This is a genomic window from candidate division KSB1 bacterium, from assembly GCA_034505495.1.
GTDB lineage: Bacteria > Zhuqueibacterota > Zhuqueibacteria > Residuimicrobiales > Krinioviventaceae > Fontimicrobium_A.
In genome coordinates, this window is sequence record JAPDQV010000001.1 from 1 (window position 1) to 230,686 (window position 230,686).

Here is a 230,686-nt window from a genome sequence, read left to right on the forward strand (position 1 = left end):
TGCGAAGCAAGCCCATCCCACAGCGGCGGCACTTCCGCCTTGGCGGCAAAGCCGTTCATCGCTTCGGCAAATCCGCGCAAAATGTCCTCGGGATTCATTCCCACCAATCGGTTCGTCCCCATGGTCACGGTTATCGGGCGTTCGGTATTCTCGCGCATCGTCAGACAGGGGATCTTTAGAAAAGTTGTTTCTTCTTGAATACCGCCCGAATCGGTGAGCACCACCTTGGCACAGCTCATCAGACGGAGGAAGGGAAGGTAGGCTAACGGTTCAACGATGCGAAGGTTCGTCAGCTCATTAACCCATTTCTCCATTCCGAAAGCGGCGATCATCTTTCGCGTGCGCGGATGAATAGGGAATACGATCGGCAGCTGCTGCTGAATCTCCGCCAGCGCACTGAAAATCTGCCGCAGCACTTCCTGATTGTCGACATTCGAAGGCCGGTGAAGGGTTATCAGAGCATAGTTGCCGGCCTCCACTTTCATTTCATTCAGCACGTCGAGTTCCGCAGCTTTGTGCAAATGTTCGATCAGCGAATCGATCATGACGTTGCCGACAAAATAGATTTTGTCGTCAGCCACGCCTTCCCGTTTGAGATTTTCAACGCCGCTGGGTTCGCTGACGAACAGCAGATCGGAAATTGCGTCCGTTACAATGCGGTTGATCTCTTCCGGCATGGTGCGGTCAAAACTGCGCAGACCGGCCTCTACATGAGCGACCGGCACCCCCATCTTGACGGCAGCCAAAGCCGCGGCAGGCGTCGAATTGACGTCGCCGACCACGATCATCAGATCGGGCTTTTTTTCCTCAACAAACTGCTCGATGCGGATCATGACCTCGGCCGTCTGACGGGCATGTGAACCCGATCCGACGCCTAAATAAATGTCCGGTTCAGGCAGCTGTAGGTCCTCAAAAAAAGCCTTTGACATTTTTTCGTCATAATGCTGGCCGGTATGAATCAGAAGGGGCTTCAGCTTTTTGGAGCCGAGCATACGACGATGGATAGGGGCGATCTTCATAAAATTTGGTCTCGCCCCCACAACGTTGGCAACGATCATAAATGATGTGTCCTAAAAACGCACTCCGGAACCGAGCTTGGTGATCTTTTCGTTGTTTTTGATATTTTTGGTCAAGTTGCGGGTATCGACGATGGCGCGCGCGTGCTTGACGATAAACTCCGGATCATAGACCGAATGATCCGTAGTGATGACCACCACATCCGGAGCCTGCAGAGTTTCCGGTGTCAGTTCAATGGAGTAAAAATCGCGGCCGTCGACTTTAACATGCGGGACGTAGGGATCATTAAATGAAATATCCGAAACGCCGCGCTGCATAAGGAACTCCATAATCTTCAAAGCCGGCGATTCGCGCGTATCGTCCACATTCTTTTTAAAGGCAACGCCCAGAATCAATACTTTGGCTTTTGTGAACGGCACGCCGACATGGCTCAAAGCACGGCGAATAAGGCCGAGCACGTAAAACGGCATGTTTTCGTTGGTTTCCGCCGCCAATTCGATGAATTGAGTATGAAAGTCATATTCACGCGCTTTCCACGAAAGATAATAAGGATCGATCAGAATGCAGTGGCCGCCGATGCCCGGCCCTGGGTAGAACGGCATGAACCCGTAGGGCTTGGTTGCCGCCGCCTCGACCACCTCCCAAATGTCGATGCCGCCCATGCGGTCGCAAAGCCGCGCCATCTCATTCACCAATGCGATATTGACGCTGCGAAAGATGTTTTCCAACAGCTTTTCCATCTCGGCGACTTTGGGTGAAGAAACCGGTACCACCTTGTTGATGATCTGCTGATTGGCAAGGCAGGCCATCTCGGTGCACAACGGCGTCACACCTCCCACAACGACCGGTGTGTTGGCGGTCGTAAACTGCTTGTTGCCGGGATCGATGCGCTCGGGAGAAAAGGCAAGAAAAAAGTCCTTGCCCACTTTTAATCCCGTCCGTTCCAAAATCGGCTGAACGATCCCCTCCGTGGTGTCGGGAAACGTCGTGCTTTTAAGAATAATCAACTGGCCGGATCGAAGTCCTTTGGCGATGGCCTCAGCCGAGTCGACGATATAGCTGATATCGGGTTCTTTATTCTTGGTGAAAGGGGTCGGCACGCAAATATAGATCACGTCCAGCTCGGAAACGCGATCGTATGAGGTTTCGGCTTCCAGTTTTCCTTCGCGCACCGCCTTCTCGAGCTTGGCATCGTCCACATCGGCAATATAATTAACGCCTTTTTTAAGGTTGTCGATTTTCCTTTCATCTACATCGATGCCCAGCACCCAAAAACCTTTGTGAGCAAACTCTACCGCCAGAGGCAAGCCGACATAACCCAAGCCCACGACGCCGATCTTTGCCGTCTTGTTCTGCAGCTTTTCTTTCAGCTCCATACCGCCTCCGTCTCATAATTCACGTTTATAGTGCTTTTTATAGAATTCAAGAAACTCGCCGCTCTTGAGCCTTTCCCACCACCACCGGTTTTCTACATACCATTGAATGGTGAATTTCATGGCTTCCTCGAAAGAGTGTTTCGGCTGCCAGCCCAGAGAGCGGATTTTGGCAGTATCCACGGAATAACGGCGATCATGGCCGGGCCGATCCTCTACAAAAGTCTTCAAGCTTTCGGGCTTGCCGAGCACTTTGAGGATAAAGTCGGTAATTTCGATGTTCATCCGCTCGTTACCGCCGCCGATGTTGTAGACTTGACCATTCTGCCCGTGTTGAATCAAAAAATCAACGGCATCACAATGGTCAAGTACGTAGATCCAATCGCGTACATTTTTGCCATCGCCGTAGATCGGCAGCGGTTTGTCCTCAATGGCATTGGTAACAAATAGAGGGATGAGCTTTTCAGGATATTGGTAGGGGCCAAAATTATTGGAGCAGCGAGTGATGATCACCGGCAGGTTATATGTTACAAAATATGAATACGCCAAGCGATCTGCTCCCGCCTTTGAAGCGGAGTACGGACTGGACGGCTCCAGCACATCAGTTTCTTTGAAAGAACCGGAGGTGATGCTTCCATAGACTTCATCCGTGCTGATTTGCACAAATTTGCGGACGCCGTGCCGTCGAGCAGCCTCAAGCAGCACAAAAGCCCCGTAGATGTCGGTCTTGATGAAATCATCAGGGCTACCAATCGAGCGATCGACATGACTTTCCGCAGCAAAATTTACTACAATGTCGACGTTCGGCATCAGCGAGTTAACCAGTTCGGCATTGCATATATCGCCGTGAACAAAATGATAAGTCGGATTTTTCTCGATGTCGCGCAAGTTGTCCAGATTGCCCGCATAGGTCAATTTGTCGAGATTTATGACCGAAATATCGCCGTATTTTTGGTAGAGGTAACGAATGAAATTGCTGCCGATAAAGCCCGCTCCGCCGGTGACAAGGAAAGTGGTCATCTCCTATTTCCCAAACTTGATTTTATTTTCTGCCTATCGCAATAACATCAGGCAGGATAACTTGTAAACCCTGAAAATGTACAAAGGCGGCGCTATAAAGTCAACTTGAATATTGCTTCTTTTACTGCAACCTTTTTGCCATTTTTCTATTAATGGTTTCTTATTGTCATATTCCTGAAAATCATTAAATTCTTCCATAAATAGTAACTGGTGAGTGCTTATGCAGAAAAATCTACGCATAGCCGCAGCGCAGATCAATGCGGCCGTCGGCGATCTTGAAGGAAACCGTCGCAAAATTCTCGAAATCCTCGAAACAGCAAAGAAAAACAACTGCCTGTTGGTTGCTTTTCCGGAACTCGCATTGACGGGCTACCCTCCTGAAGATCTGGTATTGCGAAAACATTTTGTTGCCGACCAATTGCGCATTCTGCAGGAAATTGCCGCCGCCACTGAGGAGATGGTCGTTGTTGCGGGATTTGTCGATCAGGATGATCAGTTTCTTTACAACAGCGCTGCAGTTCTACAGAAAGGCCGCGTGCAGGCTGTCTACCGTAAAATCCATTTGCCGAATTACAGCGTTTTCGACGAAGAGCGCTATTTCGAACCCGGACGCGAGCCGATGGTGCTGCAGGTCGACACGGTTAAAATAGGGCTGAGCATCTGCGAAGACATCTGGATCCCTGCAGGCGTCGTCGAAAGCGAGGCGTTCCAAGGCGGAGCGCCCATACTGCTGAACATTTCTGCTTCTCCTTACTCTTTGGGGAAAATTGAAACGCGCCGCCGGTTGCTGCAGTCCAAAGCGCAGCTCTGTCAGGCTTATATCGTCTATGTTAATCTCGTCGGCGGCCAGGACGAGCTGGTGTTCGACGGGTCCAGCCTGTTCGTCTCGCCGGACGGCGAAATTTTGCAGGAAGCGGCCTCCTTCGCAGAGGATCTGATGTTTTGCGACATCGCCTTGGAGGCGGTCGAAGAAAAAAGAAAAGGAAACTATTTCGTTAACATGGCCGCTTCCTTTAAATCGCCGTTCGCAGCCTGGAAAACGATCACCCTGTCGTCAAAGATTGACCGGCCTGTACCCTTGCCGAAGGCAACAATGAAATCCATTGCCGACGATGAAGAGGAGATTTACCAAGCGCTCGTACTCGGACTTCAAGATTACGTGCGTAAAAACGGTTTTCGGAAGGTGGTTTTGGGATTGAGCGGGGGCATCGACTCGGCGCTGGTTGCGGCACTGGCCGCCGATGCTTTAGGTGCGGAAAACGTCATCGGCATTACCATGCCCTCGCAATTCAGTTCAATCGGCAGCGTCCAAGATTCAAAAAAGCTTGCTGAAAATCTCGGCATTCAATTGCTCGAGCTTCCCATCACAAAGATATTTTCGAGCTATTTGGAGCTTTTAAGCGAAACCTTTAAAGGCCTGGAACCGGACATTACCGAAGAAAACCTGCAGGCAAGAATTCGCGGTAATCTGGTGATGGCGATCTCGAACAAGTTTGGTTGCCTGGCCCTCACTACCGGCAATAAGAGCGAGGTCAGCGTCGGTTATTGCACTATTTACGGCGATATGGCCGGCGGCTTTTCGCCGCTGAAGGACGTTTTCAAAACGATGGTGTATCGGCTGGCGGAATACCGAAATCGTCGCGCTGGGTTCGATCTTATCCCGCGGGCAATAATCGAAAAGGCTCCTTCCGCCGAGTTACGGCCGAATCAGACGGATCAGGATTCCTTACCTCCTTATCCGTTGCTCGACCAAATTTTACAAAAATACATCGAGCAGTCGAAAAGCGTTCAGGAAATTGTTGCAGAGGGGTTCGATGAGGAAACGGTGCGTCGTGTAGCCAAAATGGTGGATATGAGCGAATTCAAACGCCGCCAGGCTGCTCCGGGCATCAAGATCACGCCGTTGGCTTTCGGCAAGGACCGACGTATGCCGATCACTAATCTTTATCGTGTTTAGCAGCGCTTTTAGAGATTTTGTTTCAAGACGTCCGCTCTCCCCCTGACAAATCCGTAAGCATAATAGCACAGAATCGGGAAGGTGAGCGGGCTCACCAACACAAATTTGAGAAAATCAAACGGGCTGTAGCGCAGCAGCCGAAATCCGATGGCGGCCATGCGTGCAAAAGGCAAAAGGACAATCAAGACCGGATAGTCAATAAAAACTTTGCCTTTCAATTGGTATTTCCTGCGATTAAATGCCGCACCGTATCCGAGTTCAAACTGATTCTTAAAGATCTTTGACGGTCGCGTTCGATTGCGGTGCCAGATAACCGCTTTGGGTTGATGAAACAATGTTTCGCCGTTCTTTTTGAGCATTCGACAATAGATACTGTCGCTGCCTTTGATTTGATCAATAAAAAGACCGTATTTTTGAACGATTTCCCGCTTCAGACTCAGATTGCCGGTACCAAAATGGGAATTGCGGGTTGTTTCAAAAGGTTTTAAAAGATCACTGCACTCCAACAAATAATCGATCGTTCCCCACAGACTCCACGAAGTCCCATTTTTTACCCGGCCGCCGACGACTGCATAACCGCGCCGGTGCGATTCAACCAAATATTTCAACCAATGCCTATGGACAATGCAATCTGCATCCGTGAAAGAGAAAAATTGCCCTTTGGCTTCACGAATCCCGTAATTTCTTGCCGTACCCGGGAAAGCACGTTGCTGCAGCTCAATGACGCGAATCTGGGGAAAACGATCGCGCAAGAGCGAGGCCGTATCGTCGCCGCTTGAATCTACAACAATGACTTCATATTCAAATTCGGTTTCTTGGTTAAGAACTGAGGAAACGGCATCGAAAATATATTCTTTGTTTTTATAGGAGGGTATGATAACAGAGACCAAAGGTTCAGAGCTCATAGTTCCTCGTTTGGATTGGGATATACATGAAGGTCGGATTATTGCTGGAGCGTACGCCGGTAAAGGAACGGTAAAGAGAAAAAACAAGTGCACCCACAGGGACTCGAACCCCGAACCAACTGATTAAGAGTCAGCTGCTCTACCTGTTGAGCTATGGGTGCAAATCGTGAAGGCGGCGGGAATCGAACCCACGACCGACGGCTTAAAAGGCCGCTGCTCTACCTAGCTGAGCTACGCCTTCCGGCGGATAACAATATAAAAATATTTCAGATTTTAAGCAATAAAAATCCGCTGTTTTAGCGTTCTATTCGAATAGTCTGCCGCATTCTTTGCTTCAACTTTGGGTAGAGCATTGATACGGCTGCTGCCTTTATCAATGCGGATGGAAAGAAAAAAATCGTTCCGGCTTTCAACGCCTGATCCCAACCTAACTTTTGGTGAATAATGAAATCGAAAACGGCTTTCAGCCACAGGGAACCAAACAAAAGGTGAATGATCTGCAGGCCTAACAAAGCAATTGTCAAGGAAACAAATCGCAGATTGCGTTGAAATATACGGGAAGAATAATAAGCAAGGACCGGAAGACCGATGAGATAACCGAACGTCGGTTGCAATAAATAATGAGGGCCGCCGCCTCCGGCAAACACCGGTAGTCCCAATAATCCCAACAGCAGATAAACGCATTGGCTTGCCGCAGCCCATTTAGGGGGAAGAAGGGAGCCCGACAAAAGCGTGAACAGCGTTTGGAGGGTCATCGGTACCGGATAGAAAGGAATTTTAAGCCAAGCACCGACCGCCGTCAAGGCAGTCATAAGCCCGGAAAGAACCATCATGCGAACGAACCAACCCATACTTTTTTATTTCCACTTTCGCCTTGCATTTACTCTTATCCTTGCCTACATTTTTTCAAAATTAGAGCAAACATGATAAAGTTCGTACGACTATTTGCACCTTTCGGACGTAAGGATACAAGGTTTCTCCTGTTTTTTTTGGCGCTGACACTGGTCCGGCCTTCCATTGCATCCGAAAAGCTTCTTCACAGATTTGACCTTCACTATTGTTTTGTTCATTCGCCATACGGACTTCCGCCCGTCAAAGTTGCCGTGCGGCCCAAAATCGGACTTGCTCTCAGCGGCGGCGGCTTGCGCGGCATTGCCCAAATCGGCGTTTTACAGGTATTAGAACAAGAAGACATTCCCGTCGACGTCATCGTCGGCACCAGCATAGGCGGCGTCATCGGCGGACTCTATGCGTCAGGTTATTCTCCCTCCGACCTTCTCGAAATGGCGCGAACCGTTGACTGGGGCTCGGTGTTGTCGGATGCACCGCAAAGGTCCAACCTTTTTCTGAGCGAAAAAGAAAAGCATGGCCGCGCGCTGTTAAAATTCCGTATAGAAAACGGCAATCTCGTCGTTCCTGACGCCTTAACTCCGGGCCAAAAGATCACCCAAATCTTTACCGAGCTGATCCTCAATGCGCCCATTCACGGCGACTCGTTCGATCGTCTTCGTTGTTCGCTTGTCATTGCCGCAACCGACATGCTGACCGGTTCCCAGGTGCTTTTGAAGCAGGGCGATCTGGCACAAGCCATGCGCGCCACTATTGCGTTGCCTTTGTTGTTTGCCCCTGTCGAGCTTGGTCAGAGCCTTTTGGTCGACGGCGGCGTGGTCAGCAACATCCCGGTAAACGAAACCCGTGGCGCCGGGGCGGATTTGGTGATTGCCGTCGATACCACTTCGCCTTTACGGCCCCGCGATGAAATCAACGCACCATGGGAAATTGCCGATCAAATTACAACAATCATGCAGCAGGAACAAAATCGGCGTCAGCTCGAACTCGCAGACATAGTCGTTTCCTTTGCCGATGTGGCCTCGCACTCTTCCAATTATGCCGCCATGGAAAGCCTTTTTCAAGAAGGCGTTAACAGAATGCGGGAACAAATTCCCAAAATCCGCCGGCTGCTGGTGCAGCGAAGCTTTGCCGAGCGCGACAGTATTGTGCTAATCGATGAGATTAAATGGGCAAACCCCGCTTCAAGAGCTCAAGAAGAGATTGAAAGAGATTTTCCTTTCTCCACGAGCATGAGTGAAATCAATTATCTCCTTCACCGGCTGTTTGCTTCCGGAGATTATGAAAGATTGTCTGCTGATCTGGTGCGCAAAGACGAGCACACCGTTTTGATTATTCACGCCGAAGAGAATCCCATTCTCAAGGATATCGTCATTTACGGTGCTTCAATTTTTCCGCAGGATTCTTTGAAAAATGCTTTTGCCGAAGCATTGGGGCGTCCCTACAGCAGCCGCCGTATGGAAAATGCCGTTGCTCGCCTTCTTACTCAGTATCGCGAAAAAGGTTTTTCATTGACGCGAATTGACCGTGTCGTTTTTGACAAAGAACAAGGAATCGCTGCCGTCTATCTGTCCGAAGGACTGATCCATGAGCTTTCCATAACCGGCTTGAAAAAGACCAAACGCTATGTCGTCGATCGTGAGCTTGCCGTTCATCAGGGCGAGTTTTTCCGACTCGACCGCGCCCGCACCAGCCTGGAAAACATCTTTGCCTCAGGACTTTTCCGCGCCGTTAATCTCTACGTAAATAGCCGTGAAAATCTTCATCGAGTGGAATTCCGCCTCCAGGAAAGGCCTTCGACCATGCTGCTTACCGGCGTAAGGGTGGATACCGACCGCGGCGCCAAAATCTTTGGCGAGCTGGCGGATGAAAACTTTAACGGTACCGGCAATGATTTGACGATTCATCTGCAGTACGGCGGAAAGGATTTTAAAACCTTCATCGGCTATACGGCAGATCAGATATTTCAAAGCCTATATACCGCGCGCGTCAACTTTCATCATTATCAATCCGAATACTTTGCTTATGAAAAGCTTCGCCGAACCGGAAGATACCTCCGCATCGCTTCAGGAATGGATGCAGAGCTGGGGCGACAGATCGCCCGCTTCGGCGCCTTGTCGGCTTTGCTGCGCATGGAGGAAATCGATTTGGATCCGCTGGGCGGCTACGGCTATGACACAGGCAGCCTGCGCATCAATACGCTGGGGTTCAAGACCGTGGTCGATACTCGCGATCAAGTCCCTTTTGCACACAGCGGCAAACATCATGTCTTCTTTTATGAAATTTCTTCGGGCCGATTTCTGGGTGCGGATATCTCTTTTTTTAAAGTCATGAATCAGCTTTCCACCCACAATCCCATCGGCAAAGCCTGGACTTTTTCGCCGAAAATCATTTGGGGGACCTCGGACATGACCACGCCCTATTCCGAGCAGTTTCGCATCGGCGGGCGCAGCTCGTTTCCCGGACTTTACGAAGGGCAACTTTGGGGGCGACAGATGTTCCAAGCCGGCGCCGAACTTCGCCGAGAATGCTGCCGCCTCGCTTCAATGCCCTTCTACCTGGCCGTTCAGTTCAATACCGCAGCGGCTTGGAACCGCTTCGAGTCGGTGCAGCGATCGGATTTCATTACCGGCTTTGCGGTCGAAGCAGCCGTCAAGACGCCTGCCGGGCCTCTACAGCTTACAATTGCCAAAGCTTCTAGACAGAGTCCAATGCTGCATTTCTCTGCCGGATTTGAGTTCTAATAAGGCAAGTGTTAAAGAAGGCCTTTTCTATAGGCCGACGCATCAAGATCTGGTGCTTGATCGCGTCGTTCCTATATCATTGAGTTATCATCCCCCGAAAGCTTCGATCCTATGACCGGCTGATAATTGAATTGCTGCCGAACAAAACAGCCTCTTTTTGCCGTCTTTTTTGCCGACTCAGGCTTTCTTTAACGACTCTTCCGGTGCAATCAAGAGCTTGGCTATAACATCTTTTTGTGCCAAAGCAATAATTACCTCCCCGACAGCCGCACGATTGGCGACTTTGAGGCCGGAAGCCTTGATCTTTTTCATTTTTCCGCTTTTAGAGATAATGAGAAGCATTGTCTTTTCATCGGCTTCCAAAGCCGCTGCGATCGTGCCGGTTTTATCGGATATTTTATGAGTAATGACGCCCTTGCCGCCGCGATGAATCAGGGCATATTCCTTTAAAGGCGTCCGTTTCGCATATCCGCGCTGCGTTATGGTGACCAGAAAACCGTTCGGTCGCGCCACTCTAACCAGCGCAATCACTTTATCACCGTCCTCAAGCGTAACTCCGCGCATACCGCCTGCCGCCAATCCGGTATCGCGAACTTCCTGGTCGGAAAAACGTATTGCAAATCCGCCAGCCGTTACCAGGACAATCTCGTCCTCGCCGCTCGTTTCCACAACGCCCGCCACTCGTTCCCCTTCTTTGAGCGAAATGACCGACAAACCGCCCTCTTTGGGTTTGGAAAGCGAAGCCAGTTGAACTCTCTTGACTTGACCGTCACGGCAGGCCAAAAACACGAATTTTCCCTCTTCGAATTTGGTTTCGATCACTCCTATGATCTTTTCGTCATTCTGTAGTGAGAAAAGACGCGCTAACGGCGTGCCGTTGCCTTCGGGGGAAACCATCGGGATAAAGCTGGTGCGCAAAGGATAGCAATTGCCCAAATCGGTAAAGAACAAAAGGTGCCGACTGTTGGTCGAAACAAAGATTCTTTCAACAAAATCCTTATTTCTCTCCGCCTTTAAAGCTTGCTGTTCATGCAGATAATCAGCCTGGGACCAGCGCCGGATCCAATTGTCGTGAGTGAGGGTAATGATGAATTCTTCTTCCTGCATCAACTCTTTGATGCTTTTGCTTACTTGGGATTTACCAATAATCTGCGTCCGTCTGGGGTCGCCGAATTTTTTCTTCAGCTCGATCAGTTCTTCCTTGACGACCTGCATGCGCAGCGCTCTGCTGGCCAAAATAGCCTTTAAACGCTCGATAAGTTGAATGATCTCGCGATACTCCTGTTCGATCTTTTGTCTCTCCAGGCCGGTAAGCCGTTGCAGGCGCATATCCAAAATGGCCTGCGCCTGAATTTCAGAAAGCTTGAAACGCTTCATCAAATTGGTGCGCGCCGTATCCACCGTTTTGGACTTTTTAATAATTGCGATTACTTCATCGATATTGTCCAGTGCAATGATGTATCCTTCCAAAATATGGGCGCGGCGTTCAGCTTTGTCCAGTTCGAAACGGCTGCGGCGTAATACGACGTCGTGACGAAAGCGAATGAACTCGGTCAGCATGTCCTTCATGGAAAGGACCTTGGGCTGACCATCGACCAAGGCCAAAAGGATGACGCCGAACGTGCTTTCCATCTGAGTGTGGGCATAGAGGGCTTTGAGGATCTTTTCGGCAGAGACGTCTTTGCGCAATTCAAATACGATGCGCATGCCCTCGCGGTCCGATTCGTCACGCACTTCCGTGATGCCGTCGAGCTTTTTCTCGCGCACCAACTCGGCCACCCGCTCCAAAAGCGCGGCTTTGTTGACCTGATAGGGGATTTCAGTGACGACGATCCGTTCGCGGCCGCCGCGCATGTCTTCAAAATGCGCTTTTGCGCGGACAATGAGCTTGCCTCGTCCAGTTTTGAAATATTCGTCGATCTCCTCGTCGCCGAAAATCATGGCGCCGGTCGGAAAGTCCGGCCCCTGAATGTACTTGCGCAAGGCTTCGGCCTTGAGATTGGGTTGATCGATCAGCGCGACCAGCGCGTCGACCACTTCGCTGAGGTTATGCGGAGGGATGTTGGTCGCCATACCCACGGCGATGCCGGACGACCCATTGACCACCAGGGTCGGCAGCAGCGAAGGCAGCACCGAAGGTTCCTGCAGCGTATCATCGAAATTGGGAACGAAATCGACGGTATCTTTGTCGATATCGCGCAGTACCTCTTCGGCAATGGGAGCGAGCCGAGCTTCGGTATAGCGCATCGCTGCCGGCGAATCTCCGTCAATGGAGCCAAAGTTCCCCTGGCCGTCCACCAGAGGATAACGCAGAGAAAAGTCCTGTACCATGCGCGCCATGGCATCATAAATGGCGCTGTCGCCATGAGGATGGTATTTGCCGAGCACCTCGCCGACGATACGCGCGCTCTTTTTATAGGCCGCCGTAGGCCGCAGCCCCAGTTCCAACATTCCGTACAGAACCCGACGATGGACGGGTTTGAGGCCGTCGCGCACGTCCGGCAAAGCCCGAGCCACGATAACCGACATCGAATAGTCGATATAAGAGTTCTTGAGCTCCTCTTCAATTAAAACCGGAATGATCTTTTCATTGACCTGTTCCATGATGTTCCTGCATTATATTCGTTTCGGACCGGCTTGGCGAAACCGTGTAGGTTAATGTCAAAAGTCCAAGGTCAAATGTCCAAGTTGCGCACGTATTTGGCGTTTTCTTCGATGAACTGTCGGCGCGGCTCTACCTTGTCGCCCATCAGTTTGGAAAAAAGAATGTCGGCCTCAAAAGCCTCATCAATGGTCACCTGCAGCATGGTCCGATTAAGCGGGTCCATCGTTGTGCGCCACAATTGCTCGGGATTCATTTCACCCAAGCCTTTGTAGCGCTGGATTTCGATCTTTTCCTGACCGTTTTTGTTCAATTTCTTAAGCAGTTCTTCCTTTTCGTCGTCGTCGTAGAGATAGTACTCATCCTTGCCGTGTTTAACGCGGTAAAGCGGCGGTTGGGCAATAAAAAGCCGTCCTTTTTCGATGATCTCCCGCATGTGGCGGAAAAAGAAGGTCAGGAGCAGGGTACGAATGTGGTGGCCGTCGACGTCGGCGTCGGTCATGATGATAATTTTGCCGTAGCGCAATTTTTCGATGTCAAAGTCGGCGCTGCCGATGCCGGTACCCAGAGCAGATACGATAGTGCGGATCTCTTCATTACCGAGCATTTTGTCGATGCGCGCTTTTTCGACATTGAGAATTTTTCCGCGCAGAGGCAGGATGGCTTGAAAACGACGGTCGCGTCCCTGCTTGGCGCTGCCGCCTGCCGAATCGCCCTCGACGATGAACAGCTCGGTTCGTTCCGCTTCCCGCAGCGAGCAGTCCGCCAGCTTGCCCGGCAGACCTTCGCTTTCCAAAGCGCTTTTGCGACGGGTGAGCTCCTTGGCTTTGCGCGCTGCTTCACGGGCATGCGCCGCCTGCCGGCACTTTTCGATGATCCGTCTGGCCTGCGCCGAATTGTTTTCCAACTCGCGCATCAGCCGTTCGTTGACGATCGACTCGACGATGCCTCGCACCTCGCTGTTGCCCAAGCGCGTTTTGGTTTGACCCTCGAACTGCGGTTCCGCCACTTTGACGCTGACCACCGCGGTCAAACCCTCGCGCACATCGTCGCCCGTAAGCGGAGGATCATCGCTCTTTAGCAGTTTGTTCTTAAGGGCAAAGCTGTTTAACGTGCGCGTGAGCGCCGTTTTAAATCCGATCAGATGCGTACCGCCTTCCACCGTGTGAATGTTGTTAACGTAAGAATAGGTGTTTTCAACGTAACTGTCGGTATAGTTGATGGCGATCTCGACGCTAACGCCTTCCCGCTCGTCGGAAAAATAGATCGGCTTGCGCAGCAGCGAGTCGCGATTTTGGTCAAGATATTCAACGAACGCCGCCAAGCCGCCTTTATAGCGAAAGACCTCTTCTCTGCCTGTCGCCTCTTCCCGAATGGAGATCTTGAGGTCCTTGTTCAAAAAGGCAAGCTCGCGCAGGCGTTCCGATAAAAGCTCGAAACTGAATTTGCGTTTTTTAAAGATCTCGCCGTCGGGCAAAAAACCGACTTTGGTGCCGGTAGATTTCCGGCGGCCGACGACGCGAACCGGTGTGGTCGGCTCGCCTCTCGAATACTCCTGACGCCATACCTTTCCGTCCCGCGCCACCTCCACCCATAGCCACTCGGACAGCGCATTGACGACCGAAACGCCGACGCCGTGCAGTCCCCCGGACACTTTGTAGGCTTTTTTGTCGAACTTGCCTCCCGAATGGAGAACCGTCATGACGATTTCCAGCGCCGACTTGCCGTACTCCGGGTGTTCGTCGACCGGGATGCCCCGACCGTTGTCTTCGACAATGATGCTTCCGTCACGGCACATCACGACTTCGATTTCAGTACAAAAACCGGCCAGCGCCTCATCAATGCTGTTGTCGACAACTTCGTATACGAGATGATGCAGTCCGCGTACCGATACATCGCCGATGTACATGGCCGGCCTCTTGCGCACGGCATCCAGACCCTTAAGGACCTGGATTTGACTGGCATCATAGGTTTCCGGAGCTGGAGTGTTCTGATTCATATTCTTCTTTCAGAAAAAACGAATGTCCTTAATCACGCCCTCGCCGAGCTTTTCGGCAATCTTTTGCAGAATCAGGGGTTTTTGAAAAAGCAGCTCAGTCCGCCAAGTCATTCCTGCGACTTTGACGTAGAGAATCCCGTTATCGACGCGGTCTGCCTGAGCGATGCGCGTCAGCGTCGGCCCGACGATCTGCGGCCATATCTCCAGCACGCGCATCTGATCGACCTTTTTTTCAAAGCCGAGCTCGCGAAACAGCGACTCGATCGCCTCGCCGAGCGATTTGGGATCACGCCCCATCCTCGGCCCTCACCTGTCCGTTTTCGATACGATAGGCGGCGGCTTGTTCCCAATCAAGACCGGCCTGCCGAGCCCATAGAAAATCCAGACTTGTACCGGTAATGAAAATCTGAGCCGGCGCGTCGAACAAGGCAAGCGCTGCGGCGCTTCGCTCGCGATCCAATTCGGAAAAGAGATCGTCGAGCAAAACAATCGGGCTGGTTCCGGTTCGATTGCGTAAAATCTCCACTTCCGCCGCCTTGAGACTAATTAGAGCGCTTTTATGCTCCCCGGCTGATCCGAACTTGCGCAGCTCGACATCGTCAATCCAAAAGACGAAATCATCGCGGTGCGGTCCTACGAGCGAGACTCCTCGGCGAATTTCCGCCTGTCGAAACCTTTCCAGTTCGCGACGAAAAGCCTCCTCCGGTGCCTTTTCATTATATTCAGCATTCGGCTGATAAAGGATTTGCAACTTCATGCGATTTCCGCTTATGCGCCTGTAACAGGACTCCAGTACCGGATTCAGCTCATCGACCAGCTGCCTGCGCGCCCGCATCACTCGTACGCCCAACTGAATCAACTGCTCGTCCCAAATTTCCAGCTGCTCGTGCACATCGCGACGCCCGGCTTGAACAGCCGAAAGCACGCTGTTTCGCTGACGCAGAACATGATCGTACTGCTTGAGATCTTCAAGGCCGCTTCGTGAGGTCTGCGATAGCAGCATGTTGAAAAATCGTCGTCTTTGCTGCGGGCTGCCGGCAGTAATTTCCCGATCGCCTTCCCAAAGGCAAGCCGCCGGAAACTCCCCGGTCAATGCGGAATAGCGCTGCAGCCGTTTTTCATCCACGCTGATCTGCTTGCCGGAAGACTTTTCGTATAGAACCGCAACCCGCCGCACGATCGATTTTTCATTTTGAAAAAATCCTTCAATAAAATATCCCGTCCCGCCGAACGGAACGATCTCCTCATCTTCATGCGTGCGGAAACTCTTGGCCAGGCAAAGAAGATGAACGGCTTCGATCAGATTCGTCTTTCCCTGTGCATTATCCCCAAAAATAAAATTCAAGCCGGGACTAAACTGCAGGCGCGCCGCGCCAAGATTGCGGAACTTGTGGACCGCCAACTCCTGCAGGATCATCCGTTATGCCGACTCCCTATTCGGCCTCTTCGCTGATGCGGATCGGCATGAGCAGCATCAGAATGTCTTCGTTTTCCTGCTGTTCCGCCGGCCGAATGATGGCGGCGCTGTTGCTGTCCTTCAATTCGAAAACCACTTCATCCGTATCGATATGCCGGAGAATGTCCAACAGATAGGCCGAGTTGTAGCCGATCTGCATGCCGTCATGCGAAAACTCGACCGGCATCGATTCCTTGGCTTCGGCACCGAATTCGATGTCTTCCGAATAGACGGTCATTTCCATTGGGGATATGACCAGACGAACCTGGTTGGTGAGCGAACTGGAAAAGATGGAAACGCGGCGCAGAGTGGAGATAAACAGATCGCGATTCAGACGCAGCCGCTTGTCGTTATCCACGGGAAGGACGCGCTCATAGTTGGGGTAAACGGCATTGATCAGCTTGGAATAGATGATGGTTTTCGGCAGACGGAAGAGCACATGATCCTTGCCGACCTGCATGCCCACTTCTTCGGCGTCGTCCAGGTTGCGCAGCATCAAATTCAAAGCTTTGGTCGGCACGATCATCTTGAGCTTCATGTCCGAATCGGCGGCTTGAAAATTCATGCGCTTGATCCGCGCAAGACGATGGCCGTCCGTTGCGACAAAGACCAGATCGCCGTCAACCAGTTCGATGTTGATGCCCGTCAGCGCCGGCCGAAGTTCGTCAGTCGAAACGGCAAAAATTGTCTTGTTCGTCATCCGCGCCAGGGTTTCGCCTGTCAGGGTGAGAACCTGTTCGCCTTCTTCGACGATGATGTTGGGGAAATCTTCCCGCGGCTGCACCGAGATTTTGTACTCGCCTTTGTCGGTTTTGAGTATGATCTTGTCGCCGCCGTCGGTGCGAATATTGACCGGAACTTCGGGAAGCTCGCGCACAATCTCGGCAAAGAGTTTGGCAGGAACCGCAACCGCTCCCTCTTCATCACTGTCGACGTCCACCGAGGTTGTCACCGAAATCTCGAGGTCGGTGCCGGTCAGCTGAAGTTTGCCTTCCTTTAGTTCCATCAGCAGGCAGGTGAGAATGGAAATCGTCGTTTTTTGCGGCACGACGCCCACAACTTTATGGAGCGCTTCATAAAGGTCAGACTTGGCAATAGTGAAATTCATGGTGCCTCCACAGTTTTCCAGGTCAAAATAACGATTATCAATCAATTATTCAAGGCCGATGCTTTTGCCGCCGCCCTCTTTTAAAGAAGAGCAATCTCGATTTTATTTTTAATGTTTTCCACCTGCTCGCGCACCTTGGGATCTTCAAGCATCAGCTGTTCGATTGTCGATACGCCATGAATGACGGTGCTGTGGTCCCGTCCGCCGAAATGAAGCCCTATCGTCTTGAGCGAGCTGTCCGTCATCTGTTTGCACAAATACATGGCAATTTGCCGCGCCATGACGATCTCCTGCTTGCGGGTCTTGGCGCGCAGCAGATCATCGGGAATATGAAAGTAATCGGCAGTCGCCTTTTGGATGAACTCGATGCTCACCGCCTTCATCTTGGGCAGACAGATATCCTTCAGCAGCCGTTTGGCTAAATCCAAAGTAATATCCTCGTCGTTTAGAGAGGCGTAAGCCAACAAACGAATGAGAGCGCCTTCCAACTCGCGAATGTTCGACGTAATGTTGGTCGCTATGAATTCTAAAATTTCGTTCGACAGATCGAGGCCGATTTCCTCCGCTTTGGCCTGAAGAATCGCCAGCCGCGTTTCCAAGTCCGGTTGTTGAATATCGACGACCAATCCCCATTGGAAGCGGGAAATCAGGCGTTCTTCGATTCCGTTCAATTCTTTCGGCGGCCGATCCGACGAAAGTACAATCTGCTTGCCGCGATTGTGAAGGGTATTGAACGTATGGAAAAATTCTTCCTGCGTTCTTCCCTTGTTGCTGAAAAATTGGACGTCGTCGACGATCAGCAAATCGACATTCCGGTAAAGTTCGCTGAACTCGGTTGTCTTGTTTCGCTGAATCGAGTTGATGAACTCCATGGTGAATCGTTCGCTGTCGACATAGAGCACACGCCGAATGCTGCCGTTCGATTTGACGTAATTGCCGATGGCCTGAATCAGATGCGTTTTTCCGAGGCCGACGCCGCCGTATATCAGCAAGGGATTAAAGCTGGTGCCTCCAGGCGATTTGGCCACGGAAAAAGCCGCCGATTTTGCGAACTTGTTGCAGTCTCCCTCGATAAAAGAGTCAAAGGTAAAGCGCTCGTTCAAATTGGAGGCAAAGGTGTTACGCACCGTCGGCGCGGAACGGACCGGACTGAACTGCATCGCCTGCGTCGTCGAATCGACAAGAATGGAATACTGCAGCTTGACCTGATCGCCCAATACCGTCTTTAAAGCGCGGTTCATCACGTCGCTGTAATGGGACTCGAGCCATTCATAGTAAAATTGGCTCGGCACCTGAATCGTCAAAACGTTGTTCTCCAATTTCGTCGCCTTGATCGGGCGAAACCAGGCGGCGTAGCTGTTCTCATCGACCTCGCGCCGCAAGATTTCGAGAATCGATTGCCAAACGGCGCCGATTTCTGCGGACATATTCTTTCCTCAAATTAAATCTGATTTATAAAGTTGAGTACGACTTTCCGGAGCCTTCTTCAAATTATCCACACCAGAATATCAGTTATCCACAAGTACGCGCAAATCCGAAAACAGACCCAACTTTAGCATATAGTAATTTTATGGATCTACTGAATTCGAGTTATCCACAACATCTTGAAGAGGCTTGCCAAACCGCCCCGTGTATTGAAAGGGGATGGCGCGACTTTTCCACATCATGTTTTTCATCCTCTCTTCACTTTAATTTAATAAAGAACGAGATAATATCCAGAATAAATGTGGACAAAATCGCCCTGAATACAATTTTTATTTTCATTTGCGGCAGCAAAAGAATTATTGCTTGATAAAGAGTCCGCCTCTCTCTATATTAAAATCAAACAACCAAAGTTGTGCGTCCTCTGCGGCGCATTTTTTTGTGGAGAGATAGGAATCGTTTTATGGTCATCAAATCAGTAGCAATACGTGCATTCAAGTCGATTTTCGATTTGACGCTGGAAGTAAATCCCAAAATCAACGTCTTTATCGGCGCGAATGAAAGCGGCAAGACCAATTTTCTCAAAGCCATCGAAGCCTTTCGGCCAGACATTCCATACGATTCAAGTCTGACGTGTCAATACTCCAACAATTATTATATGGGCAAATGCCCTGAAATAACGCTCGAGTTTTCAGGCCTGACAAAAGAGAACCGTCACAAACTTGTTCACATTTCCGATGTCTTTAAGGACGTGGAAAGCTTTCAGATCCGCCGCGATGCACCCGAGATTTCAGATTATCACTTGATCATCGGCGATCAGGAGATCGAAAATGTTAATATGGTGCAGCTGCTCAAGGCGCTGCCCAAGATTATTTATTTCAGCAATATTCCCCTGCTGAAAAACAAGGTCGATTACGACAGCCTGATTTCCAACAGCTCGGCTTTCTTGACCGAAAAGAATCTGCTCAAGATCGGCGGCATAGAGGACTATGAGCTGCTTTTTGAGGACAGTACGCGCGGTCGGCGCGCCTGCGAAGAGGCAAGCCGTATCATTACGGAGCAAATTCGCCGAGTATGGACGCAGGAAGACAGCATCGAAATCAAGCTGAACGTCAACGGCCGCGTTCTCTACATTGACTTTGCCGATGCGACCACCGTGCTCGATACGCCGGAATCGCGTAGCCTCGGCTTCCGCTGGTACCTTTCCTTTTATGTCAACTTTATCTCGCAGACCTTTGAGGGTCGTTCGAACGAGTATATTTTCCTTATCGACGAACCGGGCATTCATCTGCATCCGGCCGGACAGAAGGACCTCATCAAGGTTATCGAAGATCTGTCGCTCAAGAATCAAATCTTTTACACGACTCACTCGCCTTTCCTAATCGACCGAGCCTATCCGGAACGCGTTTTCCTTGTCAGTAAGGACAAAACCGGCACCAAAATCGACAGTCGTTCTTATCGCGAAAATTGGCGGCCGCTGCGCAAACAGATCGGCCTGACGGTCAGCGACCTCTTTTTCTTTAGCGAAGACAGTCTGATCCTCGAAGTCCCAACGAAGAAAAAGTGGAATATTTTTAAACGATTCAGGGTGGACGGAGGCGAATGAGCGGCTCATTATGTGATGTGCCCGGCCTCCGCGTCGGGCATTTTCATGATGGGAAGGCAAGGACCGGCTGCACTGTGGTTCTTCCGGACAAGCCGGCGGTCTGCGGGGTGGATGTGCGCGGCTCAGCACCCGGCAGCCGCGAAACCGATCTGCTGCAGCCGGTTCGGTTGGTGCAGACGGTCGACGCAGTTCTCCTGACCGGCGGCAGCGCTTTCGGCCTGGCCGCCGCCGACGGCGTGGTCCGGTTTCTGGCTGAACAGAAACGCGGCTTCGACACAGGAGTAGCCAAGGTGCCTATTGTTCCTGCAGCCGTCATTTTCGATCTCGCCGTAGGGGATGCCCAAGTCAGGCCCAATCCTTCCTTCGGTTACCAGGCCTGCCTGAATGCCGAAGCCTATTCTCAACAACAGGGGCTTGTAGGCGCCGGGTGCGGCGCCACGGTCGGCAAGCTTTTGGGCGTGGAACGCTCATCGCCCGGCGGATTGGGTATGGCATCCATGCGTTTGCCGGACGGTCTGGTCGTGGCCGCCTTGGCGGTCGTCAATGCCCTCGGTGAAGTGATCGACGAGAAAGGGACAATCCTGGCCGGCATTCGGGGTGAAGGCCGAGAATTCATTCCTTCATTAGAGGTGCTCGCCGCTTCCGGACCTTTGTCGTTTCGTCCGCACAATACGACTTTGGTCGTGGCAGCGACGAACGCGCGCCTTACGCGCGAAGAGGCCGTCAAAGTCGCCCAAATGGCTCAAGACGGAGTTGCACTGGCCGTGCGTCCCGCCCACACCATGCTCGACGGTGACATTGTTTTTGCTTTATCTGTAGGAGAAGCGGCGGCGGATGTCAGCCGAATCGGCGCCTTTGCGTGCCAAGTCGTCGCCCAAAGCATCCGAAACGCTGTTCTGGCTTCATTGAAACAGTCTTCCTAAGTTCCGGATAAAAAAAAGCCGCCTCGTTTTCGAGGCGGCTTTTTTGTTTGAATAAATCTTAATTAAAGTTATATCGCAGGCTGACCATCAGGCGCCAAACATCGGCAAAAGTAGCAGTCTGTTCATAGGATTTTGAAATCAACTTTCCGTTGATGTTGCGCAGACGGTACTGCGCTTTGCCTTCCGCATCCGCCGGTCCGCCTTCTTTAGCACTGGGGACGATCAAAGGTTGAGTCGTCACCAGACGTTTGCCGACGCCCCAATCCGAATTCAGCAAATTCGTGAAATTGAGAAAGTCGATACGCAGCTGCAGGGTGTTGCGTTTTTCAAAAAGACTTGCAAAAAGTTCCTGAGTAATGCTGAAATCAGCGCGCCATACCATCGGCAACAGCACGCCGTTGCGCTCGGCATATTTGCCGCGACGAGAACTCAGGTACTTGTCCTGCCGGATAAAGTTTTCCCACGCAATCTCTTGCTCTTGGGCAGTGAAAGTGACGCCCTTATCCGTGTAGGTCTGGAAATTCATTTCCGAGCGATCGCGCGGAATGTAAATCAGGTCGTTGGCTGTGCCGCCGTCTCCATTCAGATCGCCGCTAAAGACATAGCTGGCGGTACCCTGATTGTAGCCGTCCAGAACCAGGGAGAAAGTGGTCGCGCCAAAGTCGAAATACTCGGCGCGGTAGGACACGGCGCCGATAACCCGGTGACCCGGCGAAGTCGAAGCATAGGCTACACCAGGCTTGTTCGGATTGCCGGAATGCGGATTGTTGTTCCAGGAACCGAAAGCGATGGAACCGGGATCGACCGTATTCTTGGAAACACCATACGAATAGGCAACTTTGGCGAACAAACCGTTATTGAACGGCCGCTCCAACGAAGCCGTAAAGTCCCAATAGTAACCGACATTCTGGTTCTTGAGAACGATGGCGTTATCCACTTCTGCATTGATCTTGTTGCTGCCGGTCCAACGCGGACGATCGTCAGCTCCCTTGAACTTTGTGTCCGGATCCTTCAAGTTGGCATTGATGTAATAGATGCCGTTGACGTCGCGGCTGTAAATGATCTCGGCGGTACCGATAAAACCGAACGGCAGGCGCTGGTCGACGGCGATGTTGCTGCGCCAGACCTGCGGGAACTTGAAATTAGGATCGGTGAGCGCCAACTCGTAGCTCTTGGCCGGTTCTCCGGTTACCTCTTTCGGCTTGTACCAATTAGGATCCGGGTTGAACGGCCGGAGGTTGGTATTATCCAAACGTTCGAAACCGGTCAGCACACCGGTGTTGCCGATCTGGTTGGAGATCCAGACGTAAGCAGGTCGACCGGTAAAAATACCCGTGCCGCCGCGCAGCTGCGTGGAACGGTCGCCGGTCACGTCATAGTTGAAGCCTAAACGCGGCGAGAACAGCGGATTGGGATCGGGCAGCTTTTCCGTTTTGTACTGTACAGGATTGCCGTCTTCGTCTTTAAAAGTCAGAGCATTGGCCTTGTAATTCTTGTAGCCCGTATCGCCGAAGAACGGCACGTCCAACCGTAAGCCGGCAGTGATCTGCAGCTTTTTGTTGATCTGCCACTCGTCCTGGGCATAGACGCCGGCGTAAATAACTTTCAAGGGTTGGATCGGCTTAACTTGGCCGGGGATGTTCGACCAGCGGACTTGGAAGCGCCGCAAGGTCACCGGCGACTCCGTACGGTTCGGGTTCTGCAGGTAGCCGCGCGCATCGGTGTAGAAATCATCGAGCGAATTGTAAACATAGACGCTCTGTGAGCCGGGGAAGAACACATTCTCGGACTCGTAGCGCTCAAAGCTGGCGCCGAAAGTCAAGCTGTGCTTGCGCAGGTAGACCATAAAATTGTTCTGGACCTGGAAGCTTCCGTAACGCAGCTCGTTGTTCGGCGTAAACGGCTCAAACCCGAAAGAGGTGTAAACCGAACCGCCTTCCAAAATGTCGACGAACGGGAAGAAAGCGCCTCGCGATTTACGGCTTTCATCATGGTGCGAATAGCCGATGATCAGGTTATTGGCCATGTTCTTGCCGACCATCGCATTCCATTCGCCCACCAGCGAGCGAATGTTTTCCATGATGATATAGTTCGAATTCTGGAAATTGAGGCCCGTCGTATTGCTGCGGCGATTGCCGAAACCCAAAGAAGACGAGTTGGACAGCAACACATCGGTTTCGGAATCGAGATGATTGTAACGCAGGCTTAATTTGTTACGGTCGTTCAAGTTGTAGTCCAATTTGGCCAAGAAACGCATCGACGGGGTGTTGTGGTCGTAGCCCTGATAGGGACCGGTTTCGTAGCCGAAATTGGTGCGCAAAAATTCTCTTAGCTGATCAAGATCAGAGGCTTTTACGCGCGTAATGTTGCCGCCGACCGCCTGGGTTCCATCGTTGGCAACAAACGTGGTTCCCGGTTGAGTGAGCTTGTCGCCTTCATAGTTGACAAAAAAGAAAAGTTTGTTACGGATGATGGGACCGCTTAAACGAACACCGAGTCGGTTGTATTTAAACGTACCCGGATCAAAGTCGACTTCCTTGGCTTTGGTGCCGACCCAATTCTGGTTTCGCGTCTGCGTATAAATCGAACCGGAAAACTCGTTGGTGCCGCTCTTTGTGACGGTATTGACATTGGCTCCGACGAAATTGCCTTGGCGAACGTCATAGGGCGAAATGTTGACCTGCAATTGCTCAATAGCTTCCAACGCGATCGGCGCAACGCCGGTACGGTCGCCAGGCTGCCCGGCCAAGCCGAACGAGTTGTTGAAATATGAGCCGTCGACCGTCACGTTGTTCAGACGGTTGTCCTGACCGGCAAAGGAAAAGCCGAATCCGGCCGGATTATACTGCGGCGTAAGGCGGAGAAAATCCTCAATGCGGCCGGTGATCGTCGGGAGGGTGGTAATGACCTGACGATCAATGGTCGTTGCCGCGCCGGTGCGCGAGGCGCTCAAAATGGCGTTGCGTTCTGCTGTGACTTCCAACTCCTGCACCTGCAGAGCCTCTTCCACCAGCTTGAATTCCATGCGCAGGGTTTGACCCAAGGTAATGTAGACATTTTCCTGCTTTTGCGGGCGGTAGCCGATATAGCTGACCGTTACCGTGTAGGGACCGCCGACGCGCATGCCGGGGATGTTGAAATGACCATCGGCACGGGTGGCAGCGCCGAAAACGGTTCCGCTCGGCACATGCAGCGCCACAACGTTTGCGCCGGGCAAGGGCTCGCCCTTGGTGTCCGTCACCACACCACTCATCGAGCCGGTGGTTACGCCCTGCGCAAACACCAGCGCCGGCAAAAGCGCCGCGCAGATGATCACGACAGCCAGTCTTTGCAGTTTGCTCATAAACTTCCTCCATTTTTAGTTATGGGTTGTTTAGGGTTATTCCCTCTCTTAACAACTCGATTAAATTGAGCTTCGACAACGTGCAGCATGTTTGAATCAATCGTTGCCGATTAAAAAGTAGACATCCCATGTTAATCGATCATAAACTTTTTGAATTTTTCTTATCTTATGCAATACTCTCAATAAAGGTCGACGACTTGACCGCTTCCTGCAAAAAATAACGGCTTTGTTCACCTTCGTTAAACAGCAAATCCAGACCGGATAAATCGGGAATAAAGTTGCCGTATAATTGGTGGTATCGAGGCGCTTCATAGACCAACGGCCAAACCCGGAAACCGCACTTTTCGATCTCATCCGATCGGATCAGGTCGACTTTACTTTGCTCCACGAGATACTCATCACAGCCGGTCTCCTGCAGCCAGGCGATAACTCTTTGCGTACGATCTTTTACAATCGGCAAGGCGGAGGCATCGACTATCGGTCGACTAATTGCCATATTCCGGCATAAAAATAAAAAAGACTCTTTACAGAGTCTGTTTAAAAATTGTTGCGGTTGTTGTAAAAGTTCGTTTACCTCATCGGCAAGATAAAAGTAATAAGGAGAATTTTGATAATTGACCTCCAGCGTACGACAATGGTGCACAACATCGCCTTTGAGCAGCACTTTTTCGATGGGCATACCCTCTCCGCCGATGACTGCGGCCGTTAGCCATCGGGCTCCTTCCGCCGTCTTTATGCGCGCCCGATTTATTGTAGAATGCCTGCTGAACATAAACGTATCCGCCCATACGACGAAATCCGCTGCAGCAGTCTTTGCCAATGTAATGATATCGGCAAAATAGACAGGTTGTATTACGGCCAATTTCAAGGCAGCCGTCAATCCAATACCATGCTCAGGCCGATGCGGCCTCTTTCTTTATCGATGCTGATGACCTTGACCTCCACCACATCGCCGACCGAAACTACATCGAGCGGGTTTCTCACATACTTTTTGGCCATGCGGCTGAGATGCACCAAACCGTCCTGCTTGACGCCGATATCGACAAAAGCACCAAAGTCGACGACGTTTCGTACCGTGCCCTTGAGAACCAGGCCCTCATAGAGATCGTCGATGCTCAAGACGTCGCTGCGCAGGACGACCGGCGGCATCTCATCGCGGGGGTCACGGTTCGGCTTTTCAAGGCTTTCGATGATATCCTTCATGGTCTCTTCGCCGCAGCCGCAAATTCGCGCCAATTCGGAGATTGATCGACCGTCCTGCTTGATTCGCTCCCGCACCAGCGATCCCTTTTGCCGTACCTCTTCCGGCTTCAGTTTTAGCTCTTCCAGCAGTTTTGCCGCCGCCTGATAAGACTCCGGATGAACCGCAGTGGAATCAAAAAAATTGTCGCTTTCGCGCACGCGCAAAAAGCCGGCAGCCTGAACAAAGGTATTTTCTCCCAGCCCTTTGACCTGTTTAAGCTCTTCGCGCGAGCGGAAAAGACCTTTCTCTTCACGGTACTTGACAATATTCTCGGCTATGCGCGAATTGATTCCTGAAACATATTTCAGCAGCGAAGCGGAGGCAGTGTTCAAATCCACGCCGACTTGATTGACGGCAGACTCGACGACATGATCGAGCGCTTCAGAAAGCCAAGTCTGGTTGACGTCATGCTGATACAAACCGACGCCGATGGATTTGGGGTCAATCTTGACCAGTTCGGAGAGGGGATCAAGAAGTCGGCGCGCAATGGAAATGTTGCCGCGCATCGATGCGTCCAAATCGGGGAATTCCTTTTTTGCAACCGGCGACGCCGAATAGACCGAAGCTCCCGCTTCATTGACGATCGTATAACTCAGCTTTCGGTCGCTTTCGGCGATGATCTCTGCTGCCAGCTTTTCCGTCTCGCGGCTTGCCGTGCCGTTGCCGATGGCAATCACGTCGGCTCCGTGACGCTCGATCAGTCCGCGCACAATCTCTTTCGCTTCAGCCCAATGATTTTGCGGAGCATGAGGATAAATGGTCGCGCCTTCGAGATATTTGCCGGTTTCATCGATCACGGCAACTTTGCAGCCGGTGCGGTAGCCCGGATCGATACCCAATATCCTATGACCCTTTAACGGCGGCGTCATCAGCAAAGCCCGCAGATTTCGGGCAAAGACCTCGATGGCGTGTTTATCGGCCGCTTCTGTCAGCAGCGCGCGCATTTCCCGCTCGATGGATGGGGCGATAAGCCGCCGATAGGCATCTGCAACGGCCGAGCGCAGCTCATCGGCAAATAGGCTTTTTTCGTTTGCAGGATAAGCCGCCTCCACGGCTTGAATCATTTCGGCTTCCGGCGTTTCTACGGCCACGCGTAAAAAGTTTTCCCTTTCGCCGCGGTTAATGGCCAAAACGCGGTAGGCCGGAATGGTTTTCAACGATTCGGAAAAATTTTTGTATACCTCATATTCGCCGACATTCTGCGGATCTCGGGCTTCGGCTGTCAGCACCCCTTTTTGCTGCGTCAGTTCGCGGATCGTTCGCCGAACCGCCGCATCTTCGGAAATCAGCTCTGCAACGATGTCGCGGGCGCCCGCCAACGCCTCTTCGACGCTTAAATCCCCCTTTTCCTCACTAAGAAAAGGCGCAACGATTTCGTCCATTGAACCCGCCACGATTTCCTGTCGGAGGATCATTTCCGCCAAAGGCTCCAAACCCTTCTCTTTGGCAATCGTGGCGCGGGTTCGACGTTTCGGTTTATAAGGCAAATAAAGATCTTCGACATCTTGAAGCTTTAGGGCGGCATTGATCTGCGCCTCCAATTCAGGCGTCAATTTCCCTTGTTCGGCAATCGATTTGATCACCGCCTGCTTGCGTTCTTCCAAATGCCGTAAATAGCGGATCCTCTCCTCAATGGCGCGAATCTGCTCCTCATCTAAACTGCCGGTAACTTCTTTACGGTAACGGGCGATGAATGGAACCGTATTCTCCTGATCGAGGAGTTCTACCGTGTTCTGCACTTGCTTCCAGCGAAGGTTCAATTCCTCCGCGATCAGAGTATACATTTGCTGCTCGTCCATCACTCCTCCGTTTGACAGCCGAAAAAGGCGTGCAAATATAACTGAGCAGCCGTTGAAAAGCAAGTTTTTTCAAGATATGAAAAAAGAAGAGAGAGTTTAGAAACTTGCCGCTGATTTGAATCGAATTTCGGCAAAACGTAAAAGCTGCCGCTGCGCGGGACTTGAAGGTATAGTGTCGTCAAGTTGTGCGATCTCGACCGGACAGAGCAATTTTTTTACATTTGATTCGTCGGAACTCGGTATAGCATTCTTTATCGCTTCTAACAACCGTTTTTGCAGGCGCTCTGCCCGCTTTCGGGCAAGTCGTTCATTCACAGTCCAATCTCCAATCGGGCAAGCGCTACCCAAGAGCTTAATGTCAAAAGAGGAGCTGTTTGCGGTAAGGGATGCAGCTCGACGCAGGATTTCTGTTTCGTAGAGGCTGTCCGGAATATCCTTGGCAAACTCGAACGGAACTCGAAAAATTTGCTCGACCTCAGTCTCTTCACGCTGCAGGTAAAGCGGCAAAAAGTCGCTGCGAAAAACCCTTCCCAACGAATCCGTGACGGCGAGGCGATAGGCGAGTTTCGAACCCGCCAGTTTTGCCGCCTTGTCCGCGGAAAGAACCCAATGGATCGGCAGATTTTGCTGCAATGAGTCGATCCTTAGTAAATATACGCCCGAAGCGCCGTTTTCTGCCTGCCATTCCACAACCAATTTTGCCGGCTTGAAGGGACACCGGACATCGGCGCGCAGCTCGAGCTTGATCTCATTTGCCTCGGCGATTTTCGTCCTTAACGGCGCAAAAAGAAGCGCCGCATCCTCCGCACTCGCCGAAAAATGTACACAACGCCGTTCCTGCAAAATCCATTGGAGGTCTTTGGTGCTTGGAGGTAGATTGCGCTTTCGCCGGCTCTGTGCACTGAGCCGAATTTGCAGCGTGTCGGCACCTGCCTCAACCAACAGATCGCGAACGACGCGCGCCCTCTGCCATGCCGTCGAGATCTCTTCTTCCCCCGAATCGGGGTCTATCATACCCTCAATGTGGAGAACCGCCGTGGGATTATCTCTCAACCGTTCCGCTAAAATAGAGATGACGGGTTGGACCGCCTTATCCGTACGATAGTCCTCGCACAATTCGCTGCTGCCGCGATTGAACGCAACGCTCCTCAATATCGGCACATAAACGACCTTTTTCTTTATGCGAACCGTCTTGACGGAATCGCCGTAAAGGCGGACTTGAGGAACGGTATGGGCTTCCAACACCAAAGGTTTTGCGGCGTAAGGATTGCCGAAGAGCGGCTCGATTGCCCAAGTCAACCTGCGGCGCCCGCAGGCTTCCGTTCGCCAAGGCAATTCGACTACCGATTGCCCTGGCGGCAGAACCCGCCGAATCTCGCTTCTGATCTCGCTGTTGGAAGAACTCTCTTTTGGTGGGTCAGCTTCAGTCTCTTTCACCGTCAGACGAACTGCGTGCTCGCTATCCGAAATGTTTTCCACAGCGAGAAAAAGGTTGCCCTGCAGCATGTCATCGCTCAGGCGCGGATTCGGAATAAATTCCGCTTTTTGCAAAAGCGCTTTCGGATTGGGAATATAAATTTTTTGGGGATTGACTCCCTTGATGTTTAGAGAGACATGACCGCGTTTGTCCAGAGCTGTTGCCGACCAATAGAGAATCCCAGGCGACATCTCTGACAACGTCAAATGCGGCTCCACGCACGGCCGGTTGACAAACAGCTTTCTCTCTTCCGTCTCCGCATCTGCCCCTTTTTGCAATGCCCGAACAGCCTCAGAGACGGCGGTACTATCGTAATCTGCCATTACGCGGTAATTGACTGTATCAAACCAATCGGCATCAAAAGCAGAGCACCAATGAAGCGTCCGATCAACTCCCAGTGTGTCTCCGGATACAGGCGTCTGGAGGACGAGCGGATCGGGGCCGCCGTGATAATACGAAAAGGCAAAAATTCCGAGCTCTGGGCGGTCTTGAGTAAAATCTGCAGTTGCATCAATCTGCAACTCGACCTCTTGCCGGGAAAAAATTTTACCAATTGATTTTTTCCCTTGTAAGGACATTCCCAAGCCGAAGAACCATCTCTGTTCAGAAGGCGGGACGAAAAAATGCAAAAGCCGCAGCTGAGCGATGTCATTAATATTGAGTTCGATTCCCTGACCCCAAGCCGCACTGATCGTTGCCGAATGCTGATATTCGGTAGAAAATTTGAGACTGTATTGCTCATACAACAAAGCGGCCAAGGAGGCGCCGAGTCTCAACGTTGTCTCCTCTTCCGAATTCCGGCCTTCCCAAGTTATTTGACGTCCGAGGTTGCTCACTGCGGCGCCGAAACTTGCCGCACCTTTTGCGTTTCGGAACAGCACAACCGGTCTGCTGCGAAACACTCCTCCGAAATCAGATACAAAAGTATCTGCGGAAAACTGTGCAAAATGAGAAGACCAATACTTTTGCGAAAATCCCAAAGCAAAAACATAGTTTTTTCGCTGAAAGGCTTTGCCCAGCAAGAAAAAAAGAAAGAGGTCGTCTGAAGAAGCCGCAGGCGTGCGGTGCGGCACCAAACCGCGATAACTATACTGCACACCGGCGCCCCATGTGAACGGCGATCGTGTGAAAAATGCGCGACGACTGACCATAAATCCGGAAACGGCTTTTCCGGTTGACGATTGATCATAAAAAGCGGTCCATTGCAGCTTGTGCCGCAGGGCAACGGCGCCGGAGTTATAAAAAGCTGAAAAAGACTCCCCGATTCCGGCACTCGCCGCACCAAGAGTCATTGGGCTGATCGTATTAAGGTACGCCGTTGGTGCAGCAGCATGCTGGGCATAAATACCGCATGACATGACCGCCCAAACTATGGCATAGAATATCAGCTTGTCCCCGCTGACAAACTTCATGTGTCCATGACTCTTATTGCCTCATCTGCTTTTTAGTCTATTGTGATTTGCAACTACTATGCCGTTCAAATAGTGGGGAAAAGAATTGGGCAATCGCAATTAACAAAACTTTATCGATGTGTTTCAAATCGAGGCGAAAGGACTGGGGGATGAAATGTTTAGAGAAGAACAAAAAAATATTTACGGTCCTATTCAGATCCTTCTGACAGTTTGGTCAATTCCACTACCACCTCGATGTGTGCGGTATGTGGGAACATATCTACGGGCTGAATGCGGCCCAGGCGATACCCGCAGCGAGTGAACTCCGCCAATTCGCGTGCCAGCGTTGCCGGATTACAAGACACATGCACGATTTTCTGCGGCGCCAGGCGGACAACCGCCGCTACGGTTTTCGGATGCATGCCGCCGCGCGGCGGATCCAAGATGACGACATCCGGCTGCCCCCATGCGGCGCGGACCGCCTCCGTATTCTCCAGCGCATCCTTTAGATCGCCGCATTCAAAACGGCAATTATTGATGCCGTTATCCATGGCATTCAATCGAGCGTCTTCAACTGCCGCCTCAACGGATTCGATGCCGATCACTTCACGAACGTGCCTGCTGATATAGAGCGCAATGCTTCCTGCCCCGCAATAGAGATCGTACACGCGCTCCGATCCTTGAAAGTCGCCGAATTGAAGAATCACATCATAGAGATGTCTTACCTGGCGGCTGTTTGTCTGGAAAAAAGAGTTGGGGGAGATGCGAAAGCGCAAATCGCCGATGGTTTCAGAAATGTAAGGCTTACCTTCGAGAAGATGAGTCTCTTCGCAAAAGGCAACTGCGGCTTTGCTGCGCGTCACACCATTATAAAGGCTCGTAATTAAAGGGAAAGCGGTCATGATGCGATTCTTTAAAGCTTCGGCGACGTCCTCCCGGAATTCCGATGTGATGACGTTCACCATCCAATCGGGAGTATTATAGCTGTTGCGGATGACTACGAACCGCCAAAATCCTTGGTGGTCTATTGTGCTGTGCACCGGAAGACCGCTTTGTCGGGCAAACTTGCGTATTTCTCGGACGATCTCAGAAGCAGGGGGCCGCATCAGCAGACATTCCTCAAGATCGACGACCTTGTGAAAAAAACCGCGGCCATGCAGACCTAGAAAACAGCCGTTGGATCGTTCCGCAACGGAAAGATGGCCTAATTCTTCTCGTGTAACCAGTCTTTCGCGCGCAAACGAGAATTCCATTTTGTTACGATAGTAAAAAATATCCGGTGCCGGCAGCGGCGGCAATAAGTTTAATGCCTCCAGTCCCCCGATACGCGTCAAAAGCTCTTTGACCTGTCGGCTTTTTTCTTCCAACTGAACCGAATAAGCCAAATTTTGCAGAACACAGCCGCCGCAGAGGTCAAAGTGTATGCAGCGGGGCGATACCGCCGCGGGTGACTGCTCGATTATTTCCTTTACCCGCCCCTCTGCATACGACTTTTTGACTTTTGTCAGAAGAACTAATGCCTTTTGCCCCGGCAACGCATCGTGCACGAAAACGACAAAATCATTTACGCGGCCGACCCCCGCCCCGCCGAAAGCCAGACTGGTAATCTGAAGTACAATTTCGTCGCCTTTTTTTAGACGGCTCATCCTTTACCTGATGTTAATTACCTTTTTTCGAATTGAAAAAAAGATGCCATTACAACTCAACTCAAAAACAGCTTTGATTTTATAATAAATCTTATTAATTTAAGAGTCTTTAAGCATAAAGACAAAACATAAATCATGACGATTACAAAGGTGTCTTTAAACTTATGAGCGATATTACAAAGAGACGCAATATCGGCATCAGTGCGCATATTGATTCCGGCAAGACGACCTTGACGGAGCGCATTCTTTATTATACGCGCAAGATCCACGCAATCCATGAGGTGAAGGGAAAGGACGGGGTCGGCGCCACCATGGATTCGATGGAGCTAGAGCGCGAACGCGGAATTACCATCCAGGCGGCATCAACGAATGTCACCTGGAAAAATCATTCGATTGACATCATCGACACGCCGGGGCACGTCGACTTTACAGTGGAAGTGGAACGCTCTCTGCGTGTTCTGGATGGTGCGATCCTTGTTCTCTGTGCCGTAGGCGGAGTTCAGTCTCAATCCATTACCGTGGATCGGCAAATGAGCCGGTACAAGGTGCCGCGCCTTGCCTTTGTCAACAAATGCGACCGCGTCGGCGCCAATCCGGAAAAAGTCACCGAGCAGCTGCGCGATAAGCTGAATCATAACGCCGTGCTCATGCAGCTTCCCATCGGCCTGGAATCCTCTTTTGAAGGCATCATCGACTTGGTAAAGATGAAGGCCTATTATTTTGACGGCCCCAACGGCGATATTGTCAGAGAGGAAGAGATCCCTGCCGCGCTTCTGCCCAAAGCGCGCGAGAAACGCGATCAGATGCTCGATGCAGTGTCGATGTTCAGCGACGAATTGATGGAAGCCTACTTGGAAGACCGGGTCACGGAAGATTTGATTCGACAGGCAGTACGCAAGGGGACTCTGGCGTTAGAATTGACGCCGGTCTTTCTCGGCTCGGCTTTCAAAAATAAAGGCGTTCAGCTCCTGCTGGATGCGGTCATCGATTACCTCCCAAATCCGGCCGACATTACCAATGTTGCTTTGGATCTTGATAATAACGAGTCGCACGTCACCCTTACCGCCGATGAAAAGGCCCCCTTGGTGATGCTTGCCTTCAAGTTGGATGATACGCGTTACGGCCAGCTGACCTATGTGCGCGTTTATCAGGGTAGAATCACAAAAGGCGACGAAATCAAAAACGCGCGAACCGGCAGGATTGCGCGCGTCGGCAGACTCATCCGTATGCACGCGGATGAGATGGAAGACATCACCACGGCGGGTCCGGGCGAAATCGTGGCGCTGTTCGGCATCGAATGCGCTTCCGGCGACACGTTTACCTCGCCGGAAATAAATTTAGCAATGACCTCGATGTATGTCCCCACGCCGGTTATCTCGCTTTCTATAAAGGCCAAAGATAACAAATCCGCCGAACAAATGGCCAAAGCTTTGAATCGGTTTGCCAAAGAGGATCCTTCATTCCATACCTTTGTCGATCCGGAGACCAACGACACCATCATTCGCGGCATGGGGGAGCTGCATCTTGAGGTTTATATTGAAAGAATGCGGCGTGAGTACAAAGTCGAACTGGAAGTCGGCGCACCCCAGGTGGCCTACCGCGAGAGCATTTCGCAAAGCGCCGCCTTTGATTACACCCACAAGAAGCAGACGGGCGGCGCCGGACAGTATGCCCGAGTCTGCGGCATTTTGGAGCCGACTCAGGAGAGCGATTTTATGTTTGTCGACGAGATCAAAGGCGGGGTCATACCGGCAGAGTTTATTCCTTCGTGCGAGAAGGGTTTTAGAACCGCACTTGAAAAAGGACCGCTCACGGGCTTTCCAATTGTGGGCGTCAAAGTGACGATCAACGACGGCAACTTTCATCCGGTCGATTCCTCGGATATTGCCTTCCAGACCGCCGCGCTTTCGGCATTTCGTGAAGCCTATTTGCGCTGCAAGCCGATCATTCTAGAGCCGATCATGCGCGTTGCCGTCGAAAGCCCTTCCGAATTTCAGGGAGCCATTCTAGGCACTCTCAATCAACGACGCGGCATCATCCTTTCGGCTACGGAAGACAACAATTTTACCGTCATCGAAGCCGAGGTGCCCTTGGCCGAAATGTTCGGCTATTCGACCGTTCTCCGTTCGGCAACACAGGGCAAGGCGGAATTCACCATGGAATTCAGCCGTTACGCCAAAGTGCCGGAATCCATTGCCGAGCAACTCAAGAAACAGTTTGCAGAAAAGAAACAACTTCGCTAAACGGCATTAAGTGCAAGAGGGTCTTTAATGATCAAAGAACAACTTTTAAAGCGAAGCCCGATACGGGTTTTGGAGAAAAGCCTCGACGGGGGATTAAAGGCGGGTGGATTGGGCCTTTTGACCGCCAACCGGGGCCTCGGCAAGACGGCCTGCCTGGTGCACTTGGCTACGGATGTGCTGCTGCGCAACGAAAACGTCATGCACGTTTCGTTCGCCGATGATCCCCACCATATCGTCAGCTGGTATGAGGAGGTTTTCAACGAAATTGCCAAACTTTACAAGCTTGAGCATGCCACGGATGTTCACGAAGAGCTGATCCGACATCGCCTCATCCTTCATTTTCGCAATAAACAGATCGATTTTGCCGAGATCAAAAAGAACATCGAACAGCTCATTTCTGCATCTGAAAAACCGGTCTCTCTTTTTATCGTCGACGGCCTTCCGCTCGACGCGTTGAATGAAAACCTCTTGTCTCAATGGCACGAATTCGTTTCCTCCGGTAATGCCGCCGTTTGGTTTGCTGCAGCGATGAGCGATGAACAGCATCAACAATACCTGCAGACCGGCTCTCTGCCCGATCCGAGTGTGCAGCGCGCCTTCGACGTCATCATTGTCTTGGAACCCGCTCAAGAATACATCGATCTGCGGCTGCTGAAATCTCCCGCGCCCATTGATCAGCATCTCCGTCTTAAACTCGATCCGAAAACTTTATTAATCTCGAATCATCGGGTCTGAACAAAAAAGGCTCACGAAATCGTGAGCCTTTTTTGCAGTACGCCCGGAGGGAATCGAACCCCCAACCATCTGATCCGAAGTCAGATGCTCTATCCAATTGAGCTACGGGCGCCTTTTTAAAAAATATAAAAATTAAGCCGAAACAGCAACTCTTTTTCCCACTTGATTCAAGTTCGGCTCTCAGCCCTCATTGCTTTGACTTTTGAGAATCTTGGACCAGGTATCCTTTAACTCCACGGTCCTGTTGAATACCGGCATGCCGAGCTTTTCCGTGTCGGGATCCACGCAGAAATATCCTTTTCTTTCAAACTGGCAAATGTAGCCGACCGGAGCCGTTTTGAGGCTCGGTTCGACTTTGCAGCCTTTGAGGACAATCAGAGAATTCGGATTGATCAATGACAAAAAGTCCGTCGCCTCTTCTTCCTGCGACGGGTCCGGTACTGTCAACAGCTTGTCATACAAACGGACTTCGGCCTCCACCGCATGCGGCGCAGATACCCAATGGATGGTTCCTTTGACTTTCCTGCCGTCGGCCGTATATCCGCCTCTCGATTCCGGATCATAAGTGCAGCGGATCTCGACGATTCGCCCATCTTTGTCTTTGACAACACTTGTGCAGCGAATGTAATAGGCATAACGAAGCCGAACTTCTGCCCCTATTGTTAATCGAAAATAGCCTTTGGGCGGATTTTCCATAAAGTCATCCCGCTCAATATAGAGCTCGCGCGTAAAAGGCACCTGCCGTGTTCCGGCGCTCGGATCTTCCGGATTGTTGACGGCCTCGAGCCATTCAACCTGGCCTTCGGGATAGTTTTCAATCACCACGCGCACGGGATCCAAAACTCCCATCACCCGCGGCGCTCGTTTGTTTAAATCTTCCCGCACGCAGTGTTCCAAAAAACCAAAGTCAACCAGGCTTTCGCGTTTAGAAACGCCGATTCGTTCTGCAAACGTCCGAATAGCCTCGGGCGTATATCCTCGCCGCCGCATTCCGGCGATGGTCGGCATGCGCGGATCATCCCATCCGTTCACAACCCCTTCATTCACCAGACGCAACAGTTTGCGTTTGCTCATTACCGTATAAGTCATGTTCAGCCGCGCGAATTCGATCTGCTGCGGGTGATGAATGCCCAGCTGATCCAAAAACCAATCATAGAGGGGGCGATGGTCTTCGAACTCTAGAGTGCAAATGGAATGGGTTATACCTTCGATCGAGTCCTCTAATCCGTGTGCCCAATCGTACATCGGATAGATGCACCACTTGTCTCCGGTTCTTGGATGGCGGGCGTGCAGAATCCGATACATTACCGGATCGCGCATATTCATATTGGGATGCGACATGTCAATTTTGGCACGCAGGGTGTATTGACCGTCTTTAAACTCCCCAGCCCGCATGCGGCGAAAAAGCTGCAAATTTTCCTCGATTGGACGGTTGCGGTCCGGACTCTCTTTTCCAGGCTCCGTAAGAGTGCCGCGATATTCACGAATCTGTTCGGGCGTCAAAGAGCAGACATAAGCCTTGCCGTCGAGGATCAGCTTCTCGGCCCATTGATACATCTGCTCGAAATAGTCCGACGCAAAATAGAGATGCTCTCCCCAGTCGAACCCAAGCCACCGCACATCTTCGATGATGGCGTCGATATATTTCTGCTCTTCCTTGACCGGATTGGTATCGTCGAAGCGCAGATGGCAACGGCCGTTGTATTCCTGAGCCAGCCCGAAATTCAGGCATATCGCCTTCGCGTGGCCGATGTGCAGATAGCCGTTCGGTTCGGGCGGAAAACGGGTGATCACTTTGCCGCCGTTTTTGCCTTCAGCGATGTCCTTATTGATGATTTGGCGAATGAAATGAACGTTCTTCTCGCCGCTTTCGTCGAAATTTCGTTCGATGGGCAATGACATCTTTGGCTGTTCTCCTCATTTTAAATAAAAAACGGTCGCTGTAATCCAGTGACCGTCTTTTGCTGGGGTGTAGGGATTCGAACCCCAATAACTTGATCCAGAGTCAAGTGTCCTGCCGTTGGACGACACCCCAGATTCAACCTAAAATTTCCACAGCCCGCTTCAGCCTTTTAATTACTTTTTCTTTTCCTAAAAGTTCCAAAATCTCATATAGCCCTGGACCTATTCCCATTCCCGTAACCGCCAATCTTATCGGATGAATGATTTTCGCCGGCGGAACTCCGCATCTTTCCGCGGTCTGCAGAAGGGCCTTTTCCAGGCTTTCTTTATCGAACACAATTAATTTAATAATTTCAGAAAGAAATTCAAGTACTAATTTGCCTGAATCCTCTTTCCACCGTTTCGCCTTTGTCTCGGCGTCATACTCTGTCGGTTCTTCAAAAAAATAGCGGCTTAGGGTTAAAAAATCATTCCGCATGTGCAGACGAGGCTGAAACAGCTTGACCACCTGCATAAAATAGTTTTCGTCCTCTATTGCCCAACCGGCATTTTCGGCCAAAGATCTAAGCTCAGCTGCCAGCCTTTCTGGCTCCATGCGGTTGATATGCTGCTGATTCAAATGCTTCAGCTTTGCCAGGTCAAAAATTGCAGGCGATTTGTTGACACGATCGAGGGAAAAGATCTGCTCCAGTTCTTTTAAGGTAAAAACTTCGCGATCGTCACCGCTGCTCCATCCCAAAAGCGCAATATAATTGAGTATGGCTTCACGCTCATAGCCCGCCTGAATATACGATTGGACATCCGGATCTACTTTTCCAGAAGGCATTTGTGACAGACTTTGGATGTCCCGTTTGCTCATTTTGGAGCCGTCCGGATTAAAAATCAAAGGCAAATGCGCCATCAAAGGAGGTTCCCACCCGAAACATTCATATAAATAAAGATGCTTGGGGACGCTGCTAAGCCACTCCTCGCCGCGTATGATATGGGAGATTTCCATTAGATGATCGTCCACAACGTTGGCCAAGTGATAGGTCGGGTAGCCGTCCGACTTGATCAATACCTGATCATCAACTTGACTGCTGTGGAACGACACTTCGCCGCGGATCAGATCTGTTATTACAAAGGTTCTATTTTCGGGAACCTTGAGCCGAATCACATAAGGCACTTTTTGCGCCAACAGCTGTTGGACCTTCTCTTCCGGCAGTGTCAGGCTGTTACGCATAAGGCTGCGGGTGGAAGCGTCATATTTGAATGTGCGGGGGTCGGGGCTCTTTTGCCGTGCCGTTTCGACTTCATCCGGCGTGTCAAAGGCATAGTAAGCAAAACCAGCTTGAACCAGCTGGTCGGCGTAATGCTTGTAAATATCTAGGCGCTTGGACTGCAGATAGGGGCCGTACTTGCCGCCTTGTTGCGGGCCTTCATCGGGCGTTAATCCGGCCCAATCCAGCACGGACAACAGGTTCTCGACCGCTCCTTCGACATAACGGGAGCGATCGGTGTCCTCGATGCGCAAAACAAAAACGCCGTTATGACGGCGGGCAAACAGATAGTTGTATAAAGCAGTTCTCAAGCCGCCGACATGGACAAATCCGGTTGGACTGGGGGCAAACCTGACGCGAACCATTGTCAATGATTATTCCTATTAGGAGGGCTGTTCCGTAGATGAATTTGATTCTTTCATCTCAAAATCGACGACGATGCCGCCAAAGAGGGAGGCCGTTACATTATAAAGCACGGTAAAGAGCAAAGCGGCTGTTATATTGATAATTGTGATAAAAATAACGGACGCGATAACGATGCCGATGCTTCCCGCCACGCCCAAAGAGGTAACGGGAAGTTCTTCAAAAGCATTGCCGACCTGCGCAATAACTGAGAAAAGGGCTGCGTAAAGTATGCCGACCAAAAAGCCGAAAATGAGGGAGAACAATAAAGTCACCCTCAGAACCGGCATAATTTCGATTCTTTTAAGTTCCGTCCGCATAGCCTTGAAAAAGTAAGAGCGGAGAGACAGGGATTCGAACCCTGGGTAGGCTAAATCGCCTACAACGGCTTAGCAGGCCGCCCCATTCGACCACTCTGGCACCTCTCCGATATCCTTTCCCTCCTCAGCGGAGGGCGGGGGACTCGAACCCCCAAGGGCTTTCACCCGGCGGTTTTCAAGACCGCTGCCTTACCGATTAGGTCTAGCCCTCCCACAAACAAATAAAAATACAAATTTTATTATCGTTAGTCAAACCCTTTTTTCTATTATTCCTCCCTATTGGCGAAGAAAATGTTTTCCCGGAGTCTGGCGCACAAGATTCTTTAACTCAAGGCTCAATAAAATGCCCAGCACTTCACCGACCGGCATCCGACATAAAGAGGCAATTTTGTCGATATGAATAGGTTCATGCGTCAAAACCTCGACAACGCTTTTTTCTTTTGACGTGAGGGGGATCGACGGCTCGGAAGGTGTCGGTTGTGACGAGGAAATGCCAATCTCATCCAGAATATCTTCCACACTTGTCACTAGTTTGGCGCCCTCTTGTATCAGGCGATTGCAGCCGCAGCTTTTGGGGTTGTTGATGTTTCCCGGCAAGGCAAAAACCTCTCTTCCCTGCTCCAAGGCCGCATCCGCCGTGATGAGCGCGCCGCTTTTTTCCCCCGCCTCTATGACCAAAACACCGCGGCACATACCGGAAACAATGCGGTTTCGCCGCGGAAAATGCGGAGCATCGGGTTTGGTGCCCATTGGGAATTCACTGATTAACGCTCCGTTTTGGACGATTTGTTCCGTAAGCCTTTTGTTTTCCTCCGGATAGATAACATCAACACCGGAGCCCAATACGGCGACTGTTTTTCCGCCGGTTCTGACGACTGCAGCGTGTACAATCGTGTCGATTCCTCGCGCCAGACCGCTGACGATTGTAATGCCGCGCTGAGCCAATTCAGAGGAAAACTTTTCCGCCATGATTTTTCCGTAGCCGGATGGCGACCGTGTGCCCACTATGGCCACGGAAAGCGCTCCTATTGTCTCGACTTTCCCCTTCACAAATAAAAGCAGCGGCGGATCGGCGATTCTTCGTAACAATTGCGGATAATGAGGATCCCAATAGCTGATTAGTAAAGCGCCGGCTGACCGGATTTTTTCCGCCTGTTTTTCAACAAAATTTTGATCGCCGCCCCGTTTGATCTGCATTGCCAATGTCTTATCGATGCCCTCGATTTCAACTAATTCTCGGACCGAGGCAGCCAGCACGGCCTGGACCGTTTTAAAACGCTTAATGAGGTTGCGAATTCGAAAAGATCCAAGGCCGGGGATGGTCATCAGGTAAAGGACATCGAGGGCGGCGACTGCATCTTCTGCCGTCATGAAATACCCCCCATTAAACCCATCAATCTTTATGAAGCATATCCCAAAGCTTTTGCAAAAATTCGTTGATATGAAAACCGCTGACGGCGGAAATAATGATCTCGGCAAAGTCGCTTTTTATTTGCGCCGGGTCATAGAGATCAGCCTTGGTCAGAACTACCAGGCGGGGCTTGTCCAATAAAGCGGGGCTGTAAGACTCTAATTCCTTCAGTAAAATGTGGTAATCCTGTTCCCACGAATCGCCGGTGCCGTCGATCAAAATGGCAAGAACTTTGGTCCTCTCGATATGCCGAAGAAATTGGATTCCCAATCCTTTACCAAGGTGAGCCCCTTCGATCAGACCTGGAATGTCGGCTACGACAAAACTTCGTCCTTCGCCCAAGTAGACAATACCCAAATTCGGCGTCAAGGTAGTAAAAGGATAATCGGCGATTTTGGGGCGCGCGGCTGAAATCTTGGCAAGCAAGGTAGATTTTCCGGCATTGGGCAGACCGACCAGACCTACATCCGCCAACAGCTTGAGTTCAAGAACAATCTCTTTCTCTTCACCTTTTTCGCCGGGTTCCCATTCGCGCGGCGCCTGGTGGGTAGGGGTAACAAAGCGGGCATTACCGCGCCCGCCTCTTCCGCCTTTGGCGATGACGACTCTTTGGCCGTCTTTAATCAAATCGGCCAAAACCTCTCCCGTCAGCGCATCTTTTACGACAGTCCCGACCGGAACCCGAATTACCAAATCATCGCCGCTTTTACCGGTTCGGTTGTCGCCGCTTCCATGCATGCCGCGCGCCGCCCGAAATTTACGGTGATAGCGAAAGTCCATGAGTGTATGCAGATGCCGATCGGCGGCAAAGACAATATCACCGCCCTTTCCGCCGTCGCCGCCTGAGGGCCCGCCTTTGGGCACATACTTTTCACGGCGAAAAGCGACACATCCGGAACCCCCGTCTCCGGCTTTTACATATATTTTTGCGTAATCAATAAACATGCAGGGTAATCAGCGGAAACGCCGTCAAGCATTTAATACCCCCTATTTCGGTAAGCTTTTTCGGTATGCTCAAGCTCGGCGGGCAAATTCCATTCGCTTCTCTTTTGTATCAAGTTTCAGCTGCTTCAAAATTTTTTTGAGGGTAAACCAACCGATTTTGGTGTTCCCGTAAGCCGGAGTATTCAGTTGCTTGGCAATGGCAATCGTACCGGCAAAGGGCATCTCCTTGATAATCTTTTTGATTTTTTCTTCCAGAGTCATTTCATGTTGATGCGATGCCGGAGAAGAAACCGTAGTCCCGGCAGAGCGGCTTGTCTGAGTCGTGCTCGTCGGTTGCGAAATCCGTTCCGAAGCAGTAATCGGCGTCACACCTGCACGCTGAAAATCGGCGACGGCTTCTTTTATGGTATCAAAGGCCTTGAGAATGTTATGAAATTCCAGCAACTCGAATACTTCATAAACTTCCGGAATCATACCCACCAATTTTAAATCACCGCCGTGCTCTCGGATGCCTTTGATTTCGCTGATAAAAATCCCCCATCCGGCGCTGCTCACATAATCCACATTGCTCAGGTCGATGATGATGTTGTAAGAGCCGTTTTTGATGAGCTCATTAAGATGATGCTCCAACTCGGAGGACGTTGTGGTATCGATGTAACCCCCGACCTTGATGATGGAAATATTATAGTTATTTTCGACTTTTATTTGGATGCCTTCCATCTTTACTCTCCACAATGAAACCCCGTTATTTTCTGCTGATCCGATATTAGAAAATAAGCAGTCAAAGCTCTAAATGTCAATACATATTTAGGAGGAAACGCTTGCCTCAATCTCCTTTGCCTTAACCAATCGAATTCGAATATCCTGTCGCTTTGGAGTGAGGAGAAGCAGCTTTTCCCAATAAAAAATGGCTCGTTTAAGGTCCCCTAAATTAGCGTAAGAGGCGGCGATGTTTTCACAAGCCTGTTCATCATCGGGATTGGTTATCAAAATACATTGGAAAGCATTGACGGCATCAACAAATCGACCGCAACGATAAGATGCATTTCCGTAAAGCATTTGTAGTTTGCGATCATTAGGAAACCGCAGCGGCAATGTACCTAAAATCTGCACCGCTTCCACATATCGTTTCTCTTTATAAGCAGCTAAAGCTGCCTGATAGGCGATTTCGAGGGTAGTTTTCTTTTGCTTTTCCGGTTCTTTCGGTTCCAGTTTTTTTGCAGTGCCGGTAACAAACGCCGCGTCTTCCAACAATCGATCAAATTCTTCATCTTTTTGCGAAATGAGGGGCTCTTCCGTTGCATCAACACTCAAAAGACTCTGTGAAGAAGATGAATCGTCGGGAATGCCGGTTAACTGAATGACCTCTTCGACCCCCATCATTCCCTCATCAACCTCATCCCCGAAATCATCTTTTTTTTGCTGCACAACTGTTATGGAATCGTGCTCGGAAGATTCGACAAACTCAAACTTTTGTTCGAGATCGAAAATTGCCTTTTCTGTTTCATCTATAAAAATCTCTTCGAAGGATCCGGCTTCTTCGCCGGCTTCGTCCCAAAAATAGGTGCGGTCATCATGTAAATCCGCCGTCGGCTTTTTTTCGGCTTCCATTGCCCAAAGCATGAACAAGTCGTCGGCAGCCTCTTGATCTGAAGCGACGTTTTCGGCAGGCGGACTCGCTCCGCTCTCCTCACTCGTCAAGCTCTCCTGCGTGGCCGCCTCCGCCTCTTTCTCATGCTCGTGTTCAGCTTTATATTCTTCGAGAGTCGGCCAATCGAATTCCTCGTCCTCAGAGTTGGGCCTCCTGGACAGTTCTTCTGATGTTGCGACGGAGTATTCTTCTTCCTTGGTCAATTCCTCAAAAGAACTGACCGCAGAGACTTCTGATTGATCTACGAATTCGAAAGCAAGCATTTCCAGATCACTTTCCCCCCCGAAAAAGAGCTCCTCTTCGGTGCTCTCTTTGGAAGAGCCCGACCCTGAACCTTGTAATGGTGTCTCGAAAGGAATCTCTTCCTCTGCTTCAACAGCTTGCGGCAAGGGCTGCTTTGGTTCTTTTGACTCGATATCCTTCGTAGAAGGGGCAATCTCCGCCTTTTCCACCGCTTCTTCGGATCCCGAGCTTACCGCCCGTTTATCCAGAACGTCTTCGAGCGGCGCTGTGAGAAGAACCGATTTATCCATATCGAATATGGATTTGGCCGGGACCTCTTCCTCACCGAAGCGGAGAGATTCGGCCGGAATTATTTCAGCGGCCGTTGCAACTTCTCTTTTCGGAGGCTCTTTTTCAGCGATCGGCTCAAGCTCTTCCTCCTCTTCGAACTGATCGCGATTGAGGATGACGCGGCCGTCCACAGTGAGAAGCGGGGTGCCCGGAGGTTTAATGCGCCGCCGTTTTCCGCCGCGTTGAACAAAAGCCGCTCGAAGCTCTTTGGTGTTGAGCCGCATTCTCACCAATTCTTCATAAATTCGAGAAGCCGGAATCTGCGTAAAGCCGTAACGTTCCGTGTTCAGCTCCTCCGCAATCCGTTTGGCGCCAAAGTCAGGATTACGCCGAATGATGTCATAAATCTTGTTTTTTTCTTCGATGCTGAGATGCTTGGCCTCAACCTGATCTTCCAACTCCTCAAAGACAAAATTTTCAATACCTTCCTTTTCAAATTTTTCCTTGTACTTTTGATAATAGGCATAAACAGAAATTCCTGCCTCTTTGCAGGCTTCTTTAATTCCGACTCCTTTCTTGACCATATCATAGACTCGCGCGGCACGGCGAAATTCCACCTGATCGGCCGACAGCTTTTCCTTAATGGCGACTACCGTAATATCATCATTTTGTTCATTACCTTCGGTAAAGCTTTTCAATTCCTTTTTCAAAGTTTCGATAAACTCCTGAGCTGTTTTTCCGCCGCATTCTCGAATGACGTTGAGAAAACGTTCCTCGCCGAAAAGGCGCCGTTTCGGATTCATGGCTTCGGTAACGCCGTCGGTGTAGACCAAAATAATGTCATCTTCAGCAAGAGAAATGGTGTCCGATTCAATGGAACGTCGGAACAAATCCTTATCGGGAAGAGCAATGCCGATAGGAAAGCCGCGGGGATTGAGGTAGTAGGTCTTGTTCTTGCTGGGCCGATGCAGAATGAGCGGGTTATGACCGGCGCTGGCAAAATTGATCCGCCGCCGCTTTGAATCGATAATGACATAAAGCAGGGTAACAAACATGCCTTTCTTCATGTCATTAACGACAAAGTCGTTGACTTTTGCCAGCACTTCAGCGGCGTCTTTGATGCCGCGCGCTTCGGAGCGGAGCGCTGTGCGGATCATGGTCATAACAAAAGCGCCGGGTACTCCCTTGCCGGAAACGTCGGCCACCGCTACGCCGACCGTATCCTTATCCACTTCGACGAAATCGTAGAAATCACCACCGACTTCTTTGGCGGCCGCATAATAGGCAGCAATCTCGTACCCCTCCAACTCGGGGAATTCGCTGGGCAGCAGCGTTTGCTGAATCTGCTTGGCGATGTGCATTTCCTGCTGCAGTCGCTCCTGCTCCACCAAGTGAGCCTGAGATTTTTTCAGCTGGATGGTAATGTCGCTGAAGGCCTGCGCGATGGCGCCGATTTCCGAGGAAGTATCAATGTCCATTTCTTCCGCTGCGCCGGGTTCGCCCAGCCGCTTTACCCACTCCTGCAGCCGTTTGAAGGGATTCATGACGATGTAAATCAGCAAAAAAAGACCGGCGGAAGCAATGGCCCAAAGTATAAGCGTCTGAGAGGCCAGCGACACCGTATATTGTGCGATATGCCGGTTAATGCGGGTATAATCGATGAACAAGTGGGCATCAGCGAGGTGCATGCCGTCTTCATTCTGAATAGGCCAAACAATATCCAATACGGGCGCCCCTTGTTTATCGTTGATGAGATAAACTCGTGAATCGTCGTACCGGCGAATCGGCTCAATTTGCGGTGGTAAATCGAATTTTTCCTCCCACACGGTAAATTGCGAATCCGAGCAGGCCAACACTACGGAACGTTTATCGGTCAGGAACACCCGCTTGATCGTCTTTTTATGCTCCGTGTTGATCAGAGTTCGGATGGCCTCGTCGGCGCCGGCGCGGATTTCGATATCATAGCTGCCCGTCGTCATTAATTCACGGATGATCTCTGGATCAACCTGCGACCAATTGCTGCCGATTTGGCCGGCTAAAAACGAGCAGGCACTTCTGCCCTGAGTAATGTAATCTTCAAAAATGCGATGTTTACCTTGAAAGTATTTGACGACCGTGACCACCAATAAAACAAAAGTAAAAACGGCAAGTGAGTATATCCAGTAACGCATTTTAAGGGTAAGCGGAATGGCCGGGATGGCGATTTTGCGCTTTTTGCGCGCTTCGGTCAAATGTTTGACCATCCACAGCTCATTGCCCTCTTCCGTTTTGCGGTAATCGATCTCGTCCAGCAGACGGCGCATGATGAAAATGCCCAATCCGCCTTTTTTTCCGATTTCGACATACCGCTGCAGATCCGGTTCACTGACTTGACGGGGATCGAAATATTTTCCCTGATCAATGAGCACCATCGTCAGGGTGTTCTTTTTGGCAATGGCGCGCAGAGTGATGTTGCCGCTCCAATCCCGATAGGCGTGCTTAATGATGTTGGTCGCCGCCTCGTCGATCGAGAGCTTGAAGGCGTTGACCACCCGATCTGGCACCCCGTACTTTTTGCCGATGCGCATTACAAAATCGCGCAGATCGGCCAAGTACTCTATACTGGCCGGGACTTTGAGCTCTTCTCTGGCAACCTTTTTAAACAATTTCCCCTAAAACCTCCTTATTGGCCGGAGTTCTGGCCGCCCGCCGCACGACGTTTCTGAGCTCTGGCGTGATCGAGAGCCCGCAGAATCGTTTTATTCAGCGGCTGAATCTCCAAAGCCTTTTCATAATAGCTGATGGCTTCATCATAGTTCTTGTCGCGCAGCGCCCGATAGCCTTGGGTATAAAGTTCCTTAACTTCGGGGGTCATTTCCATCTGTGTCGCGTTGGCACGAGCGTTGGCTTCGCGGTAGCGCCGCTGGAGATCAGCATTGTTGGGCTGCGACTTGAGCGCCTGCGCGTAAACTTCGGCGGCTTCCTTCCACTGGTTGCGGTTCTCATAGTCGACGGCACGCCGCAACAAGTCCTCATAACTTAACCGGGCTTCCAAAGTGCGAATCTTGCCTTTGACGAAGGTCTCTACCTCCGCATTGCCGCGCGCCAACGGCAATGCCTGATTGAAAAGCTGCAGAGCCTCAAAGGTTCGCCCGGCTTTTTCGCTCCGGGCGGCCGATTCGATCAGGTCGTAAATGCGCCGCCGTAAATCCGCATCGGCCATGTTGCGCAACTTTTTAACTGTTTCGTTATTCGGATCGATGGCAAGCGCCAAATCGCATTCCTCTATGGCCTGAAGAAACTGCTCGGATTCGAAAAATGCCAGCGCCTTGTCGTAATGCTCCTGAACCTCACGCTGACGTTCTTTAGCCTGCGCTTCCTCCTGGCTGCGGATGATTTGCGATTCGATATCCTTGCGCCGCTGTTGATCCAAGGCGAGATTAATTCTCTCGGCCAATTTACGTGCCTCGTCGAAATCCGGATCCTCGCCGTTTGGATCCAATGACAACACTTTATTAATCGAGCTGTAGGCGCGGAAGAAATCGCCTTTTTGATAGTATTCACGCGCCTCGGTTACGCCGCTGTAAAGAGCATTGCGTCGATCCTGCTCATATTTGCGCTGCGCTTCTTCCTGAATGCGGCGCAGTTCGGCAATTTGACGGTCGTTCAGCTTTTGTTGGCGTGTTCGACCGATATTGGCGCTGATGGAAATGCGGTGGCTGCTGCCAAAAAAAGAATCCACGCCGTTCCAGTAAGAGTAATCGAGTTGAAACCCCATCTGCGAGATGCCGAACCCGTAAGTCAAACCGTAGCCGTCGCTCGAATTGCCGCGCTTGTTCCAACCCAAGCGAAGCATCAACGTGTTGTGATAACCGACCTCGGCGCCGAAATGAACATAATTGGGAACATTTTTGGCGCTGCTTCCATCGACCTCATAAGCAATCAAAAAGTGATTGCGTCCATTCGAAAAGAAAAACGGCCGCGAAAATCCGAATCGAAATGTGCTGGGCGTGCTTTCTCGAATGTCCGCAAGCTGCACGGTTCGTTTGACGGCATTCTGGTAGTTTATGCCGACTCGCCAGTTGCCCAGCACGGGCGTTTCGAGCGGAGAGACGACCGAGACCCCGAGGTCGGCACCGACGGCTGATTCGGTGTTGCGACCTCCGATCGAACCTGCGACTACATATCCCGGCATGTTGACGGTTTCGATCTTTAAAGAGCCGCCGACCGAAAGCCATGGCCATAAGCTCTTGCCATAACCGATCAAATAGAGCGTTCGACTGTAGTCTCGTTCGCCTAAAATCGAAGCGTTGTCGTCGACAATCTTTACGCCGGACGTAGCCAGTCGCAGGAGACCGGCGGAAAAAGTACCGTAATCCAGCGTCGGAAAAACGAATGCCAGATAATCGTATTGTGTGCCCAGCGGCAGATTGGTGTGATAAGCGCCGATGCTGAGACTCGGCACCCGCTCTAAAGCGCCCGGATTCCAATAAAGCGTAAAGGGGTCTTCAGCGACGCTGACATAGGCGCCTCCCATGGCCATGGCGCGGGCACCGACCTGATATTCGAAAATATCCGTTACACCGCCCCAAGAGTTGTCCGCACCGCCGGATTGGCTGCGCACGGAAGAAGCCGTCAGCAGTAGGCCCGCTGCGGCGATTAACACCGCTACAGATCGGGTTTTTGCAAAAATTCTTGTTTGCGTTTTCATATTATCGAACAACCGCAATTTTAGTGACAGTCTGTTCGCCGTAGCCGGTTTTGAGATAAGCCAAATAAATGCCGTTTAATACCGGTACGCCCATGCCGTTAGTGCCGTCCCATTCAATGTCGCCTTGATGCAGCCCGGGTGAAGTATAATCGGGAAATGCGTCCTTCTTGAACTCCCAGGTGCGCACCAAATCACCGGTCAATGTGTAGATGGACAGCTTGATGTCCGATGCTTCCTTAAGATAGTACACAAATGAAGTTTTCGGTTTGGAAAGCCTGCCGAATGGATTGGGATAGTTGTAGAATGACTTGCTCAAAGAGGCGTCGACCAAAACGGCAGACTGAGATACAAAGCCCAAATACGAATAAGCGGCGCCGGTTGAATCGACCAGCATTACAGGCACCGAAAACTCGTCGACAATCCTTACCGCAGAAGTCGAGTCGATGCTCAGGTGAAAATCGATGAGTTCAGCCTGCTCACGAAGATCGACGATCAGTTTGATAGAGTCGGTTCTGCTGCCGATCAAGGTGTCCATGACAAAAGAGCGGAAATTCAAAAAGACGCCGCCGCTGTCTTCGAATGCGACCGCTTGACCGAAAAGATAATCGTCTTGGTCCGCCTTGACCGCCGCAATACGCCGAATCATCTGCTTGCCGCTGATCTTTTTGCCGCTGCGGTCGCGGATCGTTACGGTGATGCCGGTGACATAGGAACGCACCGTTGCGGAGCTTTCCATGTTCTTTAGCGCCAATCCCATCATCGGCACGTTAGAGGCGCCACGGACCACAGTGGTCTGTTTGCGTACGGTAAAGGGCTTGATCATTACCTTGCCGGGTTCCACCCACACCTTGGCAACGGCGCTCGAATCGCCGTCAATCAGTTCCACCGGCGTACGGGCAAACTCATCCAACGGCAGATCAAGCAGGCTGACGACAAAACTATCGGCCCGCGAGGTGATCGCACGCGGTGCTCTAATACGCCAGCTCACTGTGTCCTTGTTGGTACTCTTGAGAGTATCATGGTCGACCAACTGAAAAATTTCCGGCACCTGCAGACGCAACCGATAATTACCGACAAGCTCAGCCTCGCCGAAATTTTCCAACCAGGAGGTTACTTTAAAAATGCTTCCCGGTCGAACGCTGGTCGAATCGTTCCCAGGGGTATCGTGGACATAAAGACGAAGCTTGACGCGCGCCTTTTCCACGGTACGAAGCGGGAAAATCACTTCATCCTTGTCGGTTTTGGAAGGCAGCCCGCTGTTGATGTCGCGCGGCAATCCTTCCACCAAGATCGCAAACCTCGACAACAGGTCGCTGCCCCGAGACGGTGCCTTAAGCTGCCATGTGGGATGGAGATTTTTCGCAGCATAATCAGCCGCCGACACTTCTTTGATTTCTGTCTCACCCTCTAAGAACCGGAAACCGGGCGGCGCCGACAACCTCATTCTGAACTTGTCGCTTTGGTTAAAGCCCGCGCCGCTGTGTTTAATGACGGCGGTTAAATGAAAAACTTGATCCGTGGACACTTTGTCTTTCGTCGACGATTCGGGTGGAAAAGAAATCGTCGGCTCGACGGTAAAGATTGAACGTTGTGTAAGCGGCAAGGCAATTTTGCCGGATTGCCGACTGATCGGCTGCTCGGATTGCAGATCGATCGCTTCAACCTTGATATAGCAGCTGTCCGGAGTCGAAGGTATGCCCGTCGGCGCGGTGACAGTCCAGGTCTGCCACAATTTTTCGCCGCTGCCGGGCAGAAACTTGACCGCATCCAGAATACGGAATTGCGGCGAAGTGATGTACAATGTCGTTTTGATTTCGGCATCCTTTACACCGAACGTGCTGATTTGCGCCGCCACTTGAAATGCCTGCTCGGTTGACACCATCGAAATAGGATCACCAAAAATAGTGCGCAGCACGATCGAATCGATGGTGATGCTGCCGCCGCGATTATAAATGCACGGAAGGATCCGCTCCGTCGTTGTGACCAACGCCGCCGTACCGGCGTTTGCATCCTGCGGAATCATGGTGATGCGCACAATGATCTGCCGCTGCGTTTCGTCCACAATCGACGGTGCCTGCACCGACCAGGAGATCTCCTCGTCGCCGGTGAAGGCTTTGCTGGGAGAATCTCCGCCCGTCAAAACCAGTCCGCCGCTTCGACTCAGATCAAGCGTAACAGTACCATTTCCGACATAAGGGGCCTGGCCAAAGTTGCGTACACGGGTCACAATGCGCGCCTGCTGTCCCTGCGTGAAATTGGCAATTCCTTGGCGGATAACTCCCTGCGGATAGATTTCGATCGGTTCCAGCGCCAAGGTGGTTCGCTGCTCAACTTTTTGAATGACCAATTGCCGTGTATCAAAATAGAGTGTATCTGCGGGGTTTCCGCCGGTCACCGAAAGGGTAAAGGCGTGGGCGTCGGTGACCGGATATAGCGGCGCCGTCAATTCCCAACGCAGCGTATCAACTTCCTGGGTTATGGGAAGGATTTGATCGCTCTTGAATTCGTATCCTGGGGTCACGGGAAGCCGCGGCAGGCTGAGGGTGGCCCGTCGATCAACGATGCTCTGGCTCGATTTAACCACGGCCATGAGATGCAGCACCTGTTCGGTTGAAAGGATGCCGTCAACAGCTCCCTTTGGGCCTTCCACGACAAAGGATTGGATCGTCAGAGCTCCGACCGTATCCGTTCGCACGTCGACAAAAGACCTAATATCACCAAGCAGCGCCTGCAAACCCGTATTAAGATCAGGAGGAACCAAAGTCAAACGGCTTTCAATCCGATCCGGACCTGAAATCGTCTCGGGAGCGCGCAGAACAAAACGCAAGTCCAAAGAATCGGTGCCGGCGGGCAGAGAAAATGCCTTTTCAACCGGGTCCGCAATAAAATTTCTCGGTTCCCGTTCGATGAGATAGCCTTTTGGAGGCGTCACTTCCAAACGGCCGACTCCTATGCCCGCTTTTCCAAAATTGCGCAGTTTGGCAACTACGGTGAACGGCTTGCCTTTTTCAACCCATGTTCCTCCCAAATCACCGATCTGAAGACGGTAAACAAGCTGAGCAGGGGTCTGGATACGGACGCGAACTTCATCAGCGCCGCGCGCAGGTTCCCGCGGAGTTACAGCCGTAAGATCACCCTTGGCAACGGCGCTTAAAATCTTGGCTCGAAAAACCTCGAGCTGCTCGCCCAATCGCTCATCCCAACTGTCGTCGGCGCGGACTAGGAACTTGGCCACGGCCACACTGTCGCTGCCGATGCTGCGAATCGTATCATACAAGGCCGTCCGCAAAGAATTACCGCTGGATTCCAATTTTACAACAACATCCTGCACTCCGCCGAATTGACCGGTCTGAATGTGAACTTGGACGATAAATTGTTGGCCGCGATTGACCAATGCGATATTATTGTTATCTTCGGCATTAACATCGGCTATCGTTTGCCGAATGACCAGCGAGGCATTGTTGGCCACATAAATATTTCCGCTTTTCACTGCAGACAGCCTGAGTTCGCCGTTGCTGTTCATATCAAAAGCCCGCAGATAAACGGTATAGACCGCCTTACCGGCCAGATCGCCGTTGCGCCGCACCGTGTAAACCAACGTGTCCGTAGCACCGGCTGCCAAAACAAAATTCTTCGCCTGCTCCAGGCCGTCCGGCGGCAATACTTTATAGTCGCGATCCACGATGCCGTTGACGGTAAAGGTCACATTGCTGTCCGAAACAGCGATGAATTGTAAGGCGGCATCACCGGTGTTGCGGACAACCACGAAAATATTCCATGGGGACAACCGGTCGCCGGCATTGATTGTTTCTACAGAACTTTTAACTTGAACAATTTCCAAATCGGCGCCGCGTCGGATCAGTGCTTTTGTCGTGTCGGCACCATCGGGGGCGAGAATAGAAACGTTTTGTCTTGAATTGAAACCTTTTGCAGATAAAATCTCCGAGTGAAAAATAACTTCACCAAGTGTGGAACCGGCTTGGATGCGAAAATCAATCTCCGCACTATCGCCGCCGGCAATCGTGGTCGGAATGTACAACGGCGACTGCGCAACGCCGGCCAAATTGGGTTTGTCCGGCGTTAGAGAAACCAACGCCTGACCGGCGCTCTCGGAACCTTCGTTACGCACCTGCACCCGAACGGCAAACTCTTGCCCGAAACTGACCTCGCGGCTGGGATTGGGCGCCATGTTTTTTGTCGACACGATCCGAAGCGCGGCAGGGCGATAAATTTTAATCTCCGCTGTTGCATCGACGGCCTCTTTGATGTTTGCCTGAGAACCGTCAAATCCTTTGGCGCTCAGAATGCGCGCCGTTAAAATTTCTCCATCGAGATTTTCAAGCTCAGCCGCTTTAATGCGAAATCCGACATCACCGGTGGCAGCAATATTCAGGCGGGTAATCGTCCGCTCAGGCGTTAAAACAGTTGAATTCGGCGCCGTCAATGCGACGCGCACGGTATCAATGAACCGCCCGCCTTCGTTGCGTACTTGGACGCGGACGACAAACTCTTGTCCGACATTAACATGACCGACGCCGTTCTTGTCGACGTTATGAGTCGTGTCGATAAATGTAGAAACAAGTCGAACAACCGAGCTGCTGGTTACAAAAATTTGCGTGTCTGCCGTTACTATTCGCGGTCCGCCTGCCAGATTGTTCAATTCCAACCCCCGAATTGCGGCGCGAACTGTCTTGCGGCCGGCGCCTTTACCGGTTTCGCGAACAGTATAGGTCAAGGTGACCGAAGCGCCGTTGCTGATGCGTCGCTGACCGGCCGGAATAGGCTGCGGCTCGATCAGATGATCTGTTTCTTCGACGCCGCTCTCATTTAGGATCTTGATATCCGATGCGGCAGGGTCCAAAAGTTCAATAACTCCGGCGCCGGTGTTGCGCACGGTTACAAAGATGTTCCAAGGAATGACCGAAGAGGAGGTCACCGTATCCTGATCGACGCGGATCTGAACGACCGAAAATTGAGCGGGAGCCTGCGTAAACACGGTTTCGGTCGAATCGACACTCGGACGGACGATTCTAGCCGGGCCGTTGGTATTTCTGGCTGTTGCACTGATAATGGTCGCTCTGAACAAGCCTTTTTGACCTTCTATATTTGGCGGAGCAACGCGTATCGGGGGTGTCCACACCGACGTACCAGGGGCCAAATTGGTTACTGAGGCCGTTGAACCGTCCGGCAGAGCGAACAAACCGTTATCGCTGTAGAACTGCACCCCCGCCTGCTTTATGTAATCCGAATTCTCGCCGCCGACATGGGTTACTTTGGCGCGCAAAAAGAATTCTTGTCCGCTGTTTACAAACCCGCCGGAGTTGATCATTGCCTCAAGGCTGTCCAGCCGCACTTTTGCAGAGTCTTGAATGGTTATACGCAACTGTTCCGGCGCAATATTCGTAAGATAACGGCCCGTATTGTCCTCGCGCAGCGCAAGATTGGCGTTGATGGTCGTTTCGCCTACCATCTCCTGTGCTGCGGACACTTTGGTAATGCGAAATCTGACCGAATCTTGAGTATTTCCTGCAAGAATTGAGGAACCGCTGCCGACAAAGATATTCGGCGTCTGTACCGTAAAGTTCTCATTTCCCTTGCTGAAAGTGAGAAACGTCATCGCCGGATCTTGAACAAGCGACAGATTACTGCCGCCTCGGTTCCGCAGGTGAGCGGTCACCTCCACAGGTTCTGTTTGACCGCGGGTTAGAGTAGATTGTTGGGATTTGAGTGCCAATACTTCCAAAATTGCCGGTGATTGAACGGTGACCTTGGCGGCATTGCTGATCTGCTGCTCGAACAAGGGGCCGCTTTCCAAACTGTCGCTCAAAACCGCTTTAGCGCTCAAGAGCACATCCCCCAACGGTGCGTCCTCGGAAACAGAGTTCACATTAAAGCGGATCACTTTGCTTCTGCCGTTGCCGATGAACGGTGAATTATCGACAAATTTATCAGGAGAGGTGACGCCGAAGCGATTGGAAACATTTTGCGTGCCGAAACTGAAAATCATTGCCGCGGATTTTAATTTTAATGTTCCGCCGCTGTTGTTAGTGACTTGGACGTCAATCTGCCAGGGCTCCGTCTGGCCCGCTGTGACTGTCTTTGCACTCGGAACAACAAGATCGACAGAGATGTTGCCGGGCTGACTGATTCTAATCGACGTTCCGGCAAGCGTGATGGTTTTTTGAAAAGCCGCGCCGTTTTCGATTCCTGAAAGTACTAAAACAGGTTCATAAGCGCCGAGCGCAAAAGCCGAAGTCAAATATCTCTGTTGAAAGTAGAGGCGCACCGCCCCATTTCCGGGAATCACTGCTCCGCGCGTTTCATCAAGGTTAGCGGAATAGGTGTTGACACCGTCGCTGAATGAAAAGGTCGTTGCGTCGCTGAAAAGGGTCACCGCCGCCTGGCCGTTATTGACAAGACTCAACTGAAATTCAACAGTTCGGCCTGGTATGGCCGTCAGAGGGCCGAGCGAATTCGGTTGATACGCAATATCAGCCGCCGACACCACTGCCAGCTGGACCGGCTGTTGATTTTCAGCATAGAGAGGAAGCTTGCGGTTGAGTTCTATTGCCTTGACCGCGGCGCGCACATCATAAACTGCCGGTGAATTGACTCTGGCCGTGACCTTGAAAAAAAGACTGTCTTTGGCGCCGCCGTTCAAGGTTTTCGACTTGGATCCGAAAAGGGCATCCGGCTTTGTTACCGAAAATGCATTTGAAGGCGTGCTGCCCAGGTAAAAACGCAGCCAGGTGGAATCGACGCTTGCAGGGTTTACTTCAACAGCCGCTTCGCCTCGGTTTTCAACTACAACAAATACATCCCACGTCGTTTCACGGCCTGAAGAGATTTGCGGGAGACGGCTTTTAATTTCACTAATGCGCAAATCCGAAGGGTTTTGCAAAAGAATCGAAGATTTGGCATCGCCTGCGCTTTTGCTCTTTACTTCCCCTGTATTGTTGACCGTATAACGGATTTGCGGATTGATGGTCACAACTCCGGCCGGTCCTCCGGTCCTCGTAACCGGCAGGGTGAGGATGTCCGTTTCCCGTTCGCTCAAAACGGCGTCGCCGTTCGCCAATGTCGCCTGACCGAACGTAAAGTTCGAAACCGGCTGCCCCGCCTGGTCGGTCATTCCTGCCTGCACGGCGTTAAGGTCGATCGTCACCGGACTACCGCCTCGATTGCTCAGTTCAATAACGATGTTCCAAGTTTGCTCGTTGCTGTTGACGGTAGCCGAACTTTGCGAGGGATAAACGCGAGCGATGACCACATCGTCAGGCGTCTGTACCTCCAATGCGCCGTAAGAGCCGGAGATATTCGAATTGGTAAAGTAACCGTCGCTGCTTTCCACGCGGGCAAAAAGGGTGTAATTGCCGCTTGGTACACCGGAGCCGATGCGCGTTACCGTATAATCCAAATAACCGATCTCACCAGCCGGGATTGCCTGTGATCCGCTTCTTAGTCGCGTCGGTGATGTTACCGAAATGTCGGGAGTGCCGCTCAGACCGCTTTTTAGGAATTGAATTTTCGTTCTGTCCGGCTGAAAGTTTAACGTTACGGGTGAGGTGCTTAAATTTTTTACGCCGACCGTTATGGTGAACGGCTTTGTCTGACCTTGCGTCACAGCGGGCTGCGTCGGTATGATGCCGACGATTTGCAGGGAAGGCGCGTCAATGCTGGTAAACTGATCGCTGGGAGAAACGTTGGTCGTCCGCAAACCTTTTGTATTGGCATCTTGATAATCGACTCGCGCAGCAACCGTGATGCGGCCCAACGGCGCATTGGGTGTAGAAGATAGAAAATAGCGCAATTGCGCCGTCGCGCCGCCGAGAACGCGTACGGGTCTGGGTTGAGCCGGATCGGGGGTAATGATAAAGTTCGATGAAACGTCGACCAGCTGTTCGTTGAAAAAGCTGAAAGTTGCATTTCCGGCCAATGCATCGGCAGTATTCAAGACGCCTTCATTATTACGGACGAAAATTGTAACCGGAATGCCCCCGCCGCCGCGCGCAAGGCTGTCAGCCTGTATGTTCAGGGCCGCTGCCTGCAAGGCCGCCGGCCGCTGGACCAGCCATTGGTCGGTTATCTCGGCGTTATTTGCCTGCGCCGGTACGCCTTTATAAGTGCCGAGGATTTGCCCATCCAGTGTAATGGCTCCCAAGGTTGCATTTGCAGCCACGTTCACTGTAAAGGTCAAAGACATCGATCCGCGTGCCGGAATGGAACCGGTCACCGCCGGGGCAGAATAATCACCATTGACCGACAACACACCGGCTCTAAAATTCAACGAGGCGGTAAAGTTTTCAAAAGCGTCGTCGCTGTTGTTGACGAGCTCCATTCTTACAACGAGGCCGTTTTGGCCCTGACTGACCGTCGAGTCGTCGGCGACAATACGCGTAATGCGAATATTGTTGGGGCCTGTGACCCGAATGATGCGTGTTGAATCGCTTACGGTTCCAAACGTCGCCCAAATGTATTGCTCGCCCAAGGTAATAAGTTTGAAATTCGTGCCGGGGAAAGTTCTTGTGCCGTTGCTGCCGGAAAAGGAGGTCGGCGCCGGCAGCACCTTTTGAGGACTGGGATCAGAAGAACCAAAACTGACTGTACCGGTAAAGTTGGTTTTGACATTATCATAAACGTCATAAGCCCGCACGGTCACTGTGCTGGGGAAAAATGTGTTCGTAGGAATAGTGGCAGGTACATCAAAAAACTTGAAAGAAGCCAGAGCGCCGGGTTGAACAGTAATGATAGGCGTTAAAGCCGAGATACTTGGAGTGCCGCCCACCTGTCCCAGCAGCTGAAGACTTTCCGCCCGCACAAGGGTTTGATAAGAACTGCCTCTGCCTTTGCGGACAGTAATAGGTGTAAGGGTTGGTGCATGGCCGTTCGGAGCATTGTGGTCCCCGGAAGGAAAACTGAGTTGTATCACCGCATCCGCGGGATTGCCGAAATCGTCAACAGCATTGACTACCCTTAACTCAAAAGGCTGTCCGGCTGTTTGCGTCGTAACAACATCAAAAGCAAAAGTTTTTATCCTTCCGGGCAGAACATTAAACGACCGGCTCGTACGTCGTACATTGCCGATTACCGCATCAAACGTATGCAGACCCACTGTTCGAAATTCGAAACCCTCTCCGCTAAACGACTTGGTACCTCCATCCGCCACAGTGAAAACATATGGTGTATTAATATTCCAATCAATGAGAGCCTTTGGATCGCTGCTATCAAAGTAAAGAGATCCCACCAAATCCGTTTTTCGATTTCGCCACTGATCGTAAGCGGTAACCGTAATGGTGGTACCGGCGCCAAAGTCGGTTCCCGCAATCGTGGAATCAGGCGGATTGGAAACGTCCAAGCTGCCCAAAGCCCCCGGCTTGACAAATATATTTGTTGTGAAGGCTGTTCCGCCCCCTTCTGCAGTGCCCTTTAATCTTATTGTTTCCGCTTTATAAAGGGTCTGCACGGCACTTCCCGTTCCGTTCCGGACCCAAATCGGCACCAAAACAGGAAAAGTGTTGCCGTCCGGCGCTCGATGGTCTGCAAGCGTTCCGATCTCAAAAGAAATAGTTACTATTCCATCCGACAGATTGCCGTCAGAATCCCTTGCATTAAGGACATTCAGTGAAAAGCCCTCGCCCGCGCGCGGTTCGGTCACACTTGAGCTTAATGAAAAGGTCGAAATGGGGTGGATAAGTGTTAAGGTCGTCGAGCCGCTGTCCGAGGGAACGGAAGTAAAAGGATCGGCGTCGAACGTAAAAGTTTCCACACGGACCCGATAAGTTCCTACATTCGGCGCATTTCCGATTAGAGCCAAATTGACTCCGACTGCCCCTTGACCGTTATTGTTGTTTATCCCCACTCTCGTCATGACAAGCTTGCGGTAGGTCGTGCCGCCAATATTGACGGTGCGAATCGTATCGATCCGTATGGCGCCGTTCATAGTGTTCGGGTCCACCGTCGTCGCCATTACCAGCTGATTTCGATCCAGAATGAATTCGCTCGGATAAATAACCGCAATTTTGCCCTGTGCATTGATCGGCGCAATAGTGGTCCAGGTAAGCTTGTGTATCGTTCTAGCTCCGACCACACGACTTTGTGGTTCGACTCTTAACGTCGAAGAGATATTTCCTGCCTGAAGAGCAGAGGCGGCAATCAAGCCGCAAAATATACCGATGGCAAATCTGCGCAGCACCATAAGCCTTCACTGTTTTTTTGATTCGTTGTTTTCAGCTGCCGAAAGGCTTTCGGCGCGCTCTATTTCCTGATTCCCTTGCTTCAGCATGACGACAACCTTATCAGCAGCCGTTTGCTGAATCGGATTGAGTAATGTAGCAAGTTTAATATCGAACTCTTCTCCCGGCAAAAGTGTGGCGGAAACTCCACGGATGTCGATTACCAATGTGTCTCCTCGTAAACTAACAGGCAGAACCCCGCCGAGGCGGTCCGAAGCGGCAAGCGTGACGCCGCTTACGTTGTAGCCGCTTGGAAAAACAATTTCGATTCGGGAGGTAGGCAAAATGGGTGAATCGAACGCTACTTTTAGCTCGTACACCGCCGGTTCGGCCGGTTTTTGCGTCGTCGAAAACACACTAATAATTCTATTTTCGGCGCGCAATTGCAGGGTAAAAACGCTCATTCCGAGCAAAAAGCAGATCAAATTTAACTTCATGAGAATCTCTTTCATTAGTTTGATACCAAAACAATTCGTTTTTGCACAAAATTCAAGATTTATTTATCGTAACAAAAATTTTTGTCTCAAAATGAATAACCTGTTCGCGGCGAATACAAACTATCATCTCGAACCAAGAAATTCAAGCAAAATCTTGACGCAAAATCAAAGTTGCAATTCTTATTCCAAGGAAAAAATCTGACGAAAAAAGATATGTGAGAGAGGAATCAGGAAGGTTTTAATTCAGAACAGCCCGCAGCAGAATCAAAAGCCCGCGGCCGTCATTCTGCATGAGCTTTAACTTTTTCTTGGCTTTTTCATAGTCGGGATTGATTTGGACAGCTTTTTCGAATTCTTTCGTCGACTTTTCGAAGCAAAGCCACGCCTTCAGCAAATAGGCCAAACCTAAGCTGTGATGGAGGTCTGCATAGTGCGGATTATCCTTCAATACATTTTGGATGGTCTGAATGTAATAATCCAACTCTCCCCCTTCATCGGCCAATTGGCCGAACATAAATTTGAGATAAAACTCGCTGTCCAGCCATTTGCCATTGCGTTCACTTTTTCGCGCTTGTGACAACAATGACAACGCTTCTTCGACTTCTCCGCCGAGCTTTAGGTTATCGATCGCTTCCAAAAGCTTGTCAGCATGGAGATCGGAACTCATCCGTTGCACTTTGCGCAGCAGCTGCTCGGCTTCTTTGAGTCGTTCGATCGGAGGCGGCAAATTTGCGTGAACCGGGTCGGAAATGACGCTTTCGACTAGGAGATTAGCAAGCGTAAAATAAGCGTCCCAATATTTTGGGTTCAGCGACAATGCTTGGTTGATGCAGTCACGTGCTTTATCAAATCGATCCAACCGCCAATTGATTTTTGCCAATAAAAGCTGCAGATCCGGATAAGAAGGCTTTTTAGCTGCCGCTTTCTCTGCATAATTTAAAGCTTTTTGCGCATCACCGGCATAAAGGAGGGCAGTCGCTAATTCAATCTGCAACTCTTCATCTTCGGGTTGATGGGCAATAACTGCAGAAAGCTGAGCCACGGCGTCCGCGTAAAAACCCTTTTCAAAAAATAAATGCCCCAGTCGGCGCATGGAAGGCAGATGCTTTGAGCTTTTCACCTTTTCGGCGATGTGAAAAAGCATTTCCACCTCCGCCTTTACTAAATCATGAATCCGATTGATTCGATTTTCCGCTGCATCGGATTCTGTTTGGGTTTCGATCGGGAATCGCTTTTTAAAGACCAGCGCGCCGCCGTCAAATAAGGAAGATACGATCAGGTGATCATCGACGCTCGTCTGCAGATGAAATTTTCGATCGGCAATTGCCAGTTCGCTATTCAAACCGATGCTCATGTAACAGTTTGGGCGATTAGTTAATTAAAACATGCTTTATGAGATTCGGGGATGGAACTTCTCTAGGCTCTTCTTCAGCATGTTAATAATCTTGTTGAGCGCATAATAGAGTCAGCGCCTTTAATCCGCTTTCCAATCGATCCAGAGCCTTTTCGAGATTGGCCATCGAAGTAGCGAAAGAAAGCCGACAATGCGTATCCATTCCGAACGCTATGCCGGGCACAATCGCAACACCATGGTTTTCCAACAAGTAAGCGCAAAAGCCCATCGAGTCTTTAATTTCACCTTTATAATACCAGGAAAAATCCGGAAATGCGTAAAAAGCGCCCTGGGGCGGTTCATAACCGACATGCGGCATGCGGCGGATCCTTTCGGATACATAATCGCACCGCTGATGAAATGCAGCAACCATCTCTTTTAGAAACGACTTGTCGGAAACATATCCTGCCAAGGCTGCTCTTTGCGAAATGGAGGTGGGGTTGGAGGTTGTATGCCCTTGATAATTAGCGACAGCGGCGGCTATAGGCTTCGGCGCTGCTAAAAAGCCGATTCGCCAGCCCGTCATGGCGAATGTTTTTGAAACGCCGTTGACATAAAGCAGCTTGTCGCGAATTTGCTCATAAACCGTCATGCTTGCAAATCGATCTTTAAAAACGATTTTATCATAGATTTCGTCTGAAATCACATAGATATCGTGTTTCTGAATGACCGCCGCCAAATCATCAAGCTCTGATCGGCTGTAGACGGCTCCTGAGGGGTTGCTGGGCGAATTCAGTATCAAAAGACGCGTCTTTGGAGTAATGGCCGCTTCAAGCTGATCAGCCGTGATCTTTAAGCCGGTCGAGTCTTGGGGCGTCATTTCAACGACCTCAGCACCGGCAAGGCGGATCATTTCAGGATAACTGACCCAATAAGGGATCGGCAGTAATACTTGATCTCCTGGATCACAAACTGCGGCGATGGCTTGATAAACGGCATGCTTGGCGCCGCAGGTTACTACAATTTCATTCGGTTCATAAACAGCTCCGTGTTCCGCCTTTATCCAGTCGCAAATTGCCTCTTTAAGCTCAAAAGCGCCATCCACAGGGGTATACTTGGTATACCCTTCCTGAATCGCCTTTATTGCTGCCTCTTTAATATGCTGAGGCGTGTCGAAGTCCGGCTCACCGGCGCCCAAAGATACAACGTCTTTCCCTTCGCGCTTTAGCCTTGCCATTGTTTTTGTTAGCGCCAAGGTTTGGGATTCCTGGATCTGTGCAAGTCGTTTTGAAACGTGCATAGCGGTTTATTCCTTCAGTTGGCCTTAATGCTGCAGATGCAGGCGACGTTGACGATGTCTTCGGCTTTGCAGCCGCGCGAAAGATCATTGGCGGGTTTAGCCAACCCCTGCAACAACGGTCCTAAAGCTGTTGCGCCTGCCAGCCGCTCGGTTAATTTGTAAGCAATGTTTCCGGCGTTAAGATCAGGGAAAATGAGCACATTGGCTTGTCCGGCCACCAAGCTTCCTGGAGCCTTTTTGGCCGCCACGAACGGTACCAGCGCCGCATCAGCCTGCAGCTCGCCGTCGATCAATAGATCGGGGCGTCGCTCCTGCGCAATTCTTGTGGCGATGCGGACCTTGTCCACAAGCTCATGTTCCGCGCTTCCCTTAGTAGAGAAGCTGAGCAACGCTGTCAACGGTTTCTGTCCGGTGAGCTTTTTATGGGACTCGGCAGAGGCAATGGCGATTTCAGCTAACTGTTCGGCAGTCGGATTCGGCACCACGCCGCAATCGGCATAGGTCAGGGGTGTGCCGTCTTTAAGAATCATCAAAAATGTGCTCGATACAATTGAATACTCTTTTGCAGTGCCGATAATCTGAATGGCGGCGCGCAGGACATTGCTCGTTGTCTCAACGGCACCTGCTACGCTGGCATCCGCCAGACCGACATGGACAGCCATGGCCGCATAAAAAAGCGGCTGCTGCATTACCATGGCGGCCTTTTCCATGTCCACCCCTTTATGTTTGCGCTTTTCAAAGTAGATCTTGATAAAATCATTTCGATTAGAATCTTTTTGCGGATCGATGATTTGAATACCGCGAAGATCGGCTTTAAACTTTTCTGCTGCACTTAATGTGGCTTCCTCATCTCCGACAAGAATGGGAATCGCTAATTTCTTTTCCTGCAGAATTTCGACTGCACGCAGCACCCGTTCGTCCGTCGATTCGGAAAAAACTATCCGCTTAGGATTTTCAGCAGCGCGTCTCTGGATTTCTTCAATGACGTTCATTGGCTCAGCTTTTCCTTTAATTTTTTGTAAACGTATTTGGGGACAAATTGATCAAATTCAGCATTAAAGTAGGCTAATTCCTTAACAATGCTTGAATTCAAATAAGCATACCGCTCGTGCGGCATTAAAAATACGGTTATCAATTTTTCATTCAGCTTGCGATTAATCATCGCCATTTGCAATTCATACTCAAAATCGGAAACGGCGCGTAAACCACGAATAAGGGCCACCGCACCGCGTTTTTCGGCATACTCTACCAAGAGCCCGTCTACTCGGCAGATTTCGATGCGCGGATCGTTGCCCACCACATTACCAATCATATCGATGCGTTCTTCCGTACTAAACAAAGGTTTCTTTTGGGGATTAGTGGCCACGGCAATAATGAGATGATCAAAAAGCAAAACTGCCCGCTGAATGATGTCGAGGTGGCCATTAGTTATCGGATCAAAAGTTCCCGGATAAATTGCGGTTTTTGGCATTCTCAAGATAATTGATAAAAGGTTAATTGGGCATCGCCGAATTTTTTTTGGCGAATAACTTGAAAGGACTCATGGGTTGGAGGCTCGATGCGTGCAGAAGATTCATAAATAACTACACCATCTTTTGCAAGAAGACGATTTGCCGCGATTTTATTAAGTACTGCGCTAAATTCTGAAAATTCATACGGCGGATCTGCAAAAATCACGTCGAACTCCTCACCAAGTTGCTCTTTGCTCAGCGCCTTTAATGCGTCGCCTACAATAATATCGGCTTCCATACCGACTATATTGCAATTACGACGAATTTCCTTGGCCGTCTGTGCCGAGATTTCGACGAAAACAACCTTTTGCGCTCCGCGGCTTTTGGCTTCGATGCCGACGGCACCGCTACCGGCAAAAAGGTCTAAAAGCTTTGCTCCGGTAATTTTATCTCCTATAATGGAAAAGAGCGCTTCTCGCAAGCGATCTGATGTCGGCCTGACGTTCCTTTCTTTCGGAGCAAAAAGTTTCCTTCCTTTAAATTGGCCGGCAATAATTCGCATTTATATTTATTTATACAATACAAACTGAAAACAAAGTTATGGTGCAGAAAAGGTTTTGAATTACATCTGAATACGAAGCACGATAGTATAATCGCTTGTCGGTATTGTCGAAATAATGATTTTGTCAATTTTTTCGCTTGCCGACTCTTTGGCAAGCTCCTGCAGCAAATTTATGCATGACTCCAAGGAGCCGCGAAATTTTGCAAACAATACGCGTCCTGACTGCAAAGAGAGGCTTACCACCTGCAGCCCTGTTTTGCCGGCCATTTGCTTCAAGCCGGCTTCCCACGATTCAGAGGTGAGCACTCCGGCGTTTATTGCCTGCACCGTTGCAGTTCCGGTAAACATGACTGCCCGCCCTTGGACGACGGGATTATTGACGGAAACGATCGACGGCAAGCCCGCCCGAAAAGCATCCACGACGGTTTGGGTAACGGCGCCTCCGGTCTCCATTTCAATCGAAAAGCTTTGGTCATCTAAAACAAATGCCGTGATGCGGCCGTTTTCTCCACATGCTTGAAGGGCGCTTCTCAAAACAGCGGCAGCCGCTCCGACCGAAGTCTTGACATCTAATGACAAAGGCGGAGCTTCCACCGTTTTCGGCGGTTCACTTACAGCCGGCTCCTCCTTTTGTTTTGTTTCGACGCTTGGAGGTAATGGTTGTTCGCCGAGCGTGTCTGCAACAGCCGCTTCATCTGACCCCGCCGCTTTCATTGCCTGCTTCGGCTTTACGACGCCTACATAATAACCCAAAAGAACGATGAGCAAAACTAAAAGAGCGGCAAGCACCATGTTCTGAGAGGAACCCTTACGGGAATTCCGTTTATTTGCCCCTCTCGTAAAACCGGGCCTCTTTATAGGTTCTTGAGGGATAGTAAAATCCGGATCTTGACCTTGCGACCAAGGCGCTTCGTTTTCCTGCTCCCGCTTGTCTTTCAACAGATTCATAAAAGCCCCTTTGCTTTAAAGGACCATGCCCATGCACGCCAGGAAGCTTTGCGGATAGTTTTCGATGAGCCGTTGCGATTCTAAATTAAGCATCTTGTAGCAGGTAGCAAAAGGATCAACCCAAAAGGAGGCGCTACCCGGATAGATATGCTCTAAATCATTGAGCAACGCCTTATCTGCAGCTTCTCCGGCAACGGCAATTCGGCTTAAATTCATCAAACCGAGGTTATCGCGCAGATTGATGAGCAGTTTATCAATTTCCTTTTGAAGAATATCGGCCATTTCCGCGGAAGACAGGGAATAAAAGTCTTTTCCATCTACGACAGGGGGCATTTCGGATGATAGAGCGTATCTTCCATCTGATAAAATAGAAAAGCCTACGCCCCCGCGTGTAAATTCCAGGAGCACGGTCAGACCGTTTAAAGTTTCTTTATAAGCAAACTGCAGTGCACGCAAAGAAGCAAACAGATCCAGATCAACCGTTTCAAGAGTCAGCCGCGATTTTTTAAAAATATCCTTCAAATAGGATATTAGAGCTTTCCGCACTGCGACAAAGACTACGACATCGCCTTTACCCATCGGGATAATGGAATGCTCGTATCCGACGTTGTATTCATCGCGGGGAGCAATCAGCACCTGCTCGAGTTCCCATTCAATATGTTGCCGAATCTCCTCATCGGTTAGTTTTTTGTCGACGGCAAAGGTCTTTTTGATGGTCAATCTTCGATCGATAGAGACAAATGCGGATTTGGCTTTTTGGCTGAATGTGTCGCAGGCTTTATCGATTATTTCAGCAAAACGGGGAATGAACTTGGAATCGCCGATGGTAGTAAAGTCAAAAGCAACCGGAAAGGAATATTGCTGCACATTCGTGACGGTCAACTTGCCGTTCCAAAATTCGGCTTCTATAAAACGAATTTTATCGCGCCCAATGTCGACCCCAACTCTAACCGTTTCATTATCCATCAGCATCCCCGTTGTTTCATATCCGGCTCCTTGCGTCGATCCGACCATTCGGATCGACGCAAGGATCTATTTTGAGCGCCGAAAAGCTATACTGCCGTTATTCTTTCCAGCTCTCTTTGCCCAACTCGATGTTGCCGTGATTTTCGATTTTTAAACCGCCAAGAAAACCGTATTTAAAGCTTTTGTTAATGCTCTCCATATAAGCAGTGTCAATCGGACAGGACACTTTGATGACTTTGATGGCGGAATCATTATTTACATAGATGTTGTAAGGCTCATGATTGGTGGGACAAGTGTTCAGATTCTCCAGCTTTGCTCTGGCCATGGAGTCAATCTTTGCAGCAAATGCCGGGCTGGCGCGCCGCAACGAGTCCATGATATAAGCTTCGGAGGTATCGATGCTGAAAGCACGGGTGAAAATCAGCATGGAATCGATCAAAGACGAGACGGGAATATGCTTGCCCCGCTTGACCAGGTATTCCGGCGGTGCACCGTTGATCGAATCGACCGAGTCTATGGTAATGAATACCAGATCCTGCATCTTTTTAAATTTTTTGATGATCTGCTGGCCCAAAATCGAATCCAGATTGGCAAACCGGCGCAACGCCTTGCCGCTCGGATCAGACAAGATAAAATTAACGGCTTTCTCCAGCGTGTCCGTATAAACCAAAAAATTGTCCAAATAGGTTAATTCAGCATAGTAGATATGCTGCATGTTTTCGCGGCAAATTTTGGTGTTTATTTCTTCAGCTTTCCAAAGCTTTGCCGGATAAGTCAGCGTGAAAATGAGCAGCCCGGCGAGAATTACGGCTAAAATTTCCAAAACAATAGAGCCCTTGGCGTGCTGTTCGGCGGTCTTTACGTCTTTAGACATTAGTTCCTCCTGATAGAAGCGTGCTAATTTACTGTAATAAAATCCTTTATAAGTTCAAATGTTTTGGGGCCGATTCCTTTGACATTCCGAATATCTTCAATTCGATTAAAAGGGCCGTTTTGCCTCCGGTACTGTATAATGCGCTCGGCCATCGCCGGGCCGATTTTAGGAAGGCTTGTGAGCTCTTCGGCTGTTGCATGATTTAAATCTATTTTCTTCGTCAATCTTTCTTTTGCCGCCTGCAGGTTTTGCTTCGGCAGCTCATTTACAGTTAATTGATCTTGGTGACTTTTTTTCTCCTCCGACAACTGCTGAAACTCTTCAAGCAGCGCTGCTTTTTGGATTTCCCACTTTTCGTTTTTGCCTTGCAACGCCGATCGCTCCCGCACTTGTTTGATGCCAAAACCAAGCAAAAGCGAAAAGATGAGAAAAATTATGACGCGCTGCTCCTGTTTCGTCATCCAGGAAAACACTTACAAAACTGCCTCCTTCATCCGATCGATGAACGACTTGTCTTCACGATCCGGGTGCATGCTTTTATATTGGTCCAACTCTTTAAGAAGACTTTTTTCTTTCGCGCCCAATTTGGTCGGAATCCAGACATGCACTTTGATCAATTGATCCCCAACTTTGTACGAATTAAGCTGAGGCAGCCCCTTGCCGCGCATGCGCAAAATTTTGCCGCTCTGGGTTCCTGCAGGAATGGTGATAAGCGCTTTGCCGGTCAATGTCGGCACTTCAACTTCGGCGCCTAGCGCCGCCTGCGGAAAAGAAATGTAGAGATGGTAAATTATATCGTCACCGACCCGCTCGAACTCTTCATGCTTTTTCTCTTCTATGAAGACCAATACATCTCCCTGCGGACCACCATGCGGGCCGACGTTGCCTTTCCCCCTAAGGGTGATGTACTGACCTTCTGCAACACCGGGAGGAATTTCCACCTCCACCGTTTCTTCCCCGCGAACTCTGCCTTCTCCATGGCAGGCCGGACAAGGACGATCGATAATTTGGCCTTCACCGTTACAGCGGCGGCAGGTCTGAGAAATGGTGAAGAATCCCTGCCGATAAGCCACTTGACCATGCCCGTGACACGCGGGACAGGTCACCTTTGAGGTTCCTGGACTGGTACCCTTGCCGCTGCAGGTTGAACAAAGGACGTATTTTTTGAGCTTTAGCGTTTTTTTTGTGCCTTTGGCGATCTCTTCCAATGAGAGTTCAAGGCGAAGCTGAAGATCAGCCCCTCTCTGCTTCCCGCTGCGGCGCGTCGCTTGTCCCATGCCGAATATATCGCCAAAGCCGCCGCCGAAAACCTCACGAAAAATATCAAAAGGATCGGCATATCCGCCAAAACCTTCAAACCCGCCCATGCCGCGCGTCCCATTCTTACCGAATCGATCGTATTGGGCGCGCTTTTGCGGGTCGGACAGCACGGAATAGGCCTCACCGATCTTTTTAAATTTTTCCTCCGCGTCCTTATCGCCGGGATTACGGTCGGGATGATATTCCATCGCCAACTTGCGGTATGCCTTTTTAATTTCATTGGCATCCGCATCGCGACTGACGCCTAATATTTCATAATAATCTTCTTCGGCCATATATCTCAAATCAATCTTTTTCTTTGCTTACAATCACTCGCGCATGACGCAATATTTTTTCTTTATATTCGTATCCGCGCTGATGCTCCTCGACCACCGTATTTGGAGGAACCCCTTCGGCTTCCACCAGCATCAACGCTTCGTGGCGTTCGGGGTCAAACGGTTCGCCTTTGGTTTTCATTTCGCGCACACCTTCATCTTCGAGAATTTTGGTGAAATTTCGGCGAATCAGTTCGATCCCTTGAAGGACAGGATCTTCCTGTGCCTTTTCGGCTGTCGATTCGCACAACCTATTCAAATCATCCAACACCGGCAGCAATTTTTTGATCAATCCCGCATTGGCCGATTCCACCAAATCGGCCTTTTCCTGCTGAACGCGCTTGCGATAATTATCGAATTCCGCTGCCGTTCTCAGCAGCATCTCCTTCAAAGCGTCCCGTTCAGCCAAAGCCGCCTCCAATTCTTTTTTGTAATTTCGCCTTTTCTTGGATGCGGCAATCGACTCAACGTTGTTTTGTACGGTCTCAGCCTGATTCATCTGCAGCTATTTCAGTTCTTTCGAAACAATATAGTTCAAAGTTTCCGCCATGAACTGAACGAGCGAAATGATCTTGGCGTACTGCATACGTGTCGGGCCAAGGATGCCGAGCGTTCCTTCAGCCCCTTCGATCGAATACTTGGTCGTGATGAGGCTGCAGTTGCGCATCAGCTCTTCCTTATGCTCTTCGCCGATAATAATGCTGACGCCGTTGGTATGATGATCCGACATTACACGGACGAGAATATCCTTCCGGTCGAGCAGTTCCAATATTTTTTCAATTTTCTCCCGCGAATCAAACTCGGGATTTGTAATGACGTTTTTCGCACCGGAAAAATAGAAATCGCCTTCCGGCTCATAAGCGATGAGCCGACCGGTTGAGTCTTTAATGGCATCGATCAAATTGCGCTGCGCTTCGCTCAGATCGAGGAACCGATCTTTCAGCCCCTCGGTGAGCTGTTCGATGGAAATGCCGTATAGCCTTTCATTAAGGACTCGCGCCGTATCGACAAGAAAATCGACCGGAAATTGCTTGTCGATTTCGATAATTACGGACTTGGCAATTCCTGAGGTGACATGAAGAATAAACAGCACTTTTTGCGAGGCCAGCTGCACCAGATCGATCTTGGCGACCTTACCCCGCTTGAATTTTGGCGATAGAACGATCCCCAACAAACTTGAAATCTCGCCCAAAACAGTGGCGGCGCCGCTGATGATCATCTCGACATCCTGGGAAAAGCGTCTGAGCTTTTCCAGAATGACGCGGCGTTCCCGCGGCGTCAACGCTTCGCCGCGATCCTGCAACGAATCGACGTAAATCCGGTAGCCCTGCGTCGTTGGAATGCGTCCTGCCGAAGTATGCGGCTGGCATAAAAGACCCTTTTCTTCCAGATCCGTCATGACGTTGCGGATTGTCGCCGGACTCAGGTTGAGATTATAGTGCTTGGAAATATATCGCGAGCCGACCGGTTCAGCGTTTTGAATAAAGCCGTGAACGACAGCTAAAAAAACCTGCCGTTCGCGCGGCGTTAATTCGATGGTATTGATTTTTTCGCTTGTCATATCTTAAAGAATCTATATTTCTAAATTTGTTTTAAGTTAATGATTTTAAAGCGCCTTGTCAAGGGAAATTTGCCCCCTTGAATCGACGTCAAATTTATCATAAATAGCGCTTTACCGCCCACCAGCTGCCGATCAGTCCGAAAATCAATCCGGTAAGCGGAGCGCCGATTATGATTTCATTCGGAACGAAAACAAAACCCGGCCATCTCCATTCGATGATCTTCCACACCGCCCATAATAGTGCGGCGGCAATACCGCCTCCAATCACTCCCTGCAGCATCCCTTCGATGAGAAAAGGCCGCTTTATAAAACCATGCGTTGCACCGACAAGTTTCATCGTTTCGATGATGGAACGACGTCCGTAAATGATCAGCCGTATGGTATTCGAGACCATAAACAAAGAACCTGCCAAGACCAAAAAGAATGCCGCCAAAATGACGCGATGAGACCAGCGAGAAAAGCGCTCCAGGGCCTCTATTGAGCTGCGCTGATACACGACCTCATCAACGCCCCTTTCCTTCTGCAGTTCTTTGATAAACTCGCGAATTTCCGGTTCCTGGAGATACTTTCGCTTAATTTTGATGCGGAAAGAGGCGGGAAGGGGATTATCTTCCAACAGAGAGAGGATATCATCTCCAAAAACCTGGCGGAATTCACGCGCTGCGTCCGCCTTTGAGACGTACTGTACACTTTCGACGATCGGCTTAGAGGCGATGCGCGCCCTCAGATCCATAATGTTTTTTTCACTTGCGGCGTTATTGATATAGACCTGAATATCCTGCCGCAGACTGAGTGTACGAACAATATGCTCGACATTCATCGACAGCACCAAAAGACACGAAAGAAGAAAAATGAGAAAAAATACGGCAAAAATGGTTGCAACAGTGGAAATTCGCGCTCGGCTGAACCCTTCCCAAGCTTCTTTGATGCTGTAGATGAACCCGTTCATCTTATTCCAATCTGCCGTTTCTGATTCTTACCACTCTGCCCTTATATTTGCGGACCAGTTCCTCGTTATGAGTCGCCATCAAAATGGAAGTGCCGCGGGCATTGATTCGCGTCAATACTTCCATGATTTCTTCCGAGGTGACCGGGTCAAGATTGCCGGTTGGTTCATCCGCCAGCAGCACATACGGTTCATTGACAATGGCTCGGGCTATTGCAACCCGCTGCTGCTCGCCGCCGGACAGCTCATAGGGATATTTGCGCGATTTGTGACTTAATCCAACCTCAGCCAGGGCGCGCAAAACCCTGCGCTTGATATCCTTACTCCGTCGACCCGTGACTTCAAGAACGAAGGAAACATTCCTGAACACATCCCGATCGTGAAGCAATTTGAAATCTTGAAAGATCACCCCCAATTTGCGGCGCAGAAACGGTATTTCCTTGTCCTTGATGCTGCGTGAATCGTATTCTCCAATGAGGACATAGCCTTCTACAGGCTTTTCTTCCAGATAAATAGCCTTCAGCACGGTCGATTTTCCGGCGCCGCTCGGCCCGACCAGAAACACCATCTCTCCCGGCGCGACGCGGAAAGTGATATCCTCAACTCCGTCACCGGTCGGATAAACGACCTTGACGTGATTAAGCTCGATCATGACCTGCGCCTCAGTACAAAATGAACTCTTTCACAGCGTTCGCCCGCATTTACAAAAGTAAAATCCCGATATGCCGCCATCAGCTGAAAGCCTGATTCCAAGACCCACTTTTTAATTTCCCCCAAAGGCCGAATCATTTGGCGGTGTCGCTCGATAAATGTTTCGCGCCGGCCTTCGATCCGAATTTCGAAATCGTTCATTTGCACACAATCTTCCTCGGAAAAACGACTGATGCGGCGATAAGAGCCTCCTTTAAAACTTCTCACTTCTTCATAATTCCGAAAGTAGCGACGGCTGTTATATAAAGTACTAACATCGAAGATAAACAGGCCGTTTTCCGCCAATGCTCTATGAATGTTTGCCAAGCAGGTTCGCCAGTGAATTTCGGTCATTAAATAATTCATGCTGTCGTAAAGCGAGATCATTACCTGAGAGTTTTTAAAAGGCGGAAAAAGTATATTGCCGCAAAAAAAGACACTATTGATTTTGGTACCGCGGTATTTTTCTCTTGCCCTCTTAATCATGGCAAGCGAGGCATCCATGCCGACGACCTGAAAGCCCAAACGACAAAGGTGTCCGCAGCAGGTGCCGGTGCCGCAGGACAGGTCGATTATTTGTCGCGCCTTTGGACAGTATTTATTCAGCAACTGCTCGATATAGCGCGCCCAAAGCGCATAATCGACATGGCTCATGACCTGGTCATAAATCAACGCCAAAACCGAATAAGGCGCCGTTTCTATTTTCAGCTGCCCGCCGTCATCCCAATGCATCGAAAAAATATACAGAGAAATCGGTAAAAAGCCAACGGATTTAGGGAATTAAAGCGTATTCAGATATGAAAGCCCGATTAAAGCCAGCTGAAACTTGTCAGCCGCGGGGCTTTTTGAGAAAACCGCTTTGCGCGGCGGCATCAACAAGAACGCATTGCCGGTGCCATGATGCTTGGCTGTCTGATTAGTAAGTATGGGAGGAGAAAAGAACCGATTCAATCCCCGAGGATTTTGACGTAAAAAGTGCGTTCGCGCGGTCCGTCGAATTCACAAAAATAGACGGATTGCCAGGTGCCGAGGACAACTCTGCCGTCTTCAATAATCAAAGACAAGGAAGGGCCGATGAGCGAAGACTTGATATGGGCGGCTGAATTTCCTTCGCCGTGATAATAGCCGTCCTCAAAAGGGATATGCTTATTTAACGACATGATTATATCTCTAACTACGTCTGGGTCTGCGTTTTCATTAATCGTCACCCCGGCAGTGGTATGGGGGACGAAAACAACGCAGATGCCGGAGCGGACACCGCTTTCCCGCACAATTTGCGCGATTTGGTCATCGATGTCGATGAACTGAACTCTTTGCCGGGTACGCAGTCCTATGCGTTTAAGGACCATTCCTCTCTCCAGGATTCTTTACCCTTCAAGTTTTTAGTTTTTTCTTTTTCGCAGCAGGAAAGAGAATATTGTTGAGAATCAAACGATAACCGGGCGAATTTTTGTGCAGGGCGAGTTGTGTCGGCGGATCGTTGATCAGATGTTGATAATCTTCCGGATCATGACCGGCGTAAAAAGTAAAAGTTCCTTTACCAAAGTTTCCATGCAAATATTTGACCTGTTCGGTGCCTTCTGCCTCGGCCAAAATGACCACGTTTTTTTTGATCAACGATTTGCGAAAGCCGGTCGTCTGTCCCATAAATCCCTTGACCGCATTGACGTGATTTTGCGTCAGCATGGTCGGCACCGGATCATATTTGGCGGAAAACTCGAACAACGTAAAATAGTCCGCTTCAGCTCCTCGCAAAGCAGGAGCATAGCTGGGAGGGATATCGATATCGGAATACTCGTAAATCAAAGGATTGGTCTCAATACGAAAATTTTCAAAAGCCAGACACTTGGAATAATCCAATTTTTGAGCCGCATTTGCATCGGGGGGATCGCCGTCAAATACAGATTCGACGATATCGACTCCTTCCGCCGCCAAGGCGATGTCGAACGTATCCGTTGCCGAACACATGGCAAAGACGAACCCTCCACGCCGGATGTATTCTTTGATGGTTATCACCACCGCTTTTTTCAGTTCCGACACTTTGCTGAAACCCATGGCACGCGCCATAGCTTCGTTTTTAGCGACCTCGTCCTGGTACCAGTCGGCGTGGCGATAATTGGCATAAAACTTTCCGTATTGACCTGTAAAGTCTTCGTGATGAAGATGGAGCCAGTCGTACTGTTCCAACGCGCCGGTAAGCACTTCGCGATCCCAGACTACATCAAAGGGGACTTCGGCATACTCGAGCGCAAGAATAACGGCATCGTCCCACGCCTGCTTGTTGGGCGGAGCGTAAACGGCGATTTTCGGCGCCTTTTCGAGAATTACCTTTTCCATATTTTCCTGCTCGATCGTCGCATAAATCTGCGCCGCTTCCGCTTCAGAAATTAGCCGATAAGAAACGCCGCGCACCCGCAGCATTCGCTCCATCTCGGGCGAAGCATCGCTTAAAAATGCGCCGCCCAAATAATTGAGCAGCCATTCGACGGTCATCCCTTTGGTCAAAGCCCAATAAGCGGCGCCGTAGGCTTTGAGATGATCGGTTTGCGTCAGATCCATGGGAATTAAGAGCCTTTGCGCGTGCAGGGAAATGGGGAAGGTGCAAAGGAATGCGGCCATCAGGAGAACTCGCAACCGTCTCATGGCAGTTCCTTTTCAAAACTTCGAATGCGTTTTCTCGCTTCATCGAGATAAATTCCGGCGGGGAATTCAGCCAGGAGCTTTTCATAATACTGTCTTGCATTCATTTTATCACCGCTTGTTTCCAAGAGCGCCCCGATCGAAAAAAGGGCGTAATCGCGGTAGGGCGATTTTTCGTTTTCATAAACGGCTTTGTAGGCTTGAACTGCGCGGTCATACTGTTGTTCATCCGTGAAAATCTGCGCCAGCTGCAGTTGCAGATAGTCGCGAAACCGAGCCGACGGCGCTTCGGCCAGCCGTTTAGAGAGCAACTCTCTTGCTTCCTCCAATCGACCGCGACAGCGGAGAAGGTCGGCCTGAGCCCAAACGGAGGCACCGACGGAATCGCTCTGCGCGTCCTGGAGCAGCATGGAGAGCTGCAGGAGATCGTTTTCAAGCAAAAGGCTCTCTCCGCTCAAAGCAGCCTGAAGCGTCTGTTGGACTGTTTCCTTAGCACCGCGAAAGTCATTTTTATAAAGCTGCAGTTTGGCTGTTTGGTACATAGCCTCGATATATCCTACTCCGTTTGGGTTGGTTTGAGCACGAACCGACGTCAGTCGCTCTTGCGCCGTGGCAAAATCACCACGCAGCATTGCGCATTCGGCCAGGCGCAGCATCAGTGCCGCTTTCTTTTCCTCGTCGGTTTGTTCTTTAAGGCTGCTTTGAAAAGCGGCTTCAGCTTGGGCAAAATCGAAAAACTGTTCGAGGTAGATTTTACCAAGCTGTTCATATGCCTCCGCCCGTTCGGTCCGCTGCCTGGCCGTTTCACCGATTTGGCGCAGAACGCCTTCAGCCTCGCGAAATTGCCTACGGTTCAAATAAACCTGCGCCATCTTTCTCCGAGCGGCCGGTACGTATGGGGTTTCGGTTTCTTTTTGCAGGATCAACAGCAGCGCCTTTTCCGCCTCCGCCGTTAGACCGGCGCGAAAGAGTTCTTCGGCAAGTTCATAAAGTATTTCGCCCTGATGAATCGGCGGCGATTTTTTGCTTCCCGCAAGAGCGGACAGAAATGATTCGAAAGCAGCGGCACTCTGCAGAGCCTCTTCATAGCGGGAATTCTTGACCGTTAAATCGGTTCGTAGTAAAGCCGCAGCCCAAGCGAGTTCCGGCTTTTGCTTTTCCGCTTTGCGAAGAATGGACAGCGCTTTTTCGACATCTATTTGATTCTGCAGAAAAGACTCTCTTACAAAAGCAGACTGCTGCGGATTTTCCTGCATAAGCAGAAGATATTCATTGATCATTTCTTCCGGCTTTTTTACCGTAGCGTAAAGCCGTGCAAGGTCGAAGGTAAATGCACTCGGCCGGTTAAGCTGCGCTCGTGCGGTTTGGTAGGCCGCAATCGCCTCCTCATAAAAGCCGACTTCCTCTAAAGTTTGACCGAGGATGGCGTACATGCTTTCGTCTTTGGGATTTTCCGCCATAATCCGCCGCCATTCCGCCTTTGCCTCTTTGTCCTTACCGGTATGATAATCTACCCATGCCAAATCGATACTGTAACGAACATCGCGGCGCCTGGTTTGTAAGGCCTGAATAAAATCACGGAGCTTGTTCCATTCTCCTGCCTCTTTGCAGGTTCTCTTGGCACCCAAATAAGCGCCGAGATCGGCCGGATTGGCCAAACCGAGACGAATATAATAGTCTGCCGCCTGCGCATACAAACCGGCTTGTTCAAATGCGTCGGCCAGACGCCGAAGATTTTGAACTTCCTGCTGAGGAAGAGTTTGGGCGTGGAGACAAAGAACGGCGAAAAAGCCGATCGCCTGCCATTTCCAAAGTCTATGGTTTTTCCGTTTCATTGCGAATCAAGATGTTAAGGTACTGCTCGATAATCTGCAAATAATCGCGGCTAAAACCTTCTTGTTTTGCGCGTAAAAGATTTTGGCGCAGCTCGTCGCTATGTTCACCAAGATCTGACGGGAGCTTGCCCGCGTTTTGCGGTGTGAACGCCTTGGCAGTTTCCGCCTGCCTCTCGCGGCTGAATTCGCGCTCGTTGACCGACTTTTGTGCATCCAGCATCCGCGACAAAATGCGATTCTGCCGTTGAATCGTGTCGCGCGTAATCTGCTGCGAAAACAAATCTTCCTCGACCTTTTTCATATCTTCGGCAATCTTGTCCAAGCTGCCGAGAATTTCGCGCATACCCGCTGCTTCGCGCGCCAGGGTTTCCATGGACTTGCGCACCTGCTGCTGTTCGGCAGCGAGCCGCGACATGGCCGCCTGCATGCCGAGAAAGGACGGATTGGAGGAAAGCTCCTCAGTCTGTTGGTTGATGCGCTGCTGTGACTCGCCCAATTGCTGCATTTGTTGGAGAAATTGTTGATAACTCATGCCGCCGCCTCCGCCTTGCTGCATCATGGCCTGCATCGAGGTTTGCAGGCGGCGAACCGCCTCATTGAGTGCTGCGAGCGCCTCCTGCTGGCGCTGCGCCGCTGCACGCTGATCCCGAGCTTCCAATTGGCGAATAGCCTCGTCCATCTGCCGCATGGCTTTGCCCATGGATGAAGAAACCTGGCTCTGAATACCAAAATTTTCCTTCATTACTTTGGCGGTCTCTTCCGCCACCCGCTGCAGGGCCGATTTGATTTCCGCCTGCCGTTCCGCTGTTTCCGGAAAAGCAGCGCTGTTGCGTGCCAGTTGTCGGCTCTGCAGCATCAAGTTTTCCTGCTGCTGCGATAGTGCCAATAGATCGCGGCTGGTTTTGCGCATCGCTTCCAGCGCGCGCCGCTGCATTTCGCCGGACATCATAGCGCTCATTTTTGCCAAGGAGCCGGCAACCGATTCAAAAGACTCGGCTGCTTCCGCCGCATCCTGTGAGGCTTTTTCCAGCCTGCCTTCTTGGAAAGCGTCTGCAAGCCGGTTAAGAGTGCTTTTCAATTTCGGACTGGACAGCTCCTGAAGCGCATCATGCAGCGGCGAAGGACTCTTGCCCAGCTGTTCATCCAGCTCTTGGAGGGTTTTTTCCAATTGAGCGGCATCCGTGTTGATCTGTTCCTGCTCCTTTTTCAATTTAGCTCGGTCCGAAGACTGAGAGACATCGCGGGAGATCTTTTCCTCACGCTCAGCTAAATCTTGCGCAATCTTTTGCGCTTGTTCGATCTGCTGCTGCAATTTGAGCTGCTTTAAAAGAGCGATGGTGCGATCCAGGGCTTTATCATACTCCTCAAATCTCTCCATGAGCTCCTGCATAGCCCGATTGATCGTCTCCTGATCGAGCCTTTCCATGGCCTCGCGCATCCTTTCGAGCGCCTTTTCCAGCTCCGGCGTCAGAATCTGCTCGTAAAGCTCGCGAATTTCTTCAAATTTTTTCATAGTTTCGGCAGAAAACAAGTCCCTGCGCTCGATTTGTTTTGCCGTCTCTTCGAGCTGACGAGCCGTTTCGGCAATCTGTTCGCGAATCTCTTCTTGTTTCTGCAGAACGCTTTCCAACTCATTCTTTCGTTGCCAATCCAGGCCTTGGTCCCGCTTCAGTTGCATCGACAATTGCTCGGCTTTTTGGCGCAAATCGCGGGTTTTTTGCCTGACCTGTTCAAAAACGTCCGTCGCTTCTTCCTGCCTGGAGGTTATTTCCTGGTACATTTCATAAAGTGACGGAAAGCGCGCTTTCTTGACGGCGCTTTTGCCGCTCTTAGGCCCCCCGACTTGGTCATTGTCGAAAGCTCGGACAAAGAAATAAAGCACGTCCGTAGGAAACATGTCGAGATCATTCACGTTCCAGTTCAAGTTTACCCGCACGGAGCTGCCGCTTAGGGAAGTTTCAATAGGTAGAAAAGAAAAGGCCGCCGAGTCGGCCTCGCCCTCGCCGCCGGTAACGATTTGGTATGCAAGCTGGAGCCGCGAAATCCCGTAATCATCCTGTGCTTCAATTAAAAGCGGAATCGTCATATCGTCGCCCAAATTGATGTCCTGAGCAGGCGAAAGGATTTGCACAACGGGCGGCGCATCGGGCAAAATTCTAAGACGATAGGTCAAGGGGGCATCGTTCGTGTTGCCGAAAGAATCGACAAACTCCAGCCGATAATCGACTTCCTTTTCCAGACGAAAGGCCGCCGTCATCCTGCGCCCTTTTAAGGTCATCGGCAAACGGCTCGAATCAGAGAAGCAGATCGATGCCCGTTCCGGAGCAATGCTCGCGACGGCGGTTAATTCCACTGCACTGCCGCGCAGAGCAGTTACATCACCGATATTTTCTTCGAGCGTATAAGCAGGGAGTTTGGAGTAAGCCGGCGGTTTGACTTGAACCTGAAGATTTTTCAGCATCGGCCTTTCGATAACCGATATGTGAAACAGGCGAGACCGTTGCGGCCCTGCGGCAACAAAATAGACGAGCGAATCACGAACCGCCTGCAGAGTGTATCGAAACGAGTCGTCGTCCGCCTTTTGAAGGATAAGCCGTTCTGTTCTGCTTTGTTGTTTAAGCGTCAATATAATCTGTGCGAGGGTACTGTCTGAAGCCCAGGCCGTTATGACGATCGGTCGGCCTTTGATAACGACAGCGTCTCCAGGATGAACAATAAAGCGAACCGCTTGGCGCTCAGGTGCTTTCCAAGGTTGTGCAATAAAGGCCATATTGACTGCCAACGGACGAATACCGATCGAGACAAGAGCGTTCAAAGCTATAACAAAGGCTGCATAGAGTAAAGCTCTTTTTGCGGCTCGTGTCTCGACAAGGCGCCTAAAGTCAACACCTTCAAGGTCGTCGGCAGTTTTCGTCAGCGCGGCCTCCATTAGGGACGGAGAATATCGTCCCTTGTCGCGCTCGAACTGTTCGAATAGCTGAAGAGCATTTACAAGTCTGTCGTTAATGCCCTGCAATAAAGCACCGACTTGTGCCGCAGCTTCCAATTGTGCGGCCTGATAGGGCTGCAGAGCCTTTCTGAAAAATGGACGAAGAAAATAAAAGGCACAGCCGAGCACGGCAGAATAAAAGAACAATGAAGCCAACGAGAGGGACAGCTTTTCCTGCATCATCCAACGGCAGAATGCAAGAACAAGGAGGACGATAGAAGAAAAAAGCACTATACGGGAAAAGGCGAGGCTGCCGATAACCAAAAGAGTGCGACGCCGGTATTGACTCAGCCGTTTTGTGAGCTTGAGATATGTCGTTGCCGGCGGTTTCATTGGGTCAAAGCGTAAATGACAATGTTCGTTCCCATCTGCAGGGCCTGCTCGCGCACCTCGAAGGGATCACCGTGTACATCTGCATCCGCCCAGCCGTCGGAGATGTTGCTTTCGTAAGTATAGAAAACGACCATTCTGCCTTCGTGAAAGTAAGCATAGCCTTTGGGCGGTTTGGAGTCATGCTCATGAATTTTCGGCAGCCCTGTCGGGAACTGAAAATGACAGTGGTATATCTCGTGAGAGAAAGGCAACTCTACCATCTCCTTATCCGGAAAAACGCGGGCCATTTCCCTTCGGAAAGAATCATCCATGCCGTAATCATCATCGGCGTAAAGAAATCCCCCGGAAGTGAGATATTTGCGAAGCCGCTCCACTTCCTGATCGGAAAAAGCGACGCGGCCGTGGCCGGTCATAAATAGAAACGGTACGGAAAAGAGCTCCTCATCCATCAAAGAAATACGGATTTCATCCTTGGCAGCCGGAACGGTGGTGTTCTCGCGCAAAAATTGAAGCAGATTGGGAATGATCGAGGGATCGTTATACCAATCTCCGCCGCCGGAGTATTTGAGACGTGCGATGACGAATCGGCCTTCTGTCGCTTCTTGAGCAGACAGCTGGGACAGCAAAATAAACAAGAGCCAGATTGTCATCCGTCGACACGGCATTATTGCGGCAGTTTCCTTCCTACTCCTGCAAATCAGGATCTTTAATTTCTACAAAGACCTGCTTTTTCAGTTCATTGAGCCACTTTTGCAGCTCCTGCTGCCTTTTATAATTTAACGCCGCCTGTTCGATTCGATCGTAATCCTTATCAAAATCCAATTCGCGCGCCTGTTCGCGGGCATTCAGTTTGAGAATATGAAAACCGTAAGAGGTCTTTACGGGGTCACTGATTTCGCCCGGTTTTAGGCCGGTCAGCGCAAAGACGAATTCCTTTGCCATTCGTCTCAGCTGTTCAACTTCATATCGACCAAGATGGCCTTTGTCATTCTTGGTGGATGCATCGTCGGAATATTTGAGCACCATTTCCTCAAAATCGGCACCGTTCATCAATTCCTGATGAATTCGCTTGATCTTTTCCGCCGCAGCCAACTCGTCTTCACGCTTCGGCTTTATGGCAACCAAGATATGACGGGTCCTAAGCTTATCCCCGCGCTTCTCTTCCATCTTGATGATGTGAAAACCAAACTGCGACTCGACGACATCTGATATTTCCCCCGGCTGAAGTTTTACGGCTGCTTCGACATATTCGCGCACCAAATCGGTACGTGAGACAAAGCCGAGGTCTCCGCCGCGTTCTGCCGAGCCCGGATCGTCCGAAACCGCTTTGGCCAATTCTGCGAAATCAGCACCCGTCAACAATCGCCGGCGTATTTGCATAGCGCGGTCCAGAGCCTCCAGGCGCGCCGATTCGCCGGGCTTGATTTCCACTAAAATATGGCTGATGTCCACGCTTTCATTGATTCTGCCGATCGAGTCTTTCTTGCTTTCATAGAATTGGCGAACCTCTCGGCGTGATAATTTGATTTTAGACAGCTTTTTCTCTTGGACGGTGTTCGCGCGAAGTTCCTTCTCAATTTCTTTGCGGTAATTGCGCCGTATCTGTGAGAGAGGCATCCCCAGCGCCTCTTCCAGCCGACTCTCACCGCCTGCCTGTTGGATGGCAGCCTGCATCTGCTGCTCTAAATAGGCATCCACTTGTCGTTCATCGGCTTTTATGGTATCGAGATCGGCCTGAATAACGAGCAGCTCCTTATTCACCAGATTGCGCAACGCAATTCTGCGCATTTTTTGGAATTGAGCAGGATCGCGCACCGGATCTATACCCATTTGCGAAGCCATCAGCCAGGCCGTTTGGGTGACTTCGGAATCCAAGATAATCTCATCGTCAACAATGGCTGCAATTCGATCCAAAAGGTCCTGTGCTCCAGCCGTCAACATCGATAATAGAAAGAGAAATAGAATAAATTTTTTCATGTCTATTCCTTATTATACAAAGATCTCAGCTCGCCCCAATTGATTGATGCGTTTCTTTTGTCCTTTAATTCATTAAGGAGCCGATTGTATTCTTGATCGCGTTTGTAAGCTTTTACTTTTTGCTCGACCGCTTTGCGCGCTTCTTCGAAAGACTGCTTTTCGCCCCGCGGATAAACTGCCGCTAATTTGACCACATAGTAGCCGATCGGCGTTTGGATGGGTTGGCTGATTTCACCCAGCTTCATGGTGGGAATTTTGCGTTTCAACGCTTCGGGCAGAACGGAAAGCGGCACCTTTTCCACACGCCCCTCGGCGTTCTTGCTTTCGTGCTCGGACAGCTCTTTGGCCACGATGCCGAAACTCTCGCCGTTTTTGAGTCGCTGAAACGCCTCATCCGCGTTTGCGCTGCTTTGAGTAAAGATGATTTGCAGATCGTAAAAATTTTCAGGCCTGATGAACTCGCCGCCTTTGCTGTCATAATAGGTTCTGAGCTCAGTCTCGCTGACGGTCACCTTTTCATCGATGTTCTTTCTGATATACAATGCAAACACATAATCCCGTTCAATCTCGCGGAGCTTTTTTCTGACTTCCGGATCCTTGGTAAAACCTTCCTCCAGAGCCTGTTGATAAATGATTTCTTTGTCCAGCCAGCGTTGAAGATAATTCTGCGCCTGAACCTCCGAAATTTCTACTCCTTCCGGCTGCGGCAAAGCCTCCTTGAGCTCGGCCATTGTAAATTTGACGTCGCCGACTTCGGCAACGATCGGAGAAGAGCTTTTCCCCGACCCTTTGCCGCATGAAAAAAAGACGGCAACAAGAAGGCTCGCCGCCGCCCAAAGTCCCTTGTAATTAAGCTGCACGATTTGCTTCCTTTTTCAAAATCGACTTGTTGATTACAATAGGCGTCGTCGCTTTCAGTTGATTCAGCCAGGCATCCATCAATTCTTTTTGGCGGGCCAAACGGTATTCCCGCCGAGCTTTGCGCAGCGTTTCCTGCAGATCCAAGAGTCCGCCCTCTTTACGATCCAAAACCTGAATGATGGCCCAGCCGGTGGCAATTTTTAAGGGTTTTGAGTACTCTCCTGCAGTGAGTCTGGCGGCGGTTCTCGCTACGGCGCCCTTTTCCTCCGTCGAAAGCCAACCTATGAGGCCGCCGTTTTCTTTCGTTTCGAAGTCCTCGTTATAGGCGGCTTCGAGTTCTGCAAAATCGGCTCCGCTTTGCAGTTGATCATAGATTTCATAGGCAAGCGCTTCGTCTTTGACGACAATTTGCCGCACTTGGACCTGCGCACCTTTTTCGAAAATGTGTCTGTTTTGGTGATAAAACTGCTCGATCTCTTCGTCCGTAACGGTTATTTTGTCAAACACCTCACGGCGCCGTAGGCGATCGGCAAGAAGTTTTGTCTCTTCGCGCTGTACGAGCTTTTTTATCTCCCGACTTTTATCATAGCCTTTCTCATAACCGTAACGGGTAATCAAGCGCCGGGGAACGTTACGGCTGAGAAAGGTCTTGATTTCTTTCGCGGTTGTGAGATAAGGTCTGCGACGGGGAGAAATCTTTTCATAGGCGCGCACCGCATCTTCGACGGTAAATTTTCCGCCTTTAAAAACGGCCAGCGGCAATGAACGCTGTTCCGCCGTCAGAGAATCGAGAAAGACCAACGGATCCCGTCGCGGATCGATGTTCTTTTTCGGAGCATTGAGAAAGAATTGCAGCAGAGAATCCTGCGAAGCGGCAGGATATTCGGCTTTGTAATATTTTTCGATCTTGTCGACGAACGCATTATAGGCGCTGTCCAATTGCCTGCTCATAGGACGATAGAAGCTGGTGCGAAGATCCTCTTTGACCTTGCCGAAAGACTGCTGTTGCGTCCGGCGGACATTCTCCAATTTGATGAGATGGTAGCCGCGTTTTGTTTCCACCACCGGAGAAATTTGCCCGCGCCGCAGCTTTGATACGGCTTTAAAGAAAGCATCGTCATATCCACGATCTCCCCATCGCAGGAAGCCCAAGTCTCCGCCCTTTCCTGCACTCAAAGAATCTTTGGAAAATTGCCTGGCCGCCTCTTCGAATGAAAAACCGCGCAGCAAACGCCGACGCAATTGCTCGAGCTCCGCCTTGGCTTCAGGTGAACGATCCGGATCATCTTTTTTCTTAAGTTTCGGCTTGGGAATGAAAATGTGCCTGACGTGATATTCCTTGCTCAGGCGACGGTATTTTTCCCTGACCATGTCGTCGGGAATCATTTTATCAATAACTTTGTCTTTTATCACTGCGGCATACACTTGTCCGTCGCGATATGTTACTAGACGTTCCTGAATGTCCTCGGATTTTTGTAATCCTTCCCTGCGCGCAGCCAACGCGATCAGCTCATCTTCGACAAGCTGATTGGTATTGTCCCATAACACACCATAGGAAAAGGGACCGTTTGAACGACTGCTTTCTTTGGCGAGTTGAATAACGTCCTCCAATAAAATGACGTGATTGCCGACGCGGGCCGCCACTTGAGAATCACCGCATTGAAGGACAACCCCCAAAGCAAAAAGAAAAAACAACCGTTGCAGTAACCGACCCTTTTTCATCTCCTTCTCCATCGATGCGTTGAGAAATTTGTATCCATTTATTTTACAATAGATTAAAATCTACTCATTTAGAGCAATTTTTGCAAGAAGTTTTTGGTTTCGCCGAGCTTATGACTGCCGGTAAGCCGAAATTCAATGACCAGGCGGTTCTTTTGTCGCAAATCACGCAATTCTACCTGCCCTGAGGCTGCTTCGGCAATTCGACCCAGCCAAACTGACCTCTGCGGCCCCGAGGGAATATCTTCATAGCAGATTTCACCGCTGAACAGCTTTTCTTTAACGGTAATGCGTTTAAATTTCAACAAGGACGCCAACAGTTTCACGGCTAAATAATCGAACAAATTTTGCACGCGTTGCGGCAATCTGCCGAAACGATCGACGACTTCCGCCTTTATGCTATCAATTTCTTCGATCTTTTCCGCCATTACCAGACGGCGATAAATATCAATCCTCTCTGCCGCTGAAGAAATATAATCTTCCGGTATGTAGGCGTCGATCTCTACCTCGATAAGGGTTTCAAATCTTTCCTTTTTCTCAACGACGGGTTCAAGATTGAGTTCCTGGCGAAGTTCCGTAACCGCTTCATGCAGGACGCGTGTATACAACTCGTAACCCAGCGAATGAATAAATCCCGATTGTTCCGCCCCAAAGATATTTCCTGCGCCGCGAATTTCCAGATCGCGCATGGCTATTTTAAAGCCGGAGCCCAAAGCGGTGAATTCTTGAATGGCCTGCAGTCTTTTAACGGCTTCGCGGCTCAGCTTGTTTAACGGAGGAACGAGGAGATAAGCAAAAGCCTGCTGATCCGATCGTCCTACCCGCCCGCGCAGCTGATAAAGCTGCGCCAAACCAAGCTTGTCGGCTCGATTGATGATCAGCGTATTCGCGCGCGGCATATCGATACCGTTTTCGATGATCATGGTGCTGACCAGCACATCGATCGAGCCGTTTATGAAGCGAAGCATGATATCTTCCAGCTCTCGGGGCTTCATTTGCCCGTGCGCAACGTCGATCGATACCTCGGGAACCAATTGCCGAAGATGCGAAGCAATATTGTATATCGATTGGATGCGATTGTGAACAAAGAAAACCTGTCCGCCGCGCTCCTTTTCGAAAAGAATGGCCTGCCGAATCAGGTCAGGGTCGAAACGGCTGATCTCGGTGATGATAGGCAATCGATTGTGCGGAGGAGAATTGATGATCGAAATGTCTTTAGCACCGACTATCGCCATGTGAAGCGTCCGAGGAATCGGGGTGGCCGACATCAGCAACGTATCGACATTCTTTTTCATCATCTTGATTTTTTCTTTGTGCATAACCCCGAACCGCTGCTCCTCGTCGATGATCAGCAGCCCGAGATCCTTGAACTGAACGTCATTCGAAAGCAGCCGATGCGTGCCGATAATCAAATCAATTTTGCCGTCACGAAGATCTTGGACGATCTCTTTTTGCTCTTTTTCACTTTTGAATCGGGAAAGCACTTCAATTCGCACGGGAAAGCTTTTCATACGCATTCGAAATGTATTGTAATGCTGCTGCGCTAAAATGGTGGTAGGCGCCAGCAGAGCGACCTGTTTTCCCTCCAAGACGGCTTTGAAAGCAGCGCGAACCGCCACTTCGGTTTTTCCGTATCCGACGTCTCCGCAGATCAGCCTCTCCATCGGGTAGGGCGAGCACATATCCGCCTTAACATCACGAATGGCCGCCGATTGGTCTATGGTTTCTTCATATTCGAACGAAGCTTCCAGCTCTTTTTCCCAAACTGTGTCCTCAGAAAATGCATAGCCGGGTTTGCTTTTCCGCTCGGCATAAAGCTCGATCAACTCCTTGGCAATCTCTTTGATCCGTTTGCGCGTTCGCGTCTTGAGCTTTTCCCATTCCACGCTTCCCAACTTGCTCAACTCCGGAACGGCGGCGTCCTGGGCGGCGTATTTCTGTACGCGGTCCATTTTCTCGAGCGGCACATAAAGGCGGTCTCCGTCTCGATACTCAATGGTCAGACATTCCGTCTGACGTCCGTAAGCGGTAATTTTTTCCAATCCGCGAAAAATACCGATGCCGTAATCATCATGAACCACATAGTCGCCTAGTCTCAGCGTCAATTCGGTTTTGGGAAGCACATTGCGTCCCGCCAAACGATCGGCTTTGGGCTGATGAAATCGGCCGTACAACTCCTTCGGTGTAACAAGCAGGAAATGCTTTGCCGGCCAGATGAGGCCTGAAGATAACGCAGCGGTGGAAAAGTGGAAAAGTTGTGGAAACCCTTCATCTTCGAACAGGTCTTGGATGCGCTTTTCCTGAGTTTCCGAGCCGCAGGCGACGACCATGAACGGTTCCGAGTACTGTTGCGCAAATTGCTCGCAATAGCTTTTCGCCAGTCTCAGATTTCCGCCGAAAGACGGCGGCGTTTCGACGCCGAAATGAACATCGGCTTTTCCGTCATGACCGGCAGTAAATCTAATTACCTGAAAAGAGTTTAAAAAAGAATCGACCTCCGAATAAGAAAAATAGTACTGCTCAGCCTCTATTTCCCACTGGGAAGGGTGTCCGGGAGAAAATCGCTTGCGAAAAGCCTCCTCATAATCATTTGCAGCGCTTGCCAAAAGCTCTTCGGCAGGCATCCACAACAAGGCCTGCGGATCAAGGTAGTGGATTAGCGAGCTTTTAAACGGGATGGCGCTGGATGCGCTTTCGTGCAGGGTTGCAAAAGGTCCGCCGCAGGCCGGCGGAAAAATTTCAAGCTCAATACAGCTTTCAATGGATTTTTGGCTTTCGGGATCGAATCGGCGAATGGATTCAATTTGGTCACCAAAGAATTCAATCCGATAGGGAAGCTCGGCTTCAAAGAGAAAAATATCGACGATGCCGCCGCGAACGCTGAATTCTCCGGGAAAATCAACCCGTTCTTCGCGGTTGTATCCCATCTCCGCCAGCTGGCGGACGAAATGAGTGAAAGCGAGCTCTGAGCCGGTTTTGAGAATGATCGAGTACAGATCGGTGTCCTCTTCGCTGCCGATCTTTTCCATCATTGCTTCGATCGTCGTAACCAAAAGGAGCGGTTTTTTGCGGCGAAGCTGCTTGATGACATTGATTCTTCGCCCGATATCGCCTGCCGCCGGCCCGATTTCATTCCACAATTGCTGTTTGAACGCCGGGAAAAAGAGGACCTCGTTCGGTTCGCAGAGAGATTCCAGATCATCGCAAAACTGCTTGGCTTCGTTCATGTCGTGAAGAATGACGACGATCTGCTTTTGAAATCGTCGAAATGCTGCGGCGACGACGAAAGCAGGGGACGAGCCGCCCAAACCCGCCAAGCGAATTTTATTTCCGGCCTCGCAGGCTCTGCAGAAGCGTTCGAATTCCGGAGATTGTTCAAACAGGGATTGAACGTTGCGCAGGGTCATCATGAAACTTTTCGGTAGTTGTTTTCTGAGCGGCGGACACAAACGATGTATTTGGGATCGTCCGTCATGGTCGGCAGCGGCAGGATTTGCGTGATTACGCTCGCCTCGCGCAGCAACTCGCGCATTTCCTCGTCGATTGAGCCGCCCTTTTGCGCCAGCAGCAAACCTTTCTTTTTCAGCAGCGGTTCGGACCATTTCCAAAGCTTCGGCAGCGCGGCGACAGACCGAGCAACCACTACATCAAACCGTTGTCGAAACTCCTGTTTGAATTGAGGTGATTCGGCGCGGTCACAGACAACCAGGGTGTTTTTCAGTCCGAGAGATATAGTCGTATCTTTAAGAAACCGGCTCTTTTTTTGGATCGAATCGAGCAGGACGACCTTCAAGGCAGGTTTTAAAATCGCAATGATGATGCCGGGGAATCCGGCGCCGCTGCCGAGATCCAACAGCACTCCCTGGTCGGGAATTTCAGCCAGGCGCGCGATTGCGACGGATTCGAAAACATGTCGGGCCACAAGACGGTGAATGTCCTTGCGGGAGACCAAGTTGATCTGCTGATTGGTTTGCTCGACCGCCTCAATATAGCGACGAAACAACGATATTTGCGGCTCCTGAAGAGCAAACAAACGGACAAGGGTGTCGAATGCTTGTTGGTTTTCAGGCGTCATGTTTCACGTGGAACATTTCAGCTGAGCGTTGTTTTAAATGGATCATTAAAACCGCAATATCGGCGGGTGTAACGCCGATAAGTCTCGATGCCTGGCCGATGGTTCTGGGCCGAAATTTTTTCAGCACCTCTTTTCCTTCTTTTGACAAGGACGTGACATCGTTATAGTCGATCTTCTCCGGCAATATTATATCCTCCATCGACCGCATTTGCTCGACCAGCAAACGTTGTCGGTCGAGAAAGCCGCGGTATTTGACCTCAATTTCCACCTGCTCCTGCACGCGCCGCCAAAATGCCTCGGCATTACTGCAGAACAAATCATCCTCATACAAACTGCCAAAGTCGATAAGACGAATTTCAGGGCGCCGCAAAATTTTTTCGATCGTTTCGGGATTGTCCAATGGAGCACTGCCCTTTTCTAATAGAAGACGATTGATCTCTGCAAGCGGCGGACGCAGCGACGCGGCTTTCTCCAATCCTTGCTCAATCGCCTGACGTTTCTTTAAAAGCAAATCATAGGATTCGTCATCGATCAAGCCGTAAAGATGCCCGTAATCCATCAACCTCAAATCGGCGTTGTCCTGCCGCAGCAGCAGCCTAAATTCCGCTCTCGAAGTAAACATGCGGTACGGCTCATAAAGCTCCTTGGTGACCAAATCGTCCGTCAATACCCCAATATAAGCTTCGTCTCGTCCCAAAATAAACGGTTCTTCTCCGCGAATTTTGAGCACGGCATTGATGCCGGCCATTAATCCCTGCGCGGCGGCTTCTTCATAACCGGAGGTGCCGTTGATTTGTCCGGCAAAATAGAGATTTTCTATCGCTTTGCTTTCGTACGTAGGCTTGAGCTGCATGGGCGGGAAATAATCGTATTCAATGGCGTATCCCAATCGGGTCAGCCTGACGTTTTCAAGGCCCTTGATGCTGCGTACCGCCCGAATCTGGATGTCCTCCGGAAGACTGGTTGAAAACCCGTTGAGGTAATATTCGTGTGTAGATCGCCCCTCAGGCTCCAGGAAAAGTTGATGCTGTTCTTTATCGGCGAACCGTACGATTTTGTCCTCTATGGAAGGGCAATATCTCGGCCCAACGCCTTTTATGATTCCTTGATACAGCGGTGAACGATCGAGTCCGGATGCCAATATCTCATGGGTCGCACGATTAGTTCTCGTGATGAAGCATGGCATTTGTTGAATCTGAATACGGTCGTGTTTGTGCGAGAAAGGGATGGGGTCCTCATCTCCATATTGCGGCTCCATTTGCTCAAAGTCGACGGTTCTTCCGTCGATGCGGGGAGGGGTCCCGGTTTTTAAACGTCCGACTTTAATTCCGAACGATGCCAGCTGCTGCGCCAAACCGCTCGAAGCCGGTTCGCCGATTCTTCCGCCGCTAAAGTGCTGCAGGCCGATGTGGATTAGGCCGTTTAAAAATGTACCGCTTGCCAGGATGACGGCTCCGGCGTATATTTCTGTGCCAATGTCGGTTACAACTCCGATGACTTTATCTCTCTTTATCAGCAGACTTTTAATGTCATGCTGCCTCAAATATAAATTGGATTGGTTTTCCAAGTAATATTTCATTCTAAGTGAATATTGTACGCGGTCGTTTTGCGTTCGGGGCGACCAGACAGCCGGTCCCTTGGATCGATTCAACATTTTAAATTGAATGGCCGTCTCATCTGCCACGACGCCCATTTGACCGCCTAACGCATCGATTTCCTTGACCAAATGCCCTTTTGCGGTGCCTCCTATTGCCGGATTACAGGACATTTGAGCAATGGTAAAGAGATTAATGGTAATCAGCAGAGTCTGCGCACCCATTTTAGCGGACGCCAAGGCGGCTTCACAACCTGCATGCCCGGCACCCACGACTATAACATCATAGCTGTCTTTCATGGCCAATTATCCAGTGTTTCACGTGAAACATTTACTTGCCGATACAAAATCGGCTAAAGATATGATCTAATATTTCGTCAACGGTAACTTCACCTGTAATTCTTCCCAGGCAGCTCAAAGCTCCTTTAAGATGCACAGCCAGGAACTCTTCACTCAAGCTCCTTTCTAAAGCTTCTAAAGCGTTTTCCAGCTCACTCTTTGCTTTTAAAAGCTCTTCATAGTGTCGGTCGTTGCAAATTATTTCATCCTCGTGTGGAAGCTCCGCAATTTGCGCCAAAATCCGCTTTTCTAAATTTTCAAACCCTTCTCCCGTTTTTGCCGAAATGACCAGAGCGCCATCAAATTTTTGCAGAATTCTCTCGTTTAAAGCGGCCAGTCCTAAATCCGCCTTGTTTCTTATTAGAATGATCGTCCCGTTATACTTTTCTTCAATTTGTTTCAAAGCCTGTAAATCTTCCGAATCAAGCTCGGAGCTTCCGTCGGTGATGAAAAGAACAAGATCTGCATTTTGTACGGCCTTCAGGGTCCTATCCTTTGCTTTTTGCTCCAAAACTCCTTGAGCGCCCCATATTCCGGCTGTATCGATGATACGTATCAAATATCCATTAATATCTATCCACTCTTCAATGCTGTCTCGTGTTGTGCCGGGAATATCAGAAACAATGGCCCGCTCTTTTTGCAAAAGTTTATTTAAGATACTCGACTTTCCGACGTTCGGTTTCCCGGTCAATACCACGATCAATCCTTCTCGCAAAATTTTACCGTAACGGAAACCTTTTAGCAAAGATTTAATGGATTCGAGAGACTTTTCGATGCGTGTCTTTAGATCATTAGCCTGTATAAAAGTTATGTCCTCTTCGGAAAAGTCCAGCGACAACTCTAAAAGAGCAACGGTGTCCTTTAGGTCGTTCTTTATAGCATTCAAATGTTTTGACAGTTCTCCTTCAAGTTGCCTTTGCGATGCCTTCAGCGCGGCCTTGGTTTGAGCCTGAATGACATCGGCAACGGCTTCTGCCTGTACCAAATCGATCTTTCCGTTTAGAAAAGCTCGTAGACTATATTCTCCAGGACAGGCCGGTCTAATTCCGCTTTCGACCAGTATTCTCATGATCTCAGAAGTTATCAATCGACTACCATGACAATGGATTTCAACCATATCTTCGCCGGTGTAGGAATGTGGGGCAATAAATTTAACCACCAGTACCCGATCAATTTCCTGCTTGTCCCGCGGATCGATGATTTTTCCATAAAGCATGCGTCTTTCCTCTGCCTCGATGAGAGACTTGGAAGCTCTAAATACGCTTGCTATTTTATCGATGCTACTCGGTCCGCTGACTCGGATGATAGAGATAGCCCCGATACCTGGGGGAGTTGCAATAGCAGCAATAGTGTCGTTCTTCATGTTTCCTACAAAAAGAAAACCCCGCCGAATAAGCGGGGTTTAAATCAGCTTATTTTCGGCTCTTTTTTCGCCTGCCGTCATCTAGAATTTTTGTTTCGACAGTTTTGGGCGCGATTTTCGGCATCAAAAATTTTTGCTGCAATATCGAGAGTAAATTAAAAAGGGCATAATAAAGATTGAGTCCTGAGGGAAAACTATTAAATAGAATGGTGAAAAAGATCGGCATAAAATAGACCATCGCCTTTTGTTTGGGATCCGTCACGGTCATTTTTTGTTGAATGTACATGGTAATTCCCATGAGGATAGGCAGTACATTGACCGAATTACCATAAAGAGGCAGGGAAAAGTTCCCGGGAAAGGTGTAAATGCTGTCCGGCGCAGAGAGATCGGTAATCCAAGCGAAAAAGCCTTGGCCTCGAAGTTCAATCGTTGTACGAAACACAATAAAGAGAGCGAAAAGCAAAGGCATCTGCAACAGCATTGGAAAACAGCCGCTCATCGGATTGACACCCGCTTCTTTATAGAGCCGCATCGTCATTTGATTAAGCTTTTCGGGGTCGTTTTTGTACTTTTCCTGAATTTCAAGAAGCTTCGGCTGAAGCTGCTGCATTTTCTGCATCGATTTATTGCTTTTCTGCGTCAACGGATAAGTGATTACTTTGATGATGACGGCAAAAAGCAGTAAAACAATTCCGTAATTGGGAATGAAATTGTGCATCCATTTGAAAACGGCCAAGATACCGATGCTGAACGGCTTGATGATTTTCCACCCCATATCCATAAAATCTTCCATATCTCTTTTATAGGAAGATAAAATGTCGTATTCCAGGGGTCCCAAATACAAATTCATTTGTATGGTATCGGATTTCTTTCCCAAATAGGGATAAAAAATGCTGATGCCGAATTTTTTCCATCGGTCTTTGGGATTATCATCCAATTGGATTTCTTCACCGATAATTTCGACATCATAAATCGTCTCTATTTCCGGCATCAGGTAAAACGCAAAATATTTTGTTCTTACAGCTACCCAATCAAAGTCTGCAGTAACGCGTTTCGGCTTTCCGTTTGTTTTATAGCCCTTTTCTATGACGCCGGAAGCTGCTGTTCCGGCTTTGGCGTACATCATATCGTCCTTAAGCGATTTTTCGTTCGACGCCAATCCATTGGGTGCCGAAATAATGACTCGCTTTTCATCTATAGTTTCTTCGAGATTATTCAAATAAACCGTCAGGCCTGCATCATATTGGTTCGGTTTAAACAGGTATTCTTTGATTATATTTTTTTTATCATCTAATTGTAATGTAAATGTTAGCTTAATTGGTTCTTTTACGGTAAGAGTCTCCGGCCCCTCGTAGTGAAAGACCATATTACCGGTGTTAAAGATCTCGCTATTTATTTTGTTCTTGAATGATATTCCTAAATTTCCATAGGCTTTTTCAGGGAATAAAGCGACGAAACCGCCGTCACTTTTATGAAATTTTTTTAATTCCCATTGCAGAATCGCGCCGCCTTTATTGCTGAGCGTCGCTCTGTAAACTTCCGATTCTAATATGATAAGCTTTTCTTCTTCTTCTTTTACATACTCAGACTGCTGTACGTAATGACTCTGAATTTTTGTCTCATCGAATGATTTATCATCGGCCGGTAAATTTTGCGGCTCAGCTTTTTCCTCTTGGAAATTGCTTTGCCTTTCTGGTATGCCGTTTGGGTACAAGATTTTCTGATAATATTTGGTATTCATGAATACCAAGATGAGTCCGATAAGAAGAAAAGCAATTACGGTTCTTTTGTCCAAGTCCATTTTTATTCCTATTTATTTTACCGGATCGTAGCCGCCTTTTGAAAAAGGATTGCATCGGATGATGCGATAGGTCGCTTTTACTGTTCCTTTAAAGAGCCCGTACTTTTTCAAAGCCTCCACGGCATAAGTCGAGCATGAAGGATAATAGCGACAGGAATGCGGGAGAAGAGGCGATATCAGCAATTTATACAATTTTATAAAGAAAATAATTGCCTCGGTTATCCCGTTGCTTATCCAATTATATATCTTTATTATTAAATACTTTATCGTTCGCATATTTAAAGAGTGGCAGCTTTATCGTGCTGAATTTCATTAAACAGCTTTTCAACCTCTTGTTCAAGTTTCCTTTGCTCGGTCTCAGCATTCGCAGAGGCAATAAATACAATCGATGATTTCAATTCATAGCGACGAAAAGTTTTCCGGACTGCTTCTCTGATCTTTCTTTTTAGTCGATTTCTTTGCGGCTTTTTTTTTATCTTTGAATTGACTGTAAAAGCAAATTTAACCTCGTCGTTTTTCTTATAAAAAGCAGTAAAGCACTCACTCTGGTACCGTTTACCATGATGTATTACTTGATAAATATCTCGGCTTTTTTTCAGAATGAGTGCTTTAGGAAATTTTTGTGAGACGATGAGGTTATCTTTCATCGCTTACGGTTAGACGCTTTCTGCCTTTTGCGCGCCGGCGTTTCAACACCAATCGACCATTAGGCGTTGACATTCTGGCACGAAAGCCGTGCGTATTGACCCTTTTTCTTCTGCTGGGCTGATATGTCCGCTTCATCCTCTTCTCCGCTCTTTTTATAATTAATTCTATATTTTGACTTTAAATATACCTATTTCATGCTATAAAATCAAGTTGTTTGATTTTTATCAGACGCGGCGGTTTGCCATCTTTCATCAGTTCGAATAAACCTCTAATTGTGTTTGTTATTTGGATGTCAATCAATATATTACTACTGACTTGGATGCGTAGTTGATTTTGCTGAGAGGAAAAGGTAAATGATTGCCCTTTCAACGCGCAATTTGCTGCTCCTCATTGCGGGCGCCGCAGTTTTATTTTTTGTTTTTCTTCGATTCAGTCCACATAACGAAAAAAAGTCAAATCCTTCATCGACCAAACTCGTCCTGCTGGGAATTCTTTTATTCGGCGCTTTGCTTGCCTACAAATATCGCTCAGCCATACTTTCTAGGATTTCTTATTTTCAAGACGGTTCTTATACTTATACCGGCAGCAGAGCGTTTATTTATGATACTGATTGGAAAAATAATGAGTATATCAAAGGAGATCTTTCCACTTATGAGCTGCGCCGATTGGACAAGATTCTCATGGAAGAAAAACGCAACGGCGGGTTGAGGTTAAGCTCGCAACGTCTGCATCAGCTGGCCAGAAACAACAATGATATCATTGAAGCATACGATCGTTGGCGCAAATGCAAGGACATGTATCGAACTTTTTATCATTCTGTTTATCCCGACGAACGATCGGGCGCTTTGCATGAAATTCGTTGAACTGAAATATCTTTCGATTTTTATTTTTCTTCTTACTCCGCCGCTCTTTTCTCAGGCGCCGCTTATTTCTCCCTTGCTTTCTTTTGGAGAAAAGGGAGAGGCCCCGGGATCCTTTTTGCGCCCGATATCACTATCTGTAGATGCGCAGGGAAATATTTACGTCCTCGATTACACGGCTCATCGGCTGCAGAAATTTTCTCCTCAAGGGAAACTTTTGGCATTTGTCGGCGGCTTTGGCTGGAATGCCCGCCAATTTCAATTTCCTCAAAAGGTTTTTGTCTATAATTCGCTCGACGTATTTGTTGCCGACTATGAAAATAAGCGCATTGAACGTTATGATAAAGATTTGAACTGGGTTGCTTCTTATTATTCGGATAAGAACCTCCCTCTTCAGCTGCAATTCTTTTTTCCTCGTGCAGTATGCATAAGCCTCCATGGAGACTTTATCATTATCGACGGCGAGTATAATCGTGTTCTCAAATACAATGCCCGTTTCGAACCGGAAATTTCTTTTGGAGATTTCGATTGGGACAGGGGTAAGCTCGTAGAGCCGGCCTCAGCGGCCGTCACAAGCAAAGACCTTCTTGTTGTCACCGATCCAGGCGACAGAGACGTCAAGATCTATGATTATTTCGGCAATTTTCTTTTTTCATTAGAGGGACACTTTTTTAAAAAACCATTCGGCGTTGCCGTAGATCCGGCAGGTCGAATTTTTGTCAGTGACATTGGAAACCATCAAATTCATATCTTTAACGCAGATTTTTCTTTTAATTCTTCTTTCGGCTCTTTCGGCGATAAACTTGGAGCGTTCAACGAGCCGACGGATATTGCAATCTATCGCGACTTGCTTTACGTTGCCGATACCGGCAATCATCGCATCCAGATCTTTCAGATCACGTGGGAAAACAAAACTGCGGAACCTTCCGAGTGATGCCGAAAGGGTTTATTTTTCTTTTTCTTACCCTCCTTTCAGGCTTTTCATATTCCCAATCGGTCGGCAAAATTGCTCCACCGGCTTTGTTCGAGAAGGATGTTGTAATTCTCGGCGAGGACAGACGTGGTCCTTACTTTTTGCCTGATAGTTTTATTGTCGAGCATTCTGAAAAAGTGCTTATAAATAATCAACCTCTTGAAAAATCTTTCTATAGTATCGACTATATTCGCGGTGAAATTAGATTTGAAGAACCGGCGGCTTCCGGTGCTCAAATTAGAATTCAGTATAAAATCTTGCCCATCGCATTGAATAAAAGCTATGCCAAACGCGAAATTGTTCATCGCGTGTTCGGAGTTTCGCCTACGGCTGCAGATCTGCATAAAAAAACTCCTGCTTCAGAGGCTGAAGACTATGCCTCGCAGCTTTCCAAAAGCGGCAGCATCACCCGCGGCGTTACGATGGGTACCAATCGAGGATTGAAAGTTAATTCGGCTTTGAATATCAATGTTTCCGGCAAGGTTGGCGAAAAAGTAGAAGTGGTTGCCGCTCTTACCGATCAATCCACGCCGATTCAGCCTGAAGGGACGACGCAGAATCTTCAGGAGATTGATAAAGTCTTTATTCAAATCAAATCACCCAATTTTTCTACGACTATGGGTGATTTTCAACTTGACTATAATCAGACTGAACTTTCCCGCTACAGTAGGAAGCTCCAAGGGGTGATGGGGGAGGCCGCTTATGGAGCCGTTAAGGCCAGGCTCTCGGCGGCGGTTTCAAGAGGAAAATATTATTCAATGCAGTTCATGGGCCAGGAAGGAAACCAGGGACCTTACCAATTAAAGGGGGACCGTGGCCAGGTCGATATTATTGTTCTTGCCGGCACGGAACGAGTTTATATCGACGGAGAGTTGATGGTCCGCGGCGAGACCAATGATTATACCATCGATTACAGCGCTGCTCAGATAACCTTTACCCGCAGAAGGCTGATCACTTCGGATTCTCGTATCACGGTTGATTTTCAATATTCTGATGAACAGTACCGTCGTAATCTTTCCTCTGCAATGTTAGAGTCCTCGCTTCTTCAAGACAAACTGAAAATTTCGACGCTTTTTCTTCATGAAGCGGATGATAAGGATAATCCGTTAGATTTTACATTTACCGACGATACGAAGCGAATTCTCGAATCGGCGGGCGACGATCAAACCAAAGCGGTTGTAGACGGCTTTAAATTTGTGGGTGAAGGAGCAGGTCGCTACACGCTGCGCGACGGCATTTTTGTTTATGTCGGAGAAAAGCAGGGCGACTATTCGGTTACCTTTTCCGATGTAGGCACCAATGCCGGCGACTATCAATACAAGGGCAACGCCATTTTTGAATATGTTGGAAAAAATAAAGGCCGCTATGCTCCGGTCATTCTTTTGCCGCTGCCTAAAAGCCATTCCATGTTGAACTTTTCTCTTCAGGCTGCTCCATTTTCTTTTCTGCGGATTAAGAGTGAAACGGCTCTTAGCCAATTCGATCGAAACACTTTTTCTCCCCTTGATGCACAAGACGATCAGGGATTGGCGCAGTTATATGAGGTGACCCTGCTCCCTAAATTAAAATTTCGCGGGAAATCTTTCGGAAACCTCTCCTTGAGCGGGCGGCTCAAAAATATAAACGATCGTTTTGCCGACATCGATCGTTCGACCGAAGCAGAGTACAATCGCCGCTGGGATTTGCCGGCTGAAGCTTCACGTGAGGAAAGCGTTAAAGAGTTCCGCGCAAAATACGAACCGTCCTCGGGCACCTTCATTGGTGCCGAAGCAGGATCGATTCGAAAGGGAGATTATTTTTCTTCGTTTCGCAGGCAGATAGAAGGAGGGGTGTCTTTAAAAAAAATACCGACGATTCGTTATCGTCGAGAACAGATTGGACGCGAAAACTTTTCATTGAGTCAAAAAGCGGATTGGGTTCGTCAATATGCCGACGTACAATGGAAGTTTTGGAAGCTCTCGCCCATCTTTCGATATGAAGGGGAAGACAAACGGGAAAACTGGTCCGACAGCCTCTTGACCGGTTTTAAATTCGATGATTTTTCCGGAGGTTTTGCGTTCGAGCCGTTCAATCAAATTAGCCTGACCGTAAAAAACTCATTGCGTAAAGATTGGGATTATCAATCCGACAATCGTTTTCTTCCAAAATCGAAAGCGCAGACGCAGAACTATCAGCTCTCGTTTCAGAGGTTCCGCTTTTGGACAACCACTCTCGATTATACCCATAGAGTTAAATCCTACTATAATTCCACAACTGAAGACAGCCGCACCGACTTGGCGGAAATTAGGTCGCAGATTTCCCCGTCGAATCGTTTCTTTTCCGCAGACCTTAACTATCAAATCTCGAACACGGCTACTGCACGCAAGGAGCGAGTCTACATCAAGGTCCCGCAAGGCGAGGGAGTGTATCGTTTTGATGAACAGCTTAATGAATATGTCTACGACCCGTTAGGTGACTATATTCTCCGTATTTTGACTACTGATCAACTGATTCCGACTTCCGAACTAAAGACGAGCGGCAGATTCCGCTTTGAACCGGCCAGGTTGTTTGAAAAAGCGCCGAAAGATTCTTTATCTTTTCTTATTCGCACCCTTAACAGCATTTCTACTGAAACTTTTGCCTCTGTTGAAGAACGATCGCAGGATCCTAACGTCACCGACATTTTTCTTTTGAAACTGAGCAAATTTCGCTCCCCCGCCACAACAGTTTTCGGCAATCTGCAATTTCGCCAGGATATTTTCTTGTTCGAAAGGAATCGCGATTTTTCCGTTCGCCTGCGCTATTTTAATCGCGATGAATTTAATAATCAATTTTTAGAAGGCGGTGAAACGAGAAAAGAGCGTGAATATTCAGCCCGAGTTACCAGTAGGTTTTCTGAAAAGTGGAGTTCTCAGTCAGAAATCACCAGAAAAAATATAGGGCGTTTTTTTGATTATGTCGGTAGACAAAATCGTAATGTAAACTCGGTGGCCGTTAACGGCGACGTTTCTTATAGCGCAACTTCTTCGCTCAAGCTTGCATTCGAAAGCCGTATGTCGTGGGAAAAGGATTTAGCGTGGTCCGATCCGACGCGCGTCAAAGCCTTGGCTTTTGTGCCGCGAATGACTTATTCAATCAAAACCAAAGGAAGATTGCGCGCAGAGTTTGAGTGGAGCAACGTCAGTGCGACGCCAAAAGATCGGCCTTTGCCCTATGAGATAGCAAACGGTCGCAGCGCAGGCCGTTCGACGCGCTGGGAAATTCGCTTCGACTATCGCTTATCCGATGTCATGCAGGCAACTTTGTCTTACAGCGGCAGAAACGAGCCGGCCCGTCACGGCGTCATTCATACCGGTAGAGCTCAGGTAACCGCAGCCTTTCGTTAAACCATGAAATTATTGATCAGATACTTTGCAAGTCTTATCCTTCTGAGCTCTCTTCTTTTTGCAGAGAGCACGCCTGTTTTGACCGATGTCGAGATTCACGGCGCCGAGCATGTCTCGCAGTCGCAAATCCTTTCCTGGGCCAATTGGCAGCTTAACAAGCCTTTGAATGTTGGAACCCTCGAAAAAAGCTGCCGCGATATCTTACAACACTATTCTGATGCAGGTTATCCTTATGCAAGGATCGATTCTCTGATATTTATCCTGAGTGCCGACACATCCCAAATTTCTCTTCTTCTATATATAACGGAAGGACAAAAATTAAAAACGGCACAACTTTATTTTGAAAATATTTCGGAAAGTGAAAAAAATCTGCTGAACCAATCCATCGACGGTGATCAGGTTGCGTTATCATCCCGTGCTGTCGAAGAAAAGCTGGAGCGCGCCTTAGATGAATTCGAACGACGTTCTTTTCCCTTCATCCGCTTCGAACCGACCTCGATCCGAATCGATTCTACTCGTGACCCGCATTCTTTTGTTCTGCATTTCAAGACCCTCAAAGGACCCAAATTGATCATCCGCGAAATTCAAGTCGTAGGAAACGAATTTACTCACAAAAAAGTCATTACCCGTGAAATTCGAATCAAGGAAGGTGACTTTTTCGATGCGCGGCGTACGGCAAAAATTCAAAGCCGCCTTATGCGACTCGGCTACTTTCGGCGCGTGGATCCGCCGGAGGTGTTTCTGGCCACTGAAGACGAAGGCGGATTATTGATACGCGTGGAAGAAGGCAATTCAAGCCGGTTTGACGGAGTGGTCGGATATACCCCGGGAACCGGCGATGAAAAAGGATATTTTACCGGCCTTATCGACCTCCAATTCGGCAATCTGTTCGGCACCGGCAGAGCACTGTCGGCTCACTGGCAGAAACGAGACCGCTCATCTCAGGATCTTGTTTTTCGCTTTCGCGAGCCATGGATCGCGGGCTTTCCAGTGCACGCATCGACAGGATTTCAGCAGTTGATTCAGGATTCCTCTTACGTAACGCGTGAATGGGGCGTTGATGTCGAACTGCCGCTCTTGGAGAGCCTCTCTTTTTCGGCTTCGGTGAAACAGAACTCTGTTTTGCCGGACTCGTCCGCCGCTTTGGCGCTGCTGATTCCCCGCAGTCGCGCGACGGTGCTCGGCCTCTCGCTGATCTACGATACGCGTGACGACATTATCAACCCCAGACGAGGCATTTATTACTCTACAACCGTGCAGTCGGCAGCCAAAACAAATACACCTTTTGCTGGTATGATTGCTTTAGATTCATTCGATAAAAAAGCAACAAATCGATCTTATCTGGTCGATTTGGATCTTTTTATTCCCACATTAAAAAGGCAAGTCATTAACCTCTCTCTGCATGCCCGTCAGTTGAACAGCACTCAAAAAATTATTCCTATGCCGGATTTGTTTCGAATGGGCGGAACAAGATCATTGCGCGGGTATCGCGAGGATCAGTTTCGCGGGTCAGTTGTTGCATGGAGTAATGTCGAGTATCGTTATCTTTTGGGACGCCGCTCCCGCGCTTTTGTTTTTTTGGACACCGGCTATTATTCGCTTGTTTCAAAAGAAAAAGTTAAAAAAGAAGAAATTAAAATCGGCTACGGCTTTGGATTCAGGTTGGAAAGCGGACTGGGAATATTGTCGCTTGATTACGGTTTGGCGTACGGCGAAAAACAAGGCCTCATGGGCGGTCTGCTGCATGTCGGTTTGATAAATGAGTTTTGATTATGAGAAAGCTGTCATTTGAAGAAATTCAAAAGCTGCGGCCCGATTTGAATTCAATCAAAAAGCTGCCGCGTCATCCTATCAGCGCCTTAGTTGATAACGTCCGCAGTCTCCATAACGTGGGTTCCATCTTTCGCACTTCGGACGCGGTTCGTCTCCAACATCTTTATCTTTGCGGAATCACTGCCAAGCCGCCTCGCGACGAAATTCGCAAAACCAGTCTCGGCGCAGAGGAAAGTGTACCCTGGAGTTATTATTCTTCCGCCTTGGAAGTCGCTGAAATTCTTCGCAGCCAAGGCATTCAGTTGGTAGCCTTGGAACTGACTGATATCAGCATCGATTACCGGCGCGCCGATTATCGTTTTCCCCTTTGTTTCATTGTCGGACATGAATATCGCGGTATTTCCGCGGAACTTTTGGCTTATTGCGATCTTGCCGTGGAAATTCCAATGTACGGTATAAAGCATTCGTTGAATGTTTCAGTTTCGTTCGGAGTAATGGCTTATGAATTGGTTCGCCGATGGGAAGAACAAAGCTGCAGGATGTGTTAACACAATGAAAAATTTTTTATCGAGAATCTTTCATGACCGATATAAAAAACGCGCAGTTATCTATTTCGTTATTGCGGTCGTTTTTATTGTTGTTGAGGCGGCGGTACATCATCCGGTTCGACCAACTGTAATTTTATTATGGCTCGGCGTTATTGCGATAGCTGTTCTGGTTTTTACTCAGCTAAAGTATCCGGATTCATGAAAAGTATTTTTGCTGTATTGCTTTTTTCTTATGCGGCCGTTTCCTTTTCGTTTGCCGATGGGGCAAATTTTTCTTCTGATGGGATAGACATCATCCATTATGATCTTTCCCTTGAAATCATTCCGCCGCAAAAAATGCTATATGGTAGAGCAGTAATTAAAGCCGTTATTAATCCCTCTTACCCCCTTATTCTGGATCTTCGATCGATGATGGTTACTTCGGTAACGGTCAACGGATCCCAAGCGCAGTTTGTCTATTCCTCAGGAAAACTGTTTATTGAACATCCTGCTCAAGCCGATACTTTGATCGTGACCGTCGATTATTTCGGCTCACCGCAAAACGACGGCTTCGGCGGCGTATTTTTTGGATCCGATTACGCGTTTAGCGTCGGTCAAGGCATATATTCCGATCCCCCTTCCATGCTTCGCTATTGGATGCCCTCTCACGATGTTCCCTACGATAAAGCAGTTTTAGACATGCGCCTTACCGTCCCTGTTCCTCTTCAGGCTATATCGAACGGGATGCTTGTTGAAAAGTCGAAACAGGGTGAAAAAAATATTTATCATTGGCGAGAAGATCATCCAATTGCCCCTTACTTGATTGCTTTTGCCGTCGGCAACTATGAAACGGTCGATATTCCCTACCAGTCTCTTTCCGGAAAGCCCTTACTCTTGCAGTATCATGTTTTTCCCGCCAAAGTTGAAAAGGCAAAAGAAGATTTTACCAATTTACCTCTAATGCTTTCGGTATTTGAAAAGCTCTTTTTACCTTATCCGTTTTCCCGTTACAGCATGATCGAGGCACCGGATTTGCGCGGAGCTATGGAACATCAGACGATGACCTCTTTTTCCAGTTCATTAATTACCGGCGATCGGCGATATGAATACATCGTGGCACATGAGTTGGCACATCACTGGTGGGGAAATTTTGTTACCTGCGCCGACTGGAAGGATATTTGGCTGAATGAAGGATTTGCCACCTATTGTGAAGCTCTGTATTATGAGCAAATATATGGCAAAAACTATTTGATTTCTTATATGAAAAATCTTGCCGAGCGTTATTTTGATGAGGCTGCCAGGAGAGGACATTTTTCACTCTACAATCCAAGTTACCTATGGGGAGCTACCGTTTACCAGAAGGGTGCTTGGGTGCTTCACATGCTCCGCAACCTGGTCGGCGATGATGCTTTTTTTCGCGCCCTTCGTGCTTATGGGGGACGGTTTGCTTACGGCAATGCCTCTACGTGGGATCTCATCGACGTTTTTGAAAAAGAAACCGACATGAATCTACAGCACTTCTTCGAGCAATGGGTATTTCAGCCTGGCTATCCGCAATTGGATATCACTTACAGCGTCGAATCTCTTCCTTTGCAGCAGCATATCTCTTTGGAAATCACGCAAAAGCAGTTTGATCTTTATCCTTTTGAATTTCCTCTGGAAATTTTGTTTGTCAGCGAAAAAGATTCGGAACTTGTTACTTTGCCTGTAAATCAAAAGAAAAATACCTATTTCGTATTGCTGTCCGAAAAACCGTTGATAGTCAAAATTGATCCTTTTGAAAAAGTATTGAAAACCGTTACTGCGGTACAGACTGTCGAGTCTTTTGCAAAAACGCCTGATTCCTTTTTCCTTTCTGCCGCCTATCCAAATCCCTTTGAACGCGGCATGCGGACAACGTTAACCTACAGAGTGCCAACGGTTCATTCCCCCGCAGATGTGGAAATAGTTGTCTACAATTCTCTGGGAAGAAAGGTTAAAAGTCTTTTTCGTGACAGACTTTTTTCCGGCGTGTATTCCGTAAGTTGGGATGGGCTTGATGAACAAGGCAAGTTCGTTTCGGCCGGGATTTACTATATTAGACTTGTCGCTCCGCAAAAAAGCTGTGTCAGCAAGATCATTGTTTTGGATAAATCATTGAGGAATTGATGAAAAATCTGTCACTTTCTCTAGAGGGCAAAACTGCGCTGGTTACCGGCGGATCGCGAGGAATTGGTAGAGCCATTGCGGTTCGTTTGGCTCAGGCAGGTGCCAATGTAGCCATCAATTATCTCCGTCAACGAACGGCAGCAGATGAGACGTTGGCTCTTATCGAACGTGAAGGCGTGAAAGGCGTGGCAATACGCGCTAATGTCGGCGAGCCGGAAAACATTTATGACATGATGCAACAAATACGCGAAACATTCGGCGGACTGGATATTCTGGTCAGCAATGCGGCTTCTGGCGTGCTTAAACCTGCTCTGGAGTTGACGCCGCACCATTGGCGCTGGACCATGGACATTAACGCCGGCACCATGCTGCCTTTGGCGCAACAGTGCGTGCCGCTGATGAAGAACGGCGGTTACATTATTGCCGTCTCCAGTTTGGGTTCTGTTCGCGCGATTCCAAACTATGCGGCGGTCGGCGCATCCAAGGCGGCTCTGGAGTCCCTGATCCGTCACTTGGCCATAGAGCTGGCGCCGCTGAACATCCGAGTCAATGCGGTTTCTGCCGGAGTCGTAGATACGGACGCTCTTAAGCATTTTCCCAATCGTGACCAACTCCTCTCTGAATCGGCGCGACGAACACCTACAGGGCGCCTGACCACCCCTGAGGATGTGGCGGATGCCGTGCTCTTTCTCTGCAGCCCGTTTGCCCGCCAAATTCAAGGACAAACCATCGTTGTCGACGGCGGTTACTCTATTTTGGCCTAACAGCGAGATTGTTATGACTCGAATGGATTTAGCGGCACTGATTTTATCCTACCTTTATGCATTGTCGTTGCTCATCAGCATGGAAAAAATTGGAAAAAGCCGCGGATGGAGTCCATTTGTCACGCGCAAGCTGATCCATATCGGGGCCGGTATGTGGGTTTGGCCGACTGTATTGCTCTTTGAAAATTGGCACATCGGCGTTCTGCCCTTTTTTACATTTATTTTCTTGAACTATTTTTTCCATCGCCAAAAAACATTTTCCTTAATGGATGGAGCTGATTCTTCCTTGGGAACCGTTTACTTTGCTTTTTCAATTTTTACTCTTTTTCTCCTCTTTTGGCGAAATGCGCCGCATACGCATCGGCTGCCGATTGCCATGGCTTCGACCATGGTATTGACATGGGGCGACGCTTTTGCAGCCCTCATCGGTTACAAAAAAGGAAAACGCAGATATACAATTTTCGGCCATAAAAAAACGCTTGAAGGTTCTATCGCGTTTTTTGTTGTCAGCTTTGCCGCACTTTCGGTAACTCTATTACTCTCTTCTCTTTATTCAGCGGCTTCCTTTCCCCCTGCAAAAATTATTTTTGCATCGATTGTTGCATCTGTAGTTGCCGCTTTTTCTGAAGCGGTTTCACCATTTGGGACTGATAACTTGCTGATCCCCTTTTCTTCGGCATTGGTGCTCTTTTTCATTCTGTAGCTTTTTTGGCTTTTAATTCAACAGATTTTTTTATATTTTTTAATAATTTTGAGCCTTAATTTTTTCAAGGGAGGACTATGAGCATTTACGGCCATTTCGACGACGAGAATCGACATTTTGTAATTACGCGCCCGGATACACCGCTTCCATGGATCAACTATCTCGGCGTACAAGATTTTTTCGGCATCATCTCAAACACTGCAGGCGGTTACTGTTTCTACAAAGATGCCCGTATGCGCCGATTGACGCGTTATCGCTATAATAATGTGCCTTTTGATTCCAACGGACGCTATCTTTACATCAAAGACGGCGACTTGTTATGGAATCCCATGTGGAAGCCGTTAAAAACTTCATTGGACTATTACGAATGCCGTCATGGTGCCGGTCATACGATCATTCGTGGGCAAAAAAATCAACTCGGCGCGGAAATAACCTTTTTCATACCTCCCGAGGATACTTTGGAAATATGGGATGTCAAGGTGCGTAACCTTTCTGACCGTCCCAAAACCGTTCGCTTATGGGGATTCGTTGAATGGTGCTTGTGGGATGCATGGGACGATCAGACCAACTTTCAAAGAAATTTTTCCACCGGCCAAGTCGAAGTAGAGAACGATGCGATTTTTCATAAAACAGAGTATAGGGAACGGCGCAATCATTTTGCCTATTTTGCATCGTCTATCCCGGTTAGCGGTTTTGACAGCAGCCGCGATCAGTTCGTTGGTTTGCACAACGGCCTGCATGAACCTCAAGTTGTCCTTGCGGGTGCCTGTCGCAACAGCATCGCTTACGGTTGGGCGCCGGTTGGTGCGCTACAGATTGATTTAAATTTAAATCCGGGCGAGCAGAAAAGATTTCAATTCCTGCTTGGTTATGCGGAAAACGAGCGTGATAAAAAGTTTATCAAGCCGCACGTCATTAATAAGGAGCCTTTTTATAAGGTAAAGGAAAAGTATTGCGGCAATGACCGCATCGATGCGGCGTTCCTTGAACTCAAAGAATACTGGAAACGACTCTTTTCCAATTTTGGCGTAGAAACCGAGAATCCGCACGTCAACCGCATGGTAAATATGTGGAATCAATATCAGTGTATGGTCACATTCAATATGTCGCGTTCCGCCTCGCTCTTTGAATCCGGCATCGGGCGCGGCATGGGGTATCGCGACAGCAATCAGGATATTCTCGGCTTTGTGCACATGATACCCGAGCGGGCGCGCGAGCGAATTCTTGATTTGGCCGCTACTCAGCTGTCCGATGGAACCTGTTATCATCAGTATCAGCCGCTGACCAAAAAAGGTAACACTCTCGCAGGCAGCGGCTTTAACGATGATCCTCTTTGGCTTATTCTTTCTACATCGGCCTACTTAAAAGAGACCGGCGACTTTACCATTCTTCATGAAAAGATCGGCTATGCCGATACGATCGATAAAAGCGCCACCCTGCTGGACCATCTGCAGATTTCAATCGATTATACTTTGAAGCACCGCGGACCTCATAGTCTGCCGTTGATCGGTCATGCGGATTGGAATGATTGCCTTAATCTCAACTGCTTTTCTGAGGAACCCGGCGAAAGCTTTCAGCTTGCCGGTGACGCTGCTAAAAGCGACACAGCCGAATCGGTGATGATTGCAGGTCTGTTTTGCGCCGCTTGCCGAGAGCTTGCAGAGATTTATGCTCTTCTCGGCAACTCTGAGCGTTCTCAACAAATCCTGCAGGCCGGTGAGGAAATGAAGCAGACTGTGCTTGCGCACGGCTGGGACGGCGAATGGTTTCTGCGCGCTTATGATGCCTTTGGCCGCAAGATTGGATCTAAAGAGAACGAAGAGGGCAAAATTTTTATCGAAAGCCAAGGGTGGTGTATTCTCGGCGGTATTGGTTTGGATAACGGCTTTGCCGAAAAGGCGTTGAACAGCGTCAACAAGTATTTGGCCACAAAAAACGGCATCATTCTCCAGCAACCGGCTTATCAAACTTATCATCTCCATTTGGGAGAGATATCTTCGTATCCTCCCGGCTACAAAGAAAACGCCGGAATTTTTACCCACAACAACACTTGGATCCAAATTGCCGAGACCTTGATCGGTCGCGGCGACCAGGCTTTCGAGTATTACATGAGCATTTGTCCCTCCGCCAAGGATGAGCAAATTGACATTTATCGCGTGGAGCCGTATGTCTACAGTCAGATGACGGCGGGCAGAGACGCTCCAACTCCCGGCGAGGGCAAAAACAGCTGGCTGACCGGAACGGCTTCCTGGTCGTTTGTTGCCATTACCCAATACATTTTGGGAATTCGTCCTCATTTTAAAGGCCTTCACATTGATCCCTGCATTCCAAAGCATTGGAAGGGATTCAAAGCTCAGCGGCGTTTTCGGGGAAAGCTTTATTTCATCACCGTTGAGAACCCGGACGGCGTGAACAAGGGCATCCGTGAACTTTGGGTAGACGGCCAAAAGATAGATGGGAATCTCATTCCGCTGGATATGGGCGGCGATCAAGTCAACGTGCGGGTTATTATGGGTTGTTGATCAAGTCGGTTGAGAAAAAGCCGCGGTTAAATTTGACCGCGGCTTTTTATGGCTTATACCCCAAAGTAATATTTGGAAAGCTGCTTTTCGAGCCACAAAAGCGCCATGATTGTTTTTCCGTCGACAATTTTTTCTTCCGTCAGCGCTTCATAGACTTGTTGAAACGGCAGCACGACGATTTGTATATCCTCATGTTCCGCCAACGATCCGCCGTATTGATAACCGTATTCCGCCAAATCGCATTCAACGGAATAGAGAAAGATCCTCTCGGATGATCCTCCCGGACTCGAAAAATATTTTCCAATAAAAACCACATCCTCTTTGCGCACGTTAAGATGAATTTCTTCCTGCAGCTCCCGCATCATGGCATCTTTTGGATCTTCTCCTTCATCGATTGCACCGGCGGGAATCTCTAACATCCAGGCATCCTCCGGCGATACGGCATAAACCGGATAGCGAAATTGTTTGACAAAAACCATGCGTTTGATGTTGATGTCATACACCAACGCGGCGGCAGAATCACAGCGCAGGCAATTTTCGCGCACAACCCAATCGCTCATTTTGCCGTCGAATTTTTCATATCGAAGCAAAACGGTTTCGACTTTTAAAAAGCCGTCATGCGCGATCTTTCGCTCTTTGATGTTGACTTTCATGGACAAACATTCCTTTAATATTTAATTTTGCAAAACAGGAACTGCAGAACGAAAAAGGCAGCGCCCAAAGCAAGACAAACGGCCATGTGCATGTGGGAAAAAACAAGCGCCGCAATTAAACAAATCGCATTCAATAAAGAAAGAGTTACGATATTTGCCGTAAAAAACGCTTGCCTTACACTTGTAATACGGAGGAAATCCGCTTTTGTGGGAACTATTGTTTGAGCGACAGCTTCCCATTTCCCACTCTTTCCGAAAGATTCGTAGATTTTGGTTATAACTTCCGATTCCTCTTTAAACAAAATAAAAAGGATTCTCGATTGATTTATAAGTAAAATTCCGACGATAAAGAGAAGCCAGAAAATCAGCGGGCGAAAATCGATCAACAGATCCTTAAAATAGGCGCACTTTTCGTCGCCGAAAAGAAAGACTAGAGTAGAAACGATCAAGAAAATGGAAACTTGTAACAACGATAACAGGTTGATCATTTGCAGATAGGACTTACAAACGCGCGTTGACCGATAAAAATTTACGGATTGCAAATCGAAAAGGTTAGAATTTTCCATATCTTCTCATGCTTTTTATGCGGCATATTAAAACTAAGGAATCTTTTGCTATTTTGCCATAATTAAAAAACAGCATCTTTTTCTTCGAGTTGAATTGCTGAGCGCTTTTTTGTACATTTGAAAAAAGGAGGTGATTCTGGTCGAGCTGATTATTTTCGATTTGGACGGTACGCTGGTAGATACGGCTTTTGAAGTTCATCAAAGCATCAATGATACTCTTCAGAAAATGGGTTTACCCCAAGTATCTCTTGCCACCAGCAAACGGGCGATCGGTCCCGGCCCGGAGGAATTTGTCAGAATTCTTCTTCCGAAAAATTCTTTACATAGAGCCGGTGAATTCACCGCTCTTCTTTCCGAAAACTACAAACGCTATAATGGCGTGTTTGCCGATTTCTTTCCAGGTGTTCCGCAGATTCTAAATCAGCTCAATGGAAAATACAAGTTGGCGATCGCAACAAATAAATCTTTAAATGAAGTAATGCCGCTGGCTGAAAAACTACATTTTTCAAAATGGTTCGACGCCGTTTTTACGCGCGATCACGTTAAAGAACCAAAACCTGCTCCGGATCTTTTGCTGCATGCCTGTAGAACTTTACGAGTTCCTACGAAACGTGCCTTGATGATCGGTGATACGGACAACGATATCTTGGCTGCCCGCGCCTCCGGTATGTTTTGCTGTCTTGCTAAATGGGGTTATGCATCGAACCAGGAAGAGCTCATGAAACTGTGTGATTGCGTTGCTGATTCTCCGATGGATCTGCAGACTTTATTGAACGAATTTGCAACGGTACCTGAAGATTATCAGCTGGAAAATTCTTTAAAGTTTAGCAATAGGTAAACGATGAACATTCTCGGCATCTCCTGCTTTTATCACGACAGCGCCGCATGTCTCGTTCAGAATGGAGTCATTAAAGCTGCCGCTCAGGAAGAACGATTTTCCCGGAAGAAACATGACTCAGATTTTCCACGCCGAGCCATACGGTTTTGTCTGGACTATGGCGGCCTGTCGATCGATGATATTGACATCATTTCTTTTTACGATAAGCCATTTTTGAAATTCGAAAGAATTCTTGAAACTTACTTGTCCTATGCTCCTCGGGGTCTGCGCTCTTATTTGATGGCCCTGCCGCTTTGGTTAAAGAAAAAGCTGTGGATTCCTGATTTAATCCGTAAGGAATTAGATTTCGACGGCATTATTGTTTTTCCGGAGCATCACGAATCGCACGCGGCTTCGGCTTTTTTCCCATCTCCATTTCGCCGCGCTGCATTTCTCACCATGGACGGCGTCGGCGAGTGGGCCACTTCCTCGTTCGGTGTCGGTATCGACAATAGCATTCGGATCGATTCGGAGCTCCACTTTCCCCATTCTCTTGGGCTTCTTTATTCTGCTTTTACTTATTATACAGGATTCAAAGTCAATTCCGGCGAATATAAAGTCATGGGGCTTGCTCCCTACGGAGAACCCAAGTATGTGCAGACGATCCTAGAGCATTTGATTGATCTTAAAGAGGACGGATCTTTTAGATTAAATATGGACTTTTTCGACTATTGCGCCGGGTTGACGATGACGAATGACCGTTTTCATAGGCTGTTCGGAGGCCCACCGCGCAAACCGGAGACCCTTCTAACGCAAAAAGAAATGGATTTGGCGCGTTCGATTCAGGAAGTGACGGAAGAAATCATGCTGCGCGCGGCAAAGCATGTTCATCGTCAAACTGGTGAGCGCTATTTATGCCTTGCAGGCGGCGTTGCTTTGAACTGCGTGGCCAACGGCCGCATTCTCCGCGAAGGTCCCTACAAAGATATTTGGATTCAACCGGCTGCCGGGGATGCAGGCGGTGCTTTGGGTGCCGCACTGTTTGCCTGGTACCAGATCGAAAAGAATCCAAGAGAAGCCGACGATCAACACGATTTTCAGCAAGCCAGTCTACTTGGACCGGAATACCAAAATGACGAAATCAAATCGTTTCTTGAAAGCAACGCTATTCCTTACCGGTATTTTGCCGATCAAGAATTGTTGGAGACAGCTGCAGAGCTGATTGAAAAAGGAAATATCATCGGGTGGTTTCAGGGCCGTATGGAATTTGGTCCGCGGGCGCTGGGGTGTCGTTCCATTCTCGGTGATGCCCGTCATCCGCAAATGCAGGCCAAGATGAATCTCAAAATCAAGTTTCGAGAAGGCTTTCGCCCCTTCGCTCCTTCTGTTCTTGAAGAATATGTTTCCGATTATTTTGAATTGGACCGTCCGAGCCCCTACATGCTGCTGACGGCTCAAGTGCGCAAAGAAAGGCAGCGTCCGATGACAGATGAAGAAAGAAAACTTTGGGGAATAGATAAACTGAATGTGATCCGCTCGGACATTCCGGCTGTTACGCATGTCGATTACTCGGCACGCATACAAACTGTCTCTCCTCTTCACGGCCGTTTCTATGAACTTTTGAAGCACTTTTATGAACGAACCGGATGCGCGGTCCTTGTCAATACATCCTTTAATGTTAGAGGCGAGCCGATTGTTTGTACGCCCCACGATGCCTATTTATGCTTTATGCGCACTCAAATAGACTATTTGGTTATAGGCAATTTTATTCTTGACAAAAAAGAACAACCGCCGCTTCAAGAAAGCGTTGATTGGAGAAAATTATATGAGCTTGATTGAAGATATTTATACTGATTATCGTCGGTTGGAAAAGTCACCGGCAAAGTCAGCCTCTTTCGGCTATTTATTCGCAGTCATTTTGTCACTTTTAGGCATTGCGATTGTTATTTTAGGTAAAGTTCCCCAGCGTTCCCTTATTTTCTTTACGCCGTCACTTTTATTTGCACTATTTGCGCGCTTTTTTCCTTCTTTACTTAAACCTCTTTTTTCAGTCTGGATAATCCTGTCGCTTCTTCTCGGCTGGATTATGTCTCGACTGCTGCTTACTATTGTTTTTTTTGTTGTTATTACACCTATCTCTTTTCTAATGAAGCTCTTCGGCAAAGATCCCCTTAACCGTCGCTTCAATAAAGATGCTTCGACATATTGGTCATCAAAACTTCATGATCCCCAGAAAGATTTTCAAAAGCAATTTTGAATGATTTTTCCACATATACTTCCACATTTCCGCTAATTATTCTGGAAAATGTGTTGTAAAAAAGTGAATAACTCTTTCTGAATAAAACGGTATAGTCTTTTTTATTAACAAAACTCTATTGACCGGTGTTTTTACACATCGTATTCACGGTGAGCTGTTTAAAACTTAAATATATCCTTCTTGTTCTTATTATAATTAGCTTTTATAGAATCAATTTTCAACATTTCAACGACCATTACTATTAAATTTTTTAAATATTATTTTGCTATCTGATAATTAGTATCTTCTGCATTCTTTTTTCTTCTTTCGTGGAAAGAATAACAAAATAGATACCTGAAGGTAAATAAAAGGGTTTCCAATTTAGCAATAAAGTTTCATCTATTTCCCCTTCATAAAGATCTTTTATTTTTCTTCCCAATAGATCCGTTATTGTAATAAAGCATTTTTGTGTTGTCTTTCCTTTGATATAAATCGTTGCAGAGCTATTCATTGGGTTAGGATATACAGATAAACTCAAAGGTAGGCATTCTTGTTGTTCAGCGTCGATTTCTCCGCGAATGGTATTTGGAAAACCGGGTGTACCACCGTTATAAGAAGCAAACCAATTTTCCGCTTTAGAGTTATCTAACCAAGGATAACGCAGCGCCAAAGTAGCTCCCTTTCCGTTTGCTGCCGCGGGCCATGGCCAAACACTGCCGAAGCGTAGGGAATCTATCAAGTTGCCTTTATCGTCCAATAAAGCAATAAAGTCTCCTTTACTGCTCAAACCAAAAGGCAAATCTCCAAGGGAAGCGAAATTTTTTCCCCATATTGTTTGAAAAGAAGCCTGATTTCTGCAGACGACGAGATACTGATACGGTCCAATGCAACAACCTGAAGGAAAAGAGAAATCGCTTTTAAAGTCAGTCAGCTTCCAAAAGGAGATATCGATCGTACGGTCTTGAGGATTATAAAGCTCAATCCAGTCCTCGGCGTTTAGATAAGGAGGAGAGTTGTAATTAATTTCATTGATAATCAAATAAGGAATTGTTTCATCCTTAACGAAAAAGGCAGTCAAAACGGAATCTCTATCGAGACTAATTAAAACTGACGAGGATTCATCAATTCCATTCCATGAAGAAAATCGATAACCAGGTAAAGCCGATGCGCGCAAAGAAAGCGCCACATCATGAAAATAAAGACCTTTCCAAGATGGAACATTAATAGTTAATGAATTAAGGCTAATACTGCCGCTTTGCGGCGGCTCAATGCGCAGCTGCAGTTCGGACGCTCCGCTCAATTTAAACTCATGCAGAACATGGTCAAAAAGGTAATTTCTTCTCAGCTGCAAAAATTTTTTTACAACATCGCAATTTTTCATCCACTGTGTTTTTTGACCACCCCATCTCTGTAAATGCCGATCAATTTCGGGTTCCAATGTACTTTGAACGGATTTAAAAATTGCCAGAGAGGAATCCGGTGAAAAGCGGGTATTCAACAAATCGGCAAGATAATTGATAAACATCTCGCGAAAACCTTGATTTTCGAGAATTTTTCGGAATAAAAAGGTAGACTCCGGAGGGTTCGGCCAGGAAGGACCATTCTCCTCTCGGTAATAAGCGAGCGTGTTGTCCCGGTAGCCGTCTTCGGGCGCATAATGATAATTTGGAACGAATAATCGCAGTCCGAAGCTGTGGTCTACATCGTATAGAATCCAACGATATAAGCCCGGCTCAGAATTAGGGCGCCAAAATTTACAGTTGTGCCCAGGACCGTCGTGGTTGGCTAAGATAATCTGGACTGCCATGTAAGTCAAATAGTTCTTTACATCTATTATCTCGGCAACATAGTCGGCGTTTTTTTGTATGGAAAGAGAATGGCCCTTGAGAAAATCTATTAAAGCGTTGAAATGTGTTGCATCGCCTTGGACAGCCAAGGGATAAAGACGATGATAATCGTCGAGAAGATCGATTTTATCAGGATCTACACCATAATGTTCGGCAAGATAGTGTTCATTGATTTTTTCGCGAAGATTATAAATTCCCCAATAATCGCCGTTGATATAAAGATGACACGGCCGATAAGCCTGGAACTCAAGATCAATCCCGTACAATAGACGAGCAGCCAATCCGTCGCGAAACTGCACGCCGCCTTCATTGTGTGTGTTATCGCTCCCGCCGTTGCGAAGCAAAAACGACTTGAAACGGCAAATCGGATAATCGGGAAATAAAGGATAATGCAGCTCTTCAATGCCATAGGCACGGCGTATAAAGACCGCAAAGGACTTTTGCGGCAATTTTCGGCTTGTTTTTCCAAACATTCTGACGCCGGCATCAATGCTGAAACCTAAACGGCCGTCCGGTTCAAAAAGCTCAATGTGAACGGGACGCTCCCAGTCTTCCCAATAATTGGCCGGTGGCTGTACGGGATTATCAGGATAACCGCCGAGCTTGGTTCCGTTACCTTCTACATAGATACCAATATCTGCATCAAACAGATTTGCCGGATGCGTGCTTAACGAGACAACCGGCAGGCCTAATTTTGGCGAAATGAAATAGCTTTGAGTAACTACTGGTCCTAGTCTCCCCTCCTTGTCTTTGACGCGCGCTCTAATGACCGTTGTTTTGGTCACCTTGAGACGATTCTGATAGATCGATGCGCCGAGGTGAGGAAGAGAGCCGTCCATCGTAAAGATAATTGAAAAAGGTTCAGGAACGCTTATTGAAACCTCTATAGGATGAGCGTAAAAACCTGAAGCAGGGGAAAAGTCCGGTACTACATGAGACAGTTGCGACAAAGGGTCAGAGTTAGGCATACCCGGAGTCGGAGTTGCGGTTATAGACCAGCGGTCACTGAACCTGCCATACGATTGATCGGCTGCAAGGGCTGGTACGGAAACACTGTCGAGCAATTGTCCTGTCGGTGAAAACAAAAAGAGCGTTTCACCTTTGGAAGAAATCTTGAAATTTGTGTGCAGTATGCCATTTCTGCGGTCTTTTCCCGAGGCATAAACCAAAAGAAAACTGCCTGACGGAAGAGTGATTTTGGGGAAAACCCATTTTGATGGAATTTTTACATCATCAGAAAGGAAATAATTTGACAGAGAGATAGACGAATTGGAAGGGTTATAGAGCTCAATCCAATCCGTATAATCTCCGTCTTCATCTTTAACCGTCAAAGTATTAAATGATAAAACCTCATTGAGTATCGGATATTGCGCCTGAACCGTCGTCAATAAGAGAAAAGCGAAAAAATAAAATCGATTTAAATTCATATTCATATCTTTTGAATGAAAAAAGGGCGCCTCAAGGCGCCCTGACCAGTTTGATAAACCTTGAAAAAACAATTCTAATTTCTGCAAATCAACCTGTTATTTAAGTAATGTCATTTTTCTGTTCAGTTTGTGATTATCGGCTGTCAGCTCATAGACATAGACGCCGGCAGATAAAGCTGAAGCATCAAAGACCACTCTATGAGCTCCGGCAGGAAGGTGATCATTTACTAATTCAGCTACTTTTCTGCCGTTTAGATCGAACAATGCGAGCTGAACTCGGCCGGCAAAGGGAAGCTCAAATTCGATTGAGGTCGTTGGGTTGAAGGGGTTGGGATAGTTTTGATGCAAAGCCATACCCATGGGTACAGCGGGTTTTTCGGCTTTGGTTTGGTCTTTGTCTTTATAAAGGCACCAGTCAATGGAAGCCTGCCAAAGCTTCCAACCTATTTCGTTGAAATATGCGGCGCCGTTATCGTTCCAACCGGCAAAATAACGACGCTCCGCTGCTTCGGTGCCGTCCGCCATCACTGCACCCTTTTCATAGCAGTATATGGCGCCGTAAATAATCGTTGCGATTTCTTCGTCGCCAGGAACGGGGACATATTCAGCAATTACTACTCCTTCTTCACTTGGATAACCTTGACCACTTTGGATTTCGTAAAAGTCAAAAGGCTCGACTTCGCCGGTTAAGCCGGCAGCCAGAAAATGACCTTCGGCGCGAATAACAATCGGTCGTTGTTTGGGCTGAAAGTGCCGCATCGCGTCGGTGTCCAGCGTCATACCCATATCGTCCTGAGCGTAAGGCTCGATCATAATCACCGGCACCGCAACGTTTTTGAATTTGTTCGTTACCTTTGAAGAGGAAACGGTAGAAGAAACATACACCAAATCCATTCCATCCGCCCACGTGGAATCAACATCAGAATCCAATCCGGTCAGCACGTCATAGCCTTGGGATTGCATTCGATCCAAAATCGCGCTATCACCCTCTCCCCAGGTCTCGTTGGTTACGAGCAAGATTTTAACCTTTTTCTCATCTTGTGCATAGACAAAAGCCGAAAGAAAAGCCAACATCGTCAGGACAACTCTGTAGCTCTTTTTCATCGCGCACCTCTCAAATAATTCATTTTGTTAAGAAATTGTTAATCAAATTTTAAAAATTTTTTCCGCCAAGTCAACAAAAAACTGATGAATCGGCTAATAAATCTCCTGCTTGAAAAATCATTTATGTTGAGAAAGCTGAAAAATCGTTATGTCGTTTTTTAAGCTGGGAAAATCGATGATATCGTAATTGGGGAAGGCAAAAATAGAAACTTTTGACCCCGCTAGAATCGAATATGCTTTTCCGTAATAGAAACCTGCGTCTCCAAGCGCGATGGAAGACAGAAGTTTCGAAAATATAGTGTTGATTCCCTACTGATAGGCAATGTTGCGACTTATTCTCCGTTTAATAGGCGGGAAGGATTGACCTTCTCCATAATAAGCCGGCTTTTTTCATCTTGGCCGTCCCAGACGATTGAATGAAATCCTTGTGACATTTGGCTGTCGATCAACTTGACCAATTCTTTGTCGTCCAAGATCGGTATATCTGCCTTGGCGGAATCCATTTTCGGCAATTCATAGCCGATTGGTTTTGATCGATAGGCTGATGCTCTGGACATGACAGAAAGCGGCGTTGGTTCCAACATGCGCTCATCACCCGCCAAAAATACATTTTTTCGACTTAAAACAAAATTGAGCGGTTCGCAGCGTATACCTTTGGCCACATACTTGTAGTAAATAGCCGGCAAAGCGCTCATGCTTTGTGAAAATACGCCGATGCGCCAATCACCTTCCAGCGATATATTTAAGGCATATTCTCCTCGATCGTTGGAGCGGGTAATCAAATGCGCCGCAGGTGAGTTTTCCCATGCATGCCTGGCTACAATCCAAACTCCGACTAACGGTTTACCGCGCTCATCCAGGACCTTCCCCCGAAGCGTCATAAGGGATGTCTCGGCGGCAAAGTTTAAAGTATGAGATGCGTTGTGATCGATCCTCCGGTTTGGATTTGGCAGTGGAACTAGAGAAGAACCGCCTTCGTTTTGCGCGAAAAGCCTGACGAGCGAAGCGTTGCCCATACCCAATGCATAGCCGGCATCTGCATTTGAAAGGCTATGATAAAATTTTTGGAGTTTTTCGGAGTCAGCCCAACATACAACTTTAGCCGGCGCATCGTTTTCCTCGGCCTTGTTGCAGGTGAAGATTCTCGAACTGGACTGCGTGCTGAGTAAAAAGTGGAAATTTTGCGCAACGATTTCACCTTTCTCGGCGCGAAAAGTAAATTGGGATGGCATTGCAGAATATAATTCCGGCATGTAAATGCTTGAGAGTTTGTCATTGGTCTGATCAATGTCGACGACGTAATCGCCGGGTTCGATGCCGAGGACAAACTCGCCTTTTTCATCAGTAACACCTTGAAAAAGCTGCCCGCTGTCTTTTTTCTTCGCTATTACGGCGATTCCTGAAGCGGGTATGTCATTATCCAAATAAACCTTGCCGGAAAAAAATGTATCATAAGGCTTGATGAAAAAATTCAATTCGGAAAATTTGTCTACGCCGACGCGTTGAGAGCATGGTTTGCAATCAGCATTGAGGTCGACAAAATAATCAGCTTGCGGCAGTGAAATTGAATAAAAGCCGTTTTGGTCCGTTACGGCACGATAGCAGGCCGGCGGTATGGATTCGCTGACAAATTTTATAACAACTCCTGAAATCGGTTTACCGGTTGCTTCATCGCATACCTTTCCATAGACACCGCTTGTCCCTTGAGGAAGATTCCAATCAATAAATGCTGTGGCAAAACTTTTATCGCTGTCGGTAATTTTGACAATCCAGCTTTGTCTGCATCCAGGATTCCACCTTTTATCAAAATAAATTGATGCTTTTACGAAGCCGTCTGCAAGCGTTTCATCGCCGGGAATTGCATCGATTCTCGAATCGCCGTCAATAATAGTCCCAAGGCCGTCGACGAAAGTATGGAAAAAGACGCGTGGTTCGTCAAAGTCAATGCGTCCGTTTCGGTTTACGTCATGAAAAATTTCACAATAAGCAGTGTTACCGATTGAGCCAACGTCGAAACATATTGTTACATGGGTCGGCAAATTCTTCACTTCGAGCTTTTCATTTTGATCAAATCTAACAAAGGTTACCGAATGAGCGACAGAACAAACAATCAAAATCATCAATGTGTACAGCCGAATTTTCATAGATTCCTCATTACGTAAAAACAATGAGTTATATTATTTTAAAGTTCACGAGAAAAACTTTTAATTAGAAAGCATTTTCGGTTACTTAAGGCAAAAGCTCTTTGTTTAACTTGAGGCGTTTTTCTTGTTGAAAATGGAGATGCAATTTAAAGGCCGGCAATGGGCAGGCGGAAGGATCAATACGGGAGACGTTCGAGAATTAATCGAATGTTTTGAAAGTAGAGTTCATCCGTTGCAACAGATTGATGTAGCGATTTCTTATGCTGCAAATTTTTCAGCCGCTTTTTAGTCGGGGGATGGGTGACAAGAAGGAGGGCAAAACGCTGTGGATCAGACTTTTCCAGCTTTATCAGCCGTCGAAGCAGCACCGGAAGGGCAGCTGGATCGAGTTCGGCTTTTTCGAGATATTCCAGCGCCAGCCGGTCTGCAGTAAACTCTTTTTCTGCAGGATAATCCAGAATCGTGTCACGTGTATAGAGCGATTGGATAATATGGGCTGCAATTTCCGGATTATTTCCCAAAAGCTGTTGTGCAGCGACGGCATAACTGTACTTTTCCGCCAATCTCGAAACTCCGTCGCGCATCGAAAGGTGCGCAATTTCATGTGCCAGAACGGCGGCAACTTCAGAGGAACTGCAGGATTCCAACAATCCGCGAAAAATATAAATATTTCCTCCCGGCAAAGAAAAATGGTTGATATCCTTTTCGTTGATGACAAAGACGGTATAATTAAGGCCGGACCAATGGGAGACAGCGCCTATCCTGGCTGCCAGATCGGTTAAATAACGCTCAATGGTGCGATTGCGGATAATTTTGAGATGTTGAATAGAAAAGGAGGCGAGATCGTCGCCCAATGCCAACTCTTCTTCGATGCTGACGAACGGCAGGGTGCCGTTTTGACGATCCTTCGCTGCCGCCCTATCTTTATTTATAAAGCCGGCAAGAAGGATGATCAGCAGGACTGAAATTAAACTCTTCATCTTTGCCCGGCTATTTTCAGAAATTCCTCTTCTGTGAGAATCGGCACACCCAATTCTTGCGCTTTCGCCAGTTTGGATCCTGCTTCTTCTCCGGCAACGACAAAGTCCGTTTTTTTGCTGACCGAAGAGGCAGCATGGGCGCCGAGTCGCTCCGCTAGTTCTTCCGCTTCTTTGCGAGACAAAGTTTTGAGCACACCGGTAAATACAATCGTTTTTCCCGCTAAAGGTTTTTCACCGCTTTCCGCCTGTAAAGGCGTCATCTTGACTCCTGCTTCCTTTAAGCGGCGAATAAAGTCCTGGTTCTGCGGCGATGCAAAAAAGTCGACCACACTTTCAGCTACCTGAGGCCCAATCTCATAAATGCTCTGCAGCTCAGCGTAGGAGGCAGAAGAAAGACGGTCTATTGTGCCAAACGCGCGCGCCAAAACCTTGGCGACGTGTTCGCCCACCAATCGGATACCAAAAGCAAAAAGAACTCTGTCGAGCGGTCGATCTTTAGACGCTTCAATGGCTCTCAGCAGATTTTCGGCAGATTTTTCCCCGAATCTTTCCAGTTTGAGCAACTGCTCTTTTTTGAGATAATAGAGATCTGCCGCGTCGCGAATGAGGGCGGCATCGAACAGTTGATTAACAACCTTTTCCCCGAGCCCCTCAATATCCATAGCATTCTTGGAAGCAAAATGGACCACTCGCTCCCGCACCTGTGCAGGACATGAAGAATTGATGCAGCGTTGTACTGCCTCGCCTTCCAGGCGGACGGTTTCACTGCCGCATACCGGACATTGTGAGGGAATAATGAACTTTTTCTCCGCGCCGGTGCGGCGAGAAGTGATTACCTGCACGATTTCAGGAATCACATCGCCAGCCCGCTGTACGACCACCCAGTCGCCGATTCGTACGTCTTTACGGTCGATTTCATCCTGATTGTGCAGGGTGGCGCGGCTGACTTCAACGCCGCCGATGCGCACCGGCTTCATAACCGCAACCGGCGTCAGGGCGCCGGTTCTGCCCACCTGGACGATAATGTCCAGAACCTGCGTTGTTTCCTGACGAGCGGGAAATTTGTAGGCAATGGCCCAGCGAGGACTCTTGGTCTTGATACCCAGCTCGGCCTGTTGAGCAAAAGAATTGACTTTGACCACTATGCCGTCGATTTCGTACGGCAGAGCAGGACGGCGTTCCAACATTTCAGTATGATAAGCTCTAACCTCCGCAAGTCCTTTACAAAGGCGAATAAAGGGATTGACTTTGAGTCCCCATTCTTTATAGAGCTGCAGCAGCTGCCACTGTGAGGTGATTTCGATTCCCTCAAAGCGTCCGACGCCGTAGCAGAACATGTCAAGCGGTCGCTCAGCGGTGACTGCAGGATCCAGCTGACGGAGAGAGCCGGCTGCGGCATTGCGCGGATTGGCAAAGAGAGGTTCTCCCCGTTCAGCGCGCTCGCGATTGAGCTGTTCAAACGCACGCGTGCCGAGAATGACCTCTCCGCGCACCTCCAATAAAGGCAGCTCCGCCCCCTTTCCATGCAGCACCAAAGGAATGCTGCGAATGGTGCGGATGTTCTGCGTGACGTTTTCTCCTACTGTGCCGTCTCCGCGCGTCGATGCGGTCTGCAGGCGGCCGTTTTCATAGACCAATTCAACAGCCAAGCCGTCCAATTTAGGCTCGCAAACATATTCGACGACCGATAGGCCTAAAGCCTGCCTTGTCCGCTGGTCAAAGTCGGCCATTTCTGCTTCGTCGAGAGCATTGTCCAGGCTCAGCATCGGTATAGAGTGACGTACCGGTGCAAAGGCATCCGCACGTTGTCCCCCGACCCGCTGCGTTGGTGAATCCGGCGAATAATATTCCGGATGTTGTTTCTCCAACTCGATGAGCTCATGCATCAGGCGGTCGTATTCCGCGTCGGTGATTTCTGGACTATCTAAGACATAATAACGATGATTATGATACTCGATCAATCTGCGCAATTCCTCTATGCGCGCGAGGATCGGATCTTTTATCATAGGCAAAGCTCCTCACTTTTCCCCGAAAGTTTCAAGCTTTACTTTTAGTAAATAGCGCCTTGATGACGTACAGAGCAATTTTGGGGTTTTCCTTCATTCTTCTCATACAATAGGCATACCACTGTCTTCCGAAAGGCACATAGACGCGCAGGCGATGCCCTGCGGAAACGATAATACGCCGTAGCTCCTCATCCACACCCAAAAGCATCTGAAACTCGTATTGATCGCGGCGAAGGGAATAGGCCTCGATTAGGCGAAGCGCGTGCCAAACGAGACGTTCATCGTGCGTGGCTATGCCCACATAAGCGCCATGCTTGATCGCCGTCTCTAAAAGCAAAACAAAATTGTCGTTGATAATTTGCGGATCTTTAAATGCAATGCGTCGCTTCTCAACGTAAATTCCTTTGCAGATGCGGAAATTTGCCGGTCGTTGAACGAGTGACAAAAGATCATCATGGGAACGGCGCAGATAGGCCTGAATAGCCACGCCGACGTTGCCGTACTCACGGCGCAGCTGATCATAAATGGCAAGCGTGGCGGTTGTACACGAGGAATCCTCCATGTCGATACGGACAAAATTGCCGAGTTGCGCCGCTTCACTTACGATCCGACGAATATTATTCAAACAAAACGTCTCGTCGATCAGCAGGCCGAGTTGCGTCGGTTTGAGAGAAATGTTGCAGTCCAATCCTTGCTCGCGAATAGTATGCAGTACGCGGATATATTCTGCAACAGCTGCTTCGGCATCTTGGCGATTTCGGGTACTTTCTCCAAGAACATCCATCGTCGCAAGAATGCCGTCCTGATTAAGAGAACGCACCACACGCACGCCGTCTTCGAGCGTGCTTCCGGCCACATAACGACGGGAAAAGATATGGACGATCGGTTTGGGGACCAAAGGCATAAAAAAGATTACCATCCGATTCAAAAAGTTCATGGCGGCGCCTCGCTATTGAAATCCGATTATTCCCCATGAGATTTTATTCAGCAGCCGAAAATAGTCGAATTTTTTTCGAATGTCAAGAAGATCAGAATGATTGAAATTGAAAAAAGCTGCAAGCAGACTTGGATTTTTCGGTTTTCGAAGGTAAAAGTAGAAAAAAGGGAACTCGGCCGGTTATGAATAAATTTTCACCAATTAATGTATTAGAGATTGGAATGAAAAAAGATGACGGGAAAGGGCAAAGTATATATTCATTTAAACGGTCTTTGAACTGCCGGAGGCAACATTTTTCTTGACTTTAAGGCTAAAACTAACTAATTTTGAAAGTCTTAACGGTCGGCGCTTTAGCTCAGTCGGTAGAGCAACGGACTGAAAATCCGTGTGTCCCCAGTTCGATTCTGGGAGGCGCCACCTAAATTAATAAGCCTCATTGCAATCGCGATGAGGCTTTTTTATTTTGCATCAAATTGTACGGCTTGGTAAGCCATGGAGCCGAAAACCCCGATTGCGCCTTCGATGTGCAGCAAGGGATCCCGATTCCTGCGGGATCGAAAATAGTCGTATAAATTTTCGTCCAATGCGCTTACCTTGAGGGTGTAACGATCAGGGGCCGCAAAAAGAAAGCCGAAAAAAGTCAATTCTGTATCTTCCGAATAGACGGTCATTTCAAAGTCGCCGGTCGGAGCGTAGACGGTTACGGCGTAGGCACGGGCAAACAGAGCCGGCTGCCATTTGACGCTAAGCATCTGAAAAGCCGGAAGCGTGTCGCCTTTATTAGGGGTAAGGATTTGCGGTTTACTCGGCATGGTTGTTTCGGCAAAGATTTTTCGGCCGTCCGCCAAAGTGACGTCCAACTGATAGACATACCCTGCTTTCAAAGTCAGCTTGTCTTGTATGTCGCCGTAATTTCCCTCAAACAGGTGCTTGAATTCCACTTCCTGATCGTTGGAACGTACGATGACGCGGGCGTCGGTTACGGCGCGGTTGGGAGCAGAGGGGAAATAGTCGGTTACCCGATAAGACCTCTCCAATTTCACATTTTTTTGGTTGTTGTTCAAAATGAGCAGACCAAAGACGTTGATTTCGGGCTCATAATCAATATTAGGAGCCTGGGGAAGGTCATTACAAGACATCCAGATCAATGCCGCCGGTAAAGCGGTCGCCAGCAGCTTTTTAGAAATCAAATTCAATCCCGAATGTCGGCAAAACGGGAAACATCGGGATAGTGATCTGTTTCGACGGATTGGCATCATGATCCCAGAAATATAAAAAAACATTTTTGCGATTGTAAGCATTTACGATCTGCAGATAAGGATTACATTGCACGCCGAAGGCCTCGAAAGGTCTGCGCAGGCTTATATCAAGTCGATGATAGTCTGGATAACGATACGAGTTCTTTTTGCCCAGTCGATTATAAACCTCGTAATCATATTGATTGCGGGCAAAATCCCATTCATAGTGGGCATATTTGCCCAGCACCGGTGTATAAGGCAGACCGGAACCGTACGAAAAAACAACACCCAGGAGCCAGTTTTTGCCCAAATCGACAGAAAGGGCGGCATTAATGTTGTGGCGCCGGTCGTGTTTAGGATAATAGACGAGACCGCCGATGCGGCGCCGAGTGACGGAAAAAGAGTAGCTTGTCCACCCGGTCACTCGACCGACGGATTTTTTAGCCATAAACTCCGTCCCATAAGCCTCGCCGTCGCCGACGAAAAAGTCGTCGGTTTCATCTGCAGCGCTGCCGAACTCGTTCAATTCCAGCAGATTGTGCATGGTTTTATAATAGCCCTCAAGAGTCATGGTCAAATCGAACGGAAGCAGCCATTCAAGGCCTAATACGAGGTGTTCGGATCGTAAAGGGAGAAAATTCGCCGAGAGCGGAAACCACAAGTCGATAAATTGATAATTTTGATTGTCGCTTGCAGACGTAGTGAGGAATTGATGATAAATTCCCAATGAACTTTTAAGAGCGAAATTGTGCGTTAGGCGGTATTTGGCTCCAAAGCGCGGGGAAAAGGTTGTTCTTTTGCCGTACGAATAGTGTTCGATGCGTGCGCCGGCCCGCAGGGACCATCTGCCGCTTTGCCATTCATCCTGCACGTAAAGCGAGGAGAGATACGGTCTACGGTGATAGTCGAAAAGAGGGGTTTTGTCGATCGTAAAGGAGTAGAGAAAATCATAGAATGTCTGCTGCAGACCGAATTTGAACGAATGGTTTTTAAAGCCGAAGAAAGAGAATGACAGGTCGGCGCTGTAGTCCTGAATGCCGTTCTTTAGCTGCAAGGATGCAGTGTTTTCGTTCGTCAAGCCGAGATCCAGCTCGAGGTTAAATTTGCTGCGCGTCAATCGGGTCTCGGAATAGAGGTTGGGATGCATAACCCATCGCCAATAAAGGCTTGTGGTACGGTTTCCCCACAGCCAGTAGAGATCCAAAGTAATATCTTCATCGGAATCAAGAAGATAATCCAAGCGATCATCGCCGAAAAATCCGCTGAGCGTTAAGCGATGATTTTCGTTGAGGTCGAAATTGATTTTGCCCTGCAAGTCGTAAAAGTAGTAAGGAAAATCGTAGCGCGTTCCTTTAAATACCTGGTCGAAATAGGTTCTGCGGCCGGAAAAGAGAAACGAACCGCGCGGAAGCGGTCCCTCTACTGCGGCGCGGGCTGAAAGCAGGCTGATGTTGGCGTGGCCCTCAAAGTGTTGGGAATTTCCTTCTTTGTTGGTTATGCTGAGAACAGACGAAAGCCGTCCCCCATATTCGGCCGGGAATCCGCCTGCGATAAAATCGATCTGCTTGACCGCATCGGCGTTGAACATGCTGAAAAGTCCCAAGAGATGAAAGGGATTATAAACCGTTACGCCGTCCAACAGCACGAGGTTTTGATCCGGACTCCCGCCGCGAACATAGAGCTGACTGGAAAAGTCGGTGCGGCTGACGACTCCCGGCAGCAGCTGCAGAGTACGAAAGACGTCCGCCTCGGCCACGGAAGGCAGAGTGCTCAACTGCCGCGCCGAGATGGTGGTGGTCGAAACCTGCACTTCGCGCTCGAACCTCTCTCTCTCGGCGGTTTTGATAATCTCCTCGACCTCGATCACTTGCGGCGTCAGGAGAAAATTCCGTTTGAGGGTCTCGCCGGGCTTAACGATGATAGGCTCTTCTTTGCGCTCATAGCCGATCATCGAGAGTACGAGCGTGTACTGACCTGCGGGAATTCGGTTGATGACAAAGTAGCCGCGATCGTTGGTTGTCGTGCCCAAAGAAGTTCCGTCGAGAAAAACATTGACGTAGGGCATGAATTCGCCGTTGCGGGCATCGCGAACAAAGCCGCTGACGGCTCCATCATTACTCGTTGCGGCAAAAAGTGGAGCGATGAACAGCACGAACAAGGTTGATGTAATTCTCATAGAAACAGATCGTCTCGATAGCCTTTTCCTTTACGAACGACAATCGGCTCGTCTTGCGTCAAATCAATAACCGTCGAGGGTTCGGATCCCCCAGTGTCGCAGTCTAAAAAAAGATCAACCAGATGCGCAAAGACTTCGGCAATCTCGTCCGGATCAGTCAAATACTTACCTTCCGTAAGAGCGGCGCTGGTGCTGATAATTGGCCGGCCGAAGGCGCGCACCAGATCATGGCAAACCGCATGATCCGGCACACGAATACCGACCGTACTGCGTTTTTCCGTCAGTATCTTGGGAACGGCACGCGTAGCTTCCAAAATAAAAGTATAAGGCCCCGGTAACAGGCGACGCATAATTTTGTAAGCAGGATTCGATACATGCGCATATTTGGCGATATCTTTCAAGTCCGGGCAGATAAAGCTGAGTCGCGCCTTTTTGCTAACCCCTTTGATTTGATAAATGCGTTCAACAGAGCGTCTATTCATTAAATCGCACCCAAGGCCGTAAACGGTATCAGTCGGATAAATAATCAGACCGCCGTCGTTCAAAACCTTAACGGCCCTGTCGATGTATCGCGATTGCGGATTGTCCGGGTGAACGTAGAGGCGAACCATTTCTCTCCTTGGAGGCCTGGGCGCGCCGGAATGCATTTTTCGGCAGCTTCTAAAATAAGCGCATATCGACGAGATTTCCAAGTTAAAAAATTAAAAAGGAATTCCTGCATTCTGGAATTTGTTCTGTTTTTCCATATACAAGTGAGGTGATATCATCATGTTCTTCAGTATGCTGTACGGAATATTAAAGAGCTCGTTTGCTCTGCTGCAGGAGATGGCGCCGTATCTTCTTCTTGGGTTTCTGGTTGCCGGAATACTCCATGAATTCATAACAACGGAAAAAATAGCCCGCCATCTCGGAAAAAACAATTTTGCATCGGTGATCAAGGCGGCGGTTTTAGGAATTCCCTTGCCGCTCTGTTCCTGCGGCGTCATTCCGCCGACCGTCGCCCTGCGTAAGGCAGGTGCCGGCCGTGCGCCGGTACTTTCTTTTTTGATTGCCACCCCTACTACAGGAGTCGATTCAATTGCGGCCACATACTCGCTTATGGGCCCCTTTTTCGCCCTTTATCGCGTTTTGGCTTCCTTTATAGCCGCCATTTTTACCGGCAGTCTTGCAGGTTTTCTAAAGCTGAAGGAAAAGGATGCATTGCCGCTTAATGCACTGCAAACTGCTGCAGATTCGATGGCTTTCTCTAAAAGAATTTTTCGGGTTATACACTACGGATTCGTTGAATTGATTTCCGAAATCAGCAAATGGCTGATCATAGGCATTCTCATCGGCGGCGTGATAACTTATTTCATCCCTGATGACTTTTTCAGACAGGCCGGAGGGAATGGCCTCGTCAACATGCTTTTGATGCTTTTGATCGCCGTACCGCTTTACGTATGCGCCACCGGTTCAATTCCGATTGCTGCGGCCCTCATGATGAAAGGACTGAATCCTGGAGCCGCATTTGTCTTTCTGCTGGCCGGCCCGGCCACCAATTCGGTGACGATTACCGTGATCTCTAAATTTCTCGGGAAAAAGACCACAGCGGTTTACCTAAGCGGCATCATCGTCAGCAGCATTGTATTGGGTTTAGGATTGGATTTTATCTGGAATCACTACAATCTATCGGCTTCCTTTCTCCACCATCATCATCATGCTCTGCTGCCGCCGACGCTGAGCGCGATTTCTGCAGCCGTCATTTTGCTTCTCCTGCTTGCGGCGCCGCTTGCAAATCGCATAAAAAAGCGTGAAGAACCTCCTATAAAGGAGAAAGGTGAAATGACATCGATTTTCTTTGTGCCTGATATGACCTGCAACAACTGTGTTGCGCACGTCAAAAAAGCCGTTGAAAGCGTCGATGGTGTTGATCGGGCGCGAATCGATTTGGCGACGAAAAAAGTCGAACTGGTTCACACCGATCAACTGGACTTGTCGCTGGTTTTTGAAGCGATACGCGATGCCGGATATGAGCCGAAAACGACCTGAACAAATCAGACTTTGAACCGTTTCTGCTATAGGCTGTTCGATCGAACAGCCTTTTTTGTATCAGCCGGAATTTTTTATTGCAGAATCCATCAGATTTACTTAAAGTAAAAAAGCCGTCTTTCATTTGAGCAGATGGGTATTGCTCCGTATAGGCGAAAATTTTTGCACAAGATGCAGAGATCCATTTTTTATTATTACAGCATTTAAATGAGAGTCGGCCATGCAATCTTTTTTTCTGCTCATTTTATTGTCGTCGACGGTAACACTTCTCATTAGAGCTGAACTTTCCAATCAAAGTCGACAGGTCTATATTTTCAAGCCTCTCTCCACGGTTATCGTCATCCTTACAGCTTTGTTGTCGTTTTTTGGCGAAACCCGTTTTTCTTACTCTTTTCTTATTTTAATCGGTCTGCTTTTTTCCCTCGGCGGCGACATTGCTCTGATGTTTCATGGTAAAAAATTCTTTTTGATCGGGTTAGTCTCTTTTCTCTTTGCTCATATCGTCTACACGATTGCTTTCGGGTCTCTTGGGGATTTTTCAAAATTGGACCTATGGACCGCGACAGCATTGGGCTTGGCGGGGATCGTGATCTATCATATTCTTCGCGCCGGCCTCGGCGCGCTGAAACTGCCGGTCATCTTTTACATGGTAGTCATTTCGGTGATGGTCAATCGCGCCTTTTCCGTGTGGGCCAATCCTGCCTGCTCATCCCTGCCGGCTGGATTAATCAGCTCCGGCGCCGTTCTCTTTTATCTTTCCGATGCCATCTTGGCTCTCAACCGTTTTGCCAAGCCTTTGCGGTATGAGCGGTTCAGTTTGGTTCCGTACTATTTGGGTCAGTTTTTCATTGCGCTGTCTACGTATTATGTTAAATAAAAACTATGGAGGATCTATGAGAAAAAAATCAATCATCGTTTTAGGTCTCTTTTTATTACACGGTATTGCCGCGGCTCAACCGTTGGCCGCTGGTCGAGAAAAGTTTTTAGGAAACATCATCAACGACGGCAATTCCATTCCTTATAAATTTGCGGAAATCTGGAATCAGGTTACACCGGAAAATGCCGGAAAATGGGGAAGCGTGGAGGGAATCAAGGATAATTACAACTGGGCGAACTTGGATAAAATTTATCAATTTGCGAAAAAGAGGAATTTTCCGTTTCGGATGCACACTTTGGTTTGGGGGCAGCAGCAACCAGGCTGGATCGGCTCGCTGCCGCCGGACAAGCAGCGCGAACAGGTCGAGGAGTGGATCCGTCTGGTCTCCGAACGTTATCCGGAAATCGATTTTATCGACGTAGTTAACGAGCCGCTGCACGAGACGCCGGTCTATGCCGAGGCTTTGGGCGGAAAGGGCGCTACGGGTTGGGACTGGGTTATCTGGTCGTTTGAAAAGGCGCGACAGTATTTCCCAAACGCAAAACTTCACATCAATGACTACCATATCCTCACCGGTTTGGCGTCGATCAGCGATTATCTAAAGATCATCAATCTTCTCAAAGATCGCGGACTTATTGACGGAATCGGGTGCCAGGGGCACTTTCTCGAGTCAACGAGCAGCAAGCTCATCACCAGCCGCCTGAATCAATTGGCAAAAGCCGGTCTGCCGATCTACATTACCGAATATGACGTCAACATTGCCGATGACACTAAGCAGCTTAATGTGTTCAAAGATCAATTTCCTGCCATTTACGAGCATCCTGCCGTTGCCGGAATGACACTTTGGGGTTATATGCAGGGACAGATGTGGCGTTCCGACGGCTATTTAATCCGCAGCAACGGCAAGGACCGTCCGGCGATGACTTGGTTGAGAAGTTATTTCAATCCGGGAACAAGCGTGCAGTCCGCAGCCGAGTCTACACCGCAGGAGTGGCGTCTTGAACAAAATTTTCCGAATCCCTGTAACAGCTCGACGGTCATTTCGTTTTATCTGCCGGAGGCAAGCACGATCAGCCTCATCATTTCGGATGCTTCGGGCCGCACTGTACGAACGTTGGCGATTGGGGAACACCCGGAAGGCAAGGGCTCGGTCGTGTGGGACGGCCTTGATGAGCAAAAAGTACCGGCGGCAAGCGGTGTTTACTTTTACACTTTACAGGGCGGAGGTCGTTCGCACTCCTTTGCCGCTACGAGAAAACTCTTGTTGATCAGATAGCCGCCTGACTTTTATTAGTCGGCTCTTAGAGACCGGCTAAACCGGTATTGAAAGAGAACTATCGAAGAAATCAAAGTAATATGAAACTTTAGGAAACATATGGGGCCGAGTTCGTACCGCTGTACGCATCTCGGCCCGATTATGGCCTCTGCCGGCATTTATAGGGCTTTTCTGCAATTATTTTGTAAAGTCCGGCAACAGATTTTCAGATCGAGAACCTTTGCCTGGTCAAAAGCAGGCACAACCGAAAGAATTGATCGGGGGTTTTACTTTTCATCCTTTCCGGCAGCCCAAACAACGGCATTCCAGACCAGCTTACGGTAAAGAGGGTTTTCATACGCACGGCGGTCGTGGCCCGGTTGCAGGCAGACAATGCGGGAAGCCCCGTATCGATTTGTCCATCCGATGATTGGGGAACTCGAAGGATGGGTCGTATGCAGCAGTGGCGTTACGGAATCGAGCAGATGCAGATTGCCGTAGACTTCGTCGGTAAGCTCAAAATCGCTCAAGCCGGCAGTAACAGGATGCTTTGCATCGATAATTCGCACTGGAAAACGGACGTCATGCTGATAGGTGGAAGCAGAAGAACGATCGCTTTCAGGCAGGGATTCCGGTAGAATATATTTTCCGCCGCGAATGCGGCTGAATTCCTCCCAATACTGATAAGAAACCAGCGAATGATGCAGAAAAACCAACCCTTTTCCCTTTTTGACCAAAGCGAGAAATGCACTCTTTTGCTCTTCGGAAATTTCCTGAACCATGTCATAGAAAACGATCACCTGGATATGCTCCAAGTCTGAAGAAGCATAGAGCTCATTAGCGTGAGGTTGTGAGGCAAATTGCGGTCGGATGCCTTCCATGCTTTCGAACATAGAATGGAAAGCTGCTTCATCAAATTCGTGTCCGCCGGTTATGATTAAAACGGGTATCGGCTCGGCAGACATGGGTACGGCAAATAGCAATAGGAAAATCGCTGCGCTCAGGAATCTCATTTTATCCGTTCTTTCCTCCCGGCTTGTCGCTTTAGCTGTGCTTTGCGCCTCCTGCAACCGGTTGGGGGAAAACAGGAGATGTTTGCCGACGCGGAAAAAGATTCGTTCTCAGAAACTCCTGTAAAAGAATCGCAAATTTACGGCTTTGCGCAACAAAAACTCGTCCGAGAAAAGGATTATAATCCCTTTTTTCGATTTCTGAAAGGATGCCGCGATAGATTCGGCTTGCGGCTTTGACTGCAAATCTTCCGTCTCTTGAAAGCATAGGAATTCCGTTATCCGCTTCAATAAAAAAGCGATGTGCCCGTTCGACTTGGTATCTGACGAGCTGCCTCATGGCATCATTAAAGGTTTCCTTAAAGAAATCTTTTTCATCCAAGCCGAATTGACGCACTTCGTCGAGCGGCAAATAAATCCGGTTCATATTTTTGTCTTCTTGAATGTCCCGCAGTATATTGGTTAACTGCATGGCGACGCCGAGTTTTTCAGCGTAATTCAAAGCCGCCGGATCGCTGAAGCCGATAATATAGCTCATCATGATGCCGACGACGCCTGCAACGGCGTAGGCAAAATGGTATAATTCGGCAAACGACTGATAACGGTTCTTCAGCAAATCAAGCTTGACGCCGTCGAGCAGCTCCAAAGGGTATCGGAGAGGAATGTTATAGGCAAGTGCCGAAGGAATGAACGCCTTTAAAATGGGATGTTCCGATTCTCCGCTTCGATAAGCGACGGCCAGTTCGTATTTGAGGTATTCAATTTCGGCCGTCAATTCATCCGTTGTTCTGTTGCGCGGATTGTCGACAATATTGTCGGCATATCGACAAAAGCTATAGAGAGCAAAGGTCGGCAGCCGCTTTTCTTTCGGCAAAAATTGGGTGGAAAGATAAAAGCTCTTTGAATGAAGAGCCGTTTGGGCTTTTGCATAAGCTATGGCATGCCTTATGTTTGTATCGTTAATATTCATATGTCCTCAATTTAAAATTATTCTTAGAGATCAAACACTTTTTCAATTATAAATCATTCCATGCAAATTAGCAGATAATTCCGCTAGCGGGGTCAATTATCCACGCCCTGCCTCGGCGGCGTAAAGAGTTTCACGCCTTTTTATCGCAAGTTTCCACCAGGGAATGGACGGATATTCGTGATGCTCCCAATGGTAGTCGAAATGATAACAGGCCAGCAAAGACCAGAAAGGTTTGAGGCTGCTGCTGACTGCGCGGTGACGGTCACGGTAACCGCCTACCGGTTCACGATGCGGCAGAAAAGTGCCGAAAAAAAACAACTGCAAAGTAGACAGCAAAGACGGCACCACCCAAAAGAGCATTAAATTCAATGTCGGCACATGAAAAAGATGATGAAAAATATTAAAAATTACCGCCATGCCGAGGAGCTGATTCCAGGAGAGGTAGCGCCTTAGAAAAGTAAAGTACCAGCCGAAAAAAGAGGGGCGACGACCGTCGTGGTAATCCGGATCTTTCGATGAGGCCGGAAACCGGTGATGTAAAAAATGCTTTTCTCGAACTTGGCGGTAGGGAAAGAGGGCATAGAGACCCAGGCACAATGCGCCGATCAAGGAATTGAGCCGGTGACGACGCGGCACTATACTGCCGTGAATGGCATCGTGAGCAGTAATAAAGACGCCGGTATAGAGAAAAGTCTGCAGGAGAATGCCGGGCAGTGCGAATGCGGCTGTTTGCTTTCCCCGCAGTGAAAAAAGCAGAATCAGTAATGCGGCCCAGCATAACAGAATGAGAGCCGCCATGATGACTCCAAAGTACTTTTTCACAAGCAGGCCTTTAAAATGATCAATAAAAAGTAAATCAATTGCGCCCAGAATGAATGAAAGATGAGATCAGGCAATCGCGTCTCGAAGACCTTCCACCTTGTTCCCAGGCTTGAAAAAATAAGAGCAATTAAAAACCAGCCGACATAATTTTGCAGGGGCGGAAGTCCGTCCTGCCATTGCCAATAGCGTAAATAAACGGCAGCCGGTTCCATGATAAAGTCAAAACCGACCATCAGCAGGGCAGTGACGACAGCAAAAAGAAGGGGATGGCGATTCCGCATCAGCTTTTGGGCAACGGCTGCTGCTGAAAGCTGTATGCTCAACCAAGCGAACCCGATGGCAATCGGTACGCCTGCAGCCTGCGGCTGCAGAATGTCGCCGTAAACATAATGGCCGAAAATAATGCCGGTACGAAGGCCGAGCCATTCGAAAAACAATCCGCCGAGGACAACAATCGTCGCCCAAATCACGGACTTGGTTCTAAGATTTTGAATTTGAATAAAACGTATTAGCAGGATGGTCGACAGTCCTATCAGAAAAACGCCGGCAAGCCGCTGCATGAGTACCTGAAACCATCCCAGCAGGTGCCACAGCCCGCCTGCCGTCAAAAGAACGTACAGCAGAATTATCTCGAGTCGACGAGTCATGACCGAGTCTCGGCTTTAATGAAACTGACTTTTCGATCTTTCCAGGAGACGGCGCCGCGGCGGTAGCAGCGAAAAGAATTGAACCCGATCATCAGAACCGCGCCGATGCTCAATGGATTGAGCAGCGTGCTGACCCAGACGGGATGGCCGAAGCGTTCGGCGATGAGGAATCGAATTGCAGCAGCGAGGCCGATCATGGCAACAGCTTCGGCGCGAAGCGATGGAACCGCCAAGAGCGGGAACGGAAGGATATAGATGCTGAATAAAAAAGCTGAAAACAAAAGAAATGGAATCGTCTTGTAACCCATCAAACCGAATGCATTCTTGGAAAATCCCCAATAGACCTCGTTCCAAGAGGAGTACATCCTTCCAAAAACCATTCTGTTGCCCGATGCGGTCAAAATTTTTTCCCCCTTTTGTTTTGCAAGCCGGGCCAATTCCGTATCTTCAACGATATGTCCCTTGACTGCCTCATGTCCCCCGATTTGATCGTAGCCTTGGCGGGTAAAAGCCAGCCACTGGCCGTTGGCGGCCGCCATGGAGGGAAATTTGGCGTAATAGGTCAACCAGAGCGGTAAAAGGGAATAGACAAAGGTGTCGAAAACCGGAATCACCAGTTTTTCCGCAAAGGTAACGGTTATCTGCTGTGGAAAGGCTGAGAATAAGCTCAACGAGAGGCGCTGCATCCAACCGATGGTCTTTTCGACGGCTTCCGGCGCATGTTGGTTATCCGCATCAGTAAAGATCAAATAATCTCCGCCGGCGGCCTGACTCAACTGATGACAAGCCCAGTTTTTTCCGGTCCAACCGACCGGTAAAGGAGCGCCGCTGAGAAGGCGTATGCGGGCATCCTGGGCTGAGAAACGGCGTACAATGTCTGCGGTGTTGTCCTGAGATTGATCGTCCAGTACGAGAATTTCCAAATTCTGATAACTTTGCCGGATAAGCGATTCCAAGGCTCGTCCGATATTCACTTCTTCATTACGGGCCGGAATAAGGACCGACACAAGCCGAACGTCCTTGGGTTTGGGGCCGTTTTTGATCATCGGCGCCGTCATGACGTTTACCAGTGTAATCAACGCAATCAACGCCAAGCAGCCGATGAGAAAGCCGACAAAAATGCTCATGCCCTGTCCCTTTTGCGGCTTAGGCGATGACGCCACATTGCAAATGATTCGTTGATCGACGCTTTACCCTGCAGCAAAACTTTTCCTTCTTCGCGTCGGATAATTTGTTCTTGAAGCTCGTTCAATAGAGCTTCATGCCGGGTCTGCAACCTCTCCGTGAGATCCTCCGATGATCCGCAAAGGTCAGTTACTTCGTTAAGACGGATAAAAACATCCGCGCGCTGATCCGTAAGGTATTCGGCTCTGAAAGCGGCTTGTATAACTCTCACGGGCTCAGGAGCTTGACGAATCAATAGCTCCACACCGCGCTTGTAGACGAGAGGCCTCACTCCCCAGGGCAGCAGCTCGCCCTGGGGAAAAATGCAGACGACGGCTTTTTGCGCCAATAGCTTTTGTGTATAGCTCAATGATTCCAAACTTTTTTTTACAGAGCGAGGCTCTATAGAATAGGCGCCGACACGGGAAAAAAAACGGTTTCGACGGAGCTGTTCCTCCAGCATCATGAGAAATATGGGACGGTGAAAAAGTTTTACTTTCAGCAGATAGACGAAAAAGCCGTCCCACCAGGTGCTGTGATTGGGGAGAAGCAGAATTGCCCCTTCATCGGAGTTCGGAGGTTCGCCGAACAGACGAATCGAATGGAAATGGCGCCGCATGAGATTAAAAATATATGGCCGAAATATCATCTCATGCAGGGCAGACGGCGAGGCAGGTATCATCCTTTCGCCCTCAAATTACGTCCTCAGATCATTGATGACGAGTTTTGCGGTCGTTTCTGCCGTCATCATAACGCCCGGCAGGCCGGCGCCGGGATGAGTGGAAGCGCCGACGAGGTAGAGTCGTGCAATGTCTTCGCTGCGGTTATGCGGGCGGAAAATGGCGGTCTGCGTCAATCTCGGCTCGACTCCCCACGCGCTTCCATAGGTGTTGTTGTTCTTTTTAAGGAAATCTGCCGGTGTAAATGTTTCGACCACCTGAAGATTTGCTCTCAACTCCTCCAATCCGAAATCTTTTTCCAAAAAGTCAAGAATTCGGTTGCGGAAGGGTTCCGCTTCGCGCGACCAATCGATACCGCTTTGCAGATTGGCAACCGGAACGAGCACATACATGCTTTCGCATCCTTGCGGTGCCATGCCGGGATCGGTTCGCGTGGGCACGTGCAGGTACATCGAAAAGTCCTGCGGCAGTATCTTTTTATCGAAAATATCGCGGATCAGCTCCTTATAGCGCGGCGATAAAATGAGCGTGTGGTGTTTGAGCTGCGGATACTGCCGTCTGACGCCGAGGTAGAGGAGAAACGCACTCATACTGTAGTGGATCTTTTTTAGACGTCGCCTCGTCCACTTTTTGCGATAGGCCTCAGGTATGAGGGTGCCGTAGGTGTGGATAAAGTCGGCGTTCGAAATAACAGCGTCGAAACGATGGATTTCATGGTCGACCTGCACCCCGGTTGCCGTACCGTTTTCGACCACGATTCGTTTGACCGGCGATTCGGTGAGAATTTTTCCGCCGAGATCCTCGAAAAGACGACGAAACGCGTCCACCAAAGTGGTCATCCCGCCCTTAGTAAACCAGACACCGCCGACCTTTTCGAGATACGGAATCATTTGATACACGGCCGGCGAGCGAAAAGGGTTGCCGCCGATGAACAACGGATGGAATGAAAAGACGAACCGATGACGAAAGTCTTTAAAAAAACGTGAAGCAAAGTTATAGGAGCTGACAAGGGCGCCGAGGCGTAAAGCACGGGGTGCAAACGACAACATTATTTTCCAATTATCAAAGGGCGTTGCCCCCAACTTTTCCAGAATGACGGCACGATAGAGCTCACGCGATGCCGCCATGAACCGGTCGTATTGAGCCGCATCATCAGGATTGAATGCCGCCATCTGCTGCTTCATTCGGTCGGCGTCGTCGATGTAATCGATATAGGTTTTGTCGTGAAAATAGATACGATAGAATGGATCGAGAGGAATTAACTCGAGATAATCGGAAAGCTTTTTACCGGCAGCGTTAAAAATATCTTCGATTACCGAAGGCGCCGTGATGAGCGATGGGCCCATATCGAAACGATAGCCTTCTTTTTCCAACAAGTAAGCATGCCCCCCGACACGGGCGTTTTTTTCAAAAATCGTGACCTGAAATCCGGCAGCCTGCAAGCGTATTCCAACGGAAAGGCCGCCGAATCCTGCACCTATGACGGCGATTTTTTTCATGTTTCCCACCTCAAAGTTAATGAGTCAGATCTTCAATAAGCAGCTTTGCCGCAATTTTACCGGATTGAACGACCAAAGGCACGCCTCCGCCGGGATGCGACGAACCGCCGGCGAAATAGAGCCCTCTGATTTGACGACTGCGGTTTGGAGGCCGTAAAAATGCCGTATAGCGGCTGTTGGAAGAAATGCCGTAAATGCTGCCGCGGTTGCTGCCGAAACGCTCGTAAAAATCCACAGGCGTCAACACCTTTTCAAATTGGATCTTGTTTGCCAGCGAAAAACCGTGGAGCGCAAGCTTTTGCAGAACTGTACTCCGTAGATGCTCAACGGCCTCATGCCAATTTTGTCCGGCCAAGTACGGTGCATTGACGAGGACGAACCAATTTTCCGCATTCGGAGGGGCATGGTCGGCGTCCGTTTTCGAGGTAATTGCCGCATATACCGTCGGATCTTCCGGCGGAACAAGATCGTCGAATATTTGCTGAAATTCTCGGCGATAATCTTGCGAAAAAAAGATATTATGATGAGCAGCTTCCTTATGAACGCCCCTAACTGCCCACAGAAACACGATGCCGGAGATCGACGGCTCCAATCGGTTGAGTTTGGCGCGATGGCCGTCAAAGCCGTCGATAAGATTATTATAGGCTTGAACGACATCGGTATTACAAAGAACGGCATCGACAGGGATAAAGCCTCTGTCGGTCTGGACGCCTACGATTCGTCCCTTTCGATGTTCGATTTTCCTGCCGGCCGTGTTGAGGAGAATCTCCACGCCAAAGTCGCGCGCAATACGATGTAGAGCGTCCACAAGGCGATACATGCCGCCTTGAATATAATAGCCGCCCAAATTATACTCGACGTGAGGAATGATGTTCAGCGTCGCCGGCGCTTTAAACGGGTCGCTGCCGTTGTAGGTAGGGTAGCGGTCGAACAGTTGCACCAGCCTGCCGTCGTTGAAAAAGCGGCTTACAGCTTGATGAACGGTGCGAAAGGCGTCGAGCTCCCGAAAATGAAGCAGCGTAGAAAGATTTCTCCGGTTCAATAGAGTCCGTAGCTCGTGAATTGGATTAAAAATAAAGGTTTCGGCAGTCAATTCGTAAATACGTCGAGAATAAGCAAGGAATCGCTCTATAGCCTCCACTTGGGAGGGGGAAAAGCGGCGAGTTTCCTCAGCACGCAGCGCCGGCTCGGCATAGGCATCATAGCGGCTGCCGTCCGGAAAGAAATAGCGGCACAGCGGCGCAACAGGAATAAAATTCAGATACTCCTGCCGATCCAAACCGCAGGCGGCGAACAGATCGTCAATGATGAACGGCATGGTCAGGAGCGACGGGCCGGTATCGAAACGATAGCCTCCAAATACGATTTCGCTCATCTTGCCGCCGAGCAGCGGGTTTTTTTCAAACAGAGTGACCTGCAGATTCCGATGTGCCAGCGAGATTGCGCCGGCCAGTCCTGCCAGACCTCCGCCGATCACTGCGATCCTTTTCATAGAAATTTCCTTTGAGCCGTTCGTAGATTGTCACCGTCAACAGGATATGACTCAAGCCGAAGATAAAGTCCTCAACAGGGATGGTAAAGATTCTCGTTCCGAGCATATATTGCGAATTGTAAAGCACAATCGGCCGCGCCGTTAAATAGGTGTTGAAAATCAGCGTCAAAATAAGAACAGCTCCAATTATGACCCAAATTCGCGAATCTTCCCAAATTTTGGTTTTAATTACGGCATTTAGAAAATAAACGGTCGCTGCAGCGATTAAAACCAGACCGGTATATTCGCGGCCTTGGAAAAAAAGCATGATGCCGGCGAGACCCGATATGCCGGCCGGCAATCCCAACCCAAGAGTTAACTTTTTATGCGGCAGGAATTTGATTATAATTTCCCAAATAAAGAGACAGGCAAAAGGTACCGTTACAAAGAACGACCACTCCTCGACGGGCAGTCCCAAGAGACGCGGCCCAAGAATAAAGCGCTTATTAAAGTACCAATGTCTTCCGGTTACGGCAATATCCCAAATGATGAACGGAATGAGCGAAAGAAAAACAGCGATAAACGCTTTAGGCCATTGTTTGAAAAAACGGACCTTATGATCAAAACTATTCAGCAGAGGTCCGATAAAGACAAAAAGGTTAAAGAGCAGATATTCACTGCGCATAGCCCGTCCTTTCGAGCTCGTTCAGCCATTTTTGCACGCCCTCCCGCTCTTTAGGATCGAGCTCCTCAACCTTGAGAATAAAATTAAGGGCATTGCGGACCAATTCCGGCGGCGTATCGATCGTTGCTTCGGGACCGAGCGCAATAATTTTGCGAAAACTTTGCCGTGCCGCCTCACGTCTGTTGAAGAAAAACGGCAGATAATAGCATGTGGTGCCGTGAATAAAGAGGGCTTCCAGGTCATGTTCGGCCTTGGCCAAACCATCATCCATGACGGCCAACCCCTTTTTCGCCCACCTAAGTTTGGCGTGAGGAGAAAAGACGTACTTGGCTTTTACGGCAATTAAAGAACCCAAATAAGTCTGTGCAACCCCCTGCTTTTCTCCGCTTTGCGCAAGCTTTTGAAAAAGGTCGACCGCTTCGCGATGCTTTTCTTCGGATTGAAGGGCAGAATAATAAAGCCGCCGAGCAGAATCCCACAAAGAAACTTCATCGGCAAAAAGATTCGTCAGCGAAAAGATAATAAGCGCAATGTATTTGAAACCCATGAATTCTCGAATTCTTTTTGGGTTTGATGATAAAATCAGGGCAAAGATTCGCTCGTTCCCTTTATTGCTCTGCTCGCTTTGGAAAAAACTTGAACGGCGCGCCGGCGCGCAAAGTCATGATCGACTATCGGTGCCGGATAAGATTGAGTTCCAAATTCAGGGACCCATTGCCGGATGAAATCATCCTGAGGATCGAAGCGTTTTCGCTGCAGCTCGGGATTAAAGATGCGAAAGTAGGGAACTGCGTCGCAGCCGGTGCCGGCAGCCCATTGCCAATTGCCGTTGTTGGAAGCGAGCTCATAATCGAGCAGTTTTTCCGCAAACCACCGTTCTCCGAGCCGCCAATCGATCAACAGATGTTTGACGAGAAAGCTTGCCGTTACCATTCGCAATCGATTATGCATAAAACCGGTTTGGGCCAGTTGCCGCATACCGGCGTCGACAAGCGGATAGCCTGTAGTTCCCTCTTTCCAGCGTTCAAAATCTTCCTCCGCCTGCCGCCAGTGTATAGAGTCGAATTCTATGCGAAAAGCGTGGTCGACCACATGCGGAAAATGGTACAGTATCATCATAAAGAATTCCCGCCAGATCAGCTCATTCAGCCATGTTTCGTTCAGCTCCATCGCCGCGCGCACCAAGCGTCTGATGCTTACGGTGCCGAAACGGAGATGCATCCCCAACTTTGACGTGCCGTCTACAGCCGGATAGTCGCGGTCGAGATGGTACCGACGAATTTTTTCAAAAGGAATCTCTCGAGAGGGGAAAACAATGCCGCTTTGTGAAAAACCTACCATTTCCAGAGTCGGAATCGTCGCTTGCGGAATTTTTGCAAATCGTTCAAAAAAAGGTTCGACGGCATATTCGGATAATGCTGTCGGTTCTGCGGCCAGGCGCTTGATCCAGGCGTTTTTAAAAGGGGTATAAACGGTATAGGGCAGTCCATCGGCTTTGGTGACATGATCAGGGGGAAAAATTGTCTGATCGCAAAAGGAATGAATCTCCACCCCGAATTCCTGCGCCGTTTTGCGGACCTCATCATCTCGGCGCAATGCATAGGGCTCATAATCCCGGTTGAAATAGAGCTTTTTGATGGGAAATTCGCTGAACAGGCTGCGCCAAACCTCATTCGGCCGGCCGATTATGACTTTTAGAGAGCTTCCAAACCGTTTCAATTGCTGATCGATTTCCTGCAGCATCGAGTGGATAAACTCGACGCGCGGATCGCGAGGATTTTTTAGTTCTTTGAGAATGTCGGTATCAAAAATAAAGACGGGAAGAACCGGCAGACCGCTGCTAAGAGCATGGTGCAGCCCGCGATTGTCGTACATCCGCAGATCGCGGCGAAACCAGAAAGCGGCCAAAGGACGAGATTCATCCATACGGCTCATAGATGGGAAGGGAAAATGAATATTATGAACATAAAGCCATTTATTTCTGTCAACAGAACTGCAGATGAGCAAAATTCCCGTTATGCCTTGAGATCATGAGCTCCTCCTGCAAAAATTTTGCATTTTGCAAAATTAGTTGCTACATTTTTGAGAAACAACAAGTTTGTCCAGGAAAAGGAGAAGGCTATTTCATCCGGCAAGAAAACAGGGTCGATAAAACTATTTCGTCCCGAAACGGTGCTGCCGATTAGTTTTGCGACTCTTATTTTGTTGGGCTCTTTGATCTTGTACCTACCGATTTGTTCCGGAGAGGGCCACACCCTGTATGTCGATGCCCTTTTTACAGCCGCCTCCGCAGTTTGCGTGACAGGGCTGACGGTGGTGGATACCGGTTCGCACTGGAGCACCGTCGGTACGGCCGTGATTCTTATGTTGATCCAAATAGGCGGCTTAGGGATCATGACCTTCACCTCATTCTTTGTGCTGCTGGTTACGCGGCGATTGAGCATCATGAACAGAGATTTGATCGGCGCTAATTTCAGTGTCGCTTCGGCAAAAGGCAATGTTCGTAATCTTCTTCTGACCATCGTTTTGGGAACCTTGGCGGTCGAGTTTTTGGGCGCAGCACTGCTGTTCTTACGCTTCAAAGATGCTTATCCTCTCGGCTATTCGATTTATCTGGCGCTGTTCCATTCCGTTTCCGCCTTTTGCAATGCGGGATTCTCTCTGTTCAGCACCAGCCTAACGGCTTTTCAAGGCGATATACTTGTCAATTTTACCGTCATGGGCCTCATCGTGATCGGCGGCATCGGCTTTTGGGTGCTCTATGATTTGCGCAATGTGCCTTACCGCAAGGGAAACTTTCACTCGACAACGCTGCACACGCGGGTCGTTATTTACACTTCGCTGATTTTGATCGGCATCGGGGCGTTATGGTTTGCATTGAACGAATGGAACAACGTGCTTGCCGGACTGCCCCTCAAGAACAGAATTCTGGCCTCCTTGTTTCAGGCCGTAACGCCGCGGACGGCCGGTTTCAACACCATCAATATCGGTGATCTGCGTGACAGCACTTTATTGATGATGATACTGCTGATGGTGATCGGCGCTTCGTCCGGGTCCTGCGGCGGCGGCATCAAAACCTCGACGATGGCGGTCATTTTGGCCATGGTGGTTGCACAAATCAACAACCGAGGTCAAGTGCAGATCTTTAAGCGAGGCATTCCGGATCATATCGTTTCCAAATCCATTGTGATCTTGTTCTTTGCCATCGTTCTCCTGTTCGGCGTTTTGATCGCTTTGCTTATTACCGAAAGGCCCCTGCAGCCTCTGTTTGCCGGGCGCGGTCTTTTCCTCAACCTTCTGTTCGAATCCGCATCCGCTTTCGGAACGGTCGGGTTGTCAACCGGCGTCACCTCTTTCCTGTCATCGACGGGTAAAGTCATCGTCACGGTTTTGATGTACCTGGGAAGAGTCGGTTCCGCAACTTTGGCTGTGGTTGTGGCCGGAGAAAATGTAAAAAGCATTCGGTACGCTGAAGACGACATTCTAGTAGGTTAAAAAGAAAAAGGCTTTTTAGCTATGAAATCGTTCGCAGTCATCGGTTTGAGCAGCTTCGGCTACTATTTGGCTAAATATCTATCTGATCAAGGCTATCACGTTTTGGCGGTAGACAAAAGAGAAGATCGGATCGAGAGAGTCAAGGCATTTGTGGAAAAAGCCATTGTGATCGACGCCACCGACAAGGAGACCCTTTCGACTTTGGGGCTGGAGGATTTGGACGGCGTCTTTGTCAGCTTGGGCGACGAAATGGACGCCAGCATTTTGGTGACACTCTATTTGCGCGAAATGAAAGTCAAGCGCATCGTCGCCAAAGCGCTGACCGAAGATCACGGCAAGATCCTCGATATCATCGGGGCGCATCAAGTGGTTTTTCCTGAGCGGGATGAGGCTTACCGCATCTCGCGCAATCTGCGCAGCGATTATATTCTGGACACCATCGATCTGATGGAGGGATACAGCATCATCGAAATTGCGCCTCCCCAGGAATTTATTGGTCATACCTTGGGCGAGCTGGACCTGCGCAACAAATACGGCGTACAAGTAATTGTCATTAAGGAACTGATACCGGAAAAAATCGTTATGGTCCCTTCGGCAGACCATATGGTCAAAGACACGAGTATTTTGATGATTCTCGGGGATGACGAATCATTGGAAAAAATACGCAAAATGAAGTAGAATAAATTTGTCTGCAGCATGGTTAATAGACCGATGCAGCAGGGAGTTTAAACCATGTCCGTGCATGTGATTCACATTTACCGCGAGCGCTCCGACATCGTCAGCCGACCGGCTTCGGAATCCTTTTTTTTCCACGGCCTACGGGGTTGGGGAGAAGGAAACTGGGAGCCGAATGTCGACATTTACGAAACGACTGACGAAGTTATCATCCGCGCCGAGTTGGCCGGAGTGAGCCGTGAAGATGTACAGATCCGCGTCAAACCGGGCAAGCTGATCATCAGCGGGGAACGGCGGCCGCCGCAAAGCGGAGAAGGGACGCTGTTTCATCAAATCGAGATCAAATGCGGAAGCTTTTCCAAAATTATCCCCATGCCTTCCAATCTGGAGCATAATGAAATCGAAGCCAGGCTGGTAGACGGCATGTTGGAAATTCGCATCTCGAAACGGGAGCAAGTCATCGAGATTCCCATTGAAGTGAAAAGCGTGGACATGGAATAAGATCATCTTTTTAAAAAAGGCGGAGGCATGAGCGAGATGGATTATTACAATGATGCGAACGAAACCGGAGAGGAGCCGAAAGTTCCATCGGAATTGCCGGTGCTGCCTTTGCGGGATACAGTGGCTTTTCCCAACATCGTCACGCCTCTCATTATAGCGCGGGAGAAATCGGTTCGGCTGATCAACGACGTCGTGGCCGGAACGCGGATGCTGGCGTTGGTGGCGCAGAAGAGGGCTGAAGAAGAAAATCCGACGCCCGACAGCATCTATTCCTACGGCATTGCGGCAACGGTGTTGCGCATGCTCAAATTTCCGGACGGCTCTCTTCGCGTGCTGGTTCAGGGTATCTCGCGCTTAAAAGTGCTCAAAATCATCCAGGAAGAACCTTATATGGTCGGGAAGGTTCGCCTGATTCCCGATTCGTATGAGCCTTCGACGGAATTGGAGGCCTTGAAGCGCAATTTGGCCATTCAATTCCAAAAAATCGTCTCTTTGGTGCCGCAGCTGCCGGACGAACTGCAGATTGTGGTCGTCAATACCGATCACCCTGGAAAATTGGCGGATCTGATCGCCTCCAATCTCAATTTGTCCGTCGAGGAAAAGCAGGACATCATCGAAACCATCGACATCAAGCGCCGGCTCGAAAAGCTCACCGTTTATGTAAACCGTGAGCTGGAAGTGCTGGAAATGGGCTCCAAGATCCAAGACCAAGTACAGAGTGAGCTGGGAAAGAATCAGCGCGAATACTTTTTGCGCGAGCAGTTGCGGGCCATCCAAAAAGAGTTGGGGATCGGCGATGAGAAATCGGCCGAGATCGAAGAGCTGCGGCAAAAGTTGAACGAGGCCAAGCTGCCGGAGCAGGCTTACCAGGAGGCGATGCGCGAGCTTGACCGTCTTTCCAAAATGCAGCCTGGAGCGGCGGAATACACGGTTTCCCGCACTTATCTGGACTGGATGCTTGCGCTGCCGTGGTCGATTTCCACGGAAGACAATTTGGATATCGAAACGGCGCAACGCGTCTTGGATGAAGATCACTACGATCTGGAAAAAGTCAAGGAGCGCATCATCGAGTATTTGGCAGTACGCAAACTTAAACAGAACACCAAGGGACCGATTCTCTGTTTTGTCGGGCCACCGGGTGTCGGCAAAACTTCCCTCGGCCGCTCCATTGCACGCGCAATGGGAAGAAAATTCGTGCGCATCTCCTTGGGCGGCGTTCACGATGAAGCAGAAATTCGCGGTCATCGTCGGACTTATATCGGAGCGTTGCCGGGCCGTATTCTGCAAGGACTAAAGACCGCCGGCAGCAACAATCCCATCTTTATGCTCGATGAGGTAGACAAAATCGGCCAGGATTTTCGCGGCGATCCTTCTTCGGCGCTGTTGGAAGTTCTGGATCCCGAGCAGAACTTTGCCTTTTCAGACCATTATTTGGATGTTCCGTTTGATCTTTCCAAGGTGATGTTCATAACCACCGCCAATGTGCTGGATACAATTCCGGCGCCGCTGCGCGACCGAATGGAGGTGCTGGAGCTGCCGGGATACATCGAAGAAGAAAAAGTGCAGATTGCCGTCAAATATTTGATCCCCAAGCAGATTGAGGAAAACGGATTAAAGCGGCGACAAGTGCAGTTCGAAAAAAAGGCGGTTCACAAGATCGTTCAATCCTATACGCGTGAAGCCGGCGTCCGCAATTTGGAGCGGCAGATTGCCACGATTTGCCGCAAGATTGCCAAGCAGGTGGCTGCCGGTTCGGAGCAGAAGAAATTCGTAGTCACAGCGGAGAGTCTGACTGAATACCTTGGCCCCGAAAAGTATTTTTCCGAGGTTAAGGAACGTACCTCGCAGCCCGGCGTTGCAACCGGCTTGGCGTGGACGCCGACCGGCGGCGATGTGCTATTTGTCGAGGCGACTCAGATGGCCGGTTCGAAGGGTTTGATTTTGACCGGTCAGCTGGGCGAGGTGATGAAGGAATCGGCGCAGGCGGCGCTTTCCTATATCCGCTCGCGCGCCCAAGAGTTCGGCATTGATGAGAACTTTTTCGAAAAGCGGGACATTCACATTCACGTTCCCGCCGGCGCCATTCCCAAAGACGGTCCATCTGCCGGCGTAACGATTGCAACAGCATTGATGTCGCTGCTGAAAAATCGGCCGGTGCGAAACGACATAGCCATGACCGGTGAGATCACTTTGCGCGGTAAAGTGTTGCCGGTCGGCGGCATCAAGGAAAAAGTGCTGGCTGCCCGTAGAGCCGGGATCTATAAAGTCATCATACCGGCAAAAAATCAAGATGATTTAAGCGAGATCCCGGAAAAAGTCAAAAAGGGCATGCAGTTTTTTCCGGTAGACACATTGGATCAGGTGTTCGATTTAGCCATACGATCCGCCGGCTCTAAGCAGCGTTCGCGTAAGGAATAAAACCAGCGGCAAAGCTGCGCCGATTTTTTAACGCAGCAGAGCAGCTTCGGCAGCAAAAGGAAGGGCCTTGGACCGTGAAGAGCCGCGCGGCAGAAGAGTCGCCGACTGAAAGAAAAAGAACCCGCTTGGCGTCGGTTGGGCGGATACTGCTTTGTATCCCCATCATCATAGCGCTTTGCCTGCTTATTATTGTCGGCGGCGCGGCTTTATACTTTACGCCGAAGCGTATCGAAGCTATTGTCAAACCTCAAGTAGAACGGCAGACCGGCGGCCGTTTCGATTTCTCGCTCGCCCGCTTCAACCCCCTGCAGGGAATCAACCTGCGCAACATCACCCTCACGCTCGATTCGGCGCAAAACCAACTTCCCATTCGGTTATTTACAGCGCGGGAAATTTTGTTCGAGTACAATTTGAAACACCTGCTGCGGCGGCGATTGATCATCCAAAAGATTCATATCGAGGATCCTGAGCTCCATTTGTCGCTTGCCATGGGCGGGCAGGGGCAACTTGCTGGGGCTCAAAGTGATACAATGGAAACGTCGCTGCCGCTCGACGTGCAGCTCAAGCTGTTGCGGCTGACGAACGCCTCGATCTTGGTAGAAACGAGGGACAGCACAAGCCTGCAGCGAATCTTTGTTCGCGAGATCAATTTGTTCCTCGATGACCTTTCGGCGTTGAAGGGGCAAATCCTGCAGCCGGATCACGATCTCCGCGGCGCTTTATCGATTAGTCTAAACGGCTCGCCGTTCTGCTTTGAGCAATTGAGCGGCGGCGATTCAATGGCTATGTGCGGCCGTTTGGACGCTTCGCTGAAACTGCTCATCTCCCGCCTGGACCGCATCGATCTGCAGGGAACTGTCCGTCTTGACCAAACGACGTTTGATTTAAACGGTGAGCGTCTCTTGGACGGCCGCGGCAAGTCCTTGCCGCTCAGCGTAATGACTCGAATGAGGTTGGATTTTTGCCATCAAAGGTTGGAGATCGATTCGCTGGCTTTTGCAGTGCAGGATGTTTCATGGTTCAGTCTGTCGATGGTAGTGGACAGTCTGCTCGGCATGCCGACTTTAACGGGATACCTGCTTCACGGCGCCGTTCCTTTGCAGCAGTTGGTCGACATTGCATCTCTAATTTTCCCAAAGGGCAACATTCCAGACCTCTTTCTTCACAATCCCAAGGCGGTCGTTGCAATCGACAGCTTGACGTTCAGGGGCAAGTTTGGTGAAGAACAGGCGGCGCTGGACTGGACGGCTTCCTTATCGTTGAAAGATGCCGGAGTGACGGCCGATCGTGGAAATCTTTTCCTCGGAGGCCTGAATCTTACTGCGGTTATGCGGGGTGCCGTGCGAGAACAGACGATTGCGCAGGCTGATTTGCGGGTTTCTGCCGTCTATGATTCTGCTTCAGTCCGACTTCCGGAGTTGACGCCGCTTTATACAGGACCCTTGACTCTTGCTGCAGCCATGTCTATAGGTCGAGACGGCTTTCCTGCCGACCTCGAGGCAAAGTTGACTGTTCGCAATTTGTTGGGGGCAAACGCAGCGGCATCCCTTCGGTTAAGCACCCCTCAGGAACTGTCTCGCGCACACGGAAATGCGGTTATTCGAGTCGATGGTTTTGATTTGTCGCAACTTACCGGCGCTCAATGGGTTGGAAATGTTTCTGCTGAAGCGGGTGTGGACATTCGCTCTCTTGATTCTTTGCGCTTCGAGGCAAAGGTTACCACGGATACGCTGACAGCCATTCAGGAAGGTCAGCTTTATGTTATGGCGCCGATGACGGTCAAATCGGCTGCGCGCGGCGCCTATCATCTCGATGATAACCGCTTGGAGCTCAGAGCATTAGACTTTTCGCTCGATCCTTTCCTCCGCGCCGAGCTGCGAGCGGATTTATCACTTCAAGATTCGTCTGCGGTTTTACATCAATTTTCTGTGGCAATGGACCACGCGGCTCTTTTCGAAAAGCTGCCGAACGCCCTGAATGAACAAATTCCGGGTGCCGGCCTAAGTGGCCGAACATCGTTTGAGGCAGGCGGCCGATTCAAGTTGTCGCCCGATCTGTTGCCGAAAGAATTCGAAGTAAAGGCTGTGCTGCAGTCACGAGCAGATTTATCGCTACCCGCGCAGGGTGTAAAAGTCAAAGACCTTTTTGCCGAAGGCGAGCTCGTTGCGGATTCCCGACGCGGAGGATTCATGCAGTTTGCCGTCGCACTGGACACAACGCGCTTCCTATTGCCGAATCCTCTCTCGTTTCGAGACAATCGCCTGCTGATTCGGCTGTCGATGCCGAATCTCTCCACGATTAGTCTGGATACCGGATACGTTTCGATTCCCGATTTGCACACCTTGGGCGCCGTCAGCGGCCGTATTGAGAATTTAACCACGCATCCTTTTCTCTCGCTCAAGGCCTCGCTGCGTCAATCGGCTGAGGACACGTTGATTTTTGCCCCGGAGGTCTTTTTCAAAGGCATTAATGAAATCGACCTGAATATTCGTGCAGATTCCAGTCATGCGGTTTTGAATGCATCGGTTCGGACCAAGGATCTCAGCGTCTACATGCCGAACGACATTCGCATCGATCGTTTGAATGCCGACCTTGCCTTTTTACAGGAATTTGATTTCGTAAATCCATCGCGTTTGGGGAGGTCTCCTGCAGTTGTGCGCACGCCATCGGACGGACTTGTCGATTACCTTCTCTATCGCAATTATTACCAAAGCTACCCCAATAAAAGCCGCCTCAGCATTAGACGAATTCAGATCGGCTCTTATCAGGTCGAGAATGTGCTGTCGGATATTTTTCTTGGCAACGGTAGGCTCGAAATCCCCTACTTTGCATTGGATGCCTACGGCGGCAATATTGCCGGTCAATTTTCGCTTTCCGCCGGAGAGAAGGATCCTTTGGACGCTTCTTACAAATTGACGGCTCATATTTCTTCCATCAATTCGTCGCTGTTGCTGCCGTCTGCCGCTTCCGAGAAAAGCAATATTACCGCACATGCCGAGTTGCGCGGCCGCGGGTTGGATATTAATAAGGGCATCGATTTGGACGGCTACTTTAATATCTCGGAGATCGAGTCCAAGGTGGCCGATAATCTTTTGCGTTCTCTGGATCCGGAAGGAAAGGATTCGGGAATCCGCAGTACGCGGTTGCTTATCAACCGCGGATTCAAACCCAAGCTTTTTCGCTTTGAGATTCGGCATGGGTTCTGTTATCCGGCAGTTTATTTTCAGCAGCCTTGGTATTTTCCGGTTCGTCTGATCGGCGGCGGCATTGAGCTGAGCCGCATACCGATCGTCACCCTGCTCAAACTCAATCCCAATTTAGCACGGAGTTTCAAATGACAAGAGCTTTTTGCCTTATCGTTTTGTTTAGCCTGTGCGCGGCCTGCAGCATCAAAACGCCGGAAATTACGCTCACTGGTGAAAAGACGGCGCTGGAAAATCAGATCATCGGTTCGTTCGAACAGTTGAACCAACAGGATTATTTGACGACCTCGGTGCGGACGGCATTATCGGATGAGGCGGTGACCGGCAAAACCGAATCAGTGATCCAGGCTCTGCAGAACCAACAGTTCATTCAGGACGAAATTGATGAACTCAAACGTGATAAAGTCATCGGTGAAAACAATTCCGGATATCTGGAAATATTGGGGAACGAAAAATATCAAAAAGATCCGTTGTATCGGAAACAGGTGGATCGATTGGTGGAAGAGGAAAACAACAATCGACGGATAATTTATCAAAAAGCGGCGATGAGTGCGGAGTGGAGCACCTCCACGGCTTCCGCATTGGCAAAGCTTCAACAAGAAAAGGCCGCGCCGGGAACCATGATCCAGCTGGAAAGCGGCGAATGGATCGAAAAACCCAGGCCGAAAAAATGATGCAGCGATTTACTGTTATTTTCATTTTTACCTTTTTGCTGTCAGGGGCTGTTTGGTCTGAACAAACAAACGGAGGTGCAAAGGGTCCGGTGGAAGAGGTCTATCAGGTGACCAGCCATCCGGAAGCCGACTTGGCGCCGCGCGTTTCAACGGACGGGAAATGGCTTGCCTATGTCAATCGGCAGAGCGGCAATTACGATATTTATATTAAAAATTTACAGACGGGAAGAAGCCGCCGTCTGACCGATCACGAAGCGGACGACTATCACCCGGTTTGGGATAAAAAAAATCGTTATCTGATCTTTGTCTCGCAGCGAAGCGACGCCAAAGGCGACCTTTTTCGCCTCAATCTGCGTAATGTACGCGGCGAGTTGATCGCCAAAGGCAAACCGGAACGGCTGACGACCTATATGGGGTTCGACGGCCTGCCGACCATTTCTGAATATGATGAACACATCGCCTGGGTTTCCGATCGGACAGGCCGACCGGAAATCTGGCTGATGACTAAGCGGGGCCAGGCGATTCGTCAATTGACGCACGGCGGAGCAACACATCCGGCCTGGAGTCCCAAACAGTCCTATTTGGCTTTTACCAGTTTTCGTCAAGACGGCAGCAACGGCGATATCTGGCTCATCAATCTCTATGCGCCGCGCGAGTGGATCGAGGTGAGGACGCCGCTGGACAGCCTTGAGCGTCCGATGTGGCCTGTAACACGCGGTGAAGCCGCTGACGGCTTTCCAACTTGGTCCCCTGATGCCAAGACGATTCTTTTTTGCCGAAGTGATCACGACGATAACGGCGACGGGCTGATCACTCCCTCTGATCGCTCGGTAATTTGGGCTGTCGACGTTTCGCATCTGCCGCAGGACCATCCTTCTTCCTTGAATCCTTCTTATCGCCTCTACCGCGAAACGTTCGATGAACGAATCGTTCACCGTGCCTGCCCGATTGTATCGGCTAAATACAATGCCGCGCAGCCTGAATACGGTATGGACGGCCGCATTTATTTTTCGTCCGAAATCAAAGGCAATTTTGACATCTTTTCACTGCCGGACAGCCTGCTGCATGGTCATCCGCCGTCTATCGATGACATGCCTCCGCTGCCTAACGGACTGGCTGCCAAGGATTTGTCGATCTTTATTGATGAGCCGCCGGTGTGGAACGAAAGGCAACGGCGTCAGCTCTATGATCGAATTTATACCCTGCAAAGGATCATGGACAGTCCTCAGGCCGATGCGGAACAAATTGCCGGTGCTGCCTACGAGATCGCCGTATGTTCGCTGCTGTTGGGAGATTCGCTGCGCTGCGTGCGTCATCTCGATTTTATTCTCGCCGATTATCCTGCCTCCGAGGCGGCTCCATTTGCCGAGCTTTTGCGGACCAGGGTTTCCGAGGTACGCAAAGAAAATGAGGCGCAGAAACTGCGACTTTTGGAACAGGAGATCCTTCGCCTTCAGGCCGGCGCTGCACCGAGCCGTCGATTCGCCGCCGAATCAGAGCTGCTCCTTGGTGCTCTTTATGAACGACAAGAAAGATTTGAAGATGCAGAAAAGGCTTATCGGCGGGAAACGGAAAAGGCGCAGGCTTTTCCGGATCTTGTCGGTGAGGCCCTGCTTCGTCTCGGACGTTTGCAAAAAACCGAAGGCAAATACGGTGACGCAATGGCCTCTTTTTTGTCGGCCATGAAAAACGGCGGCAAACCGGAAAAGCATGCCCAAGCACGCAGTGAACTGCTCGAAATGTTCACCCTCGGTGCTGCCGATGATGCAACGCTGCTCTCGCGCTATAAAATGGTGATCCGCCGGTTTTTTGCCCTCGATGTTTTCGTCATTGAGCCGTTTTTGCGAATCGCGGAATTGCATGTGCGAAACGGCAGGCTGCAGGAAGCATTGGATCTCTATGACTTTCTCCAGGCCCAGTTTGCCGATTTGACCGACGAAGCCTTTGACATTCGCTTAGGACGGGCGCAGGTGCTCTATCGGCTGGGAGATTTGCAGCAGGCGGCAACCCTCTTGAGCGAAACGGCCGCACTTTATCGCCAAAATCGGCCCAAATTGGCCAAGCAGGCCGAAACGCAATTGACCGATATGCTCTACCACTCGGCTTTAGACCTGATGACGACTAATCAATACGGTCAAGCGGCCGCAAGGTTGAAAAAGGTGCTGGAAATCGATCCGCATCATTTGCCGGCGCATCAGAGCTACATCGAATGCGCATTTTTGCTCAATCAAATCGATCAGGTGTTGACGGAATATACTGAAGCCGTCCGGAATCATCCCGAAGATAACATTCTTCTCTACGCTCAGGGATTGGCTTATTCCTATAAAGGTGCCTCGATCTATCCGAATGGTTGTGAAACTTGGGTGACCAGTGCGGAGGCTTTGGAGCAATCGAATCAAATTCTCTACAAAGCGCTGGCCTTGGATTACAATCTAATCGATGCCTACCTGCTGTTGAGTTTCAATTCCGAACTATTGGAATCTTTTCAGAATCGGCGACAGCGGGAAGCCAAAAGTTTTGCGCAAAAGGCTTTCGGTACAATCACGGCGCCGTTGGTTTGGCTTTATCACACAGTCACCTTTTACGAAGAAACTAAACCGCCGAGATATTATGAAAGTGCCATTCAGGAGCTCACCCAGGCGATGGCGCTCAACGACGAAGAGCTCTATCCACGGCGCGAGGCGCTTCTGGCGCTCAATATGGCCAACAATTATTACAGCCTGGGCGAATTCGGGTTCCGCAAGGCTTATGAGTACTATCACACTTTTTTAAAGTATGACTCGACTTTTGCCGGTATGCCGCACGAGGCGTTAATCAAAGAACGGATGGGGCACTGTGCCATCTTTGTCAACGATCAGCTGCGGGGACCCAACTACCTCAAGCGGGCTATCGAGTTGTATGGTAAATTGAACAATCAGGAACGTCTTCTGCTTAATCTCAAACGGCTCGCTTTGCTCTATGAGGTCGGGGAAAATCATAGCGAGGCCTTACGGTATTATTCAGCAGCCGCGGAGATGGAAGAACGGCTCGGGCGCTATGACGGTCTGTTGCGCAGCCGGCGCAGCGCCGCTTTGCATTACTATGCTTTGGGACGATATGAGGAAGCGGTTAGGTCTGCTGAGGAGGCTTTGAGCATGCTCGAAAGCGGCCAGGTCCCGCGAAAAAAGAGTAAACCCATTTATCTTCAAATCGGATTGCTCGATCTTTACGCCCCCATTCCTTTCGATCTCCGCAAGGTCGGTGCCAAATCGACCATCGATATTTCGACTGAAGAAGAGGAAGCTTTTCTCTATACGATTCTTGCTAAAGTTTTTATCGAAAATAAAGATTTCGATCGCGCCATCGAATTCTATCAGAAAAAGTTCGACCTTTATGAGCGGCGCCACGATTACGACGCCCAGGCTGTTTTTCAAAACAACATGGGCTATCTCTATTTTCTCAAGGGTGATTATGACAACGCCTGGCGCATGTTCACCAATTCTTATTGGTGGTGCGTGCGCACCAAATACGTTTATGGCCAGCTGCTGAATTTGGAAAATGCAGCGCAAGTGGTCCTTACGATCGCAAATGAAGAAGATCCGAAACGAAAAGTTAATTTTGCCAAATATCATCGCTGGATAATCGGCAAGCTGACCGATCTTTTACGAGTCACCCGAGGCGATGAGGCCTTTTATTCGGCGATTCATGCCCGTTATCGTCTCCTTCTAGCGGATTTACTGATTGTTCCCTATGCCGAATTGCCGAAGAATCTGGAGGCGCGATGGTCGTTTCTTGAAGCGGTCGGCAATGCCGAAAAGCATCTGATGGAAGCGGAGCGGCTCAGCCGACAGTATCGTCTGCCGCGTGAAGAGTGCGCGGCGCTTTATCGACGGGCAGAGTTGCGGCTCCAAACCGGCGACTCGACGGCGGTTTCTTTGTATCTTAGAGCCAAAGAGACGGCGGAGCAGCATCAACTGCGCGATCTTTTGCGACAAATCTATACGGCGCTCGGCAGTGAAAGCATGAGATTATCTGAAAGAACAGATAACTCTTTGGCGGATGCATCCTTTTATTTGCAGGAGGCCGTGCGATTGACCGAACGGGAGGCTCCTTCGAACCTGCTTTTATCGGCTGTGCAGGTGCGGCGTCTCATCGAAGCGCCTTATCGCCGTCTCATTCAGCTGCAGGCGGAACGCGGCGATGCGGAGAATGCGCTGCTGACGGCGGAAAGGATGCGCAGCCAAGTTTTTCGGCAATTGATGCGACGAGACCGTCCGAGTCTCGGGGGAGAAACGGAGCAACGACTTTTTCATAGAGCGGACTCTTTGGCCGAGGAGCTGCGCCGTCAAACTGAGCAGGCGAATCGAACTCGTACGAACGACGCAGTCTTGGCTGAAGAGATCGAAAGGTTGCAGCGTGAATACGAGGCGGCCTTGACTGTCGTTAGGCGCAAAGCGCCGCAGCTTGAGCCGTTTTTACGGCCGGTCAACATTTCGTTGGCTGAACTGCAAAGCAGACTTGAGCCCAAAGAAGGGCTGCTTACAATTCTTTATCTGCAGGATCAGCTGCTGTTTGGTTGGATAACACGCCGAAACATCGAATTGTACCGACCGAATTTAGCTGCTTCAAACTTTCGAAAACTTTTGGTTCGTTTACGGGATGGTTTCGAAGCCGATTCGTTGGACGCGGCCGCGGCGGACAGCATTAAAACGGCCTTTTCCATTTTACCCCTTCAAGGGATCAAACGTTTATACATTCTTCCTGAGCACAAGGATCTGCCTTTTCCTTGGAGTGCATTGTTTCATCTTGTCGATTTTCCAACTGTTGCAGGGGTTATTTCTGATTTATCGGCCTTTTTCCCGCCTGGAAAAACAGATCGCTTACCCTCGTTAACGATCTTGAGTTCCGATTCTCTGCTGCTGCAGGCTCTGCAGAAGCGGGACAGCCTCGTCGTCTCGCCGCTGCCGTCCAAGGCGTCTGACCGCATTGACGCAGCGGTGGTACATTTGCGCGGAAACAGCCTCGCTCAACCGGTCTTTCCGACCAACAGCACGTTTTCCGCAGCTTGGGCGGGGAAGTGGTCGCCGCTCGATTTACTGCGTGGAAAAGCTTCTTTAACCCTGCTCTGCTTGGATATTGATAAGGGAGAGTGGACGGCTGAAGCGCTGAGTGCTTGGGAGCGAGCGGCTTATTTCAATGGAACCCGCCGGCTTTTTGTCTCCTTATGGCCGACAGCCGACAGCAGTCGAACCTTTCTGCAAAGCTGTTTTCGTTATTTGCAAAACAACTTGCCCTCAGCGGCTTTGGACACAACCCAGGAGCAAATGGTCGAAAAAGGTGTTCCGTTGCGTTTTTGGGCGGGATTTCAAATCTACGGCGTCGAATCAGGTTCGACTGCAGAAGCGCCGATGAGCAGCGATGCAGATGAGTGGGTTGCGCGGGGTGATGAGGCGCGGCGGGCACGAAACTGGCGGCATGCTGTGGAATGCTACCTCGAAGCTTTAGAGAGAACGCAAGCAGAGCGGGAAAAGAATGAGTCGATAGCCGAAAGACTCTTGGCAAGCGCCTTGAGCGGCGGTCTGTGGACCGAGGCGGTTGATGTTGTGCGCCGTCGAGCATCTTATTACTCCCAAAAGAACTTGCGCCGTGAACAGGCGGCAATGCAGAGGCTTATGGCGGTCGTTTATCATCAGCAGGGGGCGACGGCCGGCGAGGCGCAGGCGTTAGCCGAATATAGACGGCTTTGCCGCACTTTTTCCATTCCTTACGACGATGCGACGGCTTTTTTCGAAACGGCTCAGCTTTACGCAGACAACGGCGACTATGAGCAGGCCGCGCTTCTTTCCATTAAAGCGGCCGAACGGTACGGCAAACTAAACCGCACGCGAAATCAGATTGAAAGCTTACTGAGGGCCGCAGAATATTTATTCGAAGAGACAGGTTATGTCGATTTGGCGATCGATTTGGCGGAATCGGCTGAACAGCTGAGTAAAAATAACCAGCAAATGGATTTGCAGGCAAGGGCTTTGACTTTTTTAGGGCGCTGCCGCTTTGGAGTTGACGCAAATAAAGCACGACAATCCTTGCAATCGGCTTTAAAGCTTGCTGAGAAAGGGGGATTCAAGCGCCTTGCGGCGGAAATTCGCTTGTCGATGGCGGAGCTGCATCTCAGGACCTTCGAACCCATGGCTGCCGAGCGATTTCTTGTCCAAATCGAGGTCGCCGAGCTGGATCCGGCTCTCAAAATAGCGCACCATCTGCTTATTGCACGACAAGCGAGAGCGGTAGGCGATACTGCGAAAGCTGCAGCTCTTTTGCGCAAAGCTTTTCTCGAGGCGGAATGGTCGGATGATGCGGATTTGGAACAACGGGTAGGCGAAGCTGTTGCCGTTCATGCCGCGTTATCCGGCAAAGCGGCTAAGGCGGCAGAAGAGATGAAACGATCCGTTCGCCTTGAAAGCCGCCCCTTCAACCGTTCGGCAATACGCCGACGTACAGCCTTGGCTTTATTCTTATATCTGGCAGGAAAAACCGAAGAGGCGAAGAGCGAGGCTAAAGAAAATATCGGTGCTTGCGATCGTCCCTATTTATATGATTTTCGCTCTGCCAATAACTGGCTGCTGAGCTGTCTCGAAGAGGATGCGGCGCTTTCCAGGCAATTTGCAGAAGCAGCGGCATCTGCAGCGCAACGCATCGGTCGCTCGGATCTCCTCTTTCGCGCCTATTATCGCTTGGCACAACTAGCGGAAGAAGATGATAGGGCTCATTTCTATTTAGTCGCAGCCGACTCGGCGCTCAGCCTTGCCCCGCCGCAAAGCGAGTACGACGATTATTTCCTAGGGCTGCTGCCGCTGGAGCGACGGTTTTATCAAACCGCGGTCAAACTATGTGTGCGCAGCAATCGGTTGCACGATGCGCTTGTTTTCGCTGATCAGCACCGAAATATCGATTTTATTCACGCCGCAAGGCTGCGGCTTTTTTCCTTCAAGGCTGACGACCGGCAGCAGGCCGAGCACTATTTCCGGATCAAAGAGCGATTATCAAGACTCTACTCAAGCGCAATGTTTCAATGCGACCCGCGTTCCATCTTTGCCGCAAAAGATTCCCTAATCGTGAAACGGCAAATCTCTGCCCTGCAGGACTCTCTGAGGTCGCTTAAAGAAACCTGCCGTTTTCAAGATCCTCAATTGGGTCCGCTGCTTTTCGGGTTGAGCGGCTGCCGTGAGGCAAGCCCGCTCGCCGATGGTCGGCTGCTGATCTCGCTTTACCATGATGATGAAACCCTCTACATTTGGCGGCGCCGCGAGGATCGCCTCGACGTAGACCTGCAGCCCTATGACGCGGTGCAGACAAAGAATGTCCTAAAAACGCTGCAGCAACTAGACCTCAACGCCGATGCCGGAGATTTTACCCGTCTTCTTTATGCAACGGTGTTCGAACCTTGGCAGCAGGACGTCGAACAAGCGCGCAGAATCGTTATCGTTCCCTATTCCCAATGGCACTATGTGCCGTGGGCTATGTTGAATGACAAGAGCGGTACCTTCCTCGGCCTCGAGAAACCAATTTCACTCGCGGCATGGTCGTTCGAAGCGGAAAAAAAGGAATCCTTAACAGCTGCCTGGAATTCAAAACGGCTTATTCTGGTTGGAAAACCACCCTCGTCGCAACAAGATCCCTTTTATAAGCCCCTTGCCCGAGCCTTGGAACGGTATGCTGAAGAGTCAATTGTGCTTTTGCCGGATCGACTCCAGACCGCTTCACTTGGCGGATCGGTACTTGTTGCTGAGAGTTTGGATGAGAATTCACAGGAAGCCTGGCTTTATCAGCCGGAAAGCGAGTCAGGTTATCGCAATATGGCCTGGCCGGATTGGATGCAGCAGAGCGAACCGCCCTATGCCGTCGTTTTTTTGCGGACCCGTAATTCGGAGCCGCAAGAAGGCACCGAAACGGCCGTTGCAGGCGCTGTCGCTTCATATCTCGGCTCCGCGCTGCTTCTGCCCTTGCCGTTAAACGCCGATGCGTTTGCTGCCGCCATTTTGGTCAAGCGTTACGTAAAGATGCTCAGCGAAGGACTTTCCCCTTCGGAAGCCCTCAATTCGGCACAACGAGCCGTTTACGACCGGCTTGATCGTCGTCCGAAAGCTTGGGGCTGTTTTGTTCTCTATGATGTTGGTCGATAAGTTTTTCGTTCATTTAAGGATTTGCCGTGAAACCGAGAGTTATTGGCCTGCTTTTGCTGTTTTTCCGACTTGCGGAGGCCCAAACGCCGCTGCTTCAGATAACCTTTCCGGCTCAAAACGATACGGTAAACGGTAACCGAGTTCGAATTTCCGGATTTACCGAAAGCGGAGCCGTTGTTTCGATCAATGGCAAAAAAGTACCGTTAACACCTCAGGCTTCTTTTGTTGCCCGCGTTGATTTGTCTGAAGGATTGAACACAATTCTCGTCGAAGCACAAAAAAACGGAGCCGTATCCGTTCAGAACCTGTCGGTTTATCGTCCGCCGTCGACCAAGTCCCTGCCTGAAAAGCCCACGGCGATCGACTTGGACGGGTGTGCGCCGCGCCGCGATGTTTGGCTAAGCGTCGGTGATTATCTCGATGTTCAGCTTAAAGGCAGCCCTAACGGTGTTGCCGCCTTTTCGATCGACCGCTATCTCAAGCACCTGCCGATGGTAGAAATCGATACCGCTTTGACTGACGGAATTTTCGGCATATATCGCGGAGCAATCCGTATTAGTTCCGATCTCCCTATTGATAAACCGCTGGCCATCGAGGGCGAGCTGCTGGGAGCCGACGGGCGCAAAAAAAAGCTGGTGATCGGACGCTTGTTCGTGCTTTCGCCGCATGTGCCGCTGATCGGCCGGACCAAGCAAACGGTGACTGTTCACAGCGCTGCGGAGGGGTATGTTCCTTGGTTGCGTCTTCCGGCCGGAATCGATTTGCACATCGTCGGCAAGCGGAATAACCGCTATCAAGTTCGTTTTTCAGCAACGAAGCAAGGTTATATCGAAGAGGATGGAATCGAGTTGTTGCCGGCGGGTACGCCCCTGCCGTCTTTAGCTGTCGGCGCTCCAAACTTGGTTCAGGATAAAAATTGGATCCGGCTGATTTATCCGGCCGACCGGCTGCCGGCCTTTTGGATCGATCAAGATCCTGTCCTTAATCGTCTCGACTTGTATCTCTTCGGAGCTCGGCAGGCTTCGCACTGGGTGACGTTTCCCAACGGAGAAAGCGACCTTGCTGCGCTGGTCTTTGGACAGGAAGACAATGCATTTCGAACTACGGTCGTTTTGCGGACCAAAAGGGTATGGGGATATAAAGCAGAGTATCGCGACGGCGCCGTCGTTTTTTCCATACGCAGGCCGCCGGTAATCAATTCGCAGAATCCGCTGCAGGGGTTGGTGATCGCCGTCGACGCCGGACACGGCGGTCAGGATCGAGGCGCCGTGAGCCCCCTCGGCAGATTGGAAAAAGAGATCAACCTTATGTGGGCCGAAAGCCTTGCCGCCAAACTGAGGAGCAACGGCGCAACCGTGGTCATGACGCGACGGGAAGACATCGAGGTCTCTTTGGCAGAACGCATACGTCTGGCCGAGGAAGCCGAGGCTCATATCTTTCTTTCCCTGCACAACAACAGCGTGCCGGCGACCGGCAATCCGGCTGCCGAGGGCACGAGCGTTTATTTCACCACGCCGCAAAGTCGTGACCTGGCCTGGGCTCTTTATCCTTACCTGGTCAAACTGGGTCTGGCGCCCTTTGGCCGCGTCTATAATGCCTACTATGTAACGCAATCAACGGCGTTTTTGAGTGTGCTCATCGAAGGAGGATTTCTCAGTAACCCAAAAGAGGAACTCAAGCTGGCGGATCCTGTTTTTATCGACAGGTTATCGCAGGCAATTTGTGAGGGATTAGCGGATTTTTTGTCGACTGGAGAAAAATGAGGGTCGATTAGTCCTTTGGACGCGGTTCTCCTAAACGCACTTCCAATGCGGCAATAATGATGTCCGTAATTTGTTCATTGTTCAAGTATTCGACATTGATCACCAGATCATAATTTTGCGGATCGCTGATGTCGGCGTGATAATAGGTGCGAACGAATTCCGCCCGTTGGCGGTCGACGGCCTCTACTTTTTTCAAAGCTTCTTTGAACGGAATTCCCTCCTTTTCGGCGTACCGTCGCGCCCGCTCGTGAAGGTTGCCGATGACGCGTACATGCAGCCCGTTGGCTTTGTCGGTGACAAAATTAGCTCCTCTGCCGATGATGACAGCCTTGCCTTTCCGACTGATGGACAATATGACTTGAACCAAATGCCGGTAATATTTGTCGGAAGAATAGCTTCCTGGGCTAAATAAAAGCTGCGTCAGTTTGGAGGAGTGCTTCCGCTCGTCGAATTCCGAGATTACCTTTTCTCTCAGCTTGGCTTTTTTTGCAATGTGTTCAATGATGTTGCTGCCGTAAAGCTCCCAACCGAGCTTTTGTGCCAAGAGCTGACCGATCGCAAAGCCGCGCGCTCCAAATTGACGAGATATGGTAACGTGGGCCGTCTCCCATTTGCTTGTCTTTTTTCCGGGAGCCTCTTCTTCCAGATGTTTCTCCTCCCAAAGGCGCATTTGAAAATCGGACGGCTCTTCCCATTGAACAGGTTCGTGAGTCACGGGCATGCTCTACCTCACTGGGTGTTGTTGAATCAACCTTTGAAAATCGTAATTCTGACACGCGAAGAGCCCGGTAAAAGAATGGGAATGTTGACACCCGATTGCACTTTGAAGGGATTGGGAAACGGTTCGAGAAGTTCGGGATATTGCCAAAAACCGGGCTCAAAGTGCGACTGATTGTTTTCTCCCGGGCTTCCGCCCTTAATGGCTGTTATGATTTCCTGTTGCTGCCAGTCTTTGATTTCCAACACGACTACATAATCGCCGGGTTCAACGTACTGTTTGTCCTCATTTTTCCCGTCCCAATAAAATACATATTTTCCGCCGTCAATTAAATAATCATCGATCAATAGAATTACTTTTTGCGCCGATACCGGATTTTTGCACGACACCAAAAGGCAAAAAACCGGCCAGATCAGAACGCGTAAGAGTGTTCGGGACGGCTTTATTCCGATGTCTTTGCGAGCCATTTTTCCAACCAGGCAAATACTTCGTTCCACCACAACCGGGCGTTTTGCGGTTTGGTCACAAAATGCGTCTCATCAGGAAAACAAATCAGTTTGGACGGCACGCCGTACCTCTGCAGGGCGGTGAACATTTGCAGGCCCTGCGTCACCGGAACACGAAAGTCGAGTTCTCCATGGATGACCAGCGTCGGCGTTCGAAACTTGTTCAGGTTCGCCGCATAGGTAGAAGGCGACCAGCGCCGGTAAAGATCGGGATTTTCGTATGGGATACCGCCGAACTCCCATTCCGGAAACCACAGCTCATCGGTGGCGCCGTATTTGCTGACGAGATCAAAAACACCCGCATGGCTGACCAAAGCTTTGAAGCGGTCGGTCTGTGTAGCGATCCAATTAATCATGTAGCCGCCGTAGCTTGCTCCCGCCGCGGCAATGCGCTCCTTATCGATAAAGCTGTAACGCTCGACCACATAATCGATGCCCGCCAGAATATCTTGATAAGGCCCGCCGCCCCAATCGCGACTGACGGCGTCGCACCACTCCTGACCGTAGCCTTTGGAACCGCGTATGTTCAAAGCAACCACGACAAAGCCGCGCGATGCAAATAGTGACGTGTTCCAGCGATAGTGAAAATCATCGCCCCACATTCCCTGCGGCCCCCCGTGGATGAGGCAAAGCAGCGGATATTTTCGGGAAGTATCGAAAGCCGGCGGCTTTAGTAGGAAGCCGTGAACCGTCTTGCCGTCAAAAGAAGGATAACTCAGATCTTCCAATGGGGTTAAATCCAATTGATCGAGCAAAGGCTGATTGGTAAAAGTGAGTTGTGTCGGCGATTTGTTGCGCAGATCATAGCCGAAAATTTCCTCCGGCATAACGGCGGATTGGCGTTTGAAGAAGAGGCGGCGACCGTTCGGGCTAATTGTTAAATGACGATTGACGTGATCGCCGATGATTTTCGTGATGCGCCCGGATTTCAATTCCAGGCGATAAATAGATTCGCGGCCGAAATCCTCGGCGGTAAAAAAGAGGGCCGAGTTATCGGGAGACCAAATCACCTGGCCGACCGAGCGATCGAAAGAATCCGTCAGCGATACGCTGCTTCCGGTTCGACGATCATAAAGCATCAGCTCGTACTCGTCGGCTTCGAAGCCTGGGCGCCGCATGGCGCGGTAGGCAAGATAGCGACCGTCGGGAGAAAAGACCGGCTGATTATCGACCGCTGCGTTGGCGGCCGTCAGATTTTGTTGGATGCCGCTTTCCAAATCGAGTAGAAAGACGTCATTGTTGGTGTTGACGGCCGGCTCCGCCGTTGCATTGCCGACAAAGGCGATCGTTTTTCCGTCAGGTGAGAAACAAAAGTCGGGATCACCGCCCAAATCAAGCGGCGGCACGTCCCAATCGCCCGGCGTGAGATCGCGGAGGTTGGCGCCGTCGGCATTGCAGAGGAACAGATGCGATCGTCTGCCGTCGCGCCAATGATTCCAAGGTCGAAACAAGAGGCGGTCGGCAATGTGCGCCTTAACAAGCGATTCCTCTCTCACGCGCTCCATTGCCGCGCTTTCTTCTATATTTGCGGCTTTTGGAAAAATTGAAAGGATCAGCGCCAGATGTTTGCCGTCAGGAGACCAGGCAAAATCCTCAATATCCAAAGGCAGGCGGGTCAACTGCACTGCTTCGCCGCCGGAAAGGGGCAAAAGGAAGATCTGCCGCGAGCAGTTGCGGGAAGAGAGAAAGGCTACCGCGCTGCCGTCCGGTTTCCAATGCGGCGTACTGCTGCCCGCAGCATGAGTGGTAAGCTGACGCGTCTCGCCGGTTGCCGTGTCGAGGAGCCAAAGGTCGGTACGGCCGCTGTTTTTTTCCATGTCGTAAGCGGTCATTTCGTAGACCATTCGGCTGCCGTCCGGGGAAAGTTCGATTCGGCCGATGCGCTTCATTGCCCAAAGGTCTTCAACGGTCATCGGGCGTTTGGCCGGCAGCGAAGCAGCCGAAAGGCTCACGAGCAGGAAAAAAGATATCAGCATGCGCATAGATGCTACCTGTCGATGTTTTTACGAAAATCAGCGATGGCTTTTTCGAGTCCCACGAGAACGGCTCGGGAAACGATCGCCCATCCGACATTGTACTCCTCGATCAGTTCTGCGGCATCGGCCAATTCGCGGGCGATCGGGGCTGTAAGTTTCCGTCCCGCTGAAACGCCCAGTCCCAGCTTTCCGGCCGCTATGGCCGAAGAGCGGAATTGCTCCACGATATCCGCCATGGTGCCCAAATCGTCAATGCCGGAGAAAACAGACGTATCCAACTGCACATAATCGACCTGAAGGCGCGCCGCATTGCGAATGGCCGACGGATCAGGGCGAATGAGCTGCGCAACGACAATGTTGCTGTCGCGCAGCTGTTCCACCAATTCCTGCAAAATCGGCGCCTGTTCTTCAGGACTTTCTTCTCCGGCAGCGTAGCTTTGCGGCAGCAACGTCACCATATCCGGTGCCCAGGAGACGGCTTTGCGCACCATGGTTTCTTCCGCCGGAACGGCGATATTGAGGTGCGTCTGCACCACCTCCTTGAGGAGCCGAACATCGCGGTCGGAGATTTCTCCCGATTCATCGACATAAACGACAATGCCGTCGATACCGGCCGCTTCTGCAGCCACGGCCGCGGTGACCGGATCCGGGTTGCGGCCTTTTTTGATCGCCCGAATACGGGCAATCGGATTGATGCAGAGACATAATCGAGCCATACGCTTTCCTTTCGAGTTTCCTCAATTCACCAACTGCGAGGCCGGTACAATCTGAACTCCCGATGCTTGAATTCTCGGCAACATTTGTTTGAGGACCTGCAGCGTCAAGGGACGGGCGTGGCCGATAACGATCAACCGTTCGCCTTTTTGCGCCTTTTCCGCTGCGGTGCGCAAACGCTCGCGGATTGTTTGTTCTTCCTCTATGGAATCAATAAAAAGGCTGTTGCGGCCGCACGGAACGCCTCCTCGGCGGGCCGTCCGGTAGGCGATGCTTTGCGTCGAGGTGCTGCTGTCAATAAAGTATTTTCCCAGCGCCTTCAGCGTTTCCATGGTCGACTGCATGGTACGCATGTCTGCCGTTGCTTTGGATCCCTGATGGTTATTCATTCCTACAGCCTGCGACACCTCGGCAAAAGCTTTACGGATGCGCAGAGAAATCGTCCCGGGATCGTGGCGAGTAAGCAGAATGTAGCCGTCATCTTTGTAAGGCTCATTGAGCGGCTCCATCGGCAGATGAATGATGACCTCTTTACGATGCAGTTGCGCAGCTTCGGCAACGCGGGAAGTATAGTCAAGCCCGGGCAGAATCGATAGGGTAAGCGGCGCCTCAAAGGCTAAAAAGTCGCGTATGGTCGAGTTGAAAGCGTAGCCGAAATCGTCGATAATAATGGCCAACGCTCCCTCTCCGCTTCGAGCTTCTCCTTTTTTAAAGCGGAAGTGCTTGGCCGCTTTGCCGTTTTTGCCGACGGAAACGATTGTCGTCGTGCCTTGTCTCCGTACCTCGATGATCTCATAGCCTCGGCTTTCGAGCCGATTCCGCAGCTGCGCCATCAGGTCGTACAACGGAAACTGCTGCGGAATGACCGATTCCGACAATGTATCGCCCGAAACGGTTGTCGGCGCCGAGATTCCGTATTCCGTCATCAGCTCGGCAACCACGGCGTCGATGCGCTTAATGTCTTTGCTTCCGAAACGCGGCACGGAAGAAGAAAAGAGCGTCAGGCGCAGCACAAGCAGCACGACTGCGCTTATGCTGAGAATTCGCGCCAGCCGTTTTTCCCCAGCCGTCCAGCCGATGGTCGATATTCGTACTGCAGAGACTGTTCGCCTTGCTCTTTTCATCGATTCACTGCCCGAAACGGGCTTTCAAGAGACTCCAAGTCGGCAAATCGCCGGTCGAATAATCGATCCATTTGGCGATGTACCAAATTTGATCTTCAGATCGAATAAAGTGAAATTCGGCCTGACCGCGGAAAACGTGCGGACAGTTGGGCTCGCTGCACTTGTAGTGAACGGTCAGCTCATAATTCTGCAGCAAGACGACGGAATCTTGATAGACGGTTTCGTTCAGACGTTCAAATGACAACTTTGCAGTCGAGTCCTTCGGCACGTAAGAGAAAAGCTGATTCAGGTAATTCGCCTCTTCTTCTTTACCCCAGCGACTGAATAGAGCGGGATAAACGTTTGCAACTGCCGGGTCCGCAATAAAAGAAAACGATCGTTTTGCCGTCGAGCTGTCCGACAGGCAGCGCAGATAATTGCTCCGATTCTTTTCCGAAACAGCGTTGCGCAGATTGATTAACACGTAGGTCGGCGAGACCGGCTGGATCCAATTGGACTGCGTCTGCTTAGGCGGCTCCGGTTCCCGCGTGGCAAACGGATTGTCGCACCCCGCCATTCCCAATACAATCCACAAAGCGGTCAATTGCAGATGCATTTTAGGGTTAAGCATGATTAAATATATCGGAAACGTTATCCATTTTCAAGGTCTATTTATCGATTCCTTGAAGCGTAAAATCAAATAAAAGCAGATCAACCTGGATAATGATGAACTTGATTTTCTTTGTCAACGAGCCGCTCACCTCAATCGAGTGATCCCTTGACGTAAAAATCGATTTCGTTTACGGCACCTGCTCGGATGCAAAAGAGCATGACGGCCGCCAAAGGCTCCTGCGTTACCTCTGATTTGTGGCTTTCAAGGCGAAAACGTGCGACACCGCAAAGTCCCAAGCTTATCGTCTCTTCGACTTTTAAATGAAAGCGGGTGCAAAGAATTCTTAGATACTGAAGAACTGTCTCACGGCCCACATATCGGCGGCCGACAGGAGCCGGTTCCGGTGTTGATCAAGACGCAGTCCGGCGCGATCCGCTCCGCCGCCTGTTCGAATGCGCCGCGATTCAGCGCATCGAGGAGGGATAAAACGGTTCTGACGGTCGTTTCAACGCGCTGCATGGAAACCGGCGACATGTCCGTCTGACCTCAAGTTACATAACGAAAGAAATTGCAAATCGTGCGGCTGAACGGCCCGCCTCAAAGCTTTAGATCCGGTTCTTATTGATGTTGAGAGTCTTCCGGATCGGCGGTCTCTTTTTCAGGTTTGAGCATATTCAGCACCAAAACCGTTCCGAGTGAGATTGCCATAACTGCCAGAATTGCTCCTGCCACCCATTTTCCGGTTTTGGAAGAATTCTGGATTTTTTTTCGAAGGCTTTTGCCCAACATGTGAAAAACTCCCTATGCGCTTAGTTCGTTTTTGGTTTTACTATAGGCCGTAACAAAAAATGACTCCTTTTTACTCCAAAAAGCGGTGCGACGCAAGTTGCGGCCAATTCACGGTTGACTAAAAATACGACAAAGGATATTGCCTGCAAAACACTCTGGGAGGTATTCAAACCTACGGCGATCCCTATGGCGTCTCCTCCATACAGAAAGGGGCCAAAAGCAAGGTTTAAGGGATCGAGAAATAAAAAGAGAACGACCGCATAGAAGGTATAGAGGCGCCAAAAGTTGGTCTTTATAGTGCAAAGACGTCTGCGCGCAGCAAAAAGACTATAGCCCAACACGACGGTCAAAAGATTTGCGCCTCCGGAAATCAGTGCCCAGCGGCTGCCGAGTCGCTGCTCGACAGGGGTTTTGAATACGACTTCCAATCCGAAGGGACGAACTCGAAAGCCTTCATATTCACCGAACGCTGCGGCGACGAGCGCATGCGCGCCTTCATGAACCGCCGCAAAAGAAAGGACGACGAGCAAAAAAGCGGACCATTTGACCATAAGATTCCTCCGAATATTATCGTTACAAATTTTCTTAAAGCAACGATTTTTACGAAGGAAACCTCGTCAAGATTCTCGACCGATGCGCAAAGGAGCAAGTTTGCCCATTCGGCGCAATGCTAGGAGTCGTTCGATCAGCCGGTCGCGGATTTCTTCCGGTCGAAAGACGTCGGTGTAGCGCCCTGTGATGCCCTCGAAACCGGCGTGGCGGTTTTTTCGCCAAATCACAAGCACGAACCAGGGAAAACGAACCGGCGCCTGCGGCGGAGGATAGAACCATTCTTCGTTGCAGGCTTCCTGGGCGCCAAATGCCGCATGTACAGCATGGACTACATCGGCCATATCGTCGAAAGCCGCATTCCGGCAATCGTACGGCAGTTCATTGCTTTTATTAATGATGATAACGGTGGAAAACGGGCGGCCAAAGTCTGCCGCGGCGACGGCATGCTCGTTTTCGCAGATGATGAGCGAAAGCTTTTCGAGTCGCTGTAGATGTTCCTGAAGGGCGCGGGGGTTCTTTTTATGCAGCTCAAGACAGTGGCGGATCGGTTTGCCCCAGTAGTCGATGCCGGCCGCCTGGCGATGCAAATGAGAAAACGTTGCGCCGGCATCCCGTCTCCAATTGGTAAACACGGCGACAAAACGCACAAATGGATTCTGCCGATAGATGTCCCATGTGGTGCTTTGTGTAAAAGCAAAAAACCGCCGATGCTCCTCGACCGTCATTTCACCTGTGGAAAAGAGATCGGCGTCGGTGAGGGCATTTTTACGGAAATGGAGTTTGGGAATGATCAAGTCGTGCGAACCGCCGAAAAAGGCGTCGGCGGCCGAAAGCTGCATCGAGTCCCCAACGATCTGACGGCGATGCAGCCGATGGTGCAGCAATTCGAGGATATGCTCCCTTCCAAGAGGCGTGGAAAGATAGTTTTCCTTAAGCTCACGGCATTCCGGAGTTAATGTATAGCCGTAATTCTCTCGCCAATACTCAAAGGGAATAATCTCAAAGAGATTGGCTATTCGGCGCATTTCGGCCGGTACGGAAAAAACTTGTTCAGCGGACAGCTTTTTCTCGTAATGCCATTGCCCATTATGCTGTACCAGTCTTTCCTTTTCGGGTGTTGTGTGTCGATAATGAGCCGGGCAAAAGCTGCAATAGTCCTGCGGGTCATGCAATACGATCGGCTTTGCAGGCAAAGCGTCCGTTTGGCCCGGCCGGTGTTTCCTGTTGGGAGTATACCAGCATTCGGTTCCGGAGATCGGATTGCGATAAAGGATGGTGCCGTCTTTGAATGTGGTGATGAGCTGCATTGTTGAATTATAAAGAATTTGTGCGCAAAGACCAAAGCATTTTGCAAAAGCGTAATTGTATGTTTGCAAAATTCTTTCTATTTTGCGGCAGAAAAACGGAAATCGAGGTATGAAAAAGGGAAACAAAGAACTGATCGTCGTCGGCGATCGCATATTGATCGTGCCGGATGTCGGAGAGGAGAGGAGCAATACCGGCCTCTATCTTCCCAAGTGGGCGTTGGAACGCGAGTCGATCCAGGCCGGTCGAATTGTCGAGATCGGCAGCGGGCCGGCCTTGACGCCGCCGGATATAATCGAAGATGAGCCGTGGAAAGAGCCGCCTCCGCCGCCGGAACCGCCCCCTCATCAGGCCAGGGTCGGCGATTATGCACTGTTCCTGCGCAAGGCCGCCATAGAGGTCAAATTCGAGGGTGATCTCTATCTCATTGTCCCTCAGGCTGCACTCCTCCTGCTTGTTCGTGATATTGATGATTTAGAATGAGCCGTAAAGACACCGAACACCCCTCGCAAAAAAGAGCTTTTTGGGAATGGCGCAAAACTCTGGCCGGGAGGCTCGATCCCCGTGGCGCATCGGAATACACGCTGCTAATCGGCTTGTCCGCTTTAATGGGGATTGTTGCCGGTTTGGTTGCCGTGGTTTTTCACAGCGGCATCGACTGGATGACTGAGGTTTTTTTCAGCGAACATATCCTTTCTCACTCTTTGCCCGCATTGGTCATTTTGATACCGGCGGCAGGCATGTTCCTTCAGTGGTTGATGAGGCGTTTGGCGCCCGAAGAGGCAAAAAAGCGCGGCGTCTATGAAGTAATCGAAGCCGTTTCTTTAAGAGATGGTTACATTTCTCCTAAAACGACGTTGTTCCATTTTTTGGCGCCGATCATCTGTATGGGCAGCGGCGGCACAGTTGGGCCCGAGGCGCCGGCAGCGCAGACCGGTGCAGGCGCAGTGTCGGCTGTTTGCCGCCTGCTGGGGCTTTCCAAGGCGCAAATGCGGCTCTTTACTGCGGCCGGCGCAGGAGCGGCTATTGCCGGAGTTTTCAACACGCCGATGGCCGGCGTCTTTTTCTGCATCGAAGTCGTTCTTCTGAATGAGATGCACCCCTCTGCGCTGTCTGCTTTCCTGTTGACTTCGGTAGCGGCCAATGCGGTTTCGCGCGCTTTTTTAGGCGACGCCCCCAAATTTACCTTCGGCGAATTGCACGTTGGACCGCCCCACCATTTGCTTTTTTTTCTTCTGCTCGGCCTCGGCAGCGGTATTATCGCTATTCTTTTCATCAAAGCCAATGACTATTCTGCTCAAACTGTCGAGCGTTTACCCAGGCGGCTGCCGATCATGTTGACGGTGGGGCTGCTTATGGGATTGTCAGGCTATCTGTTCCCGCAACTCTTCGGAATAGGCTACGGCGCCGTCAATGATTTTCTGGCAGGAAAATTATCATTATCGATGAGCGCTTTGCTGCTCGTTCTAAAGTTTCTTTTGGTTACGATGATTTTAGCATCGGGCGGTTTCGGCGGCGTGTTTGCTCCCTCTTTGTTTATGGGGGCGGCATTCGGCAATCTGTTTGCCCGTATTTGCAATCAGATGTTCGGCCTCACGTTACACCCGACGACGTTTACTCTTGTCGGCATGGGGTCCATGCTGGCGGGCGTGAATTCGGTGCCGCTCACCTCCATTTTACTTCTCTTTGAGATGACAAACGATTACCGCTTTATTCTGCCGCTGATGGCGGGGGTGGTCGGCAGTCATGCCGTTACTCATTTTGCGCTGGGCGGATCAATCTATCAATTCAAGTTGCGGCGTAAAGGATTAGATAAGAGCCGAGATCGCGAACACAGCATCCTGCGGAATACGCCGGTGCGCAATCTGCTGCGCGAAAAGCCGCCCTGCGTCGAGGAGACTGCGGCTGTCGCCGAACTGGTCCGTTATTTTGTAGAAAAAGATGTGGAAAGGCTTTATGTTATTCGGCCGGATGGTCAGATTTCCGGTGTGATCACCCTGGCAACGATGCGCTACATATTGGCCGAAAGCGAAAACCTGCAAATCATCATCGCCAAAGATGTTGCCGAGCCTCCACCGCCGTTCATTGATGCGGAAGATACGATCGAGGCCGCCATGCCTGTCTTTGCCAGGGGCTATGAAGAAATCCCCGTCATCGAAAATCGAAATCCTGCCGAGTTTATCGGCGTTCTGCATCATAAAGATGTCATGGCCCTGCTGCACCGAGCTCCCGGCAGTCGCTCCCTCGCCGCCAAACTGATGGAAGACATGGTTCGCCTGCGTGAAGAAAAAATGCTGGAAATCACTCCCGGACTCTTTCTTTACCGCGCGCCGGTGCCTGATGAGTTTATCGGAAAAACGATCGCGGAACTTGCACTGCGGAATACGCTCCGCATTGAATTGATGATGATCGAGCGTCGGCGTTTCGATGACCTTGCGCCGCAGCAGATTTTACCGGAAAAGGATACTGTTTTTCATCGCGGCGATGAAATGATTCTGTATGGGTCGCGTGAAAATATTGAAAATTTCAAGCAAAAATTCGGCGGCTGAATAAGCATGAGATCAGCCAAACGATCCGGCTTTTAAAACTTTTACAGGAGGAGAGAGATGAATCGACGTCGATTCCTTCAGGTTGGCGCCATCGGTTTTGCCGGTATGGGGCTCGCCGGCTGCAGCGCGCGCCTGACGACACCCCTGTTCAAGATTTCTCTTGCCGAATGGTCTCTGCATCGAGCGCTGTTTGCCGGTGAAATCGATCATTTGGATTTCCCGCGCATCGCCAAAGAGCGCTTCGGCATCGATGGTGTTGAATATGTCAATCAGTTCTTTATGGATAAAGCTCAGGATCGCGACTATTTGAGCGAAATGAAGCGCCGCTGCCGCGATCTCGGCGTGACGAGCGTGCTGATTATGTGCGACAATGAAGGACGCCTTGGGGATCCGAATGAAACGGCGCGCCTGCAGGCGGTGGAAAACCATAAAAAATGGGTGGAGGCGGCCAAATTTTTAGGGTGCCGCGGCATTCGCGTCAACGCCTACAGCGAAGGCGATTATAAGGAGCAGCAAAAATTAGTTGCAGATGGTCTGCGTCGGCTGGCGGAATTCGCCGATCCGTTCGGCATCAATATTTTGGTTGAAAACCACGGAGGCTTTTCTTCCAACGGCAAGTGGCTGGCGGAAGTGATGCGCATGACCGCTCATCCGCGCGTCGGCACGCTTCCCGATTTCGGCAATTTTCGTATCAGCGCGGACGAATGGTACGACCGCTACCAAGGCGTGGCCGAACTGATGCCTTTTGCCATGGGCGTCAGCGCCAAATCGTCGGAATTCAACTCGGAAGGTGAGGAGGTACGCAGCGATTTTTTGCGCCTGATGCGGATCGTTGCCCGTTCGGGCTATCGCGGCTGGGTGGGTATCGAATACAGCGGCACTCAGCTGTCCGAGATGGATGGGATCGCGTCGACCAAAAGGCTCCTTGAAAAGGTTCGGCGCCGCCTGACGGCAGAATTCCCCAAGTTCAAAGGATGATGAATCACCGCATCACAGAGAGGTGCTCACTCCCGGACGCGGTCATCCAACAGTCTCTTGAGTTGCGCGCTGCTGCGCGGCGCCCAACCGAATGAGCGCCGCCAAACCTCGGCGCTTTCCATACAGAGGTAAATCGGAACATCGGCCGTATAGCCGCGGATCCAGCGGTACATTTTGGCGAACAGTTCGATGCGCAACGGCTTGAAATAGCGCAGCTTTTTGTCGATGCCGGGGAGCAGCTCGCCCAGGTAAATTCGGGATTGGGGGTGGTTTTTGCGAATCACATCCTCAAACGCTGCAGGATAGCGCAATGCTCCGAGGCTGATCCACGCGATGTTCTGAGGTCGAATGACGCGAAAGATCTGGTCGACTATCTCGCGATAGCCCTCTTCCCATTGGGGATACCAAATCATAGGGTCGAAATGAAATCCCAAACGATAACCGGCCTCTTGAACCTTCCGCGCCGCCTGCAGTCGTTCCTGCGGCGACGCCGAAGTCCCTTCATCGCTTTGATAAACCGCTTCGGCATTCATCGACCAGGAAACGATGGTGCGTCGGTTGTGCCTCAGCCCAAGGAGGTTCTCTACAAAGACGTTCTTGCTTTTCAGCTCCAGAACGGCGTTGCGTCGTTCGGCAAAAAAAGAAACCAGCTCGGGCGCCAGATTGAGGAACGGCTCGAAGGTGAGGCTGTCGCTCAGTTCGCCGGTGCCGACGCGGAAAAAGCTGTTTGAATTGGAAAATTTTTTCTCAAGTTCGGCAAAGAGATCATCCCAATTGCAATAGACGGTAATCAGCGGCGTGTTGAGGTAACCCTGCAGCACGCAGTATGAACAGCCGAGGTCGCAGCCGGCGACGACATCCAGATTGTGGTAGAGGCAGCAGAGGTGATGCTTGGTGCCCGGACAAAGGCGCAGGAAGGGACCGCGCTGTTTGGCGAGCAGGAGAGCACCGCGCAAATCGCGGGTTCGGCCGGCGCCGGACAGAAGCACCTCCGCCTCCGTCGGCTCAACCGGGACATCCGGAAATTGCTGCAGCACTTTTTGGGCAAGCGGCGACCTGCTAACTGCCTCTTCGATAAAGATCATGCGGGGACGAAAAACTTCCGGCATAATCGTTTCCGTCAAATCAACTTTACCAACTCGTCGATTTTCCCTTCGCGATACTGCTCTTCCAGCCAGTCGAGTCTATGGCGGAACTCCCGCGCCGAGCCGAAAGAAAAAACTACCGTCATCTCTTCATCCTGAAAGTAGGGTGCGTGGCTTATCGAGACGCCTTTCGGCGGCCGCATGCGCTTTATCAGCTCTGAAAAAGCTTTTTCCTGTTCGCTGTAGCGGGGGTAGCGCCTCTCCCATAGAATTTGTTTGAGCCGGTCGCTCTTTTGCGAAGGCGTTAGAGGCGCGTCAAGGACCTCGCGGAAAGCCGACAACTCGAGGAGCGCGCAAGGGGAGCTGTCGGCTAAACGCGCGACATCCTGGAGAAGCAAAAGGAACTCACGCTGACGATTTTTACCCAACCGCAAGGTCTGAAAAAGCCGCCATATTGCGTCTCGATCTGCATCCGGCAACTCTGCCAGATCTTTGACGATTTCGAAGGAGAGACGGTCTTCTGCAGCCGCTTGCTGCCAATCCGACGGCAGGTCGGCGATCGGCGCAAAAAGAGCCAAGAGGTTCGGATTGCTGCCGAGGCGCATGAGCGGAAAAAAGCTGCGCCAGATTTCCTCATCCTTGACCTGCATAAGGCGCAGTTTTTTGATCGCCCAAGAGACTTCTGCGGCGTTGAAGGTGCGATGGGCGGCGTTTTCCGCCAGCGCAATGCGGAACCGCTCTGCCGGCGATGCGGGATCGGTTAAAATGCGGGCCTCGGCGCGGCTAAATTCGAGCTCGCGCAGAGCCAGAAAGCGGCGAAAGCCGCACACGATGCGCAGCCCGCCTTGCGGCGACGGTTCGAGGATCAAGGGGCTGAGCAAGCCTGCCAGCCGAATGGAATCCTTGAGCGGCTGCAGCGGGGCAAAGGAAGGCAGACGATAAAGATCGTCGTCGCTTATCTCCTGCAAATCGATTGTGACGGTTTGAGATGTCATTAAAATAAACTCAATTGTTTAACTTTTTTCCGCGGATCAATCCGGCTTTTTTCAGCCGAAACAAGCGATTCGGAAATTGCGCTTAGAAAATGAGAAGGTTCCTGCTGCACCATTTTGCCGTTGAGCAGTCGATTTTTTGCGTGCGTTAAAAAAAGGAAGCGTTTGGCGCGCGTCATACCGACGTAGAGCAGGCGCCTTTCCTCTTCGAGGTCGTTGCGGCCGAGGTGATGGGGAAGAATCCCCTCTTCGCAGGCGGCAATAAAGACGGCGGAAAACTCTAATCCTTTGGCCGCGTGCAGGGTCAGCAAGCGCACGCGGTCGGCGCGGGGATCGAGACGGTCGAGGCTTCGTTGAACCGCCAAGGCGTCGAAAAAGCGCTGCGGCTCGTGCTGAAACGCCGCCGCCCATTTCATTAGGCGGTCTAAAAAGCGAGCCGTCTGTTCGCCTGCCCTATTCTCCGGCAAATATTTCTTTATCAGAGAAAGCAACGTTTCGGCCGATGTATCGGTGGGAAGATCGGCTGCTGCAGCGAGGTAGGAGCGTGCCGCCGTTTCATCGCCAAAGAAATCCCTGGCGGCGGCAAAAACCGCCGCGTCTTCCTTTTTACGGGCAGCGGTCAGCAGCCGGTAAAGCGGCTCGTCGAGCATAAACGCATCGTCGGCATAGTCGTAAGGAATGCCCGATCGGTGAAAAGCTTCAATAAGCGCCGGCGCTGCGGCACGTGAGCGAAAGAGCACGGCAATGTCGCCGAAAGCGAGACGTGCTTCTGTTCGATCGACGCGTCCAGTGTCGAAAGAGAAGAAACCGGTACCTCCGACGAGCTGCTCCACAGTCTGCACGATGTATTCAGCCTCCGCTCGGTCAGTGACTGCATGATGGATGATGACTTTGACCGGGTTTGAGGGGCTTTCAACAGAGACGGTTCGACGCCGGAGCATTTGCTGCGCCGCTGCGGAGATGATCGGCGTCGAACGGTAATTGCGCGAAAGTTTGATGATGCGGGCGTGCGGAAATTCCTCTTGGAAGCGTTCGAATAGTCGAGGTTCGGCGCCGCGAAAGCCGTATATGGCCTGGTCCGGGTCGCCGATGGCGCAAAAATCCCTGGCCGAAAGCGCGAACAGACGGATGAGTTCGTACTGGATGCGGCTCAAGTCCTGGAATTCGTCTACGGCAACGATTGGAAATTGACGCAGCATGGTTCTTCTTACCTCCGGTTTGAAGCGGAGGAGACGCAGAGGCAGGAGAATCAGGTCCTCCAAATCAACGGCGTCAAGTTCAATTAAAAGTTCTTCATAGCGGCGAAAAAGGGTCGTAAAGGCTTCGCCTTCCTTTTCCGACACCTCTTTAGGCAGCGAATCGGGAAGTATGCCGCGACTTTTGTAGAATGCAAGGCGAGGCCAAGGGATAGCCGTTTTTTCTAAGAGCGGTTTCAGAGACTCATGCAGTCCAGGATGTGTTGCCGGCTCAATAATCGAAAAGGAAGGGGTACGTCCGGCAAAGGGTTCTTTCATTCGGCGCAAAATCTCGGCTCCAAAAGCGTGTAGGGTGGAGATGGTCATTCGCTCTGCGCGCGCACGACCGAGAAGATGAGTGAGCCGTTCGCGCATTTCATCTGCGGCACGATTGGTAAAAGTTACAGCCAATACTTCCTCCGGTTCGGCGCTCCCTTCCTCGATGATCGCCGCCAACCGATGAGTGAGGGTGCGGGTTTTGCCGCTGCCGGGACCTGCGATGATGAGCAACGGGCTGCCGCGATGCTCTACCGCCTGCCGCTGCTCCTCATTGAGACCGAATGATTCAGCCGGAGGCTCGTTTACCTGAATTGTTTCGATCTGTTGTTCCGGTTTCCGAACGTCCTGCCTTTGCGGCTTTTCTGCCTTTGGAAGCTCAAAAAGAAGCTGCTGTCGGGCGATCTCTTCTCTTTCTCCGGGCAAAAAAATGCGGACCACACCGTACTCTCCGTCATATCCGGGCTCGGGCATGACTTTACCTTCCCGCATTCTCCTGATGGCCTCGGCAAGGAGGCTTCCGCCTGCGCGCTGAATGTCGGCAAGAGGCCTATCGAGGAGGATTTCGAGCTCGGGGCCCAGTTCGCCGAGCAAATAAAAGTAGCGTTCTTCGATTTTGGCTGCGGTTTTGCCGATGTTGGCGGCTTCCGCCAGCACTTCGGGCAGCGGTATGAGGCTGTAAAAGGGCTGAGCGGTCGGCGGCCGATAACCGACAGGCCGATCCGCCAGCTCGTCGACCCGATAGCTGACCCCTAGCACCAAAGGCTGATTGCAGACAGGGCAGACGCCGCGGTGCGCTTTGGTCTCTTCCGGCGTAAAGCGTACACCGCATTTTCGGTGACCATCCGCGTGATACTTGCCCTCTTCGGGAAAGAACTCGATGGTGCCGCCAAATCGGTTGGACGAACGGTTGCGCAGCGCGTCGAACAGGGCAGAATAACTCAATTCCGTCTCAAAAATATTGGCTTCTCTAGCCAGGTTCGCGGGAGAGTGGGCGTCCGAATTGGAGACGAGAGCATAGCGGTCGAGCTGTGACAGCCGCCAGTTCATCGGCGGATCACTGGACAGTCCGGTTTCCATGGCGAAAATGTGCGGCGTTAGATCGCCGAAACACTCTTCGACCGTATCGAATCCCGATTTGGAGCCGAAAAGAGAAAACCAAGGCGTCCAGATGTGGGCCGGGATAAGCACCGCCTGCGGATCGACTTGAAGAAGAATCTCCAGCAGATCACGGGTATCGAGTCCCAGGATCGGTCTGCCGTCCGAGGTAATGTTGCCGATCTTGGCGAGCTGCTCCTGGAGTTTTTCCGCCGCGGCAATTGACGGTACAAAAATGACGCTGTGCACTTTACGGACGCGGCCGCCCTTTTTGTAAATGGTGCTGATTTCGCCCGAGAGGATAAAGCGGACTGCCCGACGACACGAAGCGGGCACCGCCGGAGACAAGTTTTGCGTAAATTCGCGACGCAAAGCAAAGAGGCCCTCCTCGGCCTCGGCCAGCTTGGTTTTGATCTCTTCCAATCTCCCGGGGTGGGTAATGTCTCCTGTCGCAACGACGGACAAACCTTTGAGTTGCGCCCATTGATGGATGTGCTCCAGGTCCAGCTCTTTGCTGGTGGCGCGGGAGAAAGGCGAATGAATATGCAGATCGGCAAAATAGCGCATGGGGGATTGCGTTCCAGAATTCGGTGGTTAGGATCAACGTTTTGAAAAAGACTATCGCGGCTTTCCGCCGGTCAAAAAAAAGGCGGATTGTATCCGCCTTTTCGATGCGCGTTTCGAAGCGGTAATCAAACCTTGACTTTGTCCCACGTTTCCTTGCTGACAAATTTCGTTAGGCTGCGGCCGTCGCTGGTTTTTCCCTTGAGGGCATAGCGCTGTTTGCCGGGTTCACCGTACGTTACCTTTTCTACGACATCGGCCTGCACCGATTTTCGCAGCTTGACGTCATAAAAGGTTTCTTTCATGAGAAAACCTCCTTTTAATTAGGTGTGCAATCAACAAGCGCCGAACGGCCTAAAACGGCGACACCGATAAACCTGCGGCGAATCGCCAACCGCCGATGCTTTTTTCTTCAAAACCGGTTCGGCCGCCAACTCCTCCTGAGGCGACTTCAGCCTCGAGGTAAATGACGGCTTTTGAAGTCGCAAGATACTCGACCGCTGCTTCCATGTAAAAACCGGAACCCTGTTGTTTACCGGCGGCGCCCGAAGAATTGCCTGCCAGGACAAATCGGTTCCCAGTTTCGTCGATAAAATAGAATGCCGCTCCGAATCCGTAGTAGGAGCCCCAGCGGCCGTCCGGAAGCCTCCGAATGCGCACGCCTGCTTTCAGCCATTTTTCTTTCCATGAGGATTCCATGAAACCCTCAGCAGCGGTTGGATTGTCAGCACGGCGGTAAAAAGAACCGTACTTGGCCGATGCATAAGCTGTTCCGTAGAACCGCACGGCGGCAAAGCCGCCGAATCCGCCTCCCCATCGGCTTTCGTAGACCTGCTCAAAATCTTTATGGGAGATGCGGAAAGCGCCGTAATCTCCGCCAAGGATCAATCGCGGAGGTTCGGCAGGTTTTAACTCTTTGTACCACTGAGCCGAGACGCTGCCTACGAGGCAAAAAACAGCATAAAGAAGACGCTTTACCATAGCCATCCGCGCTTTTGCATAAATATTACCATGCGTCTGAAAGCGCAAAGGGCCGTACAGGTTCCCAATAAATTGGCTGCAGCATCCAACGGATCGAACAATCTGCCTGGAATCCAAATTTGCACCGTTTCATCGATAAGGGCAAAAAAGATCGAAAAAAGTGCTGCCCGTTTAACCGCACGCGGGAGGCCAATTATTTCATATTTGCTAAAGTTCCTTGCGGCCAACCAGGCAAGCAGAAAAAACGCGAGAAAATGAGCGGCTTTGTCCTGCTCATCGAATCCCAGATCGGGCAGCTCAACTTTTGGAGACCAGGTCAAATACAACAAAAGGATAGACCACAGGATCAGCGGCCCTTGCCATTTCATAGCGGCGCCGCGTTTTCTATTTCCATGAGCGCCTGAGGGACGTTTCTCAGCAGATCGCCGGCGATCATGCCCGCTTGGCCGAGCTTCTCGGCGGCCAAATCTCCCGCCAGGCCGTGGATAAAGACGCCGGCTGCGGCGGCATCTTTGGGCGTCAGTCCCTGCGCCAGCAACGAAGCAATCAGTCCGGTCAGCACGTCGCCGGTTCCGGCGGTGGCCATACCGGCGTTACCGGTCGAATTGATGTACACGCTGCCGTCCGGCGCGGCAATGACCGTCGGCCCGCCTTTAAGGACCAGCGTGCATTTCCATTCCTTGGCAAATCGGGCTGCGGTCTCTACCGGTTCGGCCGTTATTTGGTCTGCCGAAAGGCCGGTAAGTCGGGCCAGTTCGCCGGCATGCGGAGTGAGAACCAGTCCGCGGCGATGCGCCGCAAACAGCTGCGTATGGCCGACGCAGGCGTTCAGCCCGTCCGCGTCGAGGACCAACGGCCTGTCGATCTGCAAAAGAAGGCTCTTGATCAGCGCCTGGGTCTCGGGATCGCGGCCCATGCCCGGTCCTACGGCCACGGCATCTTTTGTAGCGGCTTGTTCCAAAAGAAGGGGCAGCGAGGCGGCGGTGAAGCGGCCGACGTCGCCGGTGGGCAGGGTGATGACTTCGGTGAGCTTGGTCTCATAGATGACGTTGAGATCGCTGGGAGTTGCCAGGTATACGAGACCCGCGCCGGCGCGCAGTGCTGTTTCCGCGGTCAACGAGGCGGCGCCGGTAAAACCGCGCGATCCGGCGATGACCAGCACTTGGCCGCACTGCGTTTTATGGGCGTTCGGCGCGCGGCGAGGCAGCAGTTTTCCCACGTCTTCTTTTTCGAGGCGGTATATGCGCGGATCGTGTGCGGCAATCAAAGCCTGAGGCATACAGATGTCGACGATTTCGATGCGGCCGCAATGCTCTCTGCCGGGAGAAAACAGCAGGCCTCGCTTCATTAGCGCCATGGTAGCCGTCAAATCCGCCTTTACGGCTATGCCTTCGACGGCGCCGGAATCGGCATTGACCCCAGTTGGAATGTCGACGGCTACGATCGGCGCGCCCTGCGCCTGCAGGTGCGCGACGGCCTGGGCAATGAGACCGCGCAGGCTGCCGCGAACGCCGGTTCCCAGCAGCGCATCGACGATCAGATCCGGCTTTTCTTTCGGCAGGTCTTCGGCCGACTGCACGATGCAGGGGGTAATGCCGAATTGCACCAGCCGCTCGAAATGAAATCGGGCGTCGGGAGTCAGCTTATCTTTTACTGAGAGCAACAGGACGGCAGGCTCGAAACCACGATTTTTCAGATAGCGGGCAATGACAAATCCGTCGCCGCCGTTGTTGCCGGGTCCGCAGTATATATGAACCGTCCTGAAGCGAAAGCGGTCTAAAATCAAGTCGACGACGCCGCGTCCGGCATTTTCCATCAACAGAATGCCCGAAAGAGCGAACTGTTCGATTGTCAACCGATCCAACTCGGCCATTTGAGCTGCCGTAACGACGACCTTCACTTGGCACCTCCGCAGCTTTCGCAAACCACGACGGCCGCGGCCGTATCTCGTCCATGGCTCATACTCAAATGCAGGCGTAAGCCGGCGAAAAGAATGCTCTTGGGCCCGACGGGCTGAATGAATGGTTTGCCGCTCGCATCGTTCATGACCTGCACATCGCGCCAACCGATTTGCTGCTGCAATGCTTCCGGCAGGCTTTTAAACAGCGCCTCTTTGGCTGCAAAACGCGCGGCAATGGAGTGAACTTTGAGCCTCGGCCGACAACAATAATCAATCTCGGGAGCCGTCAGCACTTTGCGCAGAAACTTTTCGCCCCACCGTTGCACGGTTTTCCGAATACGGTCAATCTCCACCAAATCGATGCCGATGCCCTGCGTCATAAACGTTTCCGCCTTTTATTTCATAAAAGTTACAATCCGCCTCCGTCTTTTGCAACAAGTTTCGCTTGCTTGTTTTACTGTTTCATGTTACTTTTTTATTCATGCGGGAAAACAACAGAAAAGAAACTCGGCAGATTATCGATCGGGCGCTGGCAGGCGATCAAAAAGCTTATGAAGAGATCGTCAATGAATATCACGAACGGATTTATCACTTTATTTATAAAATGGTCAAAGACGGCGCCCAGGCGCAGGATCTTACCCAGGTCACTTTTATCAAAGCGTTTCGCGCTTTAGCTTCATTCAACTCGGAATACGCCTTTTCGACTTGGCTCTATAAAATTGCCGCGAACAACTGCATCGATTATTTCCGTAAAAAAAAGCTCAGAACCTATTCACTCGATACCCCGATTCAAGGCAAGGACGGCGAACTGCAGCGGGACTATGCCGATTTCGAGCAAAATCCGGAAAAAGAATTGATTTCGCGCGAGCGCGATATGCATATCGAAGAGGCGATCAACTCTTTGCCGGAAAAGTATCGGACGGCAATCCTTCTTCGGCATGCCCAGGACAAATCGTATGAAGAGATTGCCGAAGAGTTGTCTCTGCCGCTCGGGACAGTCAAGGTGCGGATTTTTCGCGCCCGCGAAATGCTCAAAAAAAAGCTCAAGGAACAGTTGCGGCCAGGGTAAATTGCCCCAAGTCTCTCGCCAGCTTTTACCTTCCGCCTATCTCCCTCGCCCATAAAGCCTTATGAGATGGTTGGAATTCCCCTGTTTTCAATCTGTGTTTTCGTTGGTGCCTTGAGCAGAGCGCGGCTTCACAACTTGCATAAAAGATTAACGGTAGGGGTCGCGGCGGGAAAAGCGGCCGGTTTTGGACAGCAAAAAAAAATATGGAACCGGAACCATCAGCGGCGTTTTATGACAAGTCGCAAAGGTTCGGTATAGTGTGGTAAAAGAAATGAATTCTGGAATTCGGCTAATGCGCGAGGGCGATCTTTTGCAGGTTAACGCTTTGCTCTCGCGTGCTTTTAGTCAAGGGCGAGCGGACGACGGCTATCTCCATACGGATGTGCCCATGTGCCGGAGTGAATTTTTGCGCATGTATTTAGGGCAAAATCCGGAGGGATGTTTTGTCTATCTTGAAAACGGCAGGCTTTTAGGGGCGGCGTTTACACATGTTTGGGGTAAGCGCGGCTGGTTTGGTCCCTTGGCCGTTGCACCCGAACGGCATCTCATGGGCATCGGCAAACATTTGGTTGCTGCGTGCATCGCACATCTGCAGAAGCGCGGCTGCACCACCATCGGCCTGGAGACCAATCCGCGCAGCAACCGCAATCTCGGTTTTTACGGCAGGCTCTCTTTTCTTCCATCGGTCTTGTGCATCGACATGATCCGACCGGTAAAGACCGAACCCCCTGCAAGCGGAACTCCTCCGCATCAAATTTTTATCTACTCCGAGCTTTCAGAAGCTGATCGCCGCGAATTTCTCAAACATGTTCGCAATCTCATCCTCTGGAGCGACGGCGATGCCGATTATTCCTCGCTGATCGTCAGCGCGGCTCATTACGGCGTCGGCGACGCTCTGCTCTTTTTCCGCGGTTCGACGCCGATTGCCTTTGCCGCACTGCAGACACTTCCGACTTTGGCGGAAGAGCAGAACAGCATTATGCGACTTTTTGCATTTGCCGCGCATCCGCAAATGCCGGACAACTATTTGAGCATTGTGGTTCGCGACCTTCTCGCTTTTGCTCAGCAGCAGAGTTTCGACCGCCTGTTGATCCGGGTGCCAATGCACAGCGGCAGATTGTATCGAATTCTGCTCGAAGGTCAATTTCGGGTCGTAAACGCCGACATTCGCCTTGTCCTGGAAGGCTTTGACGAAAAGCCGAATCGAGGAGTTTTGATCGAACGATGGGTATGACCAAAGGGAAGGCAACCACCGCTTCACTGTTCGACGATCTTCCGCGTCGGGTCATCTCGGCCAGTCGACGTATCGATATGATTGCGGGGGATCCCGACGGCTTGGCCAATATTCTGGCTGAGCGCGTTCCGCCCGATCTGACGCACACTGTGGTACTGTGGACTAAAAATCCCGTTGTGCTGATCAATCATTCTCGTCTGCGCCGGCAACTGCAGCGTTACGATCAGCTTTTTCTGCATTTGACGATTACCGGTCTGGGCGGGACGGACGTTGAGCCAAATGTGCCGCGTCCAGATCGCGTCCTGGCTGAATTGGACCGTCTCATTGAATGGTTTCAATCTCCTTTGCGAATCCGACTGCGTTTTGATCCGATCGTTCATCTGCGCGATGCTTCCGGGCGAACGATTTGCAATCTTGACTTTTTCGACGAACTCGCGCCGATCGCTTCGAGCCGCGGTCTATGCGACATTACGGTGAGTTGGGTCCAGCTCTATCCCAAAGTAAAAAAACGATTGCAGCGTTGCGGTTACGAGGCCGTCGAGGTGCCTTCCGAGCAGAGGCAGGAGGAAGAAAAACGGCTGTGCAGCGTTGCGGAAAGATGGGGTATTACCCTGCACGGATGCTGTGTTGCCGGATGGCCGCGTTCCCGCTGCATCGACGGAGAGCTGCTTACCCAACTACACCCGCGCCGGCTGGCTGCTTCGACGCGCAAAGCAAAGGGTCAGCGTCAGGATTGCGGCTGCACCGAAAGCGTGGATATCGGATGGTACACTCCTTGTGCGCACGGCTGCCTTTACTGTTACGCCAATCCGCGCGTCGAGATCAAAAAGTAAATCGGATGGGGCGACCCGAGAAGCCAAGCTTTTTATTGCAAAAGTGGCGCAAAGTTTCTAAGTTCTTGAGTGAATACAAAACGGAGGAAAAAATGGCAAAACCAATCGAATTGACGGACGCCAATTTCAAAAGTGAAGTGATAGAATCGACGCTTCCGGTTTTGGTGGATTTCTGGGCGATATGGTGCGGCCCCTGCCGCATGGTGGCGCCTGTGGTAGAAGAGATCGCAGCGGAGTACGACGGCAAGCTCAAGGTCGGTAAACTTGATGTCGATAACAATCGCCGAACGGCCATTGATTACGGCATTCACAGCATTCCGACGCTCTTGTTGTTCAAGAACGGTCAAGTCGTGGAAACCATCATCGGGGCGCTCCCCAAAACACAGTTGGTCAATAAAATTTCCAAGCATATCGGTTAATTCCTCGACGGGCGTCGGCGGGAGGTAAGCGCGACGCCCGCTCTAATCGCAAAACAGCCGACCGCAATAATCCTCACAAGGTGCGTACTGCCGGCGGGAATTTCAACTCGATGCTGGAGTTATTTACGCAAAACACAGTCGAAACTCATTACCGTATGGTTGAGTCTCGTATATGGTGAAGGAACAGCACAGAGGTGAAAATGGGGGTTGGTGATCACCTTTACGGCGTCATTCTCGCCGGCGGCATCGGCACGCGCTTCTGGCCGAAAAGTCGAGAAGACAAGCCCAAGCAGTATCTGGCCATGATCAGCGACGAAACGTTGATTCAAAACACCGTGGCTCGGTTGTTGGGGCTGGTGCCGAGCGATCGGCTTTTCGTCGTCAGCACGAAAGCACAGGAGCCTCTGCTCAAAGAGCAGCTTCCGCATCTGCAGGCGGATCATTTCATCTTTGAACCGGTGGGACGCAACACGGCGCCGGCGATCGGTCTGGCGGCAGTTCATTTGCGTCGCCTCGATCCGAATGCGGTCATGCTTGCGGCACCTGCCGATCATCTTATTCAGCGCACCGAATTGTTCTATCAGGCCGTACGCGCAGCACTGCGCGTTATCGAAAAAGAGCCCTCCGCTACGGTCACTTTCGGCATTCCGCCGACTTACCCGGCAACCGGCTATGGATACATAGAAGCCGGACGCATGTTCGAAGAACCATCGGTTTTTCAGGCGGCATCGTTTCGCGAAAAGCCCGATCAAGCCACGGCGGAGCTGTTTCTGCAGAGCGGCACATTTTATTGGAACAGCGGTATTTTCCTCTGGCGGGTCGACCGTTTGATGCAGCTCATCGAAAAGTGGATGCCCGAACTTTATGAAGGGCTACGAGAGATCGACCGGTCGATCGACGAGGGTCGCTATGACAATGTATGTGCGGCCGTGTATCATCGGCTCGTCGGTTGCTCCATCGACTACGGGGTGATGGAAAAAGCCGATTGCATCTATATGGTTAAAGGAGAATTTCTCTGGAACGACCTCGGCAGTTGGGAGGAAGTCTACCGCCTTTCACCCAAGGACGATTCTTCGAATGCGGTTTTCGGCAAACCTCTTTTAAAAGATGTGAGAAACTCGTATATTGATGTGCAATCCCGCACCGTATCGATCATCGGCGTAGAAGACTTGATTGTCATCGAACAGGCAGACGCGCTGCTGATCTGCGGGATGCGGCATTCGCAGGAAGTAAGATGGGTAACAAACGAACTGCATCAGCAAAAGAACCGCAATTCTTTAAAGGAATAAACAATACAGAAGCGCTCAGCCGACTGGAGCATGCGGCCGTACAGGCGGGTATCGAGGTCCGTTATGAAAAAGGTGATTTTCGCAGCGCCGGCTGCCGCCTCGAAGAGAAACGGCTGGTAATTCTGCAAAAGGCGGATAGCGACGCCGCCAAAATCGAAACGTTGCTGCAGGAGTTGGCCGCCCTTGACCTGTCATCCATTGATTTACCCGCCCCCATTTTATCCCGCATCTCTGCAATTCGACAACATGTAGATGAACCTTCCCTCGTAGAAAAGGAGCCATAAATGAGCAGGGTCAATTTGACAAACTATTTTCACTCGTCGCTTTTTATCCCGGAAATGAAAGCGACCACCAAAGATGAAGCTTTGGAAGAACTACTGAATCTGTTCGTTCGGGAAAAGCTGGTAAAAAATAAAAGGCTGGTTTTGGCCATGCTCAAGCAGCGGGAAAAGCTGGGCAGCACCGGTATCGGCAAAGGCGTCGCTATTCCGCACGGCCGAACCACCGCTGCGGGCGACGTGATGATCGCCTTCGGCAAATCCTCAAAAGGCATCCCCTTTGACGCCATCGACCAACAACCGGTGCACCTGCTGTTCATGGTCATCGCTCACCCGCAGGAAAAGAGCAACGAGTATCTGCCGCTGCTCGGGTCGCTCGTCACAACATTAAAAGACGACAGCAAAAGAGAACAGTTGATGCATGTTGCCAATTTTGAAGACCTCTTGGCGGTGTTTCAAGGAGAATGACGATGGTAAATAAAGAGCTGGAAATGATCGTCCATCTGCAGGACCTCGATTTGATGATCGATGAGGCTCATGACGTGGAAAAGCTGGGCTTTGCGATCAGCGGGTGCGAGGAGCTGAAAGCGGCGCGCCAAGAGTTGGCCGCTAAAATCAGCAAACCCCTGCTCTATCGGTACGAACGGCTGCGCGGCAAACTGAAACGAGCCGTTGTTCCGGTTAAAAACGACATCTGCCTCGGTTGTTTTCTTCGTCAACCCACGGCAGTGGGTGCGCAGGGCCGTGAAGGCAACGAGATATTCGTTTGCGAAAACTGCGGACGCATGCTGTATTGGATTGACTAGACACGTCTTTTCCGCGCAGCAAGAAATTTTTGAATTCGCCGAATAAAAAAACAGTTACCCACCCCTTTCCTTGACTATTGGCCGCAGGGGCGTTTAAACGGCTATTTTCATCTCAAAATTGTTTCCCCTCTAACCGTATCTTTCCCGCCTAAACCTTGAAATATTTGGAATAACTCGGATTTTTTAATAATCTTTTTTTCTGTGGAATAATCGCCTATGACTCTCTGTTATGACAACGGTTTAAATAAGACTAAAAAAGTCCGATATAATTATGTTCAAATTAAGCAAAAAAACAGAATATGCCATTTTAGCGCTGCAGTATATGGCCGAACAGAATGAGGGATACATTGGAACAGTGAAGGAGATTGCCGAGGCCAAGTCGGTGCCGCAGCCGTTGTTGGCCAAAATTCTACAGCAGCTGGCCAAAGAGGGATTGATTGACTCTCTCCAGGGAGCATACGGGGGATATATTTTGCACCGGAAGCCCCAGGAAATTACGCTCGGCGAGATCGTCGAAGCGATCGAGGGCCCCATACGGATCGTCGAATGCATCGATGAGCTGCAAAGCTGCGCCCGAGATGTCAATTGCGGTGTCAAAAAGAGTTTCAATCCCCTGCAGCAGGCGGTCTCTGCCTATCTGCAGCGCGTAACGCTGGCGGATGTCGCCGCCATAAATTCATAAAAGGAGATGAAATGAGCGACGATTTGGATCTTTTGGAACATTTTACCCGGCAGGAATACAAATACGGTTTTGTAGCCGATATCGAGAGTGAAAGCTTTCCGAAGGGCTTGAACGAGGAAATTGTTCGCGCCATTTCAAGACGAAAAGGCGAGCCGGACTGGCTGCTGGAATGGCGGCTGAAAGCCTTTCATGCTTGGCAAAAGATGACCGAGCCGCATTGGGCGCATGTCAAATATGATCCCATCGACTACCAGGACATCATTTACTTTGCCGCCCCGAAAAAGGCAAATCCAAAGAGCCTGGACGAGGTCGATCCGGCGATTTTGGAAATGTACAACAAGCTCGGCATTCCCTTGGCGGAACAAGAAAAACTCGCCGGTGTGGCGGTCGACGCGGTGCTCGACAGCGTCTCCGTGGCCACGACCTTTAAGGAAAAATTGGCTGAGCTTGGCATTATTTTCTGCTCCTTTTCGGAGGCGGTGCGGGAGCATCCGGATTTGGTGCGCAATTATCTGGGCAGCGTGGTTCCCCCTAATGACAATTTTTTTGCCGCGCTGAATTCCGCAGTTTTCAGTGACGGTTCGTTCGTCTACGTACCGAAGGGCGTGCGCTGTCCCATGGAGCTTTCGACCTACTTTCGCATAAACGCGCAGTTCACCGGTCAATTCGAGCGCACTTTGATCATTGCCGATGATGGCGCTTACGTCAGCTATTTGGAAGGATGCACTGCGCCGATTCGTGACGAAAACCAGCTGCATGCGGCAGTCGTGGAGCTGATCGCCCTGGACAACGCGGAAATCAAGTATTCGACGGTGCAGAACTGGTATCCGGGCGATAAGGAAGGGCGCGGCGGAATCTATAATTTTGTGACCAAGCGCGGTCTCTGTAAGGGCGTAAATTCCAAAATCAGCTGGACGCAGGTCGAGACCGGTTCAGCCATCACCTGGAAATATCCCAGCTGCATTTTGATGGGCGACAATTCGGTCGGGGAGTTTTATTCGGTGGCGCTGACCAACCATTACCAGCAGGCCGACACGGGCACCAAAATGATTCACATCGGTAAAAATACGCGCAGCACCATTGTTTCCAAGGGCATCTCAGCGGGACACGGACAGAACAGCTATCGCGGCCAGGTAAAGGTGCTGAAAAGCGCTCAGAATGCACGTAATTTTTCCCAATGCGACTCGCTGCTGATCGGCGACAAATGCGGGGCGCACACCTTTCCTTACATCGAGGTCAAGAACAGCTCGGCAACGATCGAGCATGAAGCCACGACTTCCAAGATCGGCGAGGATCAGATCTTTTACCTCAACCAGCGCGGTATTTCGACTGAGAACGCCGTGTCGATGATCGTCAACGGTTTTTGCAGACAGGTATTTGCCGAGCTGCCCATGGAATTTGCCGTTGAGGCGCAAAAGCTGCTTGGTGTAAGCTTGGAAGGCAGCGTCGGTTGATAAATCGCAACGAATCGGCTGTCAAGTTATCTAATGGAAAAAGGAGAACGATTGATGTTGACCATAAGAAATCTGCACGCCTCGGTGGAGGGGCATGAAATCTTGAAAGGAATCGATCTGCAGGTCAATGCGGGGGAAGTGCACGCGATCATGGGACCGAACGGTTCGGGAAAAAGCACTTTGGCGGCAGTGTTGGCCGGACGGGATGGCTACGAAGTGACCGAGGGTACGATCACGTTCGAAGGCCGCAACCTTCTCGAATTGGCGCCGGAAGAGCGGGCCCGCGAAGGCATTTTCCTTGCCTTTCAATATCCGGTCGAGATTCCTGGTGTGAATACAAGTTATTTTCTGCGCACGGCCCTCAATGAAATTCGAAAACATCGCGGATTGCCGCCGGTGGGGGCTATGGAATTTCTCAAGCTGATCCGCGAAAAGCTCGAGCTGGTGCAGATGGATGAAAAGTTCCTCAAGCGCTCGGTAAATGAAGGCTTTTCCGGCGGCGAGAAAAAGCGCAATGAAATTCTGCAGATGGCGGTTTTAGAGCCCAAGCTGGCCATCCTGGACGAAACCGATTCGGGTCTGGACATTGATGCGCTTAAAATCGTTGCCAACGGCGTCAACAGTCTGCGTCGGCCGGACAATGCCGTCATTGTTGTGACGCATTACCAGAGGCTGCTCAATTATATCATTCCAGATTTCGTCCATGTTTTGTACGATGGGCGGATCGTCAAGTCAGGCGACCGCGAACTGGCTCTGCATCTAGAAGATTACGGCTATGATCAGATCAAGGAAGGAGCCGCTGCCGTATGAATGAAAAGCCTGAAATCCTCTGGTACCGACCGCTTATCGATAAGGCAGAAAACGGCGCTTTTCCGGCGGCGCTCAAAGACAGGCTTAATGCGGCCGCCGAGCTGTTTCTCGAAAACGGTTTTCCAACTCTCAAAGACGAAGAGTGGCGTTTTACCGACCCGACTCCTTTCCGCGCCGCGAGTTTCTCTATCGCTGGAGAGACGGCATTGCCCGACCTACCTTTTTTGCAGGCGAGTAACGAGCTGCGAATCGTATTGGTCAACGGTAGAGCGCCAAAGATTCCGGCAGATTTGCCCGAAGGTGTTCGCCTCTTTTCGCTCGCAGAGGCTTTGCGCAGCATACCGAATCGCCTCGAAGCTGAACTGGCCGCAACAGGCGACGGCCGTCGGCACGGATTTGCCGCTCTCAATACGGCGCTGATGAAGGATGTCGTCGTACTTGAAATTGCCGATAATGCCTTGTTGGAGCAGCCGATCGAGCTGCTGTTTTTGACGATCGCTGAAGATGTACCGATCATGACGCTTCCCCGCCTGCTCATTTTGGTCGGTCGCTCGGCGCAGGCAACGCTGATAGAAAGATACGTCTCCATCGGCAGGCAGAGGCATTGGACTAACTCGGTCGGCGAAATCATAGTGGGCGAGAACGCCTCGATTTTTCACATCAGGGTCAATGAAGAAAACCAACAGTCCTTACACACCGGCTTTACTGCCGTACGCCAGGAGCGCTCCGCGGTTTATTCCTCCTATCAGATCACTCTCGGCGGCCGGCTGGTGCGGAACGATCTCACCTCTCGGCTTGAAGGCGAAGGGGCCGAAAGCATCCTGAACGGCCTTTATATTACGGCCGGCGAACAGCTGGTTGACAATCATACGCTCCTCGAGCATGCGGCGCCGCATACCGGCAGCCGTGAGCTTTATAAAGGCATTCTTGCCGAACGATCGCGCGCCGTTTTCTGCGGCAAGATTTACGTACACAAGGCGGCGCAAAAGACCGACGCCGTTCAATCCAACAAAAATCTGCTGCTGACGGATGAGGCGACCATAGACACCCAACCGCAGCTGGAGATCTATGCGGACGACGTGCGCTGCACGCACGGCGGCACAGTGGGACAACTGGATGCAGACGCGCTGTTTTATCTGCAAAGCCGCGGCATTGCCCAGAGCAGCGCCAAACGGCTGTTGACCCAGGCATTTGTCGGCGAGGTCATCGAATCTATGCCGGAACCCGTCAAAGAACGTTTTGCCGTCAAAGCAGGAGAAGTCTTGGCGGCACTGATTTAGAGTAAAGGAGAGCCCGAATGGAACCCAGTTTTTCCGTCGACGATCTCCGCGAAGAGGTCATCGAGACGCTGCGCACCTGCTATGATCCCGAAATACCGGTCAATATTTACGATCTCGGCTTGGTCTACGAAGTAGATGTCGATCAGCAAGGTCGAGTTAAGGTGGTGATGACCCTGACCTCCCCTGCCTGTCCGGTTGCCGAAACGCTGCCCGATGAAGTCCATCGGCGGATCCAGGAAATCGACGAGGTGACGGAGGTGGATGTGGAGGTGGTTTGGGAACCGCCGTGGAATCCGAGTATGATGTCCGAAGCGGCGCGGCTGGAATTGAACTATTTCACATAATTCAGCCAGGCGCATCCGATTTGAGCGCTCGAGCCGGAAAATTTTTTCCAATCAGCCTTCTGTTTTTATAGCGGCATAATACATTAAAATCTTTTGCCTGGTTTTTTCAATCTTCGGCAATTATGTTCTGTACGTAACGACTGCGATCCAAAATATTAAAACTCGTTAAACCCCTTTTGCAAGAGAGGCAGAAAATGAGTACATTCGATGCAGGCCTTTTGGAGGGTCTTCCGGATGCAAGTCTGCGCGGCATTACTGCCGACGGAAGACGAATTGTATTGGTGCGGATCGGCGAGGAGGTTTTTGCGCTGCAGGATCAGTGTACGCACGAAGAGTTTCCGCTTTCGGAAGGGTGGATAGAAGACGGCGCGCTATGCTGCGCCTTTCACGGCGCCAGATTCGATCCGCGTACCGGTGCGGCGCTCTCGTTGCCTGCCTATGAGGCGCTCAAGACCTTCCCGACGGCAATAGTCGACGGCAGAATCATCGTTACTCTCGATTGATAAGGAAAAGGTATGGGAGCGGGCGACTCCCCACAAGCTGTTTTTGACGTTGAAGCGGTTCGACGCGATTTTCCCATTTTCCAACAGCCGGAAAATCGAAACCTGATCTACTTTGACAATCCGGCGACGACGCAACGGCCTGTTCAAGTCTTGGACGCCATTCGTCGGTTTCATGAAGAGTACAATTCAAACACCCACCGCAGCGCCTACAAGTTGGCGGAGAAAGCAACCGCCGGATATGAATGTGCACGGTTGCAGGTGGCGCAGTTTATCGGCGCGCGTCATGCCCACGAGATCATCTTTACGGCCGGAGCCACCCAGTCCCTCAATTTTGTCGCTTACGGCTGGGCGCGTAAATTCCTAAAGGCGGGCGACGAGATTCTGGTTACCGAGTTGGAACATCACAGCAATCTGGTTCCATGGCAGGAAACGGCCAAGCGAACCGGCGCAACGCTCAAGTTTCTGCCGATCGACGGTGAAGGGCGTCTGCAGATCGAAGATTTGGAAACATTGGTAAGCGAAAGGACACGGCTTGCGGCAATTACCCACGCGTCTAATGTGCTCGGCACCCGTGTCGACGTAAAGCGAATCATCGAGGCGGTGCATGCGGTCGGCGGCGTCGTTGTTATCGACGGCGTGCAGTACGTTCCTCACAATCGCGTAAACGTCGAGGAGTTGAACGCCGACTTTTATGCCTTTTCCGGCCACAAAATGCTGGGACCGATGGGCATCGGTATTCTATACGGCAAGGAACAGCTGCTCGAGGCGATGGATCCGGTCATGTTCGGCGGATCGATGATCGACCAGGTTCATCACCATTACTCCACATGGGCCAAACTGCCGTGGAAATTCGAAGCCGGAACCCAAAATATTCCGGGCGTCATCGGCCTGGGGGCAGCCATCGACTTTTTGGAGCAGATCGGCTTGGACAAGATTGAAGCGCATTGTCGGGCGTTGACCGATTACGCGCTGCAAAAACTGCAGGAAATCGAATTGATAAAAATCTACTGTCCTGATACAGAACGAAATCCTGTGATTTCATTTACGGTCCGCAATCTGCATCCCCATGATTTAGCCACATTTTTCGACAGCCGGAACATTGCCGTGCGCTCCGGCCACCACTGCGCCCAGCTGGTAATGAGGAAATTGGGTGTTCCGGCCACTGCCCGCATCGGCTTTTATCTTTACAACACCTTTGCCGAAATCGATCGATTTATCGATGTCGTGGGTCAAGCTTTGGGATATTTTGCGCGATGGATCTAGACGAACTTTATCAGGAAATCATCCTCGAACACTACAAGCAGCCGAAAAATCAAGGCGAACTCCCCGAACCCGACGTAGTGATCGAGGGACACAATCCGTTTTGCGGCGATCAAATCAAGCTGACGATGCGCATGCGCAACGGCGTTGTCGAGGATGTCAAGTTCAGCGGCAGCGGCTGCGCCATCAGCCAGGCGTCGGCATCGGTTATGACCGAGCACATCAAAGGCAAGACGGTGGAAGAGGTGCAAAAGCTCTTTCGCGAATTTACCGGCATGGTCAAGGGAGAAGATCCGCTTCATCCCCATATTCCGGAAACCGACGAGTTGAGCGCTTTTAAAGGGGTTTCCGCCTATCCCACCCGCGTTAAATGTGCTCTTTTGGCGTGGAATGCCCTTAAAGAAGGCATCGAACGAGAGATTAAGGAAAAAAAGTGACCAAAAAACCGGGCTTTCCGAGCTGCAAAGGATGTCGTTAATGAAGCATCGCGATGTGATTCTCAAGACTCTATTCTATTTAGGGCTGCTCTTGCTATTTTTGTTAATGGCCCTCTGTTCCCATAAACCGCCAGCGTTCGATCCGCTCGACTATTTTCCGCTCGCGGAAGGCAATCAGTGGCTCTTTAGCGGCGATCTGCAGGTTTTGACGATCAAAGAGATCAAGCATATAGAGAAATCATTACAGGCGACGGCAGTTTTTTCCGATACTCTTTTGACGCCCCTATGGCGCGAGACCTATCTCCTGAAAGACGGGCAGCTGCAGTGGACTGATTTCGAACCGGCAACGCAAATTTTGCCAAAGGTTACTTTCGAACCTCCGCTCCCTGCGGCGCCGTTTTCCGTCCTTGTCGGCGATGTACGAAAAATAACCGGCGTGGAAATCCGAATCGATTCGACCGGCGCAACAAAGCGCGTACCCATCACTGTCGAGTATCGCATCAACGCGGTCGAGAATGTCGAAACTCCAGTCGGATCCTTTGAGAACTGCATCAAAATGACCTCAGAGTTTCAATACCCATCTGCCGATGATCATCCGCTGTTCGTCGACCGGCATATCTGGTGGTTTGCCAAGTCCGTTGGGCCGGTCAAATACGAATTACCCTCTTCAAGCGGAGAATTGATCGGCTTTAAGCTTCATTAGTACATTTTTCACCGCTCGCCATCTGCTCTATAAATTACAAAGGATTGAATTTTTCCCCGCTCAAACGAATTTCCTATCAAAAGCATTCGACTCGTTAACCCCCTGTGTCCCACTAAAAAGTTATGCGGCAGCAGAGTAAGGGAGAGAAAAATTCAAAAGAGGGTAGCACGGCCAGCCGCAGGGTGGTGTGGGGTTTTACGCGAAACAGGAGATCAGTCTGAGCGGCACTCCACACTGCTGCATAGCCGAGCCACAACGCGTTACGAGTTTTGTAGGCAGAGTTGTAAACAGAATAGGTATGACGGATTTGCTCGAGGTCGACGGCGTTGAGATAAAGGGCCTCTTTTTCTCGACAGTCGATGGTTGCATCCACAGCACCAGCCAGTAAGAAAGAGCCCAGAAGCATAAAGGCGACGCCGCTTTTCCGGCTTCCGGCCAAGAGATGTCCCAATCCTGGTAAGACCATAGACGGAGGCAGTACGCGGCGATAAAAGCCGCTGCTCGATTCGATCAATCGAACTGTGTCGGTGCGAACGACGACGTGCTGCACAGTCTCCGGTCGTACCGCATCTGTAAAAGCCTGTTTGACCTCTTCAAAAAAGCGAACAAGCTTGGGTGAGGTAAAAGTGGGATCGAGCTGATGGTCGATATCGATTTTGAGAATAGCCGCATAAGCGGCAAACGCTTCCTGCGGCTGATTGAGTGAATAATGCGACGCCGCTTTAAGTTCATAGATTTTCACCCGCTGAAAGCCATCGATCGGCGCTGATGAGGAAAGCAGCGAATCGGCCAATTCGATGACGCGATTATAATTAAAATCGCGATAATTCTTTTCGAGTTCTTCGAGAGAAATCTGCTTCGCCGCCAGTGCGGCCGTCAGGAACAGCCAAAGAATCAGTCGTCCGCCGCTCATTTGACACATATGATTTTTCGCGTCAAAATTTGCTCGCCCGCCGTCAGCCGGACAAAATAAATGCCGCTTGGCACGTTTTCAGCGTTCCAAACGATTTCATGCCTGCCGTTGGGTAAGAATTTATTGAGAAGCTGATCGATACGGCTTCCGTCTGAAGCAAAAACGTCGAGCCTGACCTCCGCCGATCTGTCTATTTCGAAAACAATGGTCGTCCGATTGTTGAACGGATTAGGATAAATGTGCAGCAGGGTCCAGCGATCGGCGAATTCGACTCTTTCCTTTACTGAGGAGCTCGATGTAAGGGCGAGCTGCTCCACCTCCTGAACTACTTGGAATCCATTGTTGCCTCCGAATAAATAAATAGATCCGTCAAGATAGACGGCAGTCGCTTCGCGGCGCGGTATGTTTATTTCCGCCTGTGCTTCGGACATAGAAATGCGATTCGGAGTTCGATGAAATACAAGCACGGAACGAGATGCCCGTAGTTTTTCGTTATAGCCGCCGATCAGATAGACGGTATCGCTCGGCGTTTTAACGGAGGCAAAACCGGCGAGCGGTCGAATCAGATCTGGATGAATACGCTCAAAGCGCCAAGTGGCCAAGTCGAGCTCGTATATGCGGCTTGAAACGCCCAATCGGATGCCGCCGAACAAAACCACTTTTCCATTCAACAACACGGCGCGCTGGTCGTACTGCAGTTGTCCCGGAAAATCGTCCAAAATGCGTACGATGCGGTTTTCCTTCAAATCAAAGACCATCAAGTAGGGAGGCGCAACCGGGCCGGTCGGCGAGTAATAGCCGCCGAGAATCAGCAGCAAGTCATTATAAAGCACTCCGGCAGCGCCGATGCGCAGCAGCTGCTCGGGAGCCTGCAGGAATTGGGATTTGCCGTCTTTTAATGAAAACAGCTCCACGCCGGCTATCTTTTCCCGGCCGATTTTATCGCTTCGCCCGCCGACAAGTAGTACATGGTCATTCCACAGTTGGGCAACAAATTGGCCGCGTGCCTCCAGCATGCGGCCGAAAATCGACCACCGTTGACCCGCAGGCGCCTTCGGATCGAAACATTGCACCAAATCCGTCGGTGCCCGCAACGAATCGGAAAAACCGCCGAAAAGGTAAATTTTGTTCTCATAGCTTACTGCCTCGGCGCCGACCACGGGCACGGGCATGTTGTCCGGTAAAACGGTCCATTGGCTTTGCGGCCACACGGCTGCCGCGGGCAGAAAGCAAAACAACAATATTCGAACTTTGGACATCTCTTTGAACTTTTTCATCGCTTTTTCATTTGCAACAAGCGTACCTTTTAGGGTTAAGGGGCGCTTTTGCGGTTTTGCTCATCGAATGCAAAGTGGACGTACAACGTTTCGCCGCAGGCTGCAATGATCCGCTCTTCATGGCGCCCAAATTGCGGATTTTCAATACGTAACCAATGCTCCCCAGCTGGGATGATGATCAGGTCTTTAAAAGGGGTAACGCCGATAAATTGATTATCGAGATAGACTTCTCCCCATGGATAGACCTGACATTGCAGTCGGGCGACCAGCGTATCCAGATTTACGGCAACGGTCTGCATTTTTCGCGGGGAGATGCGAACAGTTTGCGTAAAAGTCGGATAATTCGGGTGTTTTAATTCGAGTAGATGCTCGCCGGTTGGAAGCACTAGAGCTTCCGATAACGGTGTGGTGTCGATCAAACGTCCGTCCAGCCAAACTTCCGCCCACGGTAGACAGCGGATCATCAGGCTGCCCGAAGCGCTTTCTACGGCTTTTTGCTCCCGCACCTTTTGTCTTTCTGGTTCGGCCTCTTCGACGCGTTGAATTTGCGGCGGCTGGAGCGAATCGCCTTGATCCGAATCCGCGGCCGCAGCAGGCAACGGCTTTGATTCATTCAGGGAGGGCGATCGGGAACTGAAGAGCAGAACGGCGATCCCTGCCGCGGCGGCAGCGATTATCGGGATCAGGATTGGGATTCGGCGACGCTTTTTAGGCGCTTCCACGGTGTTGCCGAGAAGCCGCAAAAGCGTTTCGGCAGAATCGAGCCGTTCGGACGGGTTTTTTGCCAAGAGTTTGGAAAGGATCGGCGATATTTCCGGCGGAGCCTGTGAGCAATCGACAGAGAGGGAAAGAATGCGGTTGAGCGTCGTGCCGATGTCCTCCCCGAGAAACGGGTTGGCGCCGATAAACAGCTCGCAGACGATAATGCCGAGAGAAAACAGATCGCTTTGCGGTGTAAGCGGTCGGCCGAGAATTTGTTCGGGCGACATGTATCCCGGCGTGCCTACGATCGATGAGGGATGGGTAAGAGTAGGTTCGCCGGAGATGACCGCCAGGCCGAAATCGGCGATTTTGACCTGCAGATTGTCATTGACGAGAATGTTTTCCGGCTTGAGGTCGCGGTGAATGATGCCGAAGCGATGCGCGGCGGCCAAGCCGGCCGCCAGCTGTTTCAGGATATGCAGTTTTTCTGCAGAGGTAAGCGGCCGCCCGCTCATCAGTTGACGCAGGTTGCAGCTTTCGAAATATTCGAACGAGATGTAGAACTGATCTCCCTGGCTGCCGAAATCGAGAACCCGAATTACATTCGGGTGTTCGAGCTTGGCGAGAGATCGTGCTTCGCGCTGAAATCGTTCCAAGGCGGCCGCATCGGCATGGCGGCGATCGAGGGTTTTCAGTAAAATGCGCTTGCCCAAATAGCGGTGATGCGCAGCATAAACGCCCATCGCCTGGTCTTTTTTCAGGCACTCGAGGAGTTCGAATTTTTCGAACAATACCTCACTCATCATGAGCCTGTTCGGCTTGTTCCATCTCTTTCAGTTTAAGTTGAATCCAACGCACGGAAACTCCCAGGCTTTTTGCAGCTTGAGTGCGATTGTTGTTGCAGGCTTTTAAGCGCTGCATCAATATTTTTGTTTCGATTTCTTTGAGCGTTCCCGTTAATGCGACGTCTTCGGAGGCTTCATCGAGAAGAATATGCTCGGGGCCTATTTTTTCGCCGTCGCAGAGAATGACGGCGCGATGCAGCACATTAACAAGCTGACGAATGTTGCCGGGCCAGGAGTAGTTCATTAATTTTCGCATGCTTTCGGGGGTCGGGGTTGCCGTGCAGCCGAGTTTGGTCAAATGGCGGTGAACCAGCAGGGGGATGTCTTCGCGTCGCTCTCGCAACGGCGGCAGAACGATGGGAAAGACGTTCAGCCGATAATAGAGGTCTTCGCGAAAGCGGCCGTTTTTGACGAGCTCTTTGAGGTCGCGATTGGTGGCGGCGATGATGCGCACGTCTATTTTGCGCACCTGCGTTTCGCCGAGACGAATGATCTCCTGATTTTCCAGCACGCGCAGGAGCTTGGTCTGAGTGCTCAAGGGCAGGTCGCCGATTTCGTCCAGGAAAAAAGTGCCGCCGGAAGCGACCTCGAAAAGGCCCTTTTTATCGCTCACGGCGCCGGTAAAGGCGCCCTTTTTAAAGCCGAACAATTCGCCTTCCAAAAGGGCTTCCGGGATTGAGCCGCAAAATTGAGCGATGAACGTCCCTTTGCAGCGGTTGCTGAGTTGATGTATGGCCCGAGCGGCCAGCTCTTTGCCGGTGCCGCTCTCGCCGAGGAGGAGTACCGTCGCATCCGTTTTGGCTACTCGACGGATGAGCTCGGCAACGCGCCGCATCGCGGGGCTTTCGCCGATCATTTCCGGCAACTCCTCCTGCGCTTCGATGCGTTGCCGCAGCAGCCTGTTCTCATCGCGCAGAGCCTCCAGCTCGATGATGCGGTCCAGGTGCGGCGAAATCAGATGCGAAAAAAGTTCCAGGAACTTGAGGTTTTCCTCGGTAAAGCGGGTTCGATTGCTGCGGCTGTCGGCAAGAATGACCCCCCAGACTTTGCCATGATGAAAGAGCGGCACGCCGACTATGGATTGAATTCTGTGAATTTGAATACTTTGAAATTGGGAAACCGTCGCATCAGCCTGAACGTCATGATACAGCTTCGGCTTTCCGCCGGAGGCCACCTGCCGTAGAATTCCAAGCGAAAACTGGGAGAGATCGTCGATGCTTTTTTTGTCCATATTGCGGGCGGTGACGATCGTAAAATCGTCATCGACACAACGTGCGAACAAGCCGCGTTCGGCGCCCAAAACTTCGATGACCCAATCCAGCGCCTGGGCAATCAGATGCTCTTGAAGTTCGACGCCGTGAAACAAACGGCTGATGCGCAAGAGCGTTTCGAGTTGATCCTGGCGCAGATCGAGTGTTTGAAAATCGTTCTGTTTCATGGCATCTCTGCTATACTAAAAGATCCGGGTTTGGAGCGGGCGCTGTTGCCGAATTCATCGATGCACCAAACCATCCATACATACTCTCCCGGCGGTAAGGCGGCGCTGACGGTATGCGCAAGCGAATCGGAAGAGATGCCTTTTCTGCTGTATTTCAGTTGAGGAATAAAGTCGCTATTGGTGTAAATCTCTACGGAAAAGGAAAAGGAAAATCCGGGTGTAAAGGGCAGCCAGCGCAAAGGGAACGGCGGATACACTATCTCGCCGTTGATGGGGGATGTAAGCTCTATTTCGTCGAGAATGACGCGTTCCACACGTTCGACGCCCAATAGATGATTATCTCCCTCCTGATCGACGACGTAAAGCTGAAAATCGTGTCCCACGCACTGCGCCAGCGAATTCAAACCGAGCTCGCTCAAAGAAAAACTTTTGCGAAAAATTTTTGCAGAAAAATCATAAGGAAGTTCGGCACGAAAGGAATTGAGAGATGAGGCAATGTACACAGAATCAATGTCGTTTTCTGCATCAATGACTTTGGCCTCGACTTCAAGGTGAAAAAGACGGCGGGAACCGTAATAATTTTCGACCACACTGTAAACCTTGAAACCGTATAAAATCGGCAAGGCATTTAAAAAAACATCCTGAGTGATGGATTCTCGGCCGTTAAAGTCGATTTTCTGGTATATCGTTTTATAGCCTTTTTTTTCAAAAATAAGATTGCCGACTCCGGCTGTCGACCTATTAAAGTGGTAGCGGCCGCCGTCATCGGTAAAGGTATAGATGTTTGCCGGCTGCCAAGTGACCTTGACGCCTGCAATCGGTCGCGGCGGCGACTTGAGCGTCAATACTTTGCCGCTGATCGTGGGCAGCGGCTGCAAAAAAATGTCAATTTCCTGCGCAAGTCCTTTGCTCCAATCGATGAAAACCGAATCTTCGAAAAAGTTTTCTTTGGAAATGAATAACATGCCGTTCTGCGGCAGCAGGTGGGCAAAACTAAATTGGCCGGATGAATCGCTGACGGTCATACGATTTTGCGCCGGCAGAAAAATTTTTGCCCCGCGTATTACCTGCATGGGATCGGCGGCGGATCTAATTCGGCCGCTGAGCGAAGCCCAATCAAAATGGGGATTCAACGGATCAAACGGATTGCGGTGCGGAGCTTCGCATACGCAAAACAGGGTTGTCGAGGCTATGGTAAGGTAAAGAAATATTTGCAGCTGATTTTTCATAACCGGAGGAGTTGGTTCCACCTTTTTAACGTAAGTAAATCATTGCATTTTTCAAATACAAAAGAAAAAATTCTTGGGAAATGACTAGAATCTTTATTCTTGAGTTTATCGGTGCAATTCAATATTTTGTTTTACTAAAATTTGGAACCGTATCGGGGATAGAATGACACAACTAAAGAATTTGATGGTTTCAGTTTCCGGGATTCGCGGCATTGTCGGTGACGGCCTGACGCCCGAGGCTGCACTGCAGCTTGCGCAGGCTTATGGAAGCGAATTCGGGCCGGGAAAGATCGTGTTGGCGCGCGATTCGCGGGTTACCGGGCCGATGCTCAAACATGCCGTCATCGCCGGATTAATGGCCGTCGGCTGCGATGTCGTTGATCTCGACCTGGCTGCAACCCCTACCGCCGAACTGATCACCGAACGACCCGAGCACGCCGGTGGTATCATCATTACCGCCAGCCATAATCCCAAAGAGTGGAACGCGCTCAAGCTGTTGGCGCCTGACGGCCTGTTTCTTCGACCGGATCAAGGGCAAAAGGTCATCGACCGCGTCTATAAGAGCAATTTCAGCTTTGTTCCCTGGAATCGAATCGGACGGTACTATACTTACAACGATGCGGCCGGCGAGCATGTCTCTCGGATTCTTGAGCTGCCGATTATCGATGCGGAACGAATACGAGGCAAAAAGTTCAAAGTGGTTGTCGATTGCTGCAACGGCGCCGGGGAAGCCGTGCTGCCCAAGCTGTTCGAGGCATTCGGATGCAGCGTGACTTGGTTGAATCGCGAAGCCAACGGACTGTTTCCGCGCAATCCGGAGCCGGTGCCGGAAAATCTGACCGAGCTGTCGGAGGCGGTACGGCGGTCGCGCGCCGATTTCGGCCTGGCTGTGGATCCAGACGTCGATCGTCTCGCCTTGGTCGATGAAAAAGGTATCCCATTGGGTGAGGAATACACACTGGTGTTGGCCGTGCGATTTGTATTGAGCAAAACGCCCGGCGATGTGGTGGTCAACGCCTCTACGACGCGCGCCATAGACGACGTCGCGGCGCCCTACGGCCGTGTGCACCGCACACCGGTCGGGGAAATTCATGTTGCCGTCAAAGCGCAGCAAATCGGCGCCGTGATGGCCGGCGAGGGGAACGGCGGAGTAATGTACCCCGAGTTACACATCGGCCGCGACGCCCCCATGGGCATCGCCCTGATTCTGCAGTATCTTGCCGAAAGCGGCAAGCGGCTGTCTGAGCTAAAGGCCGAAGTGCCGCATTATGTCATGATCAAGGACAAGATCGAGCTGGGATTCGGCGTCGATGCCAAGGCGGTCGTCGAACGCCTGAAGGAGCAGCTGGCAAATGAAAATCTCAACACCATCGACGGCCTTAAGGTAATCTATCAAGATTCGTGGGTGCATATTAGAGCTTCCAACACCGAGCCGATCATCCGCATTATTGCCGAAGCGCCGACGCAGGAAAAAACGGTTGAACTAATAGAACATTATAAAGCTGCCGTCGTTCAATTGACAAACTGAACGCTGTTACTGAAAAGCGAGGGTCTATGTCGCAGCTCTATTTCGAAAGAATCATACGCGAAGCAACGGAGCGACTTGAAACAACGCCGTTGCAGCCGGTTGTCGACGTCCAATCGCTTACTGCCGAGGGCTTGGCGGCGCTCATCGATCACACACTGCTCAAGCCGGAAGCAACCCTGGAGCAAATTCTCAAGCTTTGTGAAGAGGCAACGGAACATCGTTTTGCCTCGGTCTGCGTCAATCCTGCTTGGGCGCCTGTGTGCTTGGATCAATTGGCCAACACCGGCGTCGCCGTCTGTTCGGTAGTGGGCTTTCCGCTGGGTGCTTCGACAATGGAAAACAAGGTGATCGAGGCGGAAGAGCTCGTATCCATGGGGGTCAAAGAGATCGACATGGTCATGAACATCGGCAAGCTTAAAGACAAGCAGTATGTATACGTTTTTGAAGAGATCCAGCAGGTTGCCGATATCTGTCGGCGGGGTACCGTCAAGGTAATCCTCGAGACTTGTCTTTTAACGGATGAGGAAATCATTGCCGCCTGTGTGCTGGCGAAAGAAGCAGGCGCCAAATTCGTTAAAACTTCCACAGGGTTTAACAAAAGCGGCGCCACGAAGGAAGCTGTGGCGTTGATGCGCCGGGTTGTCGGCAGGGAGATGGGCGTGAAGGCGGCCGGCGGAATACGCGACACCGCCGCCGCTTTGGAAATGCTGCGTTCCGGCGCCGACCGCATCGGCAGCAGCGTCGGTCCTACTCTTGTCGCCGGACTGGCTACGCTTCAAAACTAATGCGCGCGGTTTTCTTTTTTTGATCGACCCATGAGGCAATGAACTCGTCGCCGCATTCGGTTTTAATGCGGTCAATGATTTCATTCCGCACTTCCGCCAAAGATTTGAGCCGCGCCTCGCCGCGCTCCAGTACCGTCACCAGATGGTAGCCGAACGAAGTAAGAAAAACCGGCGAGATTTCTCCTACTTCCATCGAAAAAACTACCGCATCGAACTCAGGCACCATTTGGCCTGGCACTATGCGCCCCAAATCTCCGCCCGGTTCCTCGCAGGAAGAATATTCGTCCGCCAGAGCGGCAAAAGATTCGCCCTTCAGCAGTCTTTTACGCAGCTCAACCATTTCCCGAAAGGCAACTTGAGGCCGCGCCGGATTCGGGCGCATTAAAATTTGCGCCGCATGCACCCAGGGAGGCTCGGTAAATTCCTCACCATGCCTGCGATAGTAAGCGGCGATCTCCTCCTCGGTCGGTTCAGGCAGACCCGCCGTCAGCTGCGAGAGGAATTGCCGCACGCAAAAATTGATCTCGATCTCCTTTCGAACTTGAGCCAGCTCATCCTTTTTCAATCCATGCCGCTGCAGAAAACGGTTTTCGCCGCCCGCCTCTTCAATCAAACGGCTCAGCTCGTTTTCCACAAGTGCAGGCGGTACGGTTATTTCGCTCTTTTGTGCTTCCTGTCGAATGATGGTCCAGTCGATGATCGTCTCTTTCGTTAATGCGGAGAGTTGCTCGGGAGAAGCATTTGGATGGATACGGCGCTGGTTTTTCAGTTCTGCAGCAAAAACCTTTTCCGAAATCTCTTCACCGTTAATAATGAATTTCATAGTTATGTTGATCAATTTTTCTTAAGGTGCTTCAGACATGATTGCGCAGCATCAACTCGGCCGGATTGGGGGAAAGATAGTGTTGACGCGCAAGGTAAGGTTCCTTATATTTGCGTACCAAAAAAGTCAGCAGGGTGATCGGCACGATCAGCGGAATGAGGCCGCGGTGATATTCCTCGATCACTCTCAAAATCTGCTGTTTTTCTTCGCTGTCGAGTTGTTTTTTGAAATAACCGAGAATGTGCTGAAGCACGTTGACATTTTTCTTGACGGTGGCGTGCAGTTTGAGCGCCTGCATTAGTTTTTCGAAATAGATTCGAAAGAGCTCATCTTGCGCCAAGTTTTGCGGCGATGCCGCCAATTTTCCGAGTTCGCGCAGATGCTTTTCGCTGTGCGCCATAATAAGCAATTTGTGATCCGTATGGAACTCTACCAGCCCTTGGCGCGAGGGATTGGTATCCAAGAATTTGTACCAACGGTGCACGACAAAGACGCGCTCGAGAAAGTTTTCCCTAATCGCGGCGTCATTTAGACGGCCTTCGTCTTCAACCGGCAGGTTCGGAAAACGGCGCATGAGCGCGGCGGCGAACAATCCCGCTGTTTTGCCGATCGGCATACCGGCTTCGTTATAGACTTTAATGTCGCGCATGCCGGAACTTGGCGATTTGGATTTAAAAATGAATCCGCAGATGCGCTCTTTTTCCAAAAGATCGAGGCGCTTTTGCGTCCATTGCAGCATTCGTTCTGTGTGATCGATATGGGAACGATGGGTCACCAGGCGCGGTTCCTGTACGCTGCCGACCAGTCGCATCGATTCGCGCGGTATCGGCAGGCCGCATTCGACCTCGGGGCAAACAGGCACCCACTGCACAAAAGGACCGACCACCTCGACAAGATATCGATCCCGTTTATGATCGCCGTCGTAGCGAACCTTTTCACCCAACAAACAGGTGCTGATTCCCAGCTTGATTTTTTCGCTCATAAGCTCGGCTCCAAAATTGACAAATTCATTTTAGTTAATATCGATTCGATTTGCAAGTCCAAATACTAGGGAAAACCATGAAAAAGAAAATCGTTGTCTTTGCAGGATTCCTCAGCCTGATCATCGGCTGCGCGCAGATGAGGCAGCTGGTGGTTCCTCCGTCGGTAAAAGTAGAAACGGTTTCTCTTCGCGATGTCTCTTTTGAGGATGTTAAATTGGATTTCTCGCTGCTGGTACAGAATCCCAATTCCTTCGGGGCATCCTTGGAAGGCTATCGATTCAGTTTTGCAATACTCGATCATGAAATCCTGAATGGGGAAGAGGCCCAACGCCTGGATCTTGGTCCTCGATCCGTCGGTACGTTGACGATTCCGGTCACGGTGAATTTCAAACAGCTTTACAAGCTGTTTTCCGAAACCGCCTCTTTAGATTCTCTTGCTTTTGCTCTGCGGGGAGAATTTCGACCGGCAGGCCTGCTTTCCGGGTTTTCCATACCCTTTCAGTACAGTGGCCGTCTTCCGAATATTCGTGTTCCGGAGATTCGCCTAAGCGGTCTCACCGTCGATCGATTCTCGTTTACGGGTGTGGATCTCAAAATCGGATTATTACTCAAAAACCCGAATGCTTTCCCCTTCGAAATCGGCAAATTGAACTATGACATTGCTTTGGCCGGAAATGCGGTCGCAAAGGGAGCGGTGGAAAAGCTTGTGTCGGCGCCTGCCAAACAGACCGCTGAATTTCAACTGCCGCTGTCCATCAATTTTGCCGGTGCGGGCAGCGGTTTGCGCTCGCTGCGCTCGCTGCTCCAAGGGGATGAAATATCCTGCTCCCTTGACGGCAACATTGAACTGGGGACGCCTTGGGGCAGCATACCTTTACCGCTTCGGGCCGATCAAACCGTGTCGATTATTAAATAGCGCGCAAGTCCAATCGACTGCTCAAAAAGTGCAGCGCAGTAAAACGCAACGCGGACAATGTCTTATCTCCCAACGTTGTTTTAAGAGATGGAATTTTGCCAACATATGGGAGTTTGAAAATGGAATGGAAACAACAGATCGGGCGGATCCTGAATACACCAAAGGTACTTTGTAACCCTTCGCGGAAAAAGCTGATCCAAGACGCTGTAGAACAAAAACGATGCATCGTTCTGCAAACCGGAACGTTGGCAACTTGGACACCGCCGCATTCAACCGGAAGGAGCCCCAAAGACACCTATATCGTTCGTCGCCCGGAAAGCGAGGCGTTCATCGACTGGAGTTCGCCGAACTGCATTCCGATGGCTCCCGATACCTTCGACATGCTTCTTGTCGATTGCCTGAATCTTTTTGGACGGAAACCGCAAATCTACGCTCTCGAACGCGTCGTCGGCGCCGATTCTGCGTATGCCATGCCCATTTTAACGATTACCGACAATCCGCTCAGCGCATTGTTCATCGACAACATGTTTCGGCCGGTGCCGCCGGACATCGAACGCAGCATTTTTGCCGAGAGAGGCTTTACACTGTTGAGCCTGCCGAATGATCTGATTGAAGAGCAAAAATATCAGGGCCGCCTTCGACGCCTGGCCGACGGTTCCACCAGCCGCCTCGTTGTCGCCATGGATTTTGATCGGCGCCTCGGCATTGTTTTCGGCTCGGCTTATATGGGTTCCATGAAGAAACTGATATTTACGGTCATGAACTACTATCTCCCGGCTGAGGGAATTCTGCCGCTGCATTGTTCCGCCAATGAAGGCCGCGACGGGCGCAGCGCCCTCCTTTTGGGTCTTTCCGGCACCGGCAAAACCACGCTTTCCGCCGATCCGGAACGGGCTCTGCTGGGCGACGATGAACACGGTTGGAGCGACAGCGGGATTGCCAATTTTGAGTACGGCTGCTATGCCAAATTGATCAACCTCAATCCCCAAAAAGAGCCGGATATCTTTAAAGCAACCTTTCATCCGGCGCATTACCTCGAGCACGGCGCCATTGTCGAAAATCTGATGGTTTACCCCGACGGCTCCTTCGATCTTGACGACAGCCGGTTTACGGAAAACTCCCGTGCCTCCTATCCGCTTTCTTTTAATTCCAACGTTAAACCCTCGGCCTGTTCCGGTCACCCGAGCGCCATTCTCTTTCTTGCCGCCGATGCGTACGGCGTGCTGCCGCCGATTGCCAAACTGACTCCGGAACAGGCGATGTTTTGGTTTATGATGGGCTACACCTCTAAACTGGCCGGAACCGAAACCGGCATCACCGAGCCGGAGGCGACCTTTTCCCGTTTTTTCGGCGCGCCTTTTATGCCTAGGAATCCTTCCGATTATACGGATCTTTTAGGGAAAAAGCTGCAGAAGCATCAAGTGCCGGTCTATTTAGTAAACACCGGTTGGAGCGGCGGTCCTTACGGTATCGGGAAACGTATGGACATCACTCTGACGCGGGCCATGGTACGCGCCGCCGTGGAGGGCACTCTTCAGGAAGTTCCTTGCGAACCTGATCCTATTTTCAAAGTACTGGTGCCGAAAAGCTGCCCCGGAGTTCCTGCCGAAGTTCTTGTGCCCGTCAATACCTGGGCGGATCGTAACTCTTTTACCGATCATGCCAAGCGTTTGGCGGAAAAGTTCAAAGCTCACTTTGACAAAAATTTTCACGGTAAAGTCAGTCAATCTGTGGCTGCCCAATGTCCGGAGCATTGACCATTCTTTGTTTTGCGACTATAAGGTATAAAGCTTGAAGATACATCAAGACGACCGCCTGCTTATTGAAAGAATCATCGCCAAGGCGCTGGTGTGCCGCGTGGCGGCTTCTGTTGATGATCGACCGTATCTGGTGCCCCTTTCGTTCGGCTATGACGGCAAGGCTTTCTATTTTCATACTGCGCCTGCCGGCAAAAAGATCGACTATTGGCGCGGTAATCCGCGGATCTGCTTTGAACTGGAAGGGGACGTTCAGATCAAGGAAGCCGATAAAGCGTGCGAATGGACCATGCTTTATGAAAGCGTCATCGGTTACGGCGTGATCAGCGAGATTACTGATCCGCTTGAGAAAGAGGCGGCTCTTAAGGAAATAATGCGCCATTATTCGGAAAAATCGGAATGGCAATTCGAGGCGGCGCAAACGGCCAAAGCGCGCCTCTGGAAACTAACGGTCGAAAAGATGACCGCCAAGAGCAATCGGATCATTTCTCATGCAGTCGGCTCCTCCGTTTCTTGAAATCTGCATCAATGAAGACGAGCATCTTCTTCAATCCGTTGAAGCGGCCTGCCAAGGCGGCGCCGACCGAATCGAGCTGTGCAGCAGAATGGACCTCGACGGCTTGACACCCTCCTTAAAGGCAGTCAGATCTGCAGCCGCCGTCTGCAAAGATCGGGCAGCGCTTATGGTCATGATTCGGCTGAGAGCGGGGGATTTTTTCTATACCTGCTTGGAAACTGCACAAATGATCCGGCAAATCGAGGCGGCAGCCGAAGCCGGCGCCGACGGCGTGGTGTTCGGCGCAGTGAAGGAAGGGCAGATTGATCTTTCCACCCTGAGACAATTGACGCGTGCCGCGCACTCTTGCGGTCTCGCCGTTACTTTCCACCGCGCGTTCGATGCCCTGCATCATCCGCTGCAGGAACTGCAGATTCTCTCGGCTTTGGGAGTGAAGCGGATACTGACGGCTGCTGAACCCTGGGGAGCCTCTGCGGAATGGACGGAGAGATGCAGCAATTGGCATGATTTGCTGGAAAAGGCGGACGGCGTGGAAGTCATTTTGGCAGGTGGTCTTACACCAAGGCTTGCCGCGGCGGCATTGAGGTCATTGCCTTATCGCGGGCGAATCGTATCCGTGCATGCCTATTCGGCAGCCCTGCGCGACGGAATTACAGATAGAGAAAAAGTGGGCGAATTTTTCGAGGCGCTGCAGGCTTTCCGCTCTTTATAGCGGGTCGAACTGATCCTTGCCGACATAGCAAACCGGACAAATCCAATCCTCCGGCAGATCTTCAAAAGCCGTACCCGGTGGGACTCCGTTTTCCGGGTCTCCTTGCGCCGGATCATAGACATAGCCGCAATTGGTGCAGATAAATTTTTCCACAGCTTCTCCGTCCTTATTATCCGCTTTTATTCCAACGAAAAATATTTTGCCTGCGGATGATGCACAATGAAAGCGCTGGTCGTTTGTTCCGGTATCATTTGGTCTTCCGCGGTTAGCTGAACGCCGATGCGTTCCGGAGCCAGCAGTTTGGCGATTTGGCGATTACCATAAAGATCGGGACACGCCGGATAGCCGAAGCTGTAGCGTGAACCGCGATACTTTTGCACCACCAGCTCTTCCATGGTCGTCCCGTCTTCCGAAGCAATGTTCAGTTCCAAGCGTATCTGTTTGTGCCAATACTCGGCCAGAGCCTCCGCACTTTCCACCGAAAGACCATGAAAGAGCAGATAATCCTTATAGGCATTGTTTTCATAGAGGCGTTGGGCATATTCCGAGGCGCGGCTGCCGACGGTCGCAATCTGCATCGGCATGATGTCGCGGCGCCCGCTTTCTATCGGAAGAAAAAAGTCGGCGATGGATCGATACGGCGGCTTTTTCTGCCTTGGAAAGTGGAAGCGCAGCAATTCGATGTCGGTTTCCGGATCAAAGATGATCACGTCATCGCCTTGGCGATTGCAGGGGAAATAACCATAGACCACCTTCGGCTCCAGGAGTTTTTCTGCGATGCATTTTTCCTTCAGCATTTCGAATTGGGGCCGGACCTCTTGTTCGATGAGTCGTTCATACTCTTCACGGCTTAAAGTGCCTCGTCGGTAACCCCAACGCCCGCGGAAAAGAACCGGTTCAGTCAGGAAGGAAAATACAGTCTTTAAATCGATATCCTCGACGACCCGGCTGCCCCAAAACGGCGGTACAGGGATGTCGTGATCGAAGAAAAGAGGCTCCGGTTTCTGCACCAAGGGCCTGCTTTCGGATCTTTTCTCTTTTTTGTTTCCGCCACCGGACAAAGACGAAAGCTTGCCCTCCTTCAGCAGATTCATCACTTTGAGGCCTTCAAAGGCGTCTTCACAGTAAACCACCGGTGCATCGAGAATGGGCGCACAGACTTGATCGACGTAACTGCGCGTCAAGGCAGCGCCTCCGAGCAAAACCGGAATTTTGTAGCCGCGCTGCCGCATTACTTCCAAATTTTCCTTCATGACAATCGTCGACTTGACCAGTAGCCCACTCATGCCGATGGCGTCGGCGCCGACTTCATCCGCCTTTTGCAGCATGGTGTCGATCTCGCATTTAATGCCGAGATTGTAAACCTTGAAGCCGTTGTTGCTCAGGATAATGTCCACCAAATTTTTACCGATGTCGTGCACGTCGCCGCGAACGGTAGCCAAGACCAGGCTGGTGCGCGTCTGTACCTCGCTTTTTTCCATAAACGGCTCGAGAATGCCGACCGCATGCTTCATCGCTTCGGCGGATTGGAGAACAAACGGAAGCTGCATTTTTCCGGCGCCGAACAGGTCGCCGACGGTCTTCATGGCCGGAATCAGCCACCGGTTGATAATGTCGACGGCGCGATGCTCTTCAAGCGCCGCCTTTAACAGCTCGTCCAATCCCGAACGGTTGCCTTGAATGATTCGTTGTTTGACTTTTTCCTCCAAAGAGAGGGGCTCTTCGACCGCAGCATCTCCGCCTCGACCGGTCCTTTTTTCGAAATGACGAATAAAGTCAAGTAGAGGAGTTTCACCCCGATTGTAGATCAAATCAAGGCAGATCCGGATATCCTCCGTATCGATTTGGTACAAGGGAATGATCTTTTTGACGTTGACGATGGCGGCATCCAATCCTGCCTTGACCGCTTCGGCAAGAAAGACAGAGTTGAGCACCTCGCGCGATTCCGGATTTAGTCCGAAAGAGATATTGGAAACGCCGAGCAGGGTAAAGACTCCGGGCAGCTCCTGCTTGATCCGGCGAATGCCTTCGAGGGTTTGGATCGCGGCGTCGCGCAGTGTTTCATCGCCGCTGCCGAGGGTAAAAGTGAGGGGATCAAAGATCAAATCGTTAGGTCGAAGGCCGTTTTGCCGCACGGCAATGTCGTAAAGCCGCCTTGCGACGGCGATTTTTTGCTCGACAGTTTTCGCCATGCCGCTCTCGTCGATGGTAAGGGCAACGAGAGCCGCGCCGTAGCGCTTGGCCAACCGGCAGATGCGGTGAGCCCGCTCTTCGCCGTCCTCAAGATTGATGGAATTAATGACCGGTCTGCCGCCGATCAGCTTGAGTGCTGCCTCGATGACCTTGACATCGGTCGAGTCGATGAAAATCGGCAGGTTGACTTGGGTGACGATGCGGCTGACGGCTCGAGTCATATCGGCGACTTCATCGCGTCCCGTATAAGCGACGCATAGATCGAGGCCGTGTGCGCCGGTGCGTTCTTGGTCGCGCGAAATTTCGACAATGGCGTCCCAATCTTCCGCCAGGAGGCGTTCCCTAAACTGCTTCGAACCGTTGGTGTTGGAACGCTCGCCGACAAAAAAGGGCGGCGGATCCTGGCGCAGTTCCTGGGCCGTAAACAACGATGCCAAAGCGGGTCTAAAAGTCGGTTGCCGTTCTGCCGCCGTAAGATATGGTAAACGTTCGGCCATTGCGCGAATAAAATCCGGCGTTGTCCCGCAGCATCCGCCGACAATTCTAACGCCGTACTCTTGAATAAAGCTGGAAAGCACCGTAACATATTCTTCGACCGACAGGGTATAAACCAGATGACCGTCGACCATTTGCGGCATGCCGGCGTTAGGCTGTACCATCACGACGCCGGGGAAAGCCTCGCAGATTTGCTTTACAAACGGGCGCATCGCTTCGGGGCCGGTGGCGCAGTTCATGCCGAAAATTTCGAGTTCATACGGCGCCAAAGCGGCGAGAGCCGCGCTGACATCGCTGCCGACGAGCATGGTGCCGGTCGTTTCCACGGTAATGGTCACGGCGCGCGGCAAATGCACTCCCGCGCGCCGCATCTCGTCCTGCACCGCTGTCAACGCTGCCTTGATCTGCAGCAAATCCTGGCAGGTTTCAATGACGAACAAGTCGACCCCGCCTTGAATCAAACCGCGGGCTTGCGCCGCATAGGACTCGTACAGAGTGTCGAAATCGATCTGACCGAGGCTGGGAAGCTTTGTTCCCGGACCGATAGAGCCTGCGACAAAGCGGGGTTTGGAGTCGGAAAAACGATCGGCGGCTTGCCTGGCGATTTCGGCGGCGGCGCGATTGATCTCTTCGACCCGATCCTGCAGGTCGAATTCAGCCAAAACGATGCGATTGGCGCCGAAGGTGTTGGTTTCGATCACATCGGCGCCGGCAGCCAAGTAAGCTTCGTGAATCCTTTGGATTTTTTGCGGGGCGGTAAGATTGAGAATCTCCGGACAACCTTGATGCGCCGCCCACTCTTCTTCCGTAATTTGCAGCGCATGGATTTGGGTGCCCATGGCCCCGTCGAATAGGATTAATCCTTTTTTTATGCGTTCAAAAAAAGACATGTCGGCTCCTCAAGTTCCTAAAATGTAACGAAAAAAGCGCTCTTTATCAAACGCATAATCGTAAGAGGATCTTGTATTATGTGAATTTTCGCTTGACATTTTTCTCTTTTTCATTTACTTTGTCTCGGACACGAACAGGATTCAAAAGTTGATAGACGCAAGAGTAAAACCAGTCTTTTTAAAAGGCGGCAGCCGGAAAAATTGCGGGATTTTCCGGTTGATAGAGAATCTTGTCGATGTCCATTTACTCCTATTAGGCCTCGTCATTATTACCCTCTTGCTCCGCTAAACAACGCGTGGTGCAAGAGGCAAGCCCAACTCACACAGTCCCCTTTTAAAATCTTTTCGGCAATCCTCTCGCACCATTAGGCAAGAGTGTAATACAGGCGGTCTTTGGTTTATACTCATTAAAGGGAGTTCTATGAAGAACGCAATGACCGGCGCAGAGATGATCATTCACGCTCTCCAGCAGGAAAAGGTCGGTGCTGTTTTCGGCTATCCTGGGGGATCAATTATCGACGTTTTCGACAAGCTCTATTCGGCGGACGTGCCCTTTTTCCTGACGCGGCATGAGCAGGCCGCCTGCCATGCTGCCGACGGTTATGCGCGGGCTTCCGGTAAACCTGGAGTGGTCATCACGACATCCGGCCCCGGCGCCACCAATATCGTTACCGGCCTGGCTACCGCCTATATGGATTCGATCCCTGTTGTCGCCATCACCGGCCAAGTGCCGACTCACTTGATCGGTAACGACGCCTTTCAGGAGGCCGATATTGTCGGCATAACCCGGTCGATAACCAAACATAATTTCCTTGTCCAGTCGGTTGATGAACTGCCGCGAATTCTTAAAGCGGCGTTTTACATAGCCACCAGCGGCCGCCCCGGCCCGGTCCTGGTCGATGTGCCGAAAAACGTCCAGCAGGCGCGAACCACCGTCCCTTATCCTGAAAGCATCGAAATTCGCAGTTACAAGCCGACGGTACAAGGTCATCCGCAGCAGATCAAAAAAGTGGCTGAAGAGATCAAAAAGGCATCTCGGCCGGTGCTTTACGTGGGCGGCGGAGCCGTCAGCAGCGGAGCTGCCGAAGAAATTCGTGAACTGGCCGAAAAGTGTGATATTCCGGTCACCACGACGTTGATGGGGCTCGGCGTTTTTCCCGAAACCGACGAGCGATCGCTCAAGATGCTCGGCATGCACGGCACCGTCTATGCGAATTATGCGGTGCAGGAGTGTGATCTGTTGATTGCCGTCGGCGCACGATTCGATGACCGCGTGACGGGCAAAGTGGAAAAATTTGCGCCCAAAGCGGAAATCGTTCACATTGATATAGATCCGACGACCATTCGAAAGAACGTGCAGGTCAAGCTGCCCGTGGTCGGCGACGTAAAGGCGGTGCTGTCTGAACTTTTACGAATCGTCGAACCCAAGAAGCATCGAGAATGGATGGAACAGATCAAGGAGTGGAAAAAGAATTACCCGCTTTATTACCGCGAAAACGGGAAAATTCAGCCGCAAATGGTGGTGCAGACCGTTGCCGATATGGTCAAACACGAAGCAATCATTGCCACCGAGGTAGGGCAGCATCAGATGTGGACCGCGCAGTTCTATGATTTCGTCGAGCCGAGGACTTTTCTCAGTTCCGGAGGATTAGGAACCATGGGTTACGGTTTCCCGGCGGCGATCGGAGCTCAGATTGCACGGCCGGACAAGCTGGTTATCGACATGGCAGGAGACGGCAGCATTCAGATGAACATTCAGGAGCTGGCTACTGCCGTTCTCTACAATATTCCCGTCAAAGTGATCATATTCAACAATCAATCGCTCGGCATGGTCCGGCAGTGGCAGGGAATGTTTTACAACCGGCGCTTTTCCAATACTTGTCTGCGCAAGAGCAAATTTTGCCCCAAGGTCTGCTCCGGCTCGGAAAACGCCCCCTGCCCCGACTTTTATGTGCCCGATTTCGTCAAGTTGGCCGAGGCTTACAGCGCGCATGGATTTTACGCCGAAAAGCCGGAAGACGTCCGGCCGACTTTGGAAAAAGCCTTCAGTACGCCGGGCCCAGTGTTTGTCGAATTCAAGATCGATAAAGAGGAAAACGTCTATCCAATGGTGCCGGCAGGGGCGCCGCTTAACGAAATGATCAGAGGGATGGCCTAATGCGACACATTATCAACGTCGAAGTGGAGAACAATGCCGGCGTACTGGCACGAATCGCCGGACTGTTCAGCGCCCGCGGATTCAATATTGAAAGCCTTTCCGTGGCGGACACGGAGTCAAAAGAGATTTCGCGCATGACACTGGTTGTGCGCGGCGACGACGCAATCATCGAACAGGTCAACAAGCAGCTCAATAAACTGATCGACGTCATTCGCGTCGTCGACGTGACGAAAAACTATTATGTCGAACGAGAACTCGCTCTTGTGCGCGTCAACTGTCCTCCAAATAAGCGCGGAGAGGTTCAGCAGATCAATGAAATCTTTGGCGCCAAGGTGGTTGACATCAGCCCGAAAAGCATGACCATGGAAATGGTCGGCTCCGAGGCCAAAGTGGAAGCATTTTTAGAAACCATGCGGCCGTTTGGAATCAAAGAAGCGGCCCGAACCGGGCCCATTGCCATGTTGCGGGAATCCAAAAAGATTGGTTAATAAGCTGTAGCACTGGACATCACAAACTTGAGGAGATTTTTACCATGAAGCTTTACTATGATCAGGACGCAGACTTGGGTCTGCTGAAAGGAAAGACGGTTGCGATCATCGGTTACGGTAGCCAGGGGCATGCACACGCTCTCAATTTAAAGGACAGCGGCGTCAACGTTGTGGTGGGTTTGAATGAAGGAAATCCCGACCGTAAAAAAGCCGAGGATGCCGGACTGATTGTCAAATTGAACAGCGAAGCGGCCAAGAGCGCCGATGTTATCATGATGCTGGTGCCTGATCAGATTCAGCCGATGGTGTATCAAAACGATCTGCTGCCGCATCTGACTCCGGGAAAGGCTCTGGCATTTGCGCACGGCTTTAACATTCACTACAATCAAATCGTGCCGCCGCCGACCATCGACGTCATTATGATTGCACCAAAGGGACCGGGGCATCTGGTGCGTCGGCAGTACGAAGCCGGCAACGGCGTTCCTTGTCTGATTGCAGTTTACCAAAATGCAACCGGCAAGGCCAAAGAGTTGTCGCTGGCTTATGCCAAAGGTATCGGCGGCACGCGCGCAGGCGTTATCGAAACCACCTTCAAGGAAGAGACCGAGACCGACCTTTTCGGCGAGCAGGCGGTGTTGTGCGGCGGATTAACGGAACTCATTCGCGCCGGATTCAAGACTTTGGTCGATGCCGGTTATCAGCCCGAAATGGCCTACTTTGAATGCCTGCACGAGGTCAAGCTCATCGTCGATTTGATCTACGAAGGCGGCCTCGGCTGGATGTACTACTCGGTCAGCGACACGGCCGAATACGGCGGTCTGGTCAAAGGCCCGATGGTCATCGGTGAAGAGAGCAAAAAAGCAATGAAAAAGCTTTTACAGGACATTCAAGACGGAACGTTTGCCACGGAATGGATTTTGGAAAATCGCGCCAACGGACCCAAGTTCAACCGCTATCGTCAGCTTTTGAAGGAAGATCCGATCGAAAAAGTGGGCGCGGAACTTCGCAAAATGATGAGCTGGCTCAAAAAATAAAGGTGTCGTTATGAGCGACCAACGCATTATTGTATTTGACACGACGCTGCGCGACGGAGAGCAGTGTCCGGGTGCGGCTTTGAGCGTGGAACAAAAGCTGGCAATCGCCCATCAGTTGGCCAAGCTGAACGTCGACGTCATCGAAGCGGGCTTTCCTGTTTCTTCGGATGCCCAGTTTGAAGCCGTAAAGGTGATTGCCGAACAAGTTCGGGAGCCGGTTATCTGCGGCTTGGCGCGCTGTGTCGACTTGGACATCGATAAGGCGGCCGCCGCCCTCGAAAAAGCGGCCAAACCCCGCATCCATACCTTTATCGCCACGTCCAAAATACACCTCGATAAAAAATTCCGCAAGAGCGAGGAAGAAGTTTTGGAAATGGCCATTCAGGGAATAACGCGGGCTAAAAAGTACTTTTCCGACATCGAGTTTTCGCCGGAGGATTCTTCGCGAACCGGAAAGCCCTTTCTATTTCGCATCATCCAAGCGGCCATCGACGCCGGTGCTACGACCATCAACATTCCGGATACCGTCGGTTACAGCAACCCCGATGAGTTTGGACAGCTGATTCGCGAGATCTTTCAAAACGTGCCGAACATCCACAAGGCGGTCCTGAGTGTTCATTGCCACAACGATTTGGGGTTGGCGACGGCAAATACGTTAGCGGCAGTGCGCAACGGCGCGCAGCAGGTCGAAGTCACCATCAACGGCATCGGCGAGCGTGCCGGAAACGCTTCGTTGGAAGAGGTGGTGATGGCGCTAAAGACCCGCTACGATTTTTATCAAAAGACGACGGGTATTCGTTACGAAGAGATCGTCAAAACCAGCAGGCTGGTCAGTAATCTTACCGGCATTCCTGTGCAACCCAACAAGGCGGTTGTCGGCGCCAATGCTTTTGCGCACGAATCAGGCATTCATCAGGATGCCATGATCAAAGATGCGGCAACATACGAAATCATGAATCCTGCAGAAGTCGGTTGGGGAGAGACGAAAATCGTTTTGGGTCGCCATTCCGGCCGGCACGGTCTGAAAAAGCGGCTGGAAGACTTGGGTTATTCGCTGAGCCAGGAGAAAATCGACCGCATCTACAAACGCTTCTTGGAAATTGCCGATAAGAAGAAAGAAGTGTTCGATGCGGACCTCGAGGCTTTGGTCAGCGAAGAGGCGCAGACGATCGAAGAAGTCTATCAGCTGGAATATTTCCATATTCTCAGCGGCAACCATACCGTGCCGACGGCCACCATCGGTCTGCGCATTGGTGACCAGATTGTTCAGGATGCCGCCGTCGGCGACGGTCCCATAGACGCGGCCTTTGCGGCCATCGACAAAATCATTGGGCGACCGGTCAAGCTGCTCGAGTTTTCGCTGCAGGCGCTTACCGGCGGCAGAAATGCCATGGGTGAAGTTCACGTCACCATCACCGAAAACGGCCGCAAATTCGTCGGTCGCGGTACCGGCACGGACGTCATCGAGGCGGGCATCCGTGCCTACATCCATGCGCATAACAAGCTCTACAGCGCATCCGAATCGAAAAGCAAAGGGTAAAAAGCACTCATGCAAAAGAGCAATTATCGAATTACGGTACTTCCGGGTGACGGGATCGGTCCGGAAGTAGTGGCCGAGGCTGTAAAGGTGCTCAGAACTGTAGCCGAATTGGCCGGTTTCAAGGTGGAGCTCGACTATCGCGATGTGGGCGGTGCGGCGATCGACAAATACGGCACGCCGCTACCTGAGGAGACCTTGGCCGCCTGCCGCGCAAGCGATGCTGTTCTGCTCGGCGCCATCGGTGCACCCCAATACGATCAGCTTCCTTCCCACATGCGCCCCGAGAAAGGGCTGCTCGGCTTGCGCGCCGGTTTAGGACTTTATGCCAATCTTCGACCCGCCAAAATCTACCCCGCCCTCGCGGCATCTTCTACATTGAAAGAAGAGGTGGTTCAAGATGTCGATCTGCTGATCGTACGTGAGCTGACCGGCGGAGTCTATTTCGGGGAGCCGCGCGGCTTGGAGCAGGACCGCGGCTTCAATACAATGATCTATACCCGCAAAGAGGTCGAGCGGATCGCGCGCGTTGCGTTTGAGGCGGCAAAAAACCGTCGGCGCCAAGTATGCTCCGTCGACAAGGCCAACGTGCTCGAAGTCTCGCAATTTTGGCGGCGCATCGTCATCGAGGTTGCCGCGGAGTATCCGGAAATCACTCTCACTCACATGTATGTCGACAATGCGGCCATGCAGCTGATCCGCAATCCGCGCCAGTTTGATGTGATCGTCACCGGCAATCTGTTCGGCGATATTTTAAGCGACGAGGCGGCCATGATTACCGGATCTCTCGGCATGCTGCCTTCCGCAAGTCTTGGCGACGGCCCGGGAATGTATGAACCGGTGCACGGCTCGGCGCCGGACATCGCCGGGCAAAACAAAGCGAATCCGATTGCTACCATTGCTTCAGTCGCCATGATGCTCATTCACTCTTTGGGCAGAAAAAAAGAAGGCGAGTGGATCGAAACGGCAATCGGCAATGCCCTGCTCAAAGGGGCAAGAACCGCCGACATCGCCCGACCAAGCGAAGCTGTTCTAACGACGACGGAAATGGGAGATTTCATCGTCCGCGAAGTGGAGTACGCGGCAAAAGGGTAAGGAGAGGAATATGGCGGCAACTTTGATCATTTACGATACGACGCTGCGGGACGGCAATCAGCATGAAGGAGTCTCGTATTCAGTCTCCGACAAAGTGCAGATTGCGAAACGGCTGGACGAGTTTGGTGTCGATTACATTGAGGGGGGGTGGCCGGGTTCCAATCCCAAGGACATCGAATTTTTCCAACGCGCCCGTACCATCGAATGGCACAATGCCAAAATTGCCGCTTTCGGTAGTACTCGGCGCGTGCAATCGAGTGTGGACAAGGATGAAAACCTGCAACTGCTCGTTCAAGCCGAAACTCCAGTTGTCACTATTTTCGGCAAAAGCTGGGATCTGCATGTTATCGACGGATTGCGGACGACTCTGGAAACCAATCTCGAGCTGATTTACGAGTCGGTGGCCTTTTTGAAGGACAAGGGAAAAGAGGTCATTTACGACGCCGAACACTATTTCGACGGATTTTCGGCCAACCCCGAGTACGCTCTTAAAACCCTCGAGGCGGCTCTGCGGGGAGGAGCCGATTGTCTGGTCTTGTGCGACACCAACGGCGGCATGATTACCGACCGGCTCGTCGAAATTCTCGAACAGACTTTAAAGGCTTTTCCCGGCACGCCCTTCGGTATTCACGCCCATAACGACTCCGACTGCGCAGTCGCCAACAGCCTGGCGGCGGTCAAGCGGGGTGTTCTCCACGTTCAAGGCACTATAAACGGATACGGAGAGCGGTGCGGCAATGCCAACCTCTGCTCCATCATTCCGGGAGTGGCGTTAAAACTGGACGGAGTAGAATTAAAACCCCGTGTCAAGCTGTCGGAGCTCACGACTTTGTCCCGCTATGTGAGTGAGATGTCAAATCTTCCGCATCGGGAAGAGTCTCCTTACGTCGGCAACAGCGCTTTTGCTCACAAGGGCGGGATCCATGTCAGCGCTTTGCAAAGGAACCGCAGGACTTATGAGCACATTGATCCAAAGCTTGTCGGCAACCATCAACGCATCTTGGTAAGCGATCAGGCGGGCCAGAGCAATATTTTGCAAAAAGCCAAGGAGTTGGGCTACGACTTGTCCTCGGACAAAGAAGGCGTACGCGAGATTGTTCAACGGCTCAAAGAGTTGGAACATCTCGGTTATCAATTCGAAGATGCAGACGGATCGTTCGAAGTGCTCATCCACAAGACGACGGGCAATGTCCGCAACTTTTTCGAGCTCAAATCGGCCAGGGTGGTGGTGTTCAAATACGAAGAAGGCAACCTCCATTCAGAGGCCATCCTACTGATACGCATCGACGGACACATGCAGCATGTCGTTGCCGAAGGGCACGGCCCGGTCGACGCCTTGGACAAAGCGTTACGTAAAGCATTGGAGCCTTTTTATCCTTCGTTGAGAGAAATGAGGCTGATCGACTATAAAGTCCGCGTTCTCGACAGCCGCGAGGGCACTGCCGCCAAAGTGCGAGTTACCATTCAGTCAGAAGACGGAAACATGATATGGGGCACGGTAGGTGTTTCCGAAAACATCATTGAAGCAAGCTGGCAGGCATTGGTAGATCGCATAACCTATAAATTAATGCGCGATCTCGAAAATAATGATAAAGAAAACCGGCAGAGCAGTTAAAGCTCTGCCGGTTTTCTCAGCACCGCGCTCAGTTCCAGGAGCCGTAGCCGGTCTGAGTTCCGTCGTTAAATGTCCACCAGGCACCGTTGCCTTCCGAGTTCCACGTAATCCTCAAATCATAGACGAGACTGCCCTTGCTGTTGGGCGAAAACCGCTCCAACCGGCCCGACTTGTCCGCTTTGAAAGTAAATTCGATCTTTCCCGTCGGCGGTTCATACCACTGTTTGACAAACTTGTAGTCGCCGTTTTCCAAAGTGTACCAAACCCACTCGATGGTTATCTGTTGAGTCCCAAGTTTGTAAAGATAGACATGACCGTTGGTTTGGTCCGTCCTTTGGACGACATCCATTTTTCGCCAATTTTCGAGGCTCACTCCCTCAACGTTGCCGCTCAAAAGCAGTTGCCATGTGTACCGGCCGCCGCCTGCGGTAATCTTGAGCACGTTTTTTACATTGTTATCCATCCATTCATATTCCCAATTGCCGCTTTCTTCCTTTACCGCTGTAGCTCCGGCAGGCGGCTCGAAAATGCAGCCGGTGCCTTCAAAATTGGTCACTTCGGCCGCAATTTGCAGGGCCAGCTTGGCTTTTTCATCGGAAGACTGCATCATTTTGGCGGGAAAGACGAATTGTTTGAGAGTGAATTCCGGCGCCTTGGGCGGCGTCGTCGGCGTCACCGGACTTTCTTTATCTGAAGAACAAGCAATAAACATCATCAGTAAGGCGACGCCTGAGCAGAAAAACCGCTTAAAACCAGACATCTTACGCCTCCTTTCTCAGAACAATGAAACAAACACCCCGCGATCGACCGTTTGCCGATCCGCAGGAGATTGCTCTTTAAAATAATATTCTGAGCCGTTGGCGAATCCTGGTAGGAAAAACAGCAGCTTGTGAAGATCCTTAAGCTACATCCGCAATTGCCGAACATTAAAACAAAATGCGCCGGTAAAATATTCAAGCTTTTAAAAACGTCGCTTTTATTTAAGGTGAAAATTCTTTACTTTTTCGCAAAAGGGCGCCGTAGAAAGACCATTACTCTATTAAGGAGGATATAAACCATGACCGCTCCGGCTGTCGGCAAGTTGACGCTGAAAGAAAAAATCGCCTACGGTTTCGGTGATCTCGCCTCGGTGTTGTATTGGCAGACTTTTATGCTCTATTTTACATATTTTTATACCGATGTCTTTCTCATTTCGGCCAATGCGGCAGCCACCTTATTTTTGGTCAGCCGCATTTGGGACGGCATCAACGATCCCTTTATGGGCATGATTGCAGATCGAACGAATACGCGATGGGGCAAGTTCAGGCCCTATCTATTGTGGCTTTGCGTTCCTTTTGCCGTGATGGGGGTGCTGACCTTTACCGTACCGCCTTTCGGATATACGGGAAAGCTCATCTATGCGTTTTTGACTTTTAACGGCATCATGATGCTCTATACGGCCATCAACATCCCCTATACTGCGCTGCTCGGCGTCATTTCGCCGGATTCCGTCGATCGAACCAGCGTCTCCTCCATAAAATTTCTTTTTGCCTTCTCAGCCGGAATTATCGTCTCTGCAACATTGCTGCCGATGGTCAAAGCTTTCGGCGGCGGAGACGATCCCGCCCGTCAGGCAATCGGCTGGCAAAGAGCGTTTATGGTTTACGGCGCCGCAGCCATTATCTTCTTCCTCATTGCCTTTGCCGGAACGCGGGAAAGAGTCCAGCCTCCGAAAAGCCAAAAATCCTCCATTAAGCAGGATCTTTACGAGTTGATTACTAACGTGCCGTGGCTTATTCTCCTGGCGACCACGCTGACATTTATTTTGTTCGTTGCCGTTCGAAGCAGCGTTACCACGCACTATTTTAAATATGTAGTGGGTGAGAGGACGATCGTATTGCCGATTTTAGGCGGAAAAGCCTACGGATTCGAAGAGATCGTATCGGCTTTCAACACCGTCGGACAAATCTTTAGCCTTATCGGCGTGTTGGGCGTCAGCTGGTTTGCCAAAAAGGTCGGGAAAAAGCGCGCTTTTTTGATTTTATTCGTCATCGCCATCCTCAGCACGGCGGGATTCTATTTCGTCAAACCTGAAAAACTGGGATTGATCTTTTTGATGCAAATAACCGGATCTGCGAGCGGCGGACCTCTCAGCGTTCTGCTTTGGGCAATGTATGCCGATACGGCAGATTACGGAGAATGGAAACGCGGTCGCCGCGCAACCGGCCTGGTTTTTTCCGCTTCCACAATGTCGCAAAAAATCGGGTGGGCTTTGGGTGCTTTTGTCGCCTTGAAGCTTATGGCAGGCGTTGGATTCACCCCTAACCAGGAACAAGCCGCGTCGAGCGTCCAAGGCCTGCGGCTGCTGTTCAGTCTCATCCCGGCGGCGCTGGGCATCATCTCTTTTCTTCTCATGATTTTATATCCGCTAAGTGATGATAAAGTGGAACAAATTACCGCCGAGCTCAGCGGGCGACGGCAAAGTGATTGACACCGACAGGTTTCAGGAGGGCGAAAACGTGCAGTACGGCTATTTTGATGATGAACGAAAAGAATATGTCATTACCAGGCCGGACACTCCCAAGTCGTGGAGCAATTATTTGGGTTCGACCGAATATGGGGCCATCATCACCAACAACGCCGGCGGTTACAGCTTTTGGAAATCGGGCGGAATGGGACGGTTTATGCGCTTCCGCTTTAATTCAATTACCACGGATCAGCCTGGCCGATTCATCTATATCCACGACTATGACAGCAAAGACTTTTGGTCGACCTCCTGGCAACCGGTAGGAAAGCCTTTAGAAAAGTACCGGTCGACTTGTCGACACGGTACCGGATATACGATTATATCATCTCGTTACGACGGCATTCTCTCCGAGGTCACTTATTTTGTGCCGTTGGGTCGTCTATTCGAGGTATGGAAAGTTACTTTGGAAAACCAAAGCGGGCGGTCGCGCAAGCTTGGCGTTTTCACATATGCCGAGCTGGTCGGCAATTGGAACGCGATTGATGATCTTCTCAACATCCAATATGTTCAATATACGGCGGTCATGCGTGTCATCGACGGCATCATCGATCACGGCACGAACGTCCATATTCCCGAAATGCCGGATAATTTCAAGGAGAAAGATCAAGGCCGGCATAGCTTTACGGCGTTCGTCGGCCTAAAGACCAGCGGCTATGATACTGATCGCGAGGCGTTTTTGGGTCACTACCGCACTTACGCCAACCCCATCGCTGTCGAACGGGGAAAATGCAGCAATTCCCTCGGTTACGGCGATAACCCTTGTGCTGCCCTGGAAGGGGAAATTATTCTCCAGCCGGGGGAATCGCGGACATTTCTGGTGCTTTTCGGTGTCGGAAGAGCAGAAAAAGAAGGTAAACAGGCCGTTAAGGATTTCAGCGATTTGCGAAAGGCGGACATTGAGCTTGAAAAGGTCAAAGAATATTGGCATCGACGTTTGGTCGGACTGACTGCTGTTACACCCGACGCCGAACTGAACAGTACGATCAACGTTTGGGGAATTTATAACGCCCTTATTACCTATGCATGGTCGCGCTCGGCAAGTCTCATTTACAGCGGCATCGACCGCGACGGACTTGGTTATCGCGACACGGTACAGGATCTGATCGGCGTTATGCACTGCATAACCGACGAGGCGCGGCAACGGTTGGAATTAATGCTGACCGGTCAGGTCTCCACCGGAGGCGCCATGCCGGTCATCCTGCCTTTCAGCCATTCGCCTGGCAAGGAAAAACCTCCTGCTGAAGATGAATACCGTTCCGATGACGCCCTTTGGTTGTTCAATGCGGTCAGCGAATATGTCAAAGAAACCGGGGATATGTCATTTTATCGTCGTGTGCTCCCCTACGCAGATCAAGGGGAGGATACGGTTCTAGGCCATTTGAAACGCGCCATTCAATTCAGCTGGGTGCGGCGCGGTGCGCATGGTCTCCCCTGCGGACTAAAGGCCGACTGGAACGACTGTTTGAGGTTCGGAGCAAAGGGCGAGTCGGTCTTTGTCGCCATGCAGCTGCGCCATGCCTTGGTCGTTTATCGTGAGGCTTCTGAACTTTTAGGAGAACAAGAAGAGGCGGAATGGGCAAACCGATGCCTCCAAGAGCTTGACCAGGCAATTCAGGCTTTTGCCTGGGACGGAGAATGGTTTCTGCGCGGTTACAGCCAGGATGGTCAAAAATTCGGTTCCAAAGAGAATCGGGAAGGGCAGATCTATCTCAATCCGCAAAGCTGGGCGATCATCAGCGGGGCGGCGCGAGGTGAGCAGGCCGAGTACATCATGAATGTCGTCAATGAGCGGTTGGCTACGGATTATGGCTTGGCCATTTGTGATCCGCCCTATACTTCTTCGGATTATAACATCGTCCGAGCGCAGCTCATGAATCCGGGTCTGAAGGAAAACGGCGGCATTTTTATGCATATTCAAGGATGGGCGATTATTGCCGAGGCAATTTTGGGGCACGGCGATCGCGCTTATCGCTATTTGCGCGCCTACCTTCCTGCCGCCTATAACCAAAAAGCCGAAGTGAGAGAGATTGAACCTTATGTGCTTTGCCAATCCACGCACGGTAGGCAAAGCCCTAAACACGGCGCATCGAGGATTCCGTGGCTGAGCGGCTCGGCTGCTTGGACTTTTTATGCAATTACGCATTATATCCTTGGTATTCGACCTGAATACGACGGGCTGTACATAGATCCTTGTATTCCTTCGTATTGGAAGAAATTTCAGGTCACCCGCCTTTTTCGCGGAAAGCGGTTCGAGATTGCGGTCGAGAATCCAAACGGCGTCCAAAAGGGTGTGAAAAAAATGACGATGAACGGTAAAACGCTTAATGGCAATTTAATTCCGCAGGACCTCTTCGAGGACACTAACTCTGTTTTGGTAGAGATGGGATAAGGAAAAAGTTAAAGGGAATACAGTCATGAGTCACCATCCATTAGCCGGAAAGCACGTTCCGCATTCATTGCTGCCGGATATACCGAATTTAATCAGCCTATATTATTTGGAAAAACCCGATACGCAGAATCCCAAGGAGAGGGTTCATTTCGGCACATCGGGTCATCGCGGTACTTCGCTCAATCGAACGTTTACCGAGACGCATGTGGCGGCGATCGTTCAGGCAGTCTGCGATTACCGTAAACAGGCCGGCATCGACGGCCCTTTGTTTTTGGCCAAAGATACGCATGCGCTTTCGGATGCGGCTTATAAAACCGCCCTGGAAGTGCTCGCAGCGAATAATATCGACGTTTTTGTCGATGAAAAATTGAGCTTCACACCGACACCTGTGGTGTCGCATGCGATTCTTGATTTCAACCGCAACCGAAAAAGCGGTGTTGCTGACGGACTGATCATCACCCCGTCGCATAATCCGCCGGAGGACGGCGGCATAAAGTATAATCCTCCAAACGGCGGACCTGCCGACAAAGCGGTTACGGGAATCATCGAAAAACGCGCAAATGAACATATTGCCGAGGGGTTGCGCAACGTCAGTCGAATCCCATATAACCGCGCCCTCGCATCCGACTGTGTTCACCGTTACGATTATATGACCGGATATATCAAAGAGCTATCGCAAGTCATTCGGATGGATGCCTTGAGATCCGCTAATCTGACGCTCGCTGCGGATGCATTAGGCGGATCAGGGTTGGCTTACTGGGAAAGAATCGCGGAAACTTACAGCCTAAAGATCGATCGGTTAAACGATTATTACGACCCGACTTTTCGATTTATGCACCTCGATCACGACGGAAAGATCCGCATGGATTGTTCCTCGCCCTATGCTATGGCCGGTCTCATCAAGCTGCGGGAAAACTATGATGTCGCCTTTGGGAACGACCCGGACTTTGATCGGCACGGTATTGTCACGCCTCACGGCGGCCTGATGAACCCCAACCATTACCTCTCCGTCGCGGTTTGGTATCTCTTTCAGCATCGAGGGCAGTGGTCGGACAATCTCATGATCGGGAAAACACTGGTCTCGAGCTCCATGATCGACCGTATCGCCCAAGCGATCGGGCGCCGTGTCTATGAAGTGCCGGTGGGATTCAAATGGTTCGTTTCCGGCCTGTATGAAGGTTGGCTGGGATTTGCCGGGGAGGAAAGTGCCGGCGCTTCCTTTCTGCGTCTCGATGGAAGCGTCTGGAGTACGGATAAGGACGGCATTATTTTAGCCCTTTTAGCGGCGGAAATCCGTGCAGTAAACGGCAGAGATCCCGCCGAGATTTATGAAGAATTGGAAAACAAATTCGGCGTTTGTATTTACCGACGAAAAGACGTCAATGCCGAGATGAGGCAAATGGAACGGCTGAAGCATCTCTCTGCGGATGATGTGCCGGATGAAACGCTTGCCGGCGAATCCGTTATCGCCAAGCTGACCGTTGCGCCGGGGAACCGTCAGCCGATCGAAGGGCTCAAAGTAGTTGCCGAAAACGGCTGGTTTGCCGCCAGACCATCGGGGACCGAACCCAAATACAAAATCTACGCCGAAAGCTTCAAAGGTAAAGAGCATTTGGAACAAATACTCGAGGAAGCGGAAAGCCTGATTAGACGTGTTTTAGAATCTAAATAAAAAAGGGAATGCCCATAGGCATTCCCCAATACTTTATCCCGAATCAATCCGCAGATTTTTAACTGCCGGCTTTACTCGAAAAGGTAAGGTGTGTCATTGCACTCACAAGGGGGGAAACCGGCCGTTTATTTTATTCCTCTGCAAGAGCCTTTTTCATCGAGAGAATAAATTTTTCCGGCGGTATGAACCCGATTTCCCGCAGATCTATGAGCTCTTTTCCACTTTTAGACAAAAAGACCAATGTGGGCATGCCGGATACCTGAAATTGCTGCATCAAACTTTTGACTCTCTCGTTCGGCTGCGTGCAGTCCACTTTGAGCATGACAAAGGACTCGGCGAGTTCCGCAACCTGCGGATCTGAAAACGTGCGGCGATCGAGCTGCTTACAGGGGGCGCACCAATCTGCGTAAAAATCGATGAACACCGGCTTTCCCTCCGCAAGCAGGCTTTCGATTGACTGACCGTTGTAATATGTCCAATTAATACGTGTCTCTCGAGCCTTCAAGCCGCCGTCGACCGCAAAAAGTCCGTAAGCAATCAAAAGCAGTCCGGCTATTTTTCGGAATCGATTAAAACCCTTGCTGTAAAATCCGTGCTCAAGAAAGCCGAGCAGAAAGCCGGCCGTCAAGGCGGTTATACCGAAAAGGAAGCTTTGTTTTCCCGGTACCCGCTCCAGCTGCGGCAGAAGGAAATAAATGGCCACGCCGATCAACAGGAAGGCAAATATTTTGCTGACCCATAGCATCCATCCCCCTGACTGCGGCAACTTTGATGTTAAGCCGCTGAACATGGCCAAAAAGAGGTAAGGCAGCCCCAGGCCGATCCCCATGGCAAAGAAAAAGGCCGCTCCCTTGAGAACCAAGCCGAGCTTGGCCACCAGGCCGACAAGTCCCACAAGCACTCCGGCGGCACAAGGGGCGATCACCACTCCGGCCGTGAGACCCATAACCAGAGAGCCCAATTGCCCTTCTTTCGACTTGCCGATGCGGGTCAACAGCCAGGAAGGAACGGTGATCTCAAAGGCACCGAAGAGGCTCGCAGCCATCAACAGGATGATTACGGCAATGCCTACCACAAACCAGGGGCTGGCAAAGAGAAAGCCCCATTGCTTTCCGGCCAGACCGGAAAGCAGACCCAAAGCGGAAAAGGAAAGCGCGATGCCGAGCAAATAAAAGAGCGCTGAGAGAAAAGTTCTGCCTTTTGAAGAGGCATTGCGGCCGCCGAAAAAGGCGACGGTCAGCGGGATGACGGGATAGACACACGGCGTCAGGTTGAGCGCCAAACCGATGAGAAAAAAGGCGACCAAAGCGGCAAAAAAGCCTCTTTCCACAAAATCGAGCGCAGATTGTTCTTCAGCCGTCAGATCGATTGCAGGGGGAAATGAAGAGAACAGATCCGCATTGATCGCTGCAGCCTGTTCGCCGACTCGGCCGACCGGCAGCTTTAGAATGAACCGTTTTTCTTCCGGCGGAAAACACATAGAATCGTTGCAGCCCTGGTAAGAGACCGTTCCGGTGATCGCGACCGAATCCGCTTTAAGATCGGGTGCGGCTTTAATTTCAAAAATGATAACAGTAAGCCCCTCAAAGACGGATAATCGATTCGGCGAAAACGAAAATTTCTTCAGCAAAGGTTTAGGATATTGGGGCGAACCGAAGAGAAGATTGGGATGGGGATCCAACTTGATCTGCGTCGGAATATAAAAGGCTTCGGTCGGCTGATGAGAGTTGATATGCAGACCGGGAGAAATTGTAAGAACCACTGCGCCGCGAATGGATGCGCCTGGAGTAAGGCGGTCATGGTCGGCGACGGCGCTGACGGACACAATGTCACCGGGAGAAAAGAATTGCGAAAACAAAGCTGAAGACAAAACGAAAAGAAATAATATGACTCGAATCATGCGGAATCCTCCGAAAAATTAATCTGCTCGTTATTCGATAAAAAATGAAGAAAAAGGATTCCTACATGCTGGATTCATCCTTCCAGCGGGTGATGCGCCATTTATTGTCGGAGCATTTTTTAAAATTAAAAACGGCACTGCCGCTGAATGTATAGTCGCCAAAGCTGCCTGACAAATACAGCTGCAGGGTCTTGGACAGCTCGATGCCGACCATTTGGCTGCCGACATATAGGGTATCCTGATAGATGGTGGAATTCCATGTCAAAGTAATGGTTTCCGTATTGCGGAACAGTTGACCTGTGGTTTTTAGATCGACATCTCTTCCCCAGGAGACAAATCGACCGGATCCGCCGAGCGAAGGGTCGAAATAGACAAAGACAAAAGAACTGTCCAGCAAATCGGCATAGACGAGCGAATCTTTGAAGGTATAGGCGTAAACAAAATTTTGCAGCACCTCTTCCGGGCTTTTTTGCTCGGTTAGAAACAAAGCCTGCGGAGAACTTTTTTCGAGGCGCGGCGCAAAAGGATTGAAACAGCAAAGAAAAGCAGCCATACAAATTGCCGCGAACAGCCGAACAGACTGAAAAGAAAAAGGCGGTGCCGACACCTGCACCGCCTTGTTTTTTTCAAGGGACATAAGAGTTATTTGAGCTTAAAGACAACCGGAATGCCGACCCAAACTTTTACAGGTTTGTCGCGCTGTTTGGCGGGTTTCCATTTAACGGACTTGATGGCGGCAATGGCAGCCTCGTCGCATCCGTTGTTGCCCAGCGATTTCAGAACTTTGGTGTCGATGACGTTGCCTTTTTCATCGATCAACACGTTGATGTAAACTCGCCCTTCCACACCGGCTTTGCGGGCGATTTCCGGATAGACCAGATTGGCCTGGATGGCGGCAAATCCGCCGATCGGTTCGGGCGGTTCATCGTAAGCAACGAAAATCGGTGTTTCCCCTGCGTCTTGTTCCGGAGGCGGAGGAGGCGGCGGCAGCTCGTCCAGATTGATCTCGGTGTATTCGATCGTGGCGTCTTCAGGCACGTCCTCATCTTCGCTTTCGACCGGAATCGTCGGGCGAGACGGGGCGGGCGGCCGCTTTTCCTGTTCCGTCTGCGGAATTTCTTCGACCTGGATTTTTAAATCGACTCTACCTTGCTCAACGACTTTTTTTTCGGTCCGCTTGGAGGCTTGAAAAATCGTGATGAGAAACGCAAGAGCGATAACCAGGCCGATCTCATTGTACTTGACGTATTTGAGTTTGAGATTAGCCTCGGGATTCTTGCGGATTAACATGATCAAAACCTCCTCAAATCAATCAGTTGCGGTTCGTGTCGAATAGTTTACCTGCAAGGCGGCTCCGCCGACGGCTCTGAGCTCTTCATGAATATCCGACACAATTCCCATTTTGCAGTCTTTATCAACCCGCAACGCCACCAACTTCATGGGATGAAGAGGATCAATCGCTTTATTATAGATAATATTGCGAATTGCTTTTACCTCGACAAGCCGATCATCGATGGAGATTCTGCCGGTGCGGTCGACCCAAATGGTGGCGACGTCGCGCACTGCTTTTAATTTTTCGATCTTTTTTGCATCCGGCAGGACGAGTTTTAATCCTTGGGACTGCTTGAATGTGGTCGAAACCATGAAAAACATCAAAAGCATAAAGATAATGTCGGGCAAAGACGCCTGCGGTATTTCTGTGCCGACTTTGACTTTTTTCTGGAATCTCTTCAAGGTTTATTACTCCTCATTCTCTTCTTCGATATGAAATGATAGAGCTTTTTATTGTTCAGGTTCGGCAATGGAAATACGCTTGGCATTGGCCATTTTCAATTGATCGAGAACGTCGATATAAACATCATAACGCGTATCGCGTACGGTTTTAACCGAAAAAATAATGTTCTCGTTATCTCGAATCATTTGCCGCGCTTTTTCAGCAATCAGCTTGACCTCGATCGGCTGCTCATCCATCATGACCTGGCCGTTGGCGTTGATGAGGATGTTGGCGATGTTCTGCTTATGCACCTTGGTCTCCTGACCTTTTTCAGGCAGAACCATTTGAATACCTTTGTCGGTATCAATATTGGTGGTGACCAGGAAAAAGATCAAGAGCAAAAAGGCCAAATCCGCCTGCGAGGCGGTCGGGATTTCAGCCTTTCGTTTTTTTCTTTTGTTTACAAGCATGACGGTTCTCCGCGCCGAAAAGGGTTATTTGCGCTTGAATTCAACCAAAGCGTCGATCAGTTCATTCGAGCTTTCTTCCATTTCAATGATCATGCTGTCGATTTTAGCGACGAACAGATTGTGGAAAAACTGAATGATCATGGCGACAACCAGGCCGAACAGGGTGGTCAACAGAGCGATGGAAATACCGCCCGCGACGATGGCCGGAGAGATATCGTTCGCCGCTTTAATGGCGTCGAAAGCGTTGATCATACCTTGAACCGTTCCGGTAAAGCCGAGCATCGGAGCGAGAGCAATCACGGTGGCCAGCCAAATCAGTCCGCGCTCCAGAAAGGCCATCTCGATGGTTCCGGCGTTGGCAATGGCTTTTTCGACATTCTCAATTCCCTCATTCGAGCGAAGCAGACCGGCATGAAAAATCGAAGCAATGGGGCCGCGGGTATTGGCGCAGACTTCAATGGCTTTATCTACGCCGCCTTCGGTCAGAGCCTGCTTTACCTGAGTGATGAATTTCTTGGTGTTAATCGAAGCGCGGAACAACGTAATGAAACGCTCGATCGAAATCATCAGACCAATAATAAGCAGAAACAGAATCGGCCACATGAAAGCACCGCCGTCCAAGAACATCTTTACCATTTGTCGTTTCCTCCGTCTACACGTTATTTTTATTGATTAGATTTATTTTTTAAAAACTTAGTATTTTTTGCTCTAAAAGTCAACAGCTTTTTTGGATGACGGTTTTCACCTCTTTTTTTAAATATTCAACCTTACCGGAGCTATAAACTCTCCATATATCGAAAAAGTTCTGCCGTTTGTCGGGTGGATCAATTGGCCGGAAAATGATCCCTCTACCTTCTTTTCGTCGGCTTTGGCAATAATCAATTCGCCCTGAAAAATATAAGTGCGGCTGCCGGACGATGGAGTGAATGCGGGGCTGTTCAAAGAAAAAGTTAGGCCTTGCCATTTAAAAAGGGAGCTCTCTGCGTAATCGACTGAGATCAATAGTCGCGGATATTTGCTCGAACCCGGATGAAAATTGTAGAGCTGAAGATTGTCCAATGCGAAGAGCTCGCCGCGCGGCGTAAATTGCGCTTCAAAGAACACGTCATGCATCTGCTTTTCGTTCAAAGTAAGCCGTAGAATGCCGCCGTTCGGTCGTCGATCGATCGACGACCGCTTTGACGCCTCGTTTCCGCAAAACACCCCTATTGTCATCAGGGCGAGCGCCCAAAAAAACAACTTTTTTCTATAATAGAAATCCATAAATTTCCTTTGCTGAGAAAATATAGTGCATCTTTTTAGCCGATGCAAGCAGATCTCGGCCATTGACAATAAATTGCAAATGCCAAGATTGGGAGGTTTTATGCAACAGTTTGGGGACTCTTGTGCGGAGAGATTTCTGCGCTATGTCCGCTTTGACACTCAATCCAACCCCAACTCTACGACGTTTCCAAGCACGGAGGGACAGAAAGAATTTGCCCGTTTTCTGGCCGAAGAGTTGAAGGCTCTCGGACTCGACAATGTGACGATCGATCCCTACTTTTACGTTATCGCCGAGCTTCCGGCCAACACCAGTAAAAAGGTTCCGGCCGTCGGCCTGATTGCTCATATGGATACTTCGCCCGACGTCTCCGGCAAGAATGTGCGCCCGATTGTACACCGCAACTATCAAGGCGGCGATATTGTGCTCGGTGACTCGGGAGTCGTTCTGCGCGAGTCTGAAAACCCCATTCTGAGTACCATGATCGGGCACGACATTATCACCTCCGACGGGACAACCCTTCTGGGTGCCGACGACAAAGCAGGCATTGCCGAGATCATGGAGGCTCTTGCCTATTTGATCGCACATCCTGAAATCAAGCACGGGCCGATCAAGGTCGCTTTTACACCGGATGAAGAGATCGGCCGCGGCGTCGATCATTTCGACGTCAAGGCCTTCGGCGCTGTCG

The 230,686-nt window shown here is 50.4% G+C and carries 179 protein-coding genes, 7 tRNA genes and 1 pseudogene (1 of these 187 cut by a window edge); 66 read left to right on the plus strand and 121 right to left on the minus strand.

Features of this window, described 5'->3' with window-relative positions:
* The 3 genes from wecB to rfbB all read right to left on the minus strand — a co-directional run.
* Nucleotides 1-1,019: UDP-N-acetylglucosamine 2-epimerase (non-hydrolyzing) (gene wecB, locus ONB24_00005; GenBank protein MDZ7314487.1), on the minus strand; the 1,019-nt coding region annotated here is incomplete at its 3' end.
* A 51-nt stretch (nucleotides 1,020-1,070) separates the two neighbouring features.
* Nucleotides 1,071-2,393, minus strand: coding sequence for a nucleotide sugar dehydrogenase (locus tag ONB24_00010; protein MDZ7314488.1), 1,323 nt, complete (start codon nucleotides 2,391-2,393; stop codon nucleotides 1,071-1,073).
* A gap of 12 nt (nucleotides 2,394-2,405) precedes the next feature.
* Nucleotides 2,406-3,410: a dTDP-glucose 4,6-dehydratase gene (gene rfbB, locus ONB24_00015; protein ID MDZ7314489.1), complete on the minus strand. Its 1,005-nt coding sequence runs from the start codon at nucleotides 3,408-3,410 to the stop codon at nucleotides 2,406-2,408.
* A gap of 220 nt (nucleotides 3,411-3,630) precedes the next feature.
* On the opposite strand from rfbB, the gene ONB24_00020 reads away from it, so the two are divergent.
* Nucleotides 3,631-5,367: an NAD+ synthase gene (locus ONB24_00020; GenBank protein ID MDZ7314490.1), complete on the plus strand. Its 1,737-nt coding sequence runs from the start codon at nucleotides 3,631-3,633 to the stop codon at nucleotides 5,365-5,367.
* 8 nt (nucleotides 5,368-5,375) lie between these two features.
* Here the strand turns inward: ONB24_00020 and ONB24_00025 are convergent, their stop codons facing one another.
* The 4 genes from ONB24_00025 to ONB24_00040 all read right to left on the minus strand — a co-directional run bounded on the left by ONB24_00025 (nucleotide 5,376) and on the right by ONB24_00040 (nucleotide 7,123).
* Nucleotides 5,376-6,272, minus strand: coding sequence for a glycosyltransferase (locus ONB24_00025; protein ID MDZ7314491.1), 897 nt, complete (start codon nucleotides 6,270-6,272; stop codon nucleotides 5,376-5,378).
* Nucleotides 6,273-6,360: 88 nt separating this feature from the next.
* Nucleotides 6,361-6,433, minus strand: a tRNA-Lys gene (locus ONB24_00030).
* A gap of 6 nt (nucleotides 6,434-6,439) precedes the next feature.
* Nucleotides 6,440-6,513, minus strand: a tRNA-Lys gene (locus tag ONB24_00035).
* Nucleotides 6,514-6,568: 55 nt separating this feature from the next.
* Nucleotides 6,569-7,123, minus strand: a complete 555-nt coding sequence (locus ONB24_00040) for a biotin transporter BioY (GenBank protein ID MDZ7314492.1) — start codon at nucleotides 7,121-7,123, stop codon at nucleotides 6,569-6,571.
* Nucleotides 7,124-7,375: 252 nt separating this feature from the next.
* On the opposite strand from ONB24_00040, the gene ONB24_00045 reads away from it, so the two are divergent.
* Nucleotides 7,376-9,865: a patatin-like phospholipase family protein gene (locus tag ONB24_00045; GenBank protein MDZ7314493.1), complete on the plus strand. Its 2,490-nt coding sequence runs from the start codon at nucleotides 7,376-7,378 to the stop codon at nucleotides 9,863-9,865.
* Between the two features lie 177 nt (nucleotides 9,866-10,042).
* Here the strand turns inward: ONB24_00045 and gyrA are convergent, their stop codons facing one another.
* The 6 genes from gyrA to dnaA all read right to left on the minus strand — a co-directional run bounded on the left by gyrA (nucleotide 10,043) and on the right by dnaA (nucleotide 18,457).
* Nucleotides 10,043-12,469 (minus strand): DNA gyrase subunit A, encoded by a 2,427-nt coding sequence (gene gyrA, locus ONB24_00050; GenBank protein ID MDZ7314494.1) that lies wholly within the window; start codon nucleotides 12,467-12,469, stop codon nucleotides 10,043-10,045.
* 71 nt (nucleotides 12,470-12,540) lie between these two features.
* Complete coding sequence (gyrB, locus tag ONB24_00055) at nucleotides 12,541-14,466, minus strand: DNA topoisomerase (ATP-hydrolyzing) subunit B (protein MDZ7314495.1); 1,926 nt, start codon at nucleotides 14,464-14,466, stop codon at nucleotides 12,541-12,543.
* Nucleotides 14,467-14,475: 9 nt separating this feature from the next.
* A complete protein-coding gene (locus tag ONB24_00060) occupies nucleotides 14,476-14,763 on the minus strand; it encodes a DUF721 domain-containing protein (GenBank protein MDZ7314496.1) in 288 nt (95 codons plus the stop codon).
* Nucleotides 14,753-15,883 (minus strand): DNA replication/repair protein RecF, encoded by a 1,131-nt coding sequence (gene recF / locus ONB24_00065; GenBank protein ID MDZ7314497.1) that lies wholly within the window; start codon nucleotides 15,881-15,883, stop codon nucleotides 14,753-14,755. Before recF ends, ONB24_00060 begins: the two co-directional genes overlap by 11 nt.
* A 16-nt stretch (nucleotides 15,884-15,899) precedes the next feature.
* Entirely contained in the window at nucleotides 15,900-17,030 is a 1,131-nt protein-coding gene (gene dnaN / locus ONB24_00070) for a DNA polymerase III subunit beta (protein MDZ7314498.1), read from the minus strand.
* An 80-nt stretch (nucleotides 17,031-17,110) separates the two neighbouring features.
* On the minus strand, nucleotides 17,111-18,457 hold the full coding sequence (gene dnaA / locus ONB24_00075) for a chromosomal replication initiator protein DnaA (GenBank protein MDZ7314499.1): 1,347 nt from the start codon (nucleotides 18,455-18,457) through the stop codon (nucleotides 17,111-17,113).
* Between the two features lie 458 nt (nucleotides 18,458-18,915).
* Between dnaA and ONB24_00080 the strand changes: the two genes are divergently transcribed.
* Both ONB24_00080 and ONB24_00085 read left to right on the plus strand, forming a co-directional pair.
* Complete coding sequence (locus ONB24_00080; protein ID MDZ7314500.1) at nucleotides 18,916-20,058, plus strand: AAA family ATPase; 1,143 nt, start codon at nucleotides 18,916-18,918, stop codon at nucleotides 20,056-20,058.
* Nucleotides 20,055-20,981: a P1 family peptidase gene (locus tag ONB24_00085; GenBank protein ID MDZ7314501.1), complete on the plus strand. Its 927-nt coding sequence runs from the start codon at nucleotides 20,055-20,057 to the stop codon at nucleotides 20,979-20,981. The genes ONB24_00080 and ONB24_00085 overlap by 4 nt, the downstream gene beginning before the upstream one ends.
* 58 nt (nucleotides 20,982-21,039) lie before the next feature.
* On the opposite strand, the gene ONB24_00090 is transcribed toward ONB24_00085, so the two are convergent.
* The 5 genes from ONB24_00090 to rlmD form a co-directional block, all read right to left on the minus strand.
* Nucleotides 21,040-24,324 carry a carboxypeptidase regulatory-like domain-containing protein gene (locus ONB24_00090; protein ID MDZ7314502.1) on the minus strand — a complete coding sequence of 1,095 codons (3,285 nt, stop codon included), beginning with the start codon at nucleotides 24,322-24,324 and terminating at the stop codon, nucleotides 21,040-21,042.
* A 166-nt stretch (nucleotides 24,325-24,490) separates the two neighbouring features.
* Complete coding sequence (locus ONB24_00095) at nucleotides 24,491-25,192, minus strand: WbqC family protein (protein ID MDZ7314503.1); 702 nt, start codon at nucleotides 25,190-25,192, stop codon at nucleotides 24,491-24,493.
* A gap of 8 nt (nucleotides 25,193-25,200) precedes the next feature.
* Nucleotides 25,201-27,366 carry an RNA-binding transcriptional accessory protein gene (locus ONB24_00100; protein ID MDZ7314504.1) on the minus strand — a complete coding sequence of 722 codons (2,166 nt, stop codon included), beginning with the start codon at nucleotides 27,364-27,366 and terminating at the stop codon, nucleotides 25,201-25,203.
* A 96-nt stretch (nucleotides 27,367-27,462) separates the two neighbouring features.
* Nucleotides 27,463-30,255 carry a hypothetical protein gene (locus ONB24_00105; protein MDZ7314505.1) on the minus strand — a complete coding sequence of 931 codons (2,793 nt, stop codon included), beginning with the start codon at nucleotides 30,253-30,255 and terminating at the stop codon, nucleotides 27,463-27,465.
* 188 nt (nucleotides 30,256-30,443) lie between these two features.
* On the minus strand, nucleotides 30,444-31,880 hold the full coding sequence (gene rlmD / locus ONB24_00110; protein ID MDZ7314506.1) for a 23S rRNA (uracil(1939)-C(5))-methyltransferase RlmD: 1,437 nt from the start codon (nucleotides 31,878-31,880) through the stop codon (nucleotides 30,444-30,446).
* Nucleotides 31,881-32,044: 164 nt separating this feature from the next.
* On the opposite strand from rlmD, the gene fusA reads away from it, so the two are divergent.
* Together fusA and ONB24_00120 are read left to right on the plus strand one after the other, a co-directional pair.
* The gene (gene fusA, locus ONB24_00115) at nucleotides 32,045-34,123 is read left to right on the plus strand and encodes an elongation factor G (GenBank protein MDZ7314507.1); all 2,079 of its coding nucleotides are present in this window, start codon (nucleotides 32,045-32,047) and stop codon (nucleotides 34,121-34,123) included.
* Nucleotides 34,124-34,150: 27 nt separating this feature from the next.
* Nucleotides 34,151-34,858: an AAA family ATPase gene (locus tag ONB24_00120; GenBank protein ID MDZ7314508.1), complete on the plus strand. Its 708-nt coding sequence runs from the start codon at nucleotides 34,151-34,153 to the stop codon at nucleotides 34,856-34,858.
* 38 nt (nucleotides 34,859-34,896) lie between these two features.
* Here ONB24_00120 and ONB24_00125 read toward each other — a convergent pair.
* The 45 genes and pseudogenes from ONB24_00125 to rpmH form a co-directional block, all read right to left on the minus strand.
* Nucleotides 34,897-34,970, minus strand: a tRNA-Arg gene (locus ONB24_00125).
* Between the two features lie 68 nt (nucleotides 34,971-35,038).
* Complete coding sequence (locus tag ONB24_00130; protein MDZ7314509.1) at nucleotides 35,039-36,760, minus strand: glutamine--tRNA ligase/YqeY domain fusion protein; 1,722 nt, start codon at nucleotides 36,758-36,760, stop codon at nucleotides 35,039-35,041.
* A 62-nt stretch (nucleotides 36,761-36,822) separates the two neighbouring features.
* A tRNA-Gln gene (locus tag ONB24_00135) sits at nucleotides 36,823-36,893 on the minus strand.
* Between the two features lie 3 nt (nucleotides 36,894-36,896).
* Nucleotides 36,897-38,384 (minus strand): glutamate--tRNA ligase, encoded by a 1,488-nt coding sequence (gene gltX, locus ONB24_00140; protein MDZ7314510.1) that lies wholly within the window; start codon nucleotides 38,382-38,384, stop codon nucleotides 36,897-36,899.
* Between the two features lie 18 nt (nucleotides 38,385-38,402).
* Entirely contained in the window at nucleotides 38,403-38,741 is a 339-nt protein-coding gene (locus ONB24_00145) for a DUF3566 domain-containing protein (GenBank protein MDZ7314511.1), read from the minus strand.
* 19 nt (nucleotides 38,742-38,760) lie between these two features.
* A tRNA-Ser gene (locus ONB24_00150) sits at nucleotides 38,761-38,849 on the minus strand.
* A gap of 20 nt (nucleotides 38,850-38,869) precedes the next feature.
* Nucleotides 38,870-38,953 (minus strand) — tRNA-Ser (locus tag ONB24_00155).
* Between the two features lie 64 nt (nucleotides 38,954-39,017).
* Nucleotides 39,018-40,112 carry a DNA-processing protein DprA gene (gene dprA / locus ONB24_00160; protein MDZ7314512.1) on the minus strand — a complete coding sequence of 365 codons (1,095 nt, stop codon included), beginning with the start codon at nucleotides 40,110-40,112 and terminating at the stop codon, nucleotides 39,018-39,020.
* Nucleotides 40,113-40,134: 22 nt separating this feature from the next.
* Entirely contained in the window at nucleotides 40,135-41,097 is a 963-nt protein-coding gene (obgE, locus tag ONB24_00165; GenBank protein MDZ7314513.1) for a GTPase ObgE, read from the minus strand.
* A 69-nt stretch (nucleotides 41,098-41,166) separates the two neighbouring features.
* Entirely contained in the window at nucleotides 41,167-41,817 is a 651-nt protein-coding gene (locus tag ONB24_00170) for an STAS domain-containing protein (GenBank protein ID MDZ7314514.1), read from the minus strand.
* An 87-nt stretch (nucleotides 41,818-41,904) separates the two neighbouring features.
* Nucleotides 41,905-45,906 carry a SpoIIE family protein phosphatase gene (locus ONB24_00175; GenBank protein MDZ7314515.1) on the minus strand — a complete coding sequence of 1,334 codons (4,002 nt, stop codon included), beginning with the start codon at nucleotides 45,904-45,906 and terminating at the stop codon, nucleotides 41,905-41,907.
* Nucleotides 45,907-45,923: 17 nt separating this feature from the next.
* Nucleotides 45,924-47,951 (minus strand): PorV/PorQ family protein, encoded by a 2,028-nt coding sequence (locus ONB24_00180; GenBank protein MDZ7314516.1) that lies wholly within the window; start codon nucleotides 47,949-47,951, stop codon nucleotides 45,924-45,926.
* 1 nt (nucleotide 47,952) lies between these two features.
* Entirely contained in the window at nucleotides 47,953-58,146 is a 10,194-nt protein-coding gene (locus ONB24_00185; protein ID MDZ7314517.1) for a hypothetical protein, read from the minus strand.
* A 6-nt stretch (nucleotides 58,147-58,152) separates the two neighbouring features.
* The gene (locus tag ONB24_00190) at nucleotides 58,153-58,620 is read right to left on the minus strand and encodes a hypothetical protein (protein ID MDZ7314518.1); all 468 of its coding nucleotides are present in this window, start codon (nucleotides 58,618-58,620) and stop codon (nucleotides 58,153-58,155) included.
* A 238-nt stretch (nucleotides 58,621-58,858) separates the two neighbouring features.
* Nucleotides 58,859-59,962 carry a tetratricopeptide repeat protein gene (locus tag ONB24_00195; GenBank protein MDZ7314519.1) on the minus strand — a complete coding sequence of 368 codons (1,104 nt, stop codon included), beginning with the start codon at nucleotides 59,960-59,962 and terminating at the stop codon, nucleotides 58,859-58,861.
* A gap of 94 nt (nucleotides 59,963-60,056) precedes the next feature.
* Entirely contained in the window at nucleotides 60,057-61,190 is a 1,134-nt protein-coding gene (locus ONB24_00200) for a pyridoxal phosphate-dependent aminotransferase (protein MDZ7314520.1), read from the minus strand.
* A gap of 77 nt (nucleotides 61,191-61,267) precedes the next feature.
* Nucleotides 61,268-62,245 (minus strand): phosphate acetyltransferase, encoded by a 978-nt coding sequence (pta, locus tag ONB24_00205; protein ID MDZ7314521.1) that lies wholly within the window; start codon nucleotides 62,243-62,245, stop codon nucleotides 61,268-61,270.
* Nucleotides 62,242-62,724 carry a pantetheine-phosphate adenylyltransferase gene (gene coaD, locus ONB24_00210; protein ID MDZ7314522.1) on the minus strand — a complete coding sequence of 161 codons (483 nt, stop codon included), beginning with the start codon at nucleotides 62,722-62,724 and terminating at the stop codon, nucleotides 62,242-62,244. Before coaD ends, pta begins: the two co-directional genes overlap by 4 nt.
* 2 nt (nucleotides 62,725-62,726) lie before the next feature.
* On the minus strand, nucleotides 62,727-63,266 hold the full coding sequence (gene rsmD, locus ONB24_00215) for a 16S rRNA (guanine(966)-N(2))-methyltransferase RsmD (protein ID MDZ7314523.1): 540 nt from the start codon (nucleotides 63,264-63,266) through the stop codon (nucleotides 62,727-62,729).
* Between the two features lie 60 nt (nucleotides 63,267-63,326).
* The gene (locus tag ONB24_00220) at nucleotides 63,327-64,214 is read right to left on the minus strand and encodes a hypothetical protein (protein MDZ7314524.1); all 888 of its coding nucleotides are present in this window, start codon (nucleotides 64,212-64,214) and stop codon (nucleotides 63,327-63,329) included.
* Nucleotides 64,215-64,229: 15 nt separating this feature from the next.
* Nucleotides 64,230-65,180, minus strand: coding sequence for a pilus assembly protein PilM (gene pilM / locus ONB24_00225; GenBank protein ID MDZ7314525.1), 951 nt, complete (start codon nucleotides 65,178-65,180; stop codon nucleotides 64,230-64,232).
* 97 nt (nucleotides 65,181-65,277) lie between these two features.
* Nucleotides 65,278-66,054, minus strand: coding sequence for a hypothetical protein (locus tag ONB24_00230; GenBank protein ID MDZ7314526.1), 777 nt, complete (start codon nucleotides 66,052-66,054; stop codon nucleotides 65,278-65,280).
* A gap of 23 nt (nucleotides 66,055-66,077) precedes the next feature.
* Nucleotides 66,078-66,290, minus strand: a pseudogene (locus tag ONB24_00235) (helix-hairpin-helix domain-containing protein).
* Between the two features lie 237 nt (nucleotides 66,291-66,527).
* Nucleotides 66,528-67,649, minus strand: a complete 1,122-nt coding sequence (gene dnaJ / locus ONB24_00240) for a molecular chaperone DnaJ (protein MDZ7314527.1) — start codon at nucleotides 67,647-67,649, stop codon at nucleotides 66,528-66,530.
* A gap of 10 nt (nucleotides 67,650-67,659) precedes the next feature.
* Entirely contained in the window at nucleotides 67,660-68,187 is a 528-nt protein-coding gene (locus ONB24_00245) for a nucleotide exchange factor GrpE (GenBank protein MDZ7314528.1), read from the minus strand.
* A gap of 6 nt (nucleotides 68,188-68,193) precedes the next feature.
* Nucleotides 68,194-69,249 (minus strand): heat-inducible transcriptional repressor HrcA, encoded by a 1,056-nt coding sequence (gene hrcA, locus ONB24_00250; protein ID MDZ7314529.1) that lies wholly within the window; start codon nucleotides 69,247-69,249, stop codon nucleotides 68,194-68,196.
* Nucleotides 69,250-69,346: 97 nt separating this feature from the next.
* Nucleotides 69,347-70,198: an ABC transporter permease gene (locus ONB24_00255; GenBank protein ID MDZ7314530.1), complete on the minus strand. Its 852-nt coding sequence runs from the start codon at nucleotides 70,196-70,198 to the stop codon at nucleotides 69,347-69,349.
* Nucleotide 70,199: 1 nt separating this feature from the next.
* Nucleotides 70,200-70,847: a cell division ATP-binding protein FtsE gene (gene ftsE, locus ONB24_00260; protein ID MDZ7314531.1), complete on the minus strand. Its 648-nt coding sequence runs from the start codon at nucleotides 70,845-70,847 to the stop codon at nucleotides 70,200-70,202.
* Nucleotides 70,844-71,617: a class I SAM-dependent methyltransferase gene (locus ONB24_00265; GenBank protein MDZ7314532.1), complete on the minus strand. Its 774-nt coding sequence runs from the start codon at nucleotides 71,615-71,617 to the stop codon at nucleotides 70,844-70,846. The genes ftsE and ONB24_00265 overlap by 4 nt, the downstream gene beginning before the upstream one ends.
* A gap of 215 nt (nucleotides 71,618-71,832) precedes the next feature.
* A complete protein-coding gene (locus ONB24_00270; protein ID MDZ7314533.1) occupies nucleotides 71,833-72,234 on the minus strand; it encodes a secondary thiamine-phosphate synthase enzyme YjbQ in 402 nt (133 codons plus the stop codon).
* A gap of 25 nt (nucleotides 72,235-72,259) precedes the next feature.
* A complete protein-coding gene (locus ONB24_00275; protein MDZ7314534.1) occupies nucleotides 72,260-73,528 on the minus strand; it encodes an asparagine synthetase B in 1,269 nt (422 codons plus the stop codon).
* On the minus strand, nucleotides 73,525-75,360 hold the full coding sequence (locus ONB24_00280) for a tetratricopeptide repeat protein (GenBank protein ID MDZ7314535.1): 1,836 nt from the start codon (nucleotides 75,358-75,360) through the stop codon (nucleotides 73,525-73,527). Before ONB24_00280 ends, ONB24_00275 begins: the two co-directional genes overlap by 4 nt.
* The gene (locus ONB24_00285; GenBank protein MDZ7314536.1) at nucleotides 75,341-78,682 is read right to left on the minus strand and encodes a hypothetical protein; all 3,342 of its coding nucleotides are present in this window, start codon (nucleotides 78,680-78,682) and stop codon (nucleotides 75,341-75,343) included. The genes ONB24_00280 and ONB24_00285 overlap by 20 nt, the downstream gene beginning before the upstream one ends.
* Nucleotides 78,679-79,332 (minus strand): DUF4159 domain-containing protein, encoded by a 654-nt coding sequence (locus ONB24_00290; protein MDZ7314537.1) that lies wholly within the window; start codon nucleotides 79,330-79,332, stop codon nucleotides 78,679-78,681. The genes ONB24_00285 and ONB24_00290 overlap by 4 nt, the downstream gene beginning before the upstream one ends.
* A gap of 34 nt (nucleotides 79,333-79,366) precedes the next feature.
* On the minus strand, nucleotides 79,367-80,659 hold the full coding sequence (locus ONB24_00295) for a peptidylprolyl isomerase (protein MDZ7314538.1): 1,293 nt from the start codon (nucleotides 80,657-80,659) through the stop codon (nucleotides 79,367-79,369).
* A gap of 2 nt (nucleotides 80,660-80,661) precedes the next feature.
* The gene (locus ONB24_00300) at nucleotides 80,662-81,519 is read right to left on the minus strand and encodes a peptidyl-prolyl cis-trans isomerase (protein ID MDZ7314539.1); all 858 of its coding nucleotides are present in this window, start codon (nucleotides 81,517-81,519) and stop codon (nucleotides 80,662-80,664) included.
* Nucleotides 81,509-83,242, minus strand: a complete 1,734-nt coding sequence (locus ONB24_00305; GenBank protein MDZ7314540.1) for a peptidylprolyl isomerase — start codon at nucleotides 83,240-83,242, stop codon at nucleotides 81,509-81,511. The genes ONB24_00300 and ONB24_00305 overlap by 11 nt, the downstream gene beginning before the upstream one ends.
* Nucleotides 83,243-83,310: 68 nt before the next feature.
* Complete coding sequence (gene mfd / locus ONB24_00310) at nucleotides 83,311-86,649, minus strand: transcription-repair coupling factor (GenBank protein MDZ7314541.1); 3,339 nt, start codon at nucleotides 86,647-86,649, stop codon at nucleotides 83,311-83,313.
* Nucleotides 86,646-87,314: a 16S rRNA (guanine(527)-N(7))-methyltransferase RsmG gene (gene rsmG / locus ONB24_00315; protein MDZ7314542.1), complete on the minus strand. Its 669-nt coding sequence runs from the start codon at nucleotides 87,312-87,314 to the stop codon at nucleotides 86,646-86,648. Before rsmG ends, mfd begins: the two co-directional genes overlap by 4 nt.
* A complete protein-coding gene (gene mnmG, locus ONB24_00320) occupies nucleotides 87,304-89,208 on the minus strand; it encodes a tRNA uridine-5-carboxymethylaminomethyl(34) synthesis enzyme MnmG (protein ID MDZ7314543.1) in 1,905 nt (634 codons plus the stop codon). Before mnmG ends, rsmG begins: the two co-directional genes overlap by 11 nt.
* 31 nt (nucleotides 89,209-89,239) lie before the next feature.
* Nucleotides 89,240-90,610 (minus strand): tRNA uridine-5-carboxymethylaminomethyl(34) synthesis GTPase MnmE, encoded by a 1,371-nt coding sequence (gene mnmE, locus ONB24_00325; GenBank protein MDZ7314544.1) that lies wholly within the window; start codon nucleotides 90,608-90,610, stop codon nucleotides 89,240-89,242.
* A gap of 49 nt (nucleotides 90,611-90,659) precedes the next feature.
* Nucleotides 90,660-92,411, minus strand: a complete 1,752-nt coding sequence (yidC, locus tag ONB24_00330; protein MDZ7314545.1) for a membrane protein insertase YidC — start codon at nucleotides 92,409-92,411, stop codon at nucleotides 90,660-90,662.
* Nucleotides 92,412-92,423: 12 nt separating this feature from the next.
* On the minus strand, nucleotides 92,424-92,633 hold the full coding sequence (yidD, locus tag ONB24_00335) for a membrane protein insertion efficiency factor YidD (GenBank protein MDZ7314546.1): 210 nt from the start codon (nucleotides 92,631-92,633) through the stop codon (nucleotides 92,424-92,426).
* A 56-nt stretch (nucleotides 92,634-92,689) separates the two neighbouring features.
* On the minus strand, nucleotides 92,690-93,058 hold the full coding sequence (gene rnpA / locus ONB24_00340) for a ribonuclease P protein component (protein ID MDZ7314547.1): 369 nt from the start codon (nucleotides 93,056-93,058) through the stop codon (nucleotides 92,690-92,692).
* Complete coding sequence (rpmH, locus tag ONB24_00345) at nucleotides 93,048-93,194, minus strand: 50S ribosomal protein L34 (protein MDZ7314548.1); 147 nt, start codon at nucleotides 93,192-93,194, stop codon at nucleotides 93,048-93,050. Before rpmH ends, rnpA begins: the two co-directional genes overlap by 11 nt.
* Before the next feature lie 218 nt (nucleotides 93,195-93,412).
* Here rpmH and ONB24_00350 point away from each other — a divergent pair, with 218 nt between their 5' ends.
* The 7 genes from ONB24_00350 (at nucleotide 93,413) to fabL (ending at nucleotide 103,469) form a co-directional block, all read left to right on the plus strand.
* The gene (locus ONB24_00350) at nucleotides 93,413-93,922 is read left to right on the plus strand and encodes a hypothetical protein (GenBank protein ID MDZ7314549.1); all 510 of its coding nucleotides are present in this window, start codon (nucleotides 93,413-93,415) and stop codon (nucleotides 93,920-93,922) included.
* The gene (locus tag ONB24_00355; protein MDZ7314550.1) at nucleotides 93,909-94,853 is read left to right on the plus strand and encodes an NHL repeat-containing protein; all 945 of its coding nucleotides are present in this window, start codon (nucleotides 93,909-93,911) and stop codon (nucleotides 94,851-94,853) included. The genes ONB24_00350 and ONB24_00355 overlap by 14 nt, the downstream gene beginning before the upstream one ends.
* A 296-nt stretch (nucleotides 94,854-95,149) precedes the next feature.
* On the plus strand, nucleotides 95,150-98,257 hold the full coding sequence (locus tag ONB24_00360) for a hypothetical protein (protein MDZ7314551.1): 3,108 nt from the start codon (nucleotides 95,150-95,152) through the stop codon (nucleotides 98,255-98,257).
* Between the two features lie 78 nt (nucleotides 98,258-98,335).
* Complete coding sequence (locus tag ONB24_00365; protein ID MDZ7314552.1) at nucleotides 98,336-100,027, plus strand: BamA/TamA family outer membrane protein; 1,692 nt, start codon at nucleotides 98,336-98,338, stop codon at nucleotides 100,025-100,027.
* Between the two features lie 2 nt (nucleotides 100,028-100,029).
* Complete coding sequence (locus ONB24_00370) at nucleotides 100,030-100,578, plus strand: RNA methyltransferase (protein MDZ7314553.1); 549 nt, start codon at nucleotides 100,030-100,032, stop codon at nucleotides 100,576-100,578.
* 198 nt (nucleotides 100,579-100,776) lie between these two features.
* A complete protein-coding gene (locus tag ONB24_00375) occupies nucleotides 100,777-102,705 on the plus strand; it encodes a M1 family aminopeptidase (GenBank protein MDZ7314554.1) in 1,929 nt (642 codons plus the stop codon).
* A complete protein-coding gene (gene fabL / locus ONB24_00380) occupies nucleotides 102,705-103,469 on the plus strand; it encodes an enoyl-[acyl-carrier-protein] reductase FabL (protein ID MDZ7314555.1) in 765 nt (254 codons plus the stop codon). The genes ONB24_00375 and fabL overlap by 1 nt, the downstream gene beginning before the upstream one ends.
* Nucleotides 103,470-103,512: 43 nt before the next feature.
* Here the strand turns inward: fabL and ONB24_00385 are convergent, their stop codons facing one another.
* A complete protein-coding gene (locus tag ONB24_00385) occupies nucleotides 103,513-103,719 on the minus strand; it encodes a hypothetical protein (GenBank protein MDZ7314556.1) in 207 nt (68 codons plus the stop codon).
* Nucleotides 103,720-103,845: 126 nt separating this feature from the next.
* Here ONB24_00385 and ONB24_00390 point away from each other — a divergent pair, with 126 nt between their 5' ends.
* The gene (locus ONB24_00390; GenBank protein ID MDZ7314557.1) at nucleotides 103,846-104,172 is read left to right on the plus strand and encodes a hypothetical protein; all 327 of its coding nucleotides are present in this window, start codon (nucleotides 103,846-103,848) and stop codon (nucleotides 104,170-104,172) included.
* A 77-nt stretch (nucleotides 104,173-104,249) separates the two neighbouring features.
* A complete protein-coding gene (locus ONB24_00395; protein ID MDZ7314558.1) occupies nucleotides 104,250-106,694 on the plus strand; it encodes a glycosyl transferase in 2,445 nt (814 codons plus the stop codon).
* Nucleotides 106,695-106,747: 53 nt separating this feature from the next.
* Here ONB24_00395 and ONB24_00400 read toward each other — a convergent pair whose 3' ends face one another.
* Together ONB24_00400 and ONB24_00405 are read right to left on the minus strand one after the other, a co-directional pair.
* Nucleotides 106,748-107,347: an NUDIX hydrolase gene (locus tag ONB24_00400; protein ID MDZ7314559.1), complete on the minus strand. Its 600-nt coding sequence runs from the start codon at nucleotides 107,345-107,347 to the stop codon at nucleotides 106,748-106,750.
* Nucleotides 107,348-107,361: 14 nt separating this feature from the next.
* A complete protein-coding gene (locus ONB24_00405; GenBank protein ID MDZ7314560.1) occupies nucleotides 107,362-107,733 on the minus strand; it encodes a hypothetical protein in 372 nt (123 codons plus the stop codon).
* 310 nt (nucleotides 107,734-108,043) lie between these two features.
* Between ONB24_00405 and ONB24_00410 the strand changes: the two genes are divergently transcribed.
* Genes ONB24_00410 through ONB24_00420 form a run of 3 tightly spaced genes read left to right on the plus strand, consistent with a single transcriptional unit; the run spans nucleotide 108,044 to nucleotide 110,987 of the window.
* Nucleotides 108,044-108,751 carry an HAD family hydrolase gene (locus tag ONB24_00410; GenBank protein MDZ7314561.1) on the plus strand — a complete coding sequence of 236 codons (708 nt, stop codon included), beginning with the start codon at nucleotides 108,044-108,046 and terminating at the stop codon, nucleotides 108,749-108,751.
* 3 nt (nucleotides 108,752-108,754) lie between these two features.
* Complete coding sequence (locus tag ONB24_00415) at nucleotides 108,755-110,569, plus strand: carbamoyltransferase (protein MDZ7314562.1); 1,815 nt, start codon at nucleotides 108,755-108,757, stop codon at nucleotides 110,567-110,569.
* Nucleotides 110,556-110,987 (plus strand): SxtJ family membrane protein, encoded by a 432-nt coding sequence (locus ONB24_00420; GenBank protein ID MDZ7314563.1) that lies wholly within the window; start codon nucleotides 110,556-110,558, stop codon nucleotides 110,985-110,987. The genes ONB24_00415 and ONB24_00420 overlap by 14 nt, the downstream gene beginning before the upstream one ends.
* Before the next feature lie 265 nt (nucleotides 110,988-111,252).
* Here ONB24_00420 and ONB24_00425 read toward each other — a convergent pair whose 3' ends face one another.
* The 6 genes from ONB24_00425 to ONB24_00450 all read right to left on the minus strand — a co-directional run bounded on the left by ONB24_00425 (nucleotide 111,253) and on the right by ONB24_00450 (nucleotide 121,411).
* Nucleotides 111,253-114,327, minus strand: a complete 3,075-nt coding sequence (locus ONB24_00425) for a CotH kinase family protein (GenBank protein ID MDZ7314564.1) — start codon at nucleotides 114,325-114,327, stop codon at nucleotides 111,253-111,255.
* A 9-nt stretch (nucleotides 114,328-114,336) separates the two neighbouring features.
* Nucleotides 114,337-115,344 (minus strand): T9SS type A sorting domain-containing protein, encoded by a 1,008-nt coding sequence (locus tag ONB24_00430; GenBank protein ID MDZ7314565.1) that lies wholly within the window; start codon nucleotides 115,342-115,344, stop codon nucleotides 114,337-114,339.
* 332 nt (nucleotides 115,345-115,676) lie between these two features.
* Nucleotides 115,677-117,488, minus strand: coding sequence for a carboxypeptidase-like regulatory domain-containing protein (locus ONB24_00435; protein ID MDZ7314566.1), 1,812 nt, complete (start codon nucleotides 117,486-117,488; stop codon nucleotides 115,677-115,679).
* A gap of 176 nt (nucleotides 117,489-117,664) precedes the next feature.
* Nucleotides 117,665-118,468 (minus strand): M48 family metalloprotease, encoded by an 804-nt coding sequence (locus ONB24_00440; protein MDZ7314567.1) that lies wholly within the window; start codon nucleotides 118,466-118,468, stop codon nucleotides 117,665-117,667.
* The gene (ligA, locus tag ONB24_00445; GenBank protein ID MDZ7314568.1) at nucleotides 118,465-120,474 is read right to left on the minus strand and encodes an NAD-dependent DNA ligase LigA; all 2,010 of its coding nucleotides are present in this window, start codon (nucleotides 120,472-120,474) and stop codon (nucleotides 118,465-118,467) included. Before ligA ends, ONB24_00440 begins: the two co-directional genes overlap by 4 nt.
* A 31-nt stretch (nucleotides 120,475-120,505) precedes the next feature.
* A complete protein-coding gene (locus tag ONB24_00450; GenBank protein ID MDZ7314569.1) occupies nucleotides 120,506-121,411 on the minus strand; it encodes a proline dehydrogenase family protein in 906 nt (301 codons plus the stop codon).
* A 344-nt stretch (nucleotides 121,412-121,755) separates the two neighbouring features.
* Here ONB24_00450 and ONB24_00455 point away from each other — a divergent pair.
* Nucleotides 121,756-121,828 (plus strand) — tRNA-Phe (locus tag ONB24_00455).
* Between the two features lie 41 nt (nucleotides 121,829-121,869).
* Here ONB24_00455 and ONB24_00460 read toward each other — a convergent pair.
* From ONB24_00460 to ONB24_00470, 3 genes are read right to left on the minus strand one after another with little or no spacing between them, the layout of a single operon-like run.
* Nucleotides 121,870-122,601 (minus strand): DUF4249 domain-containing protein, encoded by a 732-nt coding sequence (locus ONB24_00460; protein MDZ7314570.1) that lies wholly within the window; start codon nucleotides 122,599-122,601, stop codon nucleotides 121,870-121,872.
* A complete protein-coding gene (locus tag ONB24_00465) occupies nucleotides 122,591-124,825 on the minus strand; it encodes a TonB-dependent receptor (GenBank protein MDZ7314571.1) in 2,235 nt (744 codons plus the stop codon). The genes ONB24_00460 and ONB24_00465 overlap by 11 nt, the downstream gene beginning before the upstream one ends.
* Nucleotides 124,822-125,436, minus strand: a complete 615-nt coding sequence (locus tag ONB24_00470) for an L-threonylcarbamoyladenylate synthase (GenBank protein MDZ7314572.1) — start codon at nucleotides 125,434-125,436, stop codon at nucleotides 124,822-124,824. The genes ONB24_00465 and ONB24_00470 overlap by 4 nt, the downstream gene beginning before the upstream one ends.
* Before the next feature lie 157 nt (nucleotides 125,437-125,593).
* On the opposite strand from ONB24_00470, the gene ONB24_00475 reads away from it, so the two are divergent.
* From ONB24_00475 to ONB24_00485, 3 genes are all read left to right on the plus strand, one after another.
* Entirely contained in the window at nucleotides 125,594-126,853 is a 1,260-nt protein-coding gene (locus ONB24_00475) for a permease (protein ID MDZ7314573.1), read from the plus strand.
* A 220-nt stretch (nucleotides 126,854-127,073) separates the two neighbouring features.
* Nucleotides 127,074-127,730, plus strand: a complete 657-nt coding sequence (locus ONB24_00480; protein MDZ7314574.1) for a lysoplasmalogenase — start codon at nucleotides 127,074-127,076, stop codon at nucleotides 127,728-127,730.
* A 16-nt stretch (nucleotides 127,731-127,746) separates the two neighbouring features.
* The gene (locus ONB24_00485) at nucleotides 127,747-129,006 is read left to right on the plus strand and encodes an endo-1,4-beta-xylanase (GenBank protein MDZ7314575.1); all 1,260 of its coding nucleotides are present in this window, start codon (nucleotides 127,747-127,749) and stop codon (nucleotides 129,004-129,006) included.
* A gap of 266 nt (nucleotides 129,007-129,272) precedes the next feature.
* Here ONB24_00485 and ONB24_00490 read toward each other — a convergent pair whose 3' ends face one another.
* The 11 genes from ONB24_00490 to ONB24_00540 all read right to left on the minus strand — a co-directional run bounded on the left by ONB24_00490 (nucleotide 129,273) and on the right by ONB24_00540 (nucleotide 139,859).
* On the minus strand, nucleotides 129,273-129,998 hold the full coding sequence (locus tag ONB24_00490) for a ThuA domain-containing protein (protein MDZ7314576.1): 726 nt from the start codon (nucleotides 129,996-129,998) through the stop codon (nucleotides 129,273-129,275).
* Nucleotides 129,999-130,029: 31 nt separating this feature from the next.
* Nucleotides 130,030-130,965, minus strand: coding sequence for a phytoene/squalene synthase family protein (locus tag ONB24_00495; protein ID MDZ7314577.1), 936 nt, complete (start codon nucleotides 130,963-130,965; stop codon nucleotides 130,030-130,032).
* A gap of 96 nt (nucleotides 130,966-131,061) precedes the next feature.
* Nucleotides 131,062-131,763, minus strand: a complete 702-nt coding sequence (locus ONB24_00500) for a fatty acid desaturase (GenBank protein ID MDZ7314578.1) — start codon at nucleotides 131,761-131,763, stop codon at nucleotides 131,062-131,064.
* A 20-nt stretch (nucleotides 131,764-131,783) separates the two neighbouring features.
* Nucleotides 131,784-132,434 (minus strand): carotenoid biosynthesis protein, encoded by a 651-nt coding sequence (locus tag ONB24_00505; GenBank protein ID MDZ7314579.1) that lies wholly within the window; start codon nucleotides 132,432-132,434, stop codon nucleotides 131,784-131,786.
* Entirely contained in the window at nucleotides 132,431-133,561 is a 1,131-nt protein-coding gene (locus tag ONB24_00510; GenBank protein ID MDZ7314580.1) for a glycosyltransferase, read from the minus strand. The genes ONB24_00505 and ONB24_00510 overlap by 4 nt, the downstream gene beginning before the upstream one ends.
* The gene (locus ONB24_00515; GenBank protein ID MDZ7314581.1) at nucleotides 133,558-134,280 is read right to left on the minus strand and encodes a lysophospholipid acyltransferase family protein; all 723 of its coding nucleotides are present in this window, start codon (nucleotides 134,278-134,280) and stop codon (nucleotides 133,558-133,560) included. The genes ONB24_00510 and ONB24_00515 overlap by 4 nt, the downstream gene beginning before the upstream one ends.
* 15 nt (nucleotides 134,281-134,295) lie before the next feature.
* On the minus strand, nucleotides 134,296-135,777 hold the full coding sequence (gene crtI, locus ONB24_00520) for a phytoene desaturase family protein (GenBank protein MDZ7314582.1): 1,482 nt from the start codon (nucleotides 135,775-135,777) through the stop codon (nucleotides 134,296-134,298).
* 16 nt (nucleotides 135,778-135,793) lie between these two features.
* The gene (crtI, locus tag ONB24_00525; protein ID MDZ7314583.1) at nucleotides 135,794-137,269 is read right to left on the minus strand and encodes a phytoene desaturase family protein; all 1,476 of its coding nucleotides are present in this window, start codon (nucleotides 137,267-137,269) and stop codon (nucleotides 135,794-135,796) included.
* On the minus strand, nucleotides 137,178-137,933 hold the full coding sequence (locus tag ONB24_00530; GenBank protein MDZ7314584.1) for a lycopene cyclase domain-containing protein: 756 nt from the start codon (nucleotides 137,931-137,933) through the stop codon (nucleotides 137,178-137,180). The genes crtI (ONB24_00525) and ONB24_00530 overlap by 92 nt, the downstream gene beginning before the upstream one ends.
* The gene (locus tag ONB24_00535; GenBank protein MDZ7314585.1) at nucleotides 137,923-138,480 is read right to left on the minus strand and encodes a hypothetical protein; all 558 of its coding nucleotides are present in this window, start codon (nucleotides 138,478-138,480) and stop codon (nucleotides 137,923-137,925) included. Before ONB24_00535 ends, ONB24_00530 begins: the two co-directional genes overlap by 11 nt.
* Before the next feature lie 35 nt (nucleotides 138,481-138,515).
* A complete protein-coding gene (locus ONB24_00540) occupies nucleotides 138,516-139,859 on the minus strand; it encodes a DNA photolyase family protein (protein ID MDZ7314586.1) in 1,344 nt (447 codons plus the stop codon).
* A 156-nt stretch (nucleotides 139,860-140,015) separates the two neighbouring features.
* Here ONB24_00540 and ONB24_00545 point away from each other — a divergent pair, with 156 nt between their 5' ends.
* The 8 genes from ONB24_00545 to ONB24_00580 all read left to right on the plus strand — a co-directional run bounded on the left by ONB24_00545 (nucleotide 140,016) and on the right by ONB24_00580 (nucleotide 158,821).
* Entirely contained in the window at nucleotides 140,016-141,428 is a 1,413-nt protein-coding gene (locus tag ONB24_00545) for a TrkH family potassium uptake protein (protein MDZ7314587.1), read from the plus strand.
* A 21-nt stretch (nucleotides 141,429-141,449) separates the two neighbouring features.
* The gene (locus tag ONB24_00550) at nucleotides 141,450-142,106 is read left to right on the plus strand and encodes a TrkA family potassium uptake protein (GenBank protein ID MDZ7314588.1); all 657 of its coding nucleotides are present in this window, start codon (nucleotides 141,450-141,452) and stop codon (nucleotides 142,104-142,106) included.
* Between the two features lie 54 nt (nucleotides 142,107-142,160).
* Nucleotides 142,161-142,604, plus strand: coding sequence for an Hsp20/alpha crystallin family protein (locus ONB24_00555; protein ID MDZ7314589.1), 444 nt, complete (start codon nucleotides 142,161-142,163; stop codon nucleotides 142,602-142,604).
* Nucleotides 142,605-142,631: 27 nt separating this feature from the next.
* The gene (lon, locus tag ONB24_00560) at nucleotides 142,632-145,022 is read left to right on the plus strand and encodes an endopeptidase La (GenBank protein MDZ7314590.1); all 2,391 of its coding nucleotides are present in this window, start codon (nucleotides 142,632-142,634) and stop codon (nucleotides 145,020-145,022) included.
* Nucleotides 145,023-145,096: 74 nt separating this feature from the next.
* Nucleotides 145,097-148,360 carry a hypothetical protein gene (locus ONB24_00565; protein MDZ7314591.1) on the plus strand — a complete coding sequence of 1,088 codons (3,264 nt, stop codon included), beginning with the start codon at nucleotides 145,097-145,099 and terminating at the stop codon, nucleotides 148,358-148,360.
* Nucleotides 148,357-148,899, plus strand: a complete 543-nt coding sequence (locus ONB24_00570; GenBank protein MDZ7314592.1) for a YdbL family protein — start codon at nucleotides 148,357-148,359, stop codon at nucleotides 148,897-148,899. The genes ONB24_00565 and ONB24_00570 overlap by 4 nt, the downstream gene beginning before the upstream one ends.
* Nucleotides 148,869-157,058, plus strand: coding sequence for a tetratricopeptide repeat protein (locus ONB24_00575; protein MDZ7314593.1), 8,190 nt, complete (start codon nucleotides 148,869-148,871; stop codon nucleotides 157,056-157,058). Before ONB24_00570 ends, ONB24_00575 begins: the two co-directional genes overlap by 31 nt.
* A 26-nt stretch (nucleotides 157,059-157,084) precedes the next feature.
* Nucleotides 157,085-158,821 (plus strand): N-acetylmuramoyl-L-alanine amidase, encoded by a 1,737-nt coding sequence (locus ONB24_00580; protein ID MDZ7314594.1) that lies wholly within the window; start codon nucleotides 157,085-157,087, stop codon nucleotides 158,819-158,821.
* 7 nt (nucleotides 158,822-158,828) lie between these two features.
* On the opposite strand, the gene ONB24_00585 is transcribed toward ONB24_00580, so the two are convergent.
* The 10 genes from ONB24_00585 to ONB24_00630 form a co-directional block, all read right to left on the minus strand.
* Complete coding sequence (locus ONB24_00585; GenBank protein ID MDZ7314595.1) at nucleotides 158,829-159,542, minus strand: cytidylate kinase-like family protein; 714 nt, start codon at nucleotides 159,540-159,542, stop codon at nucleotides 158,829-158,831.
* 26 nt (nucleotides 159,543-159,568) lie between these two features.
* Complete coding sequence (locus ONB24_00590) at nucleotides 159,569-160,006, minus strand: DUF2271 domain-containing protein (GenBank protein ID MDZ7314596.1); 438 nt, start codon at nucleotides 160,004-160,006, stop codon at nucleotides 159,569-159,571.
* Nucleotides 159,982-162,027 carry a S9 family peptidase gene (locus tag ONB24_00595; protein ID MDZ7314597.1) on the minus strand — a complete coding sequence of 682 codons (2,046 nt, stop codon included), beginning with the start codon at nucleotides 162,025-162,027 and terminating at the stop codon, nucleotides 159,982-159,984. The genes ONB24_00590 and ONB24_00595 overlap by 25 nt, the downstream gene beginning before the upstream one ends.
* A 5-nt stretch (nucleotides 162,028-162,032) precedes the next feature.
* Complete coding sequence (locus ONB24_00600) at nucleotides 162,033-162,737, minus strand: pyridoxine 5'-phosphate synthase (protein MDZ7314598.1); 705 nt, start codon at nucleotides 162,735-162,737, stop codon at nucleotides 162,033-162,035.
* Between the two features lie 21 nt (nucleotides 162,738-162,758).
* Nucleotides 162,759-163,859, minus strand: coding sequence for a divergent polysaccharide deacetylase family protein (locus tag ONB24_00605; GenBank protein ID MDZ7314599.1), 1,101 nt, complete (start codon nucleotides 163,857-163,859; stop codon nucleotides 162,759-162,761).
* A gap of 4 nt (nucleotides 163,860-163,863) precedes the next feature.
* Nucleotides 163,864-164,469, minus strand: coding sequence for a hypothetical protein (locus tag ONB24_00610; GenBank protein MDZ7314600.1), 606 nt, complete (start codon nucleotides 164,467-164,469; stop codon nucleotides 163,864-163,866).
* A gap of 345 nt (nucleotides 164,470-164,814) precedes the next feature.
* Nucleotides 164,815-164,985, minus strand: coding sequence for a hypothetical protein (locus ONB24_00615; protein MDZ7314601.1), 171 nt, complete (start codon nucleotides 164,983-164,985; stop codon nucleotides 164,815-164,817).
* 84 nt (nucleotides 164,986-165,069) lie between these two features.
* On the minus strand, nucleotides 165,070-165,240 hold the full coding sequence (locus tag ONB24_00620; GenBank protein MDZ7314602.1) for a hypothetical protein: 171 nt from the start codon (nucleotides 165,238-165,240) through the stop codon (nucleotides 165,070-165,072).
* A 20-nt stretch (nucleotides 165,241-165,260) separates the two neighbouring features.
* Entirely contained in the window at nucleotides 165,261-165,791 is a 531-nt protein-coding gene (locus ONB24_00625; GenBank protein MDZ7314603.1) for a hypothetical protein, read from the minus strand.
* Nucleotides 165,792-165,857: 66 nt separating this feature from the next.
* Nucleotides 165,858-167,099: a DUF4921 family protein gene (locus tag ONB24_00630; protein ID MDZ7314604.1), complete on the minus strand. Its 1,242-nt coding sequence runs from the start codon at nucleotides 167,097-167,099 to the stop codon at nucleotides 165,858-165,860.
* Nucleotides 167,100-167,208: 109 nt separating this feature from the next.
* Between ONB24_00630 and ONB24_00635 the strand changes: the two genes are divergently transcribed.
* Genes ONB24_00635 through ONB24_00645 form a run of 3 tightly spaced genes read left to right on the plus strand, consistent with a single transcriptional unit; the run spans nucleotide 167,209 to nucleotide 170,624 of the window.
* Complete coding sequence (locus ONB24_00635) at nucleotides 167,209-167,580, plus strand: co-chaperone GroES family protein (GenBank protein ID MDZ7314605.1); 372 nt, start codon at nucleotides 167,209-167,211, stop codon at nucleotides 167,578-167,580.
* Complete coding sequence (locus ONB24_00640; protein ID MDZ7314606.1) at nucleotides 167,577-169,646, plus strand: chloride channel protein; 2,070 nt, start codon at nucleotides 167,577-167,579, stop codon at nucleotides 169,644-169,646. Before ONB24_00635 ends, ONB24_00640 begins: the two co-directional genes overlap by 4 nt.
* Nucleotides 169,647-169,703: 57 nt before the next feature.
* On the plus strand, nucleotides 169,704-170,624 hold the full coding sequence (locus ONB24_00645; GenBank protein MDZ7314607.1) for a sugar phosphate isomerase/epimerase: 921 nt from the start codon (nucleotides 169,704-169,706) through the stop codon (nucleotides 170,622-170,624).
* A 26-nt stretch (nucleotides 170,625-170,650) separates the two neighbouring features.
* Here the strand turns inward: ONB24_00645 and ONB24_00650 are convergent, their stop codons facing one another.
* The 8 genes from ONB24_00650 to acpS form a co-directional block, all read right to left on the minus strand.
* Nucleotides 170,651-171,733, minus strand: a complete 1,083-nt coding sequence (locus tag ONB24_00650; GenBank protein MDZ7314608.1) for a DNA photolyase — start codon at nucleotides 171,731-171,733, stop codon at nucleotides 170,651-170,653.
* Nucleotides 171,734-171,744: 11 nt separating this feature from the next.
* Nucleotides 171,745-172,704 (minus strand): ParB N-terminal domain-containing protein, encoded by a 960-nt coding sequence (locus ONB24_00655; GenBank protein ID MDZ7314609.1) that lies wholly within the window; start codon nucleotides 172,702-172,704, stop codon nucleotides 171,745-171,747.
* A complete protein-coding gene (locus ONB24_00660; GenBank protein MDZ7314610.1) occupies nucleotides 172,704-175,877 on the minus strand; it encodes a UvrD-helicase domain-containing protein in 3,174 nt (1,057 codons plus the stop codon). The genes ONB24_00655 and ONB24_00660 overlap by 1 nt, the downstream gene beginning before the upstream one ends.
* 125 nt (nucleotides 175,878-176,002) lie before the next feature.
* The gene (locus tag ONB24_00665; protein ID MDZ7314611.1) at nucleotides 176,003-176,179 is read right to left on the minus strand and encodes a hypothetical protein; all 177 of its coding nucleotides are present in this window, start codon (nucleotides 176,177-176,179) and stop codon (nucleotides 176,003-176,005) included.
* Between the two features lie 49 nt (nucleotides 176,180-176,228).
* On the minus strand, nucleotides 176,229-176,855 hold the full coding sequence (locus tag ONB24_00670; GenBank protein ID MDZ7314612.1) for a hypothetical protein: 627 nt from the start codon (nucleotides 176,853-176,855) through the stop codon (nucleotides 176,229-176,231).
* Nucleotides 176,849-177,223, minus strand: a complete 375-nt coding sequence (locus ONB24_00675) for a VanZ family protein (protein MDZ7314613.1) — start codon at nucleotides 177,221-177,223, stop codon at nucleotides 176,849-176,851. Before ONB24_00675 ends, ONB24_00670 begins: the two co-directional genes overlap by 7 nt.
* Nucleotides 177,220-178,755, minus strand: a complete 1,536-nt coding sequence (locus ONB24_00680; protein MDZ7314614.1) for an NAD(P)H-hydrate dehydratase — start codon at nucleotides 178,753-178,755, stop codon at nucleotides 177,220-177,222. The genes ONB24_00675 and ONB24_00680 overlap by 4 nt, the downstream gene beginning before the upstream one ends.
* Nucleotides 178,752-179,135, minus strand: coding sequence for a holo-ACP synthase (gene acpS / locus ONB24_00685; protein ID MDZ7314615.1), 384 nt, complete (start codon nucleotides 179,133-179,135; stop codon nucleotides 178,752-178,754). The genes ONB24_00680 and acpS overlap by 4 nt, the downstream gene beginning before the upstream one ends.
* Before the next feature lie 65 nt (nucleotides 179,136-179,200).
* On the opposite strand from acpS, the gene ONB24_00690 reads away from it, so the two are divergent.
* The 17 genes from ONB24_00690 (at nucleotide 179,201) to ONB24_00770 (ending at nucleotide 192,156) form a co-directional block, all read left to right on the plus strand.
* Nucleotides 179,201-179,824 (plus strand): sigma-70 family RNA polymerase sigma factor, encoded by a 624-nt coding sequence (locus ONB24_00690; GenBank protein ID MDZ7314616.1) that lies wholly within the window; start codon nucleotides 179,201-179,203, stop codon nucleotides 179,822-179,824.
* A gap of 271 nt (nucleotides 179,825-180,095) precedes the next feature.
* A complete protein-coding gene (locus ONB24_00695; protein ID MDZ7314617.1) occupies nucleotides 180,096-181,058 on the plus strand; it encodes a GNAT family N-acetyltransferase in 963 nt (320 codons plus the stop codon).
* Nucleotides 181,055-181,891 carry a DUF1848 domain-containing protein gene (locus ONB24_00700; GenBank protein MDZ7314618.1) on the plus strand — a complete coding sequence of 279 codons (837 nt, stop codon included), beginning with the start codon at nucleotides 181,055-181,057 and terminating at the stop codon, nucleotides 181,889-181,891. Before ONB24_00695 ends, ONB24_00700 begins: the two co-directional genes overlap by 4 nt.
* A 92-nt stretch (nucleotides 181,892-181,983) precedes the next feature.
* The gene (gene trxA / locus ONB24_00705) at nucleotides 181,984-182,310 is read left to right on the plus strand and encodes a thioredoxin (protein ID MDZ7314619.1); all 327 of its coding nucleotides are present in this window, start codon (nucleotides 181,984-181,986) and stop codon (nucleotides 182,308-182,310) included.
* 200 nt (nucleotides 182,311-182,510) lie between these two features.
* Nucleotides 182,511-183,599, plus strand: coding sequence for a mannose-1-phosphate guanylyltransferase (locus tag ONB24_00710; GenBank protein MDZ7314620.1), 1,089 nt, complete (start codon nucleotides 182,511-182,513; stop codon nucleotides 183,597-183,599).
* Entirely contained in the window at nucleotides 183,545-183,883 is a 339-nt protein-coding gene (locus ONB24_00715; protein ID MDZ7314621.1) for a hypothetical protein, read from the plus strand. The genes ONB24_00710 and ONB24_00715 overlap by 55 nt, the downstream gene beginning before the upstream one ends.
* Nucleotides 183,884-184,345: a PTS sugar transporter subunit IIA gene (locus ONB24_00720; protein MDZ7314622.1), complete on the plus strand. Its 462-nt coding sequence runs from the start codon at nucleotides 183,884-183,886 to the stop codon at nucleotides 184,343-184,345.
* A gap of 2 nt (nucleotides 184,346-184,347) precedes the next feature.
* Complete coding sequence (locus ONB24_00725) at nucleotides 184,348-184,683, plus strand: hypothetical protein (GenBank protein MDZ7314623.1); 336 nt, start codon at nucleotides 184,348-184,350, stop codon at nucleotides 184,681-184,683.
* Between the two features lie 271 nt (nucleotides 184,684-184,954).
* A complete protein-coding gene (locus ONB24_00730) occupies nucleotides 184,955-185,365 on the plus strand; it encodes an Rrf2 family transcriptional regulator (protein ID MDZ7314624.1) in 411 nt (136 codons plus the stop codon).
* An 11-nt stretch (nucleotides 185,366-185,376) separates the two neighbouring features.
* A complete protein-coding gene (gene sufB, locus ONB24_00735) occupies nucleotides 185,377-186,819 on the plus strand; it encodes a Fe-S cluster assembly protein SufB (GenBank protein ID MDZ7314625.1) in 1,443 nt (480 codons plus the stop codon).
* A gap of 54 nt (nucleotides 186,820-186,873) precedes the next feature.
* Entirely contained in the window at nucleotides 186,874-187,629 is a 756-nt protein-coding gene (gene sufC, locus ONB24_00740; protein MDZ7314626.1) for a Fe-S cluster assembly ATPase SufC, read from the plus strand.
* Nucleotides 187,626-188,909, plus strand: coding sequence for a Fe-S cluster assembly protein SufD (sufD, locus tag ONB24_00745; protein MDZ7314627.1), 1,284 nt, complete (start codon nucleotides 187,626-187,628; stop codon nucleotides 188,907-188,909). Before sufC ends, sufD begins: the two co-directional genes overlap by 4 nt.
* Nucleotides 188,910-188,926: 17 nt before the next feature.
* Nucleotides 188,927-189,253 carry an SUF system Fe-S cluster assembly protein gene (locus tag ONB24_00750; protein ID MDZ7314628.1) on the plus strand — a complete coding sequence of 109 codons (327 nt, stop codon included), beginning with the start codon at nucleotides 188,927-188,929 and terminating at the stop codon, nucleotides 189,251-189,253.
* Between the two features lie 194 nt (nucleotides 189,254-189,447).
* A complete protein-coding gene (locus ONB24_00755) occupies nucleotides 189,448-189,756 on the plus strand; it encodes a non-heme iron oxygenase ferredoxin subunit (GenBank protein MDZ7314629.1) in 309 nt (102 codons plus the stop codon).
* Nucleotides 189,757-189,768: 12 nt separating this feature from the next.
* Nucleotides 189,769-191,019 carry a SufS family cysteine desulfurase gene (locus ONB24_00760; protein MDZ7314630.1) on the plus strand — a complete coding sequence of 417 codons (1,251 nt, stop codon included), beginning with the start codon at nucleotides 189,769-189,771 and terminating at the stop codon, nucleotides 191,017-191,019.
* Nucleotides 191,010-191,453, plus strand: coding sequence for an SUF system NifU family Fe-S cluster assembly protein (locus ONB24_00765; GenBank protein MDZ7314631.1), 444 nt, complete (start codon nucleotides 191,010-191,012; stop codon nucleotides 191,451-191,453). The genes ONB24_00760 and ONB24_00765 overlap by 10 nt, the downstream gene beginning before the upstream one ends.
* 40 nt (nucleotides 191,454-191,493) lie before the next feature.
* Complete coding sequence (locus tag ONB24_00770; GenBank protein ID MDZ7314632.1) at nucleotides 191,494-192,156, plus strand: hypothetical protein; 663 nt, start codon at nucleotides 191,494-191,496, stop codon at nucleotides 192,154-192,156.
* Nucleotides 192,157-192,268: 112 nt separating this feature from the next.
* Here ONB24_00770 and ONB24_00775 read toward each other — a convergent pair whose 3' ends face one another.
* Genes ONB24_00775 through ONB24_00795 form a run of 5 tightly spaced genes read right to left on the minus strand, consistent with a single transcriptional unit; the run spans nucleotide 192,269 to nucleotide 198,560 of the window.
* A complete protein-coding gene (locus ONB24_00775) occupies nucleotides 192,269-193,069 on the minus strand; it encodes a hypothetical protein (GenBank protein MDZ7314633.1) in 801 nt (266 codons plus the stop codon).
* Nucleotides 193,066-194,346, minus strand: a complete 1,281-nt coding sequence (locus ONB24_00780) for a T9SS type A sorting domain-containing protein (protein MDZ7314634.1) — start codon at nucleotides 194,344-194,346, stop codon at nucleotides 193,066-193,068. The genes ONB24_00775 and ONB24_00780 overlap by 4 nt, the downstream gene beginning before the upstream one ends.
* A 35-nt stretch (nucleotides 194,347-194,381) precedes the next feature.
* Entirely contained in the window at nucleotides 194,382-195,854 is a 1,473-nt protein-coding gene (locus ONB24_00785; protein MDZ7314635.1) for a protein kinase, read from the minus strand.
* On the minus strand, nucleotides 195,844-197,331 hold the full coding sequence (locus tag ONB24_00790; GenBank protein MDZ7314636.1) for a sigma-54-dependent Fis family transcriptional regulator: 1,488 nt from the start codon (nucleotides 197,329-197,331) through the stop codon (nucleotides 195,844-195,846). Before ONB24_00790 ends, ONB24_00785 begins: the two co-directional genes overlap by 11 nt.
* Nucleotides 197,328-198,560, minus strand: a complete 1,233-nt coding sequence (locus tag ONB24_00795; GenBank protein ID MDZ7314637.1) for a carboxypeptidase-like regulatory domain-containing protein — start codon at nucleotides 198,558-198,560, stop codon at nucleotides 197,328-197,330. Before ONB24_00795 ends, ONB24_00790 begins: the two co-directional genes overlap by 4 nt.
* A 163-nt stretch (nucleotides 198,561-198,723) precedes the next feature.
* On the opposite strand from ONB24_00795, the gene glmM reads away from it, so the two are divergent.
* Nucleotides 198,724-200,088, plus strand: a complete 1,365-nt coding sequence (gene glmM, locus ONB24_00800) for a phosphoglucosamine mutase (GenBank protein ID MDZ7314638.1) — start codon at nucleotides 198,724-198,726, stop codon at nucleotides 200,086-200,088.
* A 26-nt stretch (nucleotides 200,089-200,114) separates the two neighbouring features.
* Nucleotides 200,115-200,873 carry a deoxyribose-phosphate aldolase gene (gene deoC, locus ONB24_00805; protein MDZ7314639.1) on the plus strand — a complete coding sequence of 253 codons (759 nt, stop codon included), beginning with the start codon at nucleotides 200,115-200,117 and terminating at the stop codon, nucleotides 200,871-200,873.
* Here the strand turns inward: deoC and ONB24_00810 are convergent.
* A complete protein-coding gene (locus ONB24_00810; protein ID MDZ7314640.1) occupies nucleotides 200,857-201,696 on the minus strand; it encodes a peptidylprolyl isomerase in 840 nt (279 codons plus the stop codon). The two genes, deoC and ONB24_00810, sit on opposite strands and share 17 nt — an antisense overlap.
* A 31-nt stretch (nucleotides 201,697-201,727) precedes the next feature.
* The gene (locus ONB24_00815; protein MDZ7314641.1) at nucleotides 201,728-202,678 is read right to left on the minus strand and encodes a DUF523 and DUF1722 domain-containing protein; all 951 of its coding nucleotides are present in this window, start codon (nucleotides 202,676-202,678) and stop codon (nucleotides 201,728-201,730) included.
* A gap of 77 nt (nucleotides 202,679-202,755) precedes the next feature.
* On the opposite strand from ONB24_00815, the gene ONB24_00820 reads away from it, so the two are divergent.
* From ONB24_00820 to ONB24_00835, 4 genes are all read left to right on the plus strand, one after another.
* Nucleotides 202,756-203,595: an LEA type 2 family protein gene (locus tag ONB24_00820; protein MDZ7314642.1), complete on the plus strand. Its 840-nt coding sequence runs from the start codon at nucleotides 202,756-202,758 to the stop codon at nucleotides 203,593-203,595.
* 119 nt (nucleotides 203,596-203,714) lie between these two features.
* Nucleotides 203,715-205,352, plus strand: coding sequence for a phosphoenolpyruvate carboxykinase (ATP) (locus ONB24_00825; GenBank protein ID MDZ7314643.1), 1,638 nt, complete (start codon nucleotides 203,715-203,717; stop codon nucleotides 205,350-205,352).
* Between the two features lie 34 nt (nucleotides 205,353-205,386).
* Nucleotides 205,387-205,869, plus strand: coding sequence for a pyridoxamine 5'-phosphate oxidase family protein (locus tag ONB24_00830; GenBank protein MDZ7314644.1), 483 nt, complete (start codon nucleotides 205,387-205,389; stop codon nucleotides 205,867-205,869).
* Nucleotides 205,844-206,581, plus strand: a complete 738-nt coding sequence (locus ONB24_00835) for a copper homeostasis protein CutC (protein MDZ7314645.1) — start codon at nucleotides 205,844-205,846, stop codon at nucleotides 206,579-206,581. Before ONB24_00830 ends, ONB24_00835 begins: the two co-directional genes overlap by 26 nt.
* Here ONB24_00835 and ONB24_00840 read toward each other — a convergent pair.
* Nucleotides 206,576-206,734: a rubredoxin gene (locus ONB24_00840; GenBank protein ID MDZ7314646.1), complete on the minus strand. Its 159-nt coding sequence runs from the start codon at nucleotides 206,732-206,734 to the stop codon at nucleotides 206,576-206,578. The two genes, ONB24_00835 and ONB24_00840, sit on opposite strands and share 6 nt — an antisense overlap.
* Nucleotides 206,735-206,760: 26 nt before the next feature.
* Nucleotides 206,761-210,159, minus strand: a complete 3,399-nt coding sequence (gene metH, locus ONB24_00845) for a methionine synthase (GenBank protein MDZ7314647.1) — start codon at nucleotides 210,157-210,159, stop codon at nucleotides 206,761-206,763.
* A 421-nt stretch (nucleotides 210,160-210,580) separates the two neighbouring features.
* Here metH and ilvB point away from each other — a divergent pair, with 421 nt between their 5' ends.
* Genes ilvB through cimA form a run of 6 tightly spaced genes read left to right on the plus strand, consistent with a single transcriptional unit; the run spans nucleotide 210,581 to nucleotide 218,086 of the window.
* Nucleotides 210,581-212,317: a biosynthetic-type acetolactate synthase large subunit gene (gene ilvB / locus ONB24_00850; GenBank protein MDZ7314648.1), complete on the plus strand. Its 1,737-nt coding sequence runs from the start codon at nucleotides 210,581-210,583 to the stop codon at nucleotides 212,315-212,317.
* A complete protein-coding gene (gene ilvN / locus ONB24_00855) occupies nucleotides 212,317-212,805 on the plus strand; it encodes an acetolactate synthase small subunit (GenBank protein MDZ7314649.1) in 489 nt (162 codons plus the stop codon). Before ilvB ends, ilvN begins: the two co-directional genes overlap by 1 nt.
* A 44-nt stretch (nucleotides 212,806-212,849) precedes the next feature.
* The gene (ilvC, locus tag ONB24_00860; protein MDZ7314650.1) at nucleotides 212,850-213,839 is read left to right on the plus strand and encodes a ketol-acid reductoisomerase; all 990 of its coding nucleotides are present in this window, start codon (nucleotides 212,850-212,852) and stop codon (nucleotides 213,837-213,839) included.
* A gap of 10 nt (nucleotides 213,840-213,849) precedes the next feature.
* The gene (locus tag ONB24_00865) at nucleotides 213,850-215,379 is read left to right on the plus strand and encodes a 2-isopropylmalate synthase (GenBank protein ID MDZ7314651.1); all 1,530 of its coding nucleotides are present in this window, start codon (nucleotides 213,850-213,852) and stop codon (nucleotides 215,377-215,379) included.
* A 9-nt stretch (nucleotides 215,380-215,388) separates the two neighbouring features.
* Complete coding sequence (leuB, locus tag ONB24_00870; protein MDZ7314652.1) at nucleotides 215,389-216,471, plus strand: 3-isopropylmalate dehydrogenase; 1,083 nt, start codon at nucleotides 215,389-215,391, stop codon at nucleotides 216,469-216,471.
* Nucleotides 216,472-216,481: 10 nt separating this feature from the next.
* Nucleotides 216,482-218,086: a citramalate synthase gene (gene cimA / locus ONB24_00875; protein ID MDZ7314653.1), complete on the plus strand. Its 1,605-nt coding sequence runs from the start codon at nucleotides 216,482-216,484 to the stop codon at nucleotides 218,084-218,086.
* Nucleotides 218,087-218,114: 28 nt separating this feature from the next.
* Here the strand turns inward: cimA and ONB24_00880 are convergent, their stop codons facing one another.
* Nucleotides 218,115-218,846, minus strand: coding sequence for a hypothetical protein (locus ONB24_00880; GenBank protein MDZ7314654.1), 732 nt, complete (start codon nucleotides 218,844-218,846; stop codon nucleotides 218,115-218,117).
* A gap of 297 nt (nucleotides 218,847-219,143) precedes the next feature.
* On the opposite strand from ONB24_00880, the gene ONB24_00885 reads away from it, so the two are divergent.
* The 3 genes from ONB24_00885 to pgm are packed head-to-tail and all read left to right on the plus strand — an operon-like array spanning nucleotide 219,144 to nucleotide 224,653.
* Complete coding sequence (locus ONB24_00885) at nucleotides 219,144-220,556, plus strand: MFS transporter (GenBank protein MDZ7314655.1); 1,413 nt, start codon at nucleotides 219,144-219,146, stop codon at nucleotides 220,554-220,556.
* Between the two features lie 28 nt (nucleotides 220,557-220,584).
* The gene (locus ONB24_00890) at nucleotides 220,585-222,981 is read left to right on the plus strand and encodes a N,N'-diacetylchitobiose phosphorylase (GenBank protein ID MDZ7314656.1); all 2,397 of its coding nucleotides are present in this window, start codon (nucleotides 220,585-220,587) and stop codon (nucleotides 222,979-222,981) included.
* A gap of 25 nt (nucleotides 222,982-223,006) precedes the next feature.
* Nucleotides 223,007-224,653: a phosphoglucomutase (alpha-D-glucose-1,6-bisphosphate-dependent) gene (gene pgm / locus ONB24_00895; GenBank protein ID MDZ7314657.1), complete on the plus strand. Its 1,647-nt coding sequence runs from the start codon at nucleotides 223,007-223,009 to the stop codon at nucleotides 224,651-224,653.
* Between the two features lie 130 nt (nucleotides 224,654-224,783).
* Here the strand turns inward: pgm and ONB24_00900 are convergent, their stop codons facing one another.
* The 7 genes from ONB24_00900 to ONB24_00930 form a co-directional block, all read right to left on the minus strand.
* Entirely contained in the window at nucleotides 224,784-226,553 is a 1,770-nt protein-coding gene (locus tag ONB24_00900; protein ID MDZ7314658.1) for a thioredoxin family protein, read from the minus strand.
* Nucleotides 226,554-226,614: 61 nt separating this feature from the next.
* Entirely contained in the window at nucleotides 226,615-227,106 is a 492-nt protein-coding gene (locus ONB24_00905; protein MDZ7314659.1) for a hypothetical protein, read from the minus strand.
* A gap of 89 nt (nucleotides 227,107-227,195) precedes the next feature.
* Complete coding sequence (locus tag ONB24_00910) at nucleotides 227,196-227,843, minus strand: TonB family protein (GenBank protein ID MDZ7314660.1); 648 nt, start codon at nucleotides 227,841-227,843, stop codon at nucleotides 227,196-227,198.
* 18 nt (nucleotides 227,844-227,861) lie between these two features.
* On the minus strand, nucleotides 227,862-228,287 hold the full coding sequence (locus ONB24_00915) for a biopolymer transporter ExbD (protein MDZ7314661.1): 426 nt from the start codon (nucleotides 228,285-228,287) through the stop codon (nucleotides 227,862-227,864).
* Between the two features lie 48 nt (nucleotides 228,288-228,335).
* A complete protein-coding gene (locus ONB24_00920) occupies nucleotides 228,336-228,737 on the minus strand; it encodes a biopolymer transporter ExbD (protein ID MDZ7314662.1) in 402 nt (133 codons plus the stop codon).
* A 24-nt stretch (nucleotides 228,738-228,761) separates the two neighbouring features.
* Nucleotides 228,762-229,373, minus strand: a complete 612-nt coding sequence (locus ONB24_00925; protein ID MDZ7314663.1) for a MotA/TolQ/ExbB proton channel family protein — start codon at nucleotides 229,371-229,373, stop codon at nucleotides 228,762-228,764.
* A 117-nt stretch (nucleotides 229,374-229,490) separates the two neighbouring features.
* The gene (locus ONB24_00930; protein MDZ7314664.1) at nucleotides 229,491-230,000 is read right to left on the minus strand and encodes a hypothetical protein; all 510 of its coding nucleotides are present in this window, start codon (nucleotides 229,998-230,000) and stop codon (nucleotides 229,491-229,493) included.
* 100 nt (nucleotides 230,001-230,100) lie between these two features.
* Here ONB24_00930 and pepT point away from each other — a divergent pair, with 100 nt between their 5' ends.
* Nucleotides 230,101-230,686: the beginning of a peptidase T gene (pepT, locus tag ONB24_00935; protein MDZ7314665.1), read on the plus strand. It continues 659 nt past the right edge of the window; only the first 586 of its 1,245 coding nucleotides appear in the window; the start codon lies at nucleotides 230,101-230,103; its stop codon lies off the right edge, out of view.

What these genes read in the sequence shown, in the direction of transcription:
- ONB24_00640 (MDZ7314606.1), top strand. Translation starts at nt 167,577, where the DNA reads ATGAGCCGTAAAGACACCGAACACCCCTCGCAAAAAAGAGCTTTTTGG.
- ONB24_00865 (MDZ7314651.1), top strand. Translation starts at nt 213,850, where the DNA reads ATGAGCGACCAACGCATTATTGTATTTGACACGACGCTGCGCGACGGA.
- ONB24_00515 (MDZ7314581.1), bottom strand. Translation starts at nt 134,280, where the DNA reads ATGATACCTGCCTCGCCGTCTGCCCTGCATGAGATGATATTTCGGCCA.
- ONB24_00820 (MDZ7314642.1), top strand. Translation starts at nt 202,756, where the DNA reads ATGAAAAAGAAAATCGTTGTCTTTGCAGGATTCCTCAGCCTGATCATC.
- ONB24_00085 (MDZ7314501.1), top strand. Translation starts at nt 20,055, where the DNA reads ATGAGCGGCTCATTATGTGATGTGCCCGGCCTCCGCGTCGGGCATTTT.
- leuB (MDZ7314652.1), top strand. Translation starts at nt 215,389, where the DNA reads ATGCAAAAGAGCAATTATCGAATTACGGTACTTCCGGGTGACGGGATC.
- ONB24_00395 (MDZ7314558.1), top strand. Translation starts at nt 104,250, where the DNA reads ATGAGCATTTACGGCCATTTCGACGACGAGAATCGACATTTTGTAATT.
- ONB24_00490 (MDZ7314576.1), bottom strand. Translation starts at nt 129,998, where the DNA reads ATGAGATTCCTGAGCGCAGCGATTTTCCTATTGCTATTTGCCGTACCC.
- ONB24_00575 (MDZ7314593.1), top strand. Translation starts at nt 148,869, where the DNA reads ATGGATCGAAAAACCCAGGCCGAAAAAATGATGCAGCGATTTACTGTT.
- ONB24_00100 (MDZ7314504.1), bottom strand. Translation starts at nt 27,366, where the DNA reads ATGGACGAGCAGCAAATGTATACTCTGATCGCGGAGGAATTGAACCTT.
- ONB24_00795 (MDZ7314637.1), bottom strand. Translation starts at nt 198,560, where the DNA reads ATGAAAAATCAGCTGCAAATATTTCTTTACCTTACCATAGCCTCGACA.
- ONB24_00780 (MDZ7314634.1), bottom strand. Translation starts at nt 194,346, where the DNA reads ATGAAAAAGTTCAAAGAGATGTCCAAAGTTCGAATATTGTTGTTTTGC.
- lon (MDZ7314590.1), top strand. Translation starts at nt 142,632, where the DNA reads ATGAGCGAGATGGATTATTACAATGATGCGAACGAAACCGGAGAGGAG.
- fabL (MDZ7314555.1), top strand. Translation starts at nt 102,705, where the DNA reads ATGAAAAATCTGTCACTTTCTCTAGAGGGCAAAACTGCGCTGGTTACC.
- ONB24_00255 (MDZ7314530.1), bottom strand. Translation starts at nt 70,198, where the DNA reads ATGAACGGGTTCATCTACAGCATCAAAGAAGCTTGGGAAGGGTTCAGC.
- pilM (MDZ7314525.1), bottom strand. Translation starts at nt 65,180, where the DNA reads ATGGATAATGAAACGGTTAGAGTTGGGGTCGACATTGGGCGCGATAAA.
- ONB24_00530 (MDZ7314584.1), bottom strand. Translation starts at nt 137,933, where the DNA reads ATGCGCAGTGAATATCTGCTCTTTAACCTTTTTGTCTTTATCGGACCT.
- ONB24_00440 (MDZ7314567.1), bottom strand. Translation starts at nt 118,468, where the DNA reads ATGAAGAGTTTAATTTCAGTCCTGCTGATCATCCTTCTTGCCGGCTTT.
- ONB24_00145 (MDZ7314511.1), bottom strand. Translation starts at nt 38,741, where the DNA reads ATGCGGACGGAACTTAAAAGAATCGAAATTATGCCGGTTCTGAGGGTG.
- ONB24_00750 (MDZ7314628.1), top strand. Translation starts at nt 188,927, where the DNA reads ATGGAACCCAGTTTTTCCGTCGACGATCTCCGCGAAGAGGTCATCGAG.
- glmM (MDZ7314638.1), top strand. Translation starts at nt 198,724, where the DNA reads ATGACACAACTAAAGAATTTGATGGTTTCAGTTTCCGGGATTCGCGGC.
- ONB24_00635 (MDZ7314605.1), top strand. Translation starts at nt 167,209, where the DNA reads ATGAAAAAGGGAAACAAAGAACTGATCGTCGTCGGCGATCGCATATTG.
- ONB24_00815 (MDZ7314641.1), bottom strand. Translation starts at nt 202,678, where the DNA reads ATGAGCGAAAAAATCAAGCTGGGAATCAGCACCTGTTTGTTGGGTGAA.
- ONB24_00495 (MDZ7314577.1), bottom strand. Translation starts at nt 130,965, where the DNA reads ATGAATATTAACGATACAAACATAAGGCATGCCATAGCTTATGCAAAA.
- ONB24_00185 (MDZ7314517.1), bottom strand. Translation starts at nt 58,146, where the DNA reads ATGGTGCTGCGCAGATTTGCCATCGGTATATTTTGCGGCTTGATTGCC.
- ONB24_00660 (MDZ7314610.1), bottom strand. Translation starts at nt 175,877, where the DNA reads ATGCGCTATTTTGCCGATCTGCATATTCATTCGCCTTTCTCCCGCGCC.
- crtI (MDZ7314583.1), bottom strand. Translation starts at nt 137,269, where the DNA reads ATGAAAAGGATCGCAGTGATCGGCGGAGGTCTGGCAGGACTGGCCGGC.
- recF (MDZ7314497.1), bottom strand. Translation starts at nt 15,883, where the DNA reads ATGATCCTGCAGGAGTTGGCGGTCCACAAGTTCCGCAATCTTGGCGCG.
- rlmD (MDZ7314506.1), bottom strand. Translation starts at nt 31,880, where the DNA reads ATGAGCCGTCTAAAAAAAGGCGACGAAATTGTACTTCAGATTACCAGT.
- ONB24_00480 (MDZ7314574.1), top strand. Translation starts at nt 127,074, where the DNA reads ATGCAATCTTTTTTTCTGCTCATTTTATTGTCGTCGACGGTAACACTT.
- coaD (MDZ7314522.1), bottom strand. Translation starts at nt 62,724, where the DNA reads ATGCCAAAAACCGCAATTTATCCGGGAACTTTTGATCCGATAACTAAT.
- ONB24_00285 (MDZ7314536.1), bottom strand. Translation starts at nt 78,682, where the DNA reads ATGAAACCGCCGGCAACGACATATCTCAAGCTCACAAAACGGCTGAGT.
- ONB24_00180 (MDZ7314516.1), bottom strand. Translation starts at nt 47,951, where the DNA reads ATGAAAACGCAAACAAGAATTTTTGCAAAAACCCGATCTGTAGCGGTG.
- deoC (MDZ7314639.1), top strand. Translation starts at nt 200,115, where the DNA reads ATGTCGCAGCTCTATTTCGAAAGAATCATACGCGAAGCAACGGAGCGA.
- acpS (MDZ7314615.1), bottom strand. Translation starts at nt 179,135, where the DNA reads ATGACGCAGGGCATCGGCATCGATTTGGTGGAGATTGACCGTATTCGG.
- gltX (MDZ7314510.1), bottom strand. Translation starts at nt 38,384, where the DNA reads ATGGTTCGCGTCAGGTTTGCCCCCAGTCCAACCGGATTTGTCCATGTC.
- ONB24_00930 (MDZ7314664.1), bottom strand. Translation starts at nt 230,000, where the DNA reads ATGGATTTCTATTATAGAAAAAAGTTGTTTTTTTGGGCGCTCGCCCTG.
- rfbB (MDZ7314489.1), bottom strand. Translation starts at nt 3,410, where the DNA reads ATGACCACTTTCCTTGTCACCGGCGGAGCGGGCTTTATCGGCAGCAAT.
- pta (MDZ7314521.1), bottom strand. Translation starts at nt 62,245, where the DNA reads ATGAACGTCATTGAAGAAATCCAGAGACGCGCTGCTGAAAATCCTAAG.
- rsmD (MDZ7314523.1), bottom strand. Translation starts at nt 63,266, where the DNA reads ATGCGAATTATTGCCGGCCAATTTAAAGGAAGGAAACTTTTTGCTCCG.
- ONB24_00700 (MDZ7314618.1), top strand. Translation starts at nt 181,055, where the DNA reads ATGACCAAAGGGAAGGCAACCACCGCTTCACTGTTCGACGATCTTCCG.
- ONB24_00130 (MDZ7314509.1), bottom strand. Translation starts at nt 36,760, where the DNA reads ATGTCATTGCCCATCGAACGAAATTTCGACGAAAGCGGCGAGAAGAAC.
- ONB24_00020 (MDZ7314490.1), top strand. Translation starts at nt 3,631, where the DNA reads ATGCAGAAAAATCTACGCATAGCCGCAGCGCAGATCAATGCGGCCGTC.
- ONB24_00060 (MDZ7314496.1), bottom strand. Translation starts at nt 14,763, where the DNA reads ATGGGGCGTGATCCCAAATCGCTCGGCGAGGCGATCGAGTCGCTGTTT.
- ONB24_00430 (MDZ7314565.1), bottom strand. Translation starts at nt 115,344, where the DNA reads ATGAAAAAGAGCTACAGAGTTGTCCTGACGATGTTGGCTTTTCTTTCG.
- ONB24_00620 (MDZ7314602.1), bottom strand. Translation starts at nt 165,240, where the DNA reads ATGTTGGGCAAAAGCCTTCGAAAAAAAATCCAGAATTCTTCCAAAACC.
- dprA (MDZ7314512.1), bottom strand. Translation starts at nt 40,112, where the DNA reads ATGACGGCAGAAGATGCAGTCGCCGCCCTCGATGTCCTTTACCTGATG.
- ONB24_00670 (MDZ7314612.1), bottom strand. Translation starts at nt 176,855, where the DNA reads ATGGTAAAGCGTCTTCTTTATGCTGTTTTTTGCCTCGTAGGCAGCGTC.
- ONB24_00835 (MDZ7314645.1), top strand. Translation starts at nt 205,844, where the DNA reads ATGCAGTCGGCTCCTCCGTTTCTTGAAATCTGCATCAATGAAGACGAG.
- dnaJ (MDZ7314527.1), bottom strand. Translation starts at nt 67,649, where the DNA reads ATGGCCGAAGAAGATTATTATGAAATATTAGGCGTCAGTCGCGATGCG.
- dnaN (MDZ7314498.1), bottom strand. Translation starts at nt 17,030, where the DNA reads ATGAATTTCACTATTGCCAAGTCTGACCTTTATGAAGCGCTCCATAAA.
- ONB24_00555 (MDZ7314589.1), top strand. Translation starts at nt 142,161, where the DNA reads ATGTCCGTGCATGTGATTCACATTTACCGCGAGCGCTCCGACATCGTC.
- ONB24_00825 (MDZ7314643.1), top strand. Translation starts at nt 203,715, where the DNA reads ATGGAATGGAAACAACAGATCGGGCGGATCCTGAATACACCAAAGGTA.
- ONB24_00010 (MDZ7314488.1), bottom strand. Translation starts at nt 2,393, where the DNA reads ATGGAGCTGAAAGAAAAGCTGCAGAACAAGACGGCAAAGATCGGCGTC.
- cimA (MDZ7314653.1), top strand. Translation starts at nt 216,482, where the DNA reads ATGGCGGCAACTTTGATCATTTACGATACGACGCTGCGGGACGGCAAT.
- yidC (MDZ7314545.1), bottom strand. Translation starts at nt 92,411, where the DNA reads ATGGACTTGGACAAAAGAACCGTAATTGCTTTTCTTCTTATCGGACTC.
- ONB24_00400 (MDZ7314559.1), bottom strand. Translation starts at nt 107,347, where the DNA reads ATGAAAGTCAACATCAAAGAGCGAAAGATCGCGCATGACGGCTTTTTA.
- fusA (MDZ7314507.1), top strand. Translation starts at nt 32,045, where the DNA reads ATGAGCGATATTACAAAGAGACGCAATATCGGCATCAGTGCGCATATT.
- ONB24_00040 (MDZ7314492.1), bottom strand. Translation starts at nt 7,123, where the DNA reads ATGGGTTGGTTCGTTCGCATGATGGTTCTTTCCGGGCTTATGACTGCC.
- ONB24_00725 (MDZ7314623.1), top strand. Translation starts at nt 184,348, where the DNA reads ATGGTAAATAAAGAGCTGGAAATGATCGTCCATCTGCAGGACCTCGAT.
- ONB24_00245 (MDZ7314528.1), bottom strand. Translation starts at nt 68,187, where the DNA reads ATGAATCAGGCTGAGACCGTACAAAACAACGTTGAGTCGATTGCCGCA.
- ONB24_00600 (MDZ7314598.1), bottom strand. Translation starts at nt 162,737, where the DNA reads ATGGCTCGATTATGTCTCTGCATCAATCCGATTGCCCGTATTCGGGCG.
- ONB24_00535 (MDZ7314585.1), bottom strand. Translation starts at nt 138,480, where the DNA reads ATGGGTTTCAAATACATTGCGCTTATTATCTTTTCGCTGACGAATCTT.
- ONB24_00090 (MDZ7314502.1), bottom strand. Translation starts at nt 24,324, where the DNA reads ATGAGCAAACTGCAAAGACTGGCTGTCGTGATCATCTGCGCGGCGCTT.
- obgE (MDZ7314513.1), bottom strand. Translation starts at nt 41,097, where the DNA reads ATGTTTATTGATTACGCAAAAATATATGTAAAAGCCGGAGACGGGGGT.
- ONB24_00485 (MDZ7314575.1), top strand. Translation starts at nt 127,747, where the DNA reads ATGAGAAAAAAATCAATCATCGTTTTAGGTCTCTTTTTATTACACGGT.
- ONB24_00570 (MDZ7314592.1), top strand. Translation starts at nt 148,357, where the DNA reads ATGACAAGAGCTTTTTGCCTTATCGTTTTGTTTAGCCTGTGCGCGGCC.
- mnmE (MDZ7314544.1), bottom strand. Translation starts at nt 90,610, where the DNA reads ATGAAGAACGACACTATTGCTGCTATTGCAACTCCCCCAGGTATCGGG.
- ONB24_00465 (MDZ7314571.1), bottom strand. Translation starts at nt 124,825, where the DNA reads ATGAGAATTACATCAACCTTGTTCGTGCTGTTCATCGCTCCACTTTTT.
- ilvN (MDZ7314649.1), top strand. Translation starts at nt 212,317, where the DNA reads ATGCGACACATTATCAACGTCGAAGTGGAGAACAATGCCGGCGTACTG.
- ONB24_00375 (MDZ7314554.1), top strand. Translation starts at nt 100,777, where the DNA reads ATGAAAAGTATTTTTGCTGTATTGCTTTTTTCTTATGCGGCCGTTTCC.
- crtI (MDZ7314582.1), bottom strand. Translation starts at nt 135,777, where the DNA reads ATGAAAAAAATCGCCGTCATAGGTGCAGGATTCGGCGGCCTTTCCGTT.
- ligA (MDZ7314568.1), bottom strand. Translation starts at nt 120,474, where the DNA reads ATGATAAAAGATCCGATCCTCGCGCGCATAGAGGAATTGCGCAGATTG.
- ONB24_00510 (MDZ7314580.1), bottom strand. Translation starts at nt 133,561, where the DNA reads ATGAGCATTTTTGTCGGCTTTCTCATCGGCTGCTTGGCGTTGATTGCG.
- ONB24_00650 (MDZ7314608.1), bottom strand. Translation starts at nt 171,733, where the DNA reads ATGCCGGAAGTTTTTCGTCCCCGCATGATCTTTATCGAAGAGGCAGTT.
- ONB24_00025 (MDZ7314491.1), bottom strand. Translation starts at nt 6,272, where the DNA reads ATGAGCTCTGAACCTTTGGTCTCTGTTATCATACCCTCCTATAAAAAC.
- ONB24_00775 (MDZ7314633.1), bottom strand. Translation starts at nt 193,069, where the DNA reads ATGAGCGGCGGACGACTGATTCTTTGGCTGTTCCTGACGGCCGCACTG.
- ONB24_00290 (MDZ7314537.1), bottom strand. Translation starts at nt 79,332, where the DNA reads ATGACAATCTGGCTCTTGTTTATTTTGCTGTCCCAGCTGTCTGCTCAA.
- ONB24_00080 (MDZ7314500.1), top strand. Translation starts at nt 18,916, where the DNA reads ATGGTCATCAAATCAGTAGCAATACGTGCATTCAAGTCGATTTTCGAT.
- ONB24_00625 (MDZ7314603.1), bottom strand. Translation starts at nt 165,791, where the DNA reads ATGGTCAAATGGTCCGCTTTTTTGCTCGTCGTCCTTTCTTTTGCGGCG.
- ONB24_00695 (MDZ7314617.1), top strand. Translation starts at nt 180,096, where the DNA reads ATGAATTCTGGAATTCGGCTAATGCGCGAGGGCGATCTTTTGCAGGTT.
- ONB24_00925 (MDZ7314663.1), bottom strand. Translation starts at nt 229,373, where the DNA reads ATGGTAAAGATGTTCTTGGACGGCGGTGCTTTCATGTGGCCGATTCTG.
- ONB24_00645 (MDZ7314607.1), top strand. Translation starts at nt 169,704, where the DNA reads ATGAATCGACGTCGATTCCTTCAGGTTGGCGCCATCGGTTTTGCCGGT.
- ONB24_00270 (MDZ7314533.1), bottom strand. Translation starts at nt 72,234, where the DNA reads ATGGTCCTTAAACGCATAGGACTGCGTACCCGGCAAAGAGTTCAGTTC.
- ONB24_00710 (MDZ7314620.1), top strand. Translation starts at nt 182,511, where the DNA reads ATGGGGGTTGGTGATCACCTTTACGGCGTCATTCTCGCCGGCGGCATC.
- ONB24_00880 (MDZ7314654.1), bottom strand. Translation starts at nt 218,846, where the DNA reads ATGTCTGGTTTTAAGCGGTTTTTCTGCTCAGGCGTCGCCTTACTGATG.
- ONB24_00905 (MDZ7314659.1), bottom strand. Translation starts at nt 227,106, where the DNA reads ATGGCTGCTTTTCTTTGCTGTTTCAATCCTTTTGCGCCGCGCCTCGAA.
- ONB24_00630 (MDZ7314604.1), bottom strand. Translation starts at nt 167,099, where the DNA reads ATGCAGCTCATCACCACATTCAAAGACGGCACCATCCTTTATCGCAAT.
- sufB (MDZ7314625.1), top strand. Translation starts at nt 185,377, where the DNA reads ATGAGCGACGATTTGGATCTTTTGGAACATTTTACCCGGCAGGAATAC.
- pgm (MDZ7314657.1), top strand. Translation starts at nt 223,007, where the DNA reads ATGAGTCACCATCCATTAGCCGGAAAGCACGTTCCGCATTCATTGCTG.
- ftsE (MDZ7314531.1), bottom strand. Translation starts at nt 70,847, where the DNA reads ATGATCGAGCTTAATCACGTCAAGGTCGTTTATCCGACCGGTGACGGA.
- sufC (MDZ7314626.1), top strand. Translation starts at nt 186,874, where the DNA reads ATGTTGACCATAAGAAATCTGCACGCCTCGGTGGAGGGGCATGAAATC.
- ONB24_00585 (MDZ7314595.1), bottom strand. Translation starts at nt 159,542, where the DNA reads ATGCCCGTGACTCACGAACCTGTTCAATGGGAAGAGCCGTCCGATTTT.
- rsmG (MDZ7314542.1), bottom strand. Translation starts at nt 87,314, where the DNA reads ATGACGCCTGAAAACCAACAAGCATTCGACACCCTTGTCCGTTTGTTT.
- ONB24_00920 (MDZ7314662.1), bottom strand. Translation starts at nt 228,737, where the DNA reads ATGCTTGTAAACAAAAGAAAAAAACGAAAGGCTGAAATCCCGACCGCC.
- ONB24_00420 (MDZ7314563.1), top strand. Translation starts at nt 110,556, where the DNA reads ATGAGCTTGATTGAAGATATTTATACTGATTATCGTCGGTTGGAAAAG.
- ONB24_00715 (MDZ7314621.1), top strand. Translation starts at nt 183,545, where the DNA reads ATGGGTAACAAACGAACTGCATCAGCAAAAGAACCGCAATTCTTTAAA.
- ONB24_00910 (MDZ7314660.1), bottom strand. Translation starts at nt 227,843, where the DNA reads ATGTTAATCCGCAAGAATCCCGAGGCTAATCTCAAACTCAAATACGTC.
- ONB24_00665 (MDZ7314611.1), bottom strand. Translation starts at nt 176,179, where the DNA reads ATGAAAGAAACCTTTTATGACGTCAAGCTGCGAAAATCGGTGCAGGCC.
- ONB24_00230 (MDZ7314526.1), bottom strand. Translation starts at nt 66,054, where the DNA reads ATGTCTAAAGACGTAAAGACCGCCGAACAGCACGCCAAGGGCTCTATT.
- ONB24_00275 (MDZ7314534.1), bottom strand. Translation starts at nt 73,528, where the DNA reads ATGAGACGGTTGCGAGTTCTCCTGATGGCCGCATTCCTTTGCACCTTC.
- ONB24_00355 (MDZ7314550.1), top strand. Translation starts at nt 93,909, where the DNA reads ATGAAATTCGTTGAACTGAAATATCTTTCGATTTTTATTTTTCTTCTT.
- ONB24_00370 (MDZ7314553.1), top strand. Translation starts at nt 100,030, where the DNA reads ATGAGAAAGCTGTCATTTGAAGAAATTCAAAAGCTGCGGCCCGATTTG.
- ONB24_00120 (MDZ7314508.1), top strand. Translation starts at nt 34,151, where the DNA reads ATGATCAAAGAACAACTTTTAAAGCGAAGCCCGATACGGGTTTTGGAG.
- ONB24_00295 (MDZ7314538.1), bottom strand. Translation starts at nt 80,659, where the DNA reads ATGAAAAAATTTATTCTATTTCTCTTTCTATTATCGATGTTGACGGCT.
- ONB24_00450 (MDZ7314569.1), bottom strand. Translation starts at nt 121,411, where the DNA reads ATGAACTTTTTGAATCGGATGGTAATCTTTTTTATGCCTTTGGTCCCC.
- ONB24_00505 (MDZ7314579.1), bottom strand. Translation starts at nt 132,434, where the DNA reads ATGACTCGTCGACTCGAGATAATTCTGCTGTACGTTCTTTTGACGGCA.
- ONB24_00730 (MDZ7314624.1), top strand. Translation starts at nt 184,955, where the DNA reads ATGTTCAAATTAAGCAAAAAAACAGAATATGCCATTTTAGCGCTGCAG.
- ONB24_00595 (MDZ7314597.1), bottom strand. Translation starts at nt 162,027, where the DNA reads ATGCGCATGCTGATATCTTTTTTCCTGCTCGTGAGCCTTTCGGCTGCT.
- hrcA (MDZ7314529.1), bottom strand. Translation starts at nt 69,249, where the DNA reads ATGACAAGCGAAAAAATCAATACCATCGAATTAACGCCGCGCGAACGG.
- ONB24_00390 (MDZ7314557.1), top strand. Translation starts at nt 103,846, where the DNA reads ATGGCTTCGACCATGGTATTGACATGGGGCGACGCTTTTGCAGCCCTC.
- ONB24_00590 (MDZ7314596.1), bottom strand. Translation starts at nt 160,006, where the DNA reads ATGGCTCGCAAAGACATCGGAATAAAGCCGTCCCGAACACTCTTACGC.
- trxA (MDZ7314619.1), top strand. Translation starts at nt 181,984, where the DNA reads ATGGCAAAACCAATCGAATTGACGGACGCCAATTTCAAAAGTGAAGTG.
- ONB24_00350 (MDZ7314549.1), top strand. Translation starts at nt 93,413, where the DNA reads ATGATTGCCCTTTCAACGCGCAATTTGCTGCTCCTCATTGCGGGCGCC.
- rpmH (MDZ7314548.1), bottom strand. Translation starts at nt 93,194, where the DNA reads ATGAAGCGGACATATCAGCCCAGCAGAAGAAAAAGGGTCAATACGCAC.
- mnmG (MDZ7314543.1), bottom strand. Translation starts at nt 89,208, where the DNA reads ATGAAAGACAGCTATGATGTTATAGTCGTGGGTGCCGGGCATGCAGGT.
- ilvC (MDZ7314650.1), top strand. Translation starts at nt 212,850, where the DNA reads ATGAAGCTTTACTATGATCAGGACGCAGACTTGGGTCTGCTGAAAGGA.
- ONB24_00785 (MDZ7314635.1), bottom strand. Translation starts at nt 195,854, where the DNA reads ATGATGAGTGAGGTATTGTTCGAAAAATTCGAACTCCTCGAGTGCCTG.
- ONB24_00760 (MDZ7314630.1), top strand. Translation starts at nt 189,769, where the DNA reads ATGGGAGCGGGCGACTCCCCACAAGCTGTTTTTGACGTTGAAGCGGTT.
- ONB24_00610 (MDZ7314600.1), bottom strand. Translation starts at nt 164,469, where the DNA reads ATGCTTAACCCTAAAATGCATCTGCAATTGACCGCTTTGTGGATTGTA.
- ONB24_00605 (MDZ7314599.1), bottom strand. Translation starts at nt 163,859, where the DNA reads ATGAAAAGAGCAAGGCGAACAGTCTCTGCAGTACGAATATCGACCATC.
- ilvB (MDZ7314648.1), top strand. Translation starts at nt 210,581, where the DNA reads ATGAAGAACGCAATGACCGGCGCAGAGATGATCATTCACGCTCTCCAG.
- gyrA (MDZ7314494.1), bottom strand. Translation starts at nt 12,469, where the DNA reads ATGGAACAGGTCAATGAAAAGATCATTCCGGTTTTAATTGAAGAGGAG.
- ONB24_00675 (MDZ7314613.1), bottom strand. Translation starts at nt 177,223, where the DNA reads ATGAAATGGCAAGGGCCGCTGATCCTGTGGTCTATCCTTTTGTTGTAT.
- ONB24_00220 (MDZ7314524.1), bottom strand. Translation starts at nt 64,214, where the DNA reads ATGAATCTGTTGAAAGACAAGCGGGAGCAGGAAAACGAAGCGCCTTGG.
- ONB24_00415 (MDZ7314562.1), top strand. Translation starts at nt 108,755, where the DNA reads ATGAACATTCTCGGCATCTCCTGCTTTTATCACGACAGCGCCGCATGT.
- ONB24_00720 (MDZ7314622.1), top strand. Translation starts at nt 183,884, where the DNA reads ATGAGCAGGGTCAATTTGACAAACTATTTTCACTCGTCGCTTTTTATC.
- ONB24_00900 (MDZ7314658.1), bottom strand. Translation starts at nt 226,553, where the DNA reads ATGATTCGAGTCATATTATTTCTTTTCGTTTTGTCTTCAGCTTTGTTT.
- gyrB (MDZ7314495.1), bottom strand. Translation starts at nt 14,466, where the DNA reads ATGAATCAGAACACTCCAGCTCCGGAAACCTATGATGCCAGTCAAATC.
- ONB24_00475 (MDZ7314573.1), top strand. Translation starts at nt 125,594, where the DNA reads ATGTTCTTCAGTATGCTGTACGGAATATTAAAGAGCTCGTTTGCTCTG.
- ONB24_00790 (MDZ7314636.1), bottom strand. Translation starts at nt 197,331, where the DNA reads ATGAAACAGAACGATTTTCAAACACTCGATCTGCGCCAGGATCAACTC.
- ONB24_00265 (MDZ7314532.1), bottom strand. Translation starts at nt 71,617, where the DNA reads ATGCATTGGGATGACGGCGGGCAGCTGAAAATAGAAACGGCGCCTTAT.
- ONB24_00615 (MDZ7314601.1), bottom strand. Translation starts at nt 164,985, where the DNA reads ATGTCGCCGGTTTCCATGCAGCGCGTTGAAACGACCGTCAGAACCGTT.
- ONB24_00470 (MDZ7314572.1), bottom strand. Translation starts at nt 125,436, where the DNA reads ATGGTTCGCCTCTACGTTCACCCGGACAATCCGCAATCGCGATACATC.
- ONB24_00885 (MDZ7314655.1), top strand. Translation starts at nt 219,144, where the DNA reads ATGACCGCTCCGGCTGTCGGCAAGTTGACGCTGAAAGAAAAAATCGCC.
- ONB24_00755 (MDZ7314629.1), top strand. Translation starts at nt 189,448, where the DNA reads ATGAGTACATTCGATGCAGGCCTTTTGGAGGGTCTTCCGGATGCAAGT.
- mfd (MDZ7314541.1), bottom strand. Translation starts at nt 86,649, where the DNA reads ATGATGACCCTGCGCAACGTTCAATCCCTGTTTGAACAATCTCCGGAA.
- ONB24_00540 (MDZ7314586.1), bottom strand. Translation starts at nt 139,859, where the DNA reads ATGGATGAATCTCGTCCTTTGGCCGCTTTCTGGTTTCGCCGCGATCTG.
- ONB24_00105 (MDZ7314505.1), bottom strand. Translation starts at nt 30,255, where the DNA reads ATGAAGTTTGTCAGCGGGGACAAGCTGATATTCTATGCCATAGTTTGG.
- ONB24_00655 (MDZ7314609.1), bottom strand. Translation starts at nt 172,704, where the DNA reads ATGACATCTCAAACCGTCACAATCGATTTGCAGGAGATAAGCGACGAC.
- ONB24_00280 (MDZ7314535.1), bottom strand. Translation starts at nt 75,360, where the DNA reads ATGAAACGGAAAAACCATAGACTTTGGAAATGGCAGGCGATCGGCTTT.
- ONB24_00200 (MDZ7314520.1), bottom strand. Translation starts at nt 61,190, where the DNA reads ATGGCAAGGCTAAAGCGCGAAGGGAAAGACGTTGTATCTTTGGGCGCC.
- ONB24_00170 (MDZ7314514.1), bottom strand. Translation starts at nt 41,817, where the DNA reads ATGGAAGGCATCCAAATAAAAGTCGAAAATAACTATAATATTTCCATC.
- ONB24_00810 (MDZ7314640.1), bottom strand. Translation starts at nt 201,696, where the DNA reads ATGAAATTCATTATTAACGGTGAAGAGATTTCGGAAAAGGTTTTTGCT.
- ONB24_00190 (MDZ7314518.1), bottom strand. Translation starts at nt 58,620, where the DNA reads ATGAAGTTAAATTTGATCTGCTTTTTGCTCGGAATGAGCGTTTTTACC.
- ONB24_00305 (MDZ7314540.1), bottom strand. Translation starts at nt 83,242, where the DNA reads ATGAAAAAGGGTCGGTTACTGCAACGGTTGTTTTTTCTTTTTGCTTTG.
- ONB24_00435 (MDZ7314566.1), bottom strand. Translation starts at nt 117,488, where the DNA reads ATGAAAATTCGGCTGTACACATTGATGATTTTGATTGTTTGTTCTGTC.
- ONB24_00770 (MDZ7314632.1), top strand. Translation starts at nt 191,494, where the DNA reads ATGAAGCATCGCGATGTGATTCTCAAGACTCTATTCTATTTAGGGCTG.
- sufD (MDZ7314627.1), top strand. Translation starts at nt 187,626, where the DNA reads ATGAATGAAAAGCCTGAAATCCTCTGGTACCGACCGCTTATCGATAAG.
- ONB24_00765 (MDZ7314631.1), top strand. Translation starts at nt 191,010, where the DNA reads ATGGATCTAGACGAACTTTATCAGGAAATCATCCTCGAACACTACAAG.
- ONB24_00500 (MDZ7314578.1), bottom strand. Translation starts at nt 131,763, where the DNA reads ATGGCGGCTCTCATTCTGTTATGCTGGGCCGCATTACTGATTCTGCTT.
- dnaA (MDZ7314499.1), bottom strand. Translation starts at nt 18,457, where the DNA reads ATGTCCGCAGAAATCGGCGCCGTTTGGCAATCGATTCTCGAAATCTTG.
- metH (MDZ7314647.1), bottom strand. Translation starts at nt 210,159, where the DNA reads ATGTCTTTTTTTGAACGCATAAAAAAAGGATTAATCCTATTCGACGGG.
- rnpA (MDZ7314547.1), bottom strand. Translation starts at nt 93,058, where the DNA reads ATGAAAGATAACCTCATCGTCTCACAAAAATTTCCTAAAGCACTCATT.
- ONB24_00550 (MDZ7314588.1), top strand. Translation starts at nt 141,450, where the DNA reads ATGAAATCGTTCGCAGTCATCGGTTTGAGCAGCTTCGGCTACTATTTG.